At 70.4% G+C, this 227874-nt stretch carries 206 protein-coding genes, 4 tRNA genes, 1 other RNA gene and 2 riboswitches (1 of these 213 only partly in view); of the genes, 120 read left to right on the forward strand and 91 right to left on the reverse strand.

Annotated elements, in window-relative coordinates; all coding sequences use genetic code 11:
* The first annotated feature begins 164 nt into the window (after positions 1-164).
* Positions 165-764 carry a gamma carbonic anhydrase family protein gene (locus FB047_RS00005; protein ID WP_136585223.1) on the forward strand — a complete coding sequence of 200 codons (600 nt, stop codon included), beginning with the start codon at positions 165-167 and terminating at the stop codon, positions 762-764.
* Positions 765-1000: 236 nt separating this feature from the next.
* Here FB047_RS00005 and FB047_RS00010 read toward each other — a convergent pair whose 3' ends face one another.
* The gene (locus FB047_RS00010) at positions 1001-3673 is read right to left on the reverse strand and encodes a phosphoenolpyruvate carboxylase (RefSeq protein WP_136585224.1); all 2673 of its coding nucleotides are present in this window, start codon (positions 3671-3673) and stop codon (positions 1001-1003) included.
* A 430-nt stretch (positions 3674-4103) separates the two neighbouring features.
* On the opposite strand from FB047_RS00010, the gene FB047_RS00015 reads away from it, so the two are divergent.
* A complete protein-coding gene (locus tag FB047_RS00015; RefSeq protein WP_136585819.1) occupies positions 4104-4709 on the forward strand; it encodes a nucleoside triphosphate pyrophosphohydrolase in 606 nt (201 codons plus the stop codon).
* A gap of 181 nt (positions 4710-4890) precedes the next feature.
* Positions 4891-6138 (forward strand): histidine--tRNA ligase, encoded by a 1248-nt coding sequence (gene hisS / locus FB047_RS00020; protein ID WP_240752542.1) that lies wholly within the window; start codon positions 4891-4893, stop codon positions 6136-6138.
* Between the two features lie 64 nt (positions 6139-6202).
* Here the strand turns inward: hisS and FB047_RS00025 are convergent, their stop codons facing one another.
* Positions 6203-7060: a helix-turn-helix transcriptional regulator gene (locus FB047_RS00025; RefSeq protein ID WP_136585226.1), complete on the reverse strand. Its 858-nt coding sequence runs from the start codon at positions 7058-7060 to the stop codon at positions 6203-6205.
* 122 nt (positions 7061-7182) lie between these two features.
* On the opposite strand from FB047_RS00025, the gene FB047_RS00030 reads away from it, so the two are divergent.
* The 11 genes from FB047_RS00030 to FB047_RS00080 all read left to right on the forward strand — a co-directional run bounded on the left by FB047_RS00030 (position 7183) and on the right by FB047_RS00080 (position 17997).
* Entirely contained in the window at positions 7183-8628 is a 1446-nt protein-coding gene (locus tag FB047_RS00030; RefSeq protein ID WP_136585227.1) for an MFS transporter, read from the forward strand.
* A 114-nt stretch (positions 8629-8742) separates the two neighbouring features.
* Entirely contained in the window at positions 8743-9558 is an 816-nt protein-coding gene (locus FB047_RS00035; protein WP_136585228.1) for an SGNH/GDSL hydrolase family protein, read from the forward strand.
* 179 nt (positions 9559-9737) lie between these two features.
* A complete protein-coding gene (locus FB047_RS00040) occupies positions 9738-10529 on the forward strand; it encodes a cytochrome c oxidase assembly protein (protein WP_167494105.1) in 792 nt (263 codons plus the stop codon).
* 31 nt (positions 10530-10560) lie between these two features.
* Positions 10561-11313 (forward strand): O-methyltransferase, encoded by a 753-nt coding sequence (locus tag FB047_RS00045; RefSeq protein WP_136585230.1) that lies wholly within the window; start codon positions 10561-10563, stop codon positions 11311-11313.
* Between the two features lie 62 nt (positions 11314-11375).
* Positions 11376-12656, forward strand: a complete 1281-nt coding sequence (eno, locus tag FB047_RS00050) for a phosphopyruvate hydratase (RefSeq protein WP_058624329.1) — start codon at positions 11376-11378, stop codon at positions 12654-12656.
* Between the two features lie 172 nt (positions 12657-12828).
* A complete protein-coding gene (locus tag FB047_RS17130; RefSeq protein ID WP_240752376.1) occupies positions 12829-13512 on the forward strand; it encodes an FtsB family cell division protein in 684 nt (227 codons plus the stop codon).
* A 206-nt stretch (positions 13513-13718) separates the two neighbouring features.
* Positions 13719-14237, forward strand: coding sequence for a DUF501 domain-containing protein (locus tag FB047_RS00060; RefSeq protein WP_136585231.1), 519 nt, complete (start codon positions 13719-13721; stop codon positions 14235-14237).
* Positions 14234-15556: a S8 family serine peptidase gene (locus FB047_RS00065; protein ID WP_136585232.1), complete on the forward strand. Its 1323-nt coding sequence runs from the start codon at positions 14234-14236 to the stop codon at positions 15554-15556. The genes FB047_RS00060 and FB047_RS00065 overlap by 4 nt, the downstream gene beginning before the upstream one ends.
* 8 nt (positions 15557-15564) lie before the next feature.
* Positions 15565-16953 (forward strand): NAD(P)/FAD-dependent oxidoreductase, encoded by a 1389-nt coding sequence (locus tag FB047_RS00070; RefSeq protein WP_136585233.1) that lies wholly within the window; start codon positions 15565-15567, stop codon positions 16951-16953.
* 299 nt (positions 16954-17252) lie between these two features.
* A tRNA-Leu gene (locus FB047_RS00075) sits at positions 17253-17325 on the forward strand.
* A 102-nt stretch (positions 17326-17427) separates the two neighbouring features.
* Positions 17428-17997, forward strand: coding sequence for a LemA family protein (locus tag FB047_RS00080; RefSeq protein ID WP_076676385.1), 570 nt, complete (start codon positions 17428-17430; stop codon positions 17995-17997).
* A 44-nt stretch (positions 17998-18041) separates the two neighbouring features.
* On the opposite strand, the gene FB047_RS00085 is transcribed toward FB047_RS00080, so the two are convergent.
* A complete protein-coding gene (locus tag FB047_RS00085; protein ID WP_136585234.1) occupies positions 18042-19283 on the reverse strand; it encodes a winged helix-turn-helix domain-containing protein in 1242 nt (413 codons plus the stop codon).
* 70 nt (positions 19284-19353) lie between these two features.
* On the opposite strand from FB047_RS00085, the gene FB047_RS00090 reads away from it, so the two are divergent.
* Together FB047_RS00090 and ilvA are read left to right on the forward strand one after the other, a co-directional pair.
* Positions 19354-20544: an AI-2E family transporter gene (locus FB047_RS00090; protein WP_136585235.1), complete on the forward strand. Its 1191-nt coding sequence runs from the start codon at positions 19354-19356 to the stop codon at positions 20542-20544.
* The gene (gene ilvA / locus FB047_RS00095) at positions 20541-21770 is read left to right on the forward strand and encodes a threonine ammonia-lyase (protein ID WP_136585236.1); all 1230 of its coding nucleotides are present in this window, start codon (positions 20541-20543) and stop codon (positions 21768-21770) included. Before FB047_RS00090 ends, ilvA begins: the two co-directional genes overlap by 4 nt.
* Positions 21771-22171: 401 nt before the next feature.
* On the opposite strand, the gene greA is transcribed toward ilvA, so the two are convergent.
* Together greA and FB047_RS00105 are read right to left on the reverse strand one after the other, a co-directional pair.
* Complete coding sequence (gene greA / locus FB047_RS00100) at positions 22172-22663, reverse strand: transcription elongation factor GreA (RefSeq protein WP_136585237.1); 492 nt, start codon at positions 22661-22663, stop codon at positions 22172-22174.
* Positions 22664-22769: 106 nt separating this feature from the next.
* The gene (locus tag FB047_RS00105) at positions 22770-23165 is read right to left on the reverse strand and encodes a DUF4307 domain-containing protein (protein WP_136585238.1); all 396 of its coding nucleotides are present in this window, start codon (positions 23163-23165) and stop codon (positions 22770-22772) included.
* A 67-nt stretch (positions 23166-23232) separates the two neighbouring features.
* Between FB047_RS00105 and FB047_RS00110 the strand changes: the two genes are divergently transcribed.
* Positions 23233-23508, forward strand: coding sequence for a hypothetical protein (locus FB047_RS00110; protein WP_136585239.1), 276 nt, complete (start codon positions 23233-23235; stop codon positions 23506-23508).
* A 104-nt stretch (positions 23509-23612) separates the two neighbouring features.
* Here FB047_RS00110 and trhA read toward each other — a convergent pair whose 3' ends face one another.
* Positions 23613-24305, reverse strand: a complete 693-nt coding sequence (gene trhA / locus FB047_RS00115; RefSeq protein ID WP_136585821.1) for a PAQR family membrane homeostasis protein TrhA — start codon at positions 24303-24305, stop codon at positions 23613-23615.
* A gap of 165 nt (positions 24306-24470) precedes the next feature.
* Here trhA and FB047_RS00120 point away from each other — a divergent pair, with 165 nt between their 5' ends.
* Together FB047_RS00120 and FB047_RS00125 are read left to right on the forward strand one after the other, a co-directional pair.
* On the forward strand, positions 24471-25244 hold the full coding sequence (locus FB047_RS00120; RefSeq protein ID WP_136585822.1) for an isoprenyl transferase: 774 nt from the start codon (positions 24471-24473) through the stop codon (positions 25242-25244).
* A 249-nt stretch (positions 25245-25493) separates the two neighbouring features.
* Positions 25494-26855, forward strand: a complete 1362-nt coding sequence (locus tag FB047_RS00125) for a PhoH family protein (protein WP_205822514.1) — start codon at positions 25494-25496, stop codon at positions 26853-26855.
* A 358-nt stretch (positions 26856-27213) separates the two neighbouring features.
* Here FB047_RS00125 and FB047_RS00130 read toward each other — a convergent pair whose 3' ends face one another.
* The 7 genes from FB047_RS00130 to xseA form a co-directional block, all read right to left on the reverse strand.
* Positions 27214-27870, reverse strand: coding sequence for a response regulator transcription factor (locus FB047_RS00130; RefSeq protein WP_136585240.1), 657 nt, complete (start codon positions 27868-27870; stop codon positions 27214-27216).
* Positions 27867-29282: a sensor histidine kinase gene (locus FB047_RS00135; protein ID WP_136585241.1), complete on the reverse strand. Its 1416-nt coding sequence runs from the start codon at positions 29280-29282 to the stop codon at positions 27867-27869. The genes FB047_RS00130 and FB047_RS00135 overlap by 4 nt, the downstream gene beginning before the upstream one ends.
* Positions 29283-29328: 46 nt before the next feature.
* Positions 29329-30723 carry a class II fumarate hydratase gene (locus FB047_RS00140; RefSeq protein WP_136585242.1) on the reverse strand — a complete coding sequence of 465 codons (1395 nt, stop codon included), beginning with the start codon at positions 30721-30723 and terminating at the stop codon, positions 29329-29331.
* A gap of 91 nt (positions 30724-30814) precedes the next feature.
* Positions 30815-31471: a carbonic anhydrase gene (locus FB047_RS00145; protein ID WP_406600901.1), complete on the reverse strand. Its 657-nt coding sequence runs from the start codon at positions 31469-31471 to the stop codon at positions 30815-30817.
* Complete coding sequence (locus tag FB047_RS00150; RefSeq protein WP_136585243.1) at positions 31468-32100, reverse strand: DUF4245 family protein; 633 nt, start codon at positions 32098-32100, stop codon at positions 31468-31470. Before FB047_RS00150 ends, FB047_RS00145 begins: the two co-directional genes overlap by 4 nt.
* Positions 32100-32336, reverse strand: a complete 237-nt coding sequence (locus FB047_RS00155) for an exodeoxyribonuclease VII small subunit (RefSeq protein ID WP_136585244.1) — start codon at positions 32334-32336, stop codon at positions 32100-32102. Before FB047_RS00155 ends, FB047_RS00150 begins: the two co-directional genes overlap by 1 nt.
* 1 nt (position 32337) lies before the next feature.
* The gene (xseA, locus tag FB047_RS00160; protein ID WP_136585245.1) at positions 32338-33690 is read right to left on the reverse strand and encodes an exodeoxyribonuclease VII large subunit; all 1353 of its coding nucleotides are present in this window, start codon (positions 33688-33690) and stop codon (positions 32338-32340) included.
* Positions 33691-33820: 130 nt separating this feature from the next.
* Here xseA and FB047_RS00165 point away from each other — a divergent pair, with 130 nt between their 5' ends.
* Genes FB047_RS00165 through FB047_RS00185 form a run of 5 tightly spaced genes read left to right on the forward strand, consistent with a single transcriptional unit; the run spans position 33821 to position 37287 of the window.
* The gene (locus tag FB047_RS00165; protein WP_205822518.1) at positions 33821-34882 is read left to right on the forward strand and encodes a 4-hydroxy-3-methylbut-2-enyl diphosphate reductase; all 1062 of its coding nucleotides are present in this window, start codon (positions 33821-33823) and stop codon (positions 34880-34882) included.
* Entirely contained in the window at positions 34879-35454 is a 576-nt protein-coding gene (locus FB047_RS00170) for a DUF6264 family protein (protein WP_136585246.1), read from the forward strand. The genes FB047_RS00165 and FB047_RS00170 overlap by 4 nt, the downstream gene beginning before the upstream one ends.
* Positions 35455-35509: 55 nt before the next feature.
* Positions 35510-36013 carry a sigma-70 family RNA polymerase sigma factor gene (locus tag FB047_RS00175; RefSeq protein WP_136585247.1) on the forward strand — a complete coding sequence of 168 codons (504 nt, stop codon included), beginning with the start codon at positions 35510-35512 and terminating at the stop codon, positions 36011-36013.
* Positions 36010-36711, forward strand: a complete 702-nt coding sequence (locus FB047_RS00180; protein ID WP_136585248.1) for a zf-HC2 domain-containing protein — start codon at positions 36010-36012, stop codon at positions 36709-36711. Before FB047_RS00175 ends, FB047_RS00180 begins: the two co-directional genes overlap by 4 nt.
* Positions 36712-36741: 30 nt before the next feature.
* The gene (locus FB047_RS00185; protein WP_136585249.1) at positions 36742-37287 is read left to right on the forward strand and encodes an MOSC domain-containing protein; all 546 of its coding nucleotides are present in this window, start codon (positions 36742-36744) and stop codon (positions 37285-37287) included.
* A gap of 77 nt (positions 37288-37364) precedes the next feature.
* Here FB047_RS00185 and fbaA read toward each other — a convergent pair whose 3' ends face one another.
* Positions 37365-38393: a class II fructose-bisphosphate aldolase gene (fbaA, locus tag FB047_RS00190; RefSeq protein WP_136585250.1), complete on the reverse strand. Its 1029-nt coding sequence runs from the start codon at positions 38391-38393 to the stop codon at positions 37365-37367.
* A 178-nt stretch (positions 38394-38571) separates the two neighbouring features.
* Here fbaA and glpX point away from each other — a divergent pair, with 178 nt between their 5' ends.
* A complete protein-coding gene (gene glpX / locus FB047_RS00195; RefSeq protein WP_136585251.1) occupies positions 38572-39561 on the forward strand; it encodes a class II fructose-bisphosphatase in 990 nt (329 codons plus the stop codon).
* 387 nt (positions 39562-39948) lie between these two features.
* Positions 39949-40161 (forward strand): UDP-N-acetylmuramyl pentapeptide phosphotransferase, encoded by a 213-nt coding sequence (locus FB047_RS00205; RefSeq protein WP_136585252.1) that lies wholly within the window; start codon positions 39949-39951, stop codon positions 40159-40161.
* A 180-nt stretch (positions 40162-40341) separates the two neighbouring features.
* On the opposite strand, the gene FB047_RS00210 is transcribed toward FB047_RS00205, so the two are convergent.
* Positions 40342-41709: a DNA recombination protein RmuC gene (locus FB047_RS00210; protein ID WP_136585253.1), complete on the reverse strand. Its 1368-nt coding sequence runs from the start codon at positions 41707-41709 to the stop codon at positions 40342-40344.
* A gap of 79 nt (positions 41710-41788) precedes the next feature.
* Entirely contained in the window at positions 41789-42382 is a 594-nt protein-coding gene (locus tag FB047_RS00215; protein WP_136585254.1) for a 3'-5' exonuclease, read from the reverse strand.
* Between the two features lie 243 nt (positions 42383-42625).
* Here FB047_RS00215 and FB047_RS00220 point away from each other — a divergent pair, with 243 nt between their 5' ends.
* From FB047_RS00220 to FB047_RS00240, 5 genes are read left to right on the forward strand one after another with little or no spacing between them, the layout of a single operon-like run.
* Complete coding sequence (locus FB047_RS00220) at positions 42626-43375, forward strand: class I SAM-dependent methyltransferase (protein ID WP_136585255.1); 750 nt, start codon at positions 42626-42628, stop codon at positions 43373-43375.
* Between the two features lie 40 nt (positions 43376-43415).
* Positions 43416-44489 carry a redox-regulated ATPase YchF gene (ychF, locus tag FB047_RS00225; RefSeq protein ID WP_136585256.1) on the forward strand — a complete coding sequence of 358 codons (1074 nt, stop codon included), beginning with the start codon at positions 43416-43418 and terminating at the stop codon, positions 44487-44489.
* 19 nt (positions 44490-44508) lie between these two features.
* The gene (locus tag FB047_RS00230; RefSeq protein WP_136585257.1) at positions 44509-45054 is read left to right on the forward strand and encodes a hypothetical protein; all 546 of its coding nucleotides are present in this window, start codon (positions 44509-44511) and stop codon (positions 45052-45054) included.
* Positions 45055-45077: 23 nt separating this feature from the next.
* Positions 45078-46409, forward strand: a complete 1332-nt coding sequence (locus FB047_RS00235; RefSeq protein ID WP_136585258.1) for an MFS transporter — start codon at positions 45078-45080, stop codon at positions 46407-46409.
* Between the two features lie 29 nt (positions 46410-46438).
* Positions 46439-47188 (forward strand): hypothetical protein, encoded by a 750-nt coding sequence (locus FB047_RS00240; protein WP_136585259.1) that lies wholly within the window; start codon positions 46439-46441, stop codon positions 47186-47188.
* A 108-nt stretch (positions 47189-47296) separates the two neighbouring features.
* Here the strand turns inward: FB047_RS00240 and FB047_RS00245 are convergent, their stop codons facing one another.
* Positions 47297-48166, reverse strand: coding sequence for a hypothetical protein (locus FB047_RS00245; protein WP_136585260.1), 870 nt, complete (start codon positions 48164-48166; stop codon positions 47297-47299).
* Positions 48167-48350: 184 nt separating this feature from the next.
* Here FB047_RS00245 and FB047_RS00250 point away from each other — a divergent pair, with 184 nt between their 5' ends.
* Genes FB047_RS00250 through FB047_RS00260 form a run of 3 tightly spaced genes read left to right on the forward strand, consistent with a single transcriptional unit; the run spans position 48351 to position 50872 of the window.
* Positions 48351-48881 carry a hypothetical protein gene (locus tag FB047_RS00250; RefSeq protein WP_136585261.1) on the forward strand — a complete coding sequence of 177 codons (531 nt, stop codon included), beginning with the start codon at positions 48351-48353 and terminating at the stop codon, positions 48879-48881.
* Positions 48882-50264, forward strand: a complete 1383-nt coding sequence (locus FB047_RS00255) for a sensor histidine kinase (RefSeq protein ID WP_136585262.1) — start codon at positions 48882-48884, stop codon at positions 50262-50264.
* A complete protein-coding gene (locus tag FB047_RS00260) occupies positions 50261-50872 on the forward strand; it encodes a response regulator (protein WP_136585263.1) in 612 nt (203 codons plus the stop codon). Before FB047_RS00255 ends, FB047_RS00260 begins: the two co-directional genes overlap by 4 nt.
* A 54-nt stretch (positions 50873-50926) precedes the next feature.
* On the opposite strand, the gene FB047_RS00265 is transcribed toward FB047_RS00260, so the two are convergent.
* Together FB047_RS00265 and FB047_RS00270 are read right to left on the reverse strand one after the other, a co-directional pair.
* Positions 50927-51193 (reverse strand): hypothetical protein, encoded by a 267-nt coding sequence (locus FB047_RS00265; RefSeq protein ID WP_136585264.1) that lies wholly within the window; start codon positions 51191-51193, stop codon positions 50927-50929.
* A 57-nt stretch (positions 51194-51250) separates the two neighbouring features.
* Positions 51251-52567, reverse strand: a complete 1317-nt coding sequence (locus FB047_RS00270; RefSeq protein ID WP_136585265.1) for a D-alanyl-D-alanine carboxypeptidase family protein — start codon at positions 52565-52567, stop codon at positions 51251-51253.
* Positions 52568-52739: 172 nt separating this feature from the next.
* Between FB047_RS00270 and FB047_RS00275 the strand changes: the two genes are divergently transcribed.
* Together FB047_RS00275 and FB047_RS00280 are read left to right on the forward strand one after the other, a co-directional pair.
* The gene (locus tag FB047_RS00275) at positions 52740-52910 is read left to right on the forward strand and encodes a CsbD family protein (protein WP_136585266.1); all 171 of its coding nucleotides are present in this window, start codon (positions 52740-52742) and stop codon (positions 52908-52910) included.
* 117 nt (positions 52911-53027) lie between these two features.
* Positions 53028-53996, forward strand: coding sequence for an aldose 1-epimerase family protein (locus FB047_RS00280; RefSeq protein WP_136585267.1), 969 nt, complete (start codon positions 53028-53030; stop codon positions 53994-53996).
* Between the two features lie 62 nt (positions 53997-54058).
* On the opposite strand, the gene FB047_RS00285 is transcribed toward FB047_RS00280, so the two are convergent.
* Positions 54059-54469, reverse strand: coding sequence for a glucose-6-phosphate dehydrogenase (locus FB047_RS00285; RefSeq protein ID WP_136585268.1), 411 nt, complete (start codon positions 54467-54469; stop codon positions 54059-54061).
* A 173-nt stretch (positions 54470-54642) separates the two neighbouring features.
* Here FB047_RS00285 and FB047_RS00290 point away from each other — a divergent pair, with 173 nt between their 5' ends.
* Both FB047_RS00290 and FB047_RS00295 read left to right on the forward strand, forming a co-directional pair.
* Positions 54643-56046 (forward strand): SPFH domain-containing protein, encoded by a 1404-nt coding sequence (locus FB047_RS00290; protein WP_240752379.1) that lies wholly within the window; start codon positions 54643-54645, stop codon positions 56044-56046.
* Positions 56047-56059: 13 nt separating this feature from the next.
* A complete protein-coding gene (locus tag FB047_RS00295; protein WP_136585269.1) occupies positions 56060-56875 on the forward strand; it encodes a DNA-formamidopyrimidine glycosylase family protein in 816 nt (271 codons plus the stop codon).
* Positions 56876-57194: 319 nt separating this feature from the next.
* On the opposite strand, the gene FB047_RS00300 is transcribed toward FB047_RS00295, so the two are convergent.
* Complete coding sequence (locus FB047_RS00300; RefSeq protein WP_136585270.1) at positions 57195-57743, reverse strand: type 1 glutamine amidotransferase domain-containing protein; 549 nt, start codon at positions 57741-57743, stop codon at positions 57195-57197.
* A gap of 204 nt (positions 57744-57947) precedes the next feature.
* On the opposite strand from FB047_RS00300, the gene FB047_RS16775 reads away from it, so the two are divergent.
* Positions 57948-58085 (forward strand): hypothetical protein, encoded by a 138-nt coding sequence (locus tag FB047_RS16775; RefSeq protein WP_167494106.1) that lies wholly within the window; start codon positions 57948-57950, stop codon positions 58083-58085.
* Positions 58086-58192: 107 nt separating this feature from the next.
* On the opposite strand, the gene FB047_RS00305 is transcribed toward FB047_RS16775, so the two are convergent.
* Entirely contained in the window at positions 58193-59683 is a 1491-nt protein-coding gene (locus tag FB047_RS00305; protein WP_205822520.1) for an MDR family MFS transporter, read from the reverse strand.
* A 189-nt stretch (positions 59684-59872) separates the two neighbouring features.
* On the opposite strand from FB047_RS00305, the gene FB047_RS00310 reads away from it, so the two are divergent.
* Positions 59873-61816 carry an ABC transporter ATP-binding protein gene (locus tag FB047_RS00310; RefSeq protein ID WP_136585271.1) on the forward strand — a complete coding sequence of 648 codons (1944 nt, stop codon included), beginning with the start codon at positions 59873-59875 and terminating at the stop codon, positions 61814-61816.
* Between the two features lie 90 nt (positions 61817-61906).
* Here FB047_RS00310 and FB047_RS00315 read toward each other — a convergent pair whose 3' ends face one another.
* Genes FB047_RS00315 through FB047_RS00340 form a run of 6 tightly spaced genes read right to left on the reverse strand, consistent with a single transcriptional unit; the run spans position 61907 to position 68355 of the window.
* A complete protein-coding gene (locus FB047_RS00315) occupies positions 61907-62803 on the reverse strand; it encodes a glycosyltransferase family 2 protein (protein WP_136585272.1) in 897 nt (298 codons plus the stop codon).
* Entirely contained in the window at positions 62800-63870 is a 1071-nt protein-coding gene (locus FB047_RS00320) for a cysteine desulfurase family protein (protein ID WP_240752544.1), read from the reverse strand. Before FB047_RS00320 ends, FB047_RS00315 begins: the two co-directional genes overlap by 4 nt.
* A 56-nt stretch (positions 63871-63926) precedes the next feature.
* On the reverse strand, positions 63927-64784 hold the full coding sequence (gene nadC / locus FB047_RS00325) for a carboxylating nicotinate-nucleotide diphosphorylase (protein WP_136585274.1): 858 nt from the start codon (positions 64782-64784) through the stop codon (positions 63927-63929).
* Positions 64778-66289, reverse strand: coding sequence for an L-aspartate oxidase (gene nadB / locus FB047_RS00330; protein ID WP_136585275.1), 1512 nt, complete (start codon positions 66287-66289; stop codon positions 64778-64780). The genes nadC and nadB overlap by 7 nt, the downstream gene beginning before the upstream one ends.
* Positions 66286-67617, reverse strand: a complete 1332-nt coding sequence (gene nadA, locus FB047_RS00335) for a quinolinate synthase NadA (protein WP_136585276.1) — start codon at positions 67615-67617, stop codon at positions 66286-66288. Before nadA ends, nadB begins: the two co-directional genes overlap by 4 nt.
* Positions 67618-67629: 12 nt before the next feature.
* Positions 67630-68355 (reverse strand): NUDIX hydrolase, encoded by a 726-nt coding sequence (locus FB047_RS00340; protein ID WP_167494107.1) that lies wholly within the window; start codon positions 68353-68355, stop codon positions 67630-67632.
* 227 nt (positions 68356-68582) lie between these two features.
* Here FB047_RS00340 and FB047_RS00345 point away from each other — a divergent pair, with 227 nt between their 5' ends.
* The 8 genes from FB047_RS00345 (at position 68583) to FB047_RS00380 (ending at position 79325) form a co-directional block, all read left to right on the forward strand.
* The gene (locus FB047_RS00345; RefSeq protein WP_136585277.1) at positions 68583-69758 is read left to right on the forward strand and encodes a MarP family serine protease; all 1176 of its coding nucleotides are present in this window, start codon (positions 68583-68585) and stop codon (positions 69756-69758) included.
* Positions 69759-69957: 199 nt separating this feature from the next.
* The gene (locus FB047_RS00350; RefSeq protein ID WP_136585278.1) at positions 69958-70203 is read left to right on the forward strand and encodes a hypothetical protein; all 246 of its coding nucleotides are present in this window, start codon (positions 69958-69960) and stop codon (positions 70201-70203) included.
* Positions 70200-72014: an alpha/beta hydrolase gene (locus tag FB047_RS17320; protein ID WP_136585279.1), complete on the forward strand. Its 1815-nt coding sequence runs from the start codon at positions 70200-70202 to the stop codon at positions 72012-72014. The genes FB047_RS00350 and FB047_RS17320 overlap by 4 nt, the downstream gene beginning before the upstream one ends.
* Positions 72004-72495: a hypothetical protein gene (locus tag FB047_RS00360; protein WP_136585280.1), complete on the forward strand. Its 492-nt coding sequence runs from the start codon at positions 72004-72006 to the stop codon at positions 72493-72495. Before FB047_RS17320 ends, FB047_RS00360 begins: the two co-directional genes overlap by 11 nt.
* 60 nt (positions 72496-72555) lie before the next feature.
* A riboswitch (glycine riboswitch) is annotated at positions 72556-72650 on the forward strand.
* A riboswitch (glycine riboswitch) is annotated at positions 72651-72765 on the forward strand.
* A 48-nt stretch (positions 72766-72813) separates the two neighbouring features.
* On the forward strand, positions 72814-74019 hold the full coding sequence (locus FB047_RS00365; protein ID WP_136585281.1) for an aminomethyl transferase family protein: 1206 nt from the start codon (positions 72814-72816) through the stop codon (positions 74017-74019).
* A complete protein-coding gene (gene gcvH, locus FB047_RS00370; protein ID WP_136585282.1) occupies positions 74016-74390 on the forward strand; it encodes a glycine cleavage system protein GcvH in 375 nt (124 codons plus the stop codon). The genes FB047_RS00365 and gcvH overlap by 4 nt, the downstream gene beginning before the upstream one ends.
* Positions 74387-77296 carry an aminomethyl-transferring glycine dehydrogenase gene (gcvP, locus tag FB047_RS00375; protein ID WP_136585283.1) on the forward strand — a complete coding sequence of 970 codons (2910 nt, stop codon included), beginning with the start codon at positions 74387-74389 and terminating at the stop codon, positions 77294-77296. The genes gcvH and gcvP overlap by 4 nt, the downstream gene beginning before the upstream one ends.
* Positions 77297-77579: 283 nt before the next feature.
* Positions 77580-79325 carry an ABC transporter substrate-binding protein gene (locus FB047_RS00380; RefSeq protein ID WP_136585284.1) on the forward strand — a complete coding sequence of 582 codons (1746 nt, stop codon included), beginning with the start codon at positions 77580-77582 and terminating at the stop codon, positions 79323-79325.
* Positions 79326-79393: 68 nt separating this feature from the next.
* On the opposite strand, the gene FB047_RS00385 is transcribed toward FB047_RS00380, so the two are convergent.
* The gene (locus tag FB047_RS00385) at positions 79394-80251 is read right to left on the reverse strand and encodes a CPBP family intramembrane glutamic endopeptidase (RefSeq protein WP_136585285.1); all 858 of its coding nucleotides are present in this window, start codon (positions 80249-80251) and stop codon (positions 79394-79396) included.
* Between the two features lie 164 nt (positions 80252-80415).
* Here FB047_RS00385 and FB047_RS00390 point away from each other — a divergent pair, with 164 nt between their 5' ends.
* The 10 genes from FB047_RS00390 (at position 80416) to typA (ending at position 94397) form a co-directional block, all read left to right on the forward strand.
* The gene (locus tag FB047_RS00390; protein WP_136585286.1) at positions 80416-82035 is read left to right on the forward strand and encodes a peptide ABC transporter substrate-binding protein; all 1620 of its coding nucleotides are present in this window, start codon (positions 80416-80418) and stop codon (positions 82033-82035) included.
* Between the two features lie 164 nt (positions 82036-82199).
* Positions 82200-83129, forward strand: a complete 930-nt coding sequence (locus tag FB047_RS00395) for an ABC transporter permease (RefSeq protein WP_136585287.1) — start codon at positions 82200-82202, stop codon at positions 83127-83129.
* Positions 83119-84066, forward strand: coding sequence for an ABC transporter permease (locus tag FB047_RS00400; RefSeq protein WP_136585288.1), 948 nt, complete (start codon positions 83119-83121; stop codon positions 84064-84066). The genes FB047_RS00395 and FB047_RS00400 overlap by 11 nt, the downstream gene beginning before the upstream one ends.
* Positions 84063-85727, forward strand: coding sequence for an ABC transporter ATP-binding protein (locus FB047_RS00405; RefSeq protein ID WP_136585289.1), 1665 nt, complete (start codon positions 84063-84065; stop codon positions 85725-85727). The genes FB047_RS00400 and FB047_RS00405 overlap by 4 nt, the downstream gene beginning before the upstream one ends.
* A 38-nt stretch (positions 85728-85765) precedes the next feature.
* The gene (locus tag FB047_RS00410) at positions 85766-86314 is read left to right on the forward strand and encodes a PH domain-containing protein (protein WP_240752383.1); all 549 of its coding nucleotides are present in this window, start codon (positions 85766-85768) and stop codon (positions 86312-86314) included.
* Positions 86315-86549: 235 nt separating this feature from the next.
* A complete protein-coding gene (locus tag FB047_RS00415; RefSeq protein WP_136585291.1) occupies positions 86550-87530 on the forward strand; it encodes an ABC transporter permease in 981 nt (326 codons plus the stop codon).
* 1 nt (position 87531) lies between these two features.
* Positions 87532-88455 (forward strand): ABC transporter permease, encoded by a 924-nt coding sequence (locus tag FB047_RS00420; protein WP_136585292.1) that lies wholly within the window; start codon positions 87532-87534, stop codon positions 88453-88455.
* A complete protein-coding gene (locus FB047_RS00425; RefSeq protein WP_136585293.1) occupies positions 88448-90640 on the forward strand; it encodes a dipeptide ABC transporter ATP-binding protein in 2193 nt (730 codons plus the stop codon). The genes FB047_RS00420 and FB047_RS00425 overlap by 8 nt, the downstream gene beginning before the upstream one ends.
* A 4-nt stretch (positions 90641-90644) precedes the next feature.
* On the forward strand, positions 90645-92324 hold the full coding sequence (locus FB047_RS00430) for an ABC transporter family substrate-binding protein (RefSeq protein WP_136585294.1): 1680 nt from the start codon (positions 90645-90647) through the stop codon (positions 92322-92324).
* A 159-nt stretch (positions 92325-92483) separates the two neighbouring features.
* Complete coding sequence (gene typA, locus FB047_RS00435; protein ID WP_136585295.1) at positions 92484-94397, forward strand: translational GTPase TypA; 1914 nt, start codon at positions 92484-92486, stop codon at positions 94395-94397.
* Between the two features lie 325 nt (positions 94398-94722).
* Here typA and FB047_RS00440 read toward each other — a convergent pair whose 3' ends face one another.
* The gene (locus tag FB047_RS00440; protein WP_136585296.1) at positions 94723-95274 is read right to left on the reverse strand and encodes a helix-turn-helix domain-containing protein; all 552 of its coding nucleotides are present in this window, start codon (positions 95272-95274) and stop codon (positions 94723-94725) included.
* Positions 95275-95339: 65 nt separating this feature from the next.
* On the opposite strand from FB047_RS00440, the gene FB047_RS00445 reads away from it, so the two are divergent.
* Complete coding sequence (locus tag FB047_RS00445) at positions 95340-96068, forward strand: AzlC family ABC transporter permease (RefSeq protein WP_136585297.1); 729 nt, start codon at positions 95340-95342, stop codon at positions 96066-96068.
* Positions 96065-96379, forward strand: a complete 315-nt coding sequence (locus FB047_RS00450; RefSeq protein ID WP_136585298.1) for an AzlD domain-containing protein — start codon at positions 96065-96067, stop codon at positions 96377-96379. Before FB047_RS00445 ends, FB047_RS00450 begins: the two co-directional genes overlap by 4 nt.
* Positions 96380-96711: 332 nt before the next feature.
* On the opposite strand, the gene FB047_RS00455 is transcribed toward FB047_RS00450, so the two are convergent.
* Positions 96712-99192, reverse strand: coding sequence for an RCC1 domain-containing protein (locus FB047_RS00455; RefSeq protein ID WP_476703374.1), 2481 nt, complete (start codon positions 99190-99192; stop codon positions 96712-96714).
* Between FB047_RS00455 and FB047_RS17140 the strand changes: the two genes are divergently transcribed.
* The 7 genes from FB047_RS17140 (at position 99107) to FB047_RS00485 (ending at position 104886) form a co-directional block, all read left to right on the forward strand.
* The gene (locus FB047_RS17140; RefSeq protein ID WP_240752387.1) at positions 99107-99631 is read left to right on the forward strand and encodes a hypothetical protein; all 525 of its coding nucleotides are present in this window, start codon (positions 99107-99109) and stop codon (positions 99629-99631) included. The two genes, FB047_RS00455 and FB047_RS17140, sit on opposite strands and share 86 nt — an antisense overlap.
* 247 nt (positions 99632-99878) lie before the next feature.
* Entirely contained in the window at positions 99879-100277 is a 399-nt protein-coding gene (locus FB047_RS00460; RefSeq protein WP_136585300.1) for a DUF6113 family protein, read from the forward strand.
* A gap of 51 nt (positions 100278-100328) precedes the next feature.
* Positions 100329-100649 carry a ferredoxin gene (fdxA, locus tag FB047_RS00465; RefSeq protein ID WP_076676249.1) on the forward strand — a complete coding sequence of 107 codons (321 nt, stop codon included), beginning with the start codon at positions 100329-100331 and terminating at the stop codon, positions 100647-100649.
* 3 nt (positions 100650-100652) lie between these two features.
* Positions 100653-101756 (forward strand): succinyldiaminopimelate transaminase, encoded by a 1104-nt coding sequence (gene dapC / locus FB047_RS00470; RefSeq protein ID WP_136585301.1) that lies wholly within the window; start codon positions 100653-100655, stop codon positions 101754-101756.
* Between the two features lie 293 nt (positions 101757-102049).
* The gene (locus FB047_RS00475) at positions 102050-103345 is read left to right on the forward strand and encodes a citrate synthase (protein ID WP_136585302.1); all 1296 of its coding nucleotides are present in this window, start codon (positions 102050-102052) and stop codon (positions 103343-103345) included.
* 271 nt (positions 103346-103616) lie between these two features.
* Positions 103617-104378: a dimethylargininase gene (ddaH, locus tag FB047_RS00480; protein WP_136585303.1), complete on the forward strand. Its 762-nt coding sequence runs from the start codon at positions 103617-103619 to the stop codon at positions 104376-104378.
* 1 nt (position 104379) lies between these two features.
* Positions 104380-104886, forward strand: a complete 507-nt coding sequence (locus FB047_RS00485) for a hypothetical protein (protein ID WP_136585304.1) — start codon at positions 104380-104382, stop codon at positions 104884-104886.
* 76 nt (positions 104887-104962) lie between these two features.
* Here the strand turns inward: FB047_RS00485 and dapD are convergent, their stop codons facing one another.
* Complete coding sequence (gene dapD / locus FB047_RS00490; protein WP_136585305.1) at positions 104963-105883, reverse strand: 2,3,4,5-tetrahydropyridine-2,6-dicarboxylate N-succinyltransferase; 921 nt, start codon at positions 105881-105883, stop codon at positions 104963-104965.
* Between the two features lie 44 nt (positions 105884-105927).
* Here dapD and dapE point away from each other — a divergent pair, with 44 nt between their 5' ends.
* From dapE to FB047_RS00505, 3 genes are all read left to right on the forward strand, one after another.
* Positions 105928-107004, forward strand: coding sequence for a succinyl-diaminopimelate desuccinylase (dapE, locus tag FB047_RS00495; protein WP_136585306.1), 1077 nt, complete (start codon positions 105928-105930; stop codon positions 107002-107004).
* Complete coding sequence (locus FB047_RS00500) at positions 107001-108224, forward strand: hypothetical protein (protein ID WP_136585307.1); 1224 nt, start codon at positions 107001-107003, stop codon at positions 108222-108224. Before dapE ends, FB047_RS00500 begins: the two co-directional genes overlap by 4 nt.
* Positions 108225-108339: 115 nt before the next feature.
* Positions 108340-108513 carry a DUF3117 domain-containing protein gene (locus FB047_RS00505; RefSeq protein ID WP_136585308.1) on the forward strand — a complete coding sequence of 58 codons (174 nt, stop codon included), beginning with the start codon at positions 108340-108342 and terminating at the stop codon, positions 108511-108513.
* 340 nt (positions 108514-108853) lie between these two features.
* On the opposite strand, the gene FB047_RS00510 is transcribed toward FB047_RS00505, so the two are convergent.
* Positions 108854-109492 carry an O-methyltransferase gene (locus FB047_RS00510; RefSeq protein WP_136585309.1) on the reverse strand — a complete coding sequence of 213 codons (639 nt, stop codon included), beginning with the start codon at positions 109490-109492 and terminating at the stop codon, positions 108854-108856.
* A 72-nt stretch (positions 109493-109564) separates the two neighbouring features.
* Between FB047_RS00510 and FB047_RS00515 the strand changes: the two genes are divergently transcribed.
* Positions 109565-109936, forward strand: coding sequence for a twin-arginine translocase TatA/TatE family subunit (locus FB047_RS00515; protein WP_136585310.1), 372 nt, complete (start codon positions 109565-109567; stop codon positions 109934-109936).
* Positions 109937-110201: 265 nt separating this feature from the next.
* Here FB047_RS00515 and FB047_RS00520 read toward each other — a convergent pair whose 3' ends face one another.
* From FB047_RS00520 to FB047_RS00530, 3 genes are read right to left on the reverse strand one after another with little or no spacing between them, the layout of a single operon-like run.
* Entirely contained in the window at positions 110202-111350 is a 1149-nt protein-coding gene (locus FB047_RS00520; RefSeq protein ID WP_136585311.1) for an Mrp/NBP35 family ATP-binding protein, read from the reverse strand.
* A complete protein-coding gene (locus FB047_RS00525; RefSeq protein WP_136585312.1) occupies positions 111347-111892 on the reverse strand; it encodes a DUF1003 domain-containing protein in 546 nt (181 codons plus the stop codon). Before FB047_RS00525 ends, FB047_RS00520 begins: the two co-directional genes overlap by 4 nt.
* Positions 111892-113211, reverse strand: coding sequence for a magnesium transporter MgtE N-terminal domain-containing protein (locus tag FB047_RS00530; protein WP_136585313.1), 1320 nt, complete (start codon positions 113209-113211; stop codon positions 111892-111894). The genes FB047_RS00525 and FB047_RS00530 overlap by 1 nt, the downstream gene beginning before the upstream one ends.
* A 71-nt stretch (positions 113212-113282) precedes the next feature.
* Between FB047_RS00530 and FB047_RS00535 the strand changes: the two genes are divergently transcribed.
* Together FB047_RS00535 and FB047_RS00540 are read left to right on the forward strand one after the other, a co-directional pair.
* On the forward strand, positions 113283-114065 hold the full coding sequence (locus FB047_RS00535) for a YflT domain-containing protein (protein ID WP_240752389.1): 783 nt from the start codon (positions 113283-113285) through the stop codon (positions 114063-114065).
* A 14-nt stretch (positions 114066-114079) separates the two neighbouring features.
* Complete coding sequence (locus FB047_RS00540; RefSeq protein ID WP_136585828.1) at positions 114080-114754, forward strand: alpha/beta hydrolase family protein; 675 nt, start codon at positions 114080-114082, stop codon at positions 114752-114754.
* Between the two features lie 236 nt (positions 114755-114990).
* Here FB047_RS00540 and FB047_RS00545 read toward each other — a convergent pair whose 3' ends face one another.
* From FB047_RS00545 to FB047_RS00555, 3 genes are all read right to left on the reverse strand, one after another.
* Positions 114991-116787: a gamma-glutamyltransferase family protein gene (locus tag FB047_RS00545; protein ID WP_136585829.1), complete on the reverse strand. Its 1797-nt coding sequence runs from the start codon at positions 116785-116787 to the stop codon at positions 114991-114993.
* Positions 116784-118229, reverse strand: coding sequence for an aminopeptidase P family protein (locus FB047_RS00550; protein WP_136585314.1), 1446 nt, complete (start codon positions 118227-118229; stop codon positions 116784-116786). Before FB047_RS00550 ends, FB047_RS00545 begins: the two co-directional genes overlap by 4 nt.
* 72 nt (positions 118230-118301) lie before the next feature.
* Positions 118302-119333, reverse strand: coding sequence for an endonuclease/exonuclease/phosphatase family protein (locus FB047_RS00555; protein WP_136585315.1), 1032 nt, complete (start codon positions 119331-119333; stop codon positions 118302-118304).
* A gap of 260 nt (positions 119334-119593) precedes the next feature.
* Between FB047_RS00555 and FB047_RS00560 the strand changes: the two genes are divergently transcribed.
* Complete coding sequence (locus FB047_RS00560) at positions 119594-120454, forward strand: PHP domain-containing protein (RefSeq protein ID WP_136585316.1); 861 nt, start codon at positions 119594-119596, stop codon at positions 120452-120454.
* Positions 120455-120840: 386 nt separating this feature from the next.
* Here the strand turns inward: FB047_RS00560 and FB047_RS00565 are convergent, their stop codons facing one another.
* Positions 120841-122298, reverse strand: coding sequence for a DEAD/DEAH box helicase (locus FB047_RS00565; protein WP_136585317.1), 1458 nt, complete (start codon positions 122296-122298; stop codon positions 120841-120843).
* A gap of 154 nt (positions 122299-122452) precedes the next feature.
* Between FB047_RS00565 and FB047_RS00570 the strand changes: the two genes are divergently transcribed.
* A complete protein-coding gene (locus FB047_RS00570) occupies positions 122453-123169 on the forward strand; it encodes a ferritin-like fold-containing protein (protein WP_136585318.1) in 717 nt (238 codons plus the stop codon).
* A gap of 132 nt (positions 123170-123301) precedes the next feature.
* On the opposite strand, the gene FB047_RS00575 is transcribed toward FB047_RS00570, so the two are convergent.
* Positions 123302-123586, reverse strand: coding sequence for a hypothetical protein (locus tag FB047_RS00575; RefSeq protein ID WP_136585319.1), 285 nt, complete (start codon positions 123584-123586; stop codon positions 123302-123304).
* 10 nt (positions 123587-123596) lie between these two features.
* Complete coding sequence (locus FB047_RS00580) at positions 123597-123821, reverse strand: DUF3107 domain-containing protein (protein ID WP_116537759.1); 225 nt, start codon at positions 123819-123821, stop codon at positions 123597-123599.
* Between the two features lie 223 nt (positions 123822-124044).
* Between FB047_RS00580 and FB047_RS00585 the strand changes: the two genes are divergently transcribed.
* Positions 124045-127188, forward strand: coding sequence for an ATP-dependent helicase (locus FB047_RS00585; protein ID WP_240752399.1), 3144 nt, complete (start codon positions 124045-124047; stop codon positions 127186-127188).
* Positions 127185-130472: an ATP-dependent DNA helicase gene (locus FB047_RS00590; RefSeq protein ID WP_136585320.1), complete on the forward strand. Its 3288-nt coding sequence runs from the start codon at positions 127185-127187 to the stop codon at positions 130470-130472. The genes FB047_RS00585 and FB047_RS00590 overlap by 4 nt, the downstream gene beginning before the upstream one ends.
* A gap of 276 nt (positions 130473-130748) precedes the next feature.
* On the opposite strand, the gene FB047_RS00595 is transcribed toward FB047_RS00590, so the two are convergent.
* On the reverse strand, positions 130749-132203 hold the full coding sequence (locus FB047_RS00595; RefSeq protein WP_136585321.1) for a phosphotransferase: 1455 nt from the start codon (positions 132201-132203) through the stop codon (positions 130749-130751).
* Positions 132204-132312: 109 nt separating this feature from the next.
* On the opposite strand from FB047_RS00595, the gene nudC reads away from it, so the two are divergent.
* Positions 132313-133239, forward strand: a complete 927-nt coding sequence (gene nudC, locus FB047_RS00600) for an NAD(+) diphosphatase (RefSeq protein WP_136585322.1) — start codon at positions 132313-132315, stop codon at positions 133237-133239.
* Positions 133236-134987, forward strand: coding sequence for an ATP-dependent helicase (locus FB047_RS00605; protein WP_136585323.1), 1752 nt, complete (start codon positions 133236-133238; stop codon positions 134985-134987). The genes nudC and FB047_RS00605 overlap by 4 nt, the downstream gene beginning before the upstream one ends.
* 890 nt (positions 134988-135877) lie before the next feature.
* Here FB047_RS00605 and FB047_RS00610 read toward each other — a convergent pair.
* A complete protein-coding gene (locus tag FB047_RS00610; protein ID WP_240752401.1) occupies positions 135878-137389 on the reverse strand; it encodes a zinc-dependent metalloprotease in 1512 nt (503 codons plus the stop codon).
* A 127-nt stretch (positions 137390-137516) separates the two neighbouring features.
* On the opposite strand from FB047_RS00610, the gene FB047_RS00615 reads away from it, so the two are divergent.
* Together FB047_RS00615 and FB047_RS00620 are read left to right on the forward strand one after the other, a co-directional pair.
* Positions 137517-138644, forward strand: a complete 1128-nt coding sequence (locus tag FB047_RS00615; RefSeq protein WP_136585324.1) for a YlbL family protein — start codon at positions 137517-137519, stop codon at positions 138642-138644.
* 43 nt (positions 138645-138687) lie between these two features.
* Positions 138688-141639, forward strand: coding sequence for a UPF0182 family membrane protein (locus FB047_RS00620; protein ID WP_136585325.1), 2952 nt, complete (start codon positions 138688-138690; stop codon positions 141637-141639).
* Positions 141640-141974: 335 nt separating this feature from the next.
* On the opposite strand, the gene FB047_RS00625 is transcribed toward FB047_RS00620, so the two are convergent.
* Genes FB047_RS00625 through idi form a run of 7 tightly spaced genes read right to left on the reverse strand, consistent with a single transcriptional unit; the run spans position 141975 to position 147601 of the window.
* Positions 141975-142865 carry a prenyltransferase gene (locus FB047_RS00625; RefSeq protein ID WP_136585326.1) on the reverse strand — a complete coding sequence of 297 codons (891 nt, stop codon included), beginning with the start codon at positions 142863-142865 and terminating at the stop codon, positions 141975-141977.
* Positions 142862-143233 carry a lycopene cyclase domain-containing protein gene (locus FB047_RS00630; protein WP_136585327.1) on the reverse strand — a complete coding sequence of 124 codons (372 nt, stop codon included), beginning with the start codon at positions 143231-143233 and terminating at the stop codon, positions 142862-142864. The genes FB047_RS00625 and FB047_RS00630 overlap by 4 nt, the downstream gene beginning before the upstream one ends.
* Positions 143230-143565, reverse strand: coding sequence for a lycopene cyclase domain-containing protein (locus FB047_RS00635; RefSeq protein WP_136585328.1), 336 nt, complete (start codon positions 143563-143565; stop codon positions 143230-143232). The genes FB047_RS00630 and FB047_RS00635 overlap by 4 nt, the downstream gene beginning before the upstream one ends.
* A gap of 1 nt (position 143566) precedes the next feature.
* The gene (gene crtI / locus FB047_RS00640) at positions 143567-145123 is read right to left on the reverse strand and encodes a phytoene desaturase family protein (protein WP_136585329.1); all 1557 of its coding nucleotides are present in this window, start codon (positions 145121-145123) and stop codon (positions 143567-143569) included.
* Positions 145120-145989 (reverse strand): phytoene/squalene synthase family protein, encoded by an 870-nt coding sequence (locus FB047_RS00645; RefSeq protein WP_136585330.1) that lies wholly within the window; start codon positions 145987-145989, stop codon positions 145120-145122. The genes crtI and FB047_RS00645 overlap by 4 nt, the downstream gene beginning before the upstream one ends.
* The gene (locus FB047_RS00650; RefSeq protein ID WP_136585331.1) at positions 145986-147053 is read right to left on the reverse strand and encodes a polyprenyl synthetase family protein; all 1068 of its coding nucleotides are present in this window, start codon (positions 147051-147053) and stop codon (positions 145986-145988) included. The genes FB047_RS00645 and FB047_RS00650 overlap by 4 nt, the downstream gene beginning before the upstream one ends.
* Complete coding sequence (idi, locus tag FB047_RS00655) at positions 147050-147601, reverse strand: isopentenyl-diphosphate Delta-isomerase (RefSeq protein WP_136585332.1); 552 nt, start codon at positions 147599-147601, stop codon at positions 147050-147052. Before idi ends, FB047_RS00650 begins: the two co-directional genes overlap by 4 nt.
* Before the next feature lie 63 nt (positions 147602-147664).
* Between idi and FB047_RS00660 the strand changes: the two genes are divergently transcribed.
* On the forward strand, positions 147665-148144 hold the full coding sequence (locus FB047_RS00660; protein ID WP_319801372.1) for a MarR family winged helix-turn-helix transcriptional regulator: 480 nt from the start codon (positions 147665-147667) through the stop codon (positions 148142-148144).
* Positions 148145-148161: 17 nt separating this feature from the next.
* Here FB047_RS00660 and FB047_RS00665 read toward each other — a convergent pair whose 3' ends face one another.
* The 6 genes from FB047_RS00665 to FB047_RS00690 form a co-directional block, all read right to left on the reverse strand.
* The gene (locus FB047_RS00665) at positions 148162-148803 is read right to left on the reverse strand and encodes a formylglycine-generating enzyme family protein (RefSeq protein ID WP_205822532.1); all 642 of its coding nucleotides are present in this window, start codon (positions 148801-148803) and stop codon (positions 148162-148164) included.
* Positions 148800-149720 (reverse strand): SMP-30/gluconolactonase/LRE family protein, encoded by a 921-nt coding sequence (locus FB047_RS00670; RefSeq protein WP_136585333.1) that lies wholly within the window; start codon positions 149718-149720, stop codon positions 148800-148802. Before FB047_RS00670 ends, FB047_RS00665 begins: the two co-directional genes overlap by 4 nt.
* Before the next feature lie 49 nt (positions 149721-149769).
* The gene (locus FB047_RS00675; RefSeq protein WP_136585334.1) at positions 149770-150258 is read right to left on the reverse strand and encodes a cupin domain-containing protein; all 489 of its coding nucleotides are present in this window, start codon (positions 150256-150258) and stop codon (positions 149770-149772) included.
* 129 nt (positions 150259-150387) lie between these two features.
* Entirely contained in the window at positions 150388-150951 is a 564-nt protein-coding gene (locus FB047_RS00680) for an LPXTG cell wall anchor domain-containing protein (RefSeq protein ID WP_136585335.1), read from the reverse strand.
* Positions 150952-151234: 283 nt separating this feature from the next.
* The gene (locus FB047_RS00685; RefSeq protein WP_136585336.1) at positions 151235-153022 is read right to left on the reverse strand and encodes a DUF4012 domain-containing protein; all 1788 of its coding nucleotides are present in this window, start codon (positions 153020-153022) and stop codon (positions 151235-151237) included.
* A gap of 33 nt (positions 153023-153055) precedes the next feature.
* Entirely contained in the window at positions 153056-154567 is a 1512-nt protein-coding gene (locus FB047_RS00690; protein ID WP_136585337.1) for a tyrosine-protein kinase domain-containing protein, read from the reverse strand.
* A gap of 1163 nt (positions 154568-155730) precedes the next feature.
* Between FB047_RS00690 and FB047_RS16780 the strand changes: the two genes are divergently transcribed.
* A complete protein-coding gene (locus FB047_RS16780; protein ID WP_167494109.1) occupies positions 155731-156180 on the forward strand; it encodes a CPBP family intramembrane glutamic endopeptidase in 450 nt (149 codons plus the stop codon).
* A 2176-nt stretch (positions 156181-158356) separates the two neighbouring features.
* Here the strand turns inward: FB047_RS16780 and FB047_RS17330 are convergent.
* The 8 genes from FB047_RS17330 to FB047_RS00740 form a co-directional block, all read right to left on the reverse strand.
* Positions 158357-158806 carry an acyltransferase gene (locus tag FB047_RS17330; protein WP_167494110.1) on the reverse strand — a complete coding sequence of 150 codons (450 nt, stop codon included), beginning with the start codon at positions 158804-158806 and terminating at the stop codon, positions 158357-158359.
* A gap of 133 nt (positions 158807-158939) precedes the next feature.
* Positions 158940-160034 carry a glycosyltransferase family protein gene (locus tag FB047_RS00710; protein ID WP_136585341.1) on the reverse strand — a complete coding sequence of 365 codons (1095 nt, stop codon included), beginning with the start codon at positions 160032-160034 and terminating at the stop codon, positions 158940-158942.
* A gap of 5 nt (positions 160035-160039) precedes the next feature.
* Positions 160040-161038 (reverse strand): glycosyltransferase family 4 protein, encoded by a 999-nt coding sequence (locus FB047_RS00715; protein WP_136585342.1) that lies wholly within the window; start codon positions 161036-161038, stop codon positions 160040-160042.
* Between the two features lie 2 nt (positions 161039-161040).
* The gene (locus FB047_RS00720) at positions 161041-161583 is read right to left on the reverse strand and encodes a hypothetical protein (RefSeq protein ID WP_136585343.1); all 543 of its coding nucleotides are present in this window, start codon (positions 161581-161583) and stop codon (positions 161041-161043) included.
* A 1053-nt stretch (positions 161584-162636) separates the two neighbouring features.
* Complete coding sequence (locus FB047_RS00725) at positions 162637-163584, reverse strand: hypothetical protein (protein WP_136585344.1); 948 nt, start codon at positions 163582-163584, stop codon at positions 162637-162639.
* 391 nt (positions 163585-163975) lie between these two features.
* The gene (locus FB047_RS00730; RefSeq protein ID WP_136585345.1) at positions 163976-165205 is read right to left on the reverse strand and encodes a glycosyltransferase family 4 protein; all 1230 of its coding nucleotides are present in this window, start codon (positions 165203-165205) and stop codon (positions 163976-163978) included.
* Entirely contained in the window at positions 165202-166335 is a 1134-nt protein-coding gene (locus tag FB047_RS00735; protein ID WP_136585346.1) for a glycosyltransferase family 4 protein, read from the reverse strand. The genes FB047_RS00730 and FB047_RS00735 overlap by 4 nt, the downstream gene beginning before the upstream one ends.
* Before the next feature lie 74 nt (positions 166336-166409).
* Positions 166410-166958, reverse strand: coding sequence for an LbetaH domain-containing protein (locus tag FB047_RS00740; protein WP_136585347.1), 549 nt, complete (start codon positions 166956-166958; stop codon positions 166410-166412).
* 53 nt (positions 166959-167011) lie between these two features.
* Here FB047_RS00740 and FB047_RS00745 point away from each other — a divergent pair, with 53 nt between their 5' ends.
* The 5 genes from FB047_RS00745 (at position 167012) to FB047_RS00765 (ending at position 171037) form a co-directional block, all read left to right on the forward strand.
* The gene (locus tag FB047_RS00745) at positions 167012-168304 is read left to right on the forward strand and encodes a glycosyltransferase (protein WP_136585348.1); all 1293 of its coding nucleotides are present in this window, start codon (positions 167012-167014) and stop codon (positions 168302-168304) included.
* A complete protein-coding gene (gmd, locus tag FB047_RS00750; RefSeq protein WP_136585349.1) occupies positions 168301-169350 on the forward strand; it encodes a GDP-mannose 4,6-dehydratase in 1050 nt (349 codons plus the stop codon). Before FB047_RS00745 ends, gmd begins: the two co-directional genes overlap by 4 nt.
* Positions 169347-170330, forward strand: a complete 984-nt coding sequence (locus FB047_RS00755) for a GDP-L-fucose synthase family protein (protein WP_136585350.1) — start codon at positions 169347-169349, stop codon at positions 170328-170330. The genes gmd and FB047_RS00755 overlap by 4 nt, the downstream gene beginning before the upstream one ends.
* On the forward strand, positions 170331-170639 hold the full coding sequence (locus FB047_RS00760) for a Dabb family protein (RefSeq protein WP_136585351.1): 309 nt from the start codon (positions 170331-170333) through the stop codon (positions 170637-170639).
* 116 nt (positions 170640-170755) lie between these two features.
* A complete protein-coding gene (locus tag FB047_RS00765) occupies positions 170756-171037 on the forward strand; it encodes a helix-turn-helix domain-containing protein (RefSeq protein ID WP_136585352.1) in 282 nt (93 codons plus the stop codon).
* Between the two features lie 18 nt (positions 171038-171055).
* Here the strand turns inward: FB047_RS00765 and FB047_RS16785 are convergent, their stop codons facing one another.
* Both FB047_RS16785 and FB047_RS00770 read right to left on the reverse strand, forming a co-directional pair.
* Positions 171056-171211 (reverse strand): hypothetical protein, encoded by a 156-nt coding sequence (locus FB047_RS16785; protein WP_167494111.1) that lies wholly within the window; start codon positions 171209-171211, stop codon positions 171056-171058.
* A gap of 31 nt (positions 171212-171242) precedes the next feature.
* Positions 171243-171473: an alternative tryptophan synthase beta-subunit gene (locus FB047_RS00770; RefSeq protein ID WP_136585353.1), complete on the reverse strand. Its 231-nt coding sequence runs from the start codon at positions 171471-171473 to the stop codon at positions 171243-171245.
* A 119-nt stretch (positions 171474-171592) separates the two neighbouring features.
* Here FB047_RS00770 and FB047_RS00775 point away from each other — a divergent pair, with 119 nt between their 5' ends.
* Positions 171593-172048 (forward strand): nuclear transport factor 2 family protein, encoded by a 456-nt coding sequence (locus FB047_RS00775; RefSeq protein WP_167494112.1) that lies wholly within the window; start codon positions 171593-171595, stop codon positions 172046-172048.
* Between the two features lie 80 nt (positions 172049-172128).
* On the opposite strand, the gene FB047_RS00780 is transcribed toward FB047_RS00775, so the two are convergent.
* Positions 172129-172202 (reverse strand) — tRNA-Met (locus FB047_RS00780).
* Positions 172203-172285: 83 nt separating this feature from the next.
* Between FB047_RS00780 and FB047_RS00785 the strand changes: the two genes are divergently transcribed.
* The 3 genes from FB047_RS00785 to FB047_RS00795 all read left to right on the forward strand — a co-directional run bounded on the left by FB047_RS00785 (position 172286) and on the right by FB047_RS00795 (position 174080).
* A complete protein-coding gene (locus FB047_RS00785; RefSeq protein WP_136585355.1) occupies positions 172286-172783 on the forward strand; it encodes a DUF6328 family protein in 498 nt (165 codons plus the stop codon).
* Positions 172780-173586, forward strand: coding sequence for a carbon-nitrogen hydrolase family protein (locus FB047_RS00790; RefSeq protein WP_136585356.1), 807 nt, complete (start codon positions 172780-172782; stop codon positions 173584-173586). The genes FB047_RS00785 and FB047_RS00790 overlap by 4 nt, the downstream gene beginning before the upstream one ends.
* 71 nt (positions 173587-173657) lie before the next feature.
* Complete coding sequence (locus FB047_RS00795; RefSeq protein ID WP_136585357.1) at positions 173658-174080, forward strand: nuclear transport factor 2 family protein; 423 nt, start codon at positions 173658-173660, stop codon at positions 174078-174080.
* 4 nt (positions 174081-174084) lie between these two features.
* Here FB047_RS00795 and FB047_RS00800 read toward each other — a convergent pair whose 3' ends face one another.
* Positions 174085-175290, reverse strand: a complete 1206-nt coding sequence (locus FB047_RS00800) for an aminotransferase class I/II-fold pyridoxal phosphate-dependent enzyme (protein WP_136585358.1) — start codon at positions 175288-175290, stop codon at positions 174085-174087.
* Positions 175291-175491: 201 nt separating this feature from the next.
* Between FB047_RS00800 and FB047_RS00805 the strand changes: the two genes are divergently transcribed.
* The 3 genes from FB047_RS00805 to FB047_RS00815 are packed head-to-tail and all read left to right on the forward strand — an operon-like array spanning position 175492 to position 179816.
* Positions 175492-177066 (forward strand): S1C family serine protease, encoded by a 1575-nt coding sequence (locus FB047_RS00805; protein ID WP_136585359.1) that lies wholly within the window; start codon positions 175492-175494, stop codon positions 177064-177066.
* A 39-nt stretch (positions 177067-177105) separates the two neighbouring features.
* Positions 177106-178359, forward strand: a complete 1254-nt coding sequence (locus tag FB047_RS00810) for a CDP-glycerol glycerophosphotransferase family protein (protein WP_136585360.1) — start codon at positions 177106-177108, stop codon at positions 178357-178359.
* Positions 178356-179816 carry a CDP-glycerol glycerophosphotransferase family protein gene (locus FB047_RS00815; protein ID WP_136585361.1) on the forward strand — a complete coding sequence of 487 codons (1461 nt, stop codon included), beginning with the start codon at positions 178356-178358 and terminating at the stop codon, positions 179814-179816. The genes FB047_RS00810 and FB047_RS00815 overlap by 4 nt, the downstream gene beginning before the upstream one ends.
* Positions 179817-179858: 42 nt before the next feature.
* Here the strand turns inward: FB047_RS00815 and FB047_RS00820 are convergent, their stop codons facing one another.
* Positions 179859-180200: a DUF7882 family protein gene (locus FB047_RS00820; protein WP_136585362.1), complete on the reverse strand. Its 342-nt coding sequence runs from the start codon at positions 180198-180200 to the stop codon at positions 179859-179861.
* A 31-nt stretch (positions 180201-180231) separates the two neighbouring features.
* Positions 180232-180396, reverse strand: coding sequence for a hypothetical protein (locus FB047_RS16790; protein WP_167494113.1), 165 nt, complete (start codon positions 180394-180396; stop codon positions 180232-180234).
* A gap of 176 nt (positions 180397-180572) precedes the next feature.
* Here FB047_RS16790 and FB047_RS00825 point away from each other — a divergent pair, with 176 nt between their 5' ends.
* Complete coding sequence (locus FB047_RS00825; protein WP_167494114.1) at positions 180573-181055, forward strand: MarR family winged helix-turn-helix transcriptional regulator; 483 nt, start codon at positions 180573-180575, stop codon at positions 181053-181055.
* A 19-nt stretch (positions 181056-181074) separates the two neighbouring features.
* Here the strand turns inward: FB047_RS00825 and FB047_RS00830 are convergent, their stop codons facing one another.
* Positions 181075-182157 carry a glycosyltransferase family 2 protein gene (locus FB047_RS00830; protein ID WP_136585364.1) on the reverse strand — a complete coding sequence of 361 codons (1083 nt, stop codon included), beginning with the start codon at positions 182155-182157 and terminating at the stop codon, positions 181075-181077.
* A 42-nt stretch (positions 182158-182199) separates the two neighbouring features.
* On the opposite strand from FB047_RS00830, the gene FB047_RS00835 reads away from it, so the two are divergent.
* On the forward strand, positions 182200-183450 hold the full coding sequence (locus FB047_RS00835; RefSeq protein WP_136585365.1) for a CDP-glycerol glycerophosphotransferase family protein: 1251 nt from the start codon (positions 182200-182202) through the stop codon (positions 183448-183450).
* Between the two features lie 51 nt (positions 183451-183501).
* Here the strand turns inward: FB047_RS00835 and FB047_RS00840 are convergent, their stop codons facing one another.
* The 3 genes from FB047_RS00840 to FB047_RS00850 all read right to left on the reverse strand — a co-directional run bounded on the left by FB047_RS00840 (position 183502) and on the right by FB047_RS00850 (position 186714).
* The gene (locus FB047_RS00840; protein ID WP_136585366.1) at positions 183502-184845 is read right to left on the reverse strand and encodes a maltokinase N-terminal cap-like domain-containing protein; all 1344 of its coding nucleotides are present in this window, start codon (positions 184843-184845) and stop codon (positions 183502-183504) included.
* Between the two features lie 76 nt (positions 184846-184921).
* Positions 184922-185854 carry a hypothetical protein gene (locus FB047_RS00845; RefSeq protein ID WP_136585367.1) on the reverse strand — a complete coding sequence of 311 codons (933 nt, stop codon included), beginning with the start codon at positions 185852-185854 and terminating at the stop codon, positions 184922-184924.
* Positions 185855-186021: 167 nt separating this feature from the next.
* Positions 186022-186714, reverse strand: a complete 693-nt coding sequence (locus FB047_RS00850) for a phosphocholine cytidylyltransferase family protein (protein ID WP_136585368.1) — start codon at positions 186712-186714, stop codon at positions 186022-186024.
* A gap of 335 nt (positions 186715-187049) precedes the next feature.
* Here FB047_RS00850 and FB047_RS17035 point away from each other — a divergent pair, with 335 nt between their 5' ends.
* The 3 genes from FB047_RS17035 to FB047_RS00865 are packed head-to-tail and all read left to right on the forward strand — an operon-like array spanning position 187050 to position 191140.
* Positions 187050-189284 carry an ATP-binding cassette domain-containing protein gene (locus FB047_RS17035; RefSeq protein WP_240752411.1) on the forward strand — a complete coding sequence of 745 codons (2235 nt, stop codon included), beginning with the start codon at positions 187050-187052 and terminating at the stop codon, positions 189282-189284.
* Positions 189285-189295: 11 nt separating this feature from the next.
* Positions 189296-190822 carry a hypothetical protein gene (locus FB047_RS00860; RefSeq protein ID WP_205822547.1) on the forward strand — a complete coding sequence of 509 codons (1527 nt, stop codon included), beginning with the start codon at positions 189296-189298 and terminating at the stop codon, positions 190820-190822.
* Between the two features lie 51 nt (positions 190823-190873).
* Entirely contained in the window at positions 190874-191140 is a 267-nt protein-coding gene (locus FB047_RS00865) for a DUF3039 domain-containing protein (RefSeq protein ID WP_136585370.1), read from the forward strand.
* 126 nt (positions 191141-191266) lie between these two features.
* On the opposite strand, the gene FB047_RS00870 is transcribed toward FB047_RS00865, so the two are convergent.
* Entirely contained in the window at positions 191267-192592 is a 1326-nt protein-coding gene (locus FB047_RS00870) for a nicotinate phosphoribosyltransferase (protein WP_136585371.1), read from the reverse strand.
* 364 nt (positions 192593-192956) lie between these two features.
* On the opposite strand from FB047_RS00870, the gene murI reads away from it, so the two are divergent.
* The 4 genes from murI (at position 192957) to FB047_RS00890 (ending at position 196137) form a co-directional block, all read left to right on the forward strand.
* Positions 192957-193775: a glutamate racemase gene (gene murI / locus FB047_RS00875; protein ID WP_136585372.1), complete on the forward strand. Its 819-nt coding sequence runs from the start codon at positions 192957-192959 to the stop codon at positions 193773-193775.
* Between the two features lie 37 nt (positions 193776-193812).
* Positions 193813-194538 carry a ribonuclease PH gene (gene rph / locus FB047_RS00880; protein WP_136585373.1) on the forward strand — a complete coding sequence of 242 codons (726 nt, stop codon included), beginning with the start codon at positions 193813-193815 and terminating at the stop codon, positions 194536-194538.
* Between the two features lie 2 nt (positions 194539-194540).
* Entirely contained in the window at positions 194541-195137 is a 597-nt protein-coding gene (rdgB, locus tag FB047_RS00885; protein WP_136585374.1) for an RdgB/HAM1 family non-canonical purine NTP pyrophosphatase, read from the forward strand.
* Positions 195138-195219: 82 nt separating this feature from the next.
* Positions 195220-196137 (forward strand): cation diffusion facilitator family transporter, encoded by a 918-nt coding sequence (locus FB047_RS00890; RefSeq protein WP_136585375.1) that lies wholly within the window; start codon positions 195220-195222, stop codon positions 196135-196137.
* 41 nt (positions 196138-196178) lie between these two features.
* On the opposite strand, the gene FB047_RS00895 is transcribed toward FB047_RS00890, so the two are convergent.
* Positions 196179-198638, reverse strand: coding sequence for an ATP-dependent DNA ligase (locus FB047_RS00895; RefSeq protein ID WP_136585376.1), 2460 nt, complete (start codon positions 198636-198638; stop codon positions 196179-196181).
* A gap of 322 nt (positions 198639-198960) precedes the next feature.
* Between FB047_RS00895 and ku the strand changes: the two genes are divergently transcribed.
* Entirely contained in the window at positions 198961-199812 is an 852-nt protein-coding gene (ku, locus tag FB047_RS00900; RefSeq protein ID WP_136585377.1) for a non-homologous end joining protein Ku, read from the forward strand.
* 33 nt (positions 199813-199845) lie between these two features.
* On the opposite strand, the gene FB047_RS00905 is transcribed toward ku, so the two are convergent.
* The 3 genes from FB047_RS00905 to FB047_RS00915 all read right to left on the reverse strand — a co-directional run bounded on the left by FB047_RS00905 (position 199846) and on the right by FB047_RS00915 (position 202406).
* Positions 199846-200610: a DedA family protein gene (locus tag FB047_RS00905; RefSeq protein WP_136585378.1), complete on the reverse strand. Its 765-nt coding sequence runs from the start codon at positions 200608-200610 to the stop codon at positions 199846-199848.
* A gap of 48 nt (positions 200611-200658) precedes the next feature.
* Positions 200659-200740 (reverse strand) — tRNA-Leu (locus FB047_RS00910).
* Positions 200741-200792: 52 nt separating this feature from the next.
* Positions 200793-202406: an amidohydrolase gene (locus tag FB047_RS00915; protein ID WP_136585379.1), complete on the reverse strand. Its 1614-nt coding sequence runs from the start codon at positions 202404-202406 to the stop codon at positions 200793-200795.
* Between the two features lie 75 nt (positions 202407-202481).
* On the opposite strand from FB047_RS00915, the gene FB047_RS00920 reads away from it, so the two are divergent.
* Positions 202482-203507 carry an NADPH:quinone reductase gene (locus FB047_RS00920; protein WP_136585380.1) on the forward strand — a complete coding sequence of 342 codons (1026 nt, stop codon included), beginning with the start codon at positions 202482-202484 and terminating at the stop codon, positions 203505-203507.
* Between the two features lie 74 nt (positions 203508-203581).
* Here FB047_RS00920 and FB047_RS00925 read toward each other — a convergent pair whose 3' ends face one another.
* On the reverse strand, positions 203582-205381 hold the full coding sequence (locus FB047_RS00925) for a M20/M25/M40 family metallo-hydrolase (RefSeq protein ID WP_136585381.1): 1800 nt from the start codon (positions 205379-205381) through the stop codon (positions 203582-203584).
* Between the two features lie 209 nt (positions 205382-205590).
* A complete protein-coding gene (locus FB047_RS00930; protein ID WP_167494132.1) occupies positions 205591-206823 on the reverse strand; it encodes an MFS transporter in 1233 nt (410 codons plus the stop codon).
* A 71-nt stretch (positions 206824-206894) separates the two neighbouring features.
* Between FB047_RS00930 and prfB the strand changes: the two genes are divergently transcribed.
* The 4 genes from prfB (at position 206895) to smpB (ending at position 210741) form a co-directional block, all read left to right on the forward strand.
* On the forward strand, positions 206895-208007 hold the full coding sequence (gene prfB, locus FB047_RS00935) for a peptide chain release factor 2 (RefSeq protein ID WP_136585382.1): 1113 nt from the start codon (positions 206895-206897) through the stop codon (positions 208005-208007).
* Between the two features lie 241 nt (positions 208008-208248).
* Positions 208249-209274 carry a cell division ATP-binding protein FtsE gene (gene ftsE, locus FB047_RS00940; RefSeq protein WP_136585383.1) on the forward strand — a complete coding sequence of 342 codons (1026 nt, stop codon included), beginning with the start codon at positions 208249-208251 and terminating at the stop codon, positions 209272-209274.
* Entirely contained in the window at positions 209271-210188 is a 918-nt protein-coding gene (gene ftsX / locus FB047_RS00945) for a permease-like cell division protein FtsX (protein ID WP_136585384.1), read from the forward strand. Before ftsE ends, ftsX begins: the two co-directional genes overlap by 4 nt.
* 76 nt (positions 210189-210264) lie before the next feature.
* Complete coding sequence (gene smpB, locus FB047_RS00950) at positions 210265-210741, forward strand: SsrA-binding protein SmpB (RefSeq protein WP_076676126.1); 477 nt, start codon at positions 210265-210267, stop codon at positions 210739-210741.
* 340 nt (positions 210742-211081) lie between these two features.
* Here smpB and FB047_RS00955 read toward each other — a convergent pair whose 3' ends face one another.
* Positions 211082-211741: an SIMPL domain-containing protein gene (locus FB047_RS00955; protein ID WP_136585385.1), complete on the reverse strand. Its 660-nt coding sequence runs from the start codon at positions 211739-211741 to the stop codon at positions 211082-211084.
* A 359-nt stretch (positions 211742-212100) separates the two neighbouring features.
* On the opposite strand from FB047_RS00955, the gene ssrA reads away from it, so the two are divergent.
* Positions 212101-212470: a transfer-messenger RNA gene (ssrA, locus tag FB047_RS00960) on the forward strand.
* Between the two features lie 245 nt (positions 212471-212715).
* On the opposite strand, the gene FB047_RS00965 is transcribed toward ssrA, so the two are convergent.
* The gene (locus FB047_RS00965; protein ID WP_136585835.1) at positions 212716-213255 is read right to left on the reverse strand and encodes a YaeQ family protein; all 540 of its coding nucleotides are present in this window, start codon (positions 213253-213255) and stop codon (positions 212716-212718) included.
* Positions 213256-213480: 225 nt separating this feature from the next.
* Between FB047_RS00965 and FB047_RS00970 the strand changes: the two genes are divergently transcribed.
* On the forward strand, positions 213481-213894 hold the full coding sequence (locus FB047_RS00970; RefSeq protein ID WP_136585386.1) for a hypothetical protein: 414 nt from the start codon (positions 213481-213483) through the stop codon (positions 213892-213894).
* Between the two features lie 99 nt (positions 213895-213993).
* Here FB047_RS00970 and FB047_RS00975 read toward each other — a convergent pair whose 3' ends face one another.
* Together FB047_RS00975 and FB047_RS00980 are read right to left on the reverse strand one after the other, a co-directional pair.
* Positions 213994-214341: a hypothetical protein gene (locus FB047_RS00975; protein WP_136585387.1), complete on the reverse strand. Its 348-nt coding sequence runs from the start codon at positions 214339-214341 to the stop codon at positions 213994-213996.
* 254 nt (positions 214342-214595) lie between these two features.
* Positions 214596-215420, reverse strand: a complete 825-nt coding sequence (locus FB047_RS00980; RefSeq protein WP_240752413.1) for an inositol monophosphatase family protein — start codon at positions 215418-215420, stop codon at positions 214596-214598.
* A gap of 103 nt (positions 215421-215523) precedes the next feature.
* Between FB047_RS00980 and FB047_RS00985 the strand changes: the two genes are divergently transcribed.
* From FB047_RS00985 to FB047_RS00995, 3 genes are all read left to right on the forward strand, one after another.
* Positions 215524-215599 (forward strand) — tRNA-Lys (locus FB047_RS00985).
* Between the two features lie 319 nt (positions 215600-215918).
* Positions 215919-216314, forward strand: coding sequence for a hypothetical protein (locus FB047_RS00990; protein ID WP_136585388.1), 396 nt, complete (start codon positions 215919-215921; stop codon positions 216312-216314).
* Positions 216315-216437: 123 nt separating this feature from the next.
* Positions 216438-216971 carry an NUDIX hydrolase gene (locus FB047_RS00995; RefSeq protein WP_136585389.1) on the forward strand — a complete coding sequence of 178 codons (534 nt, stop codon included), beginning with the start codon at positions 216438-216440 and terminating at the stop codon, positions 216969-216971.
* A 173-nt stretch (positions 216972-217144) separates the two neighbouring features.
* Here the strand turns inward: FB047_RS00995 and FB047_RS01000 are convergent, their stop codons facing one another.
* Positions 217145-218734, reverse strand: a complete 1590-nt coding sequence (locus FB047_RS01000) for an HNH endonuclease signature motif containing protein (protein WP_240752421.1) — start codon at positions 218732-218734, stop codon at positions 217145-217147.
* A 247-nt stretch (positions 218735-218981) separates the two neighbouring features.
* Between FB047_RS01000 and FB047_RS01005 the strand changes: the two genes are divergently transcribed.
* Entirely contained in the window at positions 218982-220025 is a 1044-nt protein-coding gene (locus FB047_RS01005; RefSeq protein ID WP_136585390.1) for an alpha/beta fold hydrolase, read from the forward strand.
* 58 nt (positions 220026-220083) lie between these two features.
* Here the strand turns inward: FB047_RS01005 and FB047_RS01010 are convergent, their stop codons facing one another.
* The 3 genes from FB047_RS01010 to FB047_RS01020 form a co-directional block, all read right to left on the reverse strand.
* The gene (locus tag FB047_RS01010) at positions 220084-221316 is read right to left on the reverse strand and encodes an MFS transporter (RefSeq protein WP_136585391.1); all 1233 of its coding nucleotides are present in this window, start codon (positions 221314-221316) and stop codon (positions 220084-220086) included.
* The gene (locus tag FB047_RS01015) at positions 221313-221879 is read right to left on the reverse strand and encodes a MarR family winged helix-turn-helix transcriptional regulator (RefSeq protein WP_136585392.1); all 567 of its coding nucleotides are present in this window, start codon (positions 221877-221879) and stop codon (positions 221313-221315) included. Before FB047_RS01015 ends, FB047_RS01010 begins: the two co-directional genes overlap by 4 nt.
* Before the next feature lie 195 nt (positions 221880-222074).
* Entirely contained in the window at positions 222075-222908 is an 834-nt protein-coding gene (locus tag FB047_RS01020; RefSeq protein WP_136585393.1) for an IclR family transcriptional regulator, read from the reverse strand.
* A 100-nt stretch (positions 222909-223008) separates the two neighbouring features.
* On the opposite strand from FB047_RS01020, the gene FB047_RS01025 reads away from it, so the two are divergent.
* The 3 genes from FB047_RS01025 to FB047_RS01035 are packed head-to-tail and all read left to right on the forward strand — an operon-like array spanning position 223009 to position 225675.
* Positions 223009-223836, forward strand: coding sequence for a CoA transferase subunit A (locus FB047_RS01025; protein ID WP_136585394.1), 828 nt, complete (start codon positions 223009-223011; stop codon positions 223834-223836).
* Between the two features lies 1 nt (position 223837).
* Complete coding sequence (locus FB047_RS01030; protein ID WP_205822549.1) at positions 223838-224491, forward strand: CoA transferase subunit B; 654 nt, start codon at positions 223838-223840, stop codon at positions 224489-224491.
* The gene (locus tag FB047_RS01035; protein ID WP_136585395.1) at positions 224488-225675 is read left to right on the forward strand and encodes an acetyl-CoA C-acetyltransferase; all 1188 of its coding nucleotides are present in this window, start codon (positions 224488-224490) and stop codon (positions 225673-225675) included. The genes FB047_RS01030 and FB047_RS01035 overlap by 4 nt, the downstream gene beginning before the upstream one ends.
* Positions 225676-226192: 517 nt before the next feature.
* On the opposite strand, the gene FB047_RS01040 is transcribed toward FB047_RS01035, so the two are convergent.
* The gene (locus FB047_RS01040) at positions 226193-226447 is read right to left on the reverse strand and encodes a protein BatD (protein WP_136585396.1); all 255 of its coding nucleotides are present in this window, start codon (positions 226445-226447) and stop codon (positions 226193-226195) included.
* A gap of 211 nt (positions 226448-226658) precedes the next feature.
* Here FB047_RS01040 and otsA point away from each other — a divergent pair, with 211 nt between their 5' ends.
* Positions 226659-227874, forward strand: the 5' portion of a protein-coding gene (gene otsA / locus FB047_RS01045) for an alpha,alpha-trehalose-phosphate synthase (UDP-forming) (protein WP_240752431.1). The gene runs 272 nt beyond the window's last position; the window shows 1216 of its 1488 coding nt (coding positions 1-1216); its start codon is at positions 226659-226661; its stop codon lies off the right edge, out of view.

The following is a 227874-nucleotide window of genomic DNA, read 5'->3' on the forward strand; positions in this document are numbered from 1 at the left end:
TTCACGACACCCCCATCCGTGGGGGGTGAACGGCGCCGGCACGCCCCCCATACGTTCGATGGGGGCGCGTGCCGGCGCTTCGTCGTACCCCGACCGCGATGCCTCGCGGCCCGTCGGCCCGGCGACTACGCTGACGTCCACCGACGGGAAGGACGCGCCGCGCTATGCTCTTCGCTCATCTGGGATCGGAACCACGGATCCACCCTGACGCCGTGGTCGCGCCGACGGCGGTCATCAGCGGCGACGTGACCGTGGGTCGCGGCTGTCAGATCCTCCACGGGGCGGTCATCACCGCCGAGGGGACCCCCATCAACCTGGGGGAGAACACCATCGTCATGGAGAACGCCCTCGTGCGCGCCAGTTCGACGCACGCGGTGCACATCGGCTCGCACACGCTGATCGGTCCGATGGCGAGCATCGCGGGAGCTGACGTCGGGGAGGAGGTGTTCCTCGCGACGGGCACGCGGGTGTTCAACGGCGCCGAGATCGGTGCTGGCAGCGAAGTCCGGATCAATGCCGTCGTCCACGTGCGAACCGTCCTGCCTCCGGAGACGATCGTGCTGATCTCGTGGGTGGCGGTGGGCGATCCTCTTCGGATCCTGCCGCCGGATCGCCACGAGGAGATCTGGGCGGCGCAGAAGGAGCTGGACTTCCCGGGCTACGTGTTCGGTCTCGATCGCGAGACGCCCGACCTCATGGTGCAGCTCACCGAGCGATACGGTCGCAGCCTCGCCCGCCACGCCGCCGACCGCCGCCTCGACTGATCCGCCGCCTCGACTGATCCGCCGCCTCGATCGCGCCGGCGGCGCAGCGGTGCGTGGCGATTCCGCTCCGTCGTGCGGACTCGAGGCCCGTGAGACCCCGCGCGAGGCGCAGACCCGGGCGTGTCGGAGCCCGACTCCGCACGACGGTCGCCGTCACGCCGACGAGCCACCGCGAACACGACGGAGCGCCGGCCCCCGCGGGGGAGCCGGCGCTCGGGCAATCGGACGGATGCCGCTCAGCCGGTGTTCTGCAGTCCAGCTGCGACACCGCTGACCGAGAGCAGCAGCAGGCGCTGGTGCTCGGCATCCGGAGTCGGGTTCTCGGCGTCCGCGTCGCGAAGTGCGCGCAGGGCGCGGAGCTGCAGGAGCGACAGCGCGTCGACGTAGGGGCTGCGCATCTTCACCGCGCGCTGGAGGATGGGCTTGTTGCCGAGCAGGTCTCCGCCGGTGATGCGCTGGACCCAGGAGCGGGTGAGCAGCATCTCGTCCATCACGAGCTGGGCGAGGTCATCGCGATCGCCGAGGGCGAGATACCGGCGGGCGATGCGCTCATCGGCCTTCGCCAGGCTCATCGCGACGTTGTCGATCATTGTACGGAACAGCGGCCACTGCTCATAGGCGTCGCGCAGGCGCTGCTCGTCGCCGACCGCGTCGAGAGCGGTCCCCAGGCCGAACCAACCGGCGAGGTTGATGCGGGCCTGCGTCCACGAGAACACCCACGGGATAGCGCGGAGGTCTTCGAGCGACTCGACCGAGAGGCCCCGGCGAGCGGGTCGCGACCCGAGCGCGAGGTGCCCGAGCTCCTCCATCGGCGTGACCGTGGCGAACCACGGCGCGAAGCCCGGCGCCTTCACGAGCGCGAAGAACCGCTCGCGCGAGGCCACGTCCATCTTCTGCGCGACGTCGGCGAAGGCCTCGGCGGCCCCGCGGTTGCGGCGCTCGATCGAGGGAGAGGATGCCGTGAGCACCGCAGCCGCGACCTGGTCGATGTGGCGCATCGCGATGTCGGGGTCGCCGTAGCGGGCGAAGATGACCTCACCCTGCTCGGTGAGCTTGAAGCGCCCGTCGACGGAGTGCGGGGGCTGCGCGAGGATCGCGGAGTTGGCGGGTCCGCCGCCGCGTCCCAGTGCCCCGCCGCGACCGTGGAAGAGCGTGAGTTCGATGCGCTCGTTCTGCGCCCACGTGGAGATCTTCGCCTGGGCCTCGTACAGGGCGAGGTTGGCGGCGACGGGGCCGACGTCCTTCGACGAGTCCGAGTAGCCCAGCATCACCTCGAGGCGACGGCCCGTGGCATCCAGTCGGCTGACGAACGAGGGGTGGGTGACGATCTCGGCGAGGATGCCGGGAGCGGCCTGCAGGTCGGCGAACGTCTCGAACAGCGGGATGACGTCGAGGACCGGGAGGGTCTCACCGGGGCCCATCGCGTATGCGGCGAGCTCGTGCACGTTCGCGAGGTCTTCGGCCGACTGCGTGAACGACACGATGTAGCGGCCCGCGGCGCGAGGACCGAAGCGCTCCTGCACGTAGGCGACCGAGCGGAAGACCTCGAGCACCTCTTCGGTCTGCTCGCTGCGGGCACCGCCCGCGCGCAGCTCGTCGAGGACCTTGCGGTGCACGGCGGAGTGCTGACGCACCTCGAGCTCGGTGAGGTGGAAGCCGTAGGTCTCGACCTGCCACACCAGTCGCTGCAGCGCGCCATAGGCCTGGCGCGCGGCTCCCGCCGCGACCAGCGAATCCTGCACGGTGCGCAGGTCGGCGAGCAGGTGCTCCGGGTCGCGATAGGCGAGGTCGGCGTTACGCGTCCGCGTCGCAGCGATCTTGCGGGCCAGCAGCAGCAGGATCCGGCGGTGCGGCTCGTCGGGCGAGCGCTCCGCGATCTCGGCGGCCGCGTCTTCGTCGGCCGCGCGCAGGCGGTGCCACAGCGACAGCAGAGCGTCGCTGGGCGGCGTGGTCTCGGCATCCAGGGTCAATCCGCGACCCACGCGCTGCGTGGTGCGCTCGAGGCCGAGGAGCACGTGCTCGCTGGCGATCGCGGCGGCCTTGCGGGTGACGGATGCCGTGACGAACGGGTTGCCGTCGCGGTCGCCGCCGACCCACGATCCCACGCGCACGAAGGGCTTCACGATCGGGGCGCGGGCGCCGGCGTTCTCGCCCTGCAGGATATCGTCGATGCGGCGATAGACGCGCGGAACGGCCGTGTAGAGGGTCTCGTCGAAGACAGCCATGACCGATCGCACCTCGTCGACCGGTGACGGCTTCTCACGGCGCAGGGGGGCGGTGCGCCACAGGGTGTCGATCTCTTCGAGCATGCGGCGCTCGGCGCGTCGCGCGTTCGCGTCGTTGCCGGCGGCGTCGTCGTGCTCGGCGAGGAGCTCGGACAGGCGGCGGATGCTGGTGGAGATCGCGCGGCGGCGCGCCTCGGTCGGGTGAGCGGTGAAGACGGGGTGGAACCGCAGGGCCTGCAGGCGCGCGAGAGCCGTCTCTTCGCCGACCTCGCTGGAGAGGCGCTCGTAGGCCGCGGCGATGGTGTCGGGCGTGCCCGAGTGCGAGGGACGGTCGCCGCGCTCGCGCAGGACGCGCACGCGCTGGTGCTCCTCGACGAGGTTGACGAGGTGGAAGTACGCCGTGAACGCACGGGCGACCTCGTCGGCGCGCTCGATCGAGAAGCCGTCGGCGATGGCCGCAGCCCGCTCGAACGCCTCGGGCGTCTCGTCGGTGTAAGCCTGGATCGTCGCCGAGCGCAGGCGCTCGACGTCGTCGTACAGTCCTGGGGAGCCGCTCTCTTGAAGCACACGGCCGAGGAGCGATCCGAGCAGGCGCACGTCGGCGCGCATCTGCTCGGGGAGCTCCTGGCCCGCTTCGAAGCGGCCCACGAGGTCGATGGCCTCAGTCGGGGTCAGTTCACGCACACGCCCCAGATTATCGGCGTCGCGTGTCGTGCAGATGACGCGGGAGGCGTCCCGCCGTCCTCCGGTCCCGTGCGCAGGAATTTCTCCGGCGCGCAGGCAGGGCGCGGCGAGATTCGACCGGCCCTGCCGGAGCGGCGCGGAAAAGTCCTGCGTCGTGTATCCGGGCCGTCGCGGGGGCGTGGGGTGCCGCGCCGGGAGGAGGAGCGACGGTGGCGGGCTCCGCCTCCGAGGTGAGGCGGTGCGTCGACCGCGGCGGGGGAGGGCGGCATCCGGTGTCTTCTCGGACTCGCGAGGCGCGCGGTCGCCGAGGGGGGACCCGCTGTGTCGCATTCCCGGGACCGAGCCCGCGGGGGATACTCGGGACAGCGGCGCCGCCGCCGGGGAGGGAGACACCGTGACCGAGGACGCGTTGAGGGAAGCCGCCGAGACCATGCGCGTGGTGCGGGAGCGCTGCGTCTGGACCCAGCGGATCGACCATCGCGATCTCGTCCCCTACCTCGTGGAGGAGAGCGCCGAGGTGATCGACGCCGTCGAGGCGGGCACGCGCGCCGACCTCCGCGAGGAGCTCGGCGACCTGCTCTGGCAGGTGCTGTTCCACGCCGAGATCGCGGCCGGAGACCCCGACGACCCGTTCGACATCGACGACGTCGCGCGCGGGCTCACCGAGAAGATGGTGCGGCGGCATCCGCACGTGTTCGCGGGGGCCGTGGCATCCACCCCCGAAGAGGTGCTCGTGCACTGGAACGCCGCGAAGGCCGCCGAGAAGCGCGAGCGCACGAGCGTGCTCGACGGGGTCAGCGACCACATGCCCTCGCTCGCCCTCGCGCAGAAGGTGATCGGCAAGGCGGAGCAGGTCGGGGTGCGTGCGCCCACTCATCACCTCGCGGATCCCGAGTCCGAGGCCGAGTTGGGAGACGCCCTGCTGACGCTCGTGCAGTTCGCCCGCTCGCGGGGGTGGGACGCCGAGCGCGCCCTGCGCGAGCGCCTGCGCACCCTCGGCGCCGACGTGCGCGCCGCCGAGACCGCCGCCGGCTGAGCGCTCGGCCGGCTCCGCGAGATCACACGATCGGCGCGAGGTCGCACGTTGCGCCGCTGCCGTACCGCGTGATCTCGCGCCGAACGTGTGATCTCGCGCGGGGTGGGTGCACCCGCCGCGCGGGGGCGCCGGCCGATCCTGGAAGAATGGGGACGTGGCATCCGTGAACCCGCCGCGCGGCATGCGCGACTTCCTCCCCGCTGACAAGGCCCGTCGCGAGCGCGTGCTCGCCGTCATCCGCGAGCGCTACCGCGCGCACGGGTTCGACGAGATCGAGACCCCGGTCATGGAGGAGTACGGGCGCCTGCACGCCGGTCTCGGCGGCGACAACGAGAAGCTGTCGTTCAGCATCCTGAAGCGGGGGATGGATGCCGAGGGCATCCGCGCCGCCGCGGACGACCCGGCCGCCCTCGCCGACCTCGGCCTGCGCTACGACCTCACGGTTCCCCTCGCGCGTTTCTACGCCTCGAACCGGGCGCAGCTGCCCACGGTGTTCCGTGCGATCCAGATGGCGCCGGTCTGGCGGGCCGAGCGTCCGCAGAAGGGCCGGTACCGCCAGTTCCTGCAGTGCGACATCGACATCATCGGCGATGCGACCTCCCGCGCCGAGGCGGAGTTGATGATCGCGAGCCTCGACGTGCTCGACACGCTCGGGCTCGAGGGCGGGTCGATTCGGGTGAACGACCGCCGCGTGCTCGATGCCATGCTCGACGTGTTCGGCTTCGCGTCCGACGAGCGCCCGGGGGTGCTCATCACGATCGACAAGCTCGACAAGGTCGGCCCCTCGGGTGTCGTCGCCGAGCTGCGGGACCGCGGGGCGGATGCCGCGGCGGTCGACGCCCTCGCGGCGTACCTCGACCGGCCCGCCGCCACCCCCTCCTTCGACGACGCCGGCATCCGCGCGGCCCTGCCCGCCGGCATCCCGGACGAGGTCATCTCCCACCTCGTCGCGCTCGGCGAGACCGTCGCGGCCGCGCGCGGGGCGGACGCGCCGCTCGTGTTCGACCCCTTCCTCGTGCGCGGAATGGGGTACTACACCGGCACGATCTTCGAACTCGCCCACCCGAGCGTCGACTACTCGCTCGGCGGCGGCGGACGGTACGACGGCATGATCGGACGCTTCCTCGGCCAGCAGGTTCCGGCGGTCGGATTCTCGATCGGCTTCGAGCGCATCGTCGACCTTCTGCCCGACGCGGATGCCGACGGCGAGCGGTCGGTGGTGCTCGTGCACGATCGCGACGTGCGGCTGGACCGTCTCCTCGCGCTCAAGGCGGGACTCGTCGGCGAGGGCGCGCGTGTGCGCGTGGAGCAGCGGGCGAAGAACATGAAGGCGCTGCTGGAGCGCTCGGCGGCGGACGGGTACACCTCGTTCGCGTCGGTCGGAACCGACACCACGATCGACACCCTGGAGATCAAGCCGCTCCACTGAGGTCGATCCGTCCTCGCGCGCTCGGCGCTGCTTCGCCGGCGGCACGGTCGCGCGGGACGGACCCTCAGGCGGCGGTGCTGACGGCGGACTCGGCGGGGCTCTCGGCGGCGAGACGTTCCAGGCGCGCCGCGGTGGCGGCGTCACGCGGCGAGAACCACACCACGCGTGACCCGAGGCCCTCGTCGATCCAGAGGCTGGACATCTCGAGGTGCAGCTCGCCGACGCGGGCGTGCACGAGGTGCTTGGCCGCGTTGCGCTCCCCGCCCACGTCGCCCAGGCGCCAGAGGTCGCCGAAGCGCGGCGACATCGCCTCGAGCTCGCCGATGAAGCGCTGCCACGACGGCTCCTCGTGGTGGCGGCCGTAGGCCGCGCGCAGGCGGGCCGCGATCCGCCGCTGCGCGTGGTCGAGGTCGACGTGCGCGTGCTGCCAGGCGGAATCGGTGAACAGCAGCACGGCGCAGTTGCGTCGCTCGTCGGGCATCTCGTCGAGGTCGTCGAACAGGAAGCGGTACGAGCGGTTGTAGGCGCGGATGTCGAATCTCGAGGTCTGCACGGCGGCGGGGTAGGGAAGGAGCTTCTCGAGCAGGTCGAGGTGGGTCTGCCCGACGCACATGCGCGCGGCCCGGTCGGGCAACGGGAGATCGGCGAGGGCGAAGAGGTGGTCGCGCTCGTCGTCGCTGAGCAGCAGGGCCCGGGCGATCGCCGTGACGACCTGGGCCGATGCGGCGATCGGGCGTCCCTGTTCGAGCCACGTGTACCAGGTGAGTCCGACTCCGGCGAGCTGGGCGACCTCTTCGCGCCGCAGTCCCGCGACGCGGCGCCGGGTGCCGTCGGGAAGGCCCACGTCGGCGGGACGCAGTCGCGCGCGACGGCTGCGCAGGAAGCCCGCGAACTCCGCGCGGGTGTCGTCGGACCGGGTCATGGCATCCTCCTCCGGCGATCCTAGAGCGCACCGCGGCCTCCGCTCGCCGCGGAGGGAGTGCTCTCGGTACCAGGATGAAGGGGCTCCTGGTACCAGGATCGTCGTCCCCGGATGCTGGCACCATGACCACCTCCGCACACCCCGCGACCGGGAGCGCCCCGGTACCGATCCGCCCCGATGTCGCCGACGTCCCCACGTGGCGGTACGTGGGATTCCTGCTCGGGCCCGGGGCCGGCACGTTCGCCTTCAACGCCGTCACGGTGATCCTCCCGACGCTGCGCGAACGGTTCGGGGCGGGCGACGTCGCGCTCGAACTCGTCATCGCCGGCTACGGCATCCCGTTCGCGGTCCTGCTGATCCTGGGCGGTCGACTCGGGGACCGCTTCGGCCGGCACCGCCTGTACACGCTCGGGATGGGGCTCTTCCTGGTCTCGGCGATCGCGTGCGCCCTCGCCCCCTCGATCGAGACGCTCATCGCGGCGCGCGTCGTGCAGGGCGTCGGGGCGGCGCTGTGCACCCCGCAAGTGCTCGGCACCATCCAGGCCACCTCGCGGGGAGCCGCGCGCACCCGCGCCATCGCGGCGTTCGGAGCGAGCGGCGGGATCGGCGCCGCCGTCGGCCAGGTGGCGGGAGGGGCCCTCGCCGCGCTGTCGTTCGGACCGGTCGAAGGATGGCGGGCGGTGTTCGTCGTCGTCGCCCTGATCGCGGTGGGCGCCATCGCTTTCGCCCCGCTCGCGCCGCGCTCCCGCTCGCACGAGGTGGTGGCGATCGACCTCATCGGTACCGCGGCGCTCGCCGTCGGCATCCTCGCCGCCTCCGTCGCCCTCACCTTCGGGCCCGTGTGGAACTGGTCCTGGCCCGTCGCCGTGGCCCTGGTCGTCGCGGCGGTCGCCCTGATCGCGATGTGGCGGCACCAGAACGGGATCGAGCGTTCGGGACGCGTCCCGCTGCTCCCGCCGAGCGTTCTGCGCCTGCGCCCCCTGCAGCTCGGGCTGGTGGCCGCGGCGCTCTTCTTCGCGGGGTACTCGGCGCTGCTGTACGTCTTCCCGCGTGCCGTGGAGGCCGGCGGGCTGAGCTCCCTGCAGGCGGGCCTTGCCCTGCTGCCCTTCGCCGTCGTGTTCGCGGGCATGTCGCTCGCGGTGGCGCGCGTGCAGAGTCGACTCGGCGACGCGACGCTCGTGCTCGGCGTCTCGCTGCAGATCGTCGCGCTGCTGGGGATGGCGGCGACCCTGGGCCTCGCGTGGGGGAGCGGGATCGGGCTGTGGCTGCAGCCCGCGCTCATCGTGCTGGGGATCGGGCAGGCGCTGATCTTCTCGCCGCTCACGCAGCTCGTCGTGCGAGAGGTGCCGGTCGAGGCCGCGGGCCTGTCGGGCGGGATGTTCAGCACCGCGCAGCAGCTCGCGCTGTCGTTCGGCGTGATCGTCATCGGCGGCATCGTGACCTTCACGGGAGCAGCAGGCCGCGACGAACTCCTCGCCGGCCTCGCCCTCGACATCGGATTGGCCGTCGCCGTGCTCGTCCTCGCGGTGGTCCTGCGGGCGCGCAGTGCCCGCAGCGACAGGGTCTGAGGCGCGACGCCGGGTTCGCGGCATCCGGAGGACACAGGATGCCGGGAGGGCGCCGTCGCCGCGGCGTCACGGCACGTCCACCCGGCGTTCACCGCGGGCCGGTCTCATCGGAGCATGCGTCGTCCGGTCACCGTGACCTTCGCCTCCGCGCTCGCGCTCCTCGGCGCGGGAGCGATGGGGGCGCGGACCCTGCTCACCCGGCAGGCGGCCGTCGCGCGCCGCCGTATCGGCAAACCGCTCGGCGAGCAGGCGCTCGACGCCGACCGCGTGTGGCGGCGCAAGAAGCATCCGGGGCGGCCGGTCGATCTGCTGCTGCTGGGCGACTCGATCGCCGCGGGTCTGGGCGCGGGGCACCGCCGCGACACGCTCGGCGCGCGCCTGGCCAAGGGTGTCGCGCGCACGGCGGGACGCCCCGTGCGGCTGCGCACCGCCGCGGTGGTCGGATCGGAGACCTCCGCCCTCGCCGCGCAGCTCGAATCACTGCCCGCGGGGTACCGCGCCGACATCGCGGTGATCGTCGTCGGGGGCAACGACGTGACGCACCGCATCCCCGCCGCACGCGCCGCGGAGCAGCTCGCCGACGTCGTGCGCGCCCTCAGGGCGGACGGCATCCCGGTCGTGGTGGGCACCTGCCCCGACCTCGGCACGCTGCGGGCGATCCCGCAACCGCTCCGTGCGCTGGCCGCGCGCTCGTCCCGCCAGCTGGCCGCGGCGCAGGGGAGTGCGGTGCACCGCGCCGACGGCCGGGTCGTCGCTCTGGCCCGCGCGGTCGGGCCGGTGTTCGCGGAACGCCCGGACGAGATGTTCAGCGTCGACCGCTTCCACCCGAGCGCCCTCGGCTACCGCCGGACCGCCGAGGCCCTTCTGCCCGCGGTTCTCGCGGCGCTCGACGTGGACGCGGTCACGTCGCGGACCGAGCCGAACTCCTGAGATCTCGTCGCTTTTCGCGGTGACGCTCCCGGAATCGTGCGGCTCGCTTCAGGGAAGTCAGGAGTTCCGCTCGCGCTCGGCAGACCCATAGCCCGCGGTCGTACTCTTCCGCCACGCCTCCCATCGACTTCTTCCTCAGCACCTGGCGCGCCGATCCGATCGCCCTCGGCGCGATCTTCGTGGCATCCGTCGCCTATCTTCTCGGCGTGCGGCGCGTGCGACGCCGAGGGGAGCCCTGGCCGCTGCGCCGCACGATCGGCTTCTTCGCCCTCGGCCTGCTGCCCTACGCCGTGATCGAGCTCGGCTTCCTGGGGACCTTCTCGGCCGACCTGCGCTGGGCGTTCTCGACCCGGATCGCCCTGCTCATCTTCGCGGTACCCGCGGGCATCGCCGCGGGGCGCCCCCTCGATCTCGTCCCCGCGCGGGTGCGCGAGCGCGTCCTCGCGTCGCGCGTGACCCGGGTCTTCGGCAACGCGATGGTCGCCACCATCGTCATCGCCGCGGTGTTCTGCCTCTTCCTTACCCCGCTGGCCGGCATCCTGCGCGTCGATCCCGTCGTCGAGGCCTCGCTCGGCGTGATCGTCCCCCTCGTGGGACTCGCGATGGTGCTGCCGATGATGGCGTTGGGCGCCGTGCACACCGGGACCTTCATCGCGATCGAGTTCCTCCTCGCCTTCGTCGAGCTGCTCATCGACTCCGTGCCGGGGCTGCTCCTGCGCTTGAACGACTCCGTGCTGGATCTGATCCCGGATGCCGCCCAGGCGGCGGCCTGGTGGCCCTCGCCGCTGCACGACCAGCACCTCGCCGGCGACATGATCTGGTTCATCGCCGAGTTCGCCGACGTGCCGATCCTCGTCATCCTCATGATCCGATGGATGCGATCGGACCGCGTCGAGGCGAAGGGCTTCGACGACCTCTCCGACGAGGAGTACGACGAGATGACCCGCGCGCACCTGCGCGGCGAGCGTTGACCCGCCGGCGCCGGCCCGGCACTGTGGAAGAGTGCCCACCCACGATGACGTCGACGCCTTCCTGACCGACACCCTCGTCGGAGCCGACGCCGCCCTCGACGCCGCGCTGAGGGCGCAGCACGAGGCCGGCATGCCCGCCATCGAGGTCGCGCCGGTGAACGCGAAGTTCCTCCACCTGCTCGCGCGCATCGCCGGCGCTCGCCGCATCCTCGAGATCGGCACGCTTGCCGGGTACTCCACGATCTGGTTCGCCCGCGCGGTGGGCGAGGGCGGGCGCGTGGTCACCATCGAGGCCGAACCCGCCCACGCCGCCGTCGCGCGCGAGAACCTGGAGCGGGCAGGCGTCGCCGATCGCGTCGACATCCTGCTCGGACGCGGCACCGAGGTGCTGCCGACCCTCGACGGGGGCGCGCCCTTCGACCTCGTCTTCGTCGACGCCGACAAGGAGTCGAACGAGATCTACCTCGACTGGGCCGCGCGTCTCGGTCGCCCCGGCACGGTCGTCGTGCTCGACAACGTCGTGCGCGGGGGAGAGGTCGCCGATGCCGGGACCGCGGATGCCAAGGTGCAGGGCGCGCGCCGCGGCATCCTGATGCTCGGCGAGGATCCGCGTTTCGACGCCTCGGCGCTGCAGACGCTCGACCGCAAGGGGTGGGACGGGGTGGCCGTGGCGATCGTGACCGACGCGCCCGCCCCTGAGTCCGCCGACCCTCCGGACCGCGACGACGCCCGCGGGACGGCGTCGGCGGCATCCGTCCCCACGGTCGGCGGGCGGGGTCACTAGACTCGATGACGGACCGACGACGCTCCGCCCTCTTCCACCCAAGAACCAACGAGGAGTCCTTCGTGGCACTTATCGAGGCTGTCAACGCGCGCGAGATCCTGGATTCGCGCGGTAACCCGACCGTCGAGGTGGAGGTGCTCCTCGACGACGGAATCGTCCAGCGGGCGGCCGTCCCCTCCGGCGCGTCCACCGGCGCGTTCGAGGCCTACGAGCTGCGCGACGGTGACAAGAGCCGCTACGGCGGCAAGGGCGTGCTCAAGGCGGTCGCCGCGGTCGTCGACGAGCTCGGCCCCGCCATCGAGGGCGTCGAGGCCAGCGAGCAGCGCATCATCGACGAGATCCTCATCGAGACCGACGGCACCGACAACAAGTCGCGCACCGGTGCGAACGCGATCCTGGGCGTCTCGCTCGCCGTCGCGAAGGCCGCCGCCGACAGCGCCGACCTGCCCCTGTTCCGCTACCTCGGCGGCCCGAACGCGCACCTGCTGCCCGTTCCCCTGTTCAACGTCATCAACGGCGGCGAGCACGCCGACAACGGCATCGACTTCCAGGAGTTCTTCCTCGCCCCCATCGGCGCCGACACCTACGGCGAGTCGCTGCGATGGGGCACCGAGGTCTACCACGTCCTCAAGGGCGAGCTGAAGTCGGCCGGCTACAACACCGGTCTGGGCGACGAGGGCGGCTTCGCCCCCGACCTGCCCAGCAACCGCGAGGGCCTCGACTTCCTCATCCGCGCGATCGAGAAGGCCGGCTTCACCCCCGGCAAGGACATCGCCGTGGGCCTCGACGTCGCCGCCACCGAGTTCTACAAGGACGGCGTCTACACCGTCGAGGGCAAGGAGTGGAGCGTCGACACGCTCGTCGACTACTTCGCCGACCTCGTCGCGAACTTCCCGATCGTCACGATCGAGGACGCCCTCGCCGAGGACGACTGGGACGGCTGGAAGAAGCTGACGGATGCCATCGGTTCCAAGGTGCAGCTCGTCGGCGACGACCTGTTCGTCACCAACCCCAAGCGCCTGCAGCAGGGCATCGACCTCGGCGTCGCCAACTCGCTTCTCGTGAAGGTCAACCAGATCGGCACGCTGTCGGAGACGCTCGACGCGATCTCGCTGGCGACCCGCTCGGGCTACACCTCGATGCTGTCGCACCGCTCGGGCGAGACCGAGGACACCACGATCGCCGACCTCGCCGTCGCCGTCAACGCGGGTCAGATCAAGACCGGTGCCCCCGCGCGCAGCGAGCGCGTCGCGAAGTACAACCAGCTGCTCCGCATCGAGGAGGACCTCGGCGACGCCGCGGTCTTCGCGGGCCGCTCGGCGTTCCCCCGTTTCAAGGGCTGAGCGTCTGAGACACGAGGAGGGGGAGCCTGCGGGCTCCCCCTCCTCCGTCTTTCCCGGGCGCGGGCGGTTCCCCCGTCGACGCGGCGTGGCCCTCCCGGAACGCCGAGGTGCGCGACGTAGACTCGCCTCCGGTCCGGTGCCGGGTGCACCGGGCGGATGAGAGGGGCTGAACGTGGAACGACCGACACTGCCGCCCCGCTCGACGCCCTCCGCCCGTGCGGCGGCGACGTCGAAGCCCGCGACGTCGAAGCCCGCGAAGTCGGCGTCCGCGAAGCCGGCGTCCGCGAAGCCGGCGTCTGCGAAGGCGACGTCCGCGCGTCGGCAGGCTCCCGCGAAGGACTCGCGGTCGGCGCCTCGCGTGCCGCGGGCGAGCTCTCCCCGCGTCGACGTGCGCGAGTGGCTCGGCAAGGTGCGCGTGTCGGGCTTCGTGGTCATCATGCTGGGCCTCGTGGTGCTCGGCACCTTCGTCCTCGTTCCGACCGTGGGCACCTACATGGATCAGCGCCAGCAGATCCAGGCGCTGCGCAACGCCGTCGCCCTGAGCCAGTCGGAGGTCGCCGACCTGCAGACGCAGCGCGAGAGATGGTCCGACCCGGCCTACATCCGCACCCAGGCACGCGAGCGGCTCGGGTACACGTTCCCCGGCGAGGTCGTCTACCTCATCGACAACGACCTCCCCGCGTCGGCGACCCCGCAGGAGCAGGCCGACGTCAGCGGCGACGTGGGACAGACCCGCACCGACTGGATGGCGCAGCTCGTGCGATCGGTCGCCGCCTCGGGGGCCGCTCAGGTGGCCGTTCCCTCGCTCGAGATCGGCGTCCCCGATCCGGCACCCTCGGCGACGCCGGCCGGCTGACACGGGAGCCCGACCGGATGCCGTCCGCCCGGCGACGGGCACGCGACGTCGTCGTTCGCCGGTCCTCCGGCGCGCGGCGCTCCACGGCGTCGAGCCGCGCGCGCTCGAGCCGATCGCGCGGCGCGCGGCATCCCTCGCCCGCCCGGGGCGATGATCCGCCCGCTCCGTCCGGCGGCGTCTCGGAGAGGGCGGGTACCCTGGCAGGAATGACTACCGCACCGCTCGCCCCCGCATCCGACGCCGACCTCGCCGTTCTCCAGGCGCAGCTCGGCCGCGTCCCGCGCGGGGTCATCGGCATCGCCGCGCGCTGCGTGTGCGGCAACCCGACCGTGGTGGCGACCTCGCCCCGGCTCGACGACGGAAGCCCGTTCCCCACGTTCTACTACCTCACCCACCCCGCGGCGACCGCGGCGATGTCGGTGCTCGAGGCCGGCCACGTGATGAAGGAGTTCTCCGACGACCTCGCCGACGATGAGGACCTGCAGCAGGCCTACCTCCGCGCGCACGAGGCGTATCTCCGCGACCGCGCCGTGCACGGCGAGCCCGAGGAGATCGCGGGGATCTCCGCCGGAGGGATGCCGACGCGGGTGAAGTGCCTGCACGCCCTCGCCGGGCACGCCCTGGCGGCGGGGCCGGGCGTCAATCCGATCGGCGACCGCGCCCTGGAGCGCGGAACCTGGTCGCCCGAGCGGTGCGAGTGCGAAAGCCCCGGGGCCGGCGGATGAAGCGGGTCGTCGTCGCCCTGGCATCCGTCGTCCTCGTGGCGATGATGACGGGAGCGACGGCCGCCCCGGTGGCGACCTCGGGCCCGGTGCCCGAAGACCCCACCGACTCGGTGCGCGCCTCCGAGTACTGGCTCGACCAGTACGGGGTGCGCGAGGCCTGGAAGACCACGCGCGGCGCGGGGCAGACCATCGCCGTGATCGACACGGGGATCGGTCGCGGGCCGACGGAGTTCACCGGCGCGGTCGCCGGCGGCACCGACGTGTCGGGCGTCGGCGCCTCGGACGGACGCACGCCCGTGGGCGCGGTCGACGCCAACCACGGCAGTTGGGTGGCCTCGCTGGCCGCGGCCCGGGGCACGGGCAACGGTCGCGGCATGATCGGCGTCGCGCCCGAGGCCGAGCTGCTGTCCATCTCGGTCGGGTTCGGCGCCTCCAGCACGAAGCCCTTCACCCAGCAGATCGCCGAGGCGATGACGTGGGCGGTCGACAACGGGGCGACGGTCATCAACCTCTCGCTCACCACGAACACCCTCGACTGGGACACCAGCTGGGACACCGCGTTCGAGTACGCCTTCGAGCACGACGTCGTCGTCGTGGTGGCGGCGGGCAACAGGGGGAGCGGGACCGACCGTGTCGGCGCTCCGGCCACGATCCCGGGGGTCCTCGCCGTCGGCGGTGTCGATCCCAACGGCGTCGCGAGCAACAGCGCTTCGACCCAGGGCATCACGATCGGGCTCTCCGCACCGAGCGAGCGACTGATCGGCGTCTCGGCCGACGGGACGCTGGTGGGCTGGAACGGCACGAGCGGCGCGGCGCCGATCGTCGCCGGGATCGCCGCCCTCGTGCGCGCGGCTCACCCCGAGCTCGACGCGAACAACGTGCTGAACCGCCTGATCGCGACGGCGAAGCCCGCCGCGGGGGCGACGAGCGTTCCCGACAAGCTCTACGGATACGGCCTGGTGGATGCCGCGGGCGCGGTCTCGAACTCGAGGGTCGAGGCCGTCGCCGAGAACCCGCTCGGCAGCCTCACGGAGTGGATCCGGCTGTACCGCCGGGCCGACGCGGAACCGGCGCCGGAACCCACCGCCAGCCCCGTCGAGATCCCGCCGCTCCCGCCCGTGGAATCCGCGCCGGAAGCCGGTTCGCCTCTGCTGCCGTCACGCGATAGCGTGCTCTACGGATCGCTGCCGCTCGGGGGTGCCACGCTGGCCGCTATAATGATTGCGCTCGGCGTCAGTGCTGCTGCCCGGCGAATCCGACAGGCGCGCACCTCCCGCGAGCCGAGCCGCACCACAAACGAGGAGTCCCTCCCATCGTGACCACTACCGTGCCCAGAATCCTCATCGTCGGTGGGGGCTACGCAGGTTTCTACACCGCCTGGAAGCTCGAGAAGCTCCTCGGGCGAGGCGAGGCCGAAGTCACGCTCGTCGACCCGCTGCCCTACATGACGTACCAGCCGTTCCTCCCCGAGGTGGCCGCCGGCGAGATCGAGCCGCGCCACGTCGTGGTGGGCCTGCGTCGCCACCTCAAGCGCACCACGGTCATCGCGGGCAAGGTCACGGGCATCTCGCACGCGACCAAGACCGCCACGATCACCCCGATCGCGGGCGACGAGACCTTCGAGCAGGGCTACGACCAGATCGTCGTCACCGCCGGTGCCGTCTCGCGCACGTTCCCGATCCCCGGCATCGCCGACAACGCGATCGGCCTGAAGACGATCGAGGAGGCCGTCGCCATCCGCGACCGCCTGACGTCGAACTTCGACAAGGCCTCGGTGCTGCCCGCCGGACCCGAGCGCGACCGTCTCCTCACCGTCGTCGTCGTCGGCGGTGGCTTCGCCGGTATCGAGGTGTTCGCCGAGCTCCGCGCCTACGCGTCGTCGCTGCTGAAGCAGTACCCGACCCTGTCGTTCGACGACACGCACTTCCACCTCATCGAGGCGATGGGCCGCATCATGCCCGAGGTCTCGCAGAAGACGAGCGAGTGGGTGCTCGCCGACCTCGCGAAGAAGGGTGCGTTCGTGCACCTCGACACGCAGGTCAAGGGCGCCGTCGACGGTGTCATCGAGCTGTCGACCGGTGAGCAGCTGCCCACCGACCTCATCATCTGGACCGCCGGCGTCATGGCGAACCCCACCGTCGTCCGCGGCAGCGACCTCCCGGTTGAGGAGCGCGGTCGCATCCGCACCCGTCCCGACCTGCGCGTGGGCACCGACGAGGAGATCGTCGAGGGTGCCTGGGCCGCTGGTGACGTCTCGGCCGTGCCCGACCTCTCGGGTGGCGGCGTGGGCGGCTTCTGCGTCCCCAACGCCCAGCACGCGGTGCGTCAGGGCAAGCTCATGGCGAAGAACCTCGTCGCCGTGCTGCGGGGCGAGGAGCCCAAGCAGTACAACCACAAGAACCTCGGTGCCGTCGCGGGCCTGGGGCTGTACAACGGCGCCTTCCAGTCGGGCAACATCGCCCTGACCGGTCTGATCGCCTGGTTCGCCCACCGCGGCTACCACGGCCTGGCCATGCCGACCTGGGAGCGCAAGTTCCGCGTCATCGGCGACTGGGTGCAGAACTTCGTCCACGGCCGTGAGGTCGTCTCGCTCGAGACGGTGCAGCAGCCGCGTGCGGCCTTCGAGGAGTTCGCGGCGCGTCCGCGCCCGGCGGCTCCCGCGGCCGACGCCCCGGCCCCGGCCGAGAAGAAGGCCGAGCCCGTCGCGGCGAAGTAACCTCGTCCGTTTCGAGACCCCCGTGCCCCGTGAGGGTGCGGGGGTCTCGTCGTTCCCGGATGCCGCGGGGGGCGCGGGGTCGGGCTGTTGAGCGATCCGCCGGTACGGGGTGTCGGGTCGCGGCATCCGGATCTCCGAATCCGCGCGACCGTGCTGGTGCTGCCCGGTCGAGACGGTGCGGCGTCTCTTCGTGGCCCCGGGCGCGTTTTCGACGCCCCGGGGCGATGTCGAACGCCCCACCACGAGTCGGGGGCCCCGCGAGACGGGCGCGCGGCCACCCGCGATACGGTGGAGCACGGGCCCCCGTAGCCCAATGGCAGAGGCAGGCGACTTAAAATCGCTTCAGTGTCAGTTCGAGTCTGACCGGGGGTACGGCATCCATCGCATCCGCTGAGAGTCACCGCCCGGCTCCCTGGCGCCGTCGGGCCCGCAGTTACACTGAAGGGCAACCTCTCGAACGGAGTGTGGGGACTTATGTGGGAGTGGCTCGTACCGGTCATCGTGATCGTCGGCATCCTGGTCATCGCCGGTATCTACCTGTGGGCCACGTACAACGCCCTCGTCGCCCTCAACGTGCGCGTCGACGAGGCGTGGAGCGACATCACGGTGCAGCTGAAGCGTCGCGCCGACCTGCTGCCGAACCTCATCGAGACGGTGAAGGGCTACGCGGCGCACGAGAAGGCGGTCTTCGAGAACGTCACGCGCGCCCGCGCCGAGACCCTCAATGTCGAGAGCCCCGCCGAGGCGGGCATCGCCGAGGGGCACATGCAGCAGGCGCTCAAGTCGCTGTTCGCGGTGGCGGAGGCCTACCCGCAGCTGCAGGCGAGCCAGAACTTCCTCAAGCTGCAGCAGGCCATCGTCGACACCGAGGACAAGATCCAGGCCTCGCGCCGCTTCTACAACGGCGGCGTGCGCGAGCTCAATACCAAGATCAAGGTCTTCCCGAACAACCTGTTCGCGCGTCAGCTCGGGTTCCACGAGCGCGAGTTCTTCGAGGTCATCGACGGAGCCGCGATCTCCGAACCGCCTCGCGTGCAGTTCTGACGCACCCGTGATGCGCCCCCTCCGCCGGTCGGAGGGGTCGCTTCTCAGTTCGAGCGCCCGTCGGGGTGCTCGTGCCGCGCGGCCGAGAGCGCCCCGGCGATCGCATCGCTGGCGTCTCCCCACCGCGCCACCGTGATCCGCTCGAGGCCCTGCCACCTCGCGGCGGTTCTCAGCTCGGCAGCCACGCGCTCCGCGGCATCCGGGGGGACGCCGTGCTCCCACCACGCCGACTGCACCCGCAGGGCGGAGCCCGCCCTGTCGGCTTTGAGGTCGAGCCGCCCGACGACGTCGTCGCCCACGAGGACCGGGAGCGAGTAGTAGCCGAAGCGGCGTTGCGGGGCGGGGGTGTAGATCTCGATCCGGTAGTCGAAGTCGAACAGGCGCTCCGCCCGGTCGCGGAACCACACGAGGGGATCGAACGGCGTGAGCAGCGCGGCGGCGTCGACCCGCCGCGGACGGGCGGCGTCGCGGTGCAGCCAGGCTGTCGCCGGGCGTCCGGCGACGCTCCACCCCTGGACCTCGACCTGCTGGAGCTCGCCCGTGTCGACGAGGTCGCGGACCGCGGCGAGCACCGCGGGGCGGTCGCGGATGCGCCAGTAGTCGGCGAGGTCGGCCGCCGTCGCCACCCCGTAGGCCCGCGCGGCCCGGCGCACGAGTTCGGTGATGGCATCCTGTCGGGGAACAGCCGTCTCGAGAGCCGAGGGTGGAAGGACGTCGGATGCCAGGGCGTATCGCCGCTCGAACCCGCGGCGCCCCGCGATCGCGACCTCGCCGAACAGCCACAGGCGCTCGAGGCCGTTCTTGACGTCGTCCCACCCCCACCAGGACCCGCGCGAGCCGCTGCGCGCGTCGTGGTCGATCTCGGCCGGGCGCAGCGGTCCGCGGTCGGCGAGTTCGTCGCGGAGCCACTGCAGCAGCGGCCGGTGGGCCTGCGCCCAGTCGTCGTCGCCGTACTTGCGACGCAGGTCGTCGCGGCGGAACTGCAGCAGCGGCCAGTCGTCGGCGGGGACGAGCGACGCCACGTGCGCCCATGACTCCACCCAGCGCGGCCGACGGGAGAACGCGAGGGCATCGAGCAGGGACGTGTCGTACGCCCCGAGGCGGGCGAACAGCGGCATGTAGTGCGACCGGGAGAAGACGTTGACGGAGTCGATCTGCAGGATGCGCATGCGCGTCAGCGTCGCGGTGATTTGGCGCGTGCCGACCGTCTCGGGCCGGGGGCGCGAGAACCCCTGCGCGGCGAGGGCGATGCGGCGCGCGTCGGCGCGACGGAGCGTCGTGGTCATGCCTTTCACCGTATCCACCGCCTCCGACATCACAGCGTTCGCCGAGTGAGCGCGGCGGTAGGCTGACGGGATGAGTGGAACCGATCCCGAACCGCGCGGATCCTTCCTCGACGCCTTGAAACGGCGCACGGTTTCGAGCGATCTGCAGCCCCCCGTCCCGCCCGCCCTGCGGCAGGCCACGGCCTACGCGTGGCGGCTGCTCGTGATCGCCGCCGCCCTCGGCGTCGTGATCTTCCTCGTCATCCAGTTGAAGCTCCTCGTGGTGCCGCTGCTGGTGGCGATCCTGGTGACGGCCCTGGTCTGGCCGGGGTTCTCCTTCCTGCTGCGCCACCGCTGGCCGAAGTGGCTCGCGATCGTCGTGACGGTGCTCGGAACGATCGCGATCATCTCAGGCCTGGTGTGGCTGGCGGTGTGGCAGATCACGCGGGAGTTCGGATCGGTGCGCGAGCGCACGGTCGACGCGGTCTCGCAGTTCCGGCAGTACCTCATCGACGGACCCCTCCACCTCAGCGCCCAGCAGATCGACGACGGTCTGCGCCAGGCCGGCACCTTCCTGCAGCAGCAGGCGGAGGTGCTGTGGACCGGCGCGCTCGCGATCGGAACGACCCTGGGCCACGTCGGCACCGGAGTGCTGCTCACCCTGTTCATCCTGCTGTGCCTCCTCGCCGACGGGGGCGGGATCTGGCGGTGGACCACGCGGTTGTTCCCGCGCGTCGCGCGCCCCGCGGTCGACGGGGCCGGGCGAGCCGGATGGCGCACCGTGAAGAGCTACGCACGCACCCAGCTGCTGGTGGCCACGATCGATGCGATCGGCATCGGCCTCGGCGCGTTCCTGCTCGGCGTGCCGCTGTCGATCCCGATCGGCGTGCTGGTGTTCCTGGGAGCCTTCATCCCCTTCGTCGGGGCCGTCGCCACCGGCGCACTGGCCGTCTTCATCGCCCTCGTCTACAACGGGCCGCTCATCGCGCTCTTCATGCTCATCGTCGTCCTGGGCGTGCAGCAGATCGAGAGCCACATCCTGCAGCCGATCCTGATGGGCTCCGCCGTCAAGGTGCACCCGCTCGCCGTCGTGCTCGTGGTCGCCGGTGGAGCGATGATCGGCGGCATCGCCGGCGCCCTCTTCGCCGTGCCGCTCGCGGCGTTCGTGAACGTCGTCGCGGTGTACCTCAGCTCGAAGGCGTGGCAGCACGAGGGCCAGGCCCTGGCATCCCGAGATCTCATCTGGCAGACCGTCCCGCGTGAGCGCGGAAGGAGATCATGAACGACACTCCCACCCTGGCCGAGTTCGAGGATGCCGCGCAGGAGCTGCGCGGCATCATCACGCGCACGCCCCTCGACGAGTCGCTGCACCTGACCGACCTGCTCGGCGTGCCCGTGAACCTCAAGCTCGAGAACCTCCAGCGCACCGGCTCGTTCAAGATCCGCGGGGCGACCTACCGGCTCTCGCGGCTGACGGCCGAGGAGCGCGCGCGCGGTGTCGTGGCGGCATCCGCCGGCAACCACGCGCAGGGCGTCGCCCTGGCAGCGCAGCAGCTCGGTATCGCCGCGACGATCTTCATGCCGCTCGGGGTCCCCGTGCCCAAGCTCCTCGCGACGCGCGGCTACGGCGCCGAGGTCATCCTCGAGGGGGCGACCGTCGAGACCCCGCTCCGCCTGGCGGCCGAGTTCGCCGAGCGCACGGGCGCCGTGCTCATCCACCCCTTCGACCACCGCGACATCGTGGTCGGCCAGGGGACGCTGGGGCTCGAGCTCGTCGAAGACATGCCCGACCTCGAGACCGTGATCGTGGGCATCGGCGGCGGCGGCCTGGCCGCCGGCGTCGCCGCGGCGGTCAAGGCGCGAGCGGCCGCCGAGGGACGCGAGGTGCGCATCATCGGCGTGCAGGCGCACAACTCCGCCGCGTACCCGACGTCGCTGGCCGCGGGATACCCGATGCAGGTCGAGACGACGCCGACGATCGCCGACGGCATCGCCGTCGCCCGCCCCGGCGATCTCCCCTTCGAGCTCATCCGGCAGTACGTCGACGAGGTCGTGACCGTCACCGAGGACGACATCGCGCGTGCCCTGCTCGTGCTCCTCGAACGGGCGAAGCAGGTCGTGGAGCCCGCCGGAGCCGTCGGTGTGGCCGCGATCCTCGCCGGCAAGGTGAAGGCCAGCGGCCCGACGGTGACGATCCTCTCGGGCGGCAACATCGATCCGCTGCTGCTGCAGCGTGTCGTGGCGCACGGGCTGTCGGCATCCGGTCGATACATGTCGCTGCGCATCCCGCTTCCCGACCGCCCGGGCCAGCTGGCGCGCGTGTCGGAACTGCTCGCCCAGGTGGGGGCGAACGTGATCGAGGTGCTGCACACGCGGCACGGCCAGGGCCTCCAGATCAGCGAGGTGATCCTCCAGCTGAGCGTCGAGACGCGGGGCGCGGAGCATCGCGCGCTGGTCATCAAGACGCTTGAGGACGCCGGCTTCGTGGCCACTGTCGTACCCGACTGACGTCGGCCGCGGCGGCCCTTGCGGGAGGCCTGTGCCGTCGTCGTGTCCTCCGCGATTCGCGCAGGCTCAGTTGCGCGGCCGTGATTCGGGCTGAGGCTGTGCGGATGGCTGAGGTCGTGCGAGTGGCTGAGGGTGTGCGTGGGTCATGTCTTCAGGGATTCGCGCAGGCTCAGCTGTGGGGCCGTGGTTTGGGGAGACATTGTGCGGATCGCTGAGGGTGTGCGTGAGTCATATCCTCCGGGATTCGCGCAAGCTCAGCTGTGCGGCCGTGATTCGGGCTGAGGCTGTGCGGATCGCTGAGGTCGCGCGGGCGACCGCGACCGCGCCGGCACGAACCCAGAGACGCCGCGAGCCGCCCACCCCGCGGAACTCGGGGGAGCGGCTCGCGGACGGTGCGGGGCTTACTGGCCCGAGTACGTCTCGACCTTGACGATCTCGACCGAGATCTCCTTGCCGTTCGGGGCGGTGTACGAGCCCTTGTCGCCCTCCTTGAGGCCGAGGATCGCGGCGCCGAGCGGGGAGGCCTCGCTGTAGACGTCGAGCTCGGAGTTGGCGGCGATCTCGCGGTTGCCGAGGAGGAACTTCTCCTCGCCGCCGGCGACGATCGCGGTCACGACGGTGCCGGATTCCACGACGCCGTGGCTCTCGGGCGCCTCGCCGACCTTCGCGTCCTTGAGCAGCTGCTGCAGGGTGCGGATGCGCGCCTCCTGCTTGCCCTGCTCGTCTTTGGCCGCGTGGTAGCCGCCGTTCTCCTTAAGGTCTCCCTCTTCGCGGGCGGCCTCGATGCGCTTGGCGATCTCTTCGCGACCCGTGGTCGACAGGTGCTCGAGCTCGTTGGCCAGGCGGTCGTAGGCGTCTTGCGTGAGGAACGTCACCTGAGCGTCGTTGGACACGGTTACTCCTTCGTCGAGGCGCTGACGGCGTGCGTTGTCTGGCCGTCGGCGGGGGATATGTCGAACGCCCCGGCATCGTGCCGGGGCGCGTCGTGATTCCGCGAGTTTACGGCACCCAGCAAGCGTTGACAAAACCCGTGGTCGCCAACGACAGCGTCGGGATCTGCTCCGTGAACGCCCGCGTGTGGTCGTCGGATGCCGGGTACTCCACGACCCGCCAGCCCACGGTGCCGTGCTCCTCGTCGCGGGCTTCGAGGGCGCAGGCGACGGGGCGGCCGGTCGGCGCGGTGATCTGGAACGACGCCGTGACGGTGCGGTCGTCGACGACGGTGTATCCGGTGTCGGTCGCCGTGACGGAGTTCAGGCTGCTCGACACGGTCGTCCAGCCGAGGAAGCCGATGGCTCCGAGCGCGAGGACGCCGACGACGGACCAGCCCACGATGCGGCGCCGCGGGGAGCGCGTGCGCCCGTAACGTTCGTCGAGGTCGGCTTGCGTCGTCATGCTCTCTCCGGGCTTTAGGCTGGACTTCCAGGCTACGCGCTTCCGTCCGCCCCGAAGGACTCGACCCATGCACCCCGTGATCGTCGCCCTCGCGACAACGCCCTCCCCGGCCGTCACCCCCGACGAGTCGATCGTCACGCCCGGGCCCCTCGGATTCGCCGCGATCGCGTTCATCGGCGTGGCCGTGTTCCTGCTCGTGTGGGACATGCTGCGTCGAATCCGTCGCGGCCGGTACCGCGAAGAGGTCAACGCCGAGCTGGACGCCGAGGAGCAGGCGATCGCCGCCCAGCGCGCGTCCGACGTCGACGACGAAGACATCGACCCCGCCGCCCCTCGCCGCTGACCTGCGGCCGCGGGCGCGCGGCATCCGCTACCCGCCTCGCGTGAGTCGCCACGACGTGTCGCTTCGCAGGGGTCGGAAGCGACAAGTTCTGGCGACTCGCTCGCTCAGCCCCCGTGGTACGCCGGGGCGAGGGCGATCAGCAGGCACGCCGTCCAGTGGCACAGGAAGGCGAGGACCGTGCACACGTGGAAGATCTCGTGGAAGCCGAAGTGGCCCGGCCACGGGTTGGGCTTCTTGATCGCGTAGACGATCGCCCCCGCGGTGTAGAGCAGTCCGCCCACGACGACGAGGACCATCATCGCGACGTTCGCCGCGAGCAGATCGCCGAGGTACATCACCGCCGCCCACCCGAGGGCGAGGTACAGCGCGACGTACAGCCATCGCGGGGCGTTGATCCAGAAGACGCGGAACAGGATGCCGAGGATCGCCCCGCCCCACACGATCGACAGCAGCAGCACCGTCTTGGGCGTGGGCAGCGCGAGGACCGCGAGCGGGGTGTAGGTGCCGGCGATCAGCAGGAGGATGTTCGCGTGATCGATGCGCTTGAGCACCGCGAGGGTCTTCGGCTTCCAATGGAACCGGTGGTACAGCGCGGAGTTGCCGAAGAGGAGCATCGACGTGGCCATGAACACCGCCGCCGCCCACTTGCCCGGCGTCCCCTGCGCGAGGGCGATGAGCACGATTCCGGCGGCGATCGCGACGGGGAACGTACCGGCGTGGATCCATCCGCGCCACGTGGGCTTGAGTTCGGCCTGCGCGCCGACCGCTCCCGCTTCGAGCAGGGGCAACTGCGGCATCTCGGGGCCGTCTGTCGGGGTTCGCGGGCTCACTCCTCGACAGTACGTCCGGGCCCATGCCGCCGGGGGAACATGGGGGCAGCGCTCACCCTTCCCCCAGGAAGCACCACCCTGATCCGATGCGTTCCGCGGCTCCCGACGCGGTAGCGTAGGCGGGTGGCGCGCGTGTGGAGGAACGAGGGGCGGGGTCCGCTCTACCGTCTCTACATCTCGCGCCTGCGGCGCCGCATGCCGGCCACCGTGCCGCATCACGTCGCCATGATGATCGACGGCAACAGGCGCTGGGCCCGACAGCTCGGGTACGACAGCGCCGCGCACGGCCATCGGGCCGGTGCCGCCAAGATGCACGAGTTCCTGCGGTGGTGCGACGACCTCGGCATCGAGGTCGTGTCGCTGTACCTGCTGTCCAACGACAACCTCGTCAAGCGCGACAGCAAAGAACTGCAGGACCTGCTCGAGATCATCGCCGAGCTCGCGGGCGAACTCTCGCGCGAGCCGAACTGGCGCGTGCAGCACGTCGGGCGCGCCGAGGGGCTGCCGCCGGAGCTGGCGGAGGTGCTGCACGAGGCGACCGAGCGCACCCGCGGACACCGGGGCCTGCACGTCAACCTCGCGGTCGGCTACGGGGGGCGCAGCGAGATCGTGGATGCCGTCCGCTCGATCATCGTCAAGCACGACGAATCCGGGGGATCGCTCGAAGAGCTCGCCGACAGTCTCACCCCCGAGCAGATCGGCGAGCACCTCTACACCGGAGGCCAGGCCGATCCGGACCTCGTCATCCGCACGTCGGGGGAGCAGCGGCTCAGCGATTTCCTCCTCTGGCAGTCCGCGCACTCGGAGTTCTACTTCGTCGAGGCGCTCGGACCCGACCTGCGCGAGGTCGACTTCCTGCGCGCGATCCGCGACTTCGCAGCCCGCGACCGTCGCTTCGGTCAGTGACGCCGGCGCTCGCGATCGAGCGGAGCGCGGCATACTGAGCTGAATCATCTGCTCGACGGAATCCGCGTGTTCCCGCTGTTCACGAACTCGTCATATTCGCGGCGTGTTAACGACCCGAGGCGGTGCTCGGGGGACGTACGGTGATCTCATCGGACACGGAGTCCGGTCGAGTCGACCTTCGGATCGCGACTCGTGACCCACAGGTCGACTCGTGACAACCGGGTGGAACACCCGGGTCGGGAGTGGGTTGTGACTGCACGAGCACCGTACGACCAGCGTCACGTCGTCGAGAGCACCGAGTCCGAAGCGCGCGACGATCAGGCGCTGCGCACATACGTCCTGGACACCTCCGTCCTGCTGAGCGATCCGCGGGCGTTCTTCCGGTTCGCCGAGAATTCCGTGGTGATCCCCGTCGTGGTGATCATGGAACTCGAGGGCAAGCGTCACGACCCCGAGATCGGGTACTTCGCCCGGCAGGCCCTCCGCCACCTCGACGAACTGCGCATCGAGCACGGTCGTCTCGACTTCCCCGTCCCCGTCGGCGACGACGGCACGCTGCGCGTCGAGCTGAACAACACCGACCCCTCGGTCCTGCCGTCCGGGATGCGGACGGGCGGGAACGACAGCCGCATCCTCGCGGTGGCCATGAACATCGCCAAGGACGGCGCCGAGGTCACCGTGGTGTCGAAGGACCTGCCGATGCGCGTGAAGGCGGCATCCCTCGGGCTCGCGACCGAGGAGTACCTCGCCGAGCAGGCGATGGACTCCGGCTGGACGGGCATCGCCACGATCGACCTGTCGGGAGATGAGATCTCCGACCTGTACGAGACCGAGGTCGGGGTGAGCGCCGCGGTGGCGGGGCTGCCGGTGAACACGGGGCTCGTGATCCACTCGGAGCGGGGCTCGGCCCTGGGGCGCGTCACCGGCAAGGGGGAGTTCCGCCTCGTCCGCGGGGATCGCGACGCCTTCGGCCTGCACGGTCGCTCCGCCGAGCAGCGGATCGCCCTCGACCTCCTGCTCGACCCGGAGGTCGGGATCGTCTCTCTCGGCGGTCGCGCCGGCACCGGCAAGTCGGCGCTCGCGCTGTGCGCCGCCCTCGAGGCCGTGCTCGAGCGTCAGCAGCAGAAGAAGATCATCGTGTTCCGGCCGCTGTTCGCCGTCGGGGGTCAGGAGCTCGGTTATCTGCCCGGCGATCAGGCGGAGAAGATGGGCCCGTGGGGTCAGGCGGTGTTCGACACCCTCGGCTCGGTCGTCTCGGGCAACGTCCTCGAGGAGGTGCTCGCCCGGGGCCTTCTCGAGGTGCTGCCGCTGACGCACATCCGCGGCCGTTCGCTGCACGACGCGTTCGTGATCGTCGACGAGGCGCAGTCCCTCGAGCGCAACGTCCTGCTGACGGTCCTCAGCCGCATCGGGCAGAACTCCCGCGTGGTGCTCACCCACGACGTGGGGCAGCGCGACAACCTGCGGGTCGGACGCCACGACGGGGTCGCCTCCGTCATCGAGACGCTCAAGGGCCACGGTCTCTTCGGCCACGTCACCCTGACGCGCTCGGAGCGCTCGGCGATCGCCGCCCTCGTCACGGAGCTGCTCGAGGCCGGCGAACTGTCGTAACGAACGAATCGGAGGGCCGGGATGCCGACGCGTCCCGGCCCTCCTCGTGTGCGGGGCCGCGAGGTGCGGGATGCCGTGGCATCCCGGCCCTCGGCGTGTGCGGGGCCGCGAGGCCCGGGGCCCGGGACGGCCACCGCTTAGATGAGAGAGTTCTCATTTCGAACTCCCCGGGTTCTCACCATCGGGCGACAGGGTGGAGTCATCGGCGAGGGAGACCTCGCCGCCGCCCACGGCGGATCCCCCAAAAGAAGATCCGTCTGCGCAGGTCACCGCTCTTCGGGTGAGTCGGAAGACCACCGGCGCGATCTCTCCGAGAACCCCCGGCCGTCCCCCCGCCGGGGGTTCTCCGGGTCGGAGCTCACTCCCAGCGGTAGCCCGCTCCGCGCACGGTGACGATGTGGGCGGCGCCCACTTTCGCGCGCAGGTAGCGGACGTACACGTCGACCACGTTGCTGTTGGGGTCGAAATCCAGGCCCCAGACGCGGCTCAGCAGCTGCTCGCGCGAGAGCACCTGACCGGCGTGCCGGATGAACTCCTCGGCGAGGGCGAACTCGCGCGCGCTGAGATCGATCTCGCGGCTCCCGACCGTCGCGCGGCGGGCCAGCACGTCGAGCGACACCTCGCCGTGCGCGACCGTCATCGTGCCGAGCGACACGGGCTCGCGCAGCCGAGAGCGCACGCGGGCCAGCAGCTCGTCGAACTTGAACGGCTTCGCGACGTAGTCATTGGCGCCCGCGTCGAGGCCGTCGACCGTGTCGCGCGTGCTCGTGCGCGCGGTGAGCATGATGACCGGAAGCGTCGAGCCCTGGCCGCGGAGGCTGCGCAGCACCTCGAACCCGTCGAGGGAGGGCAGGCCCACGTCGAGCAGCACGAGGTCGACGTCTCCCGAGAGGGCGGTGTCGAGGGCTTCCGCGCCGTCGTCGACGATGAGGGTCTGGAAGCCGGCCGCCTCCAAGCCCTTCGCGACGAAGGCGGAGATGCGCTCCTCGTCCTCGGCGATGAGGATGCGTGTCATCCTGTGGCCTCTCTCTGCATGACGACGTCACCCGCGCGGACGGGCGTGGGCAGCGCCCCCGGCGACGGCGCCCCGGTCAACGGGATGTGGAGCGTGATGGTGGCCCCACCTCCCGGCGTGTCGCCGATCGAGCACCGGCCGTCGTGGGCCTTGGCGATCGCGTCGACGATCGACAGTCCGAGCCCCGATCCGTCGACGCGGCCTCGCGTCGACAGGCGGTCGAACCGCCGGAAGACGCGGTGGCGCGCGGCCGGAGGGATGCCGGGACCGTGATCGCGCACCCAGAGATGGGCGACGGTGTCGTCGGCGGAGCTGCCGATCTCGATCGGGGAGCCCTCGGGGGTGTACTTCGCGGCGTTGTCCGCCAATTGCACCCAGGCCTGGACGAGACGGTCGGCGTCGCCCTCGATACGCACCCGCGCCCGCTGCGCCACGCTCCACGAGTGACCGGGGAGGGCTCCCGCGAGACCCGCAACGCGGTCGGTGAGGGCGGCGACGTCGATCACCTCGGCCGACAGCGCGCTGGTCTCGACGTCGGCGAGTGCGTCGATGTCGTCGACGAGACGGGTGAGCCGATCGAGCTCGGACATCCCCAGCCGCCGCGTCTCGCGCACGTCGTGGGGATCGGACGGGTCCATCATCTCGAGATGGCCGCGGACGATCGTGATGGGGGTCTTCAGCTCGTGCCGCACGTCGTCGAGGAGCTGACGCTGCGCGTCGACCGACATCGCGAGACGGTCGAGCATCGAGTTGACCGAGGTGGTCAGGTCGGAGATCTCGTCGTTGCCGTGCGCGCGCAGCCGCGTTCCCAGGTCGTCGATCGTGATGGCATCCGTGGTGTCGCGCAGTCGGCGGAGGGGGGAGAAGAGCCTCCCCGTGACGAACCACCCGACCGCGCCCACCACCAGCAGCACCCCGAGCGCCGTGGCGGCGTACGTGATCGACGAGAGAGCGACCAGCTCCATGCGCTGGTCGATCGAGATCACCTGCACGGCGTAGCCGCCGGGGGCCGCGGCGGCGGCGTACATGACCGGACTGCGGGCGCTGTCGAGACGACCGGTCAGGCGCCCCTCCGCGAGGGAACTGGCGAGGGATGCCACGAGACCCGCGTCGTCGGCGAGGGAGAGGCCCGGAGGTGACGGGGTCGTCGCCAGGACGCGGTCGCCGTCGATCGCGAGCGTGCCGTCGGTGCGACCGGGGATCGCGGACGCGACGAGATCGGCCGCGGACTCGCTGCTGGTGGCGACGGTGGACACGAAGCCGTCGAGCTGCCGCTGGGCGTTCGCGAGCACGCGATCGCGCTGGACGAGGAACGTGACGCCGCCGGCCACGATCATGCCGAGAAGCACGACGCCGAGGATCGCGCCGAGGAAGCGCACCCGCGTCGAGACAGGTCTCGTCGCGGGGCTCATCCTTCGATTATGGCGCGCCTCGGCGTCGTGGATGGTCGGTGCGGACTCAGCCCGGGTGGGTCATCGACAGCAGGTCGAGCCTGGCGTCGAGCACCTCTTCGGTGATCTCACCGCGCTCGACGTAGCCGAGGTCGATGACGGCCTCGCGCACCGTGATGCCCTTGGCCACGGAGTGCTTGGCGATCTTGGCCGCCGCCTCGTAGCCGATGACCTTGTTCAGCGGCGTGACGATCGAGGGCGACATACCCGCGAACGCCTCGGCGCGGGCGACGTTGGCCTCGAGGCCGTCGATCGTCTTGTCGGCGAGGACGCGCATGGCGTTGGAGAGCAGGCGGATCGACTCCAGCAGAGCGGTGCCCATGACGGGGATCGCGACGTTCAGTTCGAACGATCCCGACGCGCCGGCCCAGGCGACGGTGGCGTCGTTGCCGATGACACGGGCGCACACCATGAGCGTCGCCTCGGGGACGACCGGGTTGACCTTGCCCGGCATGATCGAGGAGCCCGGCTGCAGGTCGGGGATGTGCAGCTCGCCGAGGCCGGTGTTCGGCCCCGAGCCCATCCAGCGGATGTCGTTGTTGATCTTGGTGAGCGACACCGCGATCGTGCGCAGGGCGCCCGAGGCCTCGACGAGACCGTCGCGGTTGGCCTGCGCCTCGAAGTGGTCCTTCGCCTCGGTGATCGGCAGCTCGGTCTCGGCGGCCAGCAGCTCGATGACCTTCTGCGGGAAGCCGAGGGGGGTGTTGATGCCCGTTCCGACGGCGGTTCCGCCGAGGGGGACCTCGCCGACGCGGGGGAGCACGGCCTGCACGCGCTCGATGCCGAGGCGCATCTGGCGGGCGTAGCCGCCGAACTCCTGGCCGAGGGTGACGGGCGTGGCATCCATGAGGTGGGTGCGCCCGGACTTCACGATGCCCTTCCACGCCTCGGCCTTGGCCTCGAGCGCGACCGAGAGGTGCTCGAGGGCGGGCACGAGGTCGGTGATCAGGGCCTGGGTCACGGCGATGTGGACCGAGGTGGGGAAGACGTCGTTCGACGACTGCGAGGCGTTGACGTGGTCGTTGGGGTGGACGGTCGAACCCAGGATGCCGGTGGCGAGGGTCGCGAGAACCTCGTTCATGTTCATGTTCGACGAGGTGCCGCTGCCGGTCTGGTAGGTGTCGACCGGGAAGTGCGCGTCGTGCTGACCGGTGACGACCTCGTCGGCGGCCTGCGCGATGGCGTCGGCGATGGCCCCGTCGAGGGTGCCGAGCTCCTTGTTGGCGAGAGCCGCCGCCTTCTTGATGCGGGCCAGTGCGGCGATCTGCGTCGACTCGAGCCCCTTGCCCGAGATCGGGAAGTTCTCGACCGCGCGCTGGGTCTGCGCCGCGTACAGGGCGTTCTTGGGTACCCGCACCTCACCCATGGTGTCGTGTTCGATGCGGTACTCGGTGTCGGTCACGTCGTCGTTCCTCCGGTCTTTTCTTCGGTTCTCGTTCGCGCGGTCATCAGATGCGCGATGGTGGGATGCGCGGTTGTGGGCTGCGCGGTCGTCAGATGCGCGGGTCGTCGACGTCGCCCACGATGACGACGGGGAAGGCCTTCCCCTCGTCGAGGCGGTAGTTGGCGCCCACGACGGCCGTGCGGCCCTCGGCGACGGCCTCGCTGATCAGCTCGGACGCGCGCAGCAGATCGGCCACGGTGTGGCGGAGGTGCTCGCGTCCCACGAGTTCGGGGTCGACGCGCGCGGGCACGGTGCCGTCGACGGCGCTCTCGCGCTGCACGCGACGGACGGCCGGCACGATCGGTGCGATCTGGCGCCAGATGTAGGCGGGGAGGGTCGGCGCGTCGACGCCGGTGCTGTCGATGGCGGCTCCCACGGCGCCGCACGCGTCGTGCGCGAGCACGACGATGAGCGGGACCTCGAGCACGCCCACGGCGTACTCGAGGCTGCCGATCACCGAGTCGGAGATGACCTGTCCGGCGTTGCGCACGACGAAGAGGTCGCCCAGGCCCTGGTCGAAGATGATCTCGGCGGCCAGGCGAGAGTCGGCGCAGCCGAACAGGGCGGCGGTGGGGTGCTGCGAGCTCGCGAGCTCGGTGCGCCGCTCCACGTCCTGCCGGGGGTGGGCGGGCTCGCCGGCGACGAAGCGCTCGTTGCCTTCCACCATCTGCTGCCACACCTGACGGGGGGTCATGCGCTCGCTCACGGGACCTCTCTCAACTGTTCGATCTGGGTGGTCACGGACGCGGCCGCCAGGGCCGCGGTCTCGGGGGACGCGTCGCCGTAGACGAGCACGTAGTCCGGGCCGGCGGGAGTGGCCAGCGCGTAGTCGATGTTGCCCGTGCCCGAGGGGTTGGCGGGGCGGTACACGTTCCAGGTGATGCCGTCGATGTCGACGGTCTCGGTGCTCCGGGTGCCGTCGAGCACCTGTCCGACCCAGGCCTCGTCGGCGTCGAAGCCCTGCGCGATACGGAGGAAGCCCGACTCGCCCGAGCGCACGTAGACCATGGTCCAGGCCTCGGTGCCCCCGACGCCCTCGGTCGTGGCCTGATTGACGCGCCAGTCGTCGCCGAGCGCCGGCGAGAGGACCGGGCGGCCCAGGTCCGCCTCGATGTCGGCGGCGAGGGCCGGCACATCGGGAGCGGGTCGCGGAGCCGGTTCGCCCCGCGGGACGGCGGCGATCACGACGAACACCAGGGCGACCGTCACCAACAGGGCGGCGATGAGGTTGCGGAAGGTCTTGCTCGAGCGGTACCGACGCGAGGACTCGGCCTTGCGGTCGGCGGTCTCCTGCGGGGTCTCGGGGCGGCCGAGGTGCGCGACGACGCGGGCCATCAGTCGTCGTCTCCGTCGCCGCGGGCCGCGTCGAGGCGGCGCTTGGCGCCCAGCAGCCACTCCTCGCACCGGGCGTAGAGCTTCTCGCCGCGCTCCCAGAGCTCCAGCGACTGCTCGAGGGTGGGAGCGCCCTGCTCCAGTTCGGCGACGACGCGCACGAGTTCGTCGCGGGCCTGCTCGAAGGAGAGGGTGGCGACGTCGGCAGCGGAGCCGGGTGTCGCGGTCATGGCATCCATTCTAGGCGGCCCCGTCGGAGGGACCGGCGCCGGGTGCCTCGCCGTCGAACGGAGCGGTGGCGGGGGAGGAGCCGTGCGGCACGGCATCAGGCACGGCGCCCTCCGAGATCGCGGCGAGCGTGCCCTGCTCGACGGTGAGACGGAGAGCGGTGCCGGCGGGGGCGTCGGCCGCGTCGCGCAGCACGGTGCCGTCGTCCAGCTGCGCGATCGCGTATCCGCGGGCGAGGGTCGCGAGGGGCGAGAGCGCGCGGAGGGCCGCGCTCAGCTCGCTCGTGCGACGGCGCTCGCTCTCGAGGCGCCGATCGACCACGTCGCGCCCACGGTTCGACAGCATCCACAATTCTTGGGCGCGGGAGGTGAGCATCGCGTGCGGGGTGCGCAGCGACGGACGCGAGCGGATCTGCTCGAGCTGCGCGATGTCGTGCACCACCCGCTGCGTCAGACGGCCGGTCAGTCGGGCGCGCAGCTGCGCCACCAGAGCGCGCTGCTCGCTCACGTCGGGCACGACGCGCTTGGCCGCGTCGGTCGGCGTCGACGCGCGGATGTCGGCGACCTCGTCCAGCAGCGGTCGGTCGTTCTCGTGGCCGATCGCGCTCACGATCGGGGTGGATGCCGCGGCCACGGCGCGCAGCAGACGTTCGTCGCTGAAGCCCAGGAGCGTCTGCGGGTCGCCGCCGCCGCGCGCGATGACGATGACGTCGACCTCGGGGTCGGCGTCGAGGGCCGTCAGAGCGGCGATGGTCTCGGGCACGCACCGATCGCCCTGCACGGCGGCGTGCCGCGTGCGGAACCGCACGCGCGGCCAGCGCAGCTCGGCGTTGCGGTGGACGTCTTTCTCGGCGTCGGAGTTCTCGCCCGTGATGAGGCCGATGCACTGGGGCAGGAAGGGCAGGCGCTTCTTGCGCGCCGGGTCGAAAAGTCCCTCGGAGCGCAGCTGCGCGCGCAGACGCTCGAGGCGCTCGAGCTGCTCCCCGAGGCCGACGTGGCGCATTGCCGAGATCGCGAACGAGAAGTCACCCGTGCGCGGGAAGTAGTCGGCTTTGACGCACGCGACGACGTGGTCGCCGACCTTCAGGTCTTTCGGCAGGCGCGCGAGCGTGCTCGACCAGATGCGGAACGACACCGTCGACTCGGTGCCGAGGTCTTTCAGCCGCCCGAACACGTTGCCGCCGCGCCGGTTGAAGGAGGTGATCTCGCCCTCGACCCACACCGACCCCCACCTCTCGATGAAGCCGCGGATGGTGTCGTTCAGGCGCGAGACCGACGTGGGGGCGTCCGTGCGCGAATCCCGGGGGTGCACGCTGTCGGCGGGAGGGGCCTGACCGGGGACGGTCTCGGGCTGGAAAGAGGTCATGTGAGCGTGCTGTCGGCGAGAGGGACCCGACCCGCGCGGGCCGGTGGAGGGGGAGGGGTCATCGTATCCCTGCGGGTGGCGGTGGGGGAGGTTCGGCCGGTGTCCAGGGGCGCCCCGATAGAATCGGGGGGTGAGCTCACCTGCCGTCCACCTGCCCGTTCCCCGCATCCCGGGTCGTCGCGGGCGGCTCCAGGATATCCCCGTCGACGGACGCAAGAAGGTGCTGCTGGCCGCACCCCGTGGATACTGCGCGGGCGTGGACCGCGCCGTGATCGCCGTCGAGAAAGCCCTCGAGCGCTACGGCGCTCCGGTGTACGTGCGCAAGCAGATCGTGCACAACATCCACGTCGTGACCGAGCTCGAGAAGAAGGGCGCGATCTTCGTCGAGGAGGTCGACGAGGTCCCCTCCGGCGCCCACGTCGTCTTCAGCGCGCACGGCGTGTCTCCGGCGGTCGTGTCGGCGGCATCCGATCGCGGTCTGCAGGCGATCGACGCGACCTGCCCCCTCGTGACCAAGGTCCACCGCGAGGCCGTGCGCTTCGCGCGCGACGACTTCGAGATCCTGCTGATCGGCCACGAGGGTCACGAAGAGGTCGAGGGGACCGCGGGAGAGGCTCCCGAGCACGTCACCGTCGTCAACTCGCCCGACCACGCCGACACCATCGAGGTGCGCGACCCCTCCAAGGTCGTGTGGCTGTCGCAGACCACGCTCTCGGTCGACGAGACGATGGAGACCGTGCGGCGCCTGCGCGAGCGCTTCCCGCAGCTGCAGGATCCGCCCTCCGACGACATCTGCTACGCCACCCAGAACCGCCAGGTGGCGATCAAGAAGGTCGCCGTCGGCGCCGACCTCGTGATCGTCGTGGGATCGGCCAACTCCTCCAACAGCGTGCGCCTGGTCGAGGTCGCCCTCGAGCACGGAGCCAAGGCCGCCTACCGCGTCGACTACGTCGACGAGGTGAAGCAGGAGTGGCTCGAGGGAGTGCAGACCGTCGGCGTGACCAGCGGGGCCTCGGTCCCCGAGGTGCTCGTGACCGAGGTGCTCGAAGAGCTCGCCGGCGCCGGGTACCGCGATGTCGAAGAGGTCCGCACCGCCGAGGAGGATCTGATCTTCTCGCTCCCCAAGGAGCTGCGTCAGGATGCCAGCGGCAAGCGCGACAGCCGTGCACTGGGCGGCCGGGGGCGCGCGTGAGCGACGACTCCCGTCCCTCGACCGAGGGGGAGGGCGCCGAGCGCCCTCGCCCGCAGTTCGGCGAGTACGCCACGGCGGAGGAGCAGCGCGCGCGCATCCAACGCCCGGAGGTGACCGAGGCTCTCGAGGCCGGGGTCGCCCCGCAACCGGCACCCGCCCCGGAGGCGCCCGCCGCGTTCTCCGTCCCCGCCACGCGCGGCGCCCGGGTGGACCGCATCGTGACGTTCGGTCTGCTTTTCTACGGGCTGTTCTCGGTGGTCACGACCATCATGCAGCTGCTGAACTTCCCCGAGTACGCCGAGCGCGGCGCGCAGATGCTCGGCGTGACGGCCACCTTCACCAACCTGTCCGCCGGCTACGTCTGGGGCGCGGCCGCGGCGTTCGTCTACGGCATCGGCTGGCTGCTGACCGCGGTCTTCACCTGGCGGCGCCTCAAGAGCGGTCGTCTCGCGTTCTGGATCCCCCTGGTCGGCTTCGTCGCGACCGCGCTGGTCGCGGGCGTCTGCATCACGATGGCCCTCGTGGGCGACCAGCAGTTCATGACCGCGATCATCGACAGCGTCCCGAACTGAACCGCACGGCCCGGCATCCCGTGTCCCCTGTGAGCGAGGGAGAGGGGATGCCGCGGTGAAGGACGAACACGCGCAGTTGACGGCGCTGTACGACGCGCACGCGACCCCCGTCTGGCGCTACGTCGTGAGCCTGACCGGCGATCACGCCGGCGCCGACGACGTCGTGCAGGAGACCCTGCTGCGCGCGTGGCGGACGCCGCGCGTCATGAGCGACGACCCGGCGTCGCTGCGCTCGTGGATGTACACGGTCGCGCGCAACATCGTGATCGACGAGGCCCGCAGCGCTCGGCGACGGCACGAGCAGCCCGTCGACGAACTCCCCGAGACGGCGCACGCCGACGACACGGATGCCATGTTCAACGCGCTCCTCGTGGAGGAGGCGCTCGCCACCCTCACCGCCGACCACCGGGCGGTGATCGTCAGCGCCTATTACGGCGGGCGCAGCGTGGCGCAGACGGCCGAGGAGCTCGGCATCCCCGCCGGCACGGTGAAGTCGCGACTGCATTACGCGGTGCGGGCATTGAGGCTCGCTCTGCAGGAGAGGGGGGTGACCCGATGAGCATCGACCACGAACGTCTCTCGAGCTGGGACGGCGCGTACGTCCTCGGCGCGCTGTCGGCCCCGGATCGCGCGGAGTACGAGGCGCACCTGGAGGAGTGCGCGTCGTGCCGCGCCGCGGTGGCCGAGATCGCGCCCACCGCGGGGCTGCTGTCGCGGCTGTCGGCCGATCGTGCGCGGGGGATCGACGCGGGTACCGGACCGGCGCCCGTGGCGGCGCCCGATCCCGCGCTGCGCGCCCGGGTCGTGGAGACCGCTCGGCGTCGTCGGCGGCGACGGGTCACGGGGTGGGCGCTCGCGGCATCCATCGCCCTGGTCGCCATCGCCGTGCCCAGCGTCGTCGCGATCGGCAGCGCCGTGCAGCCCGCGGGGACGGTGTACGCGCTGGACGACGTGGCGGGGGCGCCGCTCGAGGCTTCGGTGAAGCTGACGTCCGCCCCGTGGGGCACGCGGATCGACCTCGTCTGCCAGTACACGGGCGAGGTGCTCGACGCCCCGCCCGGCGGGTGGCCGTACGCCCTCGCGATCACCGACGACGAGGGATCGACGAGCGTGCTCTCGACCTGGCGCGCCGGACCGGGATCGACGACCGAGCTCAGCGCGGGCACGGATCTGTCGGCCGCCGACATCGGCTCGGTCGAGATCCGCACGCTCGACGGGACGACGGTCGTGATGCGTCGCGAGTTCTCGACGCCCTGAGCGAGCCGCTGGACGTTCTAGCATCGACGCATGCCCCGTCTCGTCGCCGTCTGCGCCGTCCACTCCCTGCATCCGGATGCCGGTTCGGTCGGAGTGACCGCGATCGACAAGCGCCCTCTCGACGGCGCCGTGCGCGTCGGCAAGCTCGGCGTGCGCGCCGACGTGCAGGCGAGCCGCAAGCATCACGGCGGCCCCGACAAGGCCGTCTACGCCTACGCGGCGGAGGACGCGGCGTTCTGGGAGGGCGAGCTCGACCGGGAGCTGCACGCGGGATGGTTCGGCGAGAACCTGCGCGTCGAGGGGCTCGACGTCAACGGCGCGCGCATCGGCGAGATCTGGCGCATCGGCGACACGGTGGAGGTGGAGGTGACGATGCCCCGCACGCCGTGCTCGACGTTCGCGCGCTGGGTGGGCGGCGCCGCCTCGCGCGGCTGGGTCAAGCGCTTCTCCGACGAGGGACGGCTGGGCGCGTATCTGCGCGTGCGACGCGCGGGGGATGTCCGCGCGGGCGACCCGATCGAGGTGGTGTCGTCGCCCGAGGGCGCCCCCACGGTCCTCGAGGTCTATCGCCGCTGAGGGCCGGTCGGCGGCATCCGGGAACGACGAACGCCCCGGCCGAGGCCGGGGCGTTCGAGGGATGACGCGAGGTCGTGTCAGCTCTGGGACTGGCCGTACGAACCGAGCTGCTTCGTGGCCTCGACCACGCGCACGGCCATGGCCGACTCGGCGACCTTGCCCCACGCGCGCGGGTCGTACTGCTTCTTGTTGCCGACCTCGCCGTCGAGCTTCAGCACGCCCTCGTAGTTCGAGAACATGTAGCCCGCGATCGAGCGCGTGAAGGCGTACTGCGTGTCGGTGTCGATGTTCATCTTGACGACGCCGTTGCGCACCGCGAGGGCGATCTCTTCGTCGGTCGAGCCGCTGCCGCCGTGGAAGACCAGGTCGAGGGGCTTGGGGCCGGTGCCGAAGGTCGCGGCGATGCCCTCCTGGATCTCGCCGAGCAGTTCGGGGCGGAGCTTCACGCCACCGGGCTTGTACACGCCGTGCACGTTTCCGAAGGTGAGGGCCGAGATGTAGCGGCCGTTCTCGCCGAGGCCGAGGCGCTCGACGGCCTTGGTGACGTCGGCGACGGTGGTGTAGAGCGCCTCGTTGGAGCCCTCGTGCGCCACGCCGTCCTCTTCGCCGCCGACGACGCCGACCTCGATCTCGAGGATCGCGTTGATGTTCTTCATGCGGGGGAGGAGCTCCGCGGCGATGTCGATGTTCTCGTCGAGGGGAACGGCCGAGCCGTCCCACATGTGCGACTGGAAGATCGGGTTGCGGCCGGCCTTGACCTCTTCTTCGGAGGCCTCGAGCAGCGGCAGAACGAAGCCGGGCAGCGCGTCCTTGGGGCAGTGGTCGGTGTGGAGAGCGACCGTGATGGGGTAGTTCTTGGCGACCTCGGTCACGTACTTCGCGAAGGCGAGGGCGCCGGTGGCGCGCGCCTTGACGGTGTGTCCGGCGAAGTAGTCGGCGCCACCGGTGGTGACCTGCAGGATGCCGTCGGAGCCGGCCTCGGTCAGGCCCTGGAGCACCGAGTTGATGGTCTGAGAGCTCGAGACGTTGATCGCGGGATACGCGAAGCTACCGGCCTTCGCGCGGTCCAGCATCTCGGCGTACTGCTCAGGGGAAGCGACGGGCATGGAGGTGCTCCTTGGTCGTTGTCGGGACATCGTCACTCTAGCGAAGCCGCCGGATCATGACGGTGCGGTGGCGACAGGAACCGGCCACTTCTGTCGATTCGTTAAGAAGCGCGATTCCTTCGCGCTCGCGAGGCGGAAATCCGACGGATGTGTCGACTCTGCTGGATACAGTGGGCCCATGGTGAGCCTGACTGCCGACATGAGCCCTCTGCACCCCGACCGCAACCTGGCTCTGGAGTTGGTGAGGGCGACGGAGGCGGCATCCATTCGCGCCGTTCCCTTCATCGGGCGAGGCGACAAAGAAGCGGCCGACGGCGCCGCTGTCGACGCGATGCGGGCCTTCTTCAGCACCGTCAACTTCGACGGGACGATCGTGATCGGCGAGGGCGAGAAGGACAACGCGCCCATGCTTTACAACGGTGAGCGCGTGGGCAGCGGCCGCGGTCCCCGGTGCGACGTCGCGGTGGATCCCATCGACGGCACCTCGCTCACGGCGGCGGGGCGGCAGAACGCACTCTCGGTCATCGCGGTGTCCGACCAGGGCACCATGCTCGACGCGTCCAGCGTGTTCTACATGGACAAGCTCGTCACCGGTCCCGCCGGCGTCGGCGTCGTCGACATCCGCCTCCCGATCGGTGAGAACATCCGTCTTCTGGCCAAGGCGCTGGGCAAGCCGGTCGACGAGATCGTCGTGTCGGTGCTGAACCGACCCCGCCACGAGCAGCTCATCGCCGACATCCGCGAAGCGGGGGCCGGAACCCGTCTGATGAGCGACGGCGACGTGGCCGGGGGGATCAACGCGGCTCGCCACAACGCCCGCACCGACATGTGCGTCGGCATCGGCGGCAGCCCCGAGGGGATCGTCACGGCCTGCGCGATCAAGGCGCTCGGCGGGCACATCCAGGGCGTGCTCGCTCCCCGCACCGACGACGAGAAGCAGAAGGGCCTGGATGCCGGGCTCAAGGTCGACGGCACGGTGTACGAGGCCGACGACCTGGTCACGGGCAAGAACACGATCTTCGTCGCGACCGGAGTGACCGACGGTCAGCTCGTTCAGGGCGTGCGCCGCGACGGCGACTTCATCTACACCGAGAGCGTCGTACTGCGCGGAGCCTCGGGCACGCTGCGGCGCATCTCGTCGGAGCACCTCACGTCGAAGTGGCTGTGAGCCTGAGCCGCTGAGGCGTCGGTGTCGCGGGCCCGCGGGGTGCTGCGGGCGTCGGCGCGCTGCGGGTGTGGCCGGGCGCGGTGCGGCGTGCTGCGGGCGCGGGCGTGGCCCGGGGTGGCGCCCGGGGCGGTGAGACTGCGGGTGGGTGACATCTCGGTGGCGGGGTGACGCCGTTTCGTCAGTGGCGTGCAGCCTCAGTGGTCGGGGCAGGGCGGGCTCGCTGCCGCGTGCCGCGGGCGCGGGCACGCCGCGGGGCGGCCGACGTGCAGATACAGCCGGGCGTGTCGTGACGCAAGCGTGACCGGCCCCTCGAACCTCGTCTGGCAGAATCTCTAGGAGTGTCAACGGCGACGCTGTGTTCTTCCGAGACCCGAAGGGGGATCGTCCATGGCAACAGCTCCGACGAATCAGACCGCACCTCAGACAGGTGCGCAGGCGGTCATCGCCAGCGCCGTCGACCCCGCTCGACGCCCCGATGTCCTGCTGCGCGTGCGCCGCGACGAGGGCCACGAGGTCAGCGCGTGGTGGATGATCGGCGCGTTCGTGGGCGTGTCCGCCGCCGTGGTGAGCCTGCTCAGCTGGGTGCCCGGCGGGTCCTGAGCCCTCCGCTTCTCGAACCGGGTCGATCCATCAGGGTCGGCCCGGTTCTGCGTTCGCGCGTGATGTTGCGGGCGAGTGGGCGTGGCGGGCGGGTGGGCGTGGCGGGACGGGGCCGGCCCGGCGTCTCGAATTCCCGCTCGGCGTCTCGAACGAACGCCGGTTCCCTGCGCCTCGCCGTGATCACACGTCGGAGTGAGTGGTCGGGTTCTCCGGCAGGCCCGCCCGGGCGCGGACACCGCCGAGGTCGGCGTAGCCGGGCGTGGCTGCGACCTCGTCGGGCGCGGCGGGCGCAGCGGGGGCATCGGGGACGTCGGTGATCGGCGGGGCGTCGATGTCGAGCATCTCGGGTGCCGTCCACCGACGGGGCGTGGCGTCGAGCGCCGGAGGAGCGTTCACGGAGTCGAGCTTGGTCTCGTCGATGCCGGGGAACTTCCGGGCCGTGACGAGGACACGGGACTCGAGCGAACCGGCGAACTTGTTGTAGCTGTCGACCGTCTTCTCGATCGCGCGTCGGAGATCGTTGGCGTGGGTCGCGAGGACCCCCACGCGGTCGTACAGTTCGGTCCCCAGCGCGAAGAGCGTGCGCGCTTCGTCGGAGACGTCTTGCTGGGTCCACGTGAACGCGACGGTCTTGAGCACCGCCCAGAGGTTGACCGGGGAGGCGAGAGCCACGCGTCGCGTGAAGGCGTACTCGAGCAGGGTGGGGTCTTCGTCGAGGGCGGACGCCAGGAGCGATTCGCTGGGCAGGAAGCAGACGACGAACTCGGGGCTTGTCGTGAGTCCCGCCCAATAGGCCTTCTTCGCCAGGGCATCCACGTGGGCCCGGACCGCGCGGGCGTGCTTGCTCATCAGCGCGGCACGTCGAGCCCCCTCGTCTCCGTGGGCCGTCACCGCGATCGCGCTGGCCTGCAGGTACGACTCGAGGGGGACCTTGGCATCCACCGCGAGGGCCTTGCCGCCGGGCAGGCGCACCACCATGTCGGGGCGACCCGCTCCGGCGTCGCTGGAGATCGCGGTCTGCAGATCGAAATCGACGTACCGCGTGAGTCCCGCCGCCTCGACCACCCGCCGAAGCTGCGTTTCGCCCCACACGCCGCGGGTGGTGCCCGAGCGCATGGCGGAGGCCAGCGACTCGGTGGTCGCGCGCAGCGCCTCGTCGGCTTCGCGGGACAGGCGCAGCTGCTCGCCGAGAGCGGAGTACTGCTCGACGCGGTCGCGCTCGAGCCCATCGACCTTGCGCTGCATCGCGTCGAGCGTCTCGCGGACGGGGTCGAGCGCGCGGAGCACCGTCTGCTCACGACGCTCGCGTTCTTCGCGTGCGGCCTGGTCGGCGCGCGACTGACCGACGAGCTCGCGGTACATCGCGCCCTGTCGATCGAGCTGCTGCCGGAGACCGTCGCGCTCGGTCTCGGCCGCGGCGACGCGCGCGCCGAGGTCGTTCTGCGCGGCGGCGTGCCGTGCGGCGGCACGGACGCCCCCGACGAACCACCCGCCGGCGACGCCGAGCAGGAGGGCGAGGACCACGAGGATCAGGGTGACGGCATCCATGGGGTCAGCTTGCTACAGACCTCCGACATCGCCGGAAAGACGGGCCGCGCGGGACCGGGAAGGGTGGACCGGGACGCGCTCAGGCGACGGCGCGTTCGGCCGGCTCGGCGGCGATCTGCGAGATGCGGACGCCCAGGTGGGCGGCGAGGCCCTGCACGTCGTCGACCCCGGCGCGTCGGGCGCAGTCGATGGTGATCTCGGCGCAGGCGACGGCGTCGGCGAGGGCGTCGTGGTGGGCGAAGGGGGAGCAGCCGGCCTCGGCCGCGACGAGCGGCAGCCGGTAGGAGTCGAGCGTGTAGGTCTTGCGCGACATCTGCACGCTGCAAAGATAGCGGTACGGGGGGCAGTCCTCGCCGGTCGCGGCGCAGGCGCGACGCAGCACCGACATGTCGAACCCGGCGTTGTGCGCGACGAGCACGTCCGAGCCGGCGAACTCCGTGAGCCGCTCGAGCTGGGCGCTCCACGACGGGGCGTCCGCGACGTGCGCAGGTTCGATGCCGTGGATGCCGATGTTGATCGGCGCGAAGTGGTCGTGCCCGGGCGGCGGCTTGATCAGCCAGGCCGCGGTCGCGACGACCCGACCGCCTCGCACGCGCGCCAGCCCGACTGCACACGCGGACGCACCACTGGAGTTCGCCGTTTCGAAGTCGATCGCGGTGAAATCCAGTGCCACGCCTTCACCCTGCGCCGCGAAGCGGGCATCGCCCGGGAGGCGCGCCGGGGTCCGCCCTCCCCGGCGGAGGGGGCGGCGCGCACCGTCGCGCGGAGTCCGTCCGCGACACGCCGGCGTTCGGCCTCCGGCATCGATGGATCGAGCACCGACTCCGCGCGACGGCCCCTCGCTGAGGGATACGCACCCGACGGCGGGTCCGGTCGCCCCGCGGCGGTGTCGGAGGGGCGGCGTAGGGTCGGGGGCATGGCGCGCAGTGAGAAGTCGACATCGTTCGGGCAGGCGGCATCCGCCTACGAGTCGGGGCGTCCGGGGTACCCGGCCGACGCCGTGGCCTGGCTCCTGGAGCCCGTCCGCGAAGAGGGTCGCGCCCTGCGCGTGGCCGACGTGGGGGCGGGAACGGGCAAGCTCACGCGCGCGGTCGTCGAGCTGGGTGCCGACGTGGTGGCCGTGGATCCGGATGCCGACATGCTCGCCGCCCTGCGAGAGGCGGTGCGTGGCGTGCCCACGTTCGCGGGAACCGCCGAGCACCTGCCGCTGCCCGACGCCGGTCTCGACGCGGTCGTCCTGGGGCAGGCCTGGCACTGGGTCGATGTCGAGGCCGCCTCGCGCGAAGTCGGCCGCGTGCTGCGCAGCGGCGGTTCGCTGGGCCTGATCTGGAACATCCGCGACGACGCCGTCGACTGGGTCCGACGGCTCACCGCGGCCATGGGCGGATCGAACGCCGAGGTGCTGCTCGCCACCACCGGTCCGCGCGTCGCCGAGCCGTTCGGGCCGCTCGAGCACCGCGAATGGAGGTGGGAGCGCCACCTCACCCTCCCCGTCCTGCGCGAGCTGGTGTCGTCGCGCAGCGACATCATCACGGCCGACCCCTCGACGCGCGAGCGCATCGACGCGGCCGTCGACGAGGTCGTGGCATCCGTCCCCGGACTGGCCGACGGGGGCGCCGTGGCGTTGCCGTACGTCACCCACGCGTTCCGCGCGCGCAGGCCCTGACGCAGGTGGGCGCGGCCCGAGCCGGGTAACCTGGACTCCCGTGGCTCTTACCATCGGAATCGTCGGCCTTCCCAACGTGGGAAAGTCCACCCTCTTCAACGCCCTGACCAAGAACTCGGTGCTCGCCGCGAACTACCCGTTCGCCACGATCGAGCCCAACGTCGGGGTCGTGAACCTACCCGATGCGCGCCTGCAGCAGCTCGCCGACGTGTTCCAGAGCGAGCGGCTCGTGCCCGCCGCGGTGTCGTTCGTCGACATCGCCGGCATCGTCCGCGGGGCGAGCGAGGGCGAGGGCCTCGGCAACCAGTTCCTCGCGAACATCCGTGAAGCGGATGCCATCGCCCAGGTCGTCCGCGGATTCGCCGACGACGACGTGGTCCACGTCGACGGAGCGGTCAACCCCGCGAGCGACATGGAGACCATCAACGCCGAGCTGCAGCTCGCCGACCTCCAAACCCTCGAGAAGGCGATCACCCGGTACGAGAAGGAGGTCAAGGGCAAGAAGCTCGACCCCTCGGTGCTCGACGCCGCGAAGGCGGCCCAGGACGCGCTGCAGCGCGGCGTGCTGCTCTCGGCATCCGGTCTCGACCTCTCGCCGATTCGCGAGCTCGGCCTGCTGACCGCGAAGCCGTTCATCTTCGTCTTCAACGTCGACGAAGCCGTGCTCACGGATCAGGCCAAGAAGGACGAGCTCGCAGCCCTGGTTGCCCCCGCGAAGGCCGTCTTCCTGGATGCCAAGATCGAGTCCGAACTGATCGACCTCGACCCCGAGGACGCCGCCGAACTGCTGGCCTCCACCGGGCAGGACGAGTCGGGCCTCGACCAGCTCGCCCGCATCGGCTTCGACACCCTCGGTCTGCAGACCTACCTCACGGCCGGCCCCAAGGAGGCCCGCGCGTGGACGATCCCGCAGGGTGCCAAGGCGCCGCAGGCGGCCGGTGTCATCCACACCGACTTCGAGAAGGGCTTCATCAAGGCCGAGGTCATCTCGTTCGCCGACCTCGTCGAACTCGGCTCGGTCGCCGAGGCCCGCGCGAAGGGCAAGGCCCGCCTCGAGGGCAAGGACTACGTCATGCAGGACGGCGACGTGGTGGAGTTCCGCTTCAACAACTGAGGCTCGCGCGACGCACGGAATGGCACGATCGTTGACTCCCCGAGAGACCGTGATCGCGCGCTACGACCCGGCCGGGCGGGCGGCGGTGGAACGCACCCTGCGAACGCTCGTGCGCCGGCAGGGCATCGCGGCGATCGCGCTCGCCGCGCTGTGGGGACTCGTCACGCTGCTGCCGATCGTGGTCGTGGCCGCGGACGGACGAGCGGGCGCCGCACTTCTGCTCGCCCTCACGCTGGCGGTTCCCCTCGCGATCGGCGTGTTCGGGGTGCGTCAGCTGCGGCGGCGTCCGCGGATGCCGGATATCGCGGTCGCGATCACTCCCACGACGGTGGAGTTCCCCGCCCTCGAACGACCGTCGGGTCTCGCTCCGCGGGTGCGCGCCGAGGAGTGGCCCCGCGAGGGTACGCGTGCCGAGATCCGCGCGGCATCCGGTCTGCTGTCGACGTCCCTCGTCGTGTTCACGCGGCAGGACGGGCGCACGCGGCGACGTCGCACCGTCTCCGCGGAGACCCTCGACACCGATCCGCGGCTCATCGTCGAGGCGCTCGGAGGGCCCTCCGCCTAGCCGCGGTTCTCTAGGGTCGTCTCATGACTCGTCCTGACCCGGCCGGGACCCGGCCGCAGCCGGAACGGCGCGCCCGGGTGCGGGCCATCCTGGCGGGATCCGTGCCGAACCTCGTGCAGTGGTTCAACCTGTACGTCTACGCGACCTTCGCGCCGTTCTTCCGGACCGAGTTCTTCCCGGCGGACTCCCCGGATTCCCTCGTCTACGTCTACGGACTGTTCGCCCTGACGTTCGTGGTGCGACCGCTCGGCTCCTGGCTGTTCGGTCGTCTCGCCGACACGCGGGGTCGTCAGCAGGCCCTGGTGATGGCGGTGACCGTGATGTCGCTCGGATCGGTCGTGCTCGCCGTCGCCCCCACCGAGAGGAGCATCGGTGCGTGGGCGGCCGTCGTGCTCGTCGTGGTGAGCATCGTGCAGGGGATCGCGACGGGCGGTGAATACGCCGCGGCCACGGTGCTCCTGTCGGAGTCGGGATCGCGGGGGCATCGCGGCTTCTACGCGTCCTTCCAGGCCATGACGATCGTGGGCGGTCTCGTGCTGGCGCAGGCGCTGCTCCTGCTGCTGCAACTGGTCGGCGATCGTGCGGCGATCTCGCAGTGGGGCTGGCGGGTCGCGTTCGTCGCGGGCGGGGTCGCGGGGCTCGTGTCGCTGTGGTGGTCGCGGGGCGCGGGGCGGGCGGCATCCGTCACCCCACCCACGCCCACCGGACCCCGGCGCCCCGCGACGATGGCGGAGCTGCTGCGCGGGTACGGGCGCCCGCTCGTCTGGGTGATCCTGCTGACCGCGGGAGGGAGCGCCGCGTTCTACACGGCGACGGTCACCGTGCCCTATATCGTGCGGGAGGCCGCGTTCGGAGCCGGGGGAGCGGGGGCGGAGTCCGCCGCCACCGGGGTGGTCCTCGCCGCGTTCGTCGTCCTCATGGTGATGCAGCCGCTCGGCGGGGCGCTCAGCGATCGGATCGGTCGCAAGCCGCTGCTCGTCGCGTTCGGGGCGCTGGGCGTGCTGGGGGCCGGTTTCCTCGTGAACGCCGCGGCCCGGATCGTCTCGCCACCCGCGGTGTTCGGCATCCTGATCCTGGCGTTCGCGGTGCTCACCTGCTACCTGTCGGTGAACGGCATCGCGAAGGCCGAGGTCTTCCCGCCGCACATCCGGGCGCTCGGGGTCGGATTCGGCTACGCGGTGGCCAACTCGCTGTGCGGGGGCACGGCGCCGCTGGTGTACCACGCGACCGTCGGCGACGGGGGCGTCGGGTTCGTCGTGTACCTGACGGTGCTGCTCGCCGTGACGCTCATCGCGGCCATCGCGATGCGTGGCGGGGTGCCCAGTGCCCTGGACGCGCCGCGCGAGCACGCGTGAGCCCGGGGGCGCTTCCTACACTGGTGCGCATGGACACCCCCGACCCCCGAATCGCGTTCGTGCCTCCCGGGTGGGTGTGGCCGGCGGCATCCAAGAAGAGGCTGGCCCTCCTTCCCGCCGAGATCTTCAACAGCACGTTCGAGCGCGCGCCCGACGATTGGCTGCACGTCGCTCCGTTGAAGAAGCCCCCGCTCTTCCTGACCATCGTGACCGGCGTCATCACCCTGTTCCTGGGGTGGGTGGTCATCTCCGTGCTGCTGCAGGCGGGAACGACCCCGGCGATGGAGGGCCCGATCCCCTACGTGATCGCGGGCGTCTTCGGGCTGATCGGACTGTTCTTCCTCATCTCCTTCGTCAGCCTGCTCTTCGCCTCGCGCAGTCGCGCGTCGTGGGGCAACCGGCAGTGCGTGGCGGTGGGGCGCAGCGGCATCGCCGTGCGGTTCCAGGGGGTGGGCACGAACATCCCGTGGTCGGAGGTGAAGGCCGTCGTCGCGACCACGACGAACGACTCCGGGGTGCAGCAGGCCCGCCCGGTCAAGATCCCGATCCTGCGGATCGAGCGCGACGTCGACCTCACCTCGGGGGAGCTGCGGTCGTGGAAGATCGCGACCTTCGCCCTGGATGCCGCTCCGCGCGCCGTGTACGCGGCGACGCACTTCTACTGGACGCACCCCCACCTGCGTTCCGAGCTCGGCACCACGGTGGCGCAGCAGCGCATCGACGGCTTCGCCGGGTTCGCCCCGACGACGGTCGGGCCGCAGGGGGCCGCGGGTTTCTGAGCCGGCGGAGTGCCGGCGGGCAGAGCGCGCGTCGGGTGGCCGACGGGACGGGTGGAACGCCACGGAGCCCCCGGCCAGCTGACCGGGGGCTCCGCTCGTCGGCGGGGTTCAGCCGCCGATCGGGGTGGGGTTCGTCGGGTCGGGCGGGACGGGGAGCGAACCGTTGATGCGGTTCTGGGCCTGGCACTGGCTCGTGCAGTTCGTGGCACCCGCCGAGAGCTCCACGGCATCCTCACCGAGGACACCGCCCATGCGACCGCCCGAGGCGACCGTCCAGCGGGTGACGGTGGCATCCTGGTACGTCTTCGTCGCGACCTGCGGGCTGTCCTTGCCGAGCAGCATCTGGTGGGCGTTCGCGCCGGAGGCGACGGCATCCACGCCGTTTCCGAAGTTGATCTTCCCGGTGTACTGGTTCACGAAGTAGAAGAGGCCGGGCCCGAGGGTGTGCACGAGTTCGACGGGCGCGGCGAACTCCGGCTCCATCTGGAAGATGCCGCCCTGAGCGCCGTCCTTCGCCTGGATCTTCAGCTTCCCGGCGGCGGTGGTGAAGATCGCCACGAGCGCGTCGTCGCGCACCTCGAGGCTCGACAGCCGGGTGCCCGCGCGCTGCGCCGCGGTGAGGGTCGGCACCTTCGACGCGAACACCACGGTCGGGCTCGTGACCATGCGCTGCGTGTCGGGCGCGCCGGTGAGGATGTAGTCGTACACGCCGAGGGTCGCCGGGTCGATGGTGAAGCGGTTGTTCGTTCCGCTCACGGTGATGCGTCCCGAGACCGCGACGTCCTTGAGCTTCGCGTCTTTGCCGGGGGCGGGGTTGTACGTCGTGCCGTTAACGGTGACGGCGTAGTCCCCGCCCGTCGACGTCGTCTTGGCCTGGGCTGCGGTGGGGAGGAGGAGTCCGGATGCCGCGACCAGGGCGGCCGCGACGATCGCGGTGCCACGGGTCAGGCGGCGGCGGGACGGGGTGCTGATGCTCATGCTCTCTCGTTTCGTCGGTGGGCGAGCTGTGTCCACCGTCGGCCCGCGGCCTCGGACCGGGCAATGCGACCTTGGTACTACGACCATCGTCCGATGGCCGCACGGCGCCGCTTCGCGCAGGGTGGGAACAGGACAGCCCCCGGCACAGGCGACAATGCAATGCAGGGGCGGAAGGACGGATGACATGAAGAAGCGGATCCTCATCGGTGCGGGCGCTCTCGTGCTCGCCGCCGCCCCCGCGGCCGTGGGCCTCTGGGGCAATGCGTCGTTCGCGGAATCCGTTCCGGTACCCGTCCCGGCGTCGGTCCAGGTGGTCGGCGTCGCCCCCGACGCCACCCCGATCGCCGACGACCACGGCGGTGACCGCGACCGGGATCAGCGGAGCGAACCCGGCGACGATCGCGCGACCGACGGGGGCGACGCGGGTTCCGACGACCACGGCGGCTCCCGCGGCGACGACGCGACGGCGCCCTCGGGGAGCGACGACCACGGGGGCGACGCGCCCCGCGACGATCGCGTCGAGGCCGGCGACGACCGAGGAACGGCGGATGCCGGAACCACCGACGACCCGCGCACCGGCGCCGACGACTCCTCGACGGGCGGCTCGGGGGCGGGCGGCTCGACGACCGACGACTCCTCGTCGCGCGACGGCGGTCGTCACGGCGGTCGCGACGGCGGCGACCACGACGGCGACGATCGCGGGGGAGACGACTGAGTGGCATCCGACCCGCCCGCCCCGGCCTGGCAGGTACTCGTCGCGGCGCACCCGACCTCGGCGGCACCGCGACGCCTGTCGACCCGCGCGGTGCTCGTCCGCCTCGCGGCGGGCTTGGCCGCGGTGCTCGTCGCGGTCGCCGCCCTCGCCGGGTTCGGGGCGCAATGGCTGGCGGAACGCGAGGCGGTCAACGATGCCGCACAGGTCACCAACGTGCTCGCCGATGCCGTCGTGCGGCCCGTGCTCACGGACGGCCTGGCGGCGGGGGAGGCCGACGCGCTCGCCGCGTTCGACGACACGGTGCGGGCGCAGATCCTCGGCGAGGACGTCATCCGGGTGAAGATCTGGAGCACCGGAGGGCGAGTCCTCTACGCCGACGAGCCCCAGCTGATCGGTCGCACCTTCGCGCTCGACGACGCCCAGCGTGCGGCGCTGGCGGCACCGTCGACCCGTGCGGCGGTCTCCGACCTCGCGGAGGACGAGAACGAGTTCGAGACCGGGTCGCGCCTTCTGGAGGTGTACCGGCCGCTGTGGACGCCCAGCGGTCAGCAGGTGCTCTTCGAGGTGTACTACCCGTACGAGCCGGTGGCCGCGCGCTCGGCCGAGCTGTGGCGGGGGTTCGCGGGCGTGACGACGAGCAGCCTGCTGCTCCTCGTGGTGCTCACCGCCCCGATTGTCTGGACGCTGCTGCGACAGCTGCGCGGGGCCGAGGCGCGGCGGGCGGAGCTGCTGCAGCGGGCCGTCGATGCCTCGGATGCCGAACGTCGACGCATCGCCGGTTCGCTGCACGACGGTCCGGTGCAGGAGCTCGTCGCCACTAGCTACGGGGCGGAGGCCGCCGCCGTTGCCGCCGACGCGCGCGGAGAAGAGGAGGGAGCCGCCGGCATGCGCGAGGTCGCCGGCGCCGTCCGCGGCAACGTGCGGGTGCTGCGGTCGCTGCTCGTCGACATCTACCCGGCGAGCCTCACAGCATCGGGGCTCGCCTCGGCGCTGCACGACCTCGCGGCCACGGCACGCTCGCGCGGGGTGGAGGTCGTGCTCGACCTGCGCGCGCCGCTCGACGCGCTCGCCGACGCCCACGAGCGGCTGATCTACCGGATCGCCCAGGAGGCGCTGCGCAACGCCGTCGCGCACGCCGCCCCCTGCACGGTCACCGTCACCCTCACCGCGGAGCGCGGACGCCTCGAGCTGCTCGTCGCCGACGACGGCCGCGGCTTCGAGGGCGCGGAGGTTCTCGACGCGCCGGAGGAGGGGCACCTCGGCCTGCGGGTGCTCCGCGACCTCGCGACCGACGCGGGCGCCGAGCTCGCCCTGGCGACTGCCCCGGGACGCGGCACCCGCTGGCGCCTGCGCCTCACCGACACCCTCCGGGAGACCCCATGATCCGCGTCCTCGTCGTCGACGACCACTCGATGGTGCGCGAGGGGCTGGCATCCGTCCTCGCGGCCGAGGGTGACATCGCCGTCGTGGCGACCGCGGCGAACGGCGCCGAGGCCCTCGCCGCCGTCGCTTCCGCCGAGGTCGATGTGGCCGTCATGGACCTGTCGATGCCGGTCATGGACGGCGTGGAGGCCACCCGCGCGCTGCGCGCCCGGGTTCCCGGCATCCGGGTGCTCGTGCTCACGTCGTTCGGCGACCGCGCTCAGGTGCGGCGTGCCGTCGCGGCGGGCGCGACGGGATATCAGTTGAAGGATGCCGAGCCCCGCGACCTCCGTGCGGCCGTCCGGGCCGTGCACGCGGGGCACGCGCCGCTGGATCCGCGGGTCGCGGGGGCGCTGCTGCCCGAGGAGCCCGTCGCCGGCAGCGGCTTGAGCGCGCGCGAGGAGGAGGTGCTGCGGTTGGTGGCCGAGGGGCTCGCGAACAAACAGGTGGCCGCGGCGCTGGGGATCTCGGAGCGCACCGTCAAGGCGCACCTGGGCACCGTGTTCCGACAGATCGGCGTGGCCGACCGCACCAGCGCCGCCCTCTGGGCGCGCGACCACCTGCGCTAAGAGCGGGAGTCGTCGCGGGGCCGTCGTCGAGCGGGAGCGGGGCGACGATGCGGCTCAGATGTCGCTGAAGTCGTCTGCGGGGAGGTGCATCGCGGCGACGGAATCGCCCTCGAGCACGAGCATCACGTACTGCCGACCGGTCTCGCCCGCGCGCTGCAGCGAGGTCGTTCCGGGGACATCGCGGACGTCGAGGCGCAGTTCGGTCGCGTCGAAGCCCTCGACGGCCCCTGCGGCCAGGGCCTCTGCGCGCGTCGAGCCGACCCCGATGCCGCCGGTGGTGACGATCGGGTGCCCGGCCACGGTGGGGGTGGAGACGAACACGCGGGCGCCGTTCGTCGAGCCGTCATCGGGGACCGTCAGCTTCCCCGACGGCGCTCCTCAGCCGAGCTCCCCCGGGTGGGTCAGGCGCCACAGGAGGGTCGGCTCCTCGATCGCGCCGGCGATCTTCACGTCGGCCGTGGCCGTCTGCGGGCCGGCCGTCCACGTCACGGATCCGACGGTCTCGCCGTCGGCATAGGTGCGCGGCGTCACGGTGTCGAGGGTCACCGTCACGGGGGTGTCCGACCAGGTGCGCACCTCCGCGTTCTTCGCGAGCACGAGCTCCGCTTCCGACCCCCACGGCGTGGTGATCGTGCCGATCGTCTCGCCGAGGCTGCCGACCTGCAGATCGTGGAACCCGTCGCTGATGCTCTGCAGCACGCGGGCCACGTCGCCGTCGGTGCTGTCGTGCGTCGCTCCGCCCAGGCGCACGCCCGTGATCTTCAGCGGGGAGCCGATCCCGACGTCGAGGCTCGCCGTGAAGAGGAGGTTGAAGGTGCCGTCGCCGAGGTTCCCGGTCTTCAGCCCGTCCACTCCGAGCGTCCCGAGGAGGTCGTTGGTGTTGGTCACGGTGCCCGCCCCGGTCACGCTGATCGAGCGCATCGAGGTAATCGCGGCGATCGCGGGGTTCGCCGCGGCGAGGCGCCCCAGGGCGAGGAGGTCGCCGGGCGTCGAGGTGTTTCGGGAGTCGATGCCGGTGGCATCCACGATGCGGGTGTCGTTCAGGCCGTTGTCGCGGAGCCACGATCGGGCCGCGTCGACGTAGGCACCCTCGGAGCCGAAGCCCCACCGGGCGATCGCGACCGCGTAGTTGCTCGCCGAGGGCAGCAGCATCGTCGCCAGGGCGTCGTGGAGGGGCATGCGGGTGCCGTCGGGCATCTTCGCGATCGTGACGCCCTGCACGTAGAACCGGTCGTACAGGTCGGTGTCGGCCTCGGTGAACGACACCGTGGGTCCGGGATCGTCGGCGCCCTGGAGGGGGTGCGCGTCGAGCACGACCAGTGCCGTCACGAGCTTGGCGATGCTCGCGATCGGTCGAGCGTCGTCACCGCCCGACGAGGCGAACACGCCCGACGCGTCGGGCCCCAGGTACTGCTCGCCGCCGTCGACGCTGAGCCGCAGGGATCCGTCGGCGGGGACGACGAGGGATGCCGGGGCCCCGGGGCTCGCCACCGGAGCCTGCGAGGTGACGGTCGGTGCGGGCAGGGCGGCCGACGACGCCCACCACACGTATCCGCCGCCCCCGCCCAATGTGGCGAGGAGGACGACCAGGAAGACGGTGAGCGCGATCCGCCCGCCGCGTCCCGCGGGAGCGGGCTCGCGCGGCGCCTCCTCGAGCAGGTTCGAGAAATCGGCGAGCGTGTCCGGCGCGGTCATGAGACGAGACCGACCGCTGCGAATGATGCTTCCCCCCGGCGCATTCTTCGAACCTAGCCGGTCGTCTTGCCTCACGTGCACGCGAATTTCAAGCCCCCCGCCGCCCCGGTCGAGCCGACCTAGCGTTGACGCACATCGGGAGATACCCGGAAACCTAACGGGAGGTGCCGACATGGGACTCGACGACAAGATCAAGAACGCCGCTGAGAACATCGCGGGCAAGGCGAAGGAAGCCGCGGGCAAGGCCACCAACAACGAGCGCCTCGAAGCCGAGGGCCAGGCGGACCAGACCAAGGCCCACGCCAAGCAGGCCGGCGAGAACGTCAAGGACGCCTTCAAGTAAGTCGCCCTCCCCGAATGCCCCGACCGCCCTGCGGCGTCGGGGCATTCGTCGTTCGTGGACGAACGTGGTTCGGGCGGGATGCCGGGATCCCGCGTGCACGCCCTGGATAATGGCGTCATGACCGCTGCCGTTCCCACCGAGACGCCCACGCTCGTCTCGGGCACCCCCGTCGTCCTGCGCGCCCACGGCTACGAAGCCGCCATCGCCAGCGTCGGTGCGTCCCTCCGCTCCCTCACCTTCGAGGGCCGCGACCTCGTCGTGCCCTTCGACGCCGACGAACTGCGTCCCGCGTATCGCGGGACGACGCTCGCGCCCTGGCCGAACCGGGTTGTCGACGGCATCCATCGCTTCGACGGGGTCGAGCACCAGCTGCCCCTCACCGAGCCGAACCGCGGTCACGCGCTGCACGGCCTGCTGTCGTGGGTCGACTGGAACGTGCTCGACGCCTCCGACGAGGCCGTCACCCTCACCGCGACCGTGACCGCGCAGGCCGGATACCCGTGGTGGCTCGTGGTGTCGACCACCTTCCGCCTCGGCGTCGACGGGCTCACGCAGACCGTCCGCGCGACCAACCTCTCCGACACCCCCGCGCCGTGGGGGACCGGACCGCACCCCTACCTGGTGGCGGGCCCCGCGGCCCTCGACGAGTGGACCCTGTCGCTTCCGGCCGACACCGTGCTCGAGGTCACGCCGGACCGTCTCGCGCCCGTGGCCCTGGCATCCGTCGACGTCGACGCCGATCGCTTCGACTACCGCGCCCCCCGCGTGCTCGGCTCCGTCGAGATCGACCACGCCTACACCGGATTGATCCGGGATGCCGACGACCGCGCGACCGTGGTGGTCACCGATCCGTCGGGGTCGGCGGTGGCGATGAGCTGGGCGTCCGAGTGCCCGTGGGTGCAGATCCACACCGCCGACCTCCCGACGGGACCGGGGACGCCGGGTCACCGGGCCGGCCTCGCCGTCGAGCCGATGACCTGCGCACCGGACGCCTTCAACGACGACGCCTACGACTTCGCCACGGGCGTGGTCTCGCTCGATCCCGGCGCGTCGCACGAGGCCGGGTGGACGATCTCGGCTCGCTGAGAGCCCGCCCCGACGACAGAACCGCCCCGGAGTGATCCGGGGCGGTTCTGTCGTGAGGGGGGTCAGACCACCTGCGTGCCGCACATGCCGCACTCGCCGCCGGCCGAGACCTCGACGAAGCAGTCGGGGCACATCGCCCGCGTCGGACGATCGGTGATCGGCGTGGGCTTCGGGCTCGTGGTGCGCCGCTCGGCCTTCGGAGCCGCGGCGCGGGCGCGACGCATCTCGATGGTCGGGGCGGGCGGCGGCGGGGGAGCAGCCGGCTTGTGCGCCTCGCAGTAGAAGCGGACGAAGCCGCCGTGGTGCTTGGGATGGCGGTGCTTGACCGCCCACAGCTCGGTGCGCTCGTAGAGCGGACCGTCGGTTCCGCACGCGACGCACCGGGTGGCTTCGCCCGGGACGACGTCGGCGACGAGAACGGGAGCGTCGAAGCGGATGGCATCCCGCCAGTCCTGCGACGAAACGATCTTCATGGGGGACCCTTCTTCGGCGGTTCGGGCCGCCTCATTCTCAACGGTACGCTCCCGGCCGGCCCGGCGGCGACGACGATCGTGCGCTGCGGGGCTGGACAGCGCCCGCATCGCCCCGGATAGGTTGGAAGCAATTCCCCCGCGCCGCGGTTCGTGGCGCCTGTCGAAGGAGAACCATGGAATTTGCTGCTCTGGGGGCGATCGGCATCGTCGTGGTCATCGCACTCGTCGTTGTCGTCGTCGTCCTGTTGATCGTCGCGGGCTTGATACGGGGGTGGTACCGCGTCGCCAAGGCCGACGAAGCCCTGGTCATCGTCGGTAAGCGGCAGAGGGGGGCCGACGGGGAGTCCTCGCGCATCACCGTCATCACCGGCGGCGGCGCAATCGTGAACCCGCTGACGCAGCGCGGCGAGATGATCTCGCTGCGCGCCCGTCAGATCAAGATGGAGCCGACCGCGCAGTCGTCGAACGGTGTGACCGTCAACGTCAGCGGCGTGGCACTGGTCAAGATCGGTTCCGACCCCGAGTCGGTGCGCCGCGCGGCCGAGCGCTTCGCCTCGCAGGACAAGGCCATCGAGCAGTTCACGACCGAGCAGCTCGAGGGTGCGCTGCGCGGCGTCGTGGCCACGCTGACGGTCGAGGAGCTCATGCGCGACCGGCAGCGTCTGTCGGACCAGATCGCCGAGGGCATCAAGGGCGACCTGTCGTCGCAGGGTCTGATACTCGACTCGTTCCAGATCCAGGGCGTCACCGACGGCAACGGGTACATCGCGGCCCTCGGCGCCACCGAGGTCGAGCGCGTCAAGCGCGAAGCGGAGGTCGCCCGCATCAACGCGGTACGCGAGATCCGCGCCCGCCAGATCGCCACCGACGAGGCGAACCTCATCGAGCAGACGAAGCTCGACAAGAACAGCGCCGCGGCCAAGGCCGAGGTCGGTCGCGCGAACGCCGAGGCCGAGCAGGCCGAGGCCCTCACCCGGGCCGAGCGGCGCCAGGCCGTCCTGCAGCAGGAGGCGCAGAACACGCAGGCGCGCCTCGAGTCCGAGGTCTCCCGCGTCGCCGACGCCGACCTCTACCAGCGTCAGAAGGATGCCGACGCCGAGGCCTACGCCCAGATCAAGGCGGCCGAGGCGCGCGCGCAGATCGCCGAGCAGGAGGCCTCCGCCGTGCGCGTGCGCGCCGAGGCCGACGCGCAGGCCGTTCGTCTGGCCGGTGAGGCGCGCGCCGAGGCGATCCGCGCCGAGGCCGAGGCGCTCTCGCAGAACCAGGAAGCCCTGCTCGCCCAGCGCGCTCTCGAGGCGCTGGTGCCGATGATGGCCGAGTTCGCCAAGGGCTACGACCGCGTCGGCAACGTCACGGTGCTCGGCGGCGAGGGCGCGAGCGGTCACCTCGCGACGGAGTCGGCGACGGGCCTGCGGTCGTCCTTCGAGGCCGTGAAGGCGGCGACCGGCATCGACCTCACGCAGATCATCCAGGGTCGAGCCGTGGCGGACGCGTTCGCCGAATCCGCGCGTCGTCCCGCGCCGGCGGACGACTCGCGCCCGGCGCCCGCGACGGCCGTCGCCGAGACCGAGGCCTGAGCGCCTCCCGACGATGCCCGAAGCCCCCGAGGTCGAGGCGCTCGCGCTGTTCCTGCGCGAGCGCCTGACCGGTCATGAGGTGAGGGCCACCGAGCTGGTCGAGGGGCGCGCGTGGAAGACCCGCGCGCGCCCGCTCGACGGGCTCGTCGGGCGACGGGTGACCGCGGTGACGCGGTACGGCAAGCACATCGACCTCGACCTCGACGGTGCGCACCTCTCGCTCGGCTTCGGTCGGGCGGGGTGGGCGACGTGGCAGGAGGCGGACGCCCCGGACGACGACGACGCTCCGGCCGCGGCGGTGATCGCGCGCCTCGTGTTCGACGACGGCATCCTGGGCATCGTCGACGCGGGGGACTGGCTGTCGGTGCAGCTGCATCTCGTGGACGATCCGGCCGAGGTTCCCGCTGTCGCGAAGCTGGGTCCGGATGCCGCCGACCCGGGCTTCTCTCGGGAGACGCTCGAGAGAGCGCTCGGCGGTCGACGAAAGCAGCTCAAGGCGCTGCTGCAGGAGCAGGAGACGCTCGCCGGGATCGGCAACGCGTACTCGGACGAGATCCTCTTCGCAGCGCGGCTCTCGCCGACGGCGCACGCCTCGGCGCTCACGGACGCCGAGGTCACGCGGTTGTACGACGCCCTGCATGACACGCTCGACACGGCCGTGACGGAGCGCCGCGGCGTGCCGATCGCACAGCTGAAGGCCGCGAAGGTCGCCGCGATGAAGGTGCACGGCCGCACGGGTGAGCCGTGCCCCGGGTGCGGGGGAGTCGTCGAGGACATCCCCGGAACCAAGGGCGGCGGCCAGTGGTGCCCGTCGTGCCAGGGCGGGTGAGGCTCGGGTCTCGTGCGGGCGGGGTGCCGGGCGGCGGGGCTGTGGTGTGGGGGTGAGGTTGCGCGGCTGCTGGGGCTGAGGCTGCGGCGCAGGGCGGGGCTGCGCGCGTGCCTGGCCGGGGCGGCGCGCGGGCGGGGGTGCGTGGTGCCCGGTGGGGGCGGGTGGGTGCGTGGCTGCGGCGCAACCTCGGCGATTCGCGCATCCTCTGTTCGCGGGGGCGGTTCGGGGCTGAGGCTGTGCGGATCGCTGAGGATCTGCAGGGGGAGCGGACGCGAAGAGGGCCCCGGACCGTGGTCCGGGGCCCTCTGCACAGGGGTGCTCAGGCGGTCTGGCCCGAGTGCTTCCCCTCGGCGACCTCTTCGACGAGCTTGGCGTTGAAGGCCGGGAGGTCGTCGGGGTTCCGGCTCGAGACGAGCCCCTGGTCGACGTGCACCTCTTCGTCGACCCACGTCGCGCCGGCGTTGCGCAGGTCGGTCTGCAGCGTCGGGTAGCTCGTGAGCGTGCGTCCCTTCAGCACGTCGGCCTCGGTCAGGATCCACCCGCCGTGGCAGATGACCGCGACCGGCTTGTGCTGGTCGAAGAAGGCGCGGGTGAAGGACACGGCATCCTTCACGATGCGGATGTCGTCGGCGTTCTGCACGCCGCCGGGGAGGACGAGCGCGTCGAAGTCTCCCGCGGAGGCGCTCGCGACGGCGAGGTCGACGCTCTGCTCGTGGCCCTTCTCGCCGCTGATGCTGCCCTCGTTCGGAGAGACCAGGACCGCTTCCGCGCCGGCGGAGGTCACCGCCTCCCACGGGCTCGTCAGCTCGCTGTCTTCGAATCCGTCGGTGGCCAGGAATGCGATGCGCTTGCCGGTGAGATCGGTCATGGATACGCCTCTCTTCGATGTGGATGGGGTGCTTCCACGCTAGGAACGTCGCGCGCCCGGCGACCGGGGGTTGCGGATGCCGGATGCCGCGGGTACCGCGTCTCGCACGGGCCCGACGCGGTGATCCCCGGGCCCGACGCGGTGATCCCCGGGGGCGACGGCGGCGCGGCCCTCGTCCGCGCGCGCAGGCGTAGCATGGAGCGCATGTCCGGAGACACCACGACCGACAGCGGGCTCTCGCCGAAGCCCCTGCTCACGCTGCTGAATGCGCCCGACGTCGACGACTCCGACGACGACCGCCCCGCGTCGCAGTGCTGTGGCGGCGGGTCGTGCTCGCTCTGACGTCGTTCTGACGGCTCCTTGCCGACGTCCATCGCGGCGCGGCACCCCGGATCGCAGATCAGCGAGCTCGAGGTGACGCGCCGGCCCCACCCTCCGGCGGGTCGCGATCAGTGCGCGACGACGGGGGACTCGGCGTTCTCGGTCTCGGCCGGCTTGCGGACGAAGCACGAGAGCACGACGGCCGCGGTCGCGATGACCGCACCCACCAGGAACGACGCGTGCACTCCCGACGCGATCGCCGCGGGCTGTTCCGCGCCGCCCGCGACGGCGGCGCTCGAGAACACCGTCATGATCGCGACGAACCCCGCGGTGCCCGCGGCGCCGGCGACCTGCTGAGCGGTGCCCACCACGGCGCTGCCGTGGGAGTAGAGCCGGCGGGGAAGCGAGCCGAGCGCCGAGGTCATCAGGGGAGTGAACACCAGACCCAGGCCGAGGTTGAGCGCGAGGTAGACCGTGACGATCCACCAGATCGGCGTGGTCTGCCCGAAGGTGAGCGCCATCGTCCACAGGACGGCGGCGGCGATCAGCATGCCCGGGATGACGAGCGGGGTGGGGCCGAAGCGGTCGAAGAGCCGCCCCACGATCGGCGCCATCACGCCCATCAGCACGCCGCCCGGCAGCAGCATGAGCCCGACGGTGAGGCTGCTCAGGCCGAGAGCCTGCTGGAGGAAGATCGGCAGCAGGATGAGCGAGCCGAACAGCGCCGCCATCACGATCGCGACGAGCGGGACGGCCAGGCGGAACGACGGGCTCTGGAACACGCGCAGGTCGAGAAGAGCGGAGTCCGAGCGCTGCAGGCGCAGCTGGCGCAGGACGAAGACCGTGACGAACACCGCGCCCACGGCGAGGGGGATCCACACCGGCACCGAGGCGTGTCCCGACGCGGACTCGCCGATCGCGCTGAGCCCGTAGACGAGCCCTCCGAACCCGAGCGCCGATAGCACGACGGAGAGCTTGTCGAAGCGTGCGTCCGGACGCGTCTCGGTGACGTTGCGTACCCAGCGGGCGCCGAGGGCGATCGCGATCAGGGCGATCGGCAGGATCAGCCAGAAGATGGCGTGCCACGTGAGGACCGAGAGGATGAGCCCGGAGACGGTGGGGCCGACGGCCGGTGCGACGGCGATCACGATCGTGACGACGCCCATCACCCGACCGCGCTTGTCGGCGGGAACCAGGTTGAGCACCGTCGTGAACAGCAGCGGCATCATGACGCCCGTGCCCATCGCCTGGATGATGCGCCCCGCGAGGAGGACGCCGAAGACCGGCGCGACGGCGGCGATCAGGGTGCCGAGCGCGAAGACGCCCATCGCCGCGAAGAACACGACGCGGATCGGGAAGCGCTCCAGCAGGAAGCCGGTGAGGGGGATGACGACGGCCATGGTCAGCAGGAACGCGGACGTGAGCCACTGCCCCGTCGCCGCGCTCACGCCGAAGTCGGCCATGATCACGGGCAGCGCGACCGACATGGTCGTCTCGTTGAGGATCACGACGAACGCCGCGACGACGAGGAGCGCGATGACGGGGCCGGTGCGCGGCGCCGCTTCGGGAGCCGACGCGCTGCGCGTTCGGGAGACGGGGATGGTGCCGGTGGCGGCCATGACGAGGTCCTTATCGTGCGGGGGGCTTCGGTGGTGCCGCGGAGGCGACTGCGACAGGCACAACGGTGCGGGGTTCCGAGGTATTCCACCGTCGAGGAAAGTCGTCGACGGGCGGGCCGAGCCTATCGGCGACCTCCGACATCGGCCCCTCGCGAGCCGGTGTCGGTGGGCGGACGTAGGCTGGCCCGCATGAGCATGCACGGAGGTGGCGGGAGCATGTTCCGCGGTGTGGATGCCGACATGCAGCGCAAGCGCAACGCGCAGGCGCCGCGGGTGGCCGACCTCGGACGCCGTGTGGTGGAACTGTTCCGGCCGTATCGCTGGCGCATCGCCCTCACCGCGCTCCTCGTCGTCGTGGGCGCCGCGGTCGCCGTCATCCCCCCGCTGCTCGTCCAGCGCATCTTCGACGACGCCCTGTTCCCGGTCGACGGGTCGTCGCCCGACCTGCGCCTGCTCGCGATGCTCGTGAGCGTCATGATCGGTCTGTTCCTGCTGTCGGCGGGCCTGAACGTCGGACAGACCTGGCTGACCGCCACGGTGGGCAACCGCGTCACCGGCGACCTGCGCACGCGGCTGTTCGATCATCTGCAGGCGATGGAGCTCGGTTTCTTCACGCGCACGAAGACCGGTGTCATCCAGTCCCGCCTGCAGAACGACGTCGGCGGGGTGTCGGGCGTGCTGACCAACACGGTCACGAGCATCCTCGGCAACGCGGTCACGGTGATCGCCTCGCTCGTGGCGATGATCCTCATCGACTGGCGGCTGACGCTCATCGCCGTCGCGCTCATGCCCTTCCTCATCTTCGTGCAGCGCCGCGTGGGCCAGGTGCGCGCGCGCATCGCGGGCGAGACGCAGGAGTCGCTCTCGGAGCTGTCCGCGATCACGCAGGAGACCCTGAGCGTGTCCGGCATCCTGCTGTCGAAATCGTTCAACCGTCAGCGCACCGAGTCGGCGCGTTTCGACGCCGAGAACGACAATCAGGTGCGCCTGCAGGTGCGTCGTGCGATGAGCGGCCAGGGCTTCTTCGCCGTGGTGCAGGTGATCATGTCGAGCGTGCCCGCGGTCATCTACCTCGTCTCGGGCTACCTGATCGGCGGGGGAGCGGGCGCGATCACGGCCGGCACGATCGTCGCCTTCACGACGGTGCAGGCGCGGCTGCTCATGCCGCTCATGGGACTCATGCGCGTCGCGCTCGACGTGCAGACCTCGTCGGCGCTGTTCGCCCGCATCTTCGAGTACCTCGATCTGCGTCCGGCGATCGTCGACGCCCCCGACGCGCTACCGGTGTCGGCGGCTCCGGGCCCGCTCGGGCGCATCGAGTTCCGCGACGTCGAGTTCCGCTACCCCGACGCCCCCGAACAGGCTCGTCCGACTCTCGACGGTGTCTCGTTCACGGTCGAGCCCGGTCAGCACGTCGCCTTCGTGGGGCCCTCGGGTGCGGGCAAGACGACCATCCTGTACCTCACGCCGCGCATGTACGAGGCGACGGGCGGCGCGGTGATGTTCTCGGGCGCCGATGTGCGCACGCTCGACCGCGCCTCGATCATCGACGAGATCGGCATCGTCTCGCAGGAGACCTACCTCTTCCACGCCACGGTCCGCGAGAACCTGCGCTACGCCCGCCCCGATGCGACCGACGACGAGATCGAGGCCGCGTGCCGCGCCGCGAACATCCACCACGTCATCGCGGGCTTCGAAGCGGGCTACGACACGGTCGTCGGCGAGCGCGGCTACCGCCTGTCGGGCGGCGAGAAGCAGCGCATCGCGATCGCCCGCGTGCTGCTGAAAGACCCGCCGGTCCTGCTCCTCGACGAGGCGACGAGCGCGCTCGACACCGTCTCCGAGCGCATCGTGCAGGAAGCCCTCGAGACCGCGTCCCACGGCCGCACCACCCTGTCCATCGCGCACCGTCTCTCGACGGTGATCGGCGCCGACCGGATCCACGTGGTGGATGCCGGCCGCATCGTCGAATCCGGAACGCACGGTGAGCTGCTGGCCCGGGGCGGGCTGTACGCGAGCCTCGCCGCCGAGCAGTTGGCGGCGTCGTTCGTGCTCGCCGAGGAGCAGCTCGACGAAGCGGGCCTCGCTCGCGCTGCCCTCCCGGCGCGTCGCGCCGACGAGGCTCCCGCCTGACGCGCGCCCACAGCACGCCGTAACTGCCCGGGACCTGTCACGCGGCCCGAGCGCCCGCGAGCCGGCCGGGCACGACGCCCGCGGCGGGCGTCACGCGGGCAGCGACTCCACGAACGCCTCCAGCGCGATGCCGTACGCCGCGTCGGGATGCGTCTCGGCGATGGTGAGCAGTGGCGGCAGATCGAGCGTGCGGATGAGCGCCCCGCGCTCGCGCACCGCCGCATCCGCGCCGGCGGCGCGCAGCACCGCGATTCCCTCGCCGAGGGCTTCGAGGTAGTCGCGCAGCACCTCGACCTCGCCGAGCCGCTGCGTGATCGAGCCGCCGTCGCGCCGCTGGCGCCACTCCACGATCACGTCGGGGATGACGTCGAACGCGGTGGCCGCGGTGTACATCCGCTGCGCGAGCACCTGGTCCTCGTAGTACCGCCCTTCCGGGAAGCGCAGGCCCTGCTCTCCCCAGAAGTCGGTGCGGCTCATCTTCGACCACGCGACGATGTTCCCGGATGCCGCCGGGTGCTGCGCGAGCGATATCGCGGACCGGGCCGGGTCGGTGGCCGCCGCTACCCACGGCTGCACGTCGCCGGCGGTGTAGCCGGGGCCGTCGGCATCCGGTCGCAGTCGCACGTACGCACCCACGACGAAGGAGCTGCCGGTGCGGTCGAGCGTGTCGGCCAAGCGCGAGAGGGCGTCGGGGCGCATCACGTCGTCGGCGTCGAGGAAGGCGGTGTACGGGGTCTGCACGAGGGAGAGTCCGGTGTTGCGGGCGGCGCCGAGGCCGCGCTGCTCGTCGTGCCGGACGAAGCGGAACCGGGGGTCGTCGGCCTCGGCATCCGCGAAGATGCGGGCCGTGTCGTCTCTCGAGGCGTCGTCGACCAGGACGGCCGTCCAGTGCGGGTGCGACTGGGCGCGGAGGGAGTCCAGGGCCTCCTCGGCGTAGTCGGCGACGTCGAAGCCGGGGACGATGACGGTGACTCCGGTGGTGCTCACCCGCGCGATCCTACGGCGGTGACGGCGGCGACGACGGCATCTGCGACGGCGTCGAGAGATCCCGTCAGCGACCGCGGCAGCGTGAAGCGCACGGCGGTGCGCGCCTCGTCGTGGTCGACGCCGACCGCCAGCAGCACGTGCGACGCCTCGTCGCTGCCCGCCGCGCACGCCGATCCGCTCGACGAGACCACCCCGCGCCGCTCGAGCTCGAGGAGGACGGTCTCGCCGTTCGTGCCGGGGAAGACGAAGCTCGCCGTGCCGGGGAGCCGGTGCGAAGGGTGTCCGGTGAGGCGTGCGCCGGGCACGTTCGCGAGCACGCGAGCGATGAACGCGGCCGATAGGGCGCCGACGCGGGCGGCGGCCTCGCCCCTCTCGGCCTCGGCGATCTCGAGGGCGGTGGCGATCGCGACGGCACCGGCCACGTCGGGGGTTCCGGAGCGACGGCCGCGCTCCTGTCCGCCTCCGTGCAGGAGCGGTTCGAACGGCAGGCGGCCGCGCACGGCGAGAACTCCGGTGCCCTTCGGTGCTCCGACCTTGTGGCCGGCGATGGTCACGGCATCCGCTCCGGTGTCCGACAGGGGGAGCCACCCGGCGGCCTGCACCGCGTCGAGGTGCAGGGGGACCCCCCGTTCGTGTGCGACGGCGGCGAGGGCGGCGGCATCCTGGATCGTCCCGATCTCGTTGTTGGCGTACCCGATCGAGACCAGGGCGGTGTTCTCGCGCAGGGCGTCGGCGAGCGCGTCGGGCGTCAGGCTTCCGGTCGCGTCGACGGGGGCGTGGGTCACCTCGACGCCGTGCAGTCGCTGCAGATAGTCGGCCGAGGCGAGCACCGACTCGTGCTCGATCGCCGTCGTGACGAGGTGCGTCAGGGCGGAGCCGAGCACGAGCCCCTTGATCGCGGCGTTGTTCGACTCGGTGCCGCCGGAGGTGAAGACGACGTCGCCGGCGCGCATGCCGACGATCCGGGCGACGCGCCGGCGCGCGTCGTCGAGAGCGGATGCCGCGGCCTCGCCCACCTCGTGATGACTCGACGGGTTGCCGAAGACGCGCGTGAGGTACGGGGCCATCGCCTCGAGCACCTCGGGGCGCACGGGCGTCGAAGCGGCGTTGTCGAGGTAGAGGCTCACGCCGTCTCGATGCGGATGTCCAGGCCCAGGTCGAGAGCGGATGCCGAGTGGGTGAGCGCGCCGACCGAGATGACGTCGACGCCGGTCTCGGCGATCGCGCGGACGGTCTCGAGGCTCACGCCGCCCGACGCCTCGACCTGGGCCGCCCCGGCGATGCGGGCGACACCGGTGCGCAGGTCGTCGAGCGAGAAGTTGTCGAGCATGATCGTGCCGACCCCGGCGGCGAGGACCGCGTCGATCTGCTCGAGACGGTCGACCTCCACCTCGACGTGCGTGGTGTGCGGCAGACGGGCGATCGCGCTCTCGAGCGCCTGGGTGACCGAGAGGCCGTTCGCGGTGAGGACGGCGAGGTGATTGTCCTTGGCCATGACGGCATCCGACAGCGAGAACCGGTGATTGTGTCCGCCGCCGTCGCGCACGGCCTGCCTCTCGAGGGCGCGCAGGCCCGGCGTGGTCTTGCGTGTGTCGACGATGCGCGCGCCGGTGTGCGCGACCTCGGCGACGTATCGGCTGGTGAGGGTGGCGATCCCCGACATGCGCTGCACGAAGTTCAACCCGATGCGCTCGGCGGTCAGCACCGCGCGCGCGGGACCGGTGACCACGGCGAGCGTGTCGCCCGGCGCGAAGCGCGCGCCGTCGGCGACGCGCTGCTCGACCGCGATGGAGGGGTCGGTGAGGGTGAAGGCGGCGGCGAACACCGCGGCTCCGCTGAAGACGCCCTCGACCCGCGCGACGAGCTCGGCGCGGGCGACGGCGTCCTCGGGGATGAGTGTCTCGCTCGTGAGGTCGCCCCACGGGGCGTCCTCGTCGAGGGCGGCGGTGACGACGCGGTCGATGGTGGCGCGGGTCAGCATGCGAGGGCCTCCGAGGGAGAGGGGATGGATGCCGCGGCGGCGGCGGTGAGCGAGCCGGCGGCGTCGGAGCGGAAGTGCGCTCCCACCGAGGTCGTGCGCGCTCGCGCCGCGTCGACGACGCGTGTGGCGAGCAGCAGCAGGTTGTCGTCCTCGATCGAGCGGGGGACGGACTGGGCCGCCCACGCGGCGAGGGTCGAGGCCGCGCGGTCGAGCCCCGCGGCGTCGCGCTCGAGGCCCGCGTGGTCCCACATCAGCTGCTGGAGGGCTGCGCGCGAGAACGCGGGGGCGTCGTCCGCGACCGCGACCGGCGCCGGTGGCGCGACGACCGCGCGGGAGACGGGCCATGCGCGGTCGGTCGCGGCGGCGTCTCCCGCCCGTGCTCCGAACACGGCCCCTTCGAGAAGCGAATTGGATGCCAACCGGTTGGCGCCGTGCACGCCGGTGCGGGCCGTCTCGCCCACCGCGTACAGGCCCGGGACGCTGGTGCGTCCGTCGAGGTCGGTGACGACCCCACCCATCAGGTAGTGCGCCGCCGGTGTCACCGGGATGGGCGCTCGCGCCCAGTCGAGTCCGCGCTCACGCACGGCCGCGTCGATCGTGGGGAAGCGCTGGGCGAGACGCGCGGCGCCCAGAGTCGTGGCGTCGAGGCGGACCGGGCGTCCGTGCTGCGCCGCCATGGCGCGCGCGTTGGCGCGGGCCACGACGTCGCGGGGGGCGAGCTCGCCGTCGGGGTGGGCGTCGAAGGCGAAACGGCGTCCGCTGTCGTCGATGAGCACGGCCCCCTCGCCCCGGACCGCCTCGGAGACGAGGAAGGGGGCGCCGACCGCGAGGGCCGTCGGGTGGAACTGCACGAACTCGAGGTCGGCCACCGCGGCTCCCGCGCGGATCGCGGCGGCGATGCCGTCACCGGTCGCCCCGACGGGGTTGGTGGTGTGCGCGTAGAGTTGTCCGGCCCCTCCCGTGGCGAGGATGACGGCGTCGGCGGCGAGGCGCTCGCCGTCGGCGAGCTCGACCCCGCGGACCCGGTCGCCTTCGAGCAGCAGGTCGCGCAGCAGGGCGTGTTCGCGGAGGGGGATGCCGGCGCGGCGCACCGCGTCGCCGAGGGCGGCCTGGATGGCGGCTCCGGTCGCGTCGCCGCCGGCGTGCAGCACCCGGGCGACGGCGTGGGCCGCCTCGAGTCCGCGCGAGAAGTCGCCGTCCGCGGCGCGGTCGAACGCCACGCCTCGCGCCACGAGCTCGGCGATGCGGGCGGGGCCCTCGCCGACGAGGACGTCGACGGCGTCCGGGTCGTTCAGACCCGCCCCCGCGGTGAGGGTGTCGGCGGCGTGCGAGGCGATCGTGTCGGCCGGGTCGGTGACGGCGGCGATGCCGCCCTGCGCCCACCGCGTGTTCGTGTCGGGCAGGGCGCCCTTGGTCACGACGGTGACGCGGCATCCGGCTTCGTGGGCGTGCAGCGCCGCCGTGAGACCGGCGATGCCGCTCCCCACCACGACGACGGTGGTCATTTCACCGCACCGTTCGGCTTGGCGGCGAGCATGCGCTCCAGCGCCACGGTCGCGGGCTCGGCCACGTCGGCAGGGACGGTGATGCGGTTGACGACCTCACCCGCGACGAGAGATTCGAGCACCCACGCGAGGTAGCCCGGGTGGATGCGGTACATCGTCGAGCAGGGGCACACGACCGGGTCGAGGCAGAAGATCTCGTGCTGCGGATATTGCGCGGCCAGGCGCTGCACGAGGTTGATCTCGGTGCCGATCGCGAAGGTCGTGGGCTCCGTCGCGGCGGCGATCGCCTTGCGGATGATGTCGGTCGATCCTGCCTCGTCGGCGGCATCCACGACGTCCATCGGGCACTCGGGGTGCACGATCACGCGGACGCCGGGGTGCTCGGCGCGGGCCTTCTCGATCTGGTCGACGGAGAAGCGGCGGTGCACCGAGCAGAAGCCGTGCCACAGGATGACGCGGCTGTCTTCGAGCTGTTCCGCGGTCGAGCCGCCGAGGGCCTTGCGCGGGTTCCACATCGGCATCTGCTCGAGCGGCACGCCCATCGCCTTCGCGGTGTTGCGGCCGAGGTGCTGGTCGGGGAAGAACAGCACGCGGCGTCCGCGCGCGAAGGCCCACTCGAGCACGGTGCGGGCGTTCGACGAGGTGCAGACGATCCCGCCGTGGCGACCGACGAAGCCCTTGATGGCGGCGCTGGAGTTCATGTACGTCACCGGGATCACGGGCACGAGGCCCTCGGCATCCGGGGTCTCGAGGTCTCCGAGCACGTCTTCGAGCTGCTCCCAGCACTCCTCGACCTGGTCGATGTCGGCCATGTCGGCCATCGAGCAGCCCGCGGCGAGGTTCGGCAGGATCACGGCCTGCTCGGGGCGCGAGAGCAGATCCGCGGTCTCGGCCATGAAGTGCACGCCGCAGAAGATGATCGCCTCGGCCTCGGGGCGGTCCTTCGCGGCGTTGGCGAGCTGGAACGAGTCGCCCACGTAGTCGGCGTGGCGCACGACCTCTTCGCGCTGGTAGAAGTGCCCGAGCACGACGACGCGATCGCCCAGCGTCGCCTTCGCGGCGCGGATGCGGGCGTCGAGCTCGTCGTCGGACGCGTCGCGGTACTGCTGCGGAAGCTCGCCCTGGCGCGGGGCGCCGGTGGGGATGACGTCACCCATCGACGAGCCGGGACCGTAGCCCGGGCGCGTGTCGAAGTCCCAGGGGCCCACGGCGAGGTCGGTCGTGCAGGTCGCGTCGGTGGACGCGCCCGAGACGATCGCCTGGATCGCGTGGTCGACGCTGGGGTCGATCGCGGGACGCGGCTGCAGGGTGAGGGGTGTGGCGGACATGGGCGTTTCCGATCAGTGACGGGACGGGAGCGGGCCGCGGTCGGCGAGCTCCACGTCGCGGTTGTAGCGGTAGAGGCGGGCGGGGCGATGGCTTCCGGTGCGGAAGCGCTCGGTCGGGATGAGGGTCTCGCTCGTGTCGACCTGGCGGCGGAAGTTCGCCGGGTCGAGGCGTTTGCCGAGGATCGACTCGGTGACCTCGCGCAGGTCGGCGAGGGTGAACTCGTCGGGCAGCAGTCCGTGCGCGATGCGGCTGTAGCCGACCTTGTTGCGCAGCCGCCACAGCGTGTACTCGACGATGTCGTTGTGGTCGAAGGCCAGCGCCGGCAGATCGGTCGCGTCGAACCACTCGACGTTCTCGGGGGCGTCACCCTCGCGCGCGTGCGCGGCCACCTGGGCGTCGACCTCGTCGGAGCGCAGCAGGGCCCAATACACGATCGACACGACGCGGGTGGGGGAGCGGTCGACGGCGCCGAAGGCGTACAGCTGTTCGAGGTAGCTGGGGGTGAGGCCGGTCGTCTCGGCGAGGGTCCGGGATGCCGCGGTGTCGAGGCCCTCGGTGGCATCCAGCCATCCGCCGGGCAGTGCCCACAAGCCGTCGAACGGGTCGCGCGTGCGGCGGACGAGCGGGAGCGACAGCACGGGCTCGTCGTCGGCGTCGCGGCGCACGCTGAAGATCACGGTCGACACCGCGACGCGCACGTCGGCGTCGCGGGACTCGGGGCGAGGGGTTCGTGTCATGGTGACCATATCTCCGCTTCGATCTTAGTGTCACTCCGACCCGAAGGGCGAATCCGGAGATTCCGTCGCGAGAAACGCCGATCCTGGCGAGACACGGTCGGACGCCGCGTGTCTCGTCAGCGACGGCGTTTCTCGAGCCGAACGAGCGGGGGAGCGCGGGGGCGCCGCGCGTCGAAAGCGTTCTCCCAGACGCGCCGCCTAGCCTCGAGAAGGACTCAGGAGGTCGGATGCCGATCATCGACATCGTTCTGATCGCCCTTCTCGCGATCGCTCTCATCACGGGCCTGTCGCGCGGCTTCCTCGCCACGATCGGCTTCTTCGCCGGGCTCGCGGCCGGGGCCGTCGCCGCCTACTGGGTGACGCCGTTCGTCGGCCAGTGGGTGACCGCCCCCGCCTGGCGCGGACCGGCGATGATCCTCACCGGCATCCTGCTTCTGCTGATCGGGTCCGGCCTCGGCAGCGCCGTGGGCGGGTTCTTCCGCCGCGGCGCCGACCGCATCAAGCTGCGCGTACCCGAGCGCCTGCTCGGCGGGGTCGTGAACGTCGCCGCCGCCGCACTCACGGTCTCGTTCGTCGCCGGATCCCTCACCCCGGTCGGGCTCCCGGTCGTCTCGGCCGCGCTCGGCTCGTCGGCCGTGGTGCGCACGATCGACGACCTCACTCCGCCGCCGGTGCGCGGAGCGCTCGCCGACCTGCGCGGACAGGTCTTCGCCGGCGGCATCCCGAGCTTCGGCTCGCTCATCCAGATCGGCCCGGTGCCCAGCGCGCCCGCGATCGCCCTCGACGACCCGGCCCTGACGCAGGCCGCGCAGTCGGTGGCGCGCATCTCGGGAACCGCCTACGCGTGCGGCATCACCTCGAGCGGATCGGGCTTCGTCGTCGCCGACGACCGCATCGTCACCAACGCCCACGTCGTCGCCGGGGTCGACACCCCGCTCGTCGAGCTCCCCGGTCGGCCCGCGCGAGAGGGGCGCGTCACCTACTTCGATCCCACCGACGACATCGCCGTGATCTCGGTGGACCAACTGGATGCCGCGGCCCTCCCCATCGTGCCGACGCTCGCGGTGGGCGATTCCGCCGTCGTCCAGGGCTACCCCGGTGGCGGCCCCTTCACCTCCGGCAGCGCGCAGATCCTCTCCGAGGGCACGGTGCCCGTGCCCGACATCTACGACTCGTCCTCCGCCCCGCGCGACATCTACGCCATCGCGGGCATCGTGCGCCCCGGCAACTCCGGGGGGCCGCTGCTCACCACCTCGGGAGAGGTGGCCGGTATCGTCTTCGCCCGCTCCGACACGGACGACAACGTCGGATACGCGATGACGCCCGCCGAACTCGAACCGGTGATGGCTCAGATCGGCGCACTGTCGACGCCCGTGGCATCCGGGAGCTGCACGCGCGGTTGAGGCCCGTCTCGTCCGTCGGTTCGGTGCGCTCTCCGAAGGCGATGGCGAGAACGCGGAGCGCGGGGGTTCGCGAGCGCTCCCGCCTGCGGGGGTGAAGTTGTCCACAGGGTGACGGGACGACCCGCGCCGGCTCCCTACGCTCTCTGCCACGCCGCTCATCTCCCTCTCCCTCGACGAGGTGCGGCGGGCCGCGACGAAGGTGAAGGACGTCTCCGCCGGCCTCCGCCCCCTGCCGCTGCTGGACATCCCCGGCCAGTCCGATCTCTCCCTCGCGATCGCCGAGTTCATCGCCTGCATGAACGACTGCCGATCCGAGCGCGAGAGGGAGATCGAGGCGCTGTCGACGGGGCTGAGCGAGGTCGCCGATCTCTTCGAACGTGGCGAAGCGGATGCCGTCGACGAGTACCGCGCGCTCGCCGCGAGCGTCGGATGGACCCTCCGGTGACGGCCGAACTCGGGCAGTCCACGGATCCAGTGCGCCTCATCGCCGGAGACGCAGACGCCCTGCACCGCACCGTCGCGCTGTGGAGGGCTCGCGCGGAGGACGCGGAACGATCCGCCGCGGCACTACGTCCGTTGCGGACGGTGCCGGACTGGGCGGGCGAGGCCGCCGACGCCTACGCGCGACGCGTCACGGCCGGAGCGTCGCGGTGGGAGGCGATGGCCTCGGCCTTCCGCGCGGCGCACGCGGCCCTGGAGGAGTTCGCCGCCGCCCTCGCCGCCGCTCGCGCACGCGCCGGTGACGCCGTCGATCTGTGGAACCAGGCGGAAGCGATGGATGCCGCCGCGACGACGACACCGGCCTTCCCCGCACCGGATCGGCAGCCGTTGCGCGGCCTCGAACCGCGGGCCGAGGCCCGATCGATCCTCGACGACGCGCGCTCCGCGCTCGCCGCGGCGGCGGACCGGGCCGCCGCCGCCCTCCGCGCCGCGATCGCGACCCCGGGCCTCGACGCGGACGAATGGCTCGCCGTGCTGACGGGCTGCATCTCCGCCGGACAGATGCTCGACGCGATCGCCGGCGCCGACGGTCCGAGCCTCGCCGCGGTGCTGCGCGCGAAGCCCGCGCTCGCCGACGTCCTGGCCCAGGCGGAGCCTTCCGCGGTCGCTCCCTGGTGGGCGGCGCTCTCCGACGCCCAGCGCAACGCCCTCGTCTTCGCCGCGCCCGCCGTGATCGGCAACCTCGGTGGGGTCGCCTACGCCGCGCGCGACCGGGCCAACCGCCTGTGGCTCGACGCGCAGCTCGCCGAGGCGCGTGCGGCGCAGAAGGTGGTGGAGAAGGCGGAGGAGCCTGCTTACGGTTCGCGGGTCAACGCGGTTGCTGGTGCGGAGGCCTCGGAGGAGCGGCTGGAGGCTGCTCGGGCGCGGGTGGCGGGGCTGGAAAACATCGCAGCAACCCTCGAAGCGCACGACGGTAGCGCTGAGAGGCAGCTCATCTCTCTGACGTCGGACGCGCCACCGCTTGCCGCCGTCTCCATCGGCAACCTCGACGCCGCTGACAACATCACATTCACCGTGCCCGGAATGGGGACGACAACCCAACATATGGATGACTGGGCACGTGTGACGCAGAATCTGGCGACGATGCAAGCCCAGCTGGATCCCTCACGATCCCACGCGACTGTTGCGTGGCTCGGCTATCAGACGCCACCTGTGCCGACGGGGTTCGATGAACTCGATGTCCTCGGTTCCAGTCTCGCCGAGCAGGGCGGGGAAAAGTTGGCTGACGCCATTCGAGCACTCGAGTGCTCACGAGAGGGCGTAGACATCAACGTTGTGGCCCATTCATACGGGACGACTACCGCATCGTTCGCTCTCACCCAGGACGACGTTCACGTCGAAACCTTCGTCACTCTGGGATCGGCCGGGCTTCCGCCTGAGATCAACGAGGCTTCGCTCCTCCACGCGAACGAGGTTTATGCAGGGCAGGCGCAAGATGTCTTGGCCATCGATCCTGCGGGCGGCGACCCCTGGGCATGGGTCGGTCGCACATCACCAGCTCATCCAGTCGACCCGATCGCGCCGGATTTCGGCGCTCACGCGTTCAGCGTCGCTGCGGAAGGCGAATTGCTGCCTGTGACTCAGCACGAGACCAGTACTTCACAGGGCACGGGTTATCTAGACCCTAGAACCGAGTCTTTGCGCAATGTTGCGGCTGCGACCGTGGGGTTCAGCAAGAAGGTGACGGATTATGTCCCTCCGGGGCCGACGCCGTTTCAGCAGTCGTTGATCGAAGGGATGACTCATGGTGGGTGACGGTGAACGAGTGATTCGATGGATCATCAGCGCGACCGCCTTGTTGGGGCTGAACTTGGCACTCGCTGCCTGTGCATCGTCGGCAGACGTGAGTCCGCAAACAGCTCGCGAGCAGCTCACAACGACGATCGAGGAGAGCGCGGCCATTCTCGGCGGAGTGGAATGGGCGGAAGTGGCCCCCGCGGATGGGGGAAACTGTGGCGACCAGCCCGGCCAACGCGTCAATTACAACTACTGGTACAGTGCTGCGCCCCAGACGGGGCGTGATCATGCGGCTGACGCCCAAAGAATGGCGGAGCATTGGAGAGAGCTCGGGATGGACGTCAGAGTCGTGGAGAGTCCGTCATATGTGGTGTATGCCACGGGAGGTCCCGTTGAGGGGCTGTCTTTCTCTACATCGCCGGGAAATTACTACATCACCGGAACCTCCCTCTGCGTCCCCGGCGATGCCGACGAAATCCGTAAACAGGACAACGGCTGAACATCTCACGGCGGCCGTCGATGCTCCGCTAGGCTGACCCCACAAGTCCACACCGGCCCCATGATCGATGCGGGAGAGCTCCGGCGAACGCAGCCGGGCACCGAAGGAGCAAGCCTCCCCGCCAATCTCTCAGGTACGCGTACCGCGTCGATCGGGCCACTCTGGAAAGAGGTTCGGGATGCCACGTCCCCGAACCCGCCGACGGTGAAAGCCGCGCCGCCCGAAACGCTGCGCCGGTGAAACTCTCAGGCCCATGACAGAGGGGGAGTTCTTCAGGCGCCGACCGGCGTCTGTCCGTCACCGCGAACGGCAGAACTCATGACCGACACCCCCGCTCCACCGCGCACGTCGCCGCTGCACGACCGGCACGAGGCCCTCGGCGCCTCGTTCACCGACTTCGGCGGCTGGAACATGCCCGTGCGCTACACCTCCGACCTCGCCGAGCACCGCGCCGTGCGCGAAGCCGCGGGTCTGTTCGACATCTCGCACATGGCCGAGTTCCGCGTCGACGGCCCGCGATCGGCCGCGTTCCTCGACCACGTGCTCGCCGGTCGCCTCTCCACCATGAAGGTGGGCAAGGCGAAGTACTCCCTCGTTCTCGCCGAGTCGGGCGGGATCATCGACGACGTGATCGTCTACCGCACGGGCGACGACTCCTTCCTCGTCATCTCGAACGCGGGCAACCGGGATGCCGTGGCCGCCGCGTTCGCGACCGCGCAGGCGACGTGGCTCCCCGCCTCGGACGCCTCGACGGGCTCAGCGACCGACGCCCCCGACACCGCGACCGAGGTCGCGGAGCCCGTCGAAGGGACCGGAACCCTCACGGTCGCCGACGTCACCGACTCCTACGCGCTTATCGCCCTCCAGGGCCCCGAGGCGCGTGGCATCCTGAGCTCCACCCCGGGGGTCGAGATCACCGGCACTCCGCTGGACGAGCTCGGCTACTACGCCTGGACCGCGGGCACCTTCGACGGCGCTCCTCTGTTCGTCGCCCGCACCGGATACACCGGTGAAGACGGCTACGAGCTGATGATCCCCACCGCGCAGGCCGGCGCCCTGTGGGATGCCGCGCTCGCCGCGGGCGCCGACCGCGGGCTCGTCCCGTGCGGACTCGCAGCGCGTGACACCCTGCGCCTCGAGGCCGGCATGCCGCTGTACGGTCACGAGCTCTCGCGCGACACCGTCCCCGCTCAGGCGGGCCTCGGCCGCGTCGTCGCGGTCGACAAAGAGACGTTCGTCGGGAAGGCGGGACTGTCGTCCGGACCCGCCGACGCCCCCGTGCTCGTCGGGCTCGTGTCGGACGGCCGCCGCGCCGGACGCGCCGGCTACGCCGTGCTGCACGGCGACGACACCGTCGGCGAGATCACCAGCGGTGCCCTCAGCCCCACCCTCGGCCACCCCGTCGCGATGGCGTTCGTCGCCCCCGCGGCATCCGCCATCGGAACCGAACTGACCATCGACGTGCGCGGAACCCGCATCCCCGCGACCGTCACCGCCCTTCCCTTCTACCGGAGAAACGCATGACCGACCTCACCGCCCTCAGCTTCACCTCCGAGCACGAGTGGATCGCCCTCGAGGGCGACATCGCCACCGTGGGGATCACCGACTTCGCCGCCGACAAGCTCGGCGACGTCGTGTTCGTCGAACTCCCGGGCGCCGACTCCGCGGTCAGCGCGGGCGACGTCTGCGGTGAGATCGAGTCGACCAAGTCGGTCGGCGAGCTCTACGCGCCGCTGTCGGGAACCGTCGTCGAGGTGAACGACGCCGTCGTCGACGACCCCTCGCTCGTCAACGCAGAACCTTTCGCCGGCGGCTGGCTCATCAAGATCCGCGTCGAGGGCGAGCTCCCCGGCGACCTGCTCGACCGCGCCGCCTACGAGGACCTCACCGCATGAGCACCGTCCTTCCTTCCCGCACGGATGCCGGAACCCCGGCCGCCTTCACCGATCGCCACATCGGCATCGGACCCGACGCGCAGGCGCACATGCTCGAGGTCGTCGGGTACGACAGCGTCGAGGCTCTCGTCGAGACCGCCGTTCCGGCATCCATCCACGTCCGGCCCCGCGAGACCAGCGACATCCCCGTCGCCGCGACCGAGGCCGAGGCGCTGGCCGAGCTGCGCGAGCTGGCGACCGCGAACCGTTCCGCCCGCCCGATGATCGGCCTCGGCTACTACGACACCTTCACCCCGTCGGTGATCGCGCGCAACGTCCTCGAGAACCCCTCCTGGTACACGGCCTACACGCCGTACCAGCCCGAGATCTCGCAGGGGCGCCTCGAGGCGCTCATCAACTTCCAGACGATGGTCACCGACCTGACGGGGCTCGCCACGGCGAACGCCTCGATGCTGGACGAGTCCACCGCCGTGGTCGAGGGCATGCTCGTCGCCCGCCGCGCCTCGAAGGCCAAGACCGACGTCTTCCTCGTCGACGTCGACGCCCTGCCGCAGACCAAGGCGCTGCTGCACCACCGCGCGGCGGCGGTCGGCATCCGCATCGTCGAGACGTCGTTCGCGGGCGAGGTGCCCGACGCGTTCGGCGCGTTCGTGCAGTACCCCGGCGCGACCGGTCGCGTGTGGGACTTCTCGGCCGTCGCCGAGGCGGTGCACGCGAACGGCGGTCTCGTCGTGGCCGCGGCCGACCTGCTCGCGCTCACGCTGCTGCGCTCGCCCGGTGCCCTCGGCGCCGACGTCGCCGTCGGCACGACCCAGCGCTTCGGCGTCCCCCTCGGCTTCGGCGGACCGCACGCCGGATACATGGCCGTGCGCGCAGGCCTCGAGCGGCAGCTGCCGGGGCGTCTGGTGGGCGTGTCGCAGGATGCCGTCGGCGCCCCCGCCTACCGCCTGTCGCTGCAGACGCGCGAACAGCACATCCGCCGAGAGAAGGCGACGTCGAACATCTGCACCGCTCAGGTGCTGCTGGCCGTCATGGCCGCGATGTACGCCGTGTACCACGGGCCCGACGGGCTGCGGGCGATCGCGACCCGCGTCGCGCGCACGACCGACTCCCTGGCATCCGCTCTGCGGTCGTACGACCTCACCCTCGCGAGCGACGCGTTCTTCGACACCGTGCGCGTGCACGTCCCCGGTCGGGCGCAGGACGTCGTCGATCGCGCACGTGAGCGCGGCTATCAGCTGCTGTGGATCGATGACGCGACCGTGGGCGTCTCGGTGGACGAGACGACGACGGATGCCGACCTCGCGGCCGTGCTGGACGCGTTCGGCCTCGAGGGCTTCGGCTCCGGCGCCTTCGGCTCGGCGGCGATCGAGCTGCCGGAGGGTGAGGCCCTCCGCGGCGTCGACGGCGCGCTGCACCGCGACGACGAGTACCTCACGCACCCCGTCTTCCACGCGCACCGCAGCGAGACGGCGATGATGCGGTACCTCAAGACGCTCGCCGACCGCGACTACGCGCTCGACCGCGGCATGATCCCGCTGGGCTCGTGCACGATGAAGCTCAACGCCGCGACCGAGATGGCGGCCGTGTCGTGGCCCGAGTTCTCGCGCGTGCACCCCTTCGCCCCCGAGGCAGACGTGCGCGGCTACCTCGAGATGATCGAGCAGCTCGAACGGTGGCTCGCGGAGGTCACGGGCTACGACGCCGTCTCGCTGCAGCCGAACGCCGGATCGCAGGGCGAGCTCGCGGGCCTGCTCGCGATCCGCGGCTACCACCTCGCGAACGGCGACACCGAGCGCACCGTCTGCCTCATCCCGTCGTCGGCCCATGGCACGAACGCCGCGTCGGCGGTCCTCGCGGGCATGAAGGTCGTGGTCGTCGCGTGCGACGAGGCCGGCAACGTCGACCTCGGCGACCTGCGCGCGAAGATCGCACAGCACGCGGCCGAGCTGTCGGCCCTGATGATCACGTACCCCTCGACCCACGGGGTGTACGAGCACGACGTGCTCGAGATCACGCAGGCCGTGCACGACGCCGGCGGGCAGGTGTACGTCGACGGCGCCAACCTCAACGCGCTTCTCGGTTTCGCGCGCTTCGGCGACCTCGGCGGCGACGTCTCGCACCTCAACCTGCACAAGACGTTCGCGATCCCGCACGGCGGTGGCGGTCCGGGCGTGGGCCCGGTCGCCGCGAAGGCGCACCTGGCACCGTTCCTTCCCTCGCACCCGTTCTCGCAGCGTGCCGAGCACGCCGGCGGCGTGTTCGACGGCGGACCGGTCTCGGCGGCCCCGCACGGCTCCGCCGGCATCCTGCCGATCTCGTGGGCGTACGTGCGCATGATGGGCGCCGAGGGTCTGCGTCAGGCGACGGCCGCGGCGGTGCTCTCGGCCAACTACATCGCCACGCGCCTGCGCGAGCACTACCCGGTGCTCTACGCCGGCGAGGGCGGTCTGGTCGCGCACGAGTGCATCCTCGACCTGCGCCCGCTCAAGGAGCAGACCGGGGTGACGGTCGACGACGTGGCCAAGCGCCTCATCGACTACGGATTCCACGCGCCGACGATGTCGTTCCCGGTCGCCGGCACCCTCATGGTCGAGCCGACCGAGAGCGAAGACCTCGCCGAGCTCGACCGCTTCGTGGATGCCATGATCGCGATCAAGCACGAGGCCCTCGCGGTCGCCGCGGGGGAGTGGCCGGGCGACGACAACCCGCTCGTCAACGCCCCGCACACCGCCGAGACGGTGGTCGTGGGGGAGTGGGAGCACCCCTACTCGCGCGAGACCGCCGTCTACCCCGTGCGCTCGCTCATCCGGGGCAAGTACTGGCCGCCGGTGCGTCGCATCGACCAGGCCTACGGCGACCGCAACCTGGTGTGCTCGTGCCCGCCCCCGGAGGCGTTCGCCTGAGTCCGCGTCGCGGCGGCGGTTCCCGGCATCCGGGGCCGCCGCTCGCCCGCGGGCGGCGCTGGAGCGCGAGACTGCAGCGCGCTGACGATTCGGTTGCAGCACGCCGCCGAGTTGTCGGTGGCGTGCAGTTTCGGCGGCCGCTGGGCCCCGCCGGCCCGCACGCCCCGCACGCCCCGCACGCCCCGCCGGCCCGCAAGCCCCGCCGCCCCGCAAGCCCCGCCGCCCCGCCCCGGCGGCGCGCGCCCCGGGAATCCCCCAGGGCGGGTTTAGTACAGTTCCCCCTGTGCTGCACCGTGGGCTGAACGACGATCCTCGACCGACTCGACGACGCCGCGCAGCGGCACGGATCGCCGCCCTGCTCGCCGCGACCGGAGTGCTGCTGGCCGGATGCTCCGCGCCGGAGCCGGAGCCGGCCCCCGTCGAGCAGGCCCCCACCAGCCTCACCGTCGGGGTCGTGGGCTCGCTCACGAGCTTCAACGCCGCGAGCGCCACCGGCGACACCCCCGCGAACCGCGCGCTGTCGGCCTTGCTCGACGAGCGGCTCGGCTCGCTCGACGGCGACCTGCAGGTGGTCCCCAACAACGGTATGGGGCGTATCACACGTGTGCAGGGCGATCCGCTGAAGGTGAGCTACGAGCTCTTCCCCGACCGTGTCTGGTCGGACGGCACCCCGATCACCCTCGACGACCTCCTCTTCGGCTGGGCCGTCACCTCCCATTACTTCGACGACGCGACCTACGACGCGAGCGGACAGATCGTCTCGGGGACGCGCTACTTCGACACGGCCATGCCGGCCGACCCGAACGCGCGCACGACCCGCCCCAGCATCGACCGCGCCGACGACACGCTCACCCTCACCTACGACCAGCCGTTCGCCGACTGGAACCGCCAGTGGCTGCTCGACCGGCCCGTGCACGTCATCGCGCAGCGCGCGGGCGTGAGCGTGAAAGACCTGTTGACCGCGATCCTCACCACCCCCGCCGGAGACCCCGACGCTCCGCAGACACCCAACCCCGTGCTCCTCGCGGCGGCGCAGACGTGGAACACCGGTTTCGACATCGCTCCGGGCAGCACGCCGGATCCCGCGGGAGTGGTGTCGGCGGGCCCGTGGACGGTGACCGAGATCACCGCCGACACCGTGCAGCTCGCGCGACGGGATTCGTACCAGGGGGCGCACTTCCCGGGCCTCGAGCAGCTCACGGTCCGCTTCTTCGCGGACCGCGCCGCGCAGCTGTCCGCGATCGAGGCGGGGGTGGTCGACGTGGCGAACGTCGGCGACATCGACGTGGCCGAGAACAAGACGCTGACCGACGCGGGGTTCCAGGTGCAGGTCGGTCCGACCACGCAGACCCTGCACCTGCGGTTCGCCGAGCGCACGGCATCCGATCTGCGTCAGGCGATGACCCTCGCGATCGACCGCTCCTCCCTCGTGCAGGACGTGCTCGGGGCCGTGCGTCCCGACGCGCAGCCGCTGCAGTCGTTCCTGTCGTCACCGGCGGCGGGCTCGCTCTACGCCGACCTCGTGTCGGGCAACGGCGCCCCCGGAACCGGCAGCGACGTCGACGGGGCGCGCAGTGCTCTCGGCGACCGCGCCGCCGTGCTGCGCGTGGCCTACGACACCACCGACGACGTCTCGGCCCAGGTCTTCCCCCGGCTCGTGTCGATGGGGGCCCGCGCGGGCATCGCGGTCCGACTGGCGACCACGCCCGAGGAGGCGGATGCCACCCTCGCCTGGGTCGGCGAGGACGAGAGCCTCTACCGCTCGGCGCGCGACCGCATCGCGGAGGGCATCGAGGGCGCGAACACCAACGAGCTGTTCGACGACCTCACCGTGCACACCGACCCGGTCGACGTGCTGTCCGAGGCGAAGGAGATCGACCGGTCCCTGTTCGCGGCGTACGCAGGCGTGCCGCTCCTCGAGCGCACCGGGGCGGTCGTCACCGCGAAGGGCGTCGGGGGAGTGGCGTACACGTCGGAGCCCGACGGCATCCCGCCCGCGTTCTGGACCTGGACGCCGCCGCAGAGCTGAGCCCGATTCCCGGATGCCGGGACCCCGGCTCCGCGTCGATCGGCGGTGCGTCGCCCCGCGGCGCCGCGTCAGCTGGACGGCGACGGCGAGGGCGTCGGCGGCGCGAAGATGCCCGGCCACCACGCCGCGGCGAGGGGATAGCCGACGAAAGCGACGATGTCGATGATCGTGTGCGCCACCACCAGCGGCATGACCCGGCCCCAGCGCTTGTAGCACCACCCGAACACGAGCCCCATCACGACGTTGCCGAGGGCGGAGGGCCAGCCCTGGTAGAGGTGGTAGCTCCCGCGCAGCAGGGCGGTCGAGACGATGATCCCCGTCCACGACCACCCGAGACGGCGCAGGCGGTCGAAGAGGTAGCCGAGGAAGATGACCTCCTCGGTGAGGCCCGCCCGAAGCGCCGCCAGCACGAGCAGGGCGATGACCCACCACGACGAGTCCAGCGGCGCGGGCACCACCGTGATGCTCTGACCGATCGCGCGGCCGATCGCGTAGACGCCGATGCCGGGAGCGCCGATGAGAAGGACGAGCAGCACCCCGCGGCCAAGGTCGGAGCCGAAGCGGTGGAAATCGAGACCGATGCGCCGCAGCGCGTTGTTCGCCGGCTCCCACAGCAGGTACAGCGCCAGGGCGACCAGGGCGAGGGAGAAGAAGATGTCGAGGAACTGGTAGACCGCATCCCACAGCGGTTCCGCGCTGCGTGAGGGGTTCAGCTGCGTCTGCTGCTGCGAGATGGGCGCCCGCGTCGCCGCGCGCACGAAGGAGACCACCGAGTAGATCGCCGACTGGCCCACGCTCACGAGCAGGACGAGGACGATCTCCCAAGCGAGACGGGTGCGGGCGTATCGCTCGGTCGGGGCCAAAGTCGGAGGATACGTCCAGCCGGCGGGCGGCGTCTGGCGCGACGACTTGTCAGATTGCCACATCTAGAGCCTCTCGAGTAAATCCTCTGTAACGTTTATCCAAGAAGTTTGGGGCACCTGGGTAAACGTGCCTAATGTGTTCTCATCCTGCCCGAACGGATTTCCCCGCGCCTTGTGCTGCGTGAAAACCCTGCGCGGGCGATGATCATCCCTTCCCTGGAGGAACTGTGAAGCGCAACAAGATTGCCCTCTCCAGTCTCGCCCTGCTGGGAGCTGTCGGGCTCATGCTCGCCGGCTGCTCGGGCGGAGACAACGGCGGCAGCGGCTCGGCCTCGGGCGGCGACGCCTCGGCCATCATCCGGACCAACGGTTCGGAGCCGCAGAACCCGCTGATCCCGACCAACACCAACGAGGTCGGCGGCGGAAAGATCCTCGACTCGATCTTCGCGGGTCTGGTCTACTACGACGCCGACGGCGCCCCGGTGAACGACATGGCGGAGTCCATCGTCACCAACGACGCGCAGAACCTCACGGTCACCCTGAAGAAGGGCCAGAAGTTCACGGACGGCACCGAGGTCAAGGCCGACAACTTCATCAAGGCCTGGAACTACGGCGCGCAGCTGTCGAACAACCAGCTCAACAGCTACTTCTTCGAGGACATCGTCGGTTTCAGCTACGAGGCCGACTCGGAGCTGACCGGTCTGCAGAAGGTCGACGACTACACCTTCACGATCGCCCTGTCCAAGCCCGCCGCCGACTTCGCGCTGCGCCTGGGCTACTCGGCGTTCTTCCCGCTGCCCGACAGCGCGTTCGACGACATGGCCGCCTTCGGTGAGAACCCGGTCGGCAACGGTCCGTACAAGCTCGCCAGCGACGGCGCATGGCAGCACAACGTGCAGATCGACCTCGTCAAGAACGACGACTACCAGGGTGGTCGCACGGTCGCCAACGGCGGTCTGACGGTCGTCTTCTACGCGACGCAGGATGCCGCGTACGCCGACCTCCTCGGCGGCAACGTCGACGTGATCGACGCCATCCCCTCGGCCTCGCAGGCCACCTTCGAGTCCGACCTGGGCGACCGCGCGGTCAACCAGCCGGCCGCGGTGTTCCAGTCGTTCACCATCCCGGAGCGCCTCGCGCACTTCAGCGGCGAAGAGGGCAAGCTGCGTCGTCAGGCGCTGTCGATGGCCATCAACCGCGACGAGATCACCAAGACGATCTTCCAGGGCACCCGCACCCCGGCCAGCGACTTCACTTCGCCCGTCATCGACGGCTGGTCGGACTCGCTCACCGGCGCCGACGTGCTGAAGTACGACGAGACCAAGGCGAAGGAGCTGTGGGCCCAGGCCGACGCCATCTCGCCGTGGAGCGGCACGTTCCAGATCGCGTACAACGCCGACGGCGGACACCAGGTGTGGGTCGACGCGGTGACCAACTCGATCAAGAACACCCTCGGCATCGACGCGTCCGGCGCGCCGTACCCGACGTTCAAGGAAGCGCGTACGGCCATCACCGACCGCAGCATCCAGACCGCCTTCCGCACCGGTTGGCAGGCCGACTACCCCGGTCTGTACAACTTCCTCGGACCGCTCTACGCGACCGACGCCTCGTCGAACGACGGTGACTACTCGAACCCCGAGTTCGACAGCCTGCTCTCCGCCGGTATCGCCGAGACCGAGGTCGACGCCCAGAACGCCGACTTCCAGAAGGCGCAGGAGATCCTGCTCCAGGACCTGCCCGCCATCCCGCTCTGGTACTCCAACGTCACCGGTGGATTCGCCGAGGGCGTGAACAACGTCAAGTTCGGGTGGAACTCGGTTCCGCTGTACTACGAGATCACGAAGTAACCCTTCCGACCTCGGGCCGCGAGGCGGTGACGGATTCGTCACCGCCTCGTGGTCTGCCAGCCAGGCCTCATCACGACGTGTGATAAAACGGCACGGGCCCTTCTGCGCCCCGCCCCCCACATGAACGTCCGATGAGGCGTTTCCCACGTTCGAAAAGAGAGCGGATGCTCGGCTACATCCTCAGACGTCTGCTGCAGGTGCTCCCCGTGTTCTTCGGGGCCACGCTGCTGATCTACTTCATGGTCTTCGCCATGCCGGGAGACCCGATCCTCGGGCTCTTCGGTGACAAGACCCCCGCTCCGCAGGTCGTCGAAGCCCTGCGGGCGCAGTACCACCTCGACCAGCCCTTCATCATCCAGTACTTCCTGTACCTGGGCGGGATCTTCCAGGGCGACCTCGGGACGACCTTCTCCGGCCAGTCGGTGAACGAGGTCCTCGCACGCACCCTCCCCGTCACGGCGCGACTGGCCGTGATGGCCCTCGCAATCGAGTTCGTGCTCGCGATCATCGTCGGCACCATCTCGGCCATCCGCAAGGGCAAGCTGTTCGACAACGTCGCGCTGATCGTCGCGCTGCTATTCGTTGCCCTGCCGATCTTCGTCGCGTGCTTCCTCGCGCAGTACTTCCTCGCGATCCAACTCGGGTGGTTCCGCCCGACGGTGGGAGCCCAGAACAACTGGGGCGATCTGCTGCTCCCGGCCATCGTGCTGGGCTTCAGCCTCTTCGCGACGAGCATGCGCCTGATGCGCGGGTCGGTCATCGACACGCTCAACCAGGACTGGGTGCGCACCGCCTACTCCAAGGGCCTCTCGCGCCGTCGCGTGATCCCCGTGCACGTGCTGCGCAACTCGCTCATCCCCGTGATCACGAACTCGGCGACCAACTTCGGCGTGCTCCTGGTGGGCGCGACCGTGACCGAGGGCATCTTCAACATCCCCGGCGTCGGCAACACGCTCTACCAGGCGACCATCCGCGGCGAGGGCCCCACGGTCGTCTCGTTCGTGACCGTCTTCGTCATCATCTACGTGCTGGTCAACCTCGTCGTCGACCTCCTGTACGGCCTTCTGGACCCGAGGATCCGCTATGTCAAGTAGTCACTTCCCGGCGCCGCACTACGTCGCCCCCATCAAGACCGAGACCATCTCGGTCGACGCCGTGCGCGTCGCCGCCCGCAAGAGCAACCTGTGGCTCGACGCGTGGCGCGACCTGCGTCGTCGCCCGACGTTCTGGATCGCCCTGGCCGTCATGGCCATCGTGATCCTCATGGCCGCGTTCCCGACCCTGTTCACGCAGGTGCCGCCGAACAACGACTGCCAGCTGTCCAACAGCAACGGCGGTCCGCAGCCGGGTCACATCCTGGGCTTCACGTTCCAGGGCTGCGACACGTTCTCCCGCATCGTGTGGGGTGCGCGCACCTCGCTGTCGGTGGGTCTGCTCGCCACGGCGATCGGCACGATCATCGGCCTCATCATGGGCGCGCTGTCGGGCTTCTACGGCGGATGGCTCGACGCGGTGATCTCGCGCGTCGGCGACATCTTCTTCTCGATCCCCTACATCCTCGCGGCGATCGTCGTCATGAGCGTGTTCTCCCAGTACCGCAACGTGCTCACCCTCGCGTTCGCGATCGGCGGGTTCGCGTGGGCGTCCACGGCGCGCGTGGTGCGCGCCGAGGTGCTGCGCGTGCGCCAGGCCGACTACGTCTCCGCGTCGCAGGCGCTCGGCCAGTCGCGCTTCAAGACGCTGCTCACCCACGTCATCCCAAACGCCATCGCGCCGCTCCTGGTGGTCACGACCATCAGCCTCGCGGCGGCGATCGTGGCCGAGGCGACCCTGTCGTTCCTCGGCGTCGGTCTCGGCGGCGACACCATGTCGTGGGGTAACGACATCAGCCAGGCGCAGCAGTCGCTGCGTGTCGCGCCGGCCGCGCTCATCTGGCCGTCGGTCGCGCTGACCGTGACCGTGCTGGCGTTCATCCTGCTGGGCGAGCTCATTCGAGACGCCATCGACCCGAGAGCGAGGGCCCGCCGATGAGCGACGCCACCATGACGCCTCTGCTGTCCGTCCGCGACCTCAAGGTCGCCTTCGAGGGCGAGGGGGGCTCCCGCGAGGTGCTCCACGGCGTGAGCCTCGACGTCTACCCCGGCCAGACCGTGGCCATCGTGGGCGAGTCCGGCTCGGGCAAGTCGACCACCGCCTCCGCGGTGATCGGCCTGCTCCCCGGCACCGGTCACGTCACGGCCGGCAGTATCACCCTCGACGGGCGCGAACTGACGGGTCTCAGTTCATCGCAGTTCGAGTCGGTCCGCGGCAAGGACATCGGATACGTCCCCCAGGACCCGATGTCCAACCTCAACCCGGTGTGGAGCATCGGCTTCCAGGTCAAGGAGGCGATCCGTGCGAACGGCATCGCCACCGGTCGCAAGGAGGTCGAGAAGCGCGCGATCGAGGTGCTCAAGCAGGCCGGTCTGGCCGACGCCGAGCGTCGCCTGCACCAGTACCCGCACCAGTTCTCGGGCGGTATGCGCCAGCGCGCGCTCATCGGCATCGGCCTCGCGGCCGACCCGAAGCTCCTGATCGCCGACGAGCCGACCTCGGCCCTCGACGTCACGGTGCAGCGCGTCATCCTCGACCACATGGCATCCCTCACCCGGGAGCGGGGCACCTCGGTGCTCCTCATCACGCACGACCTGGGTCTGGCCGCAGAGCGCGCCGACACCATCGTCGTGATGAACCAGGGCGAGATCGTCGAGTCGGGCCCGAGCCGCGAGATCCTCGAGAACCCGCAGCACCCGTACACCCAGCGGCTGGTCGCCGCGGCGCCGAGCATCGCGTCGCAGCGCATCCAGGCGAAGGTGGAGGATCGCGGCATCATCCGCGAGGCCGACATCGACGCGCCGGCGACCGTGAAGGTCACCGACCTCGTCAAGGAGTACAAGATCCGCCAGGGCGGATTCCGCAGCGAGCAGTTCCGCGCCGTCGACGGGGTCTCGTTCGAGATCCCGCGCGGCAAGACGCTCGCGCTCGTGGGAGAGTCCGGTTCGGGCAAGTCGACGATCGCGAAGATGGTCCTCAAGCTCGAGGAGCCCACGTCGGGCTCGATCGAGGTCGACGGGGTCAACACCGGCAAGCTCAGCGCGAAGGACACCTTCGCCCTGCGTCGCCGCATGCAGCCCGTCTTCCAGGACCCGTACGGCTCGCTCGACCCGCTGCGCAGCATCGGCAACCTCATCGCCGAGCCGCTCAACATCCACAAGGTGGGCGACAACGCCTCGCGTCGTGCCCGCGTGGAGGAGCTGCTCGAGCAGGTCGCCCTGCCGCAGGAGCTGGCCTCGCGCTACCCGAACGAGCTGTCCGGCGGTCAGCGCCAGCGTGTCGCGATCGCGCGCGCTCTCGCGCTCAAGCCCGACATCCTCGTGCTCGACGAGGCCGTCTCGGCCCTCGACGTGCTCGTGCAGGCGCAGATCCTGCAGCTGCTCGCCGAGCTGCAGTCCGAACTCGGTCTGACCTACCTGTTCATCACGCACGACCTCGCCGTCGTCCGTGTCGCCGCCGACCTGGTGTGCGTCATGGAGCGCGGCAAGCTCGTCGAGCAGGGCACGGTCGACGAGATCTTCGCGCAGCCGTCGCAGGAGTACACCCGTCGCCTGCTCGACGCGATCCCCGGCGCCTCGCTGCAGCTGGGCGGCGCGTGACGCGCGACGAGCGCTATCGGGGCGCGGAGCACCCACGGGTGTTCCGCGCCCCCTCCTCGGTCGTCGGGCTCGTGCTCGGCGCCGTGCTCGCGGTGGTCCTCCTGGGGGATGCCGCGCTCCGCGCCGGCCTCGGCGAGATGCTCCTGCTCGCCCCCTGGGTGCTGTTGGCGCTGTGGGGCGTCTACGCCCTGCTGTTCGCGCCGCACGTGCGCATCGACGCCCGCGGCATCCGCATCCACAACCCCCTGCGCATCACGGAGATCGCCTGGGCGCGCGTGAGCGACGTCGACATGCGGTGGCAGCTCGAGGTGCGCACCGACGAGCCGCGCGTCGTGAAGGCCTTCGGAGGCCCGGTGGCCGGCCGACCGGGCCGACCCGCGCTGCGACGCGACGACGAGCGGGGGCGCCGCGAGCCCCCCGCGATCCGCGATCTCCAGGTCATCCAGGACGCGTGGGAGTCCGCGCGGGCGGGTGCGCCCGCGGACGGCACCGTTCGTCGTTTCTGGGACATTCCTTCGCTGATTTCCCTGGCGGTTCTCATCCTCTGGGTTATTATCGCTTTGTTCATTTCCGGCGGTGTCCGCTGAGCGCAGTGCTGCGCCAGCTCCCATCGCTCGTGACAAAGCGCCATGTAAGAGCTTTGTTACGGTCGTGAAAAGTGTGTTCCCCCGGCACACGTTCCGCGAAAAGCCGACGTAGGGTCTTCGAAGATCCTTAGCCAGGCGAAACAATCGGCGGGGATCTCGAAGGCGAGAGGACCAGCACCATGCAGACCACCGAGACGTTCTGGACGGAATCCGGGCGAACGGGCCTGCGCGCGTCATGACGCTGTACGTTCTGCGACGGTTCCTGAACTACGCCGTTCTGAGCCTGCTGGCGACCTGTCTCGCCTACGTGCTCGGCTCCGCGTTGCTGCGGCCCCAGGACCGCTTCTACGGCATGAACCCGCGTCCGCCGGAGGACTCGATCATCGCGAGCCTGAACGCGCTGGGCGCCAACCCCGACGTGCCGATCCTCGTGCGCCTGTGGAACTGGCTCGTGAACCTGTTCACGAAGTTCTCCCTCGGCACCACGATCGGCGGCCAGGACGTCATGACCGAGATCGCCACGCGGGCCGGCACGAGCCTGCGCCTGCTGCTGATCGGGTCGATCCTGGGCGCCGTGGTCGGCGTGCTCATCGGTGTATGGGGTGCGGTGCGGCAGTACCGCGCGAGCGACCAGGTGACGACGTACGCGTCGTACCTCGTGTTCGCGACCCCGACGTTCGTCATCGGCGTGCTGCTGATGATCGCCGCGACCGGCTTCAACAACGCGCTGGGCACGCAGGTCATCCGTTTCACCGGCGAGTACACCGCCGGGGTCGAGGGCTTCTGGCCGATGGTCGCCGACCGTGCGGTGCACCTGCTGCTGCCCACGATCGCTCTCGTGCTGATCAGCGCGGCGTCGTTCTCGCGCTACCAGCGCAGCATGATGCTCGACGTGCTCGGCGCCGATTACATCCGCACGGCCCGCTCGAAGGGCCTTCCGCGCACGCAGGCGCTCTTCCGCCACGGCGTTCGCATCGCCCTCATCCCGATGTCGACGTTCTTCGCCTACAGCTTCGGCACGCTGATCGCCGGTTCCGCGATGCTCGAGATCGTCTTCTCGTGGCGCGGCATGGGGCAATTCCAGCTCAACGCCGTGACCCAGCAGGACATCAATGCGGTGGCGGGATCGACGCTCTTCGTCGCGGTTCTCGTCCTGCTTTCTTCGACCCTGTCCGAAGTGCTCTACGCAGCCCTCGACCCGAGAGTGAGGAGCTGACATGACCATGCAGGAAGATGCCCTCGACGGCACCCTCGTCGCCACCAGCCCGGTCACCCGCGACCGCAAGCCGCTTTCCCGCGGAGCCCTGGTGCGCGCTCGTCTGCGCAAGATGCCCCGGTTCTGGGTCGGCGCGAGCGTGCTCGTCTTCATCGTGCTCTGGGCCTTCATCGGCCCCCTGCTCTCGCCGTGGGACGCCACCCAGCGCGACTTCCTCAACGTGGGCCTCGGGCCCACGCAGCTGCACTGGTTCGGCACCAACGGCATCGGCCAGGACATCTACGCCCAGACGCTGGTGGGCCTGCAGAAGTCGCTCATCATCGGCGCCCTCGCCGGCATCGGCGCGACGCTGATCGCGGCGACCGTCGGCTCGGTCGCCGGGTACCTCGGCGGCAAGATCGACGCCGTGATCGGGTGGGTCATCCACCTGCTGCTGGTCGTGCCGTCGTTCTTCGTGCTCGTCCTGCTCAGCCCGCTGACGCGCGGCCTGTCGTGGCTCGCGTTGACGTTCTTCCTGGCGGTGTTCAGCTGGATGATCCTCGCGCAGGTCGTCCGCAACCAGACCCGTTCGCTGCGCAACCGCGACTTCGTCCGTGCCGCGCGGTACATGGGGATGCCGACGCGCAAGATCCTGGCGCGCCACATCATCCCCAACATCGCTTCGCTGCTCATCATCGACGCGACCCTCGGAATCGTCGCGGCGATCATGGCCGAGACCTCGCTGAGCTACTTCGGCTTCGGCGTCCAGGCGCCCGACGTGTCTCTGGGAACCCTGCTCTCGGCGGGCACTTCGGCCGCCGTGACCCGCCCGTGGCTGTTCGTCTACCCCGCCGGCGTGCTGATCGTGCTGCTCCTGGCCATCAGCCTCATCGGCGACGCCCTGCGCGACGCCATCGACCCCACCTCGGGAGCGAACCGTGACTGACCCCCGTACCGTCTCCCCGTCGTCCGCGACGGGACGTTCGCCCCTGCTGTCGGTGCGCGACCTCAGCGTCACCTTCCCCCAGCGCGAGGGGAACGCCGTCCGCGCGGTGCGCGGGATCTCGTACGACGTGCACGAGGGCGAGTTCCTCGGCATCGTCGGAGAGTCCGGCTCCGGGAAGAGCGTCTCCTCGCTCGCGGTCATGGGGCTGCTGCCCTCGAACGCGAAGGTGGAGGGCGACATCCTCTACGACGGACGTTCGCTGCTGTCGATGAACGACGCCCAGCTGTCGAAGATCCGCGGTGCCGAACTCGCGATGGTCTTCCAGGACCCGCTGTCGGCGCTCACCCCGGTGTACACCGTCGGAGACCAGATCTCCGAGGGCCTGCGGCTGCACGATCGCGCGCTGTCGGCCCAGGCCGCGCACGCCCGATCGGTCGAGCTGCTCAAGCTCGTCGGCATCCCGGATGCCGAGCGCCGGGCCCGCGCGTATCCGCACGAGTTCTCGGGCGGAATGCGTCAGCGCGCGATGATCGCGATGGCGATCGCGAACGACCCGCGCGTGATCATCGCCGATGAGCCGACCACCGCGCTCGACGTCACGATCCAGGCGCAGATCCTCGAGGTGCTGCAGAAGGCGCGCGAGGTCACGGGCGCCGCCGTGGTGCTCATCACGCACGACCTCGGCGTCGTCGCCGGTCACGCCGACCGCGTGGCCGTCATGTACGCCGGCACGCTCGTCGAACGCGGCTCCGTCGACGAGATCTTCCACGACCCGCACATGCCCTACACGGTCGGACTTCTGCGCTCCGTGCCCAACATGCAGACGGCGGGCTCGCAGCGACTGGTCCCGCTCGAGGGGCGGCCGCCGTCCCTGGCGAACCTGCCGACGGGCTGCCCGTTCGCCGCGCGGTGCCCGATCGCGATCGACGCGTGCCGCGAGGTCGAGCCCGAGCTCGTCGTGCACGGCGTCGACCCCGAGCACGTCTCCGCCTGCATCCGCGCCGACGAGATCGCCTCGGGCTCGCTCTCGCGACCCGACATCTTCCCGCGCCCCGAGGCGCTGGGGGAGATCCCGCCGCTGCGGCCCGACGTCACTCCCGCCGTGGAGGTGACGGACCTCACGAAGCACTTCCCGCTGATGAAGGGGTCGGTCTTCCCGCGTCGCATCGGCACGGTGCGCGCCGTCGACGGCATCTCGTTCTCGATCCAGCCCGGTCGCACGATGGGTCTGGTGGGGGAGTCCGGATGCGGCAAGACCACCACGATCCTCGAGATCATGGAGATGGTCGCCCCGCAGAGCGGCAGCATCCGGATCAACGGCACGGATGTCGCGACGGTGAGCCGCAAGGACAAGGCGCAGCTGCGCAAGGGCATCCAGATCGTCTTCCAGGACCCGATGGGCGCGATCGACCCGCGCCTGCCGGTCGGCGAGGTCATCACCGAACCCCTCCTCGTGCAGGGTGTGCCGCGCGCCGAACGTGATCGCAAGGTGACCGAGCTGCTCGAGCTCGTCGGTCTCGATCCGAACATGTCGGACCGCTACCCGCACGAGTTCTCGGGTGGTCAGCGCCAGCGCATCGGCATCGCCCGTGCGCTCGCGACCGATCCCGCTGTGGTCGTCCTCGACGAGCCCGTCTCGGCGCTCGACGTGTCGATCCAGGCGGGCGTGATCAACCTGCTCGAAGACCTCAAGGAGCGCCTCGGCCTGTCGTTCCTCTTCGTCGCGCACGACCTCGCGGTGGTGCGCCAGATCGCCGACGACGTCTCGGTCATGTACCTCGGACGCATCGTGGAGCAGGGGCCGGTCGACCAGGTGTTCGACGATCCGCGGCATCCGTACACCAAGGCCCTGATCTCGGCGGCGCCCATCCCGGACCCGCGCATCGAGCGCTCGCGCACCCGTATCCTGCTGGACGGCGACCTGCCGAGCCCCACGCAGGAGATCTCCGGATGCCGTTTCCGCACGCGGTGCCCGCTCTACCGCCTGCTGCCCGACGCCGACCGGCGCCGGTGCGACTCCGACGACCCCGGTCTGCGCCCCTCGGCGCACTCCGAGGTGGCGTGCCACTACGCCGAACGGTCCGACCTCGTCCTCGAGACGGCGTCGGCCGGTTCCCCCCGAACGTCTTCGGTCGACGGCACCACGTCGTCGAAGGCCCTCCCTGATCACCAACGAGAGGATTGATCACATGCAGATCCGCAAAGCGAAGGGGCTCGGCGCGCTCGCGCTGCTGAGCGCCGCCGCCCTGGCGATCGCCGGGTGCGCGCCGGGCAACACCGCGGCGCCGTCGGCGAATCCCGACGACCAGAACTCCCTGCCCTCCACCGCGTGGGTGCGTGCCGACGCGGCCGACGTGCAGGACGGCGGCACGCTGACGCTCGCCGTGGACTCCATGCCGGTCAACTGGAACAACTTCCACATCGACGGCAACGAGGCCAACACCAACGACATCGTCTCGGCGATGCAGGGCGGCCCCATCAAGATCGACGAGTCCGGCAAGCCGGTCGTGAACTCCGACTACGCCGAGTCGGTCGAGCTGACCAACGAAGACCCCCAGACGGTCGAGATCAAGCTCAACCCGAAGGCCGTCTGGGAGGACGGTACGCCCATCACGGTCGCCGACTACCAGGCGACGTGGAAGGCGAACAACGGCTCCAACCCCGACTACGTCGTCATCTCGACGACCGGGTGGGACCAGATCTCCTCGGTCGAGCAGGGCGAGAACGAGTACGACGTCATCATCACGTTCTCGTCGATCTACGCCGACTGGCAGGGTCTGCTCGGCCAGATCCTCCCGGCATCCGTGGCGAACGACCCGACCACCTTCAACACCGGCTACCTGACCAAGGCGCTGCCGTCGTCGGGCCCGTTCCTGCTCGGGAGCTTCGACTCGACCGCCGGCATCGCGACCCTCGAGCGCAATCCCAAGTGGTGGGGCCAGGCGCCCAAGCTCGAGACGATCGTCTACCGCGCGGTGAGCCAGGACCAGCAGGGCACCTCGTTCAGCAACGGTGAGATCGACGCGCTCAACATCAGCGCCAACGCCGACCTCTACCAGACCGCTCAGAACGTGCAGGGCGCGCAGATCCAGGCGTCGAACGGTCTGACCTGGACGCACATCACGATGCGCGCCTCCGACGGCCCGCTCGCCGACGTCAACGTGCGCAAGGCCGTGGCATCCATCGTCAACCGCGAGCAGATCGCCAACACGGCGAACTCCCCGGTCGGCGTCCCCGCCATCACGCAGGGCAGCTACGTCTTCATGCCCGGCCAGGACGGCTACACCGACGAGTCGCTGCCGTACGACACCGACGCCGGCGCGAAGTACCTCGAAGACGCCGGCTACACCAAGGACGGCGACTCCTGGGTCAAGGACGGCACCCCGCTGAAGTTCTCGGTGACGGTCCCCGCCGACACCGCGACCAACATCCAGCGCGCCGAGCAGATCCAGGCCGACCTCAGCGAGTTCGGCATCCCGGTCGACCTGAACACCGTCCCCGTCGGCGGCTACTTCAGCGACTACATCATCCCGGGTGACTTCCAGATGGTGACGTTCTCGTGGCGCGGCACCGCGTACCCGATCTCGTCGAGCGAGTCGCTGTTCTCGCCCGTCGACTCGGCGCAGAACTACACCGGCATCACCGACCCGCAGCTGGCGGACCTGTGGCAGAAGGCCAACACCGACCTCGACCCCGACTCGCGCCTGCAGACGGCCGAGGAGATCGACAAGGTGCTGTGGTCGTACGTGCCGATCATTCCGATCGCGCCGCTGCCCAACGTCTACGCGGTCAAGCAGGGCCTGGTGAACTGGGGTGCGACCCAGTTCGAGACCGTCGACTGGACGATCGTCGGCTTCCAGAACAGCTGAGTCCGGCATCGAGCGAGGGGGCGGGGTCCTACGGGATCCCGCCCCTTTTCGCGTGCCGTCACGCTTCCTGAACGTGCGCTGCCGGGAGTGTCGTGGGCGCCCGGTAGACTGGGACGGCCCGATTCCGGGCGCCACCCCTAAATTTCCTGGAGACCCTCCATGGCGCACGCCCTTCGTCCTGACCTCCGCAACGTCGCGATCGTCGCGCACGTCGACCACGGAAAGACGACCCTCGTCGACGCCATGCTCCGCCAGACCGGCTCGTTCGGCGACCACGCGCACGTCGAAGAGCGCGCGATGGACTCGAACGACCTCGAGCGCGAGAAGGGAATCACGATCCTCGCCAAGAACACGGCGATCGAGTACAACGGCGTCCACACCGACGTTCCGGTGACGATCAACGTCATCGACACCCCCGGCCACGCCGACTTCGGTGGCGAGGTCGAGCGCGGTCTGTCGATGGTCGACGGCGTCGTGCTGCTCGTCGACGCGTCCGAGGGTCCGCTGCCCCAGACCCGCTTCGTGCTGCGCAAGGCGCTCGAGGCGAAGCTCCCCGTCATCCTCCTGGTCAACAAGACCGACCGCCCCGACGCGCGCATCGCCGAGGTCGAAGAAGAGGCGCACGACCTGCTGCTCGGTCTCGCGTCCGACCTCGTCGACGACGTGCCCGACCTCGACGTCGACGCTCTCCTCGACGTTCCGGTGGTCTACGCCTCGGGTCGTGCCGGCGCGGCCTCGCTCACCCGTCCCGACAACGGCGCCCTCCCCGACAACGACGACCTCGAGCCCCTCTTCGGCGCGATCCTCGAGCACGTGCCCGCTCCCTCGTACGACGACGAGGCGCCGCTGCAGGCGTGGGTCACCAACCTGGACTCCTCGCCGTTCCTCGGTCGTCTCGCGCTGCTGCGCGTGTTCAACGGCACGCTCAAGAAGGGTCAGACGGTCGCGTGGGTGCGCGCCGACGGCACCACCAGCAACGCCCGTGTCACCGAGCTGCTCAAGACGCGCGCCCTCGAGCGCTTCCCCGCCGAAGACGCCGGCCCCGGCGACATCGTCGCGATCGCCGGTTTCCCCGACATCACGATCGGCGAGACCATCGCCGACCCCGAAGACGTGCGCCCGCTCAAGGCGATCACGGTCGACGACCCGGCGATCTCGATGACGATCGGCACCAACACCTCACCGCTGATGGGCAAGGTCAAGGGGCACAAGCTCACCGCCCGCATGGTCAAGGACCGCCTCGACCGCGAGCTCATCGGCAACGTCTCGCTCAAGGTCGTCGACATCGGGCGTCCGGATGCCTGGGAAGTCCAGGGCCGTGGCGAGCTCGCCCTGGCGATCCTCGTCGAGAACATGCGCCGCGAGGGCTTCGAGCTCACCGTCGGCAAGCCCCAGGTGGTCACCAAGCGCGGCGACGACGGCAAGCTCAAGGAGCCCTACGAGCACCTCACGATCGACGCCCCCGAGGAGCACCTCGGCGCGATCACGCAGCTCATGGCCGCCCGCAAGGGCCGCATGGACAACATGACGAACCACGGCACCGGCTGGGTGCGCATGGAGTTCGTCGTGCCCTCGCGCGGTCTCATCGGCTTCCGCAGCGAGTTCCTCACCATCACGCGCGGCACCGGTATCGCCAACGCCATCTCGCACGGCTACGACGACTGGGCCGGTTCGATCACCACGCGTCAGAACGGCTCGATCGTCGCCGACCGCATGGGCGTCGTGACCCCCTTCGCGATGATCGCCCTGCAGGAGCGCATGAGCTTCTTCGTGCAGCCCACCGAAGAGGTCTACGAGGGCATGGTCATCGGCGAGAACTCGCGCGCCGACGACATGGACGTCAACATCACCAAGGAGAAGAAGCTCACGAACATGCGTTCGTCGACCTCCGACTCCTTCGAGTCGATGACGCCCCCGCGCGTGCTCACGCTCGAGGAGTCGCTCGAGTTCGCGCGCGACGACGAATGCGTCGAGGTCACGCCCGAGAAGGTGCGCATCCGCAAGGTCGTGCTCGACGCGACCGAGCGCGGCCGTGCCGCCTCGCGCGCCAAGCGCCAGGATGCCAACGCGTAAGCGTTCTCGTCACCGGACGGCCCCGTGGAGCTCTGCTCGGCGGGGCCGTCTCGCGTTTCCCCCGCGCGTGGTAGCTCAGCCTGTCGATGCCGTCGGCGTCGCCCCGGTGTCCTCCGGGCGGGAGGTGGCTGGGCCTGTCGAAACCGCCGACAACTGACGCCGATCCAGGCCCGTGCCGGGCGATGTCTCCGCAGGAGCGGTGCACCGACCGGCGGACACAACGCAGGAATCCGGCGGCGGGGTACACCGCCCGGCCCGTCGGCCGGGGCCGGCTACCGGCGTTCCTCCTGCGTCATGTCCGTTCCGGTCGGAACGCCCGCCGGCGTCAGTGCGACTCGACCACGCACACCGCGCTCATGCCGGGGGTGAGCGCCTCGAAGACGTGCGGCGCGTCGCCGGGGTACGACAGGTAGTCGCCGGGCGAGAGCTCGTACGGGTCGTCGGCCGGGCCGACGCGGCCGCGACCCGTCACCATCACGAGGTGCTCGACCGTCCCGCGCGGGTGAGGGTCCGACAGCCGTGGCGAGCCCGGCTCGGCGCTCAGCAGGTAGATGTCGCGCCGTGCGTGGGGCGGGCTCGCCGACAGCAGCACGGCGAGATAATCGGATGCCGACGACGGCACCGCCGTGGCCGCTTCGCCCGCGCGGACCAGGATGGGGGAGCGCACGCCCTCGTCGACCAGGACGGCGAAGGGGAGCTCGAGCGCGGTCGCCAGAGCCCAGAGGGTTTCGACGCTCGGGTTGCCGCCACCGTTCTCGAGCTGGGAGACGGTCGCCTTGGCCACCCCGGCTCTCCGTGCGAGTTCCGAGATGCTGAGATCTCGCCGCTCGCGCTCGCGTCGCAGGGCCGCGGCGATCCGATTGCCGAGATCCGTCATGTGTTCATTATGCTCACCGTCCGTTCGACTTGACGAACACCGCTCCCTCGTTCACTATGATGTCCATGCGTTCGTTCTACCGAACACCCGAGGGTGTCGCCTCCCGACAGGGCCTCGCCGTCGCCCTCGCGACCAGCGCCTACGGGATCTCGTTCGGCGCGCTGGCGGTGGCATCCGGTCTCGACGTCTGGCAGGCCTGCGTGCTGAGTCTGCTGATGTTCACCGGCGGCTCGCAGTTCGCTTTCGTCGGCGTCATCGCGGCGGGCGGTCTTGCCGCGGCGCCCGCGGCGATCGCGTCGGCGGCACTGCTCGGCGTGCGCAACGCCGCCTACGCGATGCGGATGGCGCCGGTGATCGCGGGCGGATTCTGGCGGAAGGCCGCGGCGACGCAGTTCACCATCGACGAGTCGGTCGCCGTGGGCCTTTCGCAAGACACCGCGCGCGCCCGACGAGCCGGCTTCTGGGTCACCGGCATCGCCATCTGGGTCGGGTGGAATCTGTCGACGCTCATCGGCGCGTTGCTGGGTGACGTGCTCGGCGACCCGCGAGCCTACGGCCTCGACGCCGCCGCAGCCGCGGCGTTCTTGGCGTTGCTCTGGCCCCGCTTGCGCGGCCGTCAGCCGCTCGCGGTCGCGGCCGGCGCCGCCGTCGTCGCGGCGCTTCTCACTCCCGTGCTCATGCCCGGCATCCCGGTGATCGCCGCGGCCGGTGTCGCCGTCGCCGTGGGGCTGTTCGACCCGCGTCGGCCCACGCCCGCCGCGCCGGGCACGCTCGAAGAGAGGGGGATGCCGTGACCCTGTGGAACGCGGTGCTGCTGGCATCCGTCATCTGCGTCGCCCTGAAGGCGGTGGGGTACCTGCTCCCCGCGCAGTGGCTCGAGGCCCCGCGCCCCGCGCGGATCGCCGACCTGCTCACGGTCGCTCTTCTGGCGGCGCTCGTGGTGGTGCAGACGCTGGCCGCCGGTCCCACGATCGTGGTCGACGCGCGGGTGCCGGCGGTGGGCGTCGCCGCGCTGCTGCTCTGGGCGCGGGCGCCGTTCCTCGTCGTCGTCGCGGCTGCGGCCGTGACGGCTGCGCTGCTGCGGTTGTGGGGCTGGGCGGCGTGAGCGGGACCGCCCACAGCCCGCCATCGCCGCCGCCGGTGCACTGAAGTGGTGGGCTCTGGCAACCTGCGCGTGGTCGGTTGGGTCGTCGCCCTCTCGATCGGTGTGTCCCCCGGCACGGCGGGCAGAGTTCGTCGGGCATTTCTTCCGGGGCCTGTCCGGTCGGGCTCATCCTCGCCGCCGTCGGTTGCGAGGCGCTCCTCGTCGCGCTGAGGACGCCGTTCTTCCGATTGGCAGGAGTGGCGGCCTGACGCGACCGTGTCGCGAAACGACAGCGGCCGGGTGTCGCGCAGGATCTGCGCGACACCCGGCCGCCGTCGTTTCGTGCCCGGGGGTCAGATGGACGGTTTGATGATCGCGAAGCCGCGCTTGGAGGTGCTGTTCACCCCGAAGGAGCGAATGGGAGGGAGGTTGCCGCCGCTCTGCGGGAACGCCACGGGCGTCGTCTGCGCCACGCCGGTGTTGTCACCGAGTTGGCCCTGGTCGTTCGCGCCCCACCCGACCGATCTCCCGTTCTCGAGGACGGCGTATGCGGTTGCGAAGGAGGTGCCGAGTGCCGTCGCGCTGGAGATGCCCGCCACCGCGGCGGGGGTGCCGCGCGTCGTGGTCGTCCCGTCACCGAGTTGACCTTGACCGTTGTCGCCCCACGCGCGGATGGTGCCGTCCGTGAGCATCGCGAAGGTGCTGTACCCGCCGGCGGCGATCGCAGTGGCCGTCGAGATCCCCGTCACCGTGACCGGCGAGAACGCGAAAGTCGTGCTCCCGTTGCCGAGGTTCGAGCCCGTGGAGCTCCCCCATGAGCGGATCGTGCCGTCGGAGAGGAGCGCGAAAGCCGTCGCCGTTCCGCCCGCAATCGCGATCGCGGTGGAGATGCCGGTGACCGGGCTCGGCGTCGTCCGGTACGCGCGCGTGCCGTCGCCCAACGCTCCGCCGCCCCAGGTGAGAACGCGCCCATCGGAGAGCAGTGCTATGAGCGTGCTGCCGGTCGGGCTGGCATTGCAGACAAGAGCAACCTGTATAGCTGTTGTGATGCCGGCCACGAGCTGGGGGGTGCTGTTTATCGAATTGTTCTGTCCGTTCAGATCCTGTCCCCATCGGTAGACCGCCCCCGAGGACGTGACCGCCAAGACGAGCCTCTCGGCCACCGCGATCCCCGTGACGTTCGTCAGGCCGCTGACGAGAGCCCACCTGGTGCGACTCGTCGTTGTTCCGTCGCCGAGCTGGCCGGACTCGTTGTTCCCGACGCCCCAGACGGTGCCGTCCTCGAGGAGGGCGATCGAGAAACCGTTGCCGGACCCCACGGTGAGAATGGGCGAGGGGAAGACCTTGGAGAGCTGGGTGGGAGATGTGAGGGTCGGGCTCGTCGAGTCTGTGCCGGCGCCACCCGCGGTTCCGACGTTGCCGGTGTCGTTGGAGCCGACCGCGAAGGCGTTCGCCCCCACGAGCGGAGCAGACGTCGTCGTGACGACCCCGCCGCTCCCCGCGCGAACGGTGATGGTCGTCTGCGGAAAGAGATACGGATCGCCTGCGACGAGGGTGGTGGTGGCCCGTCCCGACGAGTCGGTCACCACCGTCACCGGAGACACCCACCCCAGGTCGGTGTCGAACGTCACTGACTGCCCGCTCAACGCAGCGCCCGTTTTCGAGTCGGTCATCGTGGCGAAGATCCCGGTGGTGATCCCGGTGGGCAGCGGACTCGGGAGCGAGGCGAGCGTGATCGTGCGCGGACCGACCACGAGGAATCGCGCGTTGCCCAGGCTGGTGTTCGGCAGCGAGGTCACGTCCGACGCGCCGGTCAGATCCACCGGCACCGTGCGGTTGGTGGTGGTGCCGTCGCCGAGCTGACCGCCGGTGTTGGATCCCCACGCCTTGATGGATCCGTCGCCGAGCAAGGCGAACACGGAGGAGTTCGTGGCCGCCACCTGTGTGGCCGTGGTGATCCCGCTCACCACGACGGCGTTCGTGCTGCGGTCGAGGACGTTGGTGTTCCCCGTGCCGTTGCCCATCTGGCCGGAGCTATTGCTGCCCCACGAAACGACCTTTCCATTGTTGAGAAGGGCGTGGCCGCTGTAGTTCGTCGAGGTGACCTGCGTCACACCGGCGACATTCGCGACCGTGATCGGGGTCGGACGATTGGTCGTGGTGCCGTCTCCCAGCTCCCCGTCTTCGTTGAAGCCCCAGGCGGCGACGGTGCCGCCTCCCAAGAGGGCGTAGACGTGGTGGTTGCCGCACGCGATCTGCTTCGCGTCGCCGAACGTCAGCACCTGCACCGGGGTCGTGCTGGCGGTCGTTCCGCCGTTCCCGAGTTGGCCGTAGTTGTTGGCCCCCCATGCGCGGACCGTGCCGTCGGACAGGAGGGCGTAGCCGGAGCGGAACCCGCAACCGATCTGCTTCGGCGACGAGATCCCGTTCACCGCCACCGGTGTCGATCGGTCGGTGATCGATCCGTCGCCGAGCTGTCCGCTGGAGTTCGACCCCCACGCCATCACGGATCCCGACCCCAGGAGAGCCATCGCCCAGAACCCGCTGGCCGCGATCTGGGTGACACCGGAAAGCGAGGGGATCTTCGCCCATGTCGAGCGATCCGTCGTGGTCCCGTCGCCCAGCTGACCATTTCCGTTTCCGCCGACACTCCAGACCGTCCCGTCTTGGAGAAGGGCGAGGGCGTAATCGGTACCGGATGCTGTCGAGACAACGGGGGAGGGAAAAACCAGTTCCAGCTGAGTCGCGGTGGTCACGTTGGATTCCGGCGAGCCCGTACCCGTGCTGTTCGGGCCGAAATTCTGTCCCGTCGCGTACACGTTCGCGCCGGTCATCGTAAGAGATGCCGTTCCCGACACTCCATTGCTCAGAGCCGTGACAGTGACGCTTGTCCCGGGAGGGGTCCAGGGTCCGTTGGTCGTGAGGGTCGACGTGGCGACACCGGAGCCGTCGGTCGTCGCGGTCGTCGGCGAGAACCTCGTTCCGTCCGAGCCTGTGAACGAAACGGCTTCTCCCGCGACGGGGGCGCCCGATGCATTCGTCAGGACAGCGGTGACGGTGACGGTACCGGCGGCCGGAGCCTGCATGTTGGGTGTCGTGGTGACGATCGTGGTCTGTCCCGAGGCGGCAGCGAAGGCCGGAGTGGTCGTGACCGCCACGACCACCGGTACGGACCACGCTGCGCCCGCAAGGACCGTTCGGCGAGAGAGCGAGGGGGCGGACGATGCGTCCGTGGGCGCAATCGATGTCATGGCGATCAGTTCCTCTGCGTGAGATGTGAGACCAAGGGTGAGGAGAGGTCAGAGCGATGCTGTCTCGTTTCCGTCCGTGTTCGGGGCTGCTCGATTCCTCCGTGGATGGGGTGAGGCGCCACGTACGTGCGGACTGTCGATGGGAGCCGAAGCGAGAACGGACGTCGGCCGTTGACGCAGATCACCCCTTTCGGTCGAGATCCTCACCTGCGGGCGGAGGCGCTAATTCCCTCACAGGTCACCAAGGCGAACCCGTCTAAGCTGAGCCGGTGAAAGCTGGCATCCTGCGCGTCATCGGGTGGATCGTCGCGCTGCTCGTCGGAGCCTTCTACGGTGCGGCCGGCACCGTGGCGCAGGCGTTCCTCGTCGGTCCCGTCCCCGTCGGGCTGCTGCTGGCGACGGTCGGCAGTGCGGCCCTGTTGATCGCCCTGCGCACCCTCACCGGTGACCGTGTGAACGCGCTGGCCGGCGGGCTCGGCATCACCCTCGCGACCTACGTGTTCTCGCAGATCGGACCGGGCGGCTCGGCGATCGTCGCGGCTCCGACCGCCGGCACCGAGTGGGTCCCGCTCGTGTGGACGGTCGTCGGCCCCGCGCTGATGGTGCTCGTCGCGCTCTGGCCCGACTTCTCGAAGCTGCCGGCGCCCGCGCGTCCGAGCGGATCATAAGCCCGCGGGTCGGCGCGGGGCCCGCCGTCCGGTCGCGATTAGACTGAACCCGTGACTTACGTGATCGCTCTCCCGTGCGTCGATGTCAAAGACCGCGCCTGCATCGACGAGTGTCCGGTCGACTGCATCTACGAAGGCGAGCGGTCGCTCTACATCCACCCCGACGAATGCGTCGACTGCGGTGCGTGCGAGCCGGTGTGCCCCGTCGAGGCCATCTACTACGAAGACGACCTGCCCGAAGAGTGGTCCGACTACTACAAGGCCAATGTCGAGTTCTTCGACGACATCGGATCGCCTGGCGGCGCGGCCAAGGTCGGTGTGATCGCGAAGGATCACCCGGTCGTCTCGTCGTTGCCCCCGCAGAGCCACTGAGCCGTGGGCGTCGCCGACCTCGCCGACTACCCGTGGGACGCCGTCGCCCCGTACGCGGAGCGCGCGCGGCGGCATCCTGACGGGATCGTCGACCTCTCGATCGGCTCACCCGTCGATCCGACGCCGGCGGTCATCGCCGCGGCCCTCGCCGACGCGACCGACGCCCACGCCTACCCGCAGACCGCGGGAACGCCCGCCCTGCGCGAGGCGATAGCCGAGTGGTACCACCGTCGGCGCGGAGTGCCGGGGCTGAACGCGTCGCACGTGCTCCCCACGGTCGGCTCGAAAGAACTCGTCGCCCTCCTGCCGCTGCTGCTCGACCTCGGGCCCGGCGATGCGGTGGTGCACCCCCGAGCCGCGTATCCGACCTACGAGGTCGGAGCTCGCCTCGTCGGTGCCGAGGCCGTCGCCTCCGACGACCCCGCCGAGTGGCCGGCGCACACGAAACTGGTCTGGATCAACTCTCCCGGCAATCCCGACGGCCGCGTGCTGACCACGCAGGAGCTGCAGGATGCCGTGACCCGGGCGCGCGAGATCGGTGCCGTCCTGGCCTCCGACGAGTGCTACGCCGAACTCGGCTGGGACGCTCCGTGGGATGCGCAGCCGGTGCCCAGCGTGCTCGATCCGGCCGCGGTGGGCGAAGACCTCAGCGGTGTGGTGTCGGTGTACTCCCTCAGCAAGCAGTCGAATCTCGCGGGGTACCGCGCCGCGTTCCTCGCGGGCGACCCCGCTCTCGTGGCGCGCCTGCTGACCGGGCGCAAGCACCTCGGGCTCATACCTCCCGCGCCCGTGCAGCGCGCGATGACCGTCGCCCTCGGAGATGACGCCCACGTCGCGGCCCAGCGCGAGCTGTACGCGCGTCGTCGCGCGGTGCTGAAGCCCGCGGTCGAGGCCGCCGGCTTCACGATCGACCACAGCGAGGGCGGTCTGTACCTGTGGGCAACCGAGGGACGGGACGCGTGGGAGAGCGTGGGGCGGCTCGCCGATCTCGGCATCCTGGTCGGCCCCGGGCACTTCTACGGGGCGCACTTCCCGAATCACGTGCGGTTCTCGCTGACCGCGACCGACGAGCGGATCGCGGCGGCGGCGGAGCGCCTGATCTCCTGAGGCTCTTCCCCTCGACGGAGCAAGTGGAGCGACCCGCCCGGGCGGTCACGGAGCGCGAAGCGGCATCCGGCCCGCTGATCAGGAGGATCCCTCCATTCGATGGGGCGATCCTTTGGCGATGTCATCTGTACGTCGGCGTGCCTACTAGGCTGTAAAAGCACTGTGTCCGGGTACCTTCCGTGCGCGTGCCGACCCGGAGGCCATACCCGTGGCATCCATCGGTCGAGAAGACCGCGGGTGCCGCAGCTCCCGCGATCGACCACATGGGCGACCAGAAATCGCAAGGAGGCGCGGTGAGCGACGCGGGCACGCAGCAGGACAAGGCCACTCTGACGGTAGGGGGCTCCACCGCCGAATTCCCGGTCCTGCGAGGCACCGACGGCGTCCCCAGCATCGACATCGCGTCGCTGACGAAGCAGACGGGGCACACCACCCTCGACTACGGCTTCGTCAACACGGCGTCGACGAAATCGGACATCACCTTCATCGACGGCGACCAGGGCATCCTGCGCTATCGCGGGTACCCGATCGAGCAGCTGGCGAAGAACAGCACCTACCTCGAGGTCGCGTGGCTGCTCATCTACGGCGAGCTGCCCTCGGCATCCGAGCTGGCGTCGTTCGACGAGCGCATCCGCCGTCACACCCTGCTGCACGAAGACCTGAAGCGCTTCTTCTCGGCGCTGCCGCCGACCGCGCACCCGATGTCGGTGCTGTCGGCCGCCACCGCAGCCCTGTCGACCTACTACGAGGCCGAGTCCGACCCGCACAACCCCGAGCACGTCGAGCTCAACACCGTGCGCATGCTCGCAAAGCTCCCCGTGATCGCGGCCTACGCGCACAAGAAGAGCATCGGCCAGGCGTTCCTGTACCCCGACAACTCCCTCGGCTTCGTCGACAACTTCCTCAAGCTGAACTTCGGCGTGCTGAGCGAGATCTACCAGGTCAACCCGGTCATGACGAAGGCGCTCGACCTGCTGCTCATGCTGCACGCCGACCACGAGCAGAACGCTTCGACCTCGACGGTGCGTCTGGTCGGCTCGACCGGGGCGAACCAGTTCGCGTCGATCTCCGCCGGCATCCAGGCCCTCTCCGGCCCGCTGCACGGCGGTGCGAACGAAGCCGTGCTGCAGATGCTCGGCCGCATCCGCGACTCCGGCGAGAGCGTCGAGCGCTTCGTCGAGCGGGTGAAGAACAAAGAAGAGGGCGTCAAGCTCATGGGCTTCGGCCACCGGGTCTACAAGAACTACGACCCGCGCGCCAAGCTCGTCAAGGGTGCCGCCGACGAGGTGCTCGAGGCGCTCGGCGTCAGCGACCCGCTGCTCGACCTCGCCAAGGAGCTCGAGCAGATCGCGCTCGAGGACGACTACTTCAAGGAGCGTCGCCTCTACCCGAACGTCGACTTCTACACCGGCGTCATCTACAAGGCGATGGGCTTCCCCACGCGCATGTTCACTGTGCTGTTCGCGATCGGTCGCCTGCCCGGCTGGCTCGCCCAGTGGCGCGAGGCCATCACCGACCCGCAGACCAAGATCGGCCGCCCGCAGCAGCTGTACACGGGTGCCGCCGAGCGCGACTACCCCGGGGTCTGACCCGGCCTGAAGCGCCCCGTCCCTCTCTTGAGGGGCGGGGCGCTTTGCTGTGCGCGCGGGGTGGGACCTCGTCCCCCTTGTGGCCGGGGGTGGAACGTCGTCCCACTGATGGCCGGGGGTGGAACCTCGTCCCACTTATGGCGGGTTGGAGGCGCCTGGACCAGCCATAAGTGGGACGAGCACCGTCATAAGTGGGACGAGGGGGGGGCAATGGTGCGGCAGGGAGGCCCCAGGGCCGCACCGCTCGCGCCCCACCCGCTAGGGTCGGGGCATGCCGCGTCTGTTCGTCCGCCGTCCGTCGTCGCGACTCGCCGAGGGCGAGCTCACCCATCTCGACCGCGTTCCCGTCGACGCGGCCCTCGCGCTCGCCCAGTGGCGTGCCTACGTCGAGGTGTTCGCCTCGCGCGGGTGGGAGGTCATCGAGATCGATCCGGCCGACGACCAGCCCGACGGGGTGTTCGTCGAGGATGCCGTGATGATGTTCGATCGTCTCGCGGTGCTGTGCCGCGCGGGCGCCGTCTCGCGCCGCGGCGAGACCGAGAGCGTGCGGGTCGCGGTGGCGGCATCCGGGATCGAGATCGCCGAGATCGACGAGCCGGGCACCCTCGACGGGGGCGACGCGCTGAAGGTCGGGCGCACCGTCTACGTGGGAGCTTCGTCGCGGACGAACGCCGCGGGCATCGAGCAACTGCGCGGGCTGCTGGTCCCGCGCGGCTGGGAGGTGCGCGAGATCCCGGTCACGAAGGTCCTGCACCTGAAGTCGGGGGTGACGGCTCTTCCCGACGGGACGGTCGTGGGATTCGAGCCGTTGATCGACGACGCCTCGCTGTTCCCGGTGTTCGCGGGCGTCCCCGAGGAGCACGGCACGGCCGTGGTGGTCCTCGACGACGAGACAGTGCTGATGTCGGCGGACGCCCCCGCCACCGCCGCGGAGCACCGATCGCGCGGCCTCGAGGTCGTCACCGTCGACGTGAGCGAGTTCGAGAAGCTCGAGGGGTGCGTCACGTGCCTGTCGGTGCGCGTCCGCGACTGAGATGGACGCCGACGAGATCCCCGGCGGCCCCGGCTGGGTGATCGGCGCCGACCTGCGGCCGCGGATCACGGATGCCGCGGCCTTCCGGCACGGCCTGCGCGCGGATCCGCTCGTCGACGTCGTGGAGGCCCTGTGGAGCGGCGATGCGGAACGGGCGCTGCGGATGCTGGAACCGGCGACCACCGCTCGGCGCCGCGCTCTGCGCGCGGACTGCCTCTGCGCGCTCGGCGACATCGCCGCCGCCCGTGACGAGTACGACGAGCTCGTGCGCGAGGCCGAGAACACGGCCCGTGAGGCGGTGATGCGGCAGCACCGGGGCAAGGTGCTGATGGCGGCGGGGGAGATCGGCGATGCGATCGACGACTTCGCTCGAGCCCTCGAGCTGCGTCGCGAGGGGGACTCCGCGTCCGACCTCGTCGCCTCGTCCGCGCACGCGCTGCGCATCGCGAGGCGGCGGCTCGCGGAGCGGCGCGAGGGGCCGCCCCGGCGCGACGACGCGGAGCGATGAACGCCGCTCCTCCCGAAGCGTGCCGCGGTGCAGCGCGGTCGGGAGGAACGGCGTCGTCGATCGAGCGGGTGAGACCTCAGGCGTGCAGCGCCTCGTTCAGCGTCACGCCGACGCCGGCACGCGCGGACGCCTCGACGGCACCGGTGAGCGAGTTGCGACGGAACAGGATGCCGTCGCGGCCCGACAGGTCGCCGGCTTTGACCGTCTCGTCGCCCACGCGCACCTTGGTCCCCGCCGTGACGTAGAGCCCGGCCTCGACGATGCAGTCGTCGCCGAGCGAGATGCCGATGCCGGCGTTGGCGCCGAGCAGGGTGCGCGCGCCGATCGAGACGCGGTGCGTCCCGCCTCCCGAGAGGGTGCCCATGATCGAGGCACCGCCGCCGATGTCGGTGCCGTCGCCGATCACCACGCCCTGCGACACGCGCCCCTCGATCATCGAGGCGCCGAGGGTCCCGGCGTTGAAGTTGACGAAGCCCTCGTGCATCACCGTCGTGCCGGGGGAGAGGTGCGCGCCGAGGCGCACGCGCGAGGCGTCGGCGATGCGCACTCCCGCGGGGAGGACGTAGTCGGTGAGGCGCGGGAACTTGTCGAGTCCCTGCAGCTGGATGCCGTGGCGCTTCAGCTGCGGGAGGATGCGCGCCGCGGTCTCGGGGTGCATGGGGCCGGCGTTCGTCCACGCGACGTTCGGGAGGTGCCCGAAGATGCCGTCGAGGTTGATGTCGTTGGGGCGCACGAGCAGGTGCGACAGCGCGTGCAGACGCAGGTAGGCGTCGACGGTCGAGGTGGGAGCGGCGTCGGCGTCGATGGTCAACGCGACCGTCTCCACGACGACGTCGCGGCGCTCGTCGGGGCCGGTCGACGACTCCAGTGCCGCGGCCGCGGCATCCAGGTCGTCGGGGACGCCGAGAACCGGCTTCGGGAACCAGGCGTCGAGCACCGTCCCGTCGGTGGTCCGCGTCGAGAGGCCGGCAGCGCTGATGCGTCGTTCGTTGCTCACAGGCCCAGGCTACCGGCGGGACCGCGTGTGAAAGGATCGGTGGCATGACCGCGCTCGACCTCACCGCCTCCTCCGTCGACCTCACCCGCGCGGTCTGCGACATCGCCAGCGAGTCGGGCGACGAGAAGACCCTCGCCGACGCCATCGAGGCCGCCCTCGCCGGGTACGGTCACCTCGAGATCATCCGCGACGGCGACACGATCGTCGCGCGGACCGACCTGGGCCGCGCGCGTCGTGTCGTGATCGCGGGGCACATCGACACGGTTCCCATCAACCGCAACCTCCCGGTCGAAGAGCGCGAGATCGACGGCGAGGCCTTCCTCTGGGGCCGCGGGACCGTCGACATGAAGGCGGGGGTCGCGGTCCAGCTGAAGCTCGCCGCCGAGCTGACGGCTCCCGGGGTCGACATCACCTGGATGTGGTACGACCACGAAGAGGTGGATTCGTCGCTCAACGGCCTCGGCCGACTGTCGCGCCACCGCCCCGATCTGTTCGCCGGCGACTTCGCGATCCTCGGCGAGCCGAGCAACGGAGAGGTCGAGGGCGGGTGCAACGGCACCCTGCGGGCGCTCGTGCGCACCGAGGGCGTCCGCGCCCACAGCGCCCGCTCGTGGATCGGCGAGAACGCCATCCACAAGGCCGCACCGATCCTCGCCCGCCTGGCGGAGTACCACGCGCGGACCATCGCGGTCGAGGGGCTCGACTACCGCGAGGGGCTCAACGCCGTACGCATCACGGGCGGTGTCGCCGGCAACGTCATCCCCGACGCGTGCGAAGTGGAGGTCAACTACCGTTTCGCGCCGAGCCGTGACGCCGCCGCCGCGGAGCGCGTCGTGCGCGACGTGTTCGCGGGCTTCGACGTCGAGATCGTCGACATCGCCGAGGGGGCGCGTCCCGGCCTCGACGCCGAGCTCGCCCGCGAGTTCGTGGAGGCCGTCGGCGCGACGCCCACGCCCAAGTACGGATGGACCGACGTCGCGCGGTTCTCGGCCCTCGGCATCCCCGCCGTCAACTACGGTCCGGGCGACCCGCACCTCGCGCACCACGACGAGGAGCGTGTGCCGGTGGCGCAGATCGACGCGGTCGAACGGGGCCTGCGGGCCTGGCTGAGCGGGTCGTGACGACCGCGGCCACGGTTCCCGCGCCGGTGCGCGCGTGGCGGGCGCTGCCCGTGGCCGCGCGCATCGCCGTGATCTACGTCGCGGCGCGCCTGGTGACCACGGGTTTCTTCCTGCTGGCATCGAGCCTCTCGGGCCCTGGATCGCGGTACGGCATCGCTCCGTCGCTGGGCGATCTGGCCCTCGGGTGGGATGCGCAGTGGTACTGGTTCGCCGCCGTCTCGGGCTACCCGCAGCACCTGCCGATCACTACGACCGGGCACGTCGCCGAGAACGCGTGGGCCTTCATGCCGCTCTACGCCTACCTGTCCGCCGGCCTCGGCACGGTGCTCGGTTCGTGGGGCGCGGGGGCGGTCGCGATCTCGCTCGCCTCCGGGTACGGCGCGAGCGTGATGCTCTACGCGCTCCTGCGCGAGCGCATCGGCGCCTCCGCAGCGATGTGGGCTGTCGTCTTCTTCGCCAGCGGCCCGCTCGCCGCCCTGTTCCAGGTGGGCTACGCCGAGGCGCTCTTCCTCTTCCTGCTCTTCGTCGCACTGTGGTGCGTCCAGCGTCGGCGGTGGGGGTGGCTGTACCTGCTCGTCCCGGTCATGGGATTCACCCGGCCCGGCATCCTTGCCTTCGCGCTCTTTCTCGCGCTGTACGGCGTGCATCGCTTCGTGCGTCGCCGTGCGGAGCCGCTTCCCGCGCGCGAGGTCGCGCACATCGTCGCCCTGGGGCTGCTGTCGGGGGCGGTGGGCTTCGCCTGGCAGGCGATCGCGGCGGCGGTGACGGGGGAGTCGGGCGCTTACCTCGCGACCGAGCTGGCCTGGCGTCGCAACTGGATCGCCGACGGCAGCGGGGCGTTCGTGCCCGTCGAGGGCTGGGTGCAGGCCGCGGAATTCTGGTTCACGCAGTGGGGTCTCGGCCCGGTCGTGGGCGTCGTCGCGCTCGTGCTGCTGATCGGCGTGGTGTCCGTCGCGCTCGTGACGCTGCCGCAGGTGAAGAAGCTGGGCGTCGAGGTGCGCCTGTGGTCGGCGAGCTATCTCGTCTACCTGCTGCTGGTGTTCTTCCCGCAGTCGAGCATCTTCCGTCTGCTCGTGCCGGTGTCGCCGCTGTGGGGCGCGCTGGCGGTGCCGCGCTCGCTCCGGTGGCGCGTGGGTGTTCTCGCCGCGGCGCTGCTGGGCCAATGGTGGTGGATCTACAACATGTACGCCCTGGGGAACACGTTCTGGCAGATCCCCTGAGCGCCTCTGCGCGCCTCCTCTCGCGCCGGGATGACCCACGGGGTCGGCGGTTCGACGAGGTCGTGCGCTGACGCACTAAACTAGTTCTCAGACCAACGAGGAAAAGGGGGCCGCGATGGCAGCCATGAAGCCGCGTACCGGCGACGGACCGATGGAGGCCGTGAAGGAGGGCCGGTTGATCATCGTGCGCGTGCCGCTCGAGGGCGGCGGGCGTCTCGTCGTCTCGGTGAACGACGCCGAGGCGAAGGAACTCCACGACGTGCTCGGTGGTGTCGTCGGCGCCGCCTGACGATCATCCCGCACGAAGGCCGGTCCCCTCGGGGGCCGGCTTTCGTCGTTCCCGGGGGCGCGGCATCCGGGAACGACGGGACGGGCGCGGTCGCGGAGGGTGGCGGTGGGCGGCATCCGTCTTCCCTCCGCGCAGGAGCTGCGCGCCGGGGCTGCGGCGAGCGGCATCTGTGGTCCGCCCACACGCGGGAGCTGCGCACCGGAGCCGCCCGCCGCGGCCGCTCGCCGCGGCGCACCGGAGCCGCCCGCCGCGGCCGCTCGCCGCGGCGCACCGGAGCCGCCCGCCGCGGCGCACCAGGCCGCGCGCGAGGGCTGCGAGCCGAGCCCGCGCCGGCGATGCGTCAGGCGTCGGCCGCGCGCGTCGTCAGCTGGAGGAGGCCTTCGCCGGTGGTGGAGAGTGCGCCGATCACCGCGGGGGAGGCCTGGACCTCCTGGATGAGCGAGCGATAGGCCGTCGTGACGGCGTCGCGGCGCACCGGGTCGGCCACCGCTCCTCCCGCGAGCACGCGGGGGATCAGCACCGTCCCGCCCGCGCGCACGAGACGCAGGCCGTGCTCGACGTACTCGATCACGCCCTCGGGGTCGGCGTCGATGAACACGATGTCGTACGACGCCTCGTTCATGCGCGGCAGCACATCGGAGGCGCGACCCGTGATGAACCGCGCGCGGGCGGCCGGCACCCGTGCATCGGCGAACGCCTGCCGCGCGGCACCCAGGTGCTCGGGCTCGCTGTCGATCGTCGTGATCGTGGCGCGGGGCGAGCCGTGCAGCAGCCAGAGTCCCGAGACGCCGCCGCCGGTACCGACCTCGACGATGTTCAGCGCGCGCGAAGCGGCCGACAGGACGGCGGCCTGGGCGCCCACGGCGGGGCTGACCGGCGCGGCACCGAGCTCGAGCGCGTGCGCCCGGGCGCGAGCGATGTGCTCGGGCTCGACCGTCGACTCCTGCACGAACCGTTCGTTCGCCTGCTGACCGCTCACGTGGACCTCCTCGACTCAGGCTAGACGGCCGGACGGTCCGCGCCCCCCAGGCGCGGCCGGTAATCTGGAGCCATGTTCTTCGGCCTCACGATCGAGAAGCTGCTGCTGATCGGGGTGGTGGCTGCGCTGCTGGTCGGTCCGGAGCGTCTTCCCCGCTACGCGGAGGCGCTGGCCAAGTTCACGAAGCGCGCGAAAGAGACGCTGCAGGGTGCCCGCACGCGCATGCGCGACGAGATGGGGCCCGAGTTCGACGAGGTCGATTGGAAGAAGCTCGACCCCCGTCAGTACGACCCGCGCCGCATCATCCGCGAGGCGCTGCTGGACGACACCCCCACGGCGACCATGCGCGCCGCCGGGGCCGCCGCTCTCGCGGCGAAGCCCAAGCCGACGGTTCCGCCGTTCACGCCCGGGGAGCGGCCCCCGTTCGACGACGAAGCCACCTGAGCCGCGGGCGGCCGCCGGGGCCGGGGAGCGCGAAGGGTTCACGACTCAGGCGGGTCCTCGAGTTCGTCGAAGGGGCCGGTGTGCGTGGGGGTCCGGTGGCTTCGACAGGCTCAGCCACCTCGTGGTGTGTGTGCGGTAGGTCACTGAGCTCGTCGAAGGGGCCGGTGTGCTTGGGGGCGCGGTGGCTTCGACGGGCTCAGCCACCTGGTGTCTGTGTGTGTGGTCTCGGGCTCCGACGGGCTTGGCAGCCGGGGGTGCGGAGGCGTCAGACGCTCAGGCGCAGCGGCTTCCCGGCCAGACCCCTCGGGCGGATCGCCAGCGCCGCGGCGGCGGCGTCGATCGCCCGGGCGGCGGGGTCGTCGGGCTGCGAGAGCACGACGGGTCGGCCGTCGTCACCCCCCGCGCGCAGAGCGGGACTCAGGGGGACGGATGCCAGGAGCGGCACCTCCGCGTCGCCGGTCGACAGAGCGCGCGCCACCTCGTCACCCCCGCCGGCTCCGAACAGGTCGAGGACGGTGCCGTCGGGGAGCGTCATGGCGGCCATGTTCTCGATCACGCCGATCGGACGTTGACCGGTCTGACGCGCCACGAGCCCCGAACGCACAGCCACCTCGGCGGCGGCCGCCTGGGGCGTGGTCACGACGAGGACATCGGCGTGGGGGAGCAGCTGTCCGACCGAGATCGCCACGTCGCCCGTTCCCGGCGGCATGTCGAGCAGCAGCACGTCGAGGTCGCCGAAGAACACGTCGGTGAGGAACTGCTGCACAGTGCGGTGGAGCATCGGACCGCGCCACGCGACCGCGCCAGCGGCATCCTCTCCGGGGCGGCGGAGGAACATGCCGATCGAGATGACCTTCACGCCGTAAGCGACGGGCGGGAGTATCAGATCGTCGAGGCGGGTGGGCGCCGGGGGCAGCCCGTCGTCGTCGACCAGACCGAGGAGTCCCGGGATCGAGAAGCCGTGCACGTCGGCGTCGATCAGGCCCACGCGCAGTCCGCGCGCCGCGAGGGCGACGGCGAGGTTCGCGGTGACCGTCGACTTGCCGACGCCTCCCTTGCCGCTCGTGACGGCGATGACGCGGGTGAGCGAGTCGGGTCCGAAGGGCATCTCGCGCTTCGCGCGGCCCCCGCGCAGCTTCTCGGTCAGCGCCTTGCGCTCGTCGGGCGACATGACGCCGACGCGCACGTCGACCTCGTCGATCCCGGACACCGAGGCAGCGGCATCCCGCACGTCCCTCTCGATGCGATCGGCGGCGGGGCAGCCCACGATCGTCAGGGCGATGCCCACCTCGGCGACACCGCCGCGCACGTCGATCCCGCGCAGCATGTCGAGCTCGCCGAGGGGGCGCCGCAACTCGGGATCGGTGACGGCGGCGACCGCGTCGCGGACCTGCGCCGCGAGCTCCGCGGTCACGGGGTGGCCCGCGTCGACCCCGGGCGCGCGACCGCCTCGGGCTGCTCGTCGAGGCGTTCGAGCAGCGCCTTGAGTTCGGTGCGGAGCGTGTCTTTCGTGATGACCTCGTCGGTCAGGTCTTTCACCGCCATGCGCAGGGCGACGATCTCGCGCGCGAGGTACTCGGTGTCGGCGAGGTTGCGCTCGGCGCGCTGGCGATCCTGCTCGATCTGCACGCGGTCGCGGTCGTCCTGACGGTTCTGCGCCAGCAGGATGAGGGGCGCCGCGTACGACGCCTGCAGCGACAGCACGAGCGTGAGGGCCGTGAAGCCGATGTCGGCGGAGTCGAAGCGCAGCTCATCGGGCATGAGGGAGTTCCACCCCATCCACACCACGCAGAACAGCGTCAGCGACAGCAGGAAGGTCGGGGTCCCCATCGCGCGGGCGACCCACTCGGTGAAGCGCCCGAAACGGTCGCGCGAGGGCTGCGGCGCGCGCGGGGCGAGGACGCCGGTGCGCCCGCGGGGCGCATCGAGGGCGGGCGTCTTGTTGTTGCGTGCCATCAGCGCCTCCTCGGGGTCTGCGGGATCTGGGTGGGGATGCTCTGCGTCTGCAGGGCTCTGACCGAGGTCGGGGGTTTCGGATCGTCGCTGTCATGCGTGCGCCAGTCATCGGGCAGCAGATAGTCGAGCACGTCGTCGACGCTCACGCAGCCCACGAGGCGGTGCGCCTGATCGACCACGGGGAGCGAGACGAGGTTGTAGCTCGCGAGCAGGCGCGCGACCTCGGCCGCCGTGGCGTCGGAAGGCACCGGCTCGAGCGTGTCGTCGATGATCGCCCCGAGGCGCTCGTGCGGCGGGTAGCGCAGCATGCGCTGAAAGTGCACCGTCCCCAGCAGACGTCCGGTGGGCGTCTCGTACGGCGGGAGGGTGATGAACACGGATGCCGCGAGGGCGGGGTGCAGCTCGTGACGGCGGATGAGGGCCAGGGCCTCGGCGACCGTGGCATCCGCCGAGAGCACGATCGGCTCGGGGGTCATGAGACCGCCGGCGGTGTCGGGACCGTACTGCAGCAGGGCGCGGACGTCGTCGGCCTCCTCGGGCTCCATGAGCTCGAGCAGCTGCTCGGAGCGCGACTCGGGGAGCTGACCGAGGAGGTCGGCCGCGTCGTCGGGCTCCATGGCATCCAGGATGTCGGCGGCGCGCTCGTCGCCGAGCTGCTCGAGGATGTGCACCTGCTCGTCCTCGGGCATCTCTTCGAGCGCGTCGGCGAGGCGGTCGTCGCTGAGTTCTTCGGCGACCTCGATGAGGCGCTCCTCGGGGAGGTCGAGGAGGGTGTTGGCGAGGTCGGCCGGCTTGAGCTCGGAGTACGTCGCGACCAGCTGCTCGGCGGACTGAGCCTCGCCGGGGGTCTGGTTCTCGCGCACCTCGCCCCACGCGGCGAAGGTGGTCGCACCCTTGGCGAAGGGCGACGCGCTCGTGCGCGGGCGACGCAGGAACAGCTGCCCCACGTCCCACTCGCCGAGGCGGTTGCGTTCGATCGCGACGTCTTCGATGACCGCGCTTCCGGAGCCGTCGACGAGGCTCACGCGACGCCCGAGCATCTCGGCCATCACGCGCACCTCGCCGCCGCGCTGCTGGAAGCGGCGCACGTTGATGAGGCCGGTCGTGATGACCTGACCGGCCTGGATGGAGGTGACGCGTCCGATGGACACGAACACATGTCGGCGCCCGGGGATCTCGACGACGAGGCCCACGACGCGCGGCGCGGCCGACGCGCGGTAGATCACCACGACGTCGCGCACCTTGCCCAGGCGGTCGCCCGCCGGGTCGAACACCGTGCAGCCCGCCAAGCGGGCGACGAAAACCCTTTGCGTGCTCACCGGTACAGCGTAGTCCGCGCCTCATGCGCAACACCTCGGAACGCCCCAGGCGCGCGTGACAGGATGGTGAAATGAGTATGTTCGCGCAGCGTCCGGGCGCCGGCCGTGACGAGGTCGGCGAGAAGATCGCCTCGTTCCCGACGTACGAGCAGGCCCAGAAGGCCGTCTCGTCGCTGATCGCCGGGGAGGTCCCCGCGCGCGACATCGCCATCGTCGGGTCGGGCCTGCGCTCGATCGAACGCGTCACGGGTCGTCTCGGCTACGCCACCGCCGCCCGTTCGGGGGCGCTCAACGGCCTGATGCTCGGTCTGCTGTTCGCCTTCATCTTCGTGCTCGGCCAGCCCACCGTGCAGATCTCGCTGTTCGTCGGCGTGCTGCTGGTGGGTATGGCGCTCGGCATGCTCCTCAGCCTGGGCACCTACTCGATCGTGCGCCGCCGCCGCGACTTCGCCTCGGTGATGCAGGTCGCCGCCGACCACTACGACGTGTGCGTGGCCGCGACGAGCGTGCACAAGGCGCGCGGCATAGTCGGCCCCTCCGGCGCTCCGCGCACCGTCGTGTCGCGTCCCGCGGTCTCGCCGTCCGACCCGCCGCAGTACGGTGAGCGCGTGACCCCCGGGTCGACCGCGCCCGCCGCCCCGCCCCGGCCGCCCGCACCGACGGTCGCGCCCTCCGACGACGAGCCCCCGCGCTACGGCGAGCGGATCGCGCCGAAGGCGCCCGAGCCTCGGCCGCAGGCGCCGTCGGACGACGCCGCGCCCGGTGCCTCGGGCAGATCGACCCCGGCCGCGGGTGACACCACCGGCACCGACGACGCCGCCGGAACCGACGCCACGCGACCGACCGAGCGGTGAGCACCGACGCCGCCATGGCGGCCGAGCCCGTCCGCATCGCCGTCGCGCTCCCGACCGGCGCCACGGAGGTCTCGGGGCTGTGGTCGGCGGCATCCGGATCCGCCACCCGCACCACCGTCGCGCTCGCGCACGGGGCGGGGGCGGGCATGGAGCACCCGTTCCTCGCGGGCCTCACCGAGGCCCTCGCGGCCGACGGCATCTCCGTTCTGCGGTTCGTCTTCCCCTACGTCGAGGCAGGACGACGGATGCCGGGACCCGCCGCACACGCCGTGGCGACGTGGGCGGGCGTCCAGGAGTGGCTGGCGGGGGCGGTTCCGGGGGCGTACGCGGCCGTGGGCAAGTCGTACGGCGGGCGCATGGCGTCCGTCGCCGCGGCCGAGGGGATCATCGCCCCCGCCGGGCTCGTCTACCTGGGGTACCCGCTGCACGCGCCCGGACGCAGCGACAGGCCGCGCGCGGCGCACCTGCCCGCGATCGGGACGCCGCAGCTGTTCGTCGAGGGCGAGAACGACCCCTTCATCGACCCGCGCGCGCAGTTCGACGAGGTCGTCGCCACGTGCCGGGACGCGCGCGTGGAGTGGATCGCAGGAGGGAACCACTCGTTCGAGGTGAAGGGCGCGCGGCGTCCGGCCGAGCAGATCGGCGCGGGGCTCGCCCCGGTGGTCGCGGGGTTCGTGCGGTCGCTCTGAGGCCGCATCGCCCGCGTCGGGCGGCCGCATGCCGGGGGCGTGCGGCACAACTCCTGCAGATCCGAGGGGCGAGGGCGTGGAACGCGTCGATGCGCCGGATCTTCCGGAGTTGTGCGGCCTGCGCGTCGGCGCGCGGGCGACGGCCGGGCAGCCCGGTGCGGGCGGCCGCGGGAGGCCGGTGCGGGCGGCCGCGGGAGGCTGCTGCGAGCCGCACGGCGGCATCCGATCGCCCTGGGTCAGCGACCCGCTGCGTACCCCTGCGCGCCGCGGGGATTCGCGGCCGCCCAGAGCGTTCCGTCGGCGCCCCGCCCGACGGCCGTGACGCGCCCCAGCGACCAGTCGCCCATGCGGCGCACGCGGTGCCCGCGCTGCTCGAGGCCCGCGATCACCTCGGCGCCGAGGCGGTCCTCGACCGCGACGCCCGCGGGCGTCCAGGTACGCGGCCAGAACGAGTCGACGAGGGCCGTCGTGTGCAGGTTCGGGGCGTCGATGGCCTGTTGGGCCGAGTATCCGCCGACCAGCATGCGCAGCAGCACGGTGAGCTGCCACTGGTCCTGCTGGTCGCCGCCGGGCGAACCGAGGGCGATCACCTCGTCACCGCGCGAGAGCAGGGTCGGAGTGAGGGTCGTGCGCGGGCGGCGCCCGGGGGTGAGCGATGCCGGATGCCCCGGGACGAGCCACGTCGCCTGGAGCCGGGTGCCGAGGCAGAATCCCAGCGAGGGCACCGTGGGGGAGGACTGCAGCCACCCGCCGGACGGGGTCGCCGACACGACGTTGCCCCAGCGGTCGATCACGTCGATGTGGCACGTGTCTCCGCGGGTCTGCCCCGAGCGGTCGACCGTGGGCTCCCCGGTCGATCCGTCGGTGCGCGCGGAGTCGGTGCGCAGGGGAGGGCGCACCGGAGCGCGGCCCTCGGGGGACCCCGGATGCCACGCGGTCGAGGCCTCGGGCCCGATCAGGGCCCGGCGGGCGGCGACGTAGTCGTCGGCGAGCAGCGCGTCGACGCCGACCGCCCCGTCGGCGTCGCCGAACCAGGCGTCGCGATCGGCGTAGGCGAGCTTCTGGGCCTCGAGCACGCGGTGCGCCCCCTCGACGGTCGCGGGATCGAGCTCCGCGTCGTCGGCGACGTCGAGCATCCGCAGGGTCTGCAGCAGGGCGGGCCCCTGGGACCAGGTGCCCGCCTTGAAGATGTCCCACCCGCGGAACCCCGTACTCACGGCAGGCTCGAACCCGGCGCTCCACGACCGCAGGTCGTCCGCGTCCAGGATGCCGGCGTGATCGGCGCCGTCGGCATGCCGGTGCGGCTGCGCGATGAAGGCCGCGGCCTCGGGCAGCACGACGGTCATCCAGCGCGTGCGGGCGGCCTCGATGCGCGCGGTGCGGCCGTCGCCGGGTACGTCATCGCCCCGGGGCCCCGCCGCGACCAGACTCTCGAGCACGTCGGCGTACGCCGGATTGCGCACGAGCGAGTCGGCGGCGGGAGGCGTGCCCTGCGGCATCCATCGCTCCGCCGATGACGGCCAGTGGTCGCGGAAAAGCGCCGCGACCCGGGCGATCGTCACCGCGGCCCCCGCCACGAGCGGGTGCCCGTCGCGGGCGTAGCCGATCGCGTAGGCGAGCACGTCGCCCAGCTCCCAGGTGCCGTGATCGCGGAGCAGCAGCAGCCACGCGTCGACCGCCCCCGGCACCGCGGCCGCGAGACCGCCCGCGCCCGGGACGAGGTCGAGACCGCGCCCGCGGAAGTGCGCGATCGTCGCGCGCGCCGGTGCCGGACCCTGTCCCATCAGCACGACGGGCTCCGAAGCGCCCGCGGGCCGCACGAGCGCGACGAGGTCGCCGCCCGGTCCGTTCAGGTGCGGCTCGACGACGTGCAGCACGAAGGCGCCGGCGACCGCCGCGTCGAACGCATTGCCACCGCGCTCGAGCACGGCCTGGGCGGTGGCGGTCGCCGTCCAGTGCGTCGAGGCCGACATCCCGAACGTGCCGCGCAGCGTCGGCCGCGTGGTGAAGGATGCCGGGGGCGTGAACGTCATCGCGACTGCCGGGCGATCCACTCCTCGACCTCGTCGGCGGTGCGCGGGATGCCCGCGGAGAGGTTGACGGGCCCGTCCTCGGTCATGACGATGTCGTCTTCGATGCGCGCACCGATCCCGCGGTACTCCTCGGGGACCGTCAGGTCGTCGATCTGGAAGTACAGACCGGGCTCGATCGTGAAGACCATGCCGGGCTCGAGCAGACCGTCGTAGTACATGTCGCGACGGGCCTGGGCGCAGTCGTGCACGTCGATGCCGAGGTGGTGGCTCGTGCCGTGCACCATGTAGCGGCGGTGCTGGCCGCCCTTGTCGGCGTCGAGGGCCTCGTCGGCCGTGACGGGCAGCAGGCCCCACTCGGCGACGCGCGCGGCGATGACCTCCATGGCGGCCTCGTGCAGGCGCCGGAACGGCACGCCCACGCGGGCCGCGGCGAACGACGCGTCGGCGGCCTCGCGCACCGTCTCGTAGATGCGACGCTGGATCTCGGTGAAGGTTCCCGAGACGGGGAGGGTGCGCGTGATGTCGGCGGTGTAGAGGCTGTCGACCTCGACGCCCGCATCGACCAGGATTAGATCTCCCGGCTTCACGGCGCCGTCGTTGCGGGTCCAGTGCAGGTAGCACGCGTGCGGGCCCGACGCGGCGATCGTGTCGTATCCGACGCTGTTGCCGTCGGAACGCGCGCGCTGGTGGAACACGCCCTCGACCACGCGCTCACCGCGCGGGTGCTCGATGATGCGGGGGAGCTCGGCGACGATGTCGTCGAAGCCGCGGCCGGTCACCTCGACGGCCAGGGCCATCTGCGCGAGCTCGTAGTCGTCCTTGATCAGGCGCAGCTCCGAGACGAAGCGCGTCAGCTCGTCGTCGGTACCGACCGTGCGGTCGTCCGCCTCGGGCGAGAACGCGTCCAGGTGCGCCGTGGTCAGGCCGAGGTCGGCGGCGACGCCGTCGAGGGCGGGACGCGGTCCGATCCAGAACTCGCCGATCGTGGCATCCGAATAGAACTCCGCCGTCGTGCGGTCGGCGCGCTCGCGGAAATACAGCACGGCCTCGTGTCCCTCGTCGCGCGGCTCGAAGACGAGCACCGCGTCGGGCTCGGCGTCGCTGCCCCAGCCCGTGAGGTGCGAGAAGGCGGAGTGCGCACGGAAGGGGTAGTCGCAGTCGTTGCTGCGCTGCTTGAGGCCGCCCGCGGGCACGACGACGCGCTGGCCGGGGAAGGCGCGCGAGACGCGCGCGCGACGCCGCGCGGCCCACGCGGCCTGCTCGCGCGGCTCGGGGAGCGCGGCCGGGTGCTCGGCCCAACCGGTCGAGATGGTGTCGAGGAAGCCGCGGGGGAACGGCGCCTTGCGGTTGCTGGGGGCGTCGAGGGCGACCTCGTCGGTCTGCGGCTCGGCGGTCGTGGGCTCGGCGGGTGCGGTCGTGTCGCTGGTGGAGGGGGCGTCCATCGTTCCAGTCTCGCACCCGTCGCCGCGTCGCGCACGGATGCCCCCGCACCGACGCGCGGGGGAGGAGTCGTCTCAGCCCCCGGTGCGCTCCAGCTGCACGACGATCGGCCGGTGGTCGCTGCCGGAGCCGTCGAGGGAGCGCATCACGACCGAGCCCGACACGGTCCAGTCGGGCGTCGCCATGACGTGGTCGATCGGGGCGCCGAGCAGGGCCGGCGCATCGGTCGGCCACGTGCCCACCCCGCCGTTGCCGCTCTCCGACGCCGCGTCGTGGCAGCGACCGAGGGTTCCGCCGTCGACGCCCATACCGGTCATGTGGTCGAGGGTCGCGTTGAAGTCGCCCGCGAGGATGACGTTGTCGCTCGCGCACTGGTCGGCGAGCCACTGCAGGTCGCTGCGCCACTGCGGCATGTACTCCTCGCGCGGGGCGACGGCGTGGGCGGCGACGATGATCGGACCGTCGCCCGACACGGGCATCGCCACGGCGCTGGGCACGGTGGAGGTGTTGCTCGACCCGTCGAGGGACGACTGGATGACGGAGTAGTCGCCGAGCTCGGGCCGGATCAGCACGGTGGTCGAGGTGGCATCCCATCCGGTGATGCCGTATTCGCCGTACTCGGCGTGGTGCGCCCACATCGGCTGGCCCATGTCGCGCATGAGCTTCGCGACCTCGGCGCCCGTGTCGATCGTCGTCTCGGGGAGCGTGACGACGTCGGCCTGCATGCCGACGGCGAACTGCGCGATCGACTCCGCCGAGGTCGCCGATCCCGCGGTGTTCCAGGTCATCACGCGCAGGCTCGTGTCGGTCTTGGCCGGCAGCGCCTCGGTGCCGAGACCGCGCTGGCTCAGCAGGGCGACGTTGACCCCGCCGGCCACGCCCAGGATGAGCGCCAGCACCAGCGCGAGGGCGCGGATGGGGCGGATGAGGGCGAACAGCAGCATGAGCAGCGTCGCGGCCACCAGCACGGCCGCCAGCGCCGCGCGGAAGGAGATGATCTGCGCGAGCGGGAAGGTGCGCTCAAGTCCGAAGGCCGAGGGCCACGTGAGCACCGCAGCGCCCGCCGCGAAGACGAGCGCGACGAGGAATCCGAGCAGCCGACGCACCCGACCGACCCTAGGACAGACGTCTGGGAGATCGGCGGATGCCGGCAGGGTGGAGCCCGAGCGTCGTCACCGTGAGGGTGGGTGACGTGGTTCCCGGGGACGGTTTAGCCGGCGCGGCGCTGTCCCGCACGGCACGACGCGGACCTGTGCGCTCGCGCGCGCCGCGCGGTTCGGCCGGCGCGGCGCGGTACCGCGCGGCACGACGAGGCCCCGCGTGCCCGCGCGCGCCGCGGCGGAACCCGGAGCGATACGCTCGACGGGTGCCACACGATCGTCGATTCCACGGACCGGCTGATCTGCACCTGCACTCCTCGCACTCCGACGGCACCGAGCCCCCCGCCGAGGTGATGGCGGCCGCCCACCGTCACGGCGTGCGCACGGCCGCGCTCACCGACCACGACACCACCTCCGGCTGGGCCGAGGCCGCCGAGGCGGCGACCTCGCTCGGGATGACGTTCCTCCCCGGCATGGAGCTGTCGGCCCGGCACCGGTGGCGCAGCGTCCACCTGCTCGCCTACCTCGTCGATCCCGACGACGCGGGCCTGCGCGCGATGACCGATCGCATCCGTTCGTCCCGCCTCGACCGGGCCCAGATCATGGCCGAGCGCATCTCGCACGACTACGACCTCGCGTGGGACGACATCGTCGCGCAGACCACCGACGGCGCGACCGTGGGACGCCCCCACATCGCCGACGCCCTCGTCGCGCGGGGGATCGTCGCCGACCGCACCGAGGCGTTCGCCGGCATCCTGCATCCTTCCGGCGACTACTACGTCGCGCTCTACGCTCCCGACCCGGTGACCGCGGTCGAGCTGGTCGTCTCGGCGGGGGGCGTGCCGATCGTCGCGCACCCGGCCGGTCGTGCCCTGCTGCCCGACAGCGTGATCGAGGCGATGCTCCGGGCCGGCCTGGCGGGATTCGAGCTCGCGCACCGCGAGAACCTTCCCGAGCCCACCGCGCTGCTCGCCGCCCTCGCCGCGGAGCGCGACCTCATCGTCACCGGGTCGAGCGACTATCACGGCCTCGGCAAACCCAACGTCCCGGGGGAGAACACCACCGCCGACGACATGGTCGCGCGCATCGTCGCTCGAGGCCGCGGAACGGCACCGGTCTTCGCCTGAGGCGCGGGTGCCGCGCCGGTGTGGGCCGGGGCGTCGGTGTGGGCCGGGGCGCCGGGGTGGGCCGGGGCGCCGGGGTGGGCCGGGGCGCCGGGGTGGGCCGCCGGGCGTCGGTGTGGGCCGGGGTGCTGGTGTGGGCCGGGCCGGTGCGAGCCGGGCCCGTGTGAGCCGCGGTGCTGGTGCGGGCCGGGGTGGGCGAGCCCCGATAAACGCCGTTTGTGCTCAGAAAGGCGTCCTCGGTGCGTGTCTCGACACAGGAAGCGTTTATCGCGGGGGTGAGGGTGGGGTGCGCCCTCCGGGTGGGGAGGAGAGCCGGATGCCGCTGTCCGCCCGCGACGAGCGACGGCGCCGACCCCTGAAGGGATCGGCGCCGTCGGAACGTGCGCGTGTCAGGCGACGGGAGCGGTCGGGGCTCCCGAGCTGCCGCCGCTGCGGCGGCGACGACGGCGGCGCGGTGCGGCGTTGCCGTCGTGGTGCTCCTTGCCGGAGCCGTCGTGCGTTCCGGCGCCGCCCTCGGCGCGCGGAGCGCCCTCGGTCGACGACTCGCCACTCGACGAGCCCCCGCGCCGACGGCGACGACGCGGGGCGCGCTCGCCCTCGGCATCCGTCGATCCCTCGCTCCTGCGCTCGGGCTTGGGCTTGGACTCGGCCGCCTTCGGCGCGGTCACGAGACGACCCTTCGTGCCCTCGGGGATGTCGAGGTCGGTGTAGAGGTGGGGGCTCGACGAGTACGTCTCGGTGGGCTCGGGCTGACCGAACTCGAGGGCGCGGTTGATGAGGGCCCACTTGTGCACGTCGTCCCAGTCGACGAACGTCACCGCGATACCGGTGCGACCGGCGCGGCCGGTGCGGCCGGCGCGGTGCAGGTAGGTCTTCTCGTCGTCGGGGATCGTGTGGTTGATGACGTGCGTGACGTCGTTCACGTCGATGCCGCGCGCGGCGACGTCGGTGGCGATCAGCACGTCCTTCTTGCCGGCCTTGAACGCCGCCATCGAGCGCTCGCGCGCCTCCTGGCTCATGTCGCCGTGGACGGCGGCGGCGTTGAAGCCGCGGTCGCCGAGCTCGTCGACGAGCTTCTGCGCGGCGCGCTTGGTGCGGGTGAAGATGACCGCCTTCTCTCGACCCTCGGCCTGCAGGATGCGGGCGATGACCTCGTCTTTGTCGAGCGAGTGCGCGCGGTAGACGAGGTGCTTGATGTTCGCCTGCGTGAGGCCCTCGTCGGGGTCGTTGGCGCGCATGTGGATCGGGTTCGACATGAACCGGCGCGCCAGGGCGACGATCGGCCCGGGCATGGTCGCCGAGAACAGCTGCGTGTGCCGCACGGCGGGGACCTTCGAGAAGATCTTCTCGATGTCGGCGAGGAAGCCGAGGTCGAGCATCTTGTCGGCCTCGTCGAGCACGACCTCGGTCGCGTGCGACAGGTCGAGCAGGCGCTGGTTGGCGAGGTCGATCAGACGACCGGGCGTGCCGACGACGATCTGGGCGCCGGCCTTAAGCTGGTCGATCTGGCCCTCGTACGCCTTGCCGCCGTAGATGGCGACGACGCTCGTGGAGCGGTTGGAGGTCAGCATGTCCATGTCTTCGTAGACCTGCACGGCGAGCTCGCGCGTCGGGACGACGATGAGCGCCTTCACGCCCGGCTCGGGGTCGAGCCCGAGGCGCTGGACCACGGGGATGCCGAAGCCGAACGTCTTTCCGGTACCCGTCTTGGCCTGACCGATGATGTCCTGGCCGGGCAGGCCCAGGGGGATCGTCTGCTCCTGAATGGGGAAGGCATCGGTGATGCCCTTGGAAGCCAGGGCATCGACGATGTCCTGGTCGATGCCGAGCTCGGCGAAGGTCGTCATGAAACAGCCTGTTCCGGCGGCGAGAGACCGCCTGGGGAGTCGTATCCACGCCGTCACTCGTCCACAGGCGCGGGGTCCCGATCCATCGCCGGGACCCGACCACTCTACCCGGCGTGTCTCGCGGGCCCCCGACACCGCGCCTAGGCTGTGGTCTGTGTTCGAGTGGCTTCGTCGTCGTCAGCGCCCGGTGGGCCGCACGCTGCAGTTGCGCTCGCGCGGAGACCTCGGCGAGGCCATGCGCGTCGACTTCGCCGAGCTGGCCCCCGACGTCGAGACCTTCCTCGGGCAGGCCGCCTATCTGCAGCTCGGCTTCTTCGAGACGCTGAGCGAGTTGATCGCCCTCACGCCCGAGCTCGCCGAGAAGGAGTCGCTCTCCCGCGCGGCGGGTGCGGCGCTGATCAAGCACCAGGAGCTCGTGGCGCTCATCCGCGAGCGCGGGGCCGACCCGACGCAGCTCATGCTGCCGTTCCGGGAGTCGCTCGACGCGTTCCGCCGCAACACGCACGGCATCCGTCCCCAGGAGACGATGCTGACGGTCCACATCACGGCCGGGATGCTCGACGACTTCTATCTGGCGCTCTCCTCGAGCTACGGCGATACCGGCAAGCGCGTGGCGCGCATCCTGCAGGCCGACGACGACCGGCAGGCGATCGTCGACATCCTCGGCGCCACGATCGACAGCGACGAGGAGTGGCGCTGGCTTCTGGCGCTGTGGGGGCGCCGGCTCGTCGGCGACACGCTGCTCGTCGCGCGCGCGGCGCTGCGGCACGGGCACCTCGACCGCGCCGAGGAGGCCAAGGTCGAGCCCGTCTTCAGCGAGCTGATGGGTGCGCACGCACGACGCATGGATGCCATGGGCCTGGCGGCCTGACACCGCTGCGTTCGTGCGGGACGCCGTCGCGGTGGCTCGGACCCGCCATCGGTGCGCTGCCGCGGCTCGACGCCGTGGTTTCCGTGCGGGGCCCCGCGGAGGCTGAGACGGGAGGCCGTGCGCCGCGAAGAGTCAGACGGTCAGGTGCGCGCGGTCAGCGTCGTCGCGGGCGCGACGCGAACGACTGACGAGCGGGATCAGCGCGAACACCGTGACCGCGGGGGCGAGGACAGCCACCACCCAGACGAGGGGCGAATCGCCGAGCCCCGTCCAGGTGAGCGCCGTCCACGCGACGGCGGCCGCCGCCGCACCCGCGAACGGGGCGAGCGCGGCTCCGCGCAGGTCGCGGCCGGGGAGCGCGACGTGGGCCGCGAGGCCGATCACCGCGCCCACCAGGAGACCGAGCAGGATCTGCACGGCGGAAGGATCAGGCGACGAAGCCGACGCGTCGCGACTCTTCGGTGCCGAGTTCGACGAACGCGAGGTTGGCGGTGGGGACGAGGTACGAGTTGCCCTTGACGTCGGTGAAGGTGACGTGGCTGGCGGAGCTGTCGAGGGCCGAGGCGACGGCCGACTTGACGGCGTCGGAGCTCTCGTTCGTCTCGAAGTTCAGCTCGCGGCCGGTGTTGGTGATGCCGATGCGGATCTCCACGATGCGTCCTTTCCCCGCGGGCCGCGGTCGGCCCGGCGCGTGCTTCGACTCTAGGGCAGGGTTCCGACGCGGCAGCCCGTCGCGCGGGCCGCTTCGCGGATGGCGAACGCGACGCGCCAGGCGTGCGCCGGCCGCGGTGCGCACCCCGTCGAACGCCGCCGATCGATACCGGCCCGCTCGTCGCACCGGAGCGATGTCGGAGGTCGCCGTTAGCGTGGAACGCATGCAGATGACGGATGCCGCCACCCCCGGCGGTACGACGGCGAGCGACGGTCTCGACGCCGACCAGCGCGAGATCGTCGCGTGGCCCGCCACCGCCAGCGGCGTCGTCGTGGGGGCTCCGGGGTCGGGCAAGACGACGACCCTGCTGGCGCGCGTGCGCGAGCTCGTGGCATCCGGTGTCGATCCCGACCACCTGCTCGTCCTCACCCCCACGCGGCCCGCGGCGACGGCGCTGCGCGATCCCCTCGCGCTCGCGGTCGAGCGCGCGACGGCCGGCGCGCTCGCGCGGTCGGTGGCGTCGTTCGCGTTCCACCTGGTGCGGGGTGCGGAGGTACGGCGGGGCGGCGAGCCCCCTCAGCTGCTCACCGGCGGCGACGAAGACCAGATCATCCGCGACCTGCTCGAGGGCGACGCCCTCGACGAGCTCGAGGGCGCGTCGCGCTGGCCCGACTGGCTGGGCCCGACCATCCGCGCCACCCGGGGGTTCCGCGGCGACCTGCGCGCGTTCCTGGCGGAGTGCACCGAGCTCGGACTCGGCTCCGACGACCTGACCGCCCTGGCCGCGCGACACGACCTTCCCGTGTGGGCGTCGCTGGCGTCGTTCGCCGACGAGTACCGCGCGGTGCGGGCGGAAATGCGCGGCGCGCACCGCGACGCGGCAGACCTCGCGCGCGAGGCGGTGTCGGTCCTCGACGACGCCCTCGCGGATCGCGCGCTGCTGGGGCGCTTCGCGACGCTGCGGTGCATCCTCGTCGACGACGCCCAGGAGCTCACCGCGGGAGGCATCGACCTGCTGCGCGCCTGTCGCGCCCTCGGCATCGGCGTCGTCGCGTTCGGCGACCCCGACGTGGGATCGGGGGCCTTCCGCGGGGCGACGCCCGAGAATTTCGCGCGTCTCGCGCGCGAACTCGGAACTCTCGCGGCGCTCCGCACCCCGCACCGTGGAACGCCCGAACAGATCGACCTGGTGCGCCAGGTGGCATCCCGCATCGGCGCGGCCGGCGTCGTGGCGCACCGCAGCGCGCCCGTCGGCGTGGCGGGGCAGGGCTCGGTGCGCACCTACCTGCTCCGCTCGCCCGCCGAAGAGGCCGACGCGATCGCCCGCATCTTGCGCGAACGGCACGTGATCGAGGGAGTGGCCTGGGGATCCTGCGCGGTCATCGCCCACGACTCGCGACAGGTTGCGACCCTCGAGGCCGAGCTGGCCGCTCGCGAGGTGCCCGCTCGCGCCAGCGGGCCCGGTCTCGCCCTGGGTGCGCAGCGACCGGTACGCGACCTCGTGCGCCTGGTCGAACTCGGCACGACCGCTCCGGAGGAGTGGGTCGCCGACGACGTCGTCGACGCTCTGCTCGGCACGTTCGGGGGCCTGGATGCCATCGAGCTGCGGCGACTGCGCACGGCCCTGCGCCACGAAGAGGTCGGGGCCGGGGGAGTGCGCGCGGCGACCGAACTCCTGGTGTCGGGCGTGCGGTTCCCCCTCGAGCTGGCCACGATCGACTCCCGGGAGGCTCGCCGCGCGATCCGTCTCGGCGAGACCCTCGCGGCGCTGCGCGGCCAGGCGGAGGGCCGGGCGACCGCGCACGAGCTCCTCTGGACGGCATGGGAGCGCAGCGCCCTCTCGCGCACCTGGCGCGAGGCCGCGCGCGGTCACGGGCCCATCGCCGAGCAGGCCGATCGCGACCTCGACGCGATCGTCGCGCTGTTCCAAGCCGCCAAGCGCTTCACCGAACGCGAACCCGACGGCGAAGCGGCGGTGTTCCTGCGGTCCGTCCTCGACAGCGACGTCGCCGAAGACCGCATCGAGCAGCCGGCCGTGGTCGACACGGTGCGCATCCTCACCCCCGCCGCGGCCGCCGGCACAGCGTTCGACACGGTTGTCATCGCCGGTGTGCAAGACGGCGTCTGGCCGAACACGCGGTTGCGTGGCGGTCTGCTCGAGACCTGGCGTCTCGCCGACGCCGTGCAGAACCCCGACCTTCCCGCGGCGGGCATGCTCGATCGCCGCCGCGCGGCGATGCACGACGAGCTGCGCCTCTTCGTCCGGGCGATCAGCCGTGCCGACTCCCTGCTCGTCGTCACCGCGGTCGACGACGACGACACCGGGCCCAGCGTGCTGTTCGAGATGCTGCCGACCCCCGAACCCGCCGCGGCGATCCCGGAGCACCCGCTGTCGCTGCGCGGGCTCGTCGCGCGGCACCGCCGCTCGTTGACCGCTCCGCGCGTCGCCTCCGCCGAGCGGGTGCACGCCGCCGGGCAACTCGCCCTGCTGGCGAACGCCGGAGTCGCCGGTGCCGCCGTCGAGCAGTGGTACGGCGTTGCTCCGCCGAGCTCCACCGCCCCCTTGCGCGACCTCGACCGCGAAGACGTGCGCGTCTCGCCCTCGCGACTCCACGCCCTCGAGGAGTGCCAGCTCGACTGGGTCATCGCCGATCTGGGCGGCGACCGCGGCGGCACCACGGCGGGCATCGGCACCATCATCCACGCGGCGCTCGAGACCGCGGCATCCTCGTCCGAAGACGACCTGTGGGCGGTCGTCGACGAGAGGTGGGGAGAGCTCGTGTTCGACGCCGCGTGGCGCGAGCGCGCCGAGCGCCTGCGTGCGCGCGACCTCGTGCGTCGGCTCGCGGCCTACCTGCGTCGGTTCGACGACGCGGGCGGACGGCTCATCGGCGCCGAGCGGCACTTCGAGGTACCGATCCCGATCGCCGATGCCGGCGCGCACGGGGCCGTGCTTAGCGGCGACATCGACCGGGTCGAGCTCACCCCGTCGGGCGAGGTCGTCATCGTCGACCTCAAGACGGGCAAGAGCGAACCGCAGACCGACGCGAAGGTCGCCGACAATCCGCAACTCGCGGCCTATCAGCTGGCGTTCTCGTCGGGCTCGATCGAACAGGTGGCGGGCCTGCCCGCCGGCGGGGCGAAGCTGCTTGTCTTGCGGCCGACGGCCGCGACGAAGGACTACGCCGAGCCGACGCAGAAGCCGTTCGACGAGGAGCAGCGGGCCGCGTTCGTCTCGCGTGTGCAGAGCGCGGTGGACGTCATGCGGGGGACGACGTTCGCGGCCCCGTACGAGGTGCACTGCCGCGACGAGTTCTCGTACGGGCTGTGCCGCATCCACACCGTCTCGGCGGTGAGTGCGTCATGAGCGAGGTGTTGTCGGCGGCGACCATCGCCGCGGCGCTGGGGCAGTTCCCGCCCACGGTCGAACAGACCGCCGTGATCGAGGCCCCGCTCGAACCCGCGCTCGTGGTGGCGGGAGCCGGCAGCGGCAAGACCGAGACGATGGCGGGCCGCGTCGTCTGGCTCGTCGCGAACGCCCTGGTGCGTCGCGACGAGGTGCTCGGACTCACCTTCACGCGCAAGGCCGCGGGAGAGCTGGCGGAGCGCATCCAGCGCCGCCTGCAGCGGCTGTCGGAATTCGAGGCGCGCGGGCTCCTGCCGTTCCTCCCGCGTCTGCACGCGGAGGGCCGGCTCGACGTGTTCGCCGATCTCTCGTCGCTCGAGGGGGCCCGGGGCGACGCGGCGCGGCGCGAGGCACTCGACGCGCTCGTGGCCGCGACCGGGGCCGAGGGGCCCGATGCGCACGACGGCGACCAGCTGCTGCACCGCCCCACCGTTTCGACGTACAACAGCTTCGCCGACTCGATCGTGCGCGAGCACGGCCTGCGCATCGGTCGGGATGCCGAGGCGGCGGTCCTGTCGGAGTCCGCGGCGTGGCTGCTCATGCGACGTGTCGTGTTCGCCTCCGACGATCCGCGGTTGGAGGAGCGCCAAGAATCCCCCCGTACGCTGATCGACGCGGCGCTGCGCATCGCCCGCGACGGCGTCGACAACCTGGTCGACCTCGACGAACTCGCCGCGTTCCCCGAGGAGTTCGGGCGGATCGTCGAGCGGCCCTCGACCTCCGCGCGCGTGAGCGTCTACAAAGAGGTCGGGGATGCCGCCGCGAAGGTCTCGGCGCTGTCGCTCCTGGCGACGCTCGCGGCCGCCTACGACCGCGAGAAAGCCCGGCTCGGCGTGATGGACTTCGCCGACCAGGTCGCCGGGGCCCTGCGCATCGCCCGCGAGCACCCCGCGGTGGTGGCGGAGCTGCGTGCCCGCTACCGCGTGGTGCTGCTCGACGAGTACCAGGACACCTCCGTCGTGCAGACCGACCTGCTGGCGACCCTGTTCGGCGGCACGGGGGTGATGGCGGTGGGCGATCCGCACCAGGCCATCTACGCGTGGCGCGGGGCGAGCGCGGGAAACCTGGGCGGCTTCCCGGCGGCGTTCGCCCCCGACGTCGACTGCCGACGGTTCACGCTGCTGACGAGTTGGCGCAACAGCGCGCAGGTGCTCACCGCGGCCAACGCGGTGCTCGCTCCTCTCGCGCCGCGCGCCGCCGTGGCGGTCGACGAGCTGCGACCGCGACCCGGCGCACCGGAGGGACTCGTCGAGACGGTCTTCGAGAACGACCTCGACGCCGAGGCCGACCGAGTGGCGGCCTGGTTCGTCGGGGTGCGCGCTCAACGCGCCGCGCACGGGCGGTCCACGACCGGGGCCTTGCTGTTCCGCAGCAAGAAGCACATGGTGCGCTTCGGCGACGCGCTAGGGCGACGCGGCATCCCCCATCGCATCCTCGGGCTGGGGGGACTGCTCACGACCCCCGAGGTGGTCGACGTGGTGTCGGTGCTGCGGGTGATCAGCGATCCCGAGGCGGGGTCGGCGCTCATCCGCTTGCTGTCGGGCCCGCGCTGGGCCGTGGGCCTGGCCGATCTGCGCGCGCTCGCCCAGCTCGCGAAGCGTCTCGCCACGCATGACGTCGCTCTGCAGCCGCTGCAGCCCGACGTCATCGATCGGCTGCGCTCGACGCCGGGTGCCGACCGCGCGTCGCTCGTCGACGCCCTCGACTTCATCGCGCGCCAGAGCGACGGTCACGGCTGGCTCGCCGACATCACGCCCGACGGACGCGCGCGGCTGCGGGAGGCCGGCGCGGTGTTCGCCGGGTTGCGCCGCAGCCTCGGTGCGCCGATCCCCGAACTGATCCGCCTCATCGAGGCCGAGCTGCGGCTCGACATCGAGCTGGCCGCGAACGAATCGCGTGGCCCCGCGCGCGTCGCCTCGGCGCAGCTGCGGGCGTTCGTCGACGAGATCCGCGGCTTTCTCGCGGCCGACGAGTCGGGCTCGGTGTCGAGCCTGCTGGCGTGGCTCGATCACGCCGAGCAGGCCGACGAGTTCGCGCCGCGCACCGAGCCGCCCGAGGACGACGTCGTGCAGCTGCTCACCATCCACGGGTCGAAGGGTCTCGAGTGGGATGCCGTCGCCGTGGTGCGTCTCGTGGCGGACGAGCTCCCCTCGCTCGCGCGCGACACGAAGGGGTGGTTGGGGTTCGGCATCCTCCCGTCCGAATTCCGTGGTGATGCGGCCTGGCTCCCGGTGTTCGGGTGGCGAGGGGCCGAGACGCAACAGGATCTGAAGGCCGCGATCGAGTCCTTCGTCGCCGATAACCGCGGCCGACAGCTCGACGAGGACCGTCGACTCGCCTACGTGGCCTTCACCCGCGCGCGCGATCACCTGCTTCTGTCGGGGTCGAGCTGGTCGGGCACGAAGCGTCCGCGCCGGCCGAGCGTCTTCCTCGACGAAGCCCTCGAGGCGCTCGGGATCGACCTCGTGATCGACGATCCCGGTGACGACCCGTACGACGGGGAACGCCGCCTGCTGCACTGGCCGCTCGATCCGCTGGGTTCGCGTCGCACAGCCGTCACGGCGGCGGTCGCACACGCGCAGGCGGCCAGGAACGCTCCGCCGGCGGAGGCCGACCCCGACCTCGATCTGCTGTTGGCGGAGCGGGCCGAGCGGCTCCGCCCGGCGCATGCGCCCGCGCCCACCCGCATCCCCGCGTCGAAGTTCAAGGACTTCGTCGCCGATTACGGCGGAGCGGTCGAAGACCTGCGCCGACCGATGCCGGAACGCCCGTATCGGCAGACCCGTCTCGGCACGCTCTTCCACGCGTGGGTCGAGCAGCGCTCGGGACTCGTGGGGTCGGGGGTCGGGCTCGACGACGACGCGCTGTGGGACGACGACGAGGCCGGCTCCTCCGCCGCGGATGCGGCCGAGCTGCAGCGGCTGCGCGAGTGCTTCGAGCGGTCCGAGTGGGCGTCACTGCGCCCGATCGAGGTCGAGACCGAGATCGATTACGTCACGAGGCGGCTCGACGGCCGGGACCACGTGGTGATCTGCAAGCTGGACGCCGTCTACCGGCACGGTGATCGCTACGAGATCGTCGACTGGAAGACGGGGCGCCCGCCGACCACCGAGGCCGAGCGTCGATCGCGCATGGTGCAGCTCGAGCTGTACCGCGAGGCTTACCACGCGAAGCACGGCATCGACCTCGATCTCATCGACGTCGCGCTGTTCTACGTCGGAGACGAACTGGTCATCCGGGGCTGACCGCGCCGGCGGCGCCTCTCCACCGGCGCGAGAGACTGCGGGAGCCGCCGGCACGGGGCGCCCATTGCGGCGGGGAGATCTGGAGAGCCGACTGCCGAGGGGGTACGCGCAGCGAACCCGCCGCCGTGGGAGCCCACGGCGAGCAGCTGCGGAAACCCGCCGCCGTGGGAGCCCACGGCGAGCATCTGTGGAAACCCGCCGCCGTGGGAGCCCACGGCAAGCAGATGGGGAAACCTGCCGCCCCAGGAAGAGCCGCGAGAGCCCGCCGCTGCGGCGTCAGATCGTGTCGTCTGCGACGCCCCAGCGTCGGAGGGCGGCGCGGCTCGCGCGCGCGGCATCCTCCTCATCGTCGACCGGCGAGGGGTCGGGCTCGGCGGGATCGTGGTGCGCGCGGATCGCGGGCTCGGCCCCCTCGCCGGCGTCGCCGGACACGGCCGACGAGCCCCAGAGCGAGGTGGTCGCGGTCTCGCCGCGAAGGGCGGGCCCCTGGGTGCGCGCGTCGTCGTCGTCCCACCCGTCCAGGTCGAGGGGGGCGGTCTCCTCGGGGTCGACGTCGTCTCGAGCGGGCAGCTGATCGACGTGGATCGCGCCGGTGTCGGCATCCGGATCGTGGTCGTCGAGGGCTTCGGCGAGAGCCTCCGCGGCGGCGACGCGATCGCGCTCGGCCGAGAGGTACAGCGACAGGGCTTCGGGGTCGTAGGCGTCTGTCTGCATCGACGTGTCGACGACGGCGGGCGCGGCGACGGGAGGCACCGACTCGACGAGGGCCATGGCGTCGTCGATGTCGCTGCGGGAATCGGGCACGATGTGGTCCCCGCGCACCCCGTCGGCGAGGGCGTCGAGCAGGGCGACCGCGTCGGCGACGACATCGCTCTCACCCGCGTCGTGACCGTGCACGAGCCAGCGGGCGAACTCCAATTCGGCGTAGAAACGGGCGCGCTCGCGCAGCAACGGATCGGGGGAGCGTTCGCCCGCCGCCGCGTAACCCTCGTGCACGTCGTCGGCGGCGAGGGGAGCGGATGCCAGCCAGCGCAGATCGACAGCCGGGTCGCCGACGCTGAGACCGCCCCATTCCAGGATGCCGACCACGTGCGGCACGTCGTGCTCGTCGTCGGCGAGCACGACCGAGGCGCTGGTGGCCCCGCCGAGGACGACGGCGGACTCGAAACGCCACAGGTCGTCGACGTCGACGGCGCGGCGCCAACGCAGCATGAGATCGTCGCTGACGCGTCCGGTGGCGTCGGCGCGATCGAGGAGCCTCTTCACGTCGTCGCGCACCTGCTCGGGGGAGCGGACGGGCAGTCCGTCAGTGCGGACGATCGACACGGGCAGGGCGTGGACGGCCGCGAGCGCGGCGCCGATCGCCGGAGCGTAGCCGGGGCCTTTCGGCAGGTGCGCGGGGTCGATGCGGTACCCGTCGATGTGGTCGACGACGAGCACGCGCTGCGCGCCCGACCCGGCCTCGCCGAGCACTTCGGGCACGGCGAACGGCAGGAGGGCGCGGACTCCCGCGGTCAGCGCGTGCAGAGCTCGCGCCTCCGCGGCGAGATCCGACGACGCCTCGTCGCTTGCGGGCATCCGCACGACGACGTCGCGTCCGTCGTCGGTCGTCGCGAGCGCGGAATCGAAGCGTCCGCCGCTGTTCTCGGTCAGCGCACTGACGCTCGAGATCGCGGTGCGCGGGAGGGCCGCCGTCGCCGACGCGGCTAAAATGAGGGGCGAGCGTGCCATGCCCCCCAGGGTAGGTCGGGGCTTCACCCCTCGGCCTGCGCCACGCCCTTCTGCGGTGAGGTCGGGCCTTCCCGTTCCCCGTCCGCAGCCGCCACCAGAGAGGTGCCCGATGCCGCTTTCCGCGCCCATCCCGGTCGACGCGTCGGAGCCGTTGCGCGTCGACCGTTCCGGAGACGAGCGCGTCGACGACGCTCTGCTCGGCCGTCTGCGTGCCGACCGGTCGAGCCGCGTCCTGCTCGTGCGTCGTGATGCGGCGCCGATGCGCGACGGGCGGTTGGTCCTCGTCGAGGCGGGATCGCCGGCATCCGGTGACGTCCCCGTGCGCGAGTGGGCGTTCCTCGGCCGCTCGGCCGACGGCGCGGCGGTGCTGCTGGCCGTCGTGGCCGACGATGCTCCCGACGATCTCGTCCCGGATGCCGCGTGGGCGGCGCTGCGGGCAGCAGGGGGCGATCTGCCGGTGACGGAGGCGGAGGTGTTCACGAACGCGGTCGCCCTGGCGGGCTGGTTGCGCGACGCTCCGTTCTGCCCGGCGTGCGGAACGCGCACGGAGGTGCGCCACGCCGGATGGTCGCGGCACTGCCCGAACTGCGGTCGCGAGCACTTCCCGCGCACCGATCCGGCCGTGATCGTTCTCGTGCAGTCCGCGGAGTCCGACGATCGGATCCTCCTCGGGGCCAACGCCGCGTGGGGTGGAGATCGGTACTCCTGCTTCGCCGGCTTCGCCGAGGCGGGGGAGTCCCTCGAGGACGCGGTGCGGCGCGAGGTCGGGGAGGAGTCGGGCGTCCGTCTCGACGACATCGCGTATCGCGGGTCGCAGGCCTGGCCGTACCCGCGTTCGCTCATGCTCGGCTTCCGGGCGCGCGTCATCGACGACGACGACGACGCGCGCGCCGACGGCGAAGAGATCGTCGAGGTGCGGTGGTTCGATCGCGAGGAGATCGGCGCGTCCCTGCGCGGCGAGGGGACGGCGCAGCTGCCCGGCCCGGCATCGATCGCGCGTCGGCTCATCGAGGACTGGTATCGGGGCGTCGCGTGACAGGTCCTCTCGACGGGCTCGATGAGCACCAGCTCGAGGCGGCTCGGGCTCTGCGCGGTCCCGTGTGCGTGCTGGCGGGCGCCGGCACCGGCAAGACGCGGGTGATCACGCGACGCATCGCGCACGGCGTGGATACCGGGGCCTACTCTCCGCAGCGGGTGATGGCGGTGACCTTCACGGCGAAGGCGGCGGGTGAGATGCGGGGGCGACTGCGCGCCCTCGGCGTCTCGGGCGTCTCGGCGCGCACGTTCCACGCAGCCGCCCTCGCGCAGGTGAACTTCTTCTGGCCGACCCTCGCGGGGGATCAGGCGCCGTCGATCATCGACAACAAGGTGCGCATGCTCGCTCACGCGGCCGACGGCGTGGGCCTGGCCCCCGACACGGCGACGCTGCGCGACGTGGCGGCGTCCATCGAGTGGCGCAAGGTCACGCTCCGTTCGATCGATCAGTACGCGGCCGACCGCCCCGAGGGGGTGGGCCGTCTCGGTGTCGATCAGGTGGTCGCCCTTCAGCGCGCCTACGAGAAGCTCAAAGACGAGCGGCGGCAGATGGACTTCGAAGACGTGCTGCTCACGTGCGCGGGCATGATCGAGGCGGAGCCGCGGGTGGCGGCGGCCGTGCGGGAGCAGTACCGCCACTTCACGGTGGACGAGTTCCAGGACGTGTCGCCCCTGCAGAACCGCCTGCTGGAGTTGTGGCTTGGCGACCGCCGCGACCTGTGCGTGGTGGGCGATGCGAGTCAGACGGTGTACTCGTTCACGGGTGCCGACGCGCGCTACCTGTTGGAGTTCGAGCGCACGCACGAGGATGCGCGGGTGGTGCGCCTCGAGCGCAACTACCGCTCCGCGGCTCCCGTGCTCGCGGTGGCCAACGACCTCATGCGCGGACGCGCGGGGGCGCTCGAACTCGTCGCCGCGCGCGCCGAGGAGGCCCCCGTTCCGACGGTGCGCGCCTTCGACGACGACGAGGCCGAGGCCGTCGCGGTCGCCCGGTCGATCGCCGAGGCCCTGGCCGGGGGCGTCGACCCGCACGACATCGCCGTGCTCTACCGCTCCCACGCGCAGTCCGCGGCGATCATGACCGCCCTGGCGGCGAAGGGGATCGCCGCCTCGGTGCTGGGCGGGCGCAAGTTCTTCGACCTGCCCGAGGTGCGGCAGGCGCTCATGGCACTGCGCGCGGCGTCGGTCGCTCCGATGCAGACGGGGTTCCTCGGCACGGTGCGCGACGTGCTGCGCAGCGTGGGACTCACGGACGATCCGCCGGAGGCCGGCGGTGCCCTGCGCGAGGCGTGGGAGGCGCGCGCCGCTCTCCTGAGGTTGGCCGAGGAGGCTCCGGAGGGAACGGATCTGCGCGGGTTCACCGACGACCTGCAGGCGCGGGCGCGCGACCAGCACGAACCGACGACGCGCACCGTGACGCTCGCGACGTTGCACGCGGCCAAGGGACTCGAGTGGGACCATGTGTACCTCATCGGCGTCAGCGAGGGGCTGCTGCCCATCTCGTATGCGAAGACGTTCGAGGCGGTCGACGAGGAACGCCGTCTCGCCTACGTCGGCGTCACGCGCGCGGCGCGCACCCTGTCGGTGAGCTGGGCTCGGGGTTTCGGACGGATGGAGCGGTCTCCGTCGCGTTTTCTGCGAGAGATCGGCAGTGGCAGTCTGCGCTCGGCCGATGCAGCTCCCAGACCCGCCGGAACGAATCGACGTCGAGGCGTAGCGACCGCGTCTGGGGCGCGCCCGGAGCGGTGAGCAGGAACCGCGCGGCGCGCCCGGCTTCGGCCGCGAGGGCGACGTCGACCTCGGGCCGAGGTCGTCCGACCAGCTGCGCGGCGATGACGGGCCAGTCGGGGTCGTCGTGGCGCTGATCGGCGTCGAGGCAGGCCAAGCACGCGGTGAGGCCCGGTCGCACGACGGGTCCGACGCGGGCCCGGCCGCCGTCGAGCACGAGGGGGAGGTGCGCGATGTCGTCCCTCATGAATGTCGCCGCCCGTCGGGGCTCGACGCGGTAGGCGCCCAGCATCACGACCGCTGATCCGGGCGGCGCCGTCTCGCTGGCCGGTCCGGCCCACGACAGCACGCGCGCCCGCGCGGGAAGAGCGGCCAGGACCGCCCGCACGGCGCGCGCGGGCAGATCGTCCGCGGTCTGCACGACGACCGGGGCATGCCGTCGCCGCGAGCGACACGCCGGCGCAACGGCGGCGAGCAGATCGTCGACGTGCCCCTCGGGCGCGCCGTACAGCCGTCCGAGATTGCGCGCGGCCGCGCGCGTCGTCCCCTCGACGAGGGCGGGCACCACGACGTCGATCCAGTCGGCGGCGTAGGGGGCGACGGCGAGCGGCGGCGCACCGAACTGCACCCGGCCGTCGTCGCGCCACAGGGGGAGGGCGGAGGCGGAGAGACGGATCATCGCCCGATCATGGCGCGCCGTCAGCCCCCGGATGCCGTTGTCCACACGTCCTGCGCCGACCTACGGCGGTGGGGAGGAGCGGTGCCGCGTCATCCCCACGGCGCGCTCACGGGTGGCTGCCGAGACCAGGTCGATCCGTCATCCGCTCTGTCGCCCCTTCCAGAAGCGTCGCCGCGCATGAACGAAGGGACGGACGTGGCGCGGCGGAGAGCCGCGCCACGTCCGTGCGTCGTCAGACCGGTCGCTGGTCTCCCGGGGCGGCGTCGTCATCGGGGTCGGCGCGGGGCCCGGAGTCGTCGGCACCCGTCGACCCGTTCTCGCCGACCTCGTCCGCCGACGCCGGGGTCGCGGCATCCGTCGCCCCGGCGGCATCCGTACGATCGCCGGGCGCCGAGCCCTCGGCATCCGGACGACCGCCGCTCGCCTCTTCGGCGAGCAGCTGCGCGAGGGCGTCGTCCATCGCGTCGGCGGGCGCGGCCTCGCCCCGCGACGCCGCGGTGACCCGCGCGATGAGGGCGGCGGGATCGTCGATGTCGTCGGACGAGGGCATGAGGTCGGGGTAGTCCCACAGCGCGTCGCGCCCCTCGACGCCGACCGCCGCGGTGACCGCGCGCCACATGGCGGCGGCTTCGCGCATGCGCCGCGGGCGCAGTTCGAGACCGACGAGCGAGCCGAGCGCCTGCTCGGCAGGTCCGCCGACGGCGCGGCGGCGACGCACCGCTTCGGCGATGCGCGCGGCGGAGGGGAGGCGCGAGGTGGCGTCCTCGGTCACGACGTCGACCCATCCCTCGATGGTCGCGAGCAGGTTCTCGAGCCGGGTGAGCGCCGCCGTCTGCTCCTCGGACCGCTCGGGCAGCAGCGCGCCGCTCTCGAGCGCACCGCGCAGCTCGTCGGGCTGCGAGGGGTCGAACCGAGACGCCAGCTCTTCGAGGGCGTCGGTGTCGACGCGGATGCCGTGCGCGAAATCGCGCACCTGCGAGATCACGTGCAGGCGCAGCCAGCGGGCGTGGCGGAACAGGCGGGCGTGCGCGAGCTCACGCGTCGCGAGATACAGGGCGAGCTGGTCGTCGGGGATCTCGAGATCGCGGCCGAAATCGGCGAAGTTCTGTGGCAGGATCGCCGCGTCGCCGTCGGGCATGAGGGGGATGCCGACGTCGCCCCCGCCGACGACCTCGGTCGACAGGCGCCCGACGACGTGCCCCAGCTGCGTGGCGAACAGGGACCCGCCGACCGTGCGCATGAGGCGCCCGGCGCCCGCGATCATGTCCTGCATGTCCTCGGGGGCCTGCTGCCCGAGAGCCGTGGTCAGCGCGTCGGCGATGCTCGTCGCGACGGGCTCGGCGAGCTCCTGCCACACGGGCAGGGTCGCGCTCACCCACGCGCCGCGGGTGACGGCGCGCGGCGGGCGCGGGAGGTCGCTGATCGTCGTCGCCTCGCCGAGCCAGAGGCCCGCGAGCGTGAACGCCTGATCGAGGTCGGTGCGCTGACCGGTGGTCACGCCCAGGCCGTCCTGGTTGGCGATGTGGAGCGCCTGACGCTCGGCGAGGCTCCAGTCGACGCCCTCCTGCGTGCCCGAGAACGCGCCCTGCAGCTGGTTCATCACCTGCTGCAGCATCGCCGGGTCGATCTGCATCCCCGATAGGCGGGAGAGCTGTTCGGGGTCGATCCCGCTGGTGTCGCCCGACATGAGGCGACGCATGAGCTCCTGGAACTCCTCCTCGGGGCTCCGGTCGTCGTCTGCCACTTCAGCCGCCTTTCAGCCAGGTCTGGGGGAACGAGATCTACGCTAGTCGCACGTTTCCCCGCAACAGTCGGCCCGGCCCCTCGCCGCTTACGCCGCGCGCGAACGACCCGGACGAAGGACCCCCACTGTGACGCTGTTCGACGAGAACGTCTCCCTCGTGCCCGCGCCCCGACAGCGCTGGAGCCGCGCCACCGTCGCCGGCGTGTGGGCTCTGGCCGTGGCGCTCGTGGTGCTCCTGGTCATGACGTTCCTGCCCACGGCGTACGTCATCCAGCAGCCGGGACCCGTCTACAACACGCTCGGCACGTCGACCAACGCCGACGGCGTGGAGACGCCCCTCATCACCGTGCCCGAGGAGAAGGACAGCACCACCACCGGTCAGCTCGACCTGCTCACCGTGCAGGTCAGCGGCAACCGCGAGCGCACGCCGTCGTGGATCGAGCTCGCCATGGCCTGGTTCGACCGCTCCCGCGCGGTCGTGCCCATCGACCGCATCTTCCCCGCCGGGCAGACCACCGAGCAGCGCAACACCGAGAACGCCGCCCTGATGAGCGACTCTCAGCTCGAGGCGTCGGCCGCAGCCCTCCGCGAGCTCGGGTACGACGTGCCCGGTGAGATCGCGATCGGCACGGTCGACGACGCCGGGGCCGCCGCGGGCGCGCTGCAGGTGGGCGATGTCGTCACCTCGGTCGACGCCGTCGCGGCCGCGAACATCGACGCGATCCGCGCCGCCGTGCAGGCCGCGGCGGGCAAGCCCGTGACGGTCGCGTACACGCGCGACGGCGTCGCCGGCACCGCGACGATCACGCCGAAGTCGACCGAGGCGAACGGCCAGCAGCAGTGGCTGCTCGGCATCGGCCTGCAGGAGTCGTTCGACCTTCCCGTCGACGTCAAGATCCAGCTGAACGACGTCGGCGGACCCAGCGCCGGCATGATGTTCGCGCTCGGCATCATCGACAAGATGAGCGAGGGAGACCTCACCGGGGGCCAGCACATCGCCGGCACCGGGACGATCGACGCCGACGGCAACGTCGGTCCGATCGGCGGCATCCGGCAGAAGCTCTACGGAGCCCGGGATGCCGGGGCGACGGTGTTCCTCGCCCCGGAGTCGAACTGCAACGAGGTGGTGGGGCACGTGCCCGACGGCATCCGGGTGTTCTCGACCGCGACCCTCGAACAGTCGCTCACGGTGCTGCAGACGATCCGCGACGGCGGCGATCTCGACGCCCTGCCGACGTGTGGTTCGGGATCGTAGCATTCACGGCGAACCCCGAGAACGGCGCGCCTAGGATGAAGAGGTGACCACGACCTCAGCGCCGAATCAGGCCACGCCCCCGAACCGCTCCCGACGGATCATCTCGATCACCCTGGCGGTGATCGCAGCGCTCGTCGTCGCGTTCTTCGTCTTCGCGAACCTCTACTCCGATTGGCTGTGGTTCCAGCAGCTGGGCTTCACAGGGGTGCTCACCACCCAGTGGATCGCGCGCACCGTGATGTTCGCGGTCGGATTCCTCGCGATGGCGGTTCCGGTGTGGGGTGCGATCCAGTTGGCGTACCGCCTCCGACCCGTCTACGCGCGTCTGAGCTCGCAGCTCGACCGCTACCAGGAGGTCGTCGAGCCGCTGCGCCGTCTGGCGATGTGGGGCATCCCGATCTTCTTCGGCTTCTTCGCCGGGTTCGCGGCATCCGCGCAGTGGGAGACCACCTGGCTGTGGGCCAACGGCGTCTCCACCGCGACGACCGACCCGCAGTTCGGTCTCGACACCGGCTTCTACCTGTTCGCGATGCCGTTCTACGCCGCAGCCCTCGGTTTCGCCTCGGCGGTCGTGCTCGTCTGCCTGCTGCTGACGGCCGTGGTGTCGTACCTCTACGGCTCGGTGCGCGTCGGTCAGCGCGAGCTGCGCATCTCGAAGGCCGCGCGCATCCAGCTCGCGATCCTCGCCGGCCTGTACCTGCTGCTGCAGGGTGCGAGCCTGTGGCTCGACCGCTTCCGCTCCCTCGTCGAGCCGTCGGAGCGCATCACCGGTCCCGGCTACGTCGGCGCGAACGCCGTCATCCCGGGGCAGACGATCCTCGCGATCGCCGCGGTCATCGTCGCCCTCGCCTTCTTCGTGACCGCCTTCATCGGCCGCTGGCGCTACCCGCTCATCGGCACCGCTCTGCTGGTCGTCTCGGCGATCGTGGTGGGCGCGGCGATCCCGTGGGCGGTGACCACCTTCCAGGTGCGTCCCAACGAGCTCACGCTCGAGAGCCAGTACTACCAGCGCAACCTCGACGGGACGAAGGCCGCGTACGGCATCGACAAGGTCGAGAAGGAGAACTTCCAGGCGACCACCGAGGCCGAGGCCGGTCAGCTTCGCAACGACGCCGAGTCCACCGCGCAGCTGCGCATCATGGACCCGGCGATCATCGGCCCCACCGTTCGCCAGCTCGAGCAGTACCGCGCCTACTACCAGTTCACCAACCCGCTGGACGTCGACCGGTACACGATCAACGGCAAGACGCAGGACACCGTGGTGTCGCTGCGCGAGCTGAACATCGGTCAGCTCGGCGACGCCGCGTCGTGGCAGAACACGACGCTCGTCTACACGCACGGCTACGGAATGGTCGCCGCCGCGGGTAACGAGCGCACCGCCGACGGCGACCCGGTCTTCCTCGAGCAGGCCATTCCGGGCACGGGCTTCCTCACCGACCTGAACTACGAGCCCCGCGTGTACTTCGGCGAGAGCTCCCCGCCGTACTCGATCGTCGGCGCGCCCGAAGGCACCGACCCGATCGAGCTCGACTACCCGCTGGGCGCCGACGGCGGCACCGAGACCCGTACGACGTTCACCGGCAACGGCGGTCCGAGCGTGGGCAACGTCTTCAACCGCCTCATCTACGCGCTGAAGTTCCAGTCCGAGCAGATCCTCTTCTCCGACAGCGTGAACGCCGACTCGCAGATCCTGTACGACCGCAACCCCAAGGACCGCGTCCAGAAGGTGGCGCCGTACCTGACGCTCGACAGCGACCCCTACCCGACGGTCGTCGACGGTCGCATCAAGTGGGTCATCGACGGGTACACGACGAGCTCGAACTACCCGTACTCGACGGGCGTCTCGCTCTCGCGCGCGATCGCCGACTCGAACAACCCGGCCCCGACCTACGCGCTGGATGACATCAACTACATCCGCAACTCGGTCAAGGCCACGGTCGACGCCTACGACGGATCCGTGCAGCTCTACGCGTGGGACGACCAGGACCCGCTGCTGCAGGCCTGGCAGAACATCTACCCCTCGTCGCTGAAGCCGTGGAGCGACATGTCGGCCGACCTGATGAGCCACGTGCGCTACCCGACCGACCTGATGAAGGTGCAGCGTTCGATGCTCGGCGTCTACCACGTCGACGACGCGACCTCGTTCTACCGTCAGGACAACCGGTGGACGACCCCGAACGACCCGCAGGACCCGGCGACCTTCCAGCCGCCGTACTACCTGACGATGAAGATGCCGAGTCAGGACGACCCGACGTACTCGATGTTCACGAGCTTCATCCCGGCATCGCAGGGTGGCCAGGCGCGCAACGTGCTCACCGGATACCTCGCCGTCGATTCCAACGCGGGTGCCGAGAAGGGCACCAAACGCGAGGACTACGGACGATTGCGCATGCTCGTGATCGATTCGGCGACCACGGTCCCCGGACCCGGTCAGGTGCAGAACACCTTCGACTCGGATACGAACGTCTCGTCGCAGATCAACATCCTGCAGCAGGGTCAGTCGCAGGTGCTCCCGGGCAACCTGCTGACGCTCCCCGTCGGTGGCGGTCTGCTGTACGTGCAGCCGGTGTTCGTGCAGTCCTCGGGTGACACCAAGCTCCCGCAGCTGCGCCGCGTGCTCGTGGCCTTCGGCAACGAGATCGCGTTCGAGAACACGCTGAGCGAAGCGCTCGACACGCTGTTCGGCGGTGACTCCGGCGCGAGTACCGGTGACTCGAGCGTGACACCGAGCGATCAGAACGCGGGCGGAGGCACCACGACGAACCCGTCGGTCCCGGCCGGCGACTACGCGGCGGCGCTTCAGGAAGCACGCGACGCCCTGAACGCGCGGCAGGCGGCGCTCACCAGCGGTGACCTGTCGGGCTTCGCGGCCCAGGACGCGCGCCTCACCGCAGCCGTACAGCGCCTGCTCGACCTCGAGAGCCAGGGCCAGGGCGGAACGGCGACGCTGTCGCCCACGCCGACCCCGACCCCCGAGGCCACGCCCGCGGGCTGACCCCTCGCACCGACGCCGGCGCTCCGCTTCCGCGGGGCGCCGGCGTCGTCGTGTGCGGCGGCGTCTCCGTGTGCGGCGGAGTCTCGAGCCCCCGCCCGAGCCCGCGAGACTGCACGCCGCTGACAACTCGGCGACATCCTGCAACCGTCTCGTCAGCTCCGTGCAGTCTCGGCATCCCGCGCCCACGCCGTACCGGCGCACAGCGCTGCCTCACCGCGCAGCGCTACCGCACAGCGCCCCCGCGCAGCGCCCCCGCACCGCACGGCGCCCCCGCACCGCGCAGCGCCGCGCACGCCCCCGCACCGCACCGCGCACCGCCGCACCCCCGCCCCGCCTCACGCGCTCAGGAACCACCACCAGATCAGCAGCATCGTCGTGCCGAAGCCGGCGATCTGGTTCAGCCAGAGGAAGCGGTTCCATCCGGCGGTGGCGCGGTCGCTGTCGGCATCCGTCACGTTGCGGTAGGGCCAGCACACGACCAGGTACGGGATCACGAGAAGGGCGGCCAGGGGGCCGGGCCACGCGGTGAACAGCATCGCGACACCAGCCAGGGCGTACGCCGTGAGCGCGAAGCGCACGGTCCAGCGCGCCCCGCGGGCGGTCGCGATCGACGAGATGTCGGCGGCGCGGTCGGCCTCGACGTCCTGCACCGCGCCGAAGGCGTGCGAGGCGATGCCCCACAGTGCGAACGCGACGAAGACGAAGACGAGCTGCCACGTCCAGACCGCGCCCGCGAGCACGAGACCGTAAACGGCGGGGGAGAAGAAGTGGATGCTGCTGGTCATCGAGTCGAGGAACGGACGTTCCTTGAGCCGCAGCGGGGGCGCCGAGTAGAACACGACGAAGAACAGGCTGATCGCGAGCACGAGCCACGACAGCGGCGAGCCGATGATGACGAGGTACACGACGAACGGCAGGCACGACAGCGCCGAGGCCCAGAGCGTGATGGGGTGCATGCGCTTGGCGAGCACGGCGCCGTGCGTGCCGCCCTTGCGCGGGTTGCGCAGGTCGGATTCGTAGTCGAAGACGTCGTTCACGCCGTACATCGCGAGGTTGTAGGGCACGAGGAAGAACAGGATGCCGATGATGAGGGGCGCATCGACCTGGCGCGTGGTCAGCAGGTAGGCGGCGGCGAAGGGGAAGGCCGTGTTGATCCAGCTGACGGGCCGTGACGAGACGAAGAGCTCGCGCACCACGCGACCGGGGGTGAGGGCGGGCGTGGTCATGCGGTGTCCTTCGTCGTCAGTCGGGGCGGAGGCGGCGTGCGGGGCGGGAGCGAGGAGCGGGCGGCGGGGTGGGTCCGGGGCGTCAGCAGGGTGTACAGCGCCGGCAGCAGGAACGCCGCACAGAGGGGGTAGGCGAAGTCCTCGATCGGTGCGAGGCCGAGCCGCAGGCCGCTCAGGTGCTCCTGAGGATACGAGAACAGGTCGATCGCGATCATGAGGTTGTCGAACACGAGGGTGAGGCCCAGCAGCGCGAGGGCGGTGAGACCCGAGGATGCCATGCGCTCGCGGAACCGCGGACGCCGGGCGGTCGACAGGGTGACGAGGGCGGTGAGCAGCACGAACGGCACGACGATGAGCGGGTAGGTCACGACGACCCCCGGGCGCGCGAGCGGCTGCGCGCGCGCCGCTCGAACACGGCGAACATCACGACGGCGAGGTAGCTCAGGAACAGCAGGAAGAACACCTCTTCGAGCGGGAGGTGCGGGGCGAGCATCACCCCGACGAAGAGCGGACTCTCACCCTTGACGAACACCCCGGTGACGATGCCCACCATGTCCCAGGCGAGGAAGAAGACCGTCCCGAGCAGCACCGTCACCGTCGTGCGCACGGGCGCGACCCGCAGCGCCAGGGAGTACTTCAGGTCGATGAGCATCATGCCGACCAACGAGAAGAGGATCGCGCCCAGGTAGAGCCCGGGCATGTCAGACCGCCGCGCGCGCGGGTTCTGCCAGGGGGCCGGGGGTCTTGTCGCCCGTCATGCGCTTGACCACGAGCTCGGCCGAGATCAGGCACATGGGAAGGCCGATGCCGGGGAGCACCGAGGTACCCGCGTAGTAGAGGTTCGAGACCTTGCGCGAGCGGTTCTTCGGACGGAAGATCGCGCTCTGGTTGAGCGTGTGCGCGAGTCCGAGCGAGTTGCCGTGCCAGGCGTGCAGGTCTTCCTTGAAGTCCTCGGGCGCGATCGTCTTGCGCACGACGATGCGCTCGGCGAAGTCGGGGATGCCGGTCCATTCGCCGATCTGCGCGATGACGCGGTCGGCCGCGGCCTCGATGCGCGCGTCGCCCGCGCCGGAGACGCCGCCGCGACCGCTGTCGGGGTCGGCGGGCACAGGGACGAGCACGAAGAGGTTCTCGTGCCCCTCGGGGGCGACGGAGTCGTCGGACGCGCTCGGGCGGCAGATGTAGATCGATGCCGGGTCGGGGATGCGCTTGTTCTCGCCGAAGATGGCGTCGAAGTTCGTGTGCCAGTCGTCGGTGAACAGCAACGTGTGGTGGGTGAGCTGCGGCAGTTCGCCTTTGACGCCGAGCAGGAGCAGAAGGGCGCCGGGGCTGGGCACCTTGTCGTCCCACCACTTCTCGGGGTACTGGCGGTCTTTCTCTTCGAGCAGGTCGTTCTCGGTGTGGTGCAGGTCGGCGCCCGAGACCACGGCATCCGCGGCGATCACCCGTCCGTCGGCGAGGCGCACGCCGCGGGCGACTCCGGATGCCGTGATGATGGCATCCACCGGAGACGAGGTCTCGATGCTCACGCCCCGTTCGCGGGCGAGCTTCTCGATCGCGCTGATGATCTCGGTCATGCCGCCCTTGGGGTACAGCACGCCGTCGCCCAGGTCGAGGTGGCTCATCAGGTGGTACAGGCTCGGCACCTCGAACGGGGAGCCGCCGAGGAACACCGCGGGGTAGGCGAGGATCTGCTGCAGGCGGGTGTTCTTGAAGTCGTCGGTGACTCGCTTCCACAGCGTGCGGGTGAGCAGCGGGATGAGCGTGGGCAGGCGCTTGATCAGCGCGGGGTCGCGCAGGCCCTTCGTCGACGAGTAGGGGTCGTACAGGAACTTCGACGTCGACAGCTCGTAGGCGTCCTTCGCCGAGTCGAGGTAGGCCTCGAGGTTGTCGCCCGATCCGGGTTCGTGCTCCTCGAACAGGGCGCGCACGGCCTCACGGCCCGAGACGATGTCGATCGGCTCGCCCTTGCCGGGAGGGCCGTACACGCGGTACGCCGGGTCGAGGCGCACGAGGTCGAGCTGCTCGTCGGCGCTCGTGCCGAGCAGGCGGAAGAAGTGGTCGAACACCTCGGGCATGAGGTACCAGCTCGGCCCGGTGTCGAAGCGGAAGCCGTCTTTCTCCCACGATCCGGCACGACCGCCGAGGGCGTCGCGCGCTTCGAAGAGCTGGACGTCGTGGCCGCGGTCGGCCAGAAGGGCGGCGGTGCCGAGACCGGCGATTCCGCCACCGACGACGACGATGCGCTGGGCGCTCATGAGCGGGGACCTTTCGGAGGACGCCCGAGGAGGGCGCGGGCGGCGAGGGTGGCTTTGACACCGTCGGGGACGCGGACGCGGGGCGCGCCCGCGGGGGAGAGACGCAGCCGTCGCGAGAGCTCGGCGAACAGGTCGTGCGCGCAGGTGACAGCGGCGCGGCAGTCCGGCGGCAGGTGGGGGATGACGGATGCCGCGGCGGCGAGGTCGGAGTCGATGCGATCGAGCACCGTGGTGCGCCGCTCGTCGTCGGCGGCGCCGTCGAGGTAGTCGCGGCCGAGGCGGTCGGCGTCGTCGGCGAGGTCGCGCAGGAAGTTGACGTCCTGGAAGGCGGCGCCGAGGCGTCGCGCGCCGTCGACGAGGTCGGCGGCGGGTTTCGCGGGCGCCGACATGCCGGCGTTGAGGAAGACCTGCAGGCACATCAGGCCCACCACCTCGGCGGAGCCGTACACGTACGCGTCGTGCGAGACGTCGTCGTGCGCGGCCGTGTCGAGGTCGGTGCGCATCGAGGCGAAGAAGGGGGCGATGAGGTCGTCGCCGATGCCGCACTCGCGCGCGGTGCGGGCGAAGGCGTGCACGACGAGGTTGGCGCTGAACCCGGAGGCGATGGCATCCGCCACCTCGGCCTCGAGGGCGTCGAGCACTGCGCGTTCGCGCTCCGGGGGGAGGCCCGCGTCGTGGGCGGGTCCGTCGACGATCTCGTCGGCCACTCGCACGAGGGCGTAGATGTTGCGCACGTGCGGGCGGGGCCGGGGGCCGAGCAGGCGCGCGGCGATGCCGAACGACGTGGAGTAGCGCGAGATGACGGCGGCGGCGACGTCGTCGGCCGTCTGCGAGTACAGCTCGAGACCCGTGGGGGCGTTGCTCACGGAATGCGCTCCTGCACGGCCTCGACGAGATCGATGAGCATGAGGCGGCACTCGGTGGGCAGCGTCGAGGCTTCGACGATCGCGACCGCTTCGTCGAGCGTCTCGCACACGAGCACCTCGAGGCGCGAGCGAGCGCCGGACTTCGCCAGGGCCGTCTGCGCGGCGCGCACGGCGACGGGTCCGGTGTGAGCTTGCGCGAGCGCGGCGCTCACCTCGGGCCAGTGGGTGCTCTCGCGGGCGAGCGAGATGAGGTGCGTCTTCTTCGCCTCGCGGAGGTCGCATCCCTCGTCTTTTCCCGAGGCCGCGGCGGTACCGAACGCGCCGATCAGGTCGTCGACGAGCTGGTAGGCCAGTCCCAGCCGCTCACCGAAGCGCTCGAGAGCCCACTGCGTGGAGCGTTCCGCCCCGGCCATCACGGCTCCCGCCTGCAGCGGGGCGGAGAAGGAGTACACGGCGGTCTTGTCGTGCGTGGTGCGCAGCACCGTCTCGGGGTCGATCTCCCCGGGAGAGACGGCGTTCTCGACGTCGGCGAGCTCGCCCGCGGCCGAGACGAGCACCGCGTCGTCGACGAGCTGCAGCAGCTGTTCGCGGATGGATGCCGGGATCTCGGCGACCGCGATCATGCGCCCCGCCTCGTGCAGCAGCAGGTCGCCGGCGAGGATCGCGGCGGCGTCTCCGAGGAGCGCCGCGCCGTCGGCATCCGCGCCCTTGTCGAGACCACGGCGGCGGAACTCCCCGCCGACGTTGGGCATGCCGCGGCGTTCGACGTCGTGGTCGATGACGTCGTCGTGCACGACGAACGCGGTGTGCAGCAGTTCGAACGCGGCCGCGACCTCGTACAGGGCGGGGCGGGCGATCGCGGGACCGTGCAGCGTCTCGAAGGCCGAAACGACGAGCAGGGGGCGGAAGCGTTTTCCGCCGCTCGCTGCGCGCCGGATCGAGGATGCCAGGGCCCGCGCGCCGTCGCCGAGGGGACCCACCCGTCGGTCGAGGCGCTCGAGCGCGTAGTCGATGGCGGCGTCGATGCCCTGTCGCGCCAGGGGGGTGGAGTCGAGCGTGATCATGACGCGCGCCTCACCGCGGGTGGCGTCTCGAACAGGTGCAGCTGTTGCGCCTGGAGGACGAGCCACGGGCTGAACGCCCACGGAGTGGCCTCGAGCGAGGCGGCGAGGTCGAGCGGGTCGACCCAGCGGTACTCGGCGACCTCGTCAGGGTTCGGCTGCGGCTCGTCGTCGGTGTGCGCGACGTAGACCGGGCAGATCTCGTGCTCGACGATGCCGCTGGCGTCGACCGCGCGGTAGCGGAAGAGGGGGAGGGCGAGCTCGAGGTCGCGGACCGTCAGGCCCACCTCGAACTCGGCGCGACGGTGGACGGCGGCGAGCACGGGCTCGGCCGGGCCGGGGTGGCCGCAGAACGAGTTGGTCCACACGCCGGGCCACGTCTTCTTGTGCAGGGCGCGGCGGGTGACCAGCACTTCTCCGCGGCTGTTCATGACGTGGCACGAGAACGCGAGGTGCAGCTGCGTGTCGGTGCCGTGCACGCTCGCCTTGGGCGCCGTGCCGATCTCGTTTCCGAAGTCGTCCAGGAGGACGACATATTCGGTCTCGCTCATCGTGCCTCCCGTTTGCTAGTTTAGCTAGCGATGTGAGCCTGACTATACCCAGCGTGAAAGGGGGTGTCCACTGTGGACAACGCCGTGTCGACTTCTGGTACAAGACCCGCCATCGCCCAGACACTGCGCGCGGTGCAGACCCTCAGCGACGCTCTCGACCGCATGCACAGCGGCATGAAGGGCGACATGGGCATGAACGCCAGCGACCTGGCCACGCTGCGCATGCTGACGATCCGCGAGACGCGCGGCGAGATGGTCAGCCCGCACGACGTCGCGACGCATCTGCGCATCTCGACGGCGTCGACGACGAAACTCATCGACCGCCTCGTCGCCTCGGGCCATCTCGAACGCCGACCGCACCCCTCCGACGGTCGTGCGCGGGTCGTGGTGCTCACCGACAAGTCGCGCCGGGAGTTCTTCCAGCACTTCGGCGCGCACCTCGGCGCGATGCGCGAGATGGCCGCCCAGTTCGACGATCGGCAGCTCGAGACGGTCGCGTCGTTCATGGATCAGTTGACCGAGGCGATCTCGACCGACGACTGAGCAGGCGCGGCCGGGGATCACCCCCGCGCCACGCGCATGCCGACGTCGTCGAAGGCGTCGCGCGGGCGACCGCCCCGTCGGGCCGCGGCGCGCACGAGCGCCGGGGCGTCCGACCACCCGCCGCCGCGGAATACCCGCGCGTCGCTCTCTCCCTCGGGGTCGTAGAGGTCGCTGCACCACTCCCACACGTTGCCGAGGGTGTCGAAGAGGCCGTGCAGGTTCGGCATCCGGGCTCCGACGTCGACGGGGGCGCTGAGTCCGTCGGCGGAGGTCCAGGCGACCTCGCGGACGGGGCCGTAGGCGGCGTTGACGCTTCCCGCGCGGCAGGCGTACTCCCACTCGTCTTCGGTGGGCAGCCGGAAGCCGTCGGCGTCGGTGTCGGCGGTGACGACCTCGCCGTCGAAGGAGTAGATGGGGTCGAGGCCCTCCCACTCGCTCAGCGCGTTGCACAGGCGGATCGCGCGCAGCCAGCTGAGGTGGGTGGCGGGACGACGCGGATGCCGAGAGGGGATGCCGAGCACCTCCGCCAGCTGCTCCTCGGTGATGGGGTAGACGCCGATCTCGAACGCCGCCACCTCGATCTCGCGGCGTTCGGTGCCGCGCTGGTCGCCGCGCAGGACGCGCCCCGCGGGGATCCGCGCCATCTCCACATCGCTCACGCGAGTTCCACCATCCACAGGTCGCTGTCGCCGGTGATGAACAGGCGCTTCTCGTCGGCGTCGAAGGTGCAGTTGCTCACGACGTGCGGGGTGGGGATGACGCCGAGGCGCTGCCCGTGCTCGTCGACGATCACGACTCCCGCCTGACTCGAGATCCAGAGCCAGTCGCGGCTGTCGACGACGAACCCGTCGGGGATGCCGGCATCCACCGTCGCGAAGGTGCGCGGGGTGCCGAGGGTCTCGCCGTCCCAGCTGCACGCGACGACGCGGGGCAGGGCGGTGGCGTTCGATTCGGCGACGTAGAGCGTGCGCTCGTCGCGGCTGAAGGCGAGGCCGTTGGGCTGATCGAGGTCGATCATGCGCGCGAGGCCGGTGTCGTCGTGCCAGCGGTACACGCTCTGGTGCGAGAGGGCGGGCTCGGCGGGGTAGCCCTCGCGCGGGTCCGAGATGCCGTAGGTCGGGTCGGTGAACCAGATCGCCCCGTCGGATGCCACGACGAGGTCGTTCGGGGAGTTCAGCGGCTTCCCTTCGAAGGCGTCGACGAGTAGGCGCGTGCCGTTCTCGTCGGTGCGGCTGACGCCGCGGCGGCCGTGCTCGGCCTGCACGAGTCGGCCGGCGGCATCCATCGCGTTGCCGTTGGCGAAGTCGCTGCGGTCGCGCACCGTGACGATGCGGCCGTCGTCGTAGCGCGCGAGGGTGCGGCGGCCGATGACGTCGCTGAAGACGAGGGCGTTCTCGGCGGGCCACCACACCGGCCCCTCGGCCCACGTGGCGTCGTCGTAGAGCGAGAGCAGGCGAGCGGATGCCGGCAGCACGGCCGACAGGCGCTCGTCCCACACCCGCGGGGGAGCGACGTCGACCGAACGGGGCTCACGCGGCGGCTGGAGGACGCGGCCGTCGATGGGGATCTGGGGCATGCGTCCAGTCAAGCCTGTCGGCGCGGTGGGCCGGCCCGGGTTGACGGGCTCAGCCGAAGGGGTGGGCTGTCGGCGCGGCGGGTGAGGTGGAGAACTGGATGAGCACCTGCAAGCACGGTTCGTCGCCGATCGTTCCGGACAGATGACCGCTTTTGCCGTCGATCTCGGCGGTGCCGGTGTCGTGCCCGAAGTGGATGTCGCCAGGGCCCATTTCGACGCGCGAGCCGTCCTGCGTCTCGAGGAACCAGCGGCCGCGCAGCGGGATCACCCACTGCGGATGGGGAGACGGATGCCACTGCCCCACCCATCCGACCGGGAGCGCCGCGAACAGCACGGCCGTGACCTCGCCGGGGAACGGGCGCATCCATTGCGGATCGGCTCCGCCGCCGACGCTCTGCAGGCCGAAGCCGCGGAGCATCGACTCGTCGAGCCGGCTCCTGCCGTCGAGGTCGGTCCACATGTGCACGAACGGCAGCGCCGGGGGAGTGTCTGCGTCGCGGCCGTCGTTGTCGAGCGGGGCTGTCGTGGTGGTGTGCATGCCCTCGAGTCAAGCGCCGCGCGGTCGGGCGCGATGGTGGCTTGACGTCTCGTGATCGCGTCTGGGCGGGATGCCGAAGGGGCCGCCCCGACGCGAGTCGGAACGGCCCCTTCGGGAAAGGCGTGTGCCTCAGGAGTGGTTCTCCTGGCGGGTGCGACGCACCTTGGCAGCCACGGCGATCGCGCCACCGGCGAGCACGAGGGCTCCGCCGCCGACCCAGATGCCGAGGAGCGATTCCGCGTCCATACCCGTGGCGGGGAGGGCGTTGCTACCGCCGGCGTTGTTGCTGCCGCCGCCGGCCGCGCCACCGCCGGTGCCGGCACCGCTGCCGCCGCCGTTGTTCTCGGCGCGGGCGCCGGTCACCGCGAGGGTGTAGGTGCCGACCGGGTTGGCGGGGAGGGTGACCGTGGCCGTGGCGACGCCGTTGGCGTCAGCGATCTTGGTGACCGAGGCCGCGGTGACGGGCAGGTTCGCCGTCGCGATGTTGGCGCCGGTGACGCCCACACCCGAGAGGGTGAAGACGGTCTCGGCACCGGGCGTGAAGCCCGAGACCGGAACGGGGCCGTCGGAGGTGATGGTGAAGGTCTGGGTGTCGGGACCCGCCGGCACGTAGGCCTGGGCCACGGCGGGAGCTGCGAGGAGCAGCGCGCCCGCGATCGCGGCCGAGGCCGCTGCCTTGGTGAGGTGCTTCATGACTGCCTGCTTTCGAATCCGGGCTACCGGTGATGGATGGTCCGCTCGTTCCCCGTGACCGTGGTGCGCAGATGGGGCCGAGAATGAAGCGGGTGCGTGTGTTGAGAGCCTTCCTGAGTATTGCCTAGGGATCCGCCCTTTAGCAAATCAATGCGGTTTCCGCGACGTAAACATTTCGCAAGCAGTCCGTCACGCGCGCGACGGGGGCGCATTTCGTCTCCACGCTCCGCATTGGATCGGGAAAGGCCGCGGAAAATGAGCCCTTCTAGTGGTCGCTCCGGGCTTACTCCAGGGTCGCGACCGCGCGTGACTGGCACGACGCACGCACCACGGGATCGAGAGCCGCGTCGGCGGTGGGCGTGACGAACGCCTCCGCCTCCGTTGCAGGGGATGCTCCCTGGACCACGACGTCGACGCCGATGGTCTGCTGGGGCGTCACGTCGACGCCGAAGGTCAGCACGGTCCGCCCGTCGAAGGTGGCACGGGCGAAGCTCGCGCCATTCGTCGTCTGCGCCGAAACCAGGTCGAAACCTTCGGGAAGGTAGACGTTGCCGACCACCTTCGCCGTTCCGGGAGCCGTCCCGTATGCGGCGTTCCCGGTGATGTAGGTGGGCAGCGAGGTGGCCGCGTCGGCGGGGGCCGTACTCGTGAGGTCGAGGTGAAGGGTGAGCTGTCGCGGGAGCGACGCCTCGTTCGACGGGCACGAGCTCCACGCCAGCGACGTCTGGGGCGCGACGTAATAGCTCATCTTCGAGCCCGTGCCGTCGTTGAGGTAGAGACCGAAGCGTGCCGTGCGCTCGTCGGTGGAGGGCAGGGGTCCGGCGATCGTCGTTCCCGCGAGCACCGCCTGCTCGTCGGCTTCGGCGCTCCACATGAGGAGGCGGTGTTCGTTTCCGGCGCGACTGAGGGCGGAGACGAAGCCGGAGGCAGACCCTCGCCCCTCGAGAAGCGCCTGGAAGACGGCGCCGGTCGAGGCCGCGAAGAATGCGTCTTGCTGGGCGGGGTCGGGGTAGCGCTCGTAGACCCCGTTCATCAGAAGGTCCACGGCGTTGTCGGAAGACAACTTCTCGCCGTCGGGAAGAGTGACGGGTCCGGTGGCGGAGAGAATGTAAGAGAGCACAACCGGGTCGATTGCGATCACGCCGTCAACGGAGACGCCCGTCTTCTTCGCGAAGAATTCTTTCGCGAGAGGTCCGTCGATCGAGAAGTCGGGGATCTCGGTCAGGTTGTGGAAGTAGCGCGCGGGCCGCGTGCCGTAGATGTCGGTAATCTCCGTGGGCAAATTGACCACGGGTTGCCTGGTATCGCGCGACAGATTTGTAGCTGACTCGGTACCCCCGAGCGACACGGCCCCCCTATCAGTCGTGAGCACGATCGCGCTGCCCGATATCCCGCCCAGGGATCGCCACTCTGCGTTGTTCTGCACGAGCACGAGATAGCGACGCTCTCCGTCTTGGCCGAGCATGTCGGGGAGGAGTTGCGCGGTGCGGGAGAGTGCGTCGATGAAGGTCGCGGAGTTCGTGAACACCTCGTCCGCTTGATCAACGGCTCGACTCAACACGCCGACGAGCGGCGTCCGGTCGATGTTCCGCACGGCGTCCGCAGCATCCCTGGCCGGGTCGGCCGCGGTGCGCGCGGGCTCGGCGAGGCCACTCAGAGCGGTGGGGTCGAGACGCCCTCCGGTCGGCCGAAGGTTCTCCACGGATACGCCCTCGGCCGCTCGAGCGAGGGGGACGAAACTCTGCGCGAGGAGCTCGTCCGCAGACACGGTCACGGTGTGAAACGCGGCGAGCTGGGGGCCCACCCACGGCATCACCGAGGCGAGGCCCCAGATGGGTCCGGACGTGAGACTGCGGGCCGCGGACGTCTCGTCGGCGAGCGTTTCGAGTTGTGCCACCGCCGACGCGGGGTCGGCCGTGACGGCGTCGACCGTGTCGGCGGCTCCCGACTGCACTTTGGACAGGTGCTGAAAGGCAAGCGTCCCCGTCACCGCCACCCAAACGGTCATGAGGAAGCCCAGGAGCAGCCCGCCCGCGAGAACCCACGCCAGGACGCGACCTGCGACGAGCATCCGGGGTGGCAGAAACTGCGTTCCCGACACTAATCAGTCTCCTCGGGTCGCCTCGCGCGAGGTCCGGCGCGGCGAGAACCCTAGCTCCTCGATCGAGGCGGGTTCGGCGTTCTTCGTCCCCTTCTTCTTGTCCGTGCCGGTTCTCTTCGAGGTATTGCGGGCATTCTTGGGGGTATCGGCGGATTCGCGATACCCGTACCCGTACCCGTAGCCGTACGCGGAGTAGTAAGAATCAGGTCCGCGAGTCGGAACCATCGACATCACGAAGCCGGCGAGCTTCGCTCCGACTGTCTGCAGAGCTTCCGTGGCCAGAGTGAGCTGGTGACGCGTCGTCTTTCCGGCGGAAACCACCATCAGCGCTCCACTGGTCACACGGGCCAGGATCGCCGCGTCGGTGACGGGCAGCAAAGGTGGGGCGTCGCAGAGGACGACGTCGAAATCTTTCTCGAACATCGTGATGAGAGTTCCCATCCGAGCGGAGCCCAGGAGTTCGCTCGGGTTCGGCGGAATCTTCCCTGCTGGTAGTACGTACAGGCTGCGGCCACCCCACGGCAGCATCACATCATTGACCTCAGCGCGGCCAATGAGCACGTCCGTGAGACCCGCCCCGCCCTCGATGCCGAGGTACTCGGCGACCTTGGGCTTGCGAAGATCCGTGTCCAGAAGGGCGACACGCTTCCCCGCATCCGCGAGCGCGATGGCGAGGTTGATCGTTGTAGTCGACTTGCCCTCACTGGGGATAGAACTCGTGATGACGAAGCTGGATCGTCCACCCATGTCGAGGAACTGCAGGTTGGTGCGCAGAGTTCTGAAGGATTCAGCGCGAGGGCTCAAAGGGTCCGCGTGAACAATGAGGGGTCGGTCCTTCGCGCGCGCATCGTATGCGATGGCGCCGATACTCGGTGCCGAGGTGATCTGTTCAGCGTCCCGCGGAGTCCGAACGCGGTTGTCCAGGAAAGAACGTAGGACCGCCACCGCAATCCCCAGGACCAGCCCCACGAGCAGGCCGATTGCCAAATTCAGTGTCACGTTCGGGCTTGAGGGAGTAAGCGCGGGCTGAGCGTCACGGACGCGACTGAGGCGGACAGGGCTGGCGCCATCGCCTGTTTCCGGCTCAAGCTGTGGGACTACCGTCGCCAGACTCGTCGCGATTGCGTTTGCGATCGCCGCCGAGGCATCAGGATCCGCGTCCGAAACCTTGATCGTGATCAGCGTGGAGTTGAGGTCCGCTGAAACTCTCACCTGCGCCGACAACGATTCAGCTGTCGTTCGTAGGCCGAGCTGATCGATTACTGGGCCGAGAACGACTGGAGTCGTCGTCAATCCTACGTAGGTGTTTATCCGCGCCTGCGTGAACGTGGAGCCCTGCTGTAGCTCAGCTGCCGTTCCTCCGGCCTGGGTCGACACGAAAACGGTGCTGGACGAATCGTAAATCGGCGTCCGCGTGAAGGTATATCCAGCCACGACTCCCAAGCCGAGAAGGGTGAGGACGAGGATCACAAGCCAGTTCTTGCGGAGGATGCGGAGGTAATCGCTGAGCGCCATGGTGCCTCTCAAGGACGGGCTGACGACCGGGAATCGGACAATCTCGCCAAGTTTGCCACATCTCATGTTTCGCGCCGGTTATGGGTGGGTGGCCGGGCCTCAACCGATCCTCCACGCACCTGAAGACAACTGCCGGGTTGGACAAGCCGTTCGGCCCCACGTTCAGCTTCCTGCCGCAGCTTGGCGAGCGGACGGGTGCCACCGGGAGCCCGGTTAGCTCCGCCCGTACCTCCATTGTGGGGACAACGCAGACCCCTGACGCGACGATTGTGTCCGGCCGTCCTGGGTATTGATCGCCAGAAAAATGGCAGCGGGGCCGCGATCGCCGTTCCGACCCGAGCCGGACCCTGATCTCGCCTGGGGCCTGGCCGGGTATCGGTGCGCGCCAAAGATCTGCGAGATGCAGCCGCTGTGTCTATCCGGATCTTCGTCACCTGCGCACCCAGTCCGAGAACGGTTCCAGACTCAAAGCGCGGCCTGCAATCGCCCGACAGGTGTCTCAACTTTCCTAAGTGGCCGGCGGGCGGTCACTCTGGCCCCGGGTGCCCAAGTAAGCGTTGGACGTGGGGTAAGAGCTCCAATCTCTTTCTAGGGCCCCTACGGCGTGACGAGAGTCGTTTCGCTCCGGACGTCCAGGGCCGAACGCGGTATCGCAGCTTCGGGGAGCAGCCCTCGCTCAGAAAATAAAGCCCTCGGCGGGAGCGCCGGACCTGTTGTTCCGATTCGCCCAGAACCTGAGTATGGCGAGCTGGGTGGGGCCAGGTACGAGTAAGACTGAAAACGGCTCGGTAAGGTGGCACCGGCTCGGTAAAGTCTGGAGCGTGTCCAATGATACTTCCGCGAGCCCGGATTCTCCGGAAGCACCGGCCAGATATCGTCGCCTGCACGCGTCTCGATCGGAGACGGCTGGTGCAGCCCGTGGGCGATGCGCCGACTGGAGGGACGCTAGCGGGGGCATAGGTCAGAGGGGACTGAGCGCGCTCGCGCTTGTCCTGGGCGGTGTCGGGGTTGGCATTCTGGGAAGCGCGCTGATCGGGCGTTCGGGGCTTGAGTGGTCGGCTCTCGCCTCCTCGTGCTTCCTTTGGTTGTTCACGGGGTTGGGTGTCGTATTTGCGCTTTCAGTGGACAGGCCGAGCGGACTACTCAGGGCGAGGCCAACTGACTTGCTGTGGGGACTCGCCCTGGGGTTGGTCGTCCGGGCGATCCAGGGCGTTTTCGAGGAGTCTGCAGTGCGCGCATTCCCATCTGCGCCGACTGACGGGCTCTCGTGGTGGCTGGAGGCTGCGCTACCTTCCTTGCTCATCACTCCTGCACTTGAGGAGTTGTTATTCAGGGGAGTCCTCTTAGTAACGATGTACCGAATTGCGAGGAGAAAGCTGGGTCAGGTTGCAGCGGCAGTGACGGCTGGGCTCCTGAATTCCGCCGCGTTCGTCGCCATTCACATCGTCTACGAGCCCCTATCGCTGGCGGGAGCGCTTCAGCTCTTTCTCTTCAGCCTGACCGCCGTCGTACTCGTGTTCTTGACGGGGAGAGTGTCCAGCGCGATCATCATGCATCTTACGTACAACGCTCTCTACCTAATCTTGATCGCGTTCGGCCTGATGCTCGAATAAGGAGACCCCGGTCAGGTCCTGCGCCTACTTTGAGATCCGCACGAGACGATTGTGTACGACAATGTCGATACAGCATCGCGGCATGACATGCTATGCGTCATGCCCCTCTCACCAGTGGCACCCGGAGCTCGAGGAACTGCGTCGCATGGGACTCATGTTCGCGTGACGAGCCGCTGGCCACTCCCCGCGAATAAGTTGCTCACCTCACGCGACTGACGGCACGACGCTCCATACTGTTTCGAGGTCAGCTGTCAGGACCAGCAACGCCAGGACTCGCATCATATGACCGATGCTCGAGGTCGACGGCTTCCTCAATCGTGCAGCTGCTGGATTGTGGTGATCCATCCGGGCGCAGCACTGGAGCGTCATTGGAACAGTGGTCCGTAGCCAGCGTGATAATCAAGGCCCCGAGGACGATGACGTGGTAGCGGCCGCGCAGGCACCCCCGCCACAACCGTGTGCGCGGATACGTCACGGGTAACCACAGCTCCAACCCCCACCGCGGAGCCTCTTTCGAGAGTCACACCGGGTAAGACTATGGCGCGCGTTCCTATGAAGACGTAGTCCTCAACGCGGGTCGTACGGACTGCGCCCGCGAAGGTCGCATCAAACAAGTCGTGGTCCCCCGTAAGAAGTATGACTTCTTGAGAAATTGAAACTGACGACCCAATCTGGATGGGAGCGCGATTGTCTATTCGTACCCGCGCATTGAGAACGCTACCCGGACCCATCGCGAAGTTCTTCCACGTATCGAACCGCACGCCGAGATGAATGTAACTCGACTCAGCAATATCGAAACGAGTTATGCCCCGGTACCACCACAAACGAAAAACATGACTAGGGATGCGGTTTATTACGTTGTTAGTCGCGTACATCATCAACGAGAATAGAAAGGTTCTCATCGATCTCCTTTTCCGTGTTCCTTGAGACCGTGGACTGTGCGAATTGCTTGACTCACAAGTTGAGGTAGGGAGAGAGTGGCGGTCAAAACCGCAGCCCCTACGCCCGTGGAGGTATCTACTAGCGTGACCCCTGCCACTAACCAAATTGCCACTAAGGGAATATATGTCCAGCTATAGCGAAGGTACCCGCGGGCATGGTTTACGGCTCCAATGCCGAAGGACGCAATGTTTGAAATTGTAGCGCCAGCCATCAGTATGAAAAATTCTGCCCGCAGGCCCGAATAATGGCTCCCCAGTAGGTCAAGCAGTGGAGTAGTGAAAACGGTCACAAAAGCCAGAAACAGGATGCAAGAAGAGAGGTACAGGACTAGATATCTGCCAGACGACTTCAAAAGCGCGCGACGCCCCCCTGTGGTGCGCGCGATCATGGAGGCCCCCCAAGTCCCGAGAACATTGTTGAGCAGGGCAAAAGCAAGTGCATAGCGTGATAAAGCCGCAATCTCGGCAATTCCCGAAGTGTTGCCAGACCACGTCAGCAGTACTGTTATCATCTGCTCACTTGCCACCATTACAAGGACGGCGGGGAGCGACTGGCGTACGGCTCTCGAGTACGACCGACGAATTCCCACGTCAACTCTCGCCTTTGACCTGAGCGTGCTCCGTGTCTGACGCGAACTCAGGAGCGTCTGGACCCACGCTACGACTGTTGATGCCAACGTCAGGGAAATGGCGTTTGCCCAGCTTGATAGCCACGCGAGAGAAACGAGTAGAACGCGCGCGAGGCTTGTCAGCATATCAACAACACCGATGGATCCGAGTCTCCTCTGCAATTGGAGCTCGGTGGTTGTCAGACCATATTGCTGCAGCGGAATTATGCATGCCGAGACTAGCGCCGTCATTATCAACGTAGTGGGTAGCGTTGCGCCATTCGCAAGGAGCAGGTAAACAAGCAGGGGAATAACAAGTGCCATGACGACAACGGACAGACGCATGCGAGCGCTGCGCGCGGAGACATAAATTGTGTCTAGCTCGCGACTCGGACGCTTGACAGACGCCGCCAGCGACATGAATCGGCTAGTTATCCCGGTGGCTGATATGGCAGTGACGGCAGCTACGAGTGAAGTTGCAATTGAGTAGAAAGCATAATCATGCGGGCTCAACGTGCGTACGACAATGATTCCCGCCGCAAACGTCAGAACCTGGGACACAACACGGAATGCGGCGAATGCGCCAAACTGCCTAATTTTTTTCATCAGTCTGTCTGGAAAGTGATTCTAAACGCGACGTACGCGCGAAGCCTCAAAAGTGCGCACGACCCGGGCCGGCACTCCGACGGCAACCGAATTTTCGGGCACATCCTGGGTTACGACTGCTCCAGCGCCAATTACGCTTCCATGACCGATGTGTACGCCGGGAAGGACAATGGCTGCCCGCCCTAGCCACACGTCGTCGCCGATCCAGACGGGAGATATTTTTGCCCCGCTGCCAGGAACAACCTCGTGAAAATCAAAATCTGTCACACTGGCAAAGGCGGCCATACGGAAGTCATCGCCGATGACAACGGATCGGGCAGCGTAAATCGATGCTCCCGAATTTATTAGCGATCGAGCGCCGATGGACAAGCTTCCGTCTTCTCCAGTTTCGACCGACGCGCGAGCTTCGATCCCGCGGAAGGTTGCGCGATCGCCGATCGTAATTTGGCCTTGATTCTTGACGTAAACCATTCTTCCTTCCGTGAATGGTCGTCTACCGACCTCGACGGAGTTGTAGCGTAATGCGAGCAACGTACGAAAACTTCCCCATTCGCGAACAAGACGGTTCATGTTGCGCCCTCCCGGTATTTCTTTAACCTATTTTTTAGAGGTCGACGGCACCCTGAACAGCAAGCGCGGAGGCGTGGGGGCTTGGCAGAAACCGGAAGTACTCGAGTGCAGTCTCCCGCATGGCCTCTCTAGCCCCGGCCGATCTTGCTAGCGAGGCGGCCGTGGATGCGACATCGCCGTCCGAAGACATGGCGAAAGCCCCGACCGCGGCCCCAAGCTTGAGGTAATCGTCCGTGTGTTTCCCAAAGTTTGTGACGGTGGGGAGACCATGCTTCATGAGAGCTGCGAAGGATCCTCGGCGACCGCTAACCCCATCAGGGAACGGTGAGAGAGCGATGTCTGCTTCGTGCATGACCTGCGAGACGATGCTCGGCGCAGGAGCGCTCCACACTCTGAGCGATGCTGGGTCGCGTGTGAGCCTAGTCGCGTCCTCCGAATTCTTGCCGATGTACCAGAGGACGGCGGACGGGTTTTCCTCGCTTATCTGCGAGAAGGCAGCGCGAATCATCGTCGCGCGTCGGCGCTCAAGAGCTCCGAAGACCAAGACCCTCAGCTCCAGCCTGTCCGTGCGCGGCCAGCTGGCGGAGTCAGAACGCATCGTGACAGGGATATTTGGATGCACGGGAAGGGTAAGGGAACGGGGGTTGTATCTACCCAGGCGAGCCATTCCCATTTGACAGCTATGAATCACAGTGTCAGCGGTCTTTGCGAGACGCGCGGCCTGTGCGCGTTGATAGATGTGCATCACTGCGTGGCTTGGAGAAGAGGGCGCAGCGAATGTCTCGTGAAAATACGCAACCTTGCGAACCTTTGGCGCGGCTTTACCGAGACGCGCGAGGAATCCGGAGAACTCGGGGTTGTAGCCGCGTCGGCCATAAGAAAACTGCTCGAACTGTACCAAGATCACATCAAGGTTTTTCGCGACAGTCAAAAGGTGGGACGTATCCCGGAGGTTTCCACTCGGCCAACCATTGAGGTAATCGATGCTTCCCAGAGGGCCTTCTTCGGTAGCTCCAATGAGTACCGGTTTGTGGCCTAGATTCGCCAACTCGTTTGCCAAGATGACGGAGTGGTCAGCGATACCGTTCGCTTGTCTAGCGACGGACGGAAAGACAATGCCGATGGACAAACTTTTCACCGTTGCACCAATTCCTCGATGACTCGCGCGTAAGTGGAGATGACTTCATCGGACCGGAATCTTTGGAGATACCCTCGACGGGCGATCCGTTCGTCAGGGGCGATTGGACCAGCGCTCAGAGCCTCCGATAAGGCAAGAGCTAAACGGCTGGGCGATCGCTCCGGGACGACCAATCCATGACCTGACACAGCTTCGGGTAGGCCGCCGCAGTCGCTTGCGACTATCCGACAGCCGGCTGCGAGGCCTTCGAGGGCGACTAGCGGAAAGACTTCGGGCGGCTCGGAAATCGAGGGTATGCACAACACCGCGGCTTTTTTCATCTGCTTGGCGACCTCGGCGGGAGGGAGAGCGCCGACAAAATGAACATCAAGACCGCGAGAACGAGCGTCCGCATGGACTTCCTGGTAGTCCGGACCATCCCCAACAACAGTCAGCTGAGGCGGACCGTCGATCGTACTGAGGGCTTCAATCAGCACGTCCAGGCCTTTGGCGCGTGTCAAGCGGCCAACGAACAGAACGCCGCTCCTACGCTCATCGCCGGAGTCGAGATACTCGCTCGGGTCAAACGGGTTGGGCATGAACTCCGTTCTGAAAGGCAGTTCGGCGCCGAGCCAGTCGGCAACGGTGTAGGTTGATCGCCGCGGCAGCAAGCGCATCTTGGCGCGGTCCAGCCACTTCTGTCGATTTCCCCCATGAACGCCAATCGGCGTGTGAAGGACAGTCAGTCGCGGTCGGCGTGCAAGCCCAAGGATGCACGGCCATGAGAGTCGAATCGATACATTTGACTCCAAAACCACGTCAGACCATCGAAGGAGAGACATGAGTTCGAGTGCCGACGGTTGTCTCAAGACACCTGGCTCCGCGGGGCCGGTGCTCATCGTTGCCACACGAACCTCATGCCCGGCTTTGCTCAAACCCTGTTCGAGGATTTCGCTGACACGTTCGATTCCTCCGAGGCTGGGACGGAACGCAAAGGACAAGAGAGCGACGCGCATTCCTATTCCTCGCTCGAACGATCTGATCTGAGAGCTTGCTCGAGAAGCTTAGTGTCGTGCGCAGTGTATGTAGCAACAATCTGACGGTCATTGCCTCCGTCGAACGCATTCTTAGATACCAGTGAGAACTGTTGACTGCCGAGCATCACCGGGAACTCACGAGCCCTCTCCTCAACTTGGCGGATCCGCAAACCATTTCTCAACGCCATTGCATGAAGCCATACGTCGTCAGCGTGTGGACAGACTGCTAGAAATTCCGGCCCGGTTCCTGCAAGTGTCCATGCGAAGGCTGCCGGATATCGAACGCCCATCACGCCGGTGGCAAAATTCAACACTGAGGGGCTTGAACTTTCTACACGTCGCCAATATCGATATGGAGCAATATCCCCATTTATCATTGAAATTCTGTGTGCTCTGTGGCAGATGATCAGACTGCCGCCTTCGTTGTCAATCTGCAGCAGGGACGAGAGCCAGTCGCGCGTGTACAGGATATCGTCATCCGCGGTGACCAAATCCAGATGCTGTAACTCTGAATGAGTCTTCATCTCGAGGGTCTCCGGAAAGTACTTCGTGTGGGGTCCGAAATTTCCGTGAGAGTTCATTACTCGTAGTCCACGGGCTTGGGCCCGATGGAGCCCCGCTGAAAGGCGAGTGATGTCAACCTCGGGATCCACCCACAGCACAATCTGGCGAGGCTTGGCTGTTCCCCGTCCAATCGCCTCAACTACTTTGTGTACCCGCCGAAGCCTCTTCCCGTGCGACGTGAGGGAAACGATAGCGCCTGCATCCCCTAGCAGGCTTCCCCGAGAGAAGACGCTACGCAGCGTCAATGTGACCTCGAGATACGCGCTTCCAATTATGCTGCGCAGGCGTGCGCCAACTCGACTGATCGTGTATCTGTTTTGGCCGAAGAAGTCGGTTCGGGTGCTGCGGGTCATGTGTTTCTCACTTCAGATATGAAGCCAGTGTCTCTGGAGAAGTAGTCGCCGTTTAGTTCGGTGCGTACGGCGGTAGCACGCTCGCTGATGTACAAAGATCCCTCAGACAGGGTGCCCGAAAGAACGGCTCCCATTCCGACCACAACACGTGACTGGACCGTTGTGCCCGGCGTCAATTTCAGATTCGACGAGAGGAGACAGTAATCGTGGATCTTAATTCCTCGGAATGTCTGTTCTGAAGTTCGCCAGTCAATGCCATGGGTGATGAATGTGGTTCGGACGCCCGCAATGGTTGAGTGATTGCCTATGGTGACTCCGCCACTCGCATCCACATAGTGTCGCGACGTCAGAGCAGAGTGGTCACCTAGGACCAACTGTGCGGCCGCTCCCGCTGCGCGCAATGGAGTCGCCGCTGAGACCCAATTCCACTGGCCGAGTCGCGAGCTTTCGCCGAGCTGCAACTTCGCGAGTGATCGAATTACGTTCCCAGAACCGATTCGAGAATCGCGTCCTAAGACGACTTTGTCTATGCGGAAGAAGATCGATATTCCGATCTGCGAGCCCCTCTCAATTGTCCAACCCAACGAGCGGAGCGCGAAGTTTTTAAACGTGCTGGGCGGTAGCAATCCAACGAGTAGAACGATGAAGTACTTGATCGAGTTAAGACGCACGTCGGTGCTCCTTGGTCAGTTTAGATTTCGATAGATCCGAGCGGTCTTTGACCCGATGCGGATCGCACTTGATGGCCAGAATTGCCATCGCAAGAGTGATCGCAAAAGACCCCTGATAGCTAGGGTTCTGGCCGATGGTGCCGAACACGAGGGTTGGTGCAATCACGGCGCTGAGAGCGACGAAAACGGGACTGAACCTCCACGGGAATGCGAAGATCGCGACTATCAAACCGAGTCCGCAAAGGAGGCGAAGCGAGGCGAAGAGGAGTCCGAGTATCCCAAGTTCGACAACCCAACGGATTGACTCGATCTCAACCCAGCTCTGTCCCGAACCAAGCGCTATCCCAACGATCGACGTTCCTCCCACGCCCGAGCCGAAGAGTGAGAAGTTCTCCGGGCTCAGGAAGCCTAGGGTTTGTCCCAATAACCGTCCCCCGGTGTCTTCGACCCGATCGGCGGCGGCGAATCTGTCAGCAAACGCTTTCACGACTTGCGGGAAAAAGCTTGTCGCGGCAAGCCAGGATGCTCCCGCGACAAGCGCGATGGTGGACGTCAGTCTAACGGTGAGGCCCGGTCTTGTGAGTGCGCTGTGTAGCACTGCTGATAGAAGTACCAAAGAAACGCCGAGTACGGCGCCGCGTGAACCCGAGATCGCGACTGTGGTTATCGCCATCAGGAGCAACAGCGCAGCCAGACTTCTTCGTACGAACATACCGGCTACAAGCGCGGCTATTAGGACCGCGAACGCAACGATCAGGTAGTTCGTGAGACCACTCGGTGCCGTGAATGTTCCCGTTATTCGGACAACTCCGCCTTGCACGAAACGCGACTCTTCGCCCGATATTTCGCGATTGATAGGTGAGCTCGGCGGTAAGACACCCTGTATGCCGCCAAGGACGAGTTGCACCGGTAGCCAGAGAAGGATGGCTCTGGCCATACGCGTGAGTGTCGATTGTGGGGTGTAGCAGAGGACCAAGACAGGCAGTAAGAATGGAGCCAAGTAGGATCGCAACCCAACGAGCGCTACCTGAGGTGGCATATCCCCGAAAATGATGCCGCCACTTGCGGCCACTATGAGGATCACCGCAACAGCCCAAAATGGCCAGACTGACCGACGAGCACGCGCTTGACTGAAAATGAGGACAACAAGAACGACCGCAGCCAAGACGTCGCGAGTGACGTACATTAGCTCTCCGACGCCCGGAACCCACTTCCTTAGAGCACCTTCCAGTATCCATAAGTGCACATAGATTGTGGCGAACAAAGCTGCGAAGGACGCGAGATGTGATTGGCCCGCTGTTGCCCCCAGCGGCGTGACGGCTCCACGACTATTCAACGAGGGCCTCACTTACCCATGCGCTAAGCCGCTCCCGATAAGCAGCCCAACTCAGAGAGCGCGCTGTAATTGTTGCTGCGTGCGACATGTCGCGGCGTAGTGCGGGGTGTTCTAGCAGAAGCTCAATCCGTGCTCTGATTGCATCCGCCGAGCGGACCGGTACAACCCATCCCTCCAAGCCATCCGTGATGATGTCCGGGGCACCCGTGTGACTGGTGGCGAGCACCGGAAGACCCTGGGAGAGAGCCTCAGGCAGAACTAACCCGAAGCCCTCGAATAGCGATGGAAATGCAAGGAGGTCGTGGCTCCGCATCAGGTTCAGAAGTGAGGAGTGATCCACGGTCGGTACCCATGTGACGTTGCGCTTGGCTAGAGCCAAGTCGACCGCTTTGTTAGGTGCCACCTTCCGACCCACGACGGTGAGCTCAACATGTTGGTCAAATTCGGACACAGCGTCAAATAGATAGGAAAGTCCTTTCCTTTGAGTAAGGCTCCCGACATAAAGCACTCGCAATATTCGATTTGTGAAGTCCGTTCTCTCGGGAGCCACGGGCGGTCCGCCATACGGGATAACCCTCACGGGAGGGATCTCCCCTGGAAATGTCTCGAGTGTTCTCGCGGTGAACTGTGACGCGACCACGATGGCGGAGGCGAGAGAGATTTCGGCGTCCTTGCGCTCCATACGTTCAGCATGATCTGCGACCGTGGACATGGAGATGGTAGACGCCCATTCCGGGACTTGTTGAACCTCTTCCATCAGAAGCTTCTCCGCTGACCGCCAATACCCGATGGGTAGGTCGTACAGGCGGGTGATGCCCATCTCTCGTGCTCGGGAGAAGCTGGCAAGCGCACCGTCTTCGTAGGCGTATACCGCACGCGTCTGTTGATGAATTGCACGGCTCATATGCCAGTCGATAGCGTGCAGAACTGTATCTGGCGCAAATTTCTGCGTATTCGTGAGAGCGGGAATGGATCTGCGAATCAGACGAATAACTTCCGGTACCGGATGAGTTCGCGTCCGTCGATGTACGCTCCCCGGCAGCTTTCTTCTCCCGATTGAGCGGCCAACCCTTCCGTGTGGGAAAAGTCGTGCCAGAACTGTGGTGTCCAGGGTGGTATGGAACTCGTCGAGTATCCCGGCTTCAGAAAGGGCAAGCGCCATTTGTCTGCTGTTCGCGTTGAGTACCGGGTGACCTGTAATCACTCCCATGGTGCTTTTCACGTGTCAGCCCCGTACCCCGGGGCAAAGGTATACAACCGGACTAAGGCCTCACGAGTCTCGCGGTCCCCGAAACGCTCCTCACCAAGCGCTCGCGCTCTGCGCCGGTACTCGGGAAGCTTTTCGATATCGAGGATCCGGTGCACGGCCGCGGCGATCTCTTCGGGTGACTCGTCGTCGACGACCAGGCCCGCGTCGTAGAGGCGGACCAGGTCGCTAAGCACGGCCGACTTGGTCACGACTACAGGGACGCCCAGCCTCAGAGAGGCCACCAAAACGTTCCCCCATGGCTCGTCAGCGGATGGAAGTACGAATACCCCGGCACGTTCGAGGTGCTTCAGAACCCCGTCTGACGACGTGGCTCCGAGATACTGGAGATTGCGCGTCTTTTTCACTGCGATTTGGAGTTCAGCCAGATCCCCTTCGTCGGGGCCCAGTACGGCATAATCTCCGCGCCAGCCGTTCTTTTCCGCGGTCACAGCCGCACGAGCGAAATCGAGAACCCGTTTTCGGGGGTGAAGTCGTGCTGCGAATAGGACCGTAGCAGAGGGTGGGCGCAAGTCTTCGAGTGGTTTCAGTCCGATTGGTGCTGGGTTTCCGATGATCACTATGCGATCGCTAGCTGGGGGATGCCAGTTCGCGAGTGCATTTGCTTCTGCGCTGGTGAGCGCGACAAGAGTAGTTTCTCTTCCGATGAGTCGCTTTGTGGCCAGGGCATCGATCGTTCGATGTACGAGCGAGGAGCGCGAAGTCAACATCCCGTGGGGCTGCAGGATCAAACGCTTCCGTAGGAGGCGCGCGAGCAGCGCCGTTGACATCGGTATGGCCTCCCGAGAGAAGCTCACATGTACCACATCAGCGTCGCTTGTCGATCGCGCAAGAAAAGCGGCGAGCCTCGCAGAATGGGTCATGACGAATGAGTTCTTTGTGACCTTCCGTACAATTCGCGTCTTGAGAATAGCCCGGGCGTCTGGCTCGTCGCCGCTCAGAACGCCGGCTACAACCGTGACTGGCACGCCCGCGTTTGTTGCAAGCTCGGCTTGTCGGCATGCAGTGTCGAAGGGGCCGCCATATTTTCCGCTTCTACTCGCCAGAGCGACGACCCGCAGGACTCGCGGTTTGATCTTGTCCATGGTATTCCTCTTAGCGGAGACAATGCAGTTGATGCGGGACTAACGCCGGGGTCTGGTCTACAAATTTCGAATAATCATGAAAACCGGGGCCCCACCCGTCCGGAGTTGTCCCATACTGAATTCGCTTCGACGTCACTGGACACACAGGTTAGAGGCCGAACGAGAGCCGAACGACCTATCGTCACGCCTCCGAGCACAACGCAACGACTGGTAACCCATGCCCCGTCTTCGATGTTGATCGGACGCGTGATGAGCGCCATATCGAGGCGATGCCGGTGACTTCCGGTCGAAAGAAATGTCTCCTGCGAGATAGCGACGTCACTACCGATGCTGATTTGGTCCTGATTATGAAACCAGACCCCTTCGCCAATCCACGAACGATCACCGACTTGCAGGTTCCAAGGAAACTTCACTCGTGTTCGCGGTCGGAAAACAACACGTGAACCAATCTTGGCGCCGAAGGCTCGTAGTACCCGCACTCGAAGGCCCGAGCTGATCTGCCATGGGTTTGTCACGAACACCAGTTCGCAGACGGCCCATAGATACACCTGCCAGGTGGGTCGATTCCAGGCCGCTCGTTCGCCCGGCGCTTTGGAAAGATCGATCACCGGGATGTCGCTCACGGCGTCCCTTCCTGTAACTGTCGTGTAACGCGTTCGGGGGTATTGTCTGCAACGTGCAGCAACCCTCGCCAACGCTCTTCTTCGGGCTGAACTACCCCCCGGAGACTACGGGAATCTCTCCCTACACCGGTGCCATGGCCGCCGGGCTGGTCCGGCGTGGCCGCGAGGTTCGGGCCCTCGCGGGGCACCCTCATTATCCGGACTGGAAAGTTGCGCCAGGTTACGGGCAGTGGTCGCGCCGCGAAAACATCGACGGCGTTTCCGTCCACCGACTCCGTCATTTCATTCCTGCGCGCCCCACGCCGATGCCGCGGGCAGCGGCCGAAATCACCTTCGGAATCCGCCAGGTCTTCACGCGTTGGGGCCAGCCCGACGTTGTCGTCGCGGTGTCGCCCGCATTGATCTCCTCTGCACTGGTGCGCCTTCGGGCGCGGATCACCCACCCGACGACGCCCTTCGTCGTCTGGGTTCAAGACCTCTACGGCCTCGGGCTCGCGGAGACGGGTCAGGGTTCCGGTGCGGCGGCACGGGTCATCCGGGGTATCGAGAAGTGGCTTCTCCGCTCCGCCTCGATGGTCGTCGTCATCCACGACCGCTTCGCGGATCGCGTGCACCACGACTTCGGCGTCCCGCTCGAGCGCACCGCGGTCGTTCGTAACTGGACGCACCTGCCGCCGATGCCGCAGATCGATGTCGCCGCCGTGCGCCGCGCGCACGGCTGGGCGGACGACGAAATCGTTGTCGCGCACACCGGGAACATGGGCGTGAAGCAGGGACTCCACCACGTCGTCGACGCCGGCCGTCTGGCGCACCGCGCCGGCGACAAGGTGCGCTTCGTGCTCGTGGGACGCGGCTCGCAACGCGACGAACTCGCAGAACGCATCGCGGGGGAGCCGACGACCACCGAGATCATGCCGCCGCTCGACGACAAGGCGTTCTCCGAGGTGCTCCAGGCGGCCGACGTCCTGCTGGTGAACGAACTGCCAGGGGTCGCCGAAATGTGCGTGCCCAGCAAATTGACGTCGTATTTCGCCTCGGGGCGGCCCGTTCTCGCTGCCACGGACGCCATGGGGATCACCGCCCAAGAAGTCATCACGGCGAAAGCCGGAATGACCGTCGCCGCGGGTGACCCGGCGGCTCTGCTCGACGGAGTGAAAGTGCTCGCGGCCGACAGGGAAGAGGCGGCTCGCCTCGGCGAGAACGGCAAACGTTACAAAGAGACGGTGCTCGAGGAAACATTTGCGATCGATCGTTTCGATAGTCTTCTCGCGGATCTGACCACCGCCGCCGCCGGACAGATTCCGACTCACCCGAAAAAATCGAACAAGATCGGCACACCCCTTTGACGAAGCGTGCTCTCATCACCGGTATCACCGGCCAGGATGGTTCCTACCTCGCCGAACTCCTTCTCTCGAAGGGATACGAGGTGCACGGCCTGATCCGCCGCGCCTCGACGTTCAACACCCACCGCATCGACCACCTCTACGTCGACCCGCACGACCCCGAGGCCAAGCTCTTCCTGCACTACGGCGACCTCTCCGACGGCGCTCGTCTCGTGACGCTCATGTCGGCGATCAACCCCGACGAGGTCTACAACCTCGCCGCGCAGTCGCACGTGCGCGTCTCGTTCGACGAACCCGAGCACACCGCCGACACCACGGGCACGGGCACGATCCGCCTCCTCGAGGCCGTTCGCCTGTCGGGCATCCAGACGAAGTACTACCAGGCCTCCACCTCGGAGCTCTACGGCGCGACCCCGCCGCCGCAGAACGAGGAGACGCCGTTCTACCCGCGTTCCCCCTACGCGGCGGCCAAGCTGTACAGCTACTGGATCACCAAGAACTACCGCGAGGCGTACGACATGTTCGCGGTGAACGGCATCCTGTTCAACCACGAATCCCCGCGCCGCGGTGAGACGTTCGTGACCCGCAAGATCACGCGCGCCGTGGCGCGCATCAAGGCCGGTCTCGAGAAAGACCTCTACCTCGGCAACCTCGACTCGATCCGCGACTGGGGCTACGCGGCCGAGTACGTCGAGGGCATGTGGCGCATGCTGCAGGCCGACACCCCCGAAGACTTCGTGCTCGCCACGGGCGTCGGCTACACGATCCGCGACTTCCTCGAGACGTCGTTCGGACACGTCGGACTCGACTGGCAGGAGTTCGTCAAGTTCGACGAGCGCTACCTGCGCCCCACCGAGGTCGACGCCCTCATCGGCGACCCCTCCAAGGCCGCCGACAAGCTCGGCTGGGTGCCCACGATCGACGGCAACGAGCTGGCCAAGCTCATGGTCGACGCCGACGTGACGGCGCTCGAGCGCGGCGCCGACTGGATCGACACCGTGAAGCTGCCGACGTGGGGCAACGCGGAGCTCCTCGGGGCTCGCGCGTGACCGCTGCGGTCGACGGCGTCGAATACACCCCCCACGAACTCGATCGCGACGCGACGTTCTACGTCGCGGGGCACCGAGGACTGGTGGGGTCGGCCATCGTGCGCAAGCTCGAGTCGGCGGGATTCGGCAACATCGTCGGGAAGACCTCCGCGGAGCTCGACCTGAAGGATCGCGACGCCGTCTTCGCCTACATGGGCGAGACGAAGCCGAAGTATGTCGTGCTGGCCGCGGCGAAGGTGGGTGGCATCCTGGCGAACTCGACTTACCCGGTCGACTTCCTCAGCGACAACATGCGCATCCAGGTGAACGTGCTCGACGCCGCGCTCGCGAACGACGTCGAACGCGTGCTCTTCCTCGGGTCGTCGTGCATCTACCCGAAGTTCGCCGAACAGCCCATCCGCGAGGACTCGCTGCTCACCGGCCACCTCGAGCCCACGAACGACGCCTACGCGATCGCCAAGATCGCCGGCATCCTGCAGACCCAGGCGGTGCGTCGCCAGTACGGCCTGCCGTGGATCAGCGCCATGCCGACCAACCTCTACGGCCCCAACGACAACTTCTCCCCGAAGGGGTCGCACGTGCTGCCGGCGCTCATCCGCCGCTACGACGAGGCCGCTCACACGGGTGCGAGCAGCGTCACCAACTGGGGGACCGGAACGCCCCGCCGCGAGTTCTTGCACGCGGACGACATGGCCGACGCGTGCCTGCACCTCATGGAGCACTACGACGGACCCGACCAGGTCAACGTCGGCACCGGCAGCGACGTCACCATCCGCGAGATCGCCGAGACCATCGCCCGGGTCACCGGATACACCGGCGAGACCGAGTGGGACACGTCGAAGCCCGACGGCACCCCGCAGAAGCTGCTCGACGTCTCCAAGCTCGCGGAGGCCGGGTGGACGGCATCCATCTCCCTCGAAGAGGGCATGGAGCGCACCGTCGCCTGGTACCGCGACCACGTCGACACCATCCGCGGGTAGATGTTCCGGCACGTCGTGCTGTTCCGGGTCCGTGACGACGTCGCGGACCCGGACCTGTCTGCCGCGGTCACCGCGCTGCGCGGCCTGGGCTCCGAACCAGGCGTGGTGGCGTGGGCCGTGGAGATCTCGCTCGACACCCGCAAGGGCCGCGTGATCGTCGAAGACGGCACCTTCGCCGACGCCGACGCCTTCCACGCCTGGCGGGACGGAGACGCCCACCGGCGCGTGGCGGAGCACATGGCGCGGATCGCCGACTGGTGGGTGGGGGACTATACGACCCCCGAGGCCGCGGCCGACGATCCTGCCTGAGGCGAACGGATGCCGCAGATCCACCCGTTTCAGTGGTTCTGCGACGACGAACGGATAATCCCGCGTCTTACGCGCGTTCTGCCCCGATCCCGTCGAGGATGACGCAGCATAGGAACATGCCGTCGCTGGAGCCGAACTACCCCTGGATGTCGTACATGCAGGAATTCGGGGCGAACCTGCGTCGCACACGCCTCGCCGCCGGCATGACGCAGGAGACGGTCGCCCTTCGCGCCAGCATCTCGCTCTTCACCTACCAGAAGCTCGAGAAGGGGGAGTCGAACCCCGGCACGCCCGCGAACCCCCGCCTGCAGACGCTGCTGGCGCTCTCCGCCGTCTTGGGGGTCGACGTGCAGGAACTCGTCCCCGACCTGGATCGCTGGCACGACGTCGCCGTCTGACGGCGCAGGAGCGGCCCCTCAGGGCATCAGGGCGAGCAGCTTCTCGACCTCGCGTATGAGGCGCTTCGTGCTCTCGACGCTCAACACGGTCGTGCGCTGCAGCGGCTGATCGGGCCCGAACCACACCCACGTCTCGCCGTTGCTGTGCTCGAGTCCGACGGCGATCTCGACCACCGACGGCTGGTGAGGCGATCCTGACGAATGGTCAGTTCTCATGCGGGGCGAGGCGGTCGGCGTATCGAAGGAGAGACACCTGGCGACTTTTTCCCCAGCCCGTCTTGGCGAGGACCATCGTGAATCCCTCGGCGCGCAGATCCATCGCCGTCTCCGGGGTGAGGCGCGTCCGCGGGGGCAGCTTGCTCCACTGCAGCGAGATTCCGTAGGCGTGCGTGATGCGAAGAGGACGTGATTCTTTGGGCGCATTCTTTCGTGCCATGTGCATTCGCATTCTTCGCGTCGAGGTCGCGGTGCTCACCTCTGATCCCTCCGGGTGTGAAATTGAACGTACCACGCATACATGGTGTTATTGGCCCTATGACGCGACACATTCCCGGTGTGGCCGACGCCCATTTCGCGAGCGTGTCCGCGTCAGACGACGGCGACACCGAAGGCCTCATCGCGCGCCGGCGCGCCCGCATCCGGTTCTTCTTCGAGCGCATCTCGGCAGCCAGGCCGGCGGGCGCGGCCGACTGCTTCACCGAGGACGCGGTCGTCATGCGGGTCAGCTTCAGCGCGGGCCGCGTCGACGGCGCGGAGATGGTCGCCCGGGGGCGCCCGGTCATCCGCGAGTGGTTGTCGGCGCTCGCGGATCGCCACCTGTCGGCGGCCGTCGTGTCGTGCGAGACGGACGAAGACGTCTTCGTCGTCCGTTGCTCGTGGTCGCTCGACGGGTTCCACGGAGAGCGGGTGCACTCGACGAGCCTCGGCATCTACGAGTTCGAGGGGGATCGCATCACTCGCCTCCGCGTGAGCTCCGCCGAAGAGGAAGGGGAGGGGTGTCCGGAAAGCTGAGGGGTCGCCCGTGCTTTCGCGCGAATGCGTCCGGGAAAGGCAGAAGGCCCCGGATCTCGCGATCCGGGGCCTTCTTCTTGTTGCGGGGACAGGATTTGAACCTGCGACCTCTGGGTTATGAGCCCAGCGAGCTACCGAGCTGCTCCACCCCGCGGCACAAGAGAAAACATTACGCCGAGATGAACGACATGGCAAATCCGGGCACACCGCCCGGGAGTGTCGCGAGAGAATAGGCCGGTGAGCAACACTTTCGACGATTTCGCCGACGGACGCCCCGAGAGCCCCGCGCAGCGCGCGGATCGCAACTGGAACGAGATTCTGCAAGAACTCCGGGTGCTGCAGACGGGCACGCAGATCCTCACCGGCTTCCTGCTGGCCCTCGCGTTCCAGAGTTCGTTCGCCGAGCTGTCGCCCGCGCAGCGCACGTTCTATCTCGTGTTGATCTGCCTGGCGGCGCTCAGCGCCGTCGTGGCGCTCGCGCCGGTCGCCCTGCACCGCGCGGTGTTCCACCTGCAGGTGAAACCCTCGCTCGTGCGGGTCGGCCACAACGCCCTGCGCGGGGCCCTGGCCCTCGTCTCGCTCCTGCTCGTCGGCGTGGTCGTCTTCGTGTTCGACGTCGTCGTCTCGCTCGCGGCCGCGCTGACCGCCGGAGTCGTGCTGGGCCTCGTCATCCTCGTACTGTGGGTCGTGGTGCCGGTGTTCGTCCGACGCCGGGGGAGAGGGACAGCACGATGAGCCAGCACACCGTCGGCGTCGCCGTGGCCCAGTTCGCCCCCGCGGCCTCGCGCGAGGCGAACCTCGCCGACATCGCGGATGCCACCCGCACGGCCGCCGCGCGGGGAGCCCGCGTGGTCGTGTTCCCCGAGTACTCCAGCTACTTCATCGATCCCTTCGACTCCTCGCTCGCCGAGAACGCCGAAGATCTCGACGGTCCCTTCGTACAGGCCCTCACGCGTTTGGCGGCCGAGCTCGACCTCGTCGTGGTCGCGGGACTGCTCGAGCGGGCCGACGACGGCCGGCGCGTGCGCAACACTGTCGTGGCGGTGGCGGGCGACGGCATCCGGGCTGTGTACCGCAAGCTCCACCTGTACGACGCCTTCGGTCAGCGGGAGTCCGACTGGGTCGAGCCCGGCGAGATCGCGCCGCCGCAGACCTTCGAGGTGGCGGGGCTGCGGTTCGGGTTGATGACCTGCTACGACCTGCGCTTCCCCGAGGTCGCGCGCACGCTCGCCGACGCCGCGGTCGACGTCGCGCTGGTGCCGGCGGAGTGGGTGCGCGGCCCGCTCAAAGAGCACCACTGGCGCACGCTCGTGCAGGCGCGCGCGATCGAGAACACCTTCTTCGTCGCCGCCGCCGACCACTCCCCGCCGCTCGGGGTCGGACACTCGATGATCGTCGACCCGCAGGGCGTGACGATGGCGCAGATCGGCACGGCCACCGACGTCGCGGTGGCGCACCTCGATCCCGACGCCATCTCGCGCGTGCGCCGCGTCAATCCCGCGCTGGCGCTGCGGCGCTACCGCGTCACCCCTCGCTGACGCGCCCTCACCTCTGCCTCGCGCTGCGGGGCCACCCGGGAGAGCCTGACGCGGTTCCATACACTTTGCGCATGACTCATGGCCGAGAAGCGCACGAGAACGCGAGGGACTGTGTCGACCGGCTGCTGGCGGCGATCACCGCGGGCGACCTCGAGGCGGCCGCCGCCACGTTCGTCGCCGACGCGCGAGTCGTGAGAGTGCAATACGCCGAGGGGCGCGTGTGCGGGGGTGCGATCGTCGCGGTCGGCCTCCCCGACGTCACCCGGTGGTTGGAGGCGATCATCGAGCGCGACGTCTCGGTTCACCGCATCGCGGACCACGTCGAGGGTGAATCTCTCATCGTCCGCACGGCGTGGTCGATGCGCGGCTTCGACGACGAACGCGTGCACTCCTCGAGCGTCGCGGCCTACCAGGTCGTCGACGGACGCATCTCGACCCTGCGGGCGACCTCGCACGAAGAAGAGGGCGCGGGCCGCCCGGCCGCACGGGTCTGACGACTCAGCCGCGCGTCATCCCCGCGAGGCGCTCCGCCGCGTCGGCGAGCACCTCCACCTTCTTGCACGCCGCGAAGCGCACGAGCGTCGCGTACCGGTCCCGGTGCGCGGGCGACGCGAAGGCGGTGAGGGGGATGCCGACGACCCCGGCGCGGGCGGGCAGCTCGCGGCAGAACGCATCGGCGTCGGTGGCGCCGAGCGGGGCGGCATCCACCACCGTGAAATACGACCCTCCCGGGGTCGACACGTCGAAGCCGGCGGCGCGCAGACCCGTGCCGAGCAGAGCGGCCTTGGCGGCCATCTCGGACGCGACCGAGGCGAAGAACGCGTCGGGCAGGCGCAGACCCACCGCGATCGCCGGCTGGAACGGCGAACCGCCGACGTAGGTCAGGAACTGCTTGACCGCGAGCACCGCCGACACCAGGTCGGCAGGTCCCGTGACCCAGCCGGTCTTCCACCCGGTGAGCGAGAAGGTCTTGCCCGCCGACGAGATCGACACCGTTCGCTCGGCCGCACCGGGGATCGTCGCGACGGGAACGTGGGGTCCGTCGAAGACGAGGTGCTCGTAGACCTCGTCGGTGACGATGATCGCGTCGTGCCGGTGCGCGAGCCGCACCACCTCGTCGAGAACCTCTCGCGTGAAGACGGTGCCGGTGGGGTTGTGCGGGTCGTTGACGAGGATCACGCGCGTGCGGTCGGAGACGGCGGATGCCAACTGCTCGAGGTCGGGCTGGAAGTCGGGCCACCGCAGCGGCACCGGCACGAGCGTCGCGCCCGAGAGGGCGACGCACGCGGCGTAGGAGTCGTAGTAGGGCTCGAACACCACGACCTCGTCGTCGGGTCCGTCGACGAGGGCGAGCAGCGTCGCGGCGAGCGCCTCGGTGGCCCCCACGGTCACGAGCACCTCGCGCGCGGGATCGAGCTCGAGGCCGTAGAACCGACGCTGGTGCTCGGCGACGGCGTCGAGCAGGTCGGGGCAGCCGCGCCCGGGGGCGTACTGGTTCACCCCGTCGGCGATCGCGCGACGGGCGGCGTCGAGAACGGCGTCGGGACCGTCTTCGTCGGGGAAGCCCTGGCCGAGGTTGAGCGCCCCGGTCGAGGCCGCGAGCGCACTCATCTCGGCGAAGATCGTGGGGACGGGTGCGCCGTCGGCGGCGAGGAGTCCCGCGCCGCGGGCCGTGCGCTGCCAGGCGCCGGGAATCTGCTGCATGCACCCAGGATGCCGCACCTCGCGGAGCGCAAGCGGGAATGCCGTCACGGGGCGACGTGCTACACCTCGAGAGGGGGCGTGATGCGCCCCCGGAGCCTCGCGGCGACCTGCTGCGAGACCCATAGAGGCGACTCACGCTCGTCATAGGTGGCCCACAGGATCCGCGGTCATCGTAGAAGCGCCTGGAAGAAGGAGCATCCCATGAGCGACACCACGGACAACCGTCCCGAGGGTAACGACAACAGCCACAACGCTGAGGCGCCCACGTCGTCGCAGCACCCCACCCCGACCCCCGCCGGCAGCGACGCCGCCGCGCAGACCCCGGCCGCCCCGGCCCCGGGCGTTCCCCCCGTTCCGACGCGCTCGCCCGCCGCGGCCGCCGCCGCGTGGCCCCCGCCGGCCGCCGGCAGCGCCCAGCCCGGCGCCCACGTCCCCTCCGGCCCCTCCGCCCACGGCGGCTACGCCTCGGCCCCCTCGGGCGCCACCACCCCGACCGGACAGGCCTTCGGCCCCGCCGCCACCGACGCCCACCCCACGCTCGCGCTCGGCGACACGGCGGCCGCCGCGCCCCGCAAGAAGAGCGCGGCCCCCCGCGTCGCGGCGCTGCTCGTCGCCGCGGCCCTCGTCGGCGGCGGTGCCGGCCTCGGCGGCGCGTACGCCGGCGTCAACCTGTGGGGCGGCTCGAACGCCTCCACGGTCGCGGGTCCCACCGCCATCACGGTCAACGACCCCAGCAACGTCAACGACACCGCCGCGGTCGCCTCGAAGGTCGTGCCGAGCGTCGTCACGATCAGCGCCACCGGCACCTCGGCCGGTGGCACCGGCTCGGGCGTCATCCTGAGCGCCGACGGCTACGTGCTCACCAACACCCACGTCGTCACCCTCGACGGGCAGACCGGCGACGCGAAGCTGTCGGTCACCACCTCCGACGGGCGCGTCTACGCGGCCACCGTGGTCGGCACCGACCCCACGTACGACCTCGCCGTGATCAAGCTCACGAACGCGTCGGGCCTGACCCCCATCGAGTGGGGCGACTCGTCGAAGCTCAACGTGGGAGACGCGACCACCGCGATCGGCGCTCCGCTGGGCCTGCCCAACACGGTGACCACCGGTATCGTCAGCGCGCTGAACCGCTCGATCCAGGTCGCCTCGTCGGCCGCGCCCTCCGACGGGTCCGACTCGCAGCAGACCGAGCCGGGTCAGGAGAGCCCGTTCCGCTTCGACTTCGGCCAGGGTCAGCAGTCGCAGTCGGCGAGCGCGACGATCAAGATCGCCGTCATCCAGACCGACGCGGCCATCAACCCCGGCAACTCCGGTGGTGCCTTGGTCGATGACGAGGGCAAGCTCATCGGCATCAACGTCGCGATCGCGAGCGCGGGCGGATCGTCATCGTCGGGCTCGCAGTCGGGCAACATCGGCGTCGGCTTCTCGATCCCCTCCGACATCGCCAAGCGCATCTCGCAGGAGATCATCGACAACGGCTCCGCCACGCACGGTCTGCTGGGCGCGTCGGTGCAGGATGCCAGCGGCATCCAGGGCGCGACCACGACGGGCGCGTACGTCGCCGAGGCCGTCTCGGGCGGCGCGGCTCAGGCCGCGGGCCTCGCCAAGGGCGACATCATCATCAAGGTCGACGGCATCCCCGTGACGAACTCGATCGACCTCACCGCCCAGGTGCGCGCGCTGGCCGCGGGCTCCAAGGCCGAGATCACCTACCTGCGCAACGGCCAGGAGAAGACCGCCGAGGTCACGCTCGGCACCATGACCCAGGGCTGAGCCCCACGGTCGGACGCCACTCCGCGATAGGCTCGCGGGGTGGCGTCTTTCTCGTTCGGTGCGGGAAACGCCCGCAAACTCCGCCGCATCCCCCTGTATCTCGCCGGTCGCCTGCTCACCGCGATCGTCCCGAGATCGCGCGACGAGTGGGTCTTCGGCTGCGCGGTCGGTCTCGCCGACGGCGCCCTCGCCCTGTACACCGTCGTAACCGCCCACGGCGAGCGCACGACCTGGCTCGTCGCCGACGCCGAACAGCAGCAGGATGCCGATCGCCTCGGCATCCGGTCGGTGCGGCGCGACAGTCTCGCGGGGTTCTGGCGCACGGCCCGGGCCCGCGTGATCGTCGTGACGCACGGGTTCGGCGACGTGCAGCGCTACGCCACGACGGGGGCGGTGATCGTGCAGCTGTGGCACGGGATCCCGCTCAAGCGCATCGGGCTCGACTCGGCCGAGACCACGCGCAGCCCGGTGCTGCCGAGCGTGCTCTCGCCCGTGCTGCGGGTGCTGTACCGGCGCACGACGAGGCGGATCGCGGTGCTGCCGGCCGCGTCGCACCTCGTGCGCGGACGCCTCGAGAGCGCGTTCGGCCTCACCGACGACCGCGTGCCCGTGACGGGCGAGCCCCGTGTCGACGTGCTCTCCACCGGCACCGCCGACTCGCGACGCACCGCGGCGCGCGAGCGGCTCGCCGAGGTGCTCGGGATGCCGCTCGCCGCCCGCCGCGTCGTGCTCTACGCGCCGACCTGGCGCGACGGAGCGCCCGATCCCGCCGTTCCCGACGCGGGGGAGTGGCAGCGCATCGTCCGCGTACTCGACGACACCGACGCCCTGCTCCTGGTGCGCTCGCACCCCCTCGGCGCGGGGGACTACTGCCCGCCGCGGAGCGCGGCGGATCGCGTCGCCTCCCTCGGCAGCGACCTCGTGGCCGACGTCACCCCCCTGCTGCTGGGTCTCGACGCCCTCGTCACCGACTACTCCTCGCTCGCGTTCGACGCGGCCCTCGTGCCGCTGCCGGTGGTGTTCTTCGCCCCCGACCTCGAGGCCTACACGGCCCGTCGCGGGCTCTACGGCCGGTACGCCGACGTCGCCGGCGACAGTCCCGCGCGCTCGTGGGACGACGCCCTCGCGCAGATCCGCGCCGTCTTGGCCGACCCGCGCGCGGCCCTCGCCGCCTCGCGCGAACGCAGCGCGCGCGTGCACGCCCACCGCGACGGGCGCAACGCGGAGCGCGTGTACCGGGCCGTGCGCGCGCGGATCGGCGCCACCCCCACCCGGAAGGACGACCGCCCATGACCGAGGCGCGCCTGTACGACGACGCCGGGATGCCCGCGCTCGAGATCAGCGGAGAGGGCCCCCGGCCGGCATCCGTGGTGCTCGAGGGGGCGCGGGCGCGCACCCACGGGCGTTTGCACGGCCGCGGGCGCACCTGGCGCGCCGTGGTGCCCCTGCACGCGGCGCGCTGGGGCGGCGCCGACCTCCCACTGCCCTCGGGGCGCTATCGACTGCGCATCGACGCCGGGGAGGCGACGGATGCCGACGCCTCGACGCCGACGCTCGCCGAGACCGCGCTGTCGGGTCTGCGCGCCGCGCTCTCGGACGGGGTCGTGACCGTCGCCCCGCCCGTCGATCCGGTCTACCTGGCGGGGGAGGGGCGTGCCGCGATCGAGCGCCGGTACGCGATGGGCGGCCGCGAGCCGCTCGAGAACGCCGTGTTCTTCGAGAGCTTCTACGGGCGCACGGCGGGATGCAATCCTCTCGCGATCGATCGCGAGCTCGCCCGCGTGGCCCCCGGCGTGACCCGCTACTGGAGCGTCGTCGACCTGTCGGTCGAGGTGCCCGAGGGCGCGATCGCGGTCGTCGAGGGGAGCCCCGAGTGGTGGCGGGCGCGCGGCGTCTCGCGACTGCTCGTCGTGAACGACTGGCTGCGCCGACGCTTCGTGCGCCGCCGCGGACAGCGGGTGCTGCAGACCTGGCACGGCACCCCGCTCAAGCGTCTCGCCCTGCACCGCCCCGGATTCGACCCGCGACGCGCGATCGCGGTGGTGCGCGAGAGCCGGCGGTGGAACATCCTGCTCGCGCAGAGTCCGTACGCCGCGCGCGTGCTGAGCAAGGCGTACGTGTTCCTGCGTCGACCGATCTGGGTCGAGGGGTATCCCCGCGACGACGCCCTGCAGAACGACGACGGTCTCGAGACGCGTCGGCGCCTCGGCATCCGTCCCGGCGAGCGGGTGCTGCTGTACGCGCCGACCTGGCGCGACGATCGCGAGCGGATCGTCGACTTCGTCGACCCGTCGGCGCTCGCCCGCGCGACCGACGCCGTGGTGCTCATGCGCGGTCACACGCGCACGCTGCAGCCCGGGGCCGACCTCGACGGCCCGCGGGTGATCGACGTGACGGGCTACCCCGACACCTCGCGGCTGCTCGCCGCCGCGGACGCGTTGATCACCGACTACTCCTCGGTGATGTTCGACTTCGCGATCACGGGCAAGCCGATGTATTTCCTCGTGCCCGATCTCGAGCGCTACCGCGGGGAGATGCGCGGCTTCTACTTCGACCTGCTCGACCTCGCGCCGGGCCCGGTCGTGCGCTCGCAGGACGACCTCGAGCGGGCGCTCGCCGACGTGGACCCGTCGATCTTCGCGGAGCGCTACTCGCGGTGGCGGCAGCTGTTCGCCCCTCGGGACGACGGCCGCGCCGCGGAACGCGTCGTGGCGCGCATCCTCGATCAGGGGTTCGTGGAGCGCGGCTGAATCCGACCGCTCACCGCTTCTTCGGGGAGGAAGCCCCGCGCGTCAGGCGGCCGCGAGGAGCTGCTCGCGGTGCGCGTCCTCGTGCTTCTGCCAGGTCTCAGCGTTCAGCAGCAGTCCGGACGACATCGACGCCTGGTCGGCGAGCTGACGCAGGTATCCGCCCGACAGGCGCGCGGACTCGGCGGAGGAGTACTGGAACCGCATCGAGATCGACGGCTGCACCCACAGCGTGGTGCGCGCGTGACCCTCGGCCCTGTCGGTCCAGGTGATCGTGAAGGACTCGCCGCGTCGGAGCTTCGTGGACAGGACCACCTGCAGGTACTGCAGGAGGCGGTCGTCGATCTGGAGAGGCTGCGTGTCGGCGCTGTAGAAGAGCATGCCCATGACGGAGAAGTGGTTCCTGTGCAGAAGCGGGTCAGAAGAACAGGGGGAGCACGACGGCTGCGCTGAGGCCGCAGGTCGCGATGCTCGCCCACACGACGACGGTCGTCAGGCGTGCGGTGGCAACCGCGGAGGCCGAGGGGACGAAGGTGGAACGGTGCCGCAGCGGGGCGTTCGTGGTGAGGGCGGTGCTGGTCATCGGGACGTTCCTTTCTTCGTCGGAACGAGGGGCTCCTCGCTGGTAGATAGGCTAGCACCTAATTAAGCTCGTTAATCATCATGTCGCCGAACATTCAGGAAGAATGACAGTCAGTCGAGCAATCTTCTGCGTCCGGCTATGCTGGTCGGATGCGCCGGAACCAGGAGAGCGGGTCGATGAGTCGAGAACACGAGGTCTCCTCCCCGCTCATGGAGGCTCTGACGCACTACTCGCGGGAGCGCGAAGCGGCGGCCGCGAAGGCCCGCAAGCAGCTCGGCGTCAACGAATTGGATGCGAAGGCGCTCGCCTTCGTGGGGGCGAATCCGGGCATGCGGCCCTCCGAGCTCGCCGCGACCCTCGGGGTGACCTCGGCCGGCATCACCACGATGGTGGAGAGGCTCGTCCGCCGCGGCATCCTTCGTCGTGAGCTCGACGCGAGCGATCGCCGGGTGAACCACATCCATCTCGCGATCGACCTCGAGAACGAGCCGTGGTCGCAGCTCGCGGCGTTCGACGACGCCTGCCGCCGCATCATCGGCAGCCTCGACCCGCAGATCGAGGCCGACCTCGCCGATTTCCTCAGCAAGACGACGATGGCCGCGACCGAGCGGGTCGCGCGCGTCGACGCTCTGGTCGACGAGACCTCCGCCGCGGCCTGACCCGGGTCGTTCCCGCCCGTCAGGGCAGGGGCGTGTTGCGGCCGTCGAGGCGCGAGGTGTCGACGGTGTCGCGCGCTCCGCGCAGCAGCGCCCAGAGGAAGCCCGCTCCCCACGAGACGTGCATCGACGGCAGCACGGCGGCCGTCCACGCCTTGTCGCGCCACCCGCGTCCCCCGCCGCGTCCGAGCGCCCCCACGGCGACCAGCGCCGCGTACGCCGCCACCGGCAGGTGCAGCAGCCCGCGCGTGCCGCAGCGACCGCGAGCCGCCTGCGTGACGCCCACGATCAGCGACACCGCCGCGGCGACCAGCAGCGCCGGGGGAGCGAAGAACCGTAAGGGAGTGCCCCGCGGGTACCGCCGCACGAGCTCGCCGCGCCACGCACCGGTCGCCCGGAACTGCCGCACGAGCCGCGTCCAGCTCTCCCGCGGCCAGTAGACGACCGAGAGGGCCGGATCGAACCACACGCGGTAGCCCGCGCGGCGGATGCGCAGGTTCAGTTCCCAGTCCTCGCCGCGGCGGATGCTCTCGTCGAAGAAGCCGACCTCCTCGAGGACGCTGCGTCGCATCACCCCGAGGTAGGCCGACTCGGCCGGACCCTCGCCCGACCCTCCGTGATAGGCGCCTCCGCCGAGGCCGACGCGGGAGTTGTACGCGCGCGCGACCGCCCGCTGGAACGGCGACCGCCCGTCGGCGCGCATGACCCCGCCGACGTTGGCGGCGCGCACCCGCCGGAGCGTCGCGAGGGCGCGGCGGGTGTAGCCGGGCGACAGCTCCGAGTGCGCGTCGACCCGCACGATCGTCGGGTACCGGCTCGCGCGGATCGCGCGGTTGAGTCCGACCGGGATGTCGGCGGCGGGGTTCTCGATCAGGACGATGCGGTCGTCGGCATCCGCCAACTCCCGCGCGATCGCGTCGGTGCCGTCACTCGAGGGGCCGAGGGCCAGGACGAGCTCCACCGGTCCGGGGACGTCTTGAGAGAGAGTGGATGCCACGGCCCGACGCAGATAGCGCTGCTCGTTCAGCACGGGCATGACGAAGCTCACGCCGGCATCGTCGGGGGGAACGGGCGCGTCTCTTCCGCCGGGGGTCGGGAGGGGCATCCCTCGATCCTCTCAGACGACCCTGGCCGGTACCCTGGAACGATGCCCCTCGCCCGCGACGCCCAGCTGGCCGTGGGGCTGCTGCGCAAAGCCCTCGCCACCCGCAACGCCCGCCGCGACCTGCGCCGCGCCCTCGACGAGCGGGGACCGCTGCCCACCGGTCGCTTCCAGGTCGCGGTGTACTTCGCCGACGGTGCCGTCAACATGTACCAGATGCGGCAGTGGTACGCGCCGCTGCGCGAGCTCGCGAAGACCTGGCCGGTGCTGGTCATCAGCCGGGCGATCCGCGGCGCGGACGCGCTGCTGAAAGACGACGCCCTGCCCGTCGCCTTCGCCCCGACCGTCGGCGCGGTCGAGCAGGTGCTCGCCGAGCAGGACATCCGCGTGGTGCTCTACGTCAACCAGAACACCCGCAACTTCCAGATGTTCCGGTACGGCCGGCAGTGGCACGTGTTCATCAACCACGGCGAGAGCGACAAGATGTACATGTCGACGAACCAGTTCAAGGCGTACGACTACGCCCTGGTCGCCGGCGACGCCGCCCGCGAGCGCCTGTCGCGCGTGCTGTGGGACTACGACCTCGATCGGCGCACCTTCTCGATCGGCCGACCGCAGGCCGACCACTACTCGGGCGTGCTGCCCTACGAGCCCGACGGGCGCACGGTCGTGCTGTACGCGCCCACGTGGGAGGGTGATCGCCCCTCCGCCCACTACGGCTCGATCGCGACGCACGGTGAGTCGCTCGTGAAGGCCCTGCTCGCCACCGGGCGTCACCGGGTCATCTATCGCCCGCATCCCCGGTCGGGGGTCGTGGATGCCGCCTACGGCGCGGCCGACAAGAGGATCGTCGCGGCCCTCGCGGCGGCCAACGCCTCCGACCCGGGCGCCCACCACGTGCACGACACCGGTCCCGACCTCGGCTGGCAGCTCGCGGCCGCCGATCTCGCCGTCGTCGACATCTCGGCGATGGTCTACGACCGTCTCGCGGTGGGAAAGCCGCTGATGATCACGCGGCCGGTGGATCCGGAGGCCCTCGTCGACGACAGCGGATACCTCTCCGCCTGCGAGTGGCTGGATGCCGCGGCATCCGGGGCCATCGTCGCCGAGGCCGACCGCGTGCTCGGCGACCCCGACGCGGTGGGACGACTCGAGCACTGGGTGCGCCACTACTTCGGCGACACCACCCCGGGCGCCTCGACGACACGCTTCGAGGCCGCGATCGGCGAGCTCATGCAGCGGTGGCAGCAGTGGCACGATCGCTCGAGCGCCGCCGACGACGTCACCGGGGCCTGACGCCCCAGCGTCGAACGGGGCCCGCGTTCTCGTCGGAGATCGCGGCGGCGCTTAGCCCAGCGGGGCCAGTCGCCCGATCGCGGCGAGGGGGATACCGACCCAGTCGGGCCGGTTGCGGGTCTCGTAGATCGCCTCGTAGACCGCCTTGTCGAGCTCGAACGCGGCGAGCAGCGCGTCGTCGACCGCGCGGTCGGGGCCGGCCGTCTCGGCGTACCCCTCGAGGAACGCCTGCTGCGCGGCGATCACCCACGCCCGCACGGCCGCCCCGTCGTCGTCGGCGACGGCGCCCGAGACGTAATCGAACGAACGCAGCATGCCCGCGACATCGCGCACGGCGACGTCGGGCTGCAGGCGCTCCGAGATCGGCCGCAGGGGTTCGCCCTCGAAGTCGAGCAGCACCCAGCCGTTGGCGGGCGTGTCGAGCACCTGCCCCAGGTGCAGGTCTCCGTGCACCCGCTGCAGCGCCGGCCACGGCGCCACGGCGGCCGCGGCGTAGACCTCGCGGATCCGGTCGGCGTAGGGCGCGAGAGCGGGAACCTCGGCGAGCGCGATCGACAGTCGCCGCTCCCAGGCGCCGACGACGGCGGCCCGGTCGACGCCCTCGGGTTCGCGCGTCGGGAACTGCGCCGCGAGCGCGACGTGCATTCCGGCGACGCTCGCGCCGAGCGCGTGGGCGCGGGCGGCGAAATCCTCGTCGGCGGCCGCGGCGTCGAGAGCGACGCGCCAGGCGTCCTCGACGCCCTCGAAGAACTCCTGCGCGAACGCGAGCGACCCGCTCACGGGTACGCCCTCGGGCGTCACCCATGACCCGCGCACCTCGCCGATCGCCGCGGGCACGAAGGCGGCCCCGCCGGCGGCGAGCGCCGACTGCAGTTCGACGTCGGGGTTGATGCCGGGGTTCACCTGGCGGAAGAGCTTGCAGATGATCGGGATGCCGGCATCCTGATCCGACGCGGGACGGAAGATCAGCGAGGTGTTGGACTGCTCGCCGCTGAGCACCTTCGCCGTCGCGCGCCGGGCGACGGGACGATCGCCGGACGGCGCGAGAGCGATGCCGAGAAAACCGTTCTCGGCGACGCCGACCTCACCGCCGACGGTGACCCAGGCGTAGAGCTGGTCGGTGAAGGCGGGGTCGGTCGTGGCATCCGCCCACACCCACCCCTCGGAGGCGGGACCGATGAGGCTGCCCGGGGGCACCGAGCCCTCGGCACGCCGCGCCACTGGCACCTGGTACACGATCGCGGGCTGCACCGCCTCGTCGCGCACGAGCAGAAGGCGCGCGTCGTCGGCCAGCTGCCAATCAGCGACCACGGTGAGCCGGGGATCGCGTCCCTTCGTGCCGTACCAGCGTTGCCGCGGCATCCAGACCGCGAGGAGATCGAGGAGGTCGCCCATGCGGCGAGGCTAACGCGCTCGGCCGCGTGACACGCGGGTCTTGCGCGCGGGTCTCGATCGATGAAAGGGGATGCCGCTAGCGGGCGGCGTCGTCGTGACCCGTCGCGCGCTCGGTGCCCCGGCGGCGGGGGAGCGCACGCCGCGCCGCCGATTCGGTCGCACGCCCGGCCCTGCCCACCGCGGCGGCGATCGCCTCGCCCGCCCGGCGCGCGCCGCCCGCGGCGGCGTTCTCGAGCCGCTCGGCGCCGGGGCGCGGCTCGAGGTCGGCGGGCAGCTCGTGCGGCGCCGTGCCGAACGCGCGGCGGGAGTGCACGAGCACGCGCCGGCCGAGGATGTTGTTGCCGGCTCCGCCCACGACGGCGCCGACGCCGAAGGGGAGGGCCTTGCCGATCCACGAGGCACCGCCGCGGGCCGCGAACTGCCGCACGAACATCGTCTTGAGTCGATCGACGAGCGGGCCGATGGCCGCGCGGGGGAGCGTCGAGGTGACCATCTCGCCCCACGACGCGGAGCGCCCCGCTCCGCGCCCGGCCGCCTGCGCGGACAGCTGCGAGACCAGGTCGACGCCCTCTTTACCGAGGATGAGGGCGAGCACGAGCGCCCGGGCGCGATCCGGATCGTCGACGGCGACGCCGTGCACCTCGGCGACCGACTGGGCGTACAGCGCGGTCGCCTCGAGGAAGCCGAGCGTCTCGACGCCGCTCAGCGCCAGCGTCACCCCCGTGCCGATCCCCGGCACGACAGCGGTGGCGCCGACCGCCGCGCCTCCAGTGGTGACCGCGGCGAGATATCGACGCTCGAGGATGGCGAGGATCTCGTCGACCGAGGCGCGCGGATGCCGCAACCGGATGCTGCGCAGGTGCGCGAGCACCACGGGGCGCTGCACCGAGAGCACGCGGTCGAGCATGCGGATCGCGCGCGGGTGCTCCTCCGACCCCGCCGGGGGGAGTCCGCCCGCCCAGGGCGCGTCCTTCGGGAGGGAATGGATGCGGTGCACCTTCTCTGCCATGCAGGCATCCTCTCCTGGGCGGCTGAACGCCGGGGGTGAGGCGCGACGATCCGGCGGCCGGGACCGCGGGGCACGCGTGCCGGGCGTGCGTATCGGGCGGGCGCGCGTCAGGCTAGCGCGCGTCGGGCGAGCACGCGTCAGGGGAGCTCGCGCAAGGCGAGCACGCGTCAGACGAAGAGGTTCGCCCGGTCGAGGTCTTCGGCGAAGTCGACCTCGACCGCATACAGGTCGGAGATGTCGAGGGGCTCCACGCGCATCCCGTCCTCGGCGATGGCGAGTTCGATGCCGCGCTCGAAGTAGTCCTGGTCGTCGACCCGCTGCAGGTGGCGCTGGAGCGTCTTATTGTCGCGCGACGAGACGTAGTTGATGCCTACGGCTTCTCCCACGCCACCCACGACGACCTTCGAGAGCTCGTGGATGAAGCCCTCGGCATCCACCGTGTACTTCACCTCTTCGTCGCTGACCTTCGCGGTGTCGACGGTGACGAACGAGCGGTCGTCGTCGACGAGGTGCGCCGCGCGAGCGAGCACGTGCGGGTCGAAGACCACGTCGCCGTTCATCCACAGCACGCCGCCGCGGCCCGTCTTGGAGAGCGCCCGGAGCAGGCTCTTCGAGGTGTTGGTCTGGTCGTAGCGGTCGTTGTAGACGTAGTCGACGCGCGGGAAGGCATCGACGATGGTCTCGGCACGGTAGCCGACCACCGTCGTGATGCGGGCACGATCGCCGAAGGCGGAGCGGATGTTGTCGTGCTGCTGCTGCATGATGCTGCGCCCGTCGGCGAGGGGCGTGAGCGGTTTCGGAAGGCTGCGGCCGAGGCGCGAGCCCATGCCCGCGGCGAGGATCACGATCTGAACTGTCAAGGCTGGCTCCTGGGGGGATGAGTCGTCATGTCCGGTTCACCGGAATGTCACGCCTTCGTGTTCGATCAACTGTAGCGAGAGCCCCCTGCGAGGTGGCATGATTCGCCCCGGTCGTTGTGGTTTCGTGATGACGACGGATCACTGCGCCGCGCGACCAGCCTGCGGGCGGTGTCGGAGGTCGTTGATAGTTTGGTGCGATGACAGCTTCGCTGCCGGATTCCCCCGAAACGTCCTCGTCTTCCTCCGAGGGTGGTTCGGAGAGCGTCGAACCGGCGGCGACGCCGGCAAAGCCGCGGACGCCCCGTGCCCCTCGCACCTCCACGCCGCGCACCCCCGTGCCGCGCACGACGACGCCGCGCGCCCCTCGGCGCGCTCCGGGGGCTGCGGCGGCTACGCCCGCCGATGCGACCGACGACGGCGACGCGTCCACGGCTGCCGCCCCGAAGCCGCGGGCTCCCCGCGCTCCGCGCGCGGCCGGAACCACGGCCGCGACGCCGCGCACCCCGGCGACGAAGAAGCCCACGGCGGCGAAATCCACCGGCGCCAAGACCACCGCGGCGAAGACCACCGCGGCGAAGACCACCGCCGCGAAGACCACGACGGCGAAGGCCGCCGCCTCGAAGACCACCGCCGCCCGGACGGCGGGCGCGAAGGCCGGCACGGCGACGCCCGCCGCGAAGCGCCCCGCGGCGAAGAAGCCCGCCACGCCCCGCACCGCCGCAGCGGCTGCCCCGGGTGGCTCCGCCGACACGATCGAGGAGCCGACCGGCTCCGCGCCTGCGCCGTCGACCGACGATCAGACCTCGTCGCCGGCGACGCCCGAGTCGGTCTCACCCGTCGTGCTGCCCGATGGCATCGTCGTTCCTCCCCGGCCTCCGCTCCCCGGTGCTCCGGACGGTTCCGCCGCTGCTTCCGTGGTCGCGCCGGTGCCGGCGGATGACGCGGAGGTGACGGATGCCGCGGACTCGGCGGGGCAGGACCCCCGCGTCGATGCGGCGGATGGACAGGACCTCGTGTCGGCGGACTCCACGGCCGTGGACCCGACGCCCGCGGATGTGGCGGTCGAGGAGCCGATCGTCGAGGAGCCTGGTGTCGGGGAAACCGCTGTCGAGGAAACGGCTGTCGGGGAGTCCGCTCATGGGGAGCCCGCTCTCGAGGAGCCCCTCGCGGCTGACCTCGTCGCTGGACAGACCGTCGCTGGGGAACCCGTCGCCGAACAGGCCGTCGCCGAGGAGCCCTCTCTCGCGAACGGCGCGGGCACCGCCGGCCCGGCGCTCGATGACGACGGCGTTCCTTCCGAGCGCGCCGCGGACGCCGCGTCCGACGGCTCGGACGACCGGACGCTCGTGCTCGATGTCCCCGATGTGCCCGCCGGTCCGACCGGTGACGACGAGGACCCCACGCCTCCCGACGTGCGCGTCGAGGAGCTGACCGGCGATGGTTCGCCGGCGGAGGATCACGATGGTCCAGGAGAGGGCCCCGCGTCACCCGACGCGCGCGTCGAGGAGCCGACCGGCGACGACGCACCGGCGGCAGGCGATGACGACGCGGCGGATGTCCTGGTATCGGGGGAGCCCGTGTCCGAGGAGCCCGTGTCCGACGAGCCCGCGTCGGTCGATGATCTCACCGACGAGGACGCACCGGCCGCGGACCACGACGACACGGTCGATCCCTCCACGCCGGAGGCGTCGACGATCGAGGCTGCGGCATCCGTCCCCGCCGCGTCCGACGACGAGACCGACGAGGTCGCTCCCGCTGCGGGGGTCGCGGCGACCGTCGAGCAGCGCCCCGCGGACGACGACGCCGCGGCGGTCCCGGTGCTGAGCCTGCGCAACGTGTCGAAGTCGTTCGGCGAGCTGCGCGCCGTCGATGCGATCGATCTCACCGTTCCGGCGGGTTCGTTCTACGGCCTGGTCGGCCCCAACGGTGCCGGCAAGACCACCACCCTGTCGATCATCGCGGGCCTGCTCCGCGCCGACAGCGGATCCGTGACGATCAACGGCGTCGACGCCACGAAGCGCTCGCGCGAGGCGAAGAAGCTCATCGGCGTACTGCCCGACCGCCTGCGCACCTTCGACCGCCTGACCGGTCGGCAACTGCTGTCGTACTACGGCGCTCTGCGCGGCCTGCCCGCCCCGCTCGTCGAGAGCCGCACGGCGGACCTCGCCCGCGCTTTCGACCTCGTCGACGCGCTGGCCCGCCCCGTCTCCGACTACTCGGCCGGGATGACCAAGAAGGTCATGCTGGCGGGAGCCATGATCCACTCGCCGCGTCTGCTGGTGCTCGACGAGCCGTTCGAGGCCGTGGACCCCGTCTCGAGCGGCGTCATCCTCGACATCCTCGGCTCGTACGTCGACCACGGCGGCACGGTGATCCTCTCCAGCCACGGCATGGAGCTCGTCGAGCGCGTCTGCTCGCGCGTCGCGGTGATCGTGTCGGGTCAGGTGCTCGCCGAGGGAACCGTGGACGAGGTACGCGGAGAGGCGACGCTCGAACAGCGCTTCCTCGAGTTGGCCGGTGGCCTGGGCGACGTGGAGGGCCTCGAGTGGTTGCACACGTTCTCCGCCTGAGACTCGCGATGATGGTGGGCGCCCTCCGCGGCGACCCGCGCGAGGTCGTCCGCCGCGCCATCGGCGTCATGCTGCTCATCGCCGGGACCATCGTGGCCGCCGTCAGCGCGGCCGGTCTCGCCGACACCGACAGCCTCACCACGGCCGTCGTCACCGTGCTCGCCGGTTCGGCCGTGACCCTCGGCTTCGCGGTGGGACCGCCGGTGACCGCGTCCGTCGACCCGCTCGACCCTCGACGCTTCGCCATGGTCGGGCCCGAACCGCGCCCGCTCGCCGGTGCCCTGCTGTTGGCCGGGTTCCTGAGCGTGCCGGTGTTCGTCGTCCTGGTGCTCGGCATCGGTCTCGCCATCGCGTGGGGCGGTCACGGCGCTCCGGCTCTCGCGAGCATCGTGTCGGTCGTGCTCGGGCTGACCACGTGCGTCCTGCTCGCGCGCGTCAGCATGGCCCTCGGCGCGCTCGTGCAGCGCCCCCGGCAGTCGCGCGAACTCGTCGGCGTCTACCTCGTCGCCGTGCTGGTGGTCGTCGTGCCGGTGGGCGTCTTCCTCGGCTCGCTCGAGTGGCGCGGCGCCGTCCCCTCGCAGTTGGCATCCGCCGCCGAGATCCTCGCGTGGACGCCGATCGGCGCCGCATGGGGCATCGCCGTGGCCCCCAGCGTCGGTGCCGCCGTCGGCAGCCTCGTCGTCGCGCTGGTCACGATCGCCGTGCTCGTGCTGGCCTGGTTCGCACTCGTGACCGCCCTGCTCACCACGACGCGCCGACCCGCGGCCGCGCGGGAGCGCGGCGGGCTCGGCTGGTTCGCCATCCTGCCGGGAACGCCCGGGGGAGCCGTCGCCGCCCGCAGCCTGTCGTACTGGCTGCGCGACCGCCGCTACATCGTCAACGTGATCGTCGTCCCGATCGCCGCCGTCGTCTCGACGGTCCCGCTGCTCGTCGCCGGCGTCCCGTTCGAGATCGCCGTGCTGCTGCCCGTGCCGATCATGGCCCTCTTCTTCGGCTGGCTCCCGCACAACGACCTCGCGTACGACTCCACCGCCCTGTGGATGCACATCGCCAGCGGCATGCGCGGAGCCCCCGACCGCATCGGGCGTCTCGTGCCCGTCCTGCTCATCGGCATCCCGGTGCTGGCGGTCAGCCTCCCTCTCGCGATCGTCGCGCACGGCCGATGGGCCATCCTGCCCGCCATGATCGGCGTCTGTGCGGCCCTCTTCCTGGCCGGTCTCGGTCTGTCGAGCGTGTCGTCGGTCCTCGCCCCTTACGCGGTGTCGCGTCCGGGCGACAGTCCCTTCCAGCAGCCTCAGCGCACCGGTTCGGGCGGAGTCGTCGCCCAGGGCCTGGTCATGGCGGGGGCCATCGCCACGGCCCTGCCCTCGATCCTGCTGACCTGGGGGGCCATCGGCGGCGACACGATCGACGCGATGCTCGCGATGTGGGTGGGAATCGGCGCCGGAGCGGTGGTGCTGATCATCGGCGTCACCGTCGGTTCGGTGCTGTTCGAGGGGCGCGCGACCCGCCTCATGGAGTTCGCCGAGGCGACCTGAGCGCGAAGCCGACCGAGCCGTGCGGCGAGGTCGCGGCTACACTGGCTCACCATGAGCACGCCTCTCGACAGTCCGGACAGCGGGGGTCTCGCGACCCTCGATCGCGAGCTCGAAGAGCTCATCCGCGAAGAGAACATCGAGCCCGGCGACCATGAGCGTTTCTCGCACTACGTGAAGAAGGACAAGATCCTCGAGTCCGCCATCACCGGCAAGCCCGTGCGGGCCCTGTGCGGAAAGAAGTGGACCCCGGGTCGCGACCCCGAGAAGTTCCCGGTCTGCCCGCAGTGCAAAGAGATCTACGAGTCCCTCGTCAACTGACCGACCCGCCGGCCCCTCCGCGTCTCGACGCGCGAGGGGCCCTCGCTTTCCGCCGTGGGAGCCTCGCGACCTTGACCCCTGCGGAGCGGGCGGACTGATCGCTCCGCGCCCCCGCGAGAGCGCTGGTCAGTCCGCGTCGCGATACTCCGTCGGCAGGGCGGGGTCGGCCTTGCTGAGCGCGAGCGCGCGGATCGGCAGCTCCTCGCGCACGCGGGCGTGATGGGCTCGCGCGGCCTGCACGCCATCGCGGCCCACGGATGCGGCATCCGCCTCTCCGCCCTCCATGAGCGTCGTCTGCAGGGCGCGGGCGTCGGGGTGCTCCGACGCCGTCGACAACTCCTCGAAGCCGTCGCTGACGACGATGAGCTCCGACGTGGCGGTGCCGTTGTCGAGCGTGCGGAAGGCGGCCTTGCGTCCGCCGTGCGAGGCCTTCTCGGCGGATGCCTTCGCCACGGCCACCCACGACCCGTCCGCCGCTTCGCGCGCGACGAGCTTGAACACGAGTCCCGCCGTCGGCACGCCCGAGCCGGTCGCCACGGAGGTTCCGACGCCGTAGGAGTCGACGGGGGAGGCGGCGAGGGCGGCGAGCGCGTACTCGTCGAGATCGCTCGTCACCGTGATGCGGGTGCTCGTCGCCCCGAGCTCGTCGAGCTGCGCGCGCACTTCGCCGGCGACGATCGGCAGGTCGCCCGAGTCGATGCGCACCGCGCCGAGCTCCGTCCCCGCGACGCGCACGGCCGTGCGCACCCCCTCGGCGATGTCGTACGTGTCGATGAGCAGCGTCGTGCCGGTGCCGAGGGCCGCGATCTGCGAACGGAACGCGTCTTCTTCGCTGTCATGCAGCAGGGTCCAGGCGTGCGCCGCCGTGCCCATCGTCGGCACTCCCCAGCGCCGCCCGGCCTCGAGGTTGCTCGTGGCCGAGAAGCCGGCGATGTACGCGGCCCGCGCGGCGGCCACGGCGGCCTCTTCGCTCGCGCGACGCGAACCCATCTCCGCGAGCGGGCGGTCTCCGGCGGCGACGCTCATGCGCGCCGCGGCGGTGGCCACGGCCGAGTCGTAGTTCAGGATGCTGAGAGCGAGCGTCTCGAGCAGCACCGCCTCGGCGAAGGTGCCCTCGATCGTCAGCAGCGGGGACCCGGGGAAGTAGATCTCGCCCTCGCGGTAGCCCGTCACCGACCCCGAGAAGCGGTAGTCCGCGAGGAAGTCGATCGTCGTGTCATCCACCACCTTCTCGTCGCGCAGGTAGCGGAGCTCGTCGTCGCCGAAGCGGAAGTCGCGGATCGCCTCGAGAAGACGGCCCGTTCCCGCGACGACGCCGAACCGGCGTCCGCCGGACAGACGGCGACCGAAGACCTCGAACACGCAGCGGCGCTGCGCCGTGCCGTCGCGCAGGGCGGCGTCGAGCATCGTGAGTTCGTAGCGGTCGGTGTGCAGGGCGGTGCTGCGGGTCATCGCGCCAGCCTATTGCGGCACCGGCGCCGCCCCGGCGCGCATCCCCGGCGCTTGACACCCGCCCCTCGCCGTTCCGAACTCCGGAATTTTCGGCGCGGACAAGGGCCGGGGGCGCCGGGGAAGCCGGGTTCGCGCGTTCTCTCCGGAGTTTCGCCCGCGCGCCGCACCCGCGCGTCGTCCCGGCCCCGGCCCCCGCGCCGCCTCGGTCTGCGCGCCGACCCCACCCCGGCGCGCGCCAGCTCGCGCCACCCCGGCCCCCGCCCCGCCCCGGCTCGCACGCCGGCCCGCCCCGCGCCGGCCGAGCACCCGCCCCACCCCGCGCCCGCCCGGCGCACCCGGAACCCGCCCGGTAGGCTGGACCCCTATGGATGACGCGCCGATCGGGATCTTCGACTCGGGAGTCGGCGGTCTCACCGTCGCCCGGGCCGTGTCGCAGCAGCTTCCGCGCGAGTCCATCCTCTACATCGGCGACACCGCCCGCTCGCCGTACGGGCCCAAGCCCATCGCCGACGTGCGCAAGTACTCGCTCGAGGTGCTCGACACCCTGGTCGAGCAGGGCGTGAAGATGCTCGTGATCGCGTGCAACACGGCATCCGCGGCGATGCTCCGCGATGCGCGCGAACGCTACGACGTCCCCGTCGTCGAGGTCATCGGGCCCGCCGTGCGCACCGCGATGTCGACGACGCGCAACGGTCGCATCGGCGTCATCGGCACGGTCGGCACGATCGGGTCGCGCGCCTACCAGGACATGCTCGAGGTCAACGAACGCCTCACCGTGTTCGCCGAGGCCTGCCCGCGCTTCGTCGAGTTCGTCGAGGCCGGCGTCACCGACTCGCCCGAGGTGCTGGCCACCGCGGAGCAGTACCTCGCGCCGCTCCGCCGCGCCGGGGTCGACACGCTCGTGCTCGGGTGCACGCACTACCCGTTCCTCGAGGGAGCCATCAGCTACGTGATGGGTCCCGACGTGAGCCTCGTCTCGAGCGACAGCGAGACCGCGAAAGACGTCTTCCGCCAGCTCGTCTCGCGCGACCTGCTCGCGAGCCCCGACGCCGTGCCGACGCACCGCTACGAGGCGACCGGCTCGTCGGCAGACGACTTCCTGCGCCTGGCGCACCGCCTCATGGGCCGCGAGGTGCGCGAGGTGCAGCTCGTGCAGACCGGCGCCATCGACCTGCCGCGCTGAGGCGCGGCATCCACCCGTTCCCTTCCCTGGAGGACTCATGACCCGCAAAGACGGCCGCACCAACGACCAGCTCCGCCCCGTGACCATCGAGCGCGGGTGGTCGGCGCACGCCGAGGGCTCGGCGCTCATCACCTTCGGGGGCACCAAGGTGCTGTGCACGGCCTCGTTCACCAACGGCGTGCCGCGCTGGCTCACCGGCAAGGGCAAGGGCTGGGTCACCGCCGAGTACGCCATGCTCCCGCGCGCGACGAACAGCCGCAACGACCGCGAGAGCATCAAGGGCAAGGTCGGCGGGCGCACGCACGAGATCTCGCGCCTGATCGGTCGTGCCCTGCGCGCCGTGGTCGACACCAAGGCGCTCGGCGAGAACACCATCGTGATCGACTGCGACGTGCTGCAGGCCGACGGCGGCACGCGCACCGCCGCGATCACGGGGGCGTACGTCGCCCTGGCGGATGCCATCGCCTGGGGCCGGGAGAAGAAGTTCATCGCCCAGCGCTCCGAGGTGCTCATCGACTCGGTGTCGGCGGTGTCGGTCGGCATCATCGACGGTGAGCCGATGCTCGACCTCGCCTACGTCGAGGACGTGCGCGCCGAGACCGACATGAACGTCGTCGTCACGGGCCGGGGGCTGTTCGTCGAGGTGCAGGGCACCGCCGAGGGCGCGCCGTTCGACAAGGCCGAACTCGACCGCCTTCTCGACCTCGCGGTGAACGGTTGCGCCGACCTGCGCGGCATCCAGTCGACCGCTCTCGAGGCCTGAGCATGGCGCGCGTCGTCCTCGCCACGCACAACCCGCACAAGGTCGAGGAGTTCCAGGCGATCGTCGCCGCGGTGCGCCCCGACCTCGAGGTCGTCGGGTACGACGGCCCCGAGCCGGTCGAAGACGGGGTGACGTTCGCGGCCAACGCGCTCATCAAGGCGCGAGCGGCGGCCCGGCACACGGGACTGCCCGCGCTGGCCGACGATTCGGGCGTCGCGGTGGACGTGCTGGGCGGTTCGCCCGGCGTGTTCTCGGCGTACTGGGCCGGACACAAGAAGGATGCCGCCGCCAACCTCGAGCTGCTGCTCGACCAGGTGTCCGACGTCGCCGATCCGCACCGCACCGCGCAGTTCGTGTCGGTCATCGCGCTGGTGCGTCCCGACGGGACCGAGGATGTCGTCGAGGGCCGCTGGCCCGGTCGACTCGCGACGGCTCCCGCCGGAGCGGGCGGCTTCGGCTACGACCCGATCTTCGTCCCCGACGGTCAGCCGCAGGGGGCCGAGCGCACCGTGGGGGAGTGGACGGCCGAGGAGAAGAACGCCCAGTCGCACCGCGCCCGCGCGTTCGTCGAGCTCGCGCCGCTGCTCGCGCAGCTGTGACCCGGCCGGGCTGACACCGGTTCTCATTCCCGACTTCCGCGGAAAGACGCGGCTCGACGGCGGTCCGCCCTAGCCTGGAAGCATGCACGATCACGCTCCGTCCGGCGGCATCCGCGATGCCGGCCATCGGCGCCTGCTCGCCACCGCCCTCGCGCTGACGAGCGCGGTGATGCTCGTGCAGATCGTCGGGGCGATCCTGTCGGGTTCGCTCGCTCTGCTGGCCGACGCGGCACACATGTTCACCGACGCGGCGGCTCTCGTCGTGGCTCTCGTCGCCACGGCGATCGCCGCGCGCCCGGCCGATGATCGCCGCACGTACGGATATCAGCGCGCCGAGGTGCTCGGGGCGCTGGCGAACGGCGTCATCCTGATCGCCCTGTGCGTCTGGGTGGGGATCGAGGCCGTGCAGCGACTCCTCGCCCCCGCCGAGGCGGAGGTGCAGGGCGGACTCATGCTGATCGTCGCCGTCGCGGGCATGATCGCGAACGCCGTGTCGATGTGGCTGCTCAGCCGCGCGCAGAAGCGCAGCATCAACGTGCGCGGCGCGTACCTCGAGGTGCTGGGCGACCTCGTCGGGTCGATCGCGGTGATCATCGCCGCGATCGTGATCGTCACGACCGGCTTCTCGCAGGCGGATGCCATCGCCTCCCTCCTCATCGCGATCCTCATCGTGCCGCGGGCCCTGGGGCTGCTGCGCGAGGTGGTCGTCGTGCTGACCGAATCCGCGCCGGTGGGTGTGCACGTCGCCGAGATCCGCGATCACCTGCGCGAGGCGGACGGCGTCGTCGACGTCCACGACGTGCACGTGTGGCAGCTCACCCGCGGCGCCCCCGTCTTCAGCGCGCACGTGATCGTGGAGGATGCCGCGCTGAGCGACGGTCGCGCCGCCGCGATCCTCGCGTCGTTGCAGACGTGCCTGGCCGACCACTTCGACGTCGAGCACTCGACGTTCCAGCTCGAGCCGGCCGGACACGTGGAGCACGACACGCGCCACGCGTAGGCGGGTCGCTGGGAACGGAACGGCTCCCGGTCGACGGGACGTCAGTCCTCCCGCACGACCGCGCCGGGACCCCAGTCCTCCCGCACGACCTCGCCCGGATCCTTGTCCGGCCGCAGCCCCCGCCAGCGCGCCTGACGCAGGATGCCGCCGGGCGTGAACTCCGCGAACTCCACCTCTCCCACGAGTTCCGGTCGCACCCACAGCGCGTCGCGCGCATCGGCGGCGGGGACGCCGACGAACGGGTCGGTGTCCGCGCGCAGCGGCTCGAGCAGCTCGCCGAGCCGCGTGAGCGTCTTCTCGCCGAAGCCCGAGCCCACGCGTCCCGCATACCGCAGCCCGTCGGAGGACGGAACGCCGACCAGCAGCGAGCCGATCGTGCCCGCGCGGTTGCCCCTGCCGGGCCGGATGCCGCCGATCACGACCTCCTGCGTGCGCGAGTGCTTCACCTTGAGCCACGATTCCGACCGCGCCCCGCGGCGATACGTCGACGACGGGTCCTTGACCACGACCCCCTCGAGCCCGAAACGCCTGCTCGTGGAGACCGCGGCATCCACGTCGTCGAAGACGGGTGGAACCACCACGGGCGGAGCGCACTCGGCGGTGAGGTTTTCGAGCACCCGTCGACGCTCGGCGAGGGGGAGGGATGCCACGTCGCGCCCTCCCACCGACAGCACGTCGAAGAGGTAGAGGTGCACGGGCGTGCGCGCCGCCTCCCGCTCGATCTCGCGCGGCTGCGCGAGGTTCATGCGCTTCTGCAGGAGCGGGAAGCTCGGCCGACCGGTGTCGTCGAGAGCCACGATCTCGCCGTCGAAGACGGCGGGTTCGGGCCCGAGCCCCAGGTCGACCGCGGTGAGGTCGGGGTACGCGGCGGTGAGGTCGTTGCCGTTGCGCGAGCGCAATTGCAGGCGGCGGCCGTCCCAGATCCCCAGACCCCGGATGCCGTCCCACTTCATCTCCACCCAGGGTGTTCCGCCCCAGCGGGCGGCGGCGGCGCGCGCGATGCCCGGCGTCGCGGCGGTGGCGAGCATCGGCCGCAGGTCCGCGGGCGTCGGCGCGAGAGGCGAGGCGGATGACGTCGCCGAAGCGGGCTGGCCGTGATCCTGAGCCACCACGGGCTCACCGTCGGTCTGGGGCCGGCCGTCGGCATCCGTCTTCATCCGGTGCAGCAGCCACTGCGACTTCTCGCCCCGCCCCTCGGTGCGGATGAGGGCGATCCGCACCCGGCCGAGGGGCCCGCCCTCGCGGCCGGACAGGGTCGCGATCACCTCGTCGTCGCGCCACTTCTCGAGCTCGTACGTGCCGGTGTCCCAGACCGTCATGGTGCCGGCGCCGTACTCCCCGCGGGGGATCTCGCCGGCGAAATCGAGGTACGGCAGCGGATGGTCCTCGGTCATGACCGCGAGGCTGTTCTTCGCGGTCGTCGGGGGCACGCCCTTGGGAACCGCCCAACTCACGAGGACGCCGTCACGTTCGAGGCGCAGATCCCAGTGCAGGCGCGAGGCGTGGTGCTCCTGGATGACGAAGCGGGAGAGGTCGCCTGCGTGAGGGGCGCCGTGGGGCAGGTCGGGCACCGGCTCGGGCGTGCGGCCGGCGGTGCGCTTCGCAATGTACGCGCGCAGGGGGCCGTGCACCTCGTCGACGGAGGCCAGGGGGTCGTCGGGTCGAGCGAGCACCTCGGTGAAGAGCAGGTGGCGCAGCCCGGGATCGTCGAGCTCGGCCCACGTGCGCGGGGCCGCGACGAAGGGCTGCGGGCGACCGCGCAGCGAATACGGCGCGATCGTGGTCTTCGACCCGTTGTTCTGGCTCCAATCGATGAAGACCTTGCCGGGGCGGGCGGCCTTGGCCATCTGGCTGACCACGAGGTCGGGGTGATCGGCCTCGATCGCCCGCGCGAGTTCTTTCGCCACGTCGCTCGCGTCCTCGCTCGACGGGCGTCCGTCGAGGCGCGCGTAGAGGTGGATGCCCTTGCTGCCGCTGGTGACCGGCAGGGGGTCGAGGCCCATGTCGCGCAGGATGATGCGCGCCCATCGGGCGACCTCGGCGCACTCCGCCAGACCCACGCCCGGGCCGGGATCGAGATCGAGCACCAGGCGGTCGGGGTTCTGCCGCTCGCCCTCGCTCGAGAAGCGCCACTGCGGCACGTGAAGCTCCAGGCTCGCCACCTGTGCCAAGTACACGAGCGCGGGGAGGTCGTCGACGACCGGATAGTCCTTGGCCCCGGAGGAATGATCGATCGGGAAGCGTCGCACCCACGTGGGGGCTCCGGGCTCGAGGGCCTTGGCGAAGAACGGTTCGCCCGGGGCCGTCGTCGTGCCGACCCCGTCGGGCCAGCGCTTGCGGGTGAGCGGACGATCGGCGATGTGGGGGAGCAGCAGCGGGGCGATGCGCGAGTAGTAGTCGATCACCTCGCCCTTGGTCGTGCCCGTCTCGGGGTAGAGCACCTTGTCGAGGTTCGACAGCCGCAGGCGGCGCCCGCCGATGCGCACCGTCTGCTCCGTCATCGCCCCAGCGTAGGACCGGGGGAGGGTCGGATGCCGAGCGGCTTGCGGCCGGCGATCGAACGCAACGCAGGAGTATTCCGGGATCCGGGGCCCGCGGGACGGCCCGCCGGCGCGGGAGCCTGACCGCTCTCCTGCGTCGTGTCGCGCTGGGTCGCGCCGGTGGGGCGCCCGGCGGGTGACGCCGGGCAGGGGCGCGCACAACTCCTGCAGAGTGCGCGGGATTCCGCCGGGGGACCGCCGGTTTCGCAGTTCTGCAGGAGTTGTGCGCTTTCCGCGCGCAAGGGTCTCGGCATCCGCCCCTCCGACGGTGTTCACTGGGCACATGCGATCGATCTGGAAAGGCGCCCTGACCTTCGGTCTCGTCAACGTGCCGGTGAAGGTGTACTCGGCGACCGAGGACCACGACGTGTCGCTGCATCAGGTGCACAACAAGGACGGCGGGCGCATCCGCTACCAGCGCATCTGCGAGATCGACGGCGAGGTCGTGCCGTACCAGGACATCGACAAGGCCTACGACGACGGCGAGCAGACCGTCGTGCTCACGAAGGACGACCTGTCGTCACTGCCGAGCGAACGCAGCCGCGAGATCGAGGTGGTCGAGTTCGTGCCGAGCGAGCAGGTGGACCTGCTGACGCTCGACAAGGCCTACTACCTCGAGCCCGACTCTTCGTCGCCGAAGGCGTACGTGCTGCTGCGGAAGACCCTCGAGCAGACGGACCGCACCGCGATCGTGAGGTTCTCGCTGCGGCAGAAGACGCGGCTCGCCGCCCTGCGGGTGCGCGGCGACGTGCTCGTGCTCCAGACGCTGCTGTGGGCCGACGAGGTGCGCGAGGCCGCGTTCCCGGCGCTGGACGAGAGCGTGCGCATCTCGGCGAAGGAGCTCGAGATGTCGGCATCCCTCGTCGACAGCTTCTCGAAGGACTTCGAACCCGAGGAGTTCACCGACGAGTACCAGCAGGAATTGCGCACTCTCATCGACGCGAAGCTCGAGCAGGGCGATGCCCTCGACACGGATGCCACCTTCGGCCGGGCCGAGGAGGAGGACGGCGGAGAGGTGATCGACCTCATGGAGGCGCTGCGCGCGAGCGTCGAGCGTTCGCGGGCCGCGCGGGCTGAGAAGGACGAGCCGAAGAAGAAGGCGCCGGCGAAGAAGAAGACGTCGAAGGCGTCCTGACGCGCCGCCCCTCTCGGGCGTCGCTCGGCGCGATCAGCGCGAGGGCTGGTCGCCGTCTTCGAAGGTGCGCGGGTCGAGCGTGAGCGCGTCGGCCTCGGAGGCGCTGACCTCGCCGTGACCCGACGCGGCGTCGCGCTTGGCGGCGGACCGCTCGCGGAGGTAGTGGAACGCGACGAAGCCCACGGTTCCCACGACGACCGCCAGCAGGATGACGTCGATGTACTCGGCGACGAACTCGCCCACACCCGGGATGAGGCTCAGCAAGTAGCCGAAGACGGTGAGCCCGAAGCCCCACAGCACCGCGCCGATGAAGTTGTAGAGCGTGTACTTCCACTTGTTCATGTGGCCGACGCCCGCCGCGATGGGCGCGAACGTGCGCACGATCGGCACGAATCGGGCGAGGATGACGGTCAGTCCGCCGAAGCGCACGAAGAAGGCGTTGGTGCGCTCGACGTTCTTTTTGCTGAAGAGACCGGACTCCTTGCGCTCGAAGATCGCGGGCCCGGCCTTGTGGCCGATGACGTACCCCACCTCACCGCCGAGGAACGCGGCGAGACCGATGAGCAGACCGGTGATCCAGACGTTGACGCCGAACACCCCGTGCGGGGGGTGCGTGACCGGGTTCGACAGGATGCCGGCCATGACCAGCAGCGTGTCTCCGGGCAGCAGGAACCCGATCAGCAGGCCCGTCTCGGCGAAGATGATGAGGCAGACGATGACCAGGGCCCACGGCCCGGCCGAATCGATGATGGTCGCGGGGTCGAGCCACGGGAGCAGTGCGGCGGTGGTGTGGATCACGACGGTCCCGTTCGGGTCGGAGAGGCGGTGCTGGACATGCGGAGAACGTGCGGAAGGGGGGACTTGAACCCCCACGCCCGAAGGCACAGGAACCTAAATCCTGCGTGTCTGCCGATTTCACCACTCCCGCGAGTGGGATCAGTCTAAACGCGCGGATCGGCGCTCTCGATGTGAACGGGCCGTCAAACGTCCGCGACCTCACCCGCGACGATGGTGGCCGCGTTCCTCGTCTCGTGGATGGCCGCCGTGGGCGCGGCGAACGGGTCGCGGTCGGCGATTGCGAGATCGGCCATGGCCCCCGGTTCGATCACGCCCCCCGGGAGGCCGAGCAGACGCGCGGACCCCCGCGTGTAGGCGTCGATCGCCGTGGCGAGGTCGATCCCCTCGGAGGCGCCGAGGGCAGCGGCATCCGGCGCTCCCGGGGGCTGGCGCGTGACCGCGACATGGGTCCCCTGCCACGGATCGAACGTCGACACCGGCCAGTCCGATCCCATGGCCAGTCGTGCGCCCGCCCGGTCCAGCGAACCGAAGACGTACAGCCGGTCGAGACGTTCGTCGCCGATCAAGGGAAGCGTCGCCTGACGAGTGAGAGCCGTCGCACACGCCCAGTACGGCTGCGCGTTCGCCGTCACCGACAGGGCGCGGAAGCGCGGGACGTCGTCGGGATGGACGAGCTGGATGTGGGCGATGTGGTTGCGCACCCGTTCGCGCAGGTCGGAGGGGACACGCGCGAAGGCGTCGAGGGCATCGCGCACGGCGGCATCGCCGATCGCGTGGACGTGGACGGACAGTCCCGCGGTGTTCAACGCCGGAATGAGGCGCTGCACGAGGGCCGGCGAGAAGTACGACAACCCGCGAGCGTCGCCTCCGGCGTAGGGCTCCAAGAGATGCGCCGTGCGCGACTCGACGATGCCGTCGAGCATGAGTTTGGCCGTGCTGCTGGGCAGTCCCGCGCGAGCGTTGGCGACCGCCCGCGCGGCGGCCTCCGCGACGAAGGCGTCGATCCCGCCCTCGTCGAGATCGCGGGGCACCCAGATCGCGCCTGTCGGTCGCCCGCGCAGGCGGCCGTGCTCCAAGAGACGCAGATAGGCCGCGGTGAAATCGGGGAAGCCGCCGTAGGCGCCCAGCGCGGCCTCCTGCCAGCCCGTGATCCCCGCGCGCAGCAGTTCCCGTGACAGGCGCAGGATGCCGCCCGCCACCTGATCCAGGTCCGGCGCCGGCAGAAGCCGGGCGACCATCTGCATGGCCCCTTCGCGCAGGGTCCCGGAAGGACTGTCGTCGCCGTCCCTTTCGATGCGTCCGTCTGGGGGGTCGGATGTGCCGGCATCGATCCCGGCCGCACGCAGCGCCTTCGAGTTCGCCCACGCCCCGTGGTGATCTGCATCCAGGAGCAGAGCGGGGCGATCCGGAACGAGATCGTCGAGATGCGCCGCCGTCGGGCCCGTCGCGGGGAACAGCGTCGGGTCCCAGCCGCCGCCCACGATCCAGGGCGCCTCGCTGCCCGCGGCGAAGGAGCGCACCCGGGAGTCGATCTCCTCCCGCGTGGCCGCGCCCGCCAGGTCGCATCGCAGCGCGTCCATGGCACCGACGCCCAGGTGCACGTGCGCGTCCACGAACCCGGGGGTCACGAGCCCCCCGCGCGCGTCGAGCTCCAGGGCGCCGTGGCCGGCGGCGTCTCGGGCGTCGGTGGCCGTGCCCACCACGGCGATGCGTTCCCCTCGCACGGCGATCGCCGAGGCAGGAAAGACGACTCCCCGAGAGAAGATGCGCGCGTTGACGATGACGAGAGCGGTCACGCTCCCACCCTGGCATCCTGCTCCCGTCGAGGGCGAGACGGGAATTCCCGACGACCGAACGCGATTGACCCCCGTATGAAGGCGATCACGTACACCCAGCCCGGTGACTCCTCCGTCCTCTCCCTCGCGGAGCGTCCGCTGCCCGAACCCGGTCCCGGCGAGGTGCGCGTGCGCATCGTCGTGTCGGGCGTGAACCCCACCGACTGGAAGGCGCGCGCGACCACGGGCCGCCCCCTCCCGTTCGACGAGGTCACCCCGAACCAGGACGGCGCGGGGATCGTGGATGCCGTGGGCCCCGACGTCGACGGACTCGCGGTGGGTCAGCGCGTGTGGGTCTACCTCGCCGCCCATCAGCGTCCGACGGGCACCGCCGCGCAGTACTCGGTGCTGCCGGCTGCGCGGGCGGTCCCTCTCGCCGATGGCGCCTCGTTCGAGCTCGGCGCGAGCCTCGGGGTGCCGGCGATGACGGCCCACCGCGCTCTGACCGTGCACGAGGACGGACCCTCGCGGCTCGCTCCCGGTGCGCTCGCCGGACGCACGGTCCTCGTCCAGGGCGGGGCGGGGGCGGTCGGTCACGCCGCCATCCAGCTCGCGGCGTGGGCCGGAGCGAAGGTCATCGCCACGGTCAGCAGCGACGCGAAGGCGAAGCTGGCCCGCGCGGCCGGCGCCCACCACGTGCTGCAGTACCCCAGCGCGTCGTTGGCGGACGGCATCCGCGAGATCGCCCCCGACGGGGTCGAGCACATCGTCGAGGTCGCTCTGGCCGACAACGCCGAGCTCGACGTCGAGGTCATCGCCAACCACGGCACGATCGGCTACTACGCCGACAACGGCGGTGACGCGTTCACCGCGCCCGTGCGGGTGAGCTTCGCCAAGAACATCCGGTGGCAGGGTCTGCTCCTTTACACGGTGGGAGAGCGCGCTCTCGCCGCGGCGGCCGAAGACGTGGCCGCCGCCGTGGCCGACGGCGTTCTGCCGGTCGGCGAGGCGGCGGGGCTTCCGCTGACGTGGTTCGACCTCGCCGACACCGCGGCCGCGCACGACGCCGTCGAGCAGGGCGCGACGGGCAAGGTCCTCATCCGGGTGGCGGACGGGGAGTAACCCCGACCACCCACCCGCCACCGACGACGAACCGCCGGGACCCTCCCGGGCCCCGGCGGTTCGTCGTCCGGTCCTTACTGCTGGGTGCGACGGCGGGCGATCACGGTGCCCGCTGCCACGATCAGGCCGAGCGCGAGCATCCCGAGGCCGATCGCCGGGAGCGGGGAGCCCTCGACGTCGCTTCCGGTGTTCGCGAGGCCGCCGCCGCGCGGGCCGCCCGCGGGTCCGCCGGTGACGCTCGGAGATGGGCTCGGGGCCGCGGTCGGTTCCGCCGTGGGCTCGGCCGTGGGGGCGACGGTCGGCTCCGTGGTGGGCTCGGTCGTCGGCACGGGCGAGGGCTCGCCCGGCGTGGGCTCGGGTGAGGGCTCCACCGCGGCATCCCACGCGAGGGCGAAGGCCGCGTGGCCGATCGCGGGCGCGAAGATGTCGATCGCGTCGCGGTTGACGTTCGCGAGGGTGTCATTCACCGTGTGGTAGTTGCGGTCCATGAAGACCCCCGCCGTGCCGCCGAACAGACGCGCCTGCTCCTCGGTCTTGATGTCGTCGGCGCCCGAGAAGAGGCCGCCCGCGGGGATGCCGTTGTCGATGAACGCCTGGTAGTCGCTGCGGCCCGAGTACTCGGTGTCGATCCAGGGCTGCTCGATCGCGTCGAAGTAGTCGGTGTAGACCTTCTCGATCTCGACCGAGCCCTCGGGGATCTCGACGGGCGCCTCGAAGGTCGACTCATCGGCGTCGTAGACGCCGACGGTGAAGTTCTCCGAGCCGATCATGTCGTAGTTGAGGTAGGCCGAGATGCGGTTCAGCTCGTCGGGGTCGTTCGCGAGCAGGTCGTCGACGTAGGCGGTCGAGCCGAGCAGGCCGACCTCTTCGGCGCTCCAGAGGGCGAGGCGGATGCGCTTGTCGTTGGGGGTCTCGGATGCCGCGATCTTCTCGGCGAGCGCGAGGACGGCCGCGGAGCCCGAGCCGTTGTCGTTGACGCCCGGTCCCTCGGCCACGCCGTCGAGGTGCGCACCGATCACGATGGTGTCGTCGGGGTCGCCCGCGACGCTGTCGGCGATGACGTTGAACGACTCGGTCACGAGGAACTGCTTCTCGATCACCGCGGTCCCCTCGACGGGGGCGTCGGCGGGTGCCGCGACGATCAGGGCGGCGACGGCGTCGCCGCTGGCCTGGGGCAGGGTCGCGGCGGGGGAGTCGTTCTCGTCGCGGGGGCCGGATGCCACGTTGGTGAGCTGGTCGTCGGGCGTGGTGCCCTCCTCGGGCGGACGCTCGTTGTTGTAGACGAACACGGCTCCGGCTCCGGCGGCGGTGGCGTTGTCGATCTTGGCCTCGAAGGTGCAGATGCCGCGCTGGACGAGCACGATCGACCCGGCGGGGACGGTCGCGAAGTCGCCGGCCTCGCAGCCGAGGTGCGCCCCGTCGGCGTCGGTGGGCAGGGCGAGCGGGGCGGTGTAGTCGCCGTCGATGCCCTCGCTGAGGTCGAAGTGCGACCCCGTGTACGTGGTCCCGGCCACCGTGAGCGAGGCTTCGCCGAACTCGGGCGTGGGCACCTCGAAGCTCTGCCGCGACACGGTGAACGCGCCGGTGCCCTCGAGCACCTGCTCGGCGTAGGCGGCGGCGGCTTCGTAGCCCGGGCCGTTCCAGACCCGGTAGCCGTCGGCCGCGAACGACTCGCTGATGTCGGAGAGCTCGGTCAGGTGCGTCATGACGTCGGCCCCGGTCAGGCCGAGGTCGCCGGGCGCGGCGTCGGGCGCGGGAGCGGCGAACGCGGCGGGGGCCACGAGCAGGCCGCCGCCGATCAAGGCGCCGGTCGCGAGGAGCGCCGATGCGCGTCGAACGCGTGAGGGAGGGGAATGCAGGGTGTGTCGGTGCACGATGAATGCGCCTCTCCGCGGGCGACGATGCCCGCATCATCCAGGGGGAATGACGCGTCGCCCAGAGAAGGCGATCGCGAGACGATTCTCATAGCGGATTCGTAAAAAAGGCAACAGTGACCGGAATCTTTACGGTCCGGAAACATTCCGGAACATCCGTGAAACCGCATTCCATGTCCCGCGGAACGCCGTCCCGACCCGTCCCGGGCTCAGCGCGCCCGCGGAACGTACCGCGGAACCCACCGGACGAATCCCACCGCCCCGAGCACCGCGACGAGCCCCATCGCGCCGACCCCGATCGACAGCGAGGCCACCGCCGTGAGGGCCGACACGATCAGCGGAGCGACCGCGCCCCCGGCATCCGTCAACGTGCGCCACGACCCGAGGAACGCCGCGGGCTCGCTCGCCGGGGCGATGTCGGCGCCGAGGGTGAGCAGGATGCCGCTGGACAGGCCGTTGCCGACCCCCAGCACCGCGGCGAACATCGCGTACCACATGGCCGCCGAGCCGAGATCGTGCGTGAACGAGAGGGCGAGGAAGCCCGCGCCCATCAGGATCATGGCGGGGAGGGCGGCCCACAGGCGCCCGAACCGGTCCATCACCTGACCGCTCGCGTAGAACAGGGCGAAGTCGATCGCCCCCGAGACCCCCACGACCACGGCGATGGTTCCGGCGTCGAGCCCCAGCGACACACCCCACAGGGGCAGCACGACCTGCCGCGCCGAGCGCACCGCCGACAGCGACGCGGCGGCGAGGCCGAGCCGCGCCAGCAAGCCGCGGAAGCGCCACATCGTGCGGAACACCCCGACCCGCTCCACGGTGGGGATCGCGCCCGTCACGGGCTCGCCGGTGTCCTCGGCCTCGCGGGAGTCGCCCTCACCGCGTCCCGCCGGCCCACCCACCGGGACCGCCTTCTCGGGGTCGGGGCCGAAGAACACCAGCAGGATGGTCGCGACCTGGCACACGGCGAAGAAGACGATGGATGCCGTCTCGTCGCCGAAGACGGCCAGCAGCGCCGCCGAGATGAACGGGCCCACGAACATGCCGAGTCGGAACGTGCCGCCCAGCAGCGACAGGGCGCGCGCCCGGAAGTGCAGCGGAACCCGCGTCGTCATGAACGAGTGACGGGCGAGGGCGAAGGATGCCGCGCAGAAGCCGATCAGGAACACGGCGGCGGCGAAGAAGGCGAGCGACTGCGCGAACACCACGGCGGTGAGTCCGCCGAGGATCACGATCCCGGCCGTGCCCATCGTCAGGCGCTCGCCGAACCGTGCGACGGCCCACCCGGCGGGGATGTTGCCGCACAGTTGCCCCACCACGAGCGCCGCGGCCACGAGAGCGGCCACCGCGACGTCGGCGCCGAGGCGGTTGGCGATCACGGGGATGAGGGGGATGACCGCCCCCTCGCCGAGGGCGAAGAGCAGCGTGGGGCCGTAGATCATCGGTGCGAAGCGCACCAGCACGTTCCGGGGAGAGTCGGCTGTCACCGTCTCCACGATAGGCTGGATGCCAAATGCTCGAACTCGATTTGACCGCCGACATCCAGGCGCTGCGCTCGACCTTCGCCGATATCCAGGCCGTGGTCGACGTCGACGCACTCACCGCCGACATCGAACGCCTCAGCGAAGAGGCGGGTGCCCCCGACCTGTGGGACGACGTCGACAACGCCCAGAAGGTCACCAGTCGCCTCAGCCACCGGCAGGCCGAGCTCAAGCGCATCACCGAGATCGAGCAGCGGCTCGACGATCTCGAGGTGCTCGTCGAGCTCGCCAACGAGATGGAGGACGAGGAGTCCGCCGAAGAGGCGCGCAAAGAGCTCGCCTCGCTGCGCGACGTGATCGGCCAGCTCGAGGTGCAGACCCTTCTCGACGGGGAGTACGACGCGCGCTCCGCGGTCGTCACGATCCGCTCGGGAGCCGGCGGCGACGACGCGACCGACTTCGCCGAGATGCTGCTGCGCATGTACCTGCGCTGGGCCGAGCGTCACAAGTACCCCGTCAAGGTCATGGACACCTCGTACGCCGAGGGCGCCGGTATCAAGTCGGCGACGTTCGAGATCGACGTCCCCTACGCCTACGGCACGCTCTCGGTCGAGGCCGGCACGCACCGCCTCGCGCGCATCAGCCCCTTCGGCGGCGCCGACAAGCGCCAGACCAGCTTCGCCGCGGTCGAGGTCATCCCCGTGATGGAGGAGGCCGTCGAGGTCGAGGTGCCCGAGGGCGACATCCGCGTCGACGTCTTCCGCTCGTCGGGCCCCGGTGGTCAGTCCGTCAACACGACCGACTCCGCGGTGCGCATCACCCACATCCCCACCGGCCTGGTGGTGTCGATGCAGAACGAGAAGTCGCAGATCCAGAACCGCGCCGCCGCCATGCGCGTGCTGCAGACGCGCCTGCTCCTGCTCAAGCGCGAAGAAGAGGCCGCCAAGAAGAAGGAGCTCGCCGGCACGATCACCGCGAGCTGGGGCGACCAGATGCGCTCCTACTTCCTCTACGGCCAGCAGCTCGTGAAAGACCTCCGCACCGGCTACGAGGTCGGCAACCCCGCCGTCGTGTTCGACGGCGATCTCGACGGCCTCATCGCGGCCGGCATCCGCTGGCGAAAGCGCAAGGACGACGACGACTGATCGTCTCGCGGGCGACGAGGGTTCTGTGGGTGCGAGCACGCGGCATCCACGAAGACTGATCTTCGCCCAGGCGGCGAGGGTCCTGTGGGTGCGAGCATGCGGCATCCACGACGACTCATCGACTTGGCCGTGACAAGAGTCCTGTGGATGCCATCACCCGGCATCCATAGGACTCTTTCGGTTTCGCGACACGGCGCGTCCTGACAGGCTGCTCCGCACCCGCGCTTAGGCTCGTCGAGCCATGATCCGGTTCGAGAACGTCACCAAGAGGTATCGCGGCACCGCGAAGCCCGCCCTCAACGCCGTCGACTTCGAAGTGCAGCGCGGGGAGTTCGTCTTCCTCGTCGGCGCTTCGGGTTCGGGAAAGTCGTCGTGCCTGCAGCTCATCCTGCGGGCGGAGACCCCCAGCGAGGGGCGCGTGGTGGTGCTCGGGCGCGACCTGCGCACGTTGTCGAACCGCAAGGTCCCCTACTTCCGTCGCCACATCGGCTCGGTCTTCCAGGATTTCCGTCTGCTGCCGAACAAGACCGTCCACCAGAACGTGGCGTTCACGCTGCAGGTCACGGGAGCGTCGCGCGGCTTCATCCAGCAGGCCGTTCCCGAGGTGCTGGCGCTGGTCGGTCTCGACGGCAAAGAGAAGCGTCTTCCGCACGAACTGTCGGGTGGTGAGCAGCAGCGCGTCGCGATCGCGCGCGCCCTCGTCAACCGCCCGCAGGTGCTGCTGGCCGACGAGCCGACCGGAAACCTCGACCCCGGCACCTCGATCGACATCATGCGCCTGCTGGCCCGCATCAACGCGGGCGGTACGACGGTGGTCATGGCCACGCACGAGGCCGGCTTCGTCGACCAGATGCAGCGTCGCGTGATCGAGCTGCGCGGCGGAGAAATGGTGCGCGACGAGCGTCACGGCGGCTACGGCGACACGGCGAGCCTCCCGCGCCTCGCCCCCGAGATCGAGAAGGGGGCGGCCGCCGTGGCCGCCCTCACCGCCGTGCTCGAGGTTCAGCGCGAGGTCACGAGCGTGACGGGCCCGGTCGAGCCGCTGCCGTCGACCCCCGCCGCACGTCCGGCCGCCTCGTCGGATCCGGATGCCGCCGCCTCGACGCCCGCGGTCACCACGCCCGCCGCCGAGCCGACGCGCGAGCCCGGCACGAACACCCGTTCCATCCCGGTCACGACCCCCGACGTCGAGGCGCTGGGCGTCGCCGATCGCCTCGGCCTCGGCACGAAGAAAGACCGCAACGACGAAGTGGGACCCACGTCATGAGGTTCGGGCTCATCCTCTCGGAGGCTTTCACCGGCCTGCGCCGCAATGCCTCGATGGTCATCTCGGTGATCCTCGTGACCTTCGTGTCGCTCACCTTCGTCGGCGCCGCGATGCTCATGCAGATGCAGATCGGCAAGATGCAGTCGTACTGGGCCGACCGCGCCCAGGTGGCGGTGTCGATGTGCGCGACCGTGTCCGACGTCGACACGTGCACCGTGGGGCAGGCCGCGACGCAGGAGCAGATCGATGCGGTCAAGGCCAAGCTCGACGGCGACGCCCTCGCGCCCCTGATCCGCGACTACACCTACTCCACGAGCGAGCAGGTCTTCGAGAACGCGAAGGGACTCCTGCCCGACGACATCATCGGAGTGGTCACCGCCGATCAGTTCAACGCCACGTTCAGCATCAACCTCGTCGACCAGAACCAGTCCGACGTCATCATCGAGGCCTTCAGTGGCCAAGCGGGTGTCGAAGAGGTCACGAACCAGATGCAGTACCTCGAGCCGTTGTTCCAGGCGTTGACGGTGGCGACGTACGTCGCGGTCGGCATCGCCGGTCTCATGCTGATCGCGGCGGTGCTGCTGATCGCGACCACGATCCGGCTCTCGGCCTTCGCGCGGCGTCGCGAGCTGGGCATCATGCGTCTCGTGGGGGCGTCGAACCGCTTCATCCAGACGCCGTTCATCGTGGAGGGTGTGCTCGCCGCGCTCATCGGCTCGGCTCTGGCGAGCGTGGCGGTGTGGGCGATCGTGGGCGTCGGCGTCAACCAGTACCTGCGCGACCGCATCGGGTTCATCACCTCGTGGGTGGGACTCGGAGACGTGGCGTTCGTCATCCCCGTGATCGTCGTGATCGGTGTGATCCTCGCGGCCTTGAGCGCCAGCTTCGCGATCCGGCGGTGGTTGCGCGCCTGAGCGCCCGCGGCCGCGAGCCGCGGCATCCTGTAAGCTGAGGGGCTCTGTGTGCCCATGATCATGAGGAGGTGGCACCATGCCTCGTGAGCAGGGTGAGAAGCTCATCGCGTCGAACAAGAAGGCGCGTCACGACTACGCCATCGAGAAGACCTACGAGGCCGGTCTCGTGCTGACCGGCACCGAGGTGAAGTCGCTGCGCCAGGGGCGCGCGAACCTGACAGACGGATACGCGTACATCGACGGGGGACAGGCGTTCCTCGATGCCGTGCACATCCCCGAGTACTCGCAGGGTCACTGGACCAACCACTCCGCCAAGCGCACGCGCAAGCTGCTGCTGCACAAGGAGGAGATCGTGAAGCTCTCGCACGCGGTCGCCGCCGGCGGGTACACCCTCGTTCCGCTGCGCCTCTACTTCCTCGACGGTCGCGCCAAGGTCGAGATCGCCGTCGCGAAGGGTAAGCGCGAGTTCGAGAAGCGCCAGACGATCCGCGAGCGCGAGGACAAGCGCGAGGCCGAGCGCGCGATGCGCACGAAGAACCGCCTGGGGGAGTAGGCGTCGTCGTTTCTTGCGGGAGCGTCTCGTCAGGATGACCCGTGCGAAGAACCGTCTGGGGGAGTAGGCGTCGTCGTTTCTTGCGGGAGCGTCTCGTCAGGATGACCCGTGCGAAGAACCGTCTGGGGGAGTAGGCGTCATCGTTTCTTGCGGGAGCGTCTCGTCAGGATGACCCGTGCGAAGAACCGTCTGGGCGAAAAGGCGTCGTCGTTTCTTGCGGGACCGTCTCGTCAGGATGACCCGTGCGAAGAACCGCCTGGGGGAGTAGGCCCGGTTCCGCCGCGGCGGAGGCGTTGCTTCACGGCGACGTGCGCGAGAACCGCTCGGGCGCGACTTCCCCTCACTCCGCGCGGAAGCGTCCCTCCACGACCGAGGTCACGACGATCTCGGGCGGTTGCAGGCTGAACGACGATCCACCCGGCGAGGCGGACGCGGCCATCATACGCGCCCCCAGCGGGGAGGGTGACTCCGGGCGCGTCGCGAGGAGTCCGGCATCCGCGATCTCGACGGCGGCGACGGATGCCAGACCGAGGGCGTCCGCGTACGCGGTGGCGCGTTCGACGGCGACGTGCACGGCTTCGGCGGCGACCTCGCGCTCGGTGCGGGCGCGCGTCTCAGGGGAGAGGCGCCAGTCGACGGCCGTGACCTGCACGGCGTCGGACTCGGCGACGTCTCCGAGCCACCACGACAGGGCGCCGGCGTCGGTGAAGGTGGCCGACAGCTCGACGCTGGCGTGGTGGACGAGGGGGAGCTGAGCGCCGTCGGCGTTCCACGGGCGATCGGACCAGACCGAGACGCGCGCGCTCGACCATTCCGAGACCTCGCCGGAGCGCAGGTGCGCGACGAGGCCGTCCTGCACGGACGAGGCCCGCTCCTGCGCCTGCTCGACGACGGGGCCCCGCGAGGGGCCGTCGACCGAGACGGTGACGCGCACCGCGGCTTCTTCGGCGCGGACGCGGGCGCTGCTTTCGCCCCGGACCGTGATGACGACGTCGCTCATGCGGTGAGCTTACGGGAGGGGGCGGTGTCGCCGGGGAGCGCCGATGCGCTCGGGGGACCATCGCGGGGCCGACCCGCGGCGCGCCCGCCTGTTCCTCGTCCCGCGGCGCGCGCGCCTGTTCCTCGTCCCGCGTGCACAACGCAGGACGCTCGCGGCCGTTGCGCCGGGCGGCCGCGCGAGGATGCCGTTCGTCGGGCGCCTGGGACGGATTCTCCTGTGTCGTGCACGAGTGACGCGGTCGGCCGGGGCGGGGGAATTCCGGGGCGCTCGAAGCGTTGTAGACTGTGATGCTCGGGTGCCGATGGCCCCGATGTGGCAACTCAACAGCGTGACAACGGCCGCTCCATTCCGGAGTTCTCGGGGCTGATCGGTTTCGACAGCGCCTGCGAACCCGCGAGAAGCGGGCCGAGGATGTGGGGTTATCTCGTAAACGCTCCCTGCAAAACAATAAGTGCCAATGCTAAGCGCACTGACTTCGCCCTCGCTGCGTAAGCGAGCCCGATAGTCCGTCAGACCGTGTGTGACCCCGCCACGGATCCTGGCGTCATTTAGGGGTCTTGCTGCGTGACGGCGTCTGGACGTCACGCGGGACTTTTCCCAGGCTGGGCTCGTCGACTTAGGTGTCTGTGACAAAGGTCGGAGCCGAGCAGAACGTCTGCACAGACTGCGCCCGGAGAAAACGCGGAGACCCAGCGTTGGACGGGGGTTCGATTCCCCCCAGCTCCACGAGCCGTTGTCACGGTCGAGTTCGCGAGAAGCCCCTGTCCCCGCCCGTTTCGGCGGGGGCGGGGGCTTTTCGAGTGCGGAGTTGCCGTAGCCGCGGGTGCGCGCGTGTACGCCGGTCAGGGCGCGACGCGCGTGTGCCTTGCCCGTCGGGCGTGCCCGCCCGTCAGGCCGCTGCGCGCGTGTGCACGTCGCTCGGGCCGTCGTGCGCGTGCCGTCCCGTCAGGCCGCGCTGCTTTTGCGCTCTCCGGTCAGGCCGCTGCGCGCGTGTGGACGTCGCTCTCGCCCGCCGCGCCGTTCAGCTCGAGCCAGACCCGTCCCTCGGTGCGCGTGAGGGTGGCGGTGTTGCGGCGCTCGATGGCCTCCGCGAGTCTCTCGACGAAGCCGGGCTCGAAACTGTGCAGCAGCACCTCGTCGCCGCGGTGGATGCGCTTCCCCGCCCACGCCGCGGCCACCTTGTCGGCATCGCGGTGCGTGTAGACCGCGACCCGCTCGGCCTTCATGCTCCCGGTGTGCAGGCGGGCGGCATCCGGAGCCCCCACCTCGACCCACGCGACGAGGGCGCCCGTGAGATCGCGCACCATGACCGCGGGTTCGTCGGTCGCGGCGACGCCCTCGCTGAAGGCGATGCCCTCCTCGTATTCGAGGCAGTAGGCCAGCACCCGGGTCAGCATGTACGGAGCGGTTTCGGACGGATGCCGCGCGACCCGCAGTTGCAGTTCGTCGTAGACGCCGCGATCGACATCGGAGAGCTGCACGGTGAACGTGTGAATGGTCGCGCCGATAGCCACGAGGATCCAGCGTACGGGAGTGCCCGTCGTGTCGCCGCCGGCGGTCTCTGTCACAAGCTGTAGCCGACGCTCCCTGCCGCCCGCCGCCGACGGATCCCGTCGCGCGCTGCCGCCGACGGCCCTCTCACTGCCACTGTCGACCGTGCCTGTCGCCCACCGCTGCCGACGGTCCTGTCGTGCACCCGGCCATTGCCCCGCCGGCCCGGCGCCGCCTAGCGTCGAAGGATGCCAGACCCCCGCGCCCTCCGCATCGACGTCGGTCCGTTCCACCTCGCTCCCTCTCCCGACGCGTCGACGTGGACCGCGGAGCAGGACCCGGGACGTGCTCATCCGGGCCTTGGGGCTCCGGGCCCGGGTGCTCTGGGCCATGGTGCTCCCAGCAGTACCGCTCCGGGCCCGGACGCTCTGGGCCGTGATGCCCCGAGCAGCGCCGCTCCCAGCAGTGCTGCTCCGAGCGGTGCCGCTGCGGGCGGGACGGATGCCGCGCGCATCACCGCAGCCTGGACCGACTGGGTGGCGTTCGCCCAGCGAGTGCTGCAGGCCGATGCCCTGTGGCGCGACGTCGAGGCGCGGGGCGACGCGTGGGACGAGGGCTTCTCGGCGGCGCGCGATGCCGACGCGCGGAACCCCTACCGGTGATGCTGTGGACGGGTCAGGTGACGGTCCGGGTCGGCGCGGGGCCTCGTCGACGGTCGGGCTCCGGTGCTCGCACCTCCTCGCGGCGACGGCGCCGGTCGGTCAGCGCGGGCCCTCGACGAGGATCAGGCTCTGACGCGTGTCGGCCAGCTTCACGTAGCCGTCGCCGAAGAAGTACGTCAGTCCGTAGCCTTCGGCGCCGCGGCCGTTGAGCCAATCGGGGTTCTCGGTCACGTAGGTGCCGGTGGCATCCTTCTCGACCTTCCACCCGGCCGCCACGAGGTCCTTCTGCGCGGTGCGCGCTTCGTCGTCATCGATGGGGGCCCAGCCGAAGATCTGCACGCGATCCGAGGCGATCTTCGTGTCGCCCCACTTGCACTGGATGCCACCCTCGAGTGCGGTCGCTCCGACGCGGAAGTCCTCCTTCTGGTAGGTCCATCCGAGGCTCATGAAGTCGTCCGCCGTGGCCTGGGGAATGATGTTCTCGCACGTCGGGTCCGCCGTGGAGGGCGCGTCGGTCGTCGAGGCCGAGGGCTCGGGGGTGTTCGCATCGCTGTCCGCGCCCTGAGAGGGGGCGGCCGGGGACGGCGCGGCCTCTTGCGGGGCGGGGGAGGAGCACCCCGCCAACGCGAGCATCGTGAGAGCGCCGGTCGCCGCCAGGACGGCGGCGCGTGAACGGGTGGGACGGGTGCGAGTGCAGCGCATCACGAGCCCTCTCCCTCGTGCAGCAGCGAGAAGAACGCGTCGTGCAGCACGCCGTTCGTCGCGAGCGACGACTCGGCGTCGAGTCGGTCGGTTCCGTCGAACGCGGTGAAGCGGCCTCCGGCCTCGCGCACGATCGGGGCGATCGCGGCGATGTCGTACTCCTTCACCCCGAACTCGGCGACGAGCTCGAGTCGCCCCTCGGCGAGCCACATGTACGGGAGGGCGTCGCCGTAGGCACGGTCGCGCCACACCGCGCGGGTGAGGCGTTCGAGCGTGGGGACGAGGTCGACGTCGTCCCACTGCTCGATGCTCTGGAAGCTGATGCTGGAGGCGGCGACGTCGTCGATCCCCGACACGCGGATGCGACGCGTCTCGCCGGTGGCGGTGGTCGTCCACGCGCCGTGTCCGGTCGCCGCCCACCACCGGCGGCCGATCGCGGGCTGACTGACCACTCCGACAGTCGGGATGCCGTCGACGGTCAGGGCGATGAGGGTGGCCCACACGGGGATGCCGCGCATGTAGTTGTGCGTCCCGTCGATGGGATCGATCACCCAGCGTCGCGAGGTTTCACCCGAGGCACCGAATTCCTCACCCAGGATCGCGTCGTCCGGGCGTTCGGCATCCAGGATCCGACGGATCGCCCGCTCGGTCTCGAGGTCGGCCTCGGTGACGTGCGTGCGGTCGGCTTTGGTGTCGATGCGCAGGTCGGCGGCGTCGAACCGTGCCATGGCGACCGCGTCGGCTGCGTCGGCGATACGGAGGGCGAGTGCGAGATCGTCGGTCGGGTCCGCGGGGGTCGCGGCGGGCTCTTCGATGCGGGACACGGCACCAGGATAACCGGCGTTCCTGGCTCGATTTGGTGTGCTCGCGTCACGCCTGGTAACGTAATTCCTCGGCGCGGAGAGCGATTCTCACGCCGAACGGAACGCACCTCTAGCTCAATCGGCAGAGCAACTGACTCTTAATCAGTGGGTTCTGGGTTCGAGTCCCAGGGGGTGCACCACGAAAAGAAACCCCCTCTCGCGATCGCTCGCGGGAGGGGGTTTCTGCGTCTCACTCCGGCGTGGGTACGGCGGCACTCCGAGGGGACGGAATCCGTCCGTGCGCGATGGCGAGCGATATCCGGCCCCGCCACACGGTCAGGCGTTCTCGTCATACGGCGAACGTGGTGATGTGCTCGCTGCGGACATCGCCAACGGCGATGACATCGAGCAGGCGGATGCCGGCATCTCGACCGCCTCCTCGACACGGGGGAACCGAACGCGAGCCGCCGATCGGATGAGGTGGCGTCCGTACGGGCACCGTCCCGGTAGCGTGAGGCCATGACGACGCAAATCTCGGGTCGACGTGTCGCTCTGCGCGCGGTTCTGATCTTCGCCGCCGTCGTCGCCGTTCTCTACGGTCTGTACGTCGGTTACCTCTTCATGATGGCCGACGAGGGTGACCGGCCACCGGCATCCACCGTCACGCTCCCGGAAGGTGCCCGCGTGATCTCGGAGGACGTGTCGTGCGGCAGCGGGGGATGCGCGACGCAGTTGGTCGTCGAGCCGCCCGCCGGCATCAGCCCGGCGCGGCTTGCGGAGATCATCGGCGCGACACCGCAGCTCCGGGTGGCGGGGAACTTCCTCGATCCGCGCACGGTCAGCGTGATGGCGTGGCCGAAGGAGAGCACGCTCGGGCTCTCTCTCGACTATTCCTCGCAGGAGTACGTTCCCTGACGCTCCTCAGCGTCTTCCCCGGACTCGGGCCGTGCGCGCTCGCTAGTCTCCTCGGAGGGCGCGAGACGCGCGGAGGGTGAAAGCGTCTCGCGGCGAGGCGTTGCGATCAGGGGGAGTGGTTCCATGGCCGATGACGAGATCTGGGACGTGACCGACATCCAGGGCACGCCCACCGGAAAACTCCACCGCCGCGGCGACGGCCCGGTGCCGGCCGGGTCCTTCCACATCGTGGCATCCGTCTGCGTGGTCTCGTCGAACGGGCGCGTCTTGATGAGCAGGCGAGCCGCGCAGAAGGACTACCCGCTCGCCTGGGAGTTCCCGGCGGGGAGTGCGCTGCGCGGCGAGTCCAGCCGTCGCGGGGCTGTTCGTGAGGTCGACGAGGAGGTGGGGCTCGTCCTCGCGCCGGACGATCTCGTGCTCGTCGGCCGCGTCGTGGAGGAGCGTGCCCTCTTCGATCTGTGGGCGGCCGCCGTCGAGGGCGAGCCCACTCCGCGGATCGATCCCGAAGAAGTTCTGGATGCCGAGTGGGCGACGCTCGACGACGTGCGGAGGCGGTGGGAGGACGGGGCGTTCGCGACGCCGTGGAACGCGCGCTTCGCGCAGTTGTGGGACGTGCTGATCACGCGGGTCGCGGAGGTGCGCGGCGCGGAACGCTGACGCGGCGCGGATCGCCGACGCGGCGCGGATCGCTGACGCGGCGGGGGAAGGTGGCGCGGCGCCCGCCCGTCAGAACGGCGCCGGATCGGGTTCGGTCTCGTTCCCGCGCGGCGCGCGTTCGTCAGAATGGCGGCGGATCGGGTTCGGTCTCGTTCCCGCGCGGCGCGCGTTCGTCAGAATGGCGGCGGACCGGGCTCGGTCTCGTTCCCGCGCGGCGACCGCCATGTGACGACGCCCGTCTGCGCGTCGCGCGTCGGCGTCCAGGCGGTGTCGTGGCGGAGTCGATGGTGATGTCGGCATTCCGGCTCGAGATTGTCGACGTCCGTGCGACCTCCGTCGGCCCACGCCGTGAGGTGGTCGATGTCGCAGGCGCGTGCGGAGCGTCCGCAGCCGGGGAAGATGCAGGTCGGAGAGGTGACGCCGAGCCAGCGGCGCAGGGCCGCGGTGACGCGGTACGTCGTGCGGTCGAGGGCGAGTGGGGCTTCGGTCATCGGGTGCGTGAGCAGGCGCACCCACGACGTCGCCTCGCCGGCCAGGCGGCGGGCGGTGTCGAGGTCGATCGGACCGTAACCGTCGAGGACCGCCGGATCGTCGCTCTCGCCGAGCAGGGTGAGCGCGGGCACCGTGACGACGATGGACGCCGCGGCGCGTCGCGGGGCGACGCCGGGCTGATCGCCGTTGCCGCGGTGAGCATCACGAGAAGTTCCGAGGGGAGCGACCGTCTGCGTCTCGCCCATCGTGGCGGCATCCGCTGTCACCATCTGCGCGAAGGCGTCGGCCCGGAGCTGGGCCAGGGTGCGATCCTCGTCGGGGACGCTCGCGAGGTGACGCGCTGCGCGATCGATCCGCGACATCGCCACATGAGCGCGATCCGCGGGCAGGAGAGCGGTGAGGGTCGCCATGCCGTCGAGTTCGGCGTTGAGCCAGACGCCGCGGTCACGGGCCGCACGACGGTGGCGCTCCTCGAGTGATTCGCCGTGCACGCGCTCGCGGAGGGCACGGGCCGAGACCGCGAAGCGCGCGGGGGTGAGGCGGCGGGCATGGTCTGCTGCGCCCTCGTCGAAGGCCTGCCACGCCGCGGCGTCGTCATCGGGGAGGGACGCGGCGAGCCGAGCGGTCTCGGACGCCTGCCGTTCGGACGTGTCTCCCGCGACGTACGTCGCCCACGTCGACGGACAGCGCGACTGGAGCGTCCGCGCCTGGTCCGCGCGGATCCGCACGGTCTGCTCGGAGATACGCAGACGCACGGCGATCTCGGCGACGGCCGCTCGCTCCGCCATGTCGAGCCGATCGCGCCGAATCGCCGCCGCACGCCCACGGCGCGGGTCTTCGGCGTCGAGATCGAGCGTCGGGTCGGGACCGACCCACGGCTCGGGGTGCGCCGTGGCCTCGTCGAGGATGTGCGCGATCAGCCGCGATTCTTCCGCGGCGGCGCGACGGCGTTCGCGAGAGACGGCCTCGAGGGAGCGCAGGGCGAGATCGGCGGCATCCCCGGGCGAAGGGCACTCGGCGACGGTGTGCGCAACGGTGTCGGTGTCCGGCTGTCCGTCGTCGTCGACTTCGACAGGCCACTCCGGGTCGTCCAGACCGAGCTCGGCCGCCCAGGCGATGTCGGCGGCGATGCGGAGTTCGTCGTCCGTCATCGGCGGAGTGTCGCGCCAGATCGCCGCGGACAGCTCGCTCAGGCCGTTGTCTTCCTCCGTGCACGCGGCGGAGCGCGGATCGGGGACGACCCGGTCGTTGCCGCGCGGCGAGAGGCTCATGCCGAGACGGTATCGCCGACCTCCGACATTGCCTCCGGCGCCCGCGAGGCGCTGGATACACGGCATAGCGATGGCGATCAGGCCAGGGTGATCACCCGCACCCCTCGCGCCCGCATCCGGCCCCGGCGACCAGCCCGCGGCGCTCACCCCTCCACCCCTCGCGCCCGCATCCGGCCCCGGCGACCAGCCCGCGGCGCTCACCCCTCCACCCCTCGCGCTCCCACCCCGCGACCGCCAGGATGACGTCATGACCCCCGCCGATGCCGTGAACAGCGAGCCGCACGCACACGTCGACGCCGCTCCCGAGCCGGCGGTCGACGGGACACCGCCCTCCGCCGCAGGCGAGAGCAACACCTCCTCCGCGAGAACAGGCGTCCCCCACACGGCCACCGCGCCCGAGCGAGACGAGTCCGCGCCCCTCACCGACCGCACCCACCGCGTCGCCGTGCCGGAGGGGACTCTGCACGTCGGGGAGTGGCATCCGCATGCCGAGGGCACGCCGTGGCTGCTCGTGCACGGGGTCACCGCGTCGCACCTCGCGTGGTCGTGGGTCGCCCGCGAGACGGAGGCGCGGCTCATCGCCCCCGACCTGCCGGGCCGGGGCCGCAGCACGGCGCCCGGACGGCGCACCGGTCTGGCGCAGCACGCCGACGACCTGGTCGCGGTCCTCGACGCGGCGGGGGTCGACCGCGCGATCGCCGTCGGACATTCGATGGGGGCGTTCATCACCGCCGTGCTGGCCGATCGGCATCCGGATCGTGTCGAGCGCGTCGTGCTCGTCGACGGCGGACTGCCGCTCGATCTGCCCGAGGGCATGGATCCGCGCGACGCGGTCCGGCACGTGCTGGGCCCGACGGCCGCTCGGCTCGACATGCGCTTCGGCAGCACCGCGGCGTACCGCGACTTCTGGCGCGCGCACCCGGCGTTCGTCGGCCGCGATGACCCCCTGCTCGACGCGTATTTCGCCTACGACCTGGTCGGTGAGGAGCCGGAGCTGCGTCCCGCGACGCTCTTCTCCACCGTCGAGGCCGACTCGATCGACCAGAACACGGGCGCGGCGATCGCGACCGCTCTCGAACGGATGCCACGGCCCACCCGGCTCCTGGCGGCCGAACGGGGTCTGCGCGGGGAGGTGCCGCCGCTGTATCCCGATCTCTCGGCGATCGAAAGGGCGCATCCGCGCCTGCGCTCGGCAATGCGCGTCGCGGGCGCGGACCACTACTCGATCGTCATGTCCCCCGAGGGGGCCCGTGCGGTCGTGCGAGAGGTACGGCGCGGCGACGGACGGTAGCCCGACACGAGAAAGGCCGCCCCGCCGAAGCGGGAGCGGCCTTCCTCGAACAGGAGCCTCAGGCGGCGTCGCCCACGAGCACGGCGGCGCCTTCGTCCGCGGCATCCGCGTGGCTGTGGTCCACGTGCGCGAGCAGGCGACGACCGGCCAGGATGCACACGGCCGAGATCGCGACCGACACCGCGGCCATCACGTACGGCACGCCGGCGCCGTAGGCGTGCCAGAGCAGCGCCGCGAGCGGGGGAGCGACGGCACCGCCGAGGAAGCGCACCGCCGAGTAGGCCGACGACGCGACCGAGCGCGGCAGGTCGGTGGCCTCCATGACCGCCTCGGTCAGGGCGGTGTTCACGACGCCCAGCACCAGGCCGCCCACGATGATGCACACGACGAGCGCTGCGGCCGACGACACGATGAACGCCGCGACGAGAAGGTCGAGCGCCAGCAGGGGCAGGGCGATCAGCAGCACGGTCGTCAGGCGCAGCCGGCGCAGGAGGATCGGAGCGACCCACACGCTCGTGATGGCGAGCCCGACGCCCCAGCCGAAGAACGTCAGACCGATGCCCATCGCCCCGAACCCGAGGGGGAAGGGCGAGAACGCCAACAGTGTGAAGAAGCCGATGTTGTAGAACAGCGCGGTCGCCGCGAGGATCGCGAGCGCCGGGCGGCCGAGGGCCTTGAAGGGCGCGCTGAAGGGGAGCGGGTTGCGCGCGGACGCGGGTCCGCGCAGCAGCACGAGCACCGCGACGAACGCGATCGCCATGAGCGCCACGACGCCGAAGAACGGCCCGCGCCAGCTCACCTCGCCCAGGATGCCGCCGAGCAGCGGTCCCACGGCGATGCCGAGGCCCAGGGCCGCCTCGTACAGGATGATGGCCGCGGAGCTTCCGCCCGAGGCCGCGCCGACGATGGTGGCCAGGGCCGTGGAGATGAAGAGGGCGTTGCCCAGCCCCCACCCGGCGCGGAAGCCGATCACGGCATCGACGCTGCCGCTGATCGCGCACAGGAACGAGAACACCACGATGAGGCCGAGGCCCACCAGCAGCGTCGCCTTGGCGCCGATGCGGCTCGAGATCCAGCTCGTGACGAGCATCGCGAGGCCCGTCACCACGAGGTAGCTCGTGAAAAGCAGCTCGGTCTCGACCGGCGTCGCCTTCAGCGATTCGGCGATGGCGGGGAGGATCGGGTCGACCAGACCGATCCCCATGAACGCCACGACGCACGCGAACGCGACCGCCCACACTTGGGCGGGCTGTTTCCAGACACTGGGTGCTGATGCGGTACCGGTGCTCACCGGACGGCCTCCTTCTGCTTGTTCGGGGAAGTTCTGCGTGGTGCGGATGCGGATCCGGATGCCGTGGACACGGCCTCAACCGCTGCCGTCGGCGCATCCGCCGCCTCGGGCGTGCCCGGCGCGGTGGACGCTCCCGGGCGCAGGGGCGCCATGCCGACGCGCGACGACAGGGCCGACGCGGCGACGCCGACCGCCTGCCACTCGTCGTCCGACAGGTCGGCGACGTGCGGAGAGAGCGCGGCGCGGAACTGCTCGTACCACCGCTCCAGCGCCTCGAGGCCCTGATCGGTCGCGGCGACGACGCTCACGCGCGAGTCGCCGGGATGGGCGGCGCGCGCGACGAGTCCGGCGGCATCCATCTGGTGGACCAGTCGCGTCATGCCGGGCTGGCTGACGCGACTCAGCGTCGCGAGATCGCCCAGACGCTGGGGGCCGTGATCGCGCAGCAGCGTCAGGGTGCGCCACTGCGCGGCGGGAGCGTCGTTCTGCGTGTCGATCGCCGCGATGCGCGTCAGGGCGTGCACCGCGAGCAGGAGTCTCTGCAGGTCGTCGTCGCGGGTCATGGGGATAAGTATACCCCTGTTATATATCTAGGGTATCTATCGGGCGGGGAAGTGCTCAGCCGCGCCGAGATCTGCGAGATCCTCGAGCTCGATGAGGCGCTCCCGGCGTGATCGTGATGCCCTACCGCGCCGCGATCCGCGAGATCTGAGAGATCCTCGAGGTCCGCGAGGCGCTCCCGTTGGGGCCGGGATGCCCTACCGCGCCGCGATCCGCGTCGACAGCTGGTGCGCGTGCGCAAGGAGGATGCGTCCGAGTTCCGCGAGGCGCTCGCCGCCGAAGCGGAACTCGACGCCCGTCAGGCTCAACGCCCACTGCGGGTCGCCCTCGCGCGTGAACACCGCGGCCCCCACTCCCCAGCTGCCCTCGACGATCAGCCCCGGATTGACCGCGTACCCGCGACCCTGGGTGTCGGCGATGCGTGCGCGCAGACGCGCGGGGGAGTGCGACGACCCCCACCTCTCGACGAGCTCCGGATGCCGCTCGAGATACGCGTCCACATCCTGGGGCGGCAGGAAGGCGAGGATCGCGAGCCCCGCCGAGGCCACCCCGAGCGGGAAGCGCACGCCCTCCGACAGCACGAACGAGCGGATCGGGAAGCTCCCGTCCTCGCGCACGAGGCACACCGTCTCGTCGCCGCGCCGCACGGAGAGGAACGCACTCTCCTCCGTGCGCACGGCGAGCGAGCGCACGATGTCGCGGGCCGTGGCGGTGATGTCGAACCGGGATGCCGCGACGCTCCCCATCAGATATAGCTCCGGTCCCGGCAGCCAATGCCCCGTCGCTTCGTCGCGGTCGACGAGTCCCTCGGCGCGCAGGGCGCTGAGCAGGCGGTGCGCGGTCGGGCGCGTGAGGCGGGCGTCGAGCGCGAGGTCGCCGACGGCGGCGCCCCCGTCTCCCGCGGCCGTGACAAGGCGGAGCAGGTGCGCCGCGCGGGCGATGGCCTGCGCTCCCGGGACGCCGCCGGAGGCCGCGGGGGAGGACTGTCGCGGGTCAGAGGGGGCGGGAGGGGGCGTGCGCGTGTCCACCATGTGGACGCTACGCCCGGTGGCATCCACATGACAAGACGCGGCTCGCGCCCGGACGCACCCGGGACGCACGGTGGGAGGACGCTGTTACGAAGGAGTCCGCGTGATCGACAAGACCTGGCCCTCGCCCGCCGAGGCCGTCGCCGACATCCCCGACGGAGCCTCGCTCGCCGTCGGCGGGTTCGGCCTCTCGGGCAACCCCATCGCCCTCATCGAGGCGCTGCTCGCCCAGGGCACGCGCGACCTCTCCGTGGTCTCGAACAACTGCGGCGTCGACGACTGGGGGCTCGGAATCCTGCTGGGAGCGCACCGCATCCGCAAGATGACCTCGTCGTACGTCGGCGAGAACAAGGAGTTCGAGCGGCAGTTCCTCTCCGGCGAGCTCGAACTGGAACTCACTCCGCAGGGGACCCTCGCCGAGAAGCTCCGTGCCGGAGGATCGGGGATCGCCGCCTTCTACACGCAGACGGGCGTCGGCACGCAGGTCGCCGAGGGCGGACTTCCCCGCCGGTACGACGGCGCGGGGGGAGTGGCCGTGGCCTCTCCGGCGAAGGACGTGCGCACCTTCGACGTGCACGGGCAGCCGCGCGAGTTCGTGCTCGAGGAGGCCATCACCACCGACTTCTCGCTCGTCCACGCGTGGAAGGGCGACCGCCACGGCAACCTCGTCTTCCGCAAGGCGGCGCGCAGCTTCAACCCGCTCGCCGCGATGGCCGGTCGGACCTGCATCGTGCAGGTCGAGCACCTCGTCGAGCCGGGGCAGATCGATCCGGATGCCGTTCACCTCCCTGGCGTGTACGTCCACCGCATCGTCGAGGTGGGCCCCGACATCACCAAGCGCATCGAGAAGCGCACGGTGCGCGAGCAGGTGACGGACCCGAGCACGACCACGGGCCCGGCGCGCACCGCCGCGACCGAGAAGGAGAACTGACATGGCCCGCTCCCGTACCGAGATGGCGGCGCGCGCCGCTCAGGAACTCACCGACGGCGCCTACGTGAACCTCGGCATCGGCCTCCCCACGCTCGTGCCGAACCACGTCCCCGAGGGCGTCACCGTCGTGCTGCAGTCCGAGAACGGCATCCTGGGCGTGGGTCCGTACCCCACCGACGACGCCGTGGATCCCGACCTCATCAACGCCGGCAAAGAGACCGTGACGACCCTGCCGGGGGCGGCATTCTTCGACTCCGCCCTGAGCTTCGGCATGATCCGCGGCGGCAAGATCGACGCCGCCATCCTCGGGGCCATGCAGGTGTCGGCATCCGGAGACCTGGCCAACTGGATGATCCCCGGGAAGATGGTCAAGGGTCCCGGCGGTGCGATGGACCTCGTGCACGGAGCCGCGAGCGTCATCGTGCTCATGGAGCACGTCGCCAAGGACGGCTCGCCGAAGATCGTCGACGCCTGCTCCCTCCCGCTGACCGGGAAGGGGGTCGTCGACCGCATCATCACCGACCTCGCCGTCATCGATGTGACGGAGGATGGACTGGTGCTCGTCGAGACCGCCCCCGGGGTGAGCGTCGACGAGGTGCGCGAGGCCACCGAGCCCCCGCTGACGGTCCGACTCACCGAGGAGCAGAACGCATGACCACCGAGAACGACATCGTCATCGTCGCCGCCGCGCGCACGCCGCAGGGCCGGCTCAAGGGGCAGCTCGCTCCGCTCACCGCCGTGCAGCTGGGCGCCGCGGCCATCCGCGGGGCGCTCGAGCGCGGCGGCATCCCCGCCGACCGCGTCGACGCGGTGCTCGTCGGCCAGGTGCTGCAGGCGGGAGCCGGTCAGAACGCCGCCCGTCAGGCCGCGATCGAGGCCGGCATCGGCTGGGACGTGCACGCCGCGACCATCAACAAGGTGTGCCTGTCCGGGCTCACCGCCGTGATCGACGCGTCACGCATGCTGCGCGCCGGCGACGCCACCGTCGTCGTCGCGGCCGGCATGGAGTCGATGACCCGCGCTCCGCACCTGCTGATGAACTCGCGCGAGGGCTACGCCTACGGCTCTGTCGAGGTGCTCGACCACATGGCCTACGACGGCCTGACCGACGCCTACGACCGCGAGAGCATGGGCGCGTCCACCGAACGCGCGAACGCCCGGTACGAGGTCACGCGCCAGGATCAGGATGCCGTCTCGGCCCGCTCCCACCAGCGCGCCGCCGCCGCGCAGGCCGCCGGGGTGTTCGACGCCGAGATCGTGCCGGTGGCCATCCCGCAGCGCAAGGGCGACCCCGTCGTCGTCCGCGCCGACGAGGGAATCCGCGCCGACACGACGGTCGAGACCCTCGCGAAGCTGCGCCCCGCCTTCGCGGAGGGCGGGTCGATCACCGCGGGCAACGCCTCGCAGATCTCCGACGGAGCCTCCGCGGTCGTCGTCACCACCCGCGCGGTCGCCGACGAGAACGGCTGGGACGTGCTCGCCGTCGTCGGGGCGTCCGGCCAGGTCGCCGGCCCCGACAACTCCCTGCACGCCCAGCCCGCGCGGGCGATCGAGAAAGCCCTGCAGAAGCAGGGGATCGCGGCATCCGATCTCGATCTCGTCGAGATCAACGAGGCGTTCGGCGCGGTCGTGGCCCGGTCGCAGGCCGAACTCGGCCTCTCCGACGAGGTAGTCAACCCGCACGGCGGGGGCATCGCGATCGGACACCCCATCGGCGCCTCGGGCAACCGCCTCGTCGTGCACGCCGTGCACGAACTCGTCCGCCGCGGCGGCGGGACGGCGGCGGTCGCCCTCTGCGGCGGCGGCGGTCAGGGCGACGCGCTCATCCTCACGCGCTGACGCGCGCCGGCAGGCGGGCCGGTGCGGGCGGTGCGGCGGCGGGTCCGTGCGGGCGGTGCGGCGGTAGGCCGGTGCGGGCGGGGTGGGGTGCACAACTCCGGAGATTCGGTCTCGCCGGGTCCCGGCTTCCGCGGAATTCCGGGGTTGGGCCGTGCCGTGCTGCCGGTTCTTCCGGAGTTGTGCACGCTGTGCGGCGGTGACGGCGGCGGCGGGCCGGTGCGGGTTGGCCGGTCCGGCGGCAGGCAGGTGCGGGCGGGGTGGGGTGCACAACTCCGGAGATTCGGTCTCGCCGGGTTCCGGCTTCCGCGGGATTCCGGGGTTGGGCGGTGGCGTGCTGCCGGTTCTTCCGGAGTTGTGCACGCTGTGCGGCGGTGGAGTGCTGCCCATTTTTCCTGAGTTGTGCACGCCGCCCGCCGGCCCCCACCCGACCGCCGCACCCGCCGACACGTGTCGGCACCCCCACGAAGACGACGGATGCCACGACCGTCCGGCCGTGGCATCCGTCAAGATCTGCAGGTCAGCGCGCGAGGCGCTTCTTGAACAGCTTCTCCTGCTTCTTCGAGATGGGGGAGTCGCCCGCGATGACGCGGCCGCGGCGCGCGCGGCGGGTGTCGACGACGGCGCCGATCGCGAGAGCGAGCGTGATGCCCCAGCTCAGCCACGCGAGCGCCGTGCGCCACGTGAACGGCTCGTCGTTCTTGAGGCCGCGCAGGAGCGTGACGCCACCGGTGATGGCGCTGAGGAGACCGGTTCCGAAGATGTACTGCCGCATGCGCCCAACCTATCGAGGAGCGGGGGCGGATGCCGCTGCTTGACAGCGCGCCCCACCCCGCCGATAAACAGTTTCGGGCCGAGACACGCGGCAAGCCGCCGTGTCTCGGCACGCGCGGCGTTTATCGAGGGATGGATCTGCGCGGGACGTCTATCCCCCGTGCGGGTGGATCACCCGCTGTTAGCCTGAGGACGATCCCCGAGGAGGACCTGTGACCCAGGCCGATTTCGTCGTCGTCGCCAACCGGCTGCCCGTCGACCGCACCCCCGACGGTGAGGGCTGGCGACGCTCGCCCGGCGGTCTCGTCACCGCCCTCGAACCCGTGATGCGACGCGCCGAGGGGGCGTGGGTGGGCTGGGCCGGCCAGGCCGACACCACCGTCGAGCCCTTCGAGTTCGACGGCACGCACCTCGTTCCGGTCACGCTGTCGGGCTCCGACGTGGAGCTCTACTACGAGGGCTTCTCGAACGACACCATCTGGCCGCTGTACCACGATGTGATCGCCGCGCCGACGTACAAGCGCGCCTGGTGGGACGCGTACGTCAAGGTCAACCGGCGCTTCGCCGAGGCCGCGGCCGAGGTCGCCGCCGACGGTGGCATCGTGTGGGTGCAGGACTACCAGCTGCAGCTCGTGCCGAAGATGCTGCGCGAGCTGCGCCCCGACCTCACGATCGGGTACTTCCACCACATCCCGTTCCCCGCGTACGGGCTCTACGCGCAGCTGCCGTGGCGCAAGCAGGTGCTCGAGGGGCTCCTCGGCGCCGACGTCATCGGGTTCCAGCGCGTCGCCGACGCCGGCAACTTCGCCCGCGCCGTGCGCCGACAGCTGCGCTACGAGACCAAGGCCAGCGGCATCCTGGTCCCCGAGGGCGAGACGACGCGCGTGGCCCTCGCCAAGGCGTTCCCGATCTCGATCGACGCGGAATCGTACATCGAGCTCGCGCAGAAGCCCGAGATCCAGCAGCGCGCGAAGGAGATCCGCGAGGGCCTCGGCAATCCCCGCAAGATCCTGCTCGGCGTCGACCGGCTCGACTACACCAAGGGGATCCGTCACCGCCTGAAGGCCTGGGGTGAGCTGCTCGAAGACGGCCGTGCCACGGTCGAGGACGCCACCCTCGTGCAGGTCGCGAGCCCCAGCCGCGAACGCGTGGAGGCGTACGTGCAGCTGCGCGACGAGATCGAGATGACCGTCGGCCGCATCAACGGCGACCACGACACCACGACCCACACCGCGATCCGCTACCTGCACCAGTCGTACCCGCGCGAGGAGATGGTGGCCCTCTTCCTGGCCGCCGACATCATGCTCGTCACGGCGCTCCGCGACGGGATGAACCTCGTCGCGAAGGAGTACGTGGCCAGCCGCGTCGACAACCGCGGAGTTCTGCTGCTGAGCGAGTTCGCCGGAGCCGCCGACGAGATGGGCAGTG

It is taken from the genome of Microbacterium hydrothermale, assembly GCF_004854025.1.
Classification (GTDB): Bacteria; Actinomycetota; Actinomycetes; order Actinomycetales; family Microbacteriaceae; genus Microbacterium; species Microbacterium hydrothermale.

Bases quoted from the DNA above. Each gene is read 5' to 3' on its own strand.
- FB047_RS00005 (WP_136585223.1), top strand. From the start codon at position 165: ATGCTCTTCGCTCATCTGGGATCGGAACCACGGATCCACCCTGACGCC.
- FB047_RS00015 (WP_136585819.1), top strand. From the start codon at position 4,104: ATGCGCGTGGTGCGGGAGCGCTGCGTCTGGACCCAGCGGATCGACCAT.
- hisS (WP_240752542.1), top strand. From the start codon at position 4,891: ATGCGCGACTTCCTCCCCGCTGACAAGGCCCGTCGCGAGCGCGTGCTC.
- FB047_RS00025 (WP_136585226.1), bottom strand. From the start codon at position 7,060: ATGACCCGGTCCGACGACACCCGCGCGGAGTTCGCGGGCTTCCTGCGC.
- FB047_RS00030 (WP_136585227.1), top strand. From the start codon at position 7,183: ATGACCACCTCCGCACACCCCGCGACCGGGAGCGCCCCGGTACCGATC.
- FB047_RS00035 (WP_136585228.1), top strand. From the start codon at position 8,743: ATGCGTCGTCCGGTCACCGTGACCTTCGCCTCCGCGCTCGCGCTCCTC.
- FB047_RS00060 (WP_136585231.1), top strand. From the start codon at position 13,719: ATGACTACCGCACCGCTCGCCCCCGCATCCGACGCCGACCTCGCCGTT.
- FB047_RS00065 (WP_136585232.1), top strand. From the start codon at position 14,234: ATGAAGCGGGTCGTCGTCGCCCTGGCATCCGTCGTCCTCGTGGCGATG.
- FB047_RS00080 (WP_076676385.1), top strand. From the start codon at position 17,428: ATGTGGGAGTGGCTCGTACCGGTCATCGTGATCGTCGGCATCCTGGTC.
- FB047_RS00085 (WP_136585234.1), bottom strand. From the start codon at position 19,283: ATGACCACGACGCTCCGTCGCGCCGACGCGCGCCGCATCGCCCTCGCC.
- FB047_RS00090 (WP_136585235.1), top strand. From the start codon at position 19,354: ATGAGTGGAACCGATCCCGAACCGCGCGGATCCTTCCTCGACGCCTTG.
- ilvA (WP_136585236.1), top strand. From the start codon at position 20,541: ATGAACGACACTCCCACCCTGGCCGAGTTCGAGGATGCCGCGCAGGAG.
- FB047_RS00105 (WP_136585238.1), bottom strand. From the start codon at position 23,165: ATGACGACGCAAGCCGACCTCGACGAACGTTACGGGCGCACGCGCTCC.
- FB047_RS00110 (WP_136585239.1), top strand. From the start codon at position 23,233: ATGCACCCCGTGATCGTCGCCCTCGCGACAACGCCCTCCCCGGCCGTC.
- trhA (WP_136585821.1), bottom strand. From the start codon at position 24,305: ATGCCGCAGTTGCCCCTGCTCGAAGCGGGAGCGGTCGGCGCGCAGGCC.
- FB047_RS00130 (WP_136585240.1), bottom strand. From the start codon at position 27,870: ATGACACGCATCCTCATCGCCGAGGACGAGGAGCGCATCTCCGCCTTC.
- FB047_RS00135 (WP_136585241.1), bottom strand. From the start codon at position 29,282: ATGAGCCCCGCGACGAGACCTGTCTCGACGCGGGTGCGCTTCCTCGGC.
- FB047_RS00150 (WP_136585243.1), bottom strand. From the start codon at position 32,100: ATGGCCCGCGTCGTCGCGCACCTCGGCCGCCCCGAGACCCCGCAGGAG.
- FB047_RS00155 (WP_136585244.1), bottom strand. From the start codon at position 32,336: ATGGATGCCATGACCGCGACACCCGGCTCCGCTGCCGACGTCGCCACC.
- xseA (WP_136585245.1), bottom strand. From the start codon at position 33,690: ATGACCTCTTTCCAGCCCGAGACCGTCCCCGGTCAGGCCCCTCCCGCC.
- FB047_RS00180 (WP_136585248.1), top strand. From the start codon at position 36,010: ATGAGCATCGACCACGAACGTCTCTCGAGCTGGGACGGCGCGTACGTC.
- FB047_RS00185 (WP_136585249.1), top strand. From the start codon at position 36,742: ATGCCCCGTCTCGTCGCCGTCTGCGCCGTCCACTCCCTGCATCCGGAT.
- fbaA (WP_136585250.1), bottom strand. From the start codon at position 38,393: ATGCCCGTCGCTTCCCCTGAGCAGTACGCCGAGATGCTGGACCGCGCG.
- glpX (WP_136585251.1), top strand. From the start codon at position 38,572: ATGGTGAGCCTGACTGCCGACATGAGCCCTCTGCACCCCGACCGCAAC.
- FB047_RS00205 (WP_136585252.1), top strand. From the start codon at position 39,949: ATGGCAACAGCTCCGACGAATCAGACCGCACCTCAGACAGGTGCGCAG.
- FB047_RS00210 (WP_136585253.1), bottom strand. From the start codon at position 41,709: ATGGATGCCGTCACCCTGATCCTCGTGGTCCTCGCCCTCCTGCTCGGC.
- FB047_RS00220 (WP_136585255.1), top strand. From the start codon at position 42,626: ATGGCGCGCAGTGAGAAGTCGACATCGTTCGGGCAGGCGGCATCCGCC.
- FB047_RS00230 (WP_136585257.1), top strand. From the start codon at position 44,509: ATGGCACGATCGTTGACTCCCCGAGAGACCGTGATCGCGCGCTACGAC.
- FB047_RS00235 (WP_136585258.1), top strand. From the start codon at position 45,078: ATGACTCGTCCTGACCCGGCCGGGACCCGGCCGCAGCCGGAACGGCGC.
- FB047_RS00240 (WP_136585259.1), top strand. From the start codon at position 46,439: ATGGACACCCCCGACCCCCGAATCGCGTTCGTGCCTCCCGGGTGGGTG.
- FB047_RS00245 (WP_136585260.1), bottom strand. From the start codon at position 48,166: ATGAGCATCAGCACCCCGTCCCGCCGCCGCCTGACCCGTGGCACCGCG.
- FB047_RS00250 (WP_136585261.1), top strand. From the start codon at position 48,351: ATGAAGAAGCGGATCCTCATCGGTGCGGGCGCTCTCGTGCTCGCCGCC.
- FB047_RS00260 (WP_136585263.1), top strand. From the start codon at position 50,261: ATGATCCGCGTCCTCGTCGTCGACGACCACTCGATGGTGCGCGAGGGG.
- FB047_RS00270 (WP_136585265.1), bottom strand. From the start codon at position 52,567: ATGACCGCGCCGGACACGCTCGCCGATTTCTCGAACCTGCTCGAGGAG.
- FB047_RS00275 (WP_136585266.1), top strand. From the start codon at position 52,740: ATGGGACTCGACGACAAGATCAAGAACGCCGCTGAGAACATCGCGGGC.
- FB047_RS00280 (WP_136585267.1), top strand. From the start codon at position 53,028: ATGACCGCTGCCGTTCCCACCGAGACGCCCACGCTCGTCTCGGGCACC.
- FB047_RS00285 (WP_136585268.1), bottom strand. From the start codon at position 54,469: ATGAAGATCGTTTCGTCGCAGGACTGGCGGGATGCCATCCGCTTCGAC.
- FB047_RS00290 (WP_240752379.1), top strand. From the start codon at position 54,643: ATGGAATTTGCTGCTCTGGGGGCGATCGGCATCGTCGTGGTCATCGCA.
- FB047_RS00295 (WP_136585269.1), top strand. From the start codon at position 56,060: ATGCCCGAAGCCCCCGAGGTCGAGGCGCTCGCGCTGTTCCTGCGCGAG.
- FB047_RS00300 (WP_136585270.1), bottom strand. From the start codon at position 57,743: ATGACCGATCTCACCGGCAAGCGCATCGCATTCCTGGCCACCGACGGA.
- FB047_RS16775 (WP_167494106.1), top strand. From the start codon at position 57,948: ATGTCCGGAGACACCACGACCGACAGCGGGCTCTCGCCGAAGCCCCTG.
- FB047_RS00305 (WP_205822520.1), bottom strand. From the start codon at position 59,683: ATGGCCGCCACCGGCACCATCCCCGTCTCCCGAACGCGCAGCGCGTCG.
- FB047_RS00310 (WP_136585271.1), top strand. From the start codon at position 59,873: ATGAGCATGCACGGAGGTGGCGGGAGCATGTTCCGCGGTGTGGATGCC.
- FB047_RS00320 (WP_240752544.1), bottom strand. From the start codon at position 63,870: ATGGCCCCGTACCTCACGCGCGTCTTCGGCAACCCGTCGAGTCATCAC.
- nadC (WP_136585274.1), bottom strand. From the start codon at position 64,784: ATGCTGACCCGCGCCACCATCGACCGCGTCGTCACCGCCGCCCTCGAC.
- nadB (WP_136585275.1), bottom strand. From the start codon at position 66,289: ATGACCACCGTCGTCGTGGTGGGGAGCGGCATCGCCGGTCTCACGGCG.
- nadA (WP_136585276.1), bottom strand. From the start codon at position 67,617: ATGTCCGCCACACCCCTCACCCTGCAGCCGCGTCCCGCGATCGACCCC.
- FB047_RS00340 (WP_167494107.1), bottom strand. From the start codon at position 68,355: ATGACACGAACCCCTCGCCCCGAGTCCCGCGACGCCGACGTGCGCGTC.
- FB047_RS00345 (WP_136585277.1), top strand. From the start codon at position 68,583: ATGCCGATCATCGACATCGTTCTGATCGCCCTTCTCGCGATCGCTCTC.
- FB047_RS00360 (WP_136585280.1), top strand. From the start codon at position 72,004: ATGGTGGGTGACGGTGAACGAGTGATTCGATGGATCATCAGCGCGACC.
- FB047_RS00365 (WP_136585281.1), top strand. From the start codon at position 72,814: ATGACCGACACCCCCGCTCCACCGCGCACGTCGCCGCTGCACGACCGG.
- gcvH (WP_136585282.1), top strand. From the start codon at position 74,016: ATGACCGACCTCACCGCCCTCAGCTTCACCTCCGAGCACGAGTGGATC.
- gcvP (WP_136585283.1), top strand. From the start codon at position 74,387: ATGAGCACCGTCCTTCCTTCCCGCACGGATGCCGGAACCCCGGCCGCC.
- FB047_RS00385 (WP_136585285.1), bottom strand. From the start codon at position 80,251: ATGTGGCAATCTGACAAGTCGTCGCGCCAGACGCCGCCCGCCGGCTGG.
- FB047_RS00395 (WP_136585287.1), top strand. From the start codon at position 82,200: ATGCTCGGCTACATCCTCAGACGTCTGCTGCAGGTGCTCCCCGTGTTC.
- FB047_RS00400 (WP_136585288.1), top strand. From the start codon at position 83,119: ATGTCAAGTAGTCACTTCCCGGCGCCGCACTACGTCGCCCCCATCAAG.
- FB047_RS00405 (WP_136585289.1), top strand. From the start codon at position 84,063: ATGAGCGACGCCACCATGACGCCTCTGCTGTCCGTCCGCGACCTCAAG.
- FB047_RS00415 (WP_136585291.1), top strand. From the start codon at position 86,550: ATGACGCTGTACGTTCTGCGACGGTTCCTGAACTACGCCGTTCTGAGC.
- FB047_RS00420 (WP_136585292.1), top strand. From the start codon at position 87,532: ATGACCATGCAGGAAGATGCCCTCGACGGCACCCTCGTCGCCACCAGC.
- FB047_RS00430 (WP_136585294.1), top strand. From the start codon at position 90,645: ATGCAGATCCGCAAAGCGAAGGGGCTCGGCGCGCTCGCGCTGCTGAGC.
- typA (WP_136585295.1), top strand. From the start codon at position 92,484: ATGGCGCACGCCCTTCGTCCTGACCTCCGCAACGTCGCGATCGTCGCG.
- FB047_RS00440 (WP_136585296.1), bottom strand. From the start codon at position 95,274: ATGACGGATCTCGGCAATCGGATCGCCGCGGCCCTGCGACGCGAGCGC.
- FB047_RS00445 (WP_136585297.1), top strand. From the start codon at position 95,340: ATGCGTTCGTTCTACCGAACACCCGAGGGTGTCGCCTCCCGACAGGGC.
- FB047_RS00455 (WP_476703374.1), bottom strand. From the start codon at position 99,192: ATGACCGGCGCGAACGTGTACGCGACGGGACAGAATTTCGGCCCGAAC.
- ddaH (WP_136585303.1), top strand. From the start codon at position 103,617: ATGCCGCGTCTGTTCGTCCGCCGTCCGTCGTCGCGACTCGCCGAGGGC.
- FB047_RS00485 (WP_136585304.1), top strand. From the start codon at position 104,380: ATGGACGCCGACGAGATCCCCGGCGGCCCCGGCTGGGTGATCGGCGCC.
- dapE (WP_136585306.1), top strand. From the start codon at position 105,928: ATGACCGCGCTCGACCTCACCGCCTCCTCCGTCGACCTCACCCGCGCG.
- FB047_RS00505 (WP_136585308.1), top strand. From the start codon at position 108,340: ATGGCAGCCATGAAGCCGCGTACCGGCGACGGACCGATGGAGGCCGTG.
- FB047_RS00515 (WP_136585310.1), top strand. From the start codon at position 109,565: ATGTTCTTCGGCCTCACGATCGAGAAGCTGCTGCTGATCGGGGTGGTG.
- FB047_RS00525 (WP_136585312.1), bottom strand. From the start codon at position 111,892: ATGGCACGCAACAACAAGACGCCCGCCCTCGATGCGCCCCGCGGGCGC.
- FB047_RS00535 (WP_240752389.1), top strand. From the start codon at position 113,283: ATGAGTATGTTCGCGCAGCGTCCGGGCGCCGGCCGTGACGAGGTCGGC.
- FB047_RS00540 (WP_136585828.1), top strand. From the start codon at position 114,080: ATGGCGGCCGAGCCCGTCCGCATCGCCGTCGCGCTCCCGACCGGCGCC.
- FB047_RS00545 (WP_136585829.1), bottom strand. From the start codon at position 116,787: ATGACGTTCACGCCCCCGGCATCCTTCACCACGCGGCCGACGCTGCGC.
- FB047_RS00550 (WP_136585314.1), bottom strand. From the start codon at position 118,229: ATGGACGCCCCCTCCACCAGCGACACGACCGCACCCGCCGAGCCCACG.
- FB047_RS00565 (WP_136585317.1), bottom strand. From the start codon at position 122,298: ATGACGACCTTCGCCGAGCTCGGCATCGACCAGGACATCGTCGATGCC.
- FB047_RS00585 (WP_240752399.1), top strand. From the start codon at position 124,045: ATGCAGATGACGGATGCCGCCACCCCCGGCGGTACGACGGCGAGCGAC.
- FB047_RS00590 (WP_136585320.1), top strand. From the start codon at position 127,185: ATGAGCGAGGTGTTGTCGGCGGCGACCATCGCCGCGGCGCTGGGGCAG.
- FB047_RS00595 (WP_136585321.1), bottom strand. From the start codon at position 132,203: ATGGCACGCTCGCCCCTCATTTTAGCCGCGTCGGCGACGGCGGCCCTC.
- nudC (WP_136585322.1), top strand. From the start codon at position 132,313: ATGCCGCTTTCCGCGCCCATCCCGGTCGACGCGTCGGAGCCGTTGCGC.
- FB047_RS00625 (WP_136585326.1), bottom strand. From the start codon at position 142,865: ATGACCACGCCCGCCCTCACCCCCGGTCGCGTGGTGCGCGAGCTCTTC.
- FB047_RS00635 (WP_136585328.1), bottom strand. From the start codon at position 143,565: ATGCCCGGGCTCTACCTGGGCGCGATCCTCTTCTCGTTGGTCGGCATG.
- crtI (WP_136585329.1), bottom strand. From the start codon at position 145,123: ATGAGCGCCCAGCGCATCGTCGTCGTCGGTGGCGGAATCGCCGGTCTC.
- FB047_RS00650 (WP_136585331.1), bottom strand. From the start codon at position 147,053: ATGATCACGCTCGACTCCACCCCCCTGGCGCGACAGGGCATCGACGCC.
- idi (WP_136585332.1), bottom strand. From the start codon at position 147,601: ATGAGCGAGACCGAATATGTCGTCCTCCTGGACGACTTCGGAAACGAG.
- FB047_RS00670 (WP_136585333.1), bottom strand. From the start codon at position 149,720: ATGCCCCAGATCCCCATCGACGGCCGCGTCCTCCAGCCGCCGCGTGAG.
- FB047_RS00675 (WP_136585334.1), bottom strand. From the start codon at position 150,258: ATGCACACCACCACGACAGCCCCGCTCGACAACGACGGCCGCGACGCA.
- FB047_RS00680 (WP_136585335.1), bottom strand. From the start codon at position 150,951: ATGAAGCACCTCACCAAGGCAGCGGCCTCGGCCGCGATCGCGGGCGCG.
- FB047_RS00685 (WP_136585336.1), bottom strand. From the start codon at position 153,022: ATGCTCGTCGCAGGTCGCGTCCTGGCGTGGGTTCTCGCGGGCGGGCTG.
- FB047_RS00690 (WP_136585337.1), bottom strand. From the start codon at position 154,567: ATGGCGCTCAGCGATTACCTCCGCATCCTCCGCAAGAACTGGCTTGTG.
- FB047_RS17330 (WP_167494110.1), bottom strand. From the start codon at position 158,806: ATGGTTTACGTCAAGAATCAAGGCCAAATTACGATCGGCGATCGCGCA.
- FB047_RS00715 (WP_136585342.1), bottom strand. From the start codon at position 161,038: ATGCGCGTCGCTCTCTTGTCCTTTGCGTTCCGTCCCAGCCTCGGAGGA.
- FB047_RS00720 (WP_136585343.1), bottom strand. From the start codon at position 161,583: ATGAAGACTCATTCAGAGTTACAGCATCTGGATTTGGTCACCGCGGAT.
- FB047_RS00725 (WP_136585344.1), bottom strand. From the start codon at position 163,584: ATGGCCAGAGCCATCCTTCTCTGGCTACCGGTGCAACTCGTCCTTGGC.
- FB047_RS00735 (WP_136585346.1), bottom strand. From the start codon at position 166,335: ATGGACAAGATCAAACCGCGAGTCCTGCGGGTCGTCGCTCTGGCGAGT.
- FB047_RS00760 (WP_136585351.1), top strand. From the start codon at position 170,331: ATGTTCCGGCACGTCGTGCTGTTCCGGGTCCGTGACGACGTCGCGGAC.
- FB047_RS00765 (WP_136585352.1), top strand. From the start codon at position 170,756: ATGCCGTCGCTGGAGCCGAACTACCCCTGGATGTCGTACATGCAGGAA.
- FB047_RS00770 (WP_136585353.1), bottom strand. From the start codon at position 171,473: ATGGCACGAAAGAATGCGCCCAAAGAATCACGTCCTCTTCGCATCACG.
- FB047_RS00790 (WP_136585356.1), top strand. From the start codon at position 172,780: ATGAGCCAGCACACCGTCGGCGTCGCCGTGGCCCAGTTCGCCCCCGCG.
- FB047_RS00795 (WP_136585357.1), top strand. From the start codon at position 173,658: ATGACTCATGGCCGAGAAGCGCACGAGAACGCGAGGGACTGTGTCGAC.
- FB047_RS00800 (WP_136585358.1), bottom strand. From the start codon at position 175,290: ATGCAGCAGATTCCCGGCGCCTGGCAGCGCACGGCCCGCGGCGCGGGA.
- FB047_RS00805 (WP_136585359.1), top strand. From the start codon at position 175,492: ATGAGCGACACCACGGACAACCGTCCCGAGGGTAACGACAACAGCCAC.
- FB047_RS00815 (WP_136585361.1), top strand. From the start codon at position 178,356: ATGACCGAGGCGCGCCTGTACGACGACGCCGGGATGCCCGCGCTCGAG.
- FB047_RS00820 (WP_136585362.1), bottom strand. From the start codon at position 180,200: ATGGGCATGCTCTTCTACAGCGCCGACACGCAGCCTCTCCAGATCGAC.
- FB047_RS16790 (WP_167494113.1), bottom strand. From the start codon at position 180,396: ATGACCAGCACCGCCCTCACCACGAACGCCCCGCTGCGGCACCGTTCC.
- FB047_RS00825 (WP_167494114.1), top strand. From the start codon at position 180,573: ATGAGTCGAGAACACGAGGTCTCCTCCCCGCTCATGGAGGCTCTGACG.
- FB047_RS00830 (WP_136585364.1), bottom strand. From the start codon at position 182,157: ATGCCCCTCCCGACCCCCGGCGGAAGAGACGCGCCCGTTCCCCCCGAC.
- FB047_RS00835 (WP_136585365.1), top strand. From the start codon at position 182,200: ATGCCCCTCGCCCGCGACGCCCAGCTGGCCGTGGGGCTGCTGCGCAAA.
- FB047_RS00840 (WP_136585366.1), bottom strand. From the start codon at position 184,845: ATGGGCGACCTCCTCGATCTCCTCGCGGTCTGGATGCCGCGGCAACGC.
- FB047_RS00845 (WP_136585367.1), bottom strand. From the start codon at position 185,854: ATGGCAGAGAAGGTGCACCGCATCCATTCCCTCCCGAAGGACGCGCCC.
- FB047_RS00860 (WP_205822547.1), top strand. From the start codon at position 189,296: ATGGTGGGCGCCCTCCGCGGCGACCCGCGCGAGGTCGTCCGCCGCGCC.
- FB047_RS00865 (WP_136585370.1), top strand. From the start codon at position 190,874: ATGAGCACGCCTCTCGACAGTCCGGACAGCGGGGGTCTCGCGACCCTC.
- FB047_RS00870 (WP_136585371.1), bottom strand. From the start codon at position 192,592: ATGACCCGCAGCACCGCCCTGCACACCGACCGCTACGAACTCACGATG.
- murI (WP_136585372.1), top strand. From the start codon at position 192,957: ATGGATGACGCGCCGATCGGGATCTTCGACTCGGGAGTCGGCGGTCTC.
- rph (WP_136585373.1), top strand. From the start codon at position 193,813: ATGACCCGCAAAGACGGCCGCACCAACGACCAGCTCCGCCCCGTGACC.
- rdgB (WP_136585374.1), top strand. From the start codon at position 194,541: ATGGCGCGCGTCGTCCTCGCCACGCACAACCCGCACAAGGTCGAGGAG.
- FB047_RS00890 (WP_136585375.1), top strand. From the start codon at position 195,220: ATGCACGATCACGCTCCGTCCGGCGGCATCCGCGATGCCGGCCATCGG.
- FB047_RS00895 (WP_136585376.1), bottom strand. From the start codon at position 198,638: ATGACGGAGCAGACGGTGCGCATCGGCGGGCGCCGCCTGCGGCTGTCG.
- ku (WP_136585377.1), top strand. From the start codon at position 198,961: ATGCGATCGATCTGGAAAGGCGCCCTGACCTTCGGTCTCGTCAACGTG.
- FB047_RS00920 (WP_136585380.1), top strand. From the start codon at position 202,482: ATGAAGGCGATCACGTACACCCAGCCCGGTGACTCCTCCGTCCTCTCC.
- FB047_RS00930 (WP_167494132.1), bottom strand. From the start codon at position 206,823: ATGATCTACGGCCCCACGCTGCTCTTCGCCCTCGGCGAGGGGGCGGTC.
- prfB (WP_136585382.1), top strand. From the start codon at position 206,895: ATGCTCGAACTCGATTTGACCGCCGACATCCAGGCGCTGCGCTCGACC.
- ftsE (WP_136585383.1), top strand. From the start codon at position 208,249: ATGATCCGGTTCGAGAACGTCACCAAGAGGTATCGCGGCACCGCGAAG.
- ftsX (WP_136585384.1), top strand. From the start codon at position 209,271: ATGAGGTTCGGGCTCATCCTCTCGGAGGCTTTCACCGGCCTGCGCCGC.
- smpB (WP_076676126.1), top strand. From the start codon at position 210,265: ATGCCTCGTGAGCAGGGTGAGAAGCTCATCGCGTCGAACAAGAAGGCG.
- FB047_RS00955 (WP_136585385.1), bottom strand. From the start codon at position 211,741: ATGAGCGACGTCGTCATCACGGTCCGGGGCGAAAGCAGCGCCCGCGTC.
- FB047_RS00970 (WP_136585386.1), top strand. From the start codon at position 213,481: ATGCCAGACCCCCGCGCCCTCCGCATCGACGTCGGTCCGTTCCACCTC.
- FB047_RS00975 (WP_136585387.1), bottom strand. From the start codon at position 214,341: ATGAGCCTCGGATGGACCTACCAGAAGGAGGACTTCCGCGTCGGAGCG.
- FB047_RS00990 (WP_136585388.1), top strand. From the start codon at position 215,919: ATGACGACGCAAATCTCGGGTCGACGTGTCGCTCTGCGCGCGGTTCTG.
- FB047_RS00995 (WP_136585389.1), top strand. From the start codon at position 216,438: ATGGCCGATGACGAGATCTGGGACGTGACCGACATCCAGGGCACGCCC.
- FB047_RS01000 (WP_240752421.1), bottom strand. From the start codon at position 218,734: ATGAGCCTCTCGCCGCGCGGCAACGACCGGGTCGTCCCCGATCCGCGC.
- FB047_RS01005 (WP_136585390.1), top strand. From the start codon at position 218,982: ATGACCCCCGCCGATGCCGTGAACAGCGAGCCGCACGCACACGTCGAC.
- FB047_RS01015 (WP_136585392.1), bottom strand. From the start codon at position 221,879: ATGACCCGCGACGACGACCTGCAGAGACTCCTGCTCGCGGTGCACGCC.
- FB047_RS01020 (WP_136585393.1), bottom strand. From the start codon at position 222,908: ATGGTGGACACGCGCACGCCCCCTCCCGCCCCCTCTGACCCGCGACAG.
- FB047_RS01030 (WP_205822549.1), top strand. From the start codon at position 223,838: ATGGCCCGCTCCCGTACCGAGATGGCGGCGCGCGCCGCTCAGGAACTC.
- FB047_RS01035 (WP_136585395.1), top strand. From the start codon at position 224,488: ATGACCACCGAGAACGACATCGTCATCGTCGCCGCCGCGCGCACGCCG.
- FB047_RS01040 (WP_136585396.1), bottom strand. From the start codon at position 226,447: ATGCGGCAGTACATCTTCGGAACCGGTCTCCTCAGCGCCATCACCGGT.